This is a genomic window from Solibacillus sp. iso_87 (assembly GCF_056173085.1).
Map to the genome: position 1 here is coordinate 2,052,298 of NZ_CM149656.1, position 230,686 is coordinate 2,282,983.

At 35.9% G+C, this 230,686-nt stretch carries 252 protein-coding genes, 1 tRNA gene, 13 pseudogenes and 5 riboswitches (1 of these 271 cut by a window edge); of the genes and pseudogenes, 60 read left to right on the forward strand and 206 right to left on the reverse strand.

All coding sequences use genetic code 11. The features are described 5' to 3' along the window. Positions 1-34: 34 nt before the first annotated feature. The 7 genes from ssuE to AC0VXV_RS10245 all read right to left on the reverse strand — a co-directional run bounded on the left by ssuE (position 35) and on the right by AC0VXV_RS10245 (position 5,804). Complete coding sequence (gene ssuE, locus AC0VXV_RS10215; RefSeq protein ID WP_475528049.1) at positions 35-568, reverse strand: NADPH-dependent FMN reductase; 534 nt, start codon at positions 566-568, stop codon at positions 35-37. Between the two features lie 12 nt (positions 569-580). Then, the gene (locus AC0VXV_RS10220) at positions 581-1,903 is read right to left on the reverse strand and encodes an LLM class flavin-dependent oxidoreductase (protein WP_475528051.1); all 1,323 of its coding nucleotides are present in this window, start codon (positions 1,901-1,903) and stop codon (positions 581-583) included. Positions 1,904-1,914: 11 nt separating this feature from the next. Next, positions 1,915-3,042 carry an LLM class flavin-dependent oxidoreductase gene (locus tag AC0VXV_RS10225; protein ID WP_475528052.1) on the reverse strand — a complete coding sequence of 376 codons (1,128 nt, stop codon included), beginning with the start codon at positions 3,040-3,042 and terminating at the stop codon, positions 1,915-1,917. Positions 3,043-3,054: 12 nt separating this feature from the next. Continuing rightward, positions 3,055-3,426, reverse strand: coding sequence for a chemotaxis protein CheY (locus tag AC0VXV_RS10230; RefSeq protein WP_475528053.1), 372 nt, complete (start codon positions 3,424-3,426; stop codon positions 3,055-3,057). Positions 3,427-3,441: 15 nt separating this feature from the next. After that, a complete protein-coding gene (locus AC0VXV_RS10235) occupies positions 3,442-4,740 on the reverse strand; it encodes an O-acetylhomoserine aminocarboxypropyltransferase/cysteine synthase family protein (protein ID WP_475528055.1) in 1,299 nt (432 codons plus the stop codon). A gap of 454 nt (positions 4,741-5,194) precedes the next feature. Continuing rightward, entirely contained in the window at positions 5,195-5,413 is a 219-nt protein-coding gene (locus tag AC0VXV_RS10240) for a hypothetical protein (RefSeq protein WP_475528056.1), read from the reverse strand. Between the two features lie 22 nt (positions 5,414-5,435). Next, complete coding sequence (locus AC0VXV_RS10245) at positions 5,436-5,804, reverse strand: SLAP domain-containing protein (protein ID WP_475528057.1); 369 nt, start codon at positions 5,802-5,804, stop codon at positions 5,436-5,438. Between the two features lie 111 nt (positions 5,805-5,915). Between AC0VXV_RS10245 and AC0VXV_RS10250 the strand changes: the two genes are divergently transcribed. Next, a complete protein-coding gene (locus tag AC0VXV_RS10250; RefSeq protein ID WP_079526970.1) occupies positions 5,916-6,299 on the forward strand; it encodes an SET domain-containing protein in 384 nt (127 codons plus the stop codon). A gap of 20 nt (positions 6,300-6,319) precedes the next feature. Here the strand turns inward: AC0VXV_RS10250 and AC0VXV_RS10255 are convergent, their stop codons facing one another. Further along, positions 6,320-7,069: an alpha/beta hydrolase gene (locus AC0VXV_RS10255; RefSeq protein WP_475528058.1), complete on the reverse strand. Its 750-nt coding sequence runs from the start codon at positions 7,067-7,069 to the stop codon at positions 6,320-6,322. A 157-nt stretch (positions 7,070-7,226) separates the two neighbouring features. Between AC0VXV_RS10255 and AC0VXV_RS10260 the strand changes: the two genes are divergently transcribed. Continuing rightward, positions 7,227-7,790 (forward strand): copper resistance CopC family protein, encoded by a 564-nt coding sequence (locus AC0VXV_RS10260; RefSeq protein ID WP_475528059.1) that lies wholly within the window; start codon positions 7,227-7,229, stop codon positions 7,788-7,790. Beyond that, positions 7,787-8,866 carry a copper resistance D family protein gene (locus tag AC0VXV_RS10265; RefSeq protein ID WP_475528061.1) on the forward strand — a complete coding sequence of 360 codons (1,080 nt, stop codon included), beginning with the start codon at positions 7,787-7,789 and terminating at the stop codon, positions 8,864-8,866. The genes AC0VXV_RS10260 and AC0VXV_RS10265 overlap by 4 nt, the downstream gene beginning before the upstream one ends. A 60-nt stretch (positions 8,867-8,926) precedes the next feature. On the opposite strand, the gene AC0VXV_RS10270 is transcribed toward AC0VXV_RS10265, so the two are convergent. The 6 genes and pseudogenes from AC0VXV_RS10270 to ribE form a co-directional block, all read right to left on the reverse strand. Next, entirely contained in the window at positions 8,927-9,652 is a 726-nt protein-coding gene (locus AC0VXV_RS10270; RefSeq protein WP_475528062.1) for a TspO/MBR family protein, read from the reverse strand. Between the two features lie 118 nt (positions 9,653-9,770). Beyond that, positions 9,771-10,403: a LysE family translocator gene (locus AC0VXV_RS10275; RefSeq protein ID WP_475528063.1), complete on the reverse strand. Its 633-nt coding sequence runs from the start codon at positions 10,401-10,403 to the stop codon at positions 9,771-9,773. A gap of 313 nt (positions 10,404-10,716) precedes the next feature. Beyond that, positions 10,717-11,913, reverse strand: coding sequence for a DUF2812 domain-containing protein (locus AC0VXV_RS10280; RefSeq protein ID WP_475528064.1), 1,197 nt, complete (start codon positions 11,911-11,913; stop codon positions 10,717-10,719). A gap of 190 nt (positions 11,914-12,103) precedes the next feature. Then, positions 12,104-12,568: a 6,7-dimethyl-8-ribityllumazine synthase gene (gene ribH, locus AC0VXV_RS10285; RefSeq protein ID WP_079526989.1), complete on the reverse strand. Its 465-nt coding sequence runs from the start codon at positions 12,566-12,568 to the stop codon at positions 12,104-12,106. An 18-nt stretch (positions 12,569-12,586) separates the two neighbouring features. Beyond that, positions 12,587-13,195, reverse strand: a pseudogene (gene ribB / locus AC0VXV_RS10290) (3,4-dihydroxy-2-butanone-4-phosphate synthase); the annotation flags it as partial. 15 nt (positions 13,196-13,210) lie between these two features. Further along, the gene (gene ribE, locus AC0VXV_RS10295) at positions 13,211-13,846 is read right to left on the reverse strand and encodes a riboflavin synthase (RefSeq protein WP_475528066.1); all 636 of its coding nucleotides are present in this window, start codon (positions 13,844-13,846) and stop codon (positions 13,211-13,213) included. 119 nt (positions 13,847-13,965) lie between these two features. Further along, a riboswitch (FMN riboswitch) is annotated at positions 13,966-14,100 on the reverse strand. Between the two features lie 98 nt (positions 14,101-14,198). Continuing rightward, positions 14,199-14,335: riboswitch (FMN riboswitch) on the reverse strand. Positions 14,336-14,651: 316 nt separating this feature from the next. On the opposite strand from ribE, the gene AC0VXV_RS10300 reads away from it, so the two are divergent. Next, the gene (locus tag AC0VXV_RS10300; RefSeq protein WP_475528067.1) at positions 14,652-15,335 is read left to right on the forward strand and encodes a VC0807 family protein; all 684 of its coding nucleotides are present in this window, start codon (positions 14,652-14,654) and stop codon (positions 15,333-15,335) included. A 23-nt stretch (positions 15,336-15,358) separates the two neighbouring features. Next, complete coding sequence (locus tag AC0VXV_RS10305) at positions 15,359-15,553, forward strand: transcription initiation factor TFIIIB (protein WP_475528068.1); 195 nt, start codon at positions 15,359-15,361, stop codon at positions 15,551-15,553. A 13-nt stretch (positions 15,554-15,566) separates the two neighbouring features. On the opposite strand, the gene AC0VXV_RS10310 is transcribed toward AC0VXV_RS10305, so the two are convergent. From AC0VXV_RS10310 to AC0VXV_RS10335, 6 genes and pseudogenes are all read right to left on the reverse strand, one after another. Next, on the reverse strand, positions 15,567-15,737 hold the full coding sequence (locus tag AC0VXV_RS10310; RefSeq protein WP_475528069.1) for a hypothetical protein: 171 nt from the start codon (positions 15,735-15,737) through the stop codon (positions 15,567-15,569). Between the two features lie 103 nt (positions 15,738-15,840). Next, a pseudogene (locus AC0VXV_RS10315) lies at positions 15,841-16,009 on the reverse strand (hypothetical protein); the annotation flags it as partial. A gap of 138 nt (positions 16,010-16,147) precedes the next feature. Then, entirely contained in the window at positions 16,148-16,759 is a 612-nt protein-coding gene (locus tag AC0VXV_RS10320) for an SCO family protein (RefSeq protein ID WP_475528070.1), read from the reverse strand. Between the two features lie 106 nt (positions 16,760-16,865). Continuing rightward, on the reverse strand, positions 16,866-17,006 hold the full coding sequence (locus AC0VXV_RS10325) for a YvrJ family protein (protein WP_008403759.1): 141 nt from the start codon (positions 17,004-17,006) through the stop codon (positions 16,866-16,868). A 63-nt stretch (positions 17,007-17,069) separates the two neighbouring features. Continuing rightward, positions 17,070-17,291, reverse strand: coding sequence for a DUF2922 domain-containing protein (locus tag AC0VXV_RS10330; protein ID WP_079527007.1), 222 nt, complete (start codon positions 17,289-17,291; stop codon positions 17,070-17,072). Between the two features lie 31 nt (positions 17,292-17,322). Then, a complete protein-coding gene (locus AC0VXV_RS10335; RefSeq protein WP_251687650.1) occupies positions 17,323-17,541 on the reverse strand; it encodes a DUF1659 domain-containing protein in 219 nt (72 codons plus the stop codon). A 164-nt stretch (positions 17,542-17,705) separates the two neighbouring features. On the opposite strand from AC0VXV_RS10335, the gene AC0VXV_RS10340 reads away from it, so the two are divergent. Next, positions 17,706-18,140 carry a DUF2621 domain-containing protein gene (locus tag AC0VXV_RS10340; protein ID WP_413078878.1) on the forward strand — a complete coding sequence of 145 codons (435 nt, stop codon included), beginning with the start codon at positions 17,706-17,708 and terminating at the stop codon, positions 18,138-18,140. Between the two features lie 50 nt (positions 18,141-18,190). On the opposite strand, the gene AC0VXV_RS10345 is transcribed toward AC0VXV_RS10340, so the two are convergent. The 4 genes from AC0VXV_RS10345 to AC0VXV_RS10360 all read right to left on the reverse strand — a co-directional run bounded on the left by AC0VXV_RS10345 (position 18,191) and on the right by AC0VXV_RS10360 (position 20,858). Continuing rightward, the gene (locus tag AC0VXV_RS10345) at positions 18,191-18,682 is read right to left on the reverse strand and encodes a CcdC family protein (protein WP_475531443.1); all 492 of its coding nucleotides are present in this window, start codon (positions 18,680-18,682) and stop codon (positions 18,191-18,193) included. Positions 18,683-18,810: 128 nt separating this feature from the next. Beyond that, a complete protein-coding gene (locus AC0VXV_RS10350) occupies positions 18,811-19,521 on the reverse strand; it encodes a cytochrome c biogenesis CcdA family protein (protein WP_475528073.1) in 711 nt (236 codons plus the stop codon). A gap of 215 nt (positions 19,522-19,736) precedes the next feature. Continuing rightward, entirely contained in the window at positions 19,737-20,114 is a 378-nt protein-coding gene (locus tag AC0VXV_RS10355; protein ID WP_475528074.1) for a hypothetical protein, read from the reverse strand. A gap of 114 nt (positions 20,115-20,228) precedes the next feature. After that, the gene (locus AC0VXV_RS10360) at positions 20,229-20,858 is read right to left on the reverse strand and encodes a GIY-YIG nuclease family protein (protein WP_475528075.1); all 630 of its coding nucleotides are present in this window, start codon (positions 20,856-20,858) and stop codon (positions 20,229-20,231) included. Positions 20,859-21,046: 188 nt separating this feature from the next. Between AC0VXV_RS10360 and AC0VXV_RS10365 the strand changes: the two genes are divergently transcribed. Continuing rightward, complete coding sequence (locus AC0VXV_RS10365) at positions 21,047-21,403, forward strand: hypothetical protein (RefSeq protein WP_475528077.1); 357 nt, start codon at positions 21,047-21,049, stop codon at positions 21,401-21,403. Positions 21,404-21,466: 63 nt separating this feature from the next. On the opposite strand, the gene cbpA is transcribed toward AC0VXV_RS10365, so the two are convergent. The 5 genes from cbpA to AC0VXV_RS10390 all read right to left on the reverse strand — a co-directional run bounded on the left by cbpA (position 21,467) and on the right by AC0VXV_RS10390 (position 25,947). Continuing rightward, complete coding sequence (gene cbpA, locus AC0VXV_RS10370; RefSeq protein ID WP_475528078.1) at positions 21,467-22,108, reverse strand: cyclic di-AMP binding protein CbpA; 642 nt, start codon at positions 22,106-22,108, stop codon at positions 21,467-21,469. A 94-nt stretch (positions 22,109-22,202) separates the two neighbouring features. Then, positions 22,203-23,534 (reverse strand): dehydrogenase, encoded by a 1,332-nt coding sequence (locus tag AC0VXV_RS10375; protein ID WP_475528079.1) that lies wholly within the window; start codon positions 23,532-23,534, stop codon positions 22,203-22,205. Between the two features lie 15 nt (positions 23,535-23,549). After that, positions 23,550-24,173 carry a serine protease gene (locus AC0VXV_RS10380; protein ID WP_475528080.1) on the reverse strand — a complete coding sequence of 208 codons (624 nt, stop codon included), beginning with the start codon at positions 24,171-24,173 and terminating at the stop codon, positions 23,550-23,552. Between the two features lie 122 nt (positions 24,174-24,295). After that, the gene (locus AC0VXV_RS10385) at positions 24,296-25,483 is read right to left on the reverse strand and encodes an NAD(P)/FAD-dependent oxidoreductase (RefSeq protein ID WP_475528081.1); all 1,188 of its coding nucleotides are present in this window, start codon (positions 25,481-25,483) and stop codon (positions 24,296-24,298) included. Between the two features lie 35 nt (positions 25,484-25,518). Next, positions 25,519-25,947 (reverse strand): helical membrane plugin domain-containing protein, encoded by a 429-nt coding sequence (locus AC0VXV_RS10390; protein WP_475528082.1) that lies wholly within the window; start codon positions 25,945-25,947, stop codon positions 25,519-25,521. A 537-nt stretch (positions 25,948-26,484) separates the two neighbouring features. On the opposite strand from AC0VXV_RS10390, the gene AC0VXV_RS10395 reads away from it, so the two are divergent. Continuing rightward, positions 26,485-27,324: an aldo/keto reductase gene (locus AC0VXV_RS10395; RefSeq protein WP_475528083.1), complete on the forward strand. Its 840-nt coding sequence runs from the start codon at positions 26,485-26,487 to the stop codon at positions 27,322-27,324. Between the two features lie 70 nt (positions 27,325-27,394). Here AC0VXV_RS10395 and AC0VXV_RS10400 read toward each other — a convergent pair whose 3' ends face one another. After that, entirely contained in the window at positions 27,395-27,778 is a 384-nt protein-coding gene (locus AC0VXV_RS10400) for a winged helix-turn-helix transcriptional regulator (protein WP_079527035.1), read from the reverse strand. A 110-nt stretch (positions 27,779-27,888) separates the two neighbouring features. Between AC0VXV_RS10400 and AC0VXV_RS10405 the strand changes: the two genes are divergently transcribed. Then, positions 27,889-29,121 (forward strand): MFS transporter, encoded by a 1,233-nt coding sequence (locus tag AC0VXV_RS10405; RefSeq protein WP_475528084.1) that lies wholly within the window; start codon positions 27,889-27,891, stop codon positions 29,119-29,121. Between the two features lie 197 nt (positions 29,122-29,318). Further along, the gene (locus tag AC0VXV_RS10410) at positions 29,319-30,119 is read left to right on the forward strand and encodes a M15 family metallopeptidase (RefSeq protein WP_475528085.1); all 801 of its coding nucleotides are present in this window, start codon (positions 29,319-29,321) and stop codon (positions 30,117-30,119) included. Between the two features lie 82 nt (positions 30,120-30,201). Here the strand turns inward: AC0VXV_RS10410 and rarD are convergent, their stop codons facing one another. From rarD to AC0VXV_RS10425, 3 genes are all read right to left on the reverse strand, one after another. Next, positions 30,202-31,128, reverse strand: a complete 927-nt coding sequence (rarD, locus tag AC0VXV_RS10415) for an EamA family transporter RarD (protein WP_475528086.1) — start codon at positions 31,126-31,128, stop codon at positions 30,202-30,204. Between the two features lie 87 nt (positions 31,129-31,215). Beyond that, entirely contained in the window at positions 31,216-32,982 is a 1,767-nt protein-coding gene (locus AC0VXV_RS10420; RefSeq protein ID WP_475528088.1) for an ABC transporter ATP-binding protein, read from the reverse strand. Next, complete coding sequence (locus AC0VXV_RS10425) at positions 32,972-34,735, reverse strand: ABC transporter ATP-binding protein (RefSeq protein ID WP_475528089.1); 1,764 nt, start codon at positions 34,733-34,735, stop codon at positions 32,972-32,974. The genes AC0VXV_RS10420 and AC0VXV_RS10425 overlap by 11 nt, the downstream gene beginning before the upstream one ends. 529 nt (positions 34,736-35,264) lie before the next feature. On the opposite strand from AC0VXV_RS10425, the gene AC0VXV_RS10430 reads away from it, so the two are divergent. Continuing rightward, positions 35,265-35,843, forward strand: a complete 579-nt coding sequence (locus tag AC0VXV_RS10430) for a copper resistance CopC family protein (protein WP_475528090.1) — start codon at positions 35,265-35,267, stop codon at positions 35,841-35,843. A gap of 65 nt (positions 35,844-35,908) precedes the next feature. Here AC0VXV_RS10430 and AC0VXV_RS10435 read toward each other — a convergent pair whose 3' ends face one another. The 12 genes from AC0VXV_RS10435 to AC0VXV_RS10490 all read right to left on the reverse strand — a co-directional run bounded on the left by AC0VXV_RS10435 (position 35,909) and on the right by AC0VXV_RS10490 (position 46,777). Beyond that, positions 35,909-36,643, reverse strand: coding sequence for a glucose 1-dehydrogenase (locus AC0VXV_RS10435; RefSeq protein ID WP_475528091.1), 735 nt, complete (start codon positions 36,641-36,643; stop codon positions 35,909-35,911). A gap of 76 nt (positions 36,644-36,719) precedes the next feature. Then, complete coding sequence (locus AC0VXV_RS10440; protein WP_475528092.1) at positions 36,720-37,352, reverse strand: TetR/AcrR family transcriptional regulator; 633 nt, start codon at positions 37,350-37,352, stop codon at positions 36,720-36,722. 123 nt (positions 37,353-37,475) lie between these two features. Further along, positions 37,476-37,664 (reverse strand): hypothetical protein, encoded by a 189-nt coding sequence (locus tag AC0VXV_RS10445; RefSeq protein WP_008403793.1) that lies wholly within the window; start codon positions 37,662-37,664, stop codon positions 37,476-37,478. A 15-nt stretch (positions 37,665-37,679) separates the two neighbouring features. Beyond that, the gene (locus AC0VXV_RS10450) at positions 37,680-38,876 is read right to left on the reverse strand and encodes a class I SAM-dependent rRNA methyltransferase (RefSeq protein WP_475528093.1); all 1,197 of its coding nucleotides are present in this window, start codon (positions 38,874-38,876) and stop codon (positions 37,680-37,682) included. A gap of 181 nt (positions 38,877-39,057) precedes the next feature. Beyond that, the gene (bioB, locus tag AC0VXV_RS10455) at positions 39,058-40,053 is read right to left on the reverse strand and encodes a biotin synthase BioB (protein ID WP_475528094.1); all 996 of its coding nucleotides are present in this window, start codon (positions 40,051-40,053) and stop codon (positions 39,058-39,060) included. Positions 40,054-40,334: 281 nt separating this feature from the next. Then, on the reverse strand, positions 40,335-40,634 hold the full coding sequence (locus AC0VXV_RS10460; RefSeq protein WP_475528095.1) for a trypsin: 300 nt from the start codon (positions 40,632-40,634) through the stop codon (positions 40,335-40,337). A 306-nt stretch (positions 40,635-40,940) separates the two neighbouring features. Further along, a complete protein-coding gene (locus AC0VXV_RS10465) occupies positions 40,941-42,173 on the reverse strand; it encodes an ABC transporter permease (protein WP_475528096.1) in 1,233 nt (410 codons plus the stop codon). Further along, complete coding sequence (locus tag AC0VXV_RS10470; protein WP_475528097.1) at positions 42,166-43,068, reverse strand: ABC transporter ATP-binding protein; 903 nt, start codon at positions 43,066-43,068, stop codon at positions 42,166-42,168. Before AC0VXV_RS10470 ends, AC0VXV_RS10465 begins: the two co-directional genes overlap by 8 nt. 216 nt (positions 43,069-43,284) lie before the next feature. Next, entirely contained in the window at positions 43,285-43,692 is a 408-nt protein-coding gene (locus AC0VXV_RS10475) for a VOC family protein (RefSeq protein WP_475528098.1), read from the reverse strand. Between the two features lie 21 nt (positions 43,693-43,713). Beyond that, positions 43,714-44,157: a GyrI-like domain-containing protein gene (locus AC0VXV_RS10480; protein ID WP_475528099.1), complete on the reverse strand. Its 444-nt coding sequence runs from the start codon at positions 44,155-44,157 to the stop codon at positions 43,714-43,716. Positions 44,158-44,347: 190 nt separating this feature from the next. Next, on the reverse strand, positions 44,348-46,240 hold the full coding sequence (locus tag AC0VXV_RS10485) for an N-acetylmuramoyl-L-alanine amidase (RefSeq protein ID WP_475528100.1): 1,893 nt from the start codon (positions 46,238-46,240) through the stop codon (positions 44,348-44,350). Positions 46,241-46,540: 300 nt separating this feature from the next. Then, the gene (locus AC0VXV_RS10490; RefSeq protein WP_475528101.1) at positions 46,541-46,777 is read right to left on the reverse strand and encodes a hypothetical protein; all 237 of its coding nucleotides are present in this window, start codon (positions 46,775-46,777) and stop codon (positions 46,541-46,543) included. A gap of 244 nt (positions 46,778-47,021) precedes the next feature. Here AC0VXV_RS10490 and AC0VXV_RS10495 point away from each other — a divergent pair, with 244 nt between their 5' ends. Then, a complete protein-coding gene (locus tag AC0VXV_RS10495) occupies positions 47,022-47,648 on the forward strand; it encodes a LysE family transporter (RefSeq protein ID WP_475528102.1) in 627 nt (208 codons plus the stop codon). Between the two features lie 92 nt (positions 47,649-47,740). Next, a complete protein-coding gene (locus AC0VXV_RS10500) occupies positions 47,741-48,970 on the forward strand; it encodes an MFS transporter (protein ID WP_475528104.1) in 1,230 nt (409 codons plus the stop codon). Between the two features lie 45 nt (positions 48,971-49,015). On the opposite strand, the gene AC0VXV_RS10505 is transcribed toward AC0VXV_RS10500, so the two are convergent. After that, positions 49,016-49,279, reverse strand: a complete 264-nt coding sequence (locus AC0VXV_RS10505) for a YqhV family protein (protein WP_420820144.1) — start codon at positions 49,277-49,279, stop codon at positions 49,016-49,018. A 197-nt stretch (positions 49,280-49,476) separates the two neighbouring features. Here AC0VXV_RS10505 and AC0VXV_RS10510 point away from each other — a divergent pair, with 197 nt between their 5' ends. Continuing rightward, positions 49,477-50,727, forward strand: a complete 1,251-nt coding sequence (locus AC0VXV_RS10510; protein ID WP_475528106.1) for an MFS transporter — start codon at positions 49,477-49,479, stop codon at positions 50,725-50,727. Positions 50,728-50,826: 99 nt separating this feature from the next. On the opposite strand, the gene AC0VXV_RS10515 is transcribed toward AC0VXV_RS10510, so the two are convergent. After that, complete coding sequence (locus tag AC0VXV_RS10515) at positions 50,827-51,720, reverse strand: stalk domain-containing protein (protein WP_475528107.1); 894 nt, start codon at positions 51,718-51,720, stop codon at positions 50,827-50,829. A 55-nt stretch (positions 51,721-51,775) separates the two neighbouring features. After that, complete coding sequence (locus AC0VXV_RS10520; RefSeq protein ID WP_475528108.1) at positions 51,776-52,573, reverse strand: N-acetylmuramoyl-L-alanine amidase; 798 nt, start codon at positions 52,571-52,573, stop codon at positions 51,776-51,778. A gap of 190 nt (positions 52,574-52,763) precedes the next feature. Between AC0VXV_RS10520 and AC0VXV_RS10525 the strand changes: the two genes are divergently transcribed. After that, the gene (locus AC0VXV_RS10525; protein ID WP_475528109.1) at positions 52,764-53,690 is read left to right on the forward strand and encodes an EamA family transporter; all 927 of its coding nucleotides are present in this window, start codon (positions 52,764-52,766) and stop codon (positions 53,688-53,690) included. A 230-nt stretch (positions 53,691-53,920) separates the two neighbouring features. Here the strand turns inward: AC0VXV_RS10525 and AC0VXV_RS10530 are convergent, their stop codons facing one another. The 4 genes from AC0VXV_RS10530 to AC0VXV_RS10545 all read right to left on the reverse strand — a co-directional run bounded on the left by AC0VXV_RS10530 (position 53,921) and on the right by AC0VXV_RS10545 (position 57,200). Continuing rightward, a complete protein-coding gene (locus AC0VXV_RS10530) occupies positions 53,921-54,940 on the reverse strand; it encodes a serine hydrolase domain-containing protein (protein WP_475528110.1) in 1,020 nt (339 codons plus the stop codon). Between the two features lie 151 nt (positions 54,941-55,091). Next, on the reverse strand, positions 55,092-55,469 hold the full coding sequence (locus AC0VXV_RS10535) for an iron chaperone (RefSeq protein WP_475528111.1): 378 nt from the start codon (positions 55,467-55,469) through the stop codon (positions 55,092-55,094). 411 nt (positions 55,470-55,880) lie between these two features. Next, the gene (locus tag AC0VXV_RS10540) at positions 55,881-56,150 is read right to left on the reverse strand and encodes an S-layer homology domain-containing protein (protein WP_475528112.1); all 270 of its coding nucleotides are present in this window, start codon (positions 56,148-56,150) and stop codon (positions 55,881-55,883) included. Positions 56,151-56,321: 171 nt separating this feature from the next. Then, the gene (locus AC0VXV_RS10545; protein WP_475528113.1) at positions 56,322-57,200 is read right to left on the reverse strand and encodes a helix-turn-helix domain-containing protein; all 879 of its coding nucleotides are present in this window, start codon (positions 57,198-57,200) and stop codon (positions 56,322-56,324) included. Between the two features lie 191 nt (positions 57,201-57,391). Between AC0VXV_RS10545 and AC0VXV_RS10550 the strand changes: the two genes are divergently transcribed. Continuing rightward, positions 57,392-58,075, forward strand: a complete 684-nt coding sequence (locus AC0VXV_RS10550; protein WP_475528114.1) for a hypothetical protein — start codon at positions 57,392-57,394, stop codon at positions 58,073-58,075. A 31-nt stretch (positions 58,076-58,106) separates the two neighbouring features. On the opposite strand, the pseudogene AC0VXV_RS10555 reads toward AC0VXV_RS10550, so the two are convergent. From AC0VXV_RS10555 to AC0VXV_RS10595, 9 genes and pseudogenes are all read right to left on the reverse strand, one after another. Continuing rightward, positions 58,107-58,675, reverse strand: a pseudogene (locus AC0VXV_RS10555) (AAA family ATPase). A 64-nt stretch (positions 58,676-58,739) separates the two neighbouring features. Beyond that, positions 58,740-59,144, reverse strand: coding sequence for an HIT family protein (locus tag AC0VXV_RS10560; RefSeq protein WP_475528116.1), 405 nt, complete (start codon positions 59,142-59,144; stop codon positions 58,740-58,742). 58 nt (positions 59,145-59,202) lie between these two features. Next, positions 59,203-59,703 carry a DUF402 domain-containing protein gene (locus tag AC0VXV_RS10565; protein ID WP_475528117.1) on the reverse strand — a complete coding sequence of 167 codons (501 nt, stop codon included), beginning with the start codon at positions 59,701-59,703 and terminating at the stop codon, positions 59,203-59,205. A 148-nt stretch (positions 59,704-59,851) separates the two neighbouring features. Then, the gene (locus tag AC0VXV_RS10570) at positions 59,852-60,061 is read right to left on the reverse strand and encodes a hypothetical protein (RefSeq protein ID WP_251687572.1); all 210 of its coding nucleotides are present in this window, start codon (positions 60,059-60,061) and stop codon (positions 59,852-59,854) included. A 79-nt stretch (positions 60,062-60,140) separates the two neighbouring features. Beyond that, positions 60,141-60,635: a hypothetical protein gene (locus tag AC0VXV_RS10575; protein ID WP_475528118.1), complete on the reverse strand. Its 495-nt coding sequence runs from the start codon at positions 60,633-60,635 to the stop codon at positions 60,141-60,143. A gap of 208 nt (positions 60,636-60,843) precedes the next feature. Next, positions 60,844-61,035, reverse strand: a complete 192-nt coding sequence (locus tag AC0VXV_RS10580; RefSeq protein WP_475528120.1) for a DUF6366 family protein — start codon at positions 61,033-61,035, stop codon at positions 60,844-60,846. 60 nt (positions 61,036-61,095) lie between these two features. After that, the gene (locus tag AC0VXV_RS10585; RefSeq protein ID WP_475528121.1) at positions 61,096-61,689 is read right to left on the reverse strand and encodes a protein kinase; all 594 of its coding nucleotides are present in this window, start codon (positions 61,687-61,689) and stop codon (positions 61,096-61,098) included. A 196-nt stretch (positions 61,690-61,885) separates the two neighbouring features. Further along, on the reverse strand, positions 61,886-62,671 hold the full coding sequence (locus AC0VXV_RS10590) for a GNAT family N-acetyltransferase (RefSeq protein ID WP_475528122.1): 786 nt from the start codon (positions 62,669-62,671) through the stop codon (positions 61,886-61,888). 87 nt (positions 62,672-62,758) lie between these two features. Continuing rightward, on the reverse strand, positions 62,759-64,021 hold the full coding sequence (locus AC0VXV_RS10595) for a M48 family metallopeptidase (RefSeq protein WP_475528124.1): 1,263 nt from the start codon (positions 64,019-64,021) through the stop codon (positions 62,759-62,761). Between the two features lie 160 nt (positions 64,022-64,181). On the opposite strand from AC0VXV_RS10595, the gene AC0VXV_RS10600 reads away from it, so the two are divergent. Both AC0VXV_RS10600 and AC0VXV_RS10605 read left to right on the forward strand, forming a co-directional pair. Continuing rightward, a complete protein-coding gene (locus AC0VXV_RS10600; RefSeq protein ID WP_475528125.1) occupies positions 64,182-64,403 on the forward strand; it encodes a hypothetical protein in 222 nt (73 codons plus the stop codon). Positions 64,404-64,527: 124 nt separating this feature from the next. Further along, a tRNA-Val gene (locus tag AC0VXV_RS10605) sits at positions 64,528-64,600 on the forward strand. A 124-nt stretch (positions 64,601-64,724) separates the two neighbouring features. Here AC0VXV_RS10605 and AC0VXV_RS10610 read toward each other — a convergent pair. The 5 genes from AC0VXV_RS10610 to AC0VXV_RS10630 form a co-directional block, all read right to left on the reverse strand. After that, positions 64,725-65,297, reverse strand: coding sequence for a site-specific integrase (locus AC0VXV_RS10610; RefSeq protein ID WP_475528127.1), 573 nt, complete (start codon positions 65,295-65,297; stop codon positions 64,725-64,727). 486 nt (positions 65,298-65,783) lie between these two features. Continuing rightward, a complete protein-coding gene (locus tag AC0VXV_RS10615; protein ID WP_475528128.1) occupies positions 65,784-66,011 on the reverse strand; it encodes a hypothetical protein in 228 nt (75 codons plus the stop codon). A 140-nt stretch (positions 66,012-66,151) separates the two neighbouring features. Continuing rightward, positions 66,152-66,583, reverse strand: a complete 432-nt coding sequence (locus tag AC0VXV_RS10620; RefSeq protein ID WP_475528129.1) for a DUF4279 domain-containing protein — start codon at positions 66,581-66,583, stop codon at positions 66,152-66,154. A 156-nt stretch (positions 66,584-66,739) separates the two neighbouring features. After that, the gene (locus AC0VXV_RS10625) at positions 66,740-67,054 is read right to left on the reverse strand and encodes a hypothetical protein (protein ID WP_475528130.1); all 315 of its coding nucleotides are present in this window, start codon (positions 67,052-67,054) and stop codon (positions 66,740-66,742) included. A 1,520-nt stretch (positions 67,055-68,574) separates the two neighbouring features. After that, on the reverse strand, positions 68,575-68,970 hold the full coding sequence (locus AC0VXV_RS10630) for an NUDIX hydrolase (RefSeq protein WP_475528131.1): 396 nt from the start codon (positions 68,968-68,970) through the stop codon (positions 68,575-68,577). A 246-nt stretch (positions 68,971-69,216) separates the two neighbouring features. Between AC0VXV_RS10630 and AC0VXV_RS10635 the strand changes: the two genes are divergently transcribed. Then, complete coding sequence (locus AC0VXV_RS10635; RefSeq protein ID WP_475528133.1) at positions 69,217-69,555, forward strand: hypothetical protein; 339 nt, start codon at positions 69,217-69,219, stop codon at positions 69,553-69,555. A gap of 393 nt (positions 69,556-69,948) precedes the next feature. Here the strand turns inward: AC0VXV_RS10635 and AC0VXV_RS10640 are convergent, their stop codons facing one another. Then, the gene (locus AC0VXV_RS10640) at positions 69,949-70,509 is read right to left on the reverse strand and encodes a histidine phosphatase family protein (protein ID WP_475531444.1); all 561 of its coding nucleotides are present in this window, start codon (positions 70,507-70,509) and stop codon (positions 69,949-69,951) included. 180 nt (positions 70,510-70,689) lie between these two features. Here AC0VXV_RS10640 and AC0VXV_RS10645 point away from each other — a divergent pair. After that, positions 70,690-72,260 (forward strand): IS3 family transposase gene (locus tag AC0VXV_RS10645; RefSeq protein ID WP_475528134.1). Its coding sequence is split into 2 segments (ribosomal slippage): positions 70,690-71,326 and positions 71,326-72,260, totalling 1,572 coding nucleotides; the frame shifts between segments, so codons are not numbered across the junction. A 124-nt stretch (positions 72,261-72,384) separates the two neighbouring features. Here the strand turns inward: AC0VXV_RS10645 and AC0VXV_RS10650 are convergent. The 3 genes from AC0VXV_RS10650 to AC0VXV_RS10660 all read right to left on the reverse strand — a co-directional run bounded on the left by AC0VXV_RS10650 (position 72,385) and on the right by AC0VXV_RS10660 (position 74,690). After that, a complete protein-coding gene (locus AC0VXV_RS10650) occupies positions 72,385-73,086 on the reverse strand; it encodes an ABC transporter permease (RefSeq protein ID WP_475528135.1) in 702 nt (233 codons plus the stop codon). 4 nt (positions 73,087-73,090) lie between these two features. Beyond that, positions 73,091-73,858 carry an ATP-binding cassette domain-containing protein gene (locus AC0VXV_RS10655; RefSeq protein ID WP_475528137.1) on the reverse strand — a complete coding sequence of 256 codons (768 nt, stop codon included), beginning with the start codon at positions 73,856-73,858 and terminating at the stop codon, positions 73,091-73,093. Positions 73,859-74,351: 493 nt separating this feature from the next. Continuing rightward, complete coding sequence (locus AC0VXV_RS10660) at positions 74,352-74,690, reverse strand: winged helix-turn-helix transcriptional regulator (RefSeq protein ID WP_475528139.1); 339 nt, start codon at positions 74,688-74,690, stop codon at positions 74,352-74,354. A gap of 106 nt (positions 74,691-74,796) precedes the next feature. On the opposite strand from AC0VXV_RS10660, the gene AC0VXV_RS10665 reads away from it, so the two are divergent. Next, complete coding sequence (locus AC0VXV_RS10665; protein ID WP_475528140.1) at positions 74,797-75,183, forward strand: RidA family protein; 387 nt, start codon at positions 74,797-74,799, stop codon at positions 75,181-75,183. 331 nt (positions 75,184-75,514) lie between these two features. Here AC0VXV_RS10665 and AC0VXV_RS10670 read toward each other — a convergent pair. After that, a pseudogene (locus tag AC0VXV_RS10670) lies at positions 75,515-76,168 on the reverse strand (hypothetical protein). Between the two features lie 539 nt (positions 76,169-76,707). Between AC0VXV_RS10670 and AC0VXV_RS10675 the strand changes: the two are divergent. From AC0VXV_RS10675 to AC0VXV_RS10685, 3 genes are all read left to right on the forward strand, one after another. Continuing rightward, on the forward strand, positions 76,708-77,190 hold the full coding sequence (locus AC0VXV_RS10675) for a DUF2798 domain-containing protein (protein WP_475528141.1): 483 nt from the start codon (positions 76,708-76,710) through the stop codon (positions 77,188-77,190). A 554-nt stretch (positions 77,191-77,744) separates the two neighbouring features. Then, a complete protein-coding gene (locus AC0VXV_RS10680; protein WP_475528142.1) occupies positions 77,745-78,926 on the forward strand; it encodes an NAD(P)/FAD-dependent oxidoreductase in 1,182 nt (393 codons plus the stop codon). A gap of 38 nt (positions 78,927-78,964) precedes the next feature. After that, complete coding sequence (locus AC0VXV_RS10685; protein WP_475528143.1) at positions 78,965-79,861, forward strand: RNA polymerase sigma-70 factor; 897 nt, start codon at positions 78,965-78,967, stop codon at positions 79,859-79,861. A 349-nt stretch (positions 79,862-80,210) separates the two neighbouring features. On the opposite strand, the gene AC0VXV_RS10690 is transcribed toward AC0VXV_RS10685, so the two are convergent. From AC0VXV_RS10690 to AC0VXV_RS10710, 5 genes are all read right to left on the reverse strand, one after another. Next, positions 80,211-82,421, reverse strand: coding sequence for an MMPL family transporter (locus tag AC0VXV_RS10690; protein ID WP_475528144.1), 2,211 nt, complete (start codon positions 82,419-82,421; stop codon positions 80,211-80,213). A 109-nt stretch (positions 82,422-82,530) separates the two neighbouring features. Then, positions 82,531-83,184, reverse strand: a complete 654-nt coding sequence (locus AC0VXV_RS10695; protein WP_475528146.1) for a response regulator — start codon at positions 83,182-83,184, stop codon at positions 82,531-82,533. Between the two features lie 3 nt (positions 83,185-83,187). Then, positions 83,188-84,396: a sensor histidine kinase gene (locus AC0VXV_RS10700; protein ID WP_475528147.1), complete on the reverse strand. Its 1,209-nt coding sequence runs from the start codon at positions 84,394-84,396 to the stop codon at positions 83,188-83,190. 161 nt (positions 84,397-84,557) lie between these two features. Next, a complete protein-coding gene (locus AC0VXV_RS10705; RefSeq protein ID WP_475528148.1) occupies positions 84,558-84,689 on the reverse strand; it encodes an IS3 family transposase in 132 nt (43 codons plus the stop codon). 99 nt (positions 84,690-84,788) lie between these two features. Beyond that, the gene (locus AC0VXV_RS10710; RefSeq protein ID WP_475528149.1) at positions 84,789-88,262 is read right to left on the reverse strand and encodes a bacterial Ig-like domain-containing protein; all 3,474 of its coding nucleotides are present in this window, start codon (positions 88,260-88,262) and stop codon (positions 84,789-84,791) included. 494 nt (positions 88,263-88,756) lie between these two features. Here AC0VXV_RS10710 and AC0VXV_RS10715 point away from each other — a divergent pair. Continuing rightward, positions 88,757-89,993 (forward strand): annotated as a pseudogene (locus AC0VXV_RS10715) (IS110 family RNA-guided transposase). 376 nt (positions 89,994-90,369) lie between these two features. Here the strand turns inward: AC0VXV_RS10715 and gdh are convergent. Then, the gene (gdh, locus tag AC0VXV_RS10720; RefSeq protein WP_475528150.1) at positions 90,370-91,155 is read right to left on the reverse strand and encodes a glucose 1-dehydrogenase; all 786 of its coding nucleotides are present in this window, start codon (positions 91,153-91,155) and stop codon (positions 90,370-90,372) included. Positions 91,156-91,197: 42 nt separating this feature from the next. Continuing rightward, positions 91,198-92,049 (reverse strand): RhaT/GlcU family sugar-proton symporter, encoded by an 852-nt coding sequence (locus AC0VXV_RS10725; RefSeq protein WP_475528152.1) that lies wholly within the window; start codon positions 92,047-92,049, stop codon positions 91,198-91,200. A gap of 647 nt (positions 92,050-92,696) precedes the next feature. Between AC0VXV_RS10725 and AC0VXV_RS10730 the strand changes: the two are divergent. Then, a pseudogene (locus AC0VXV_RS10730) lies at positions 92,697-93,196 on the forward strand (transposase); the annotation flags it as partial. 32 nt (positions 93,197-93,228) lie between these two features. Here the strand turns inward: AC0VXV_RS10730 and AC0VXV_RS10735 are convergent. The 3 genes and pseudogenes from AC0VXV_RS10735 to AC0VXV_RS10745 form a co-directional block, all read right to left on the reverse strand. Then, positions 93,229-93,351, reverse strand: a pseudogene (locus AC0VXV_RS10735) (IS3 family transposase); the annotation flags it as partial. Between the two features lie 262 nt (positions 93,352-93,613). After that, a complete protein-coding gene (locus tag AC0VXV_RS10740; protein ID WP_475528153.1) occupies positions 93,614-93,895 on the reverse strand; it encodes a hypothetical protein in 282 nt (93 codons plus the stop codon). Between the two features lie 797 nt (positions 93,896-94,692). Further along, positions 94,693-94,791, reverse strand: coding sequence for a hypothetical protein (locus AC0VXV_RS10745; RefSeq protein ID WP_475531445.1), 99 nt, complete (start codon positions 94,789-94,791; stop codon positions 94,693-94,695). Between the two features lie 153 nt (positions 94,792-94,944). On the opposite strand from AC0VXV_RS10745, the gene AC0VXV_RS10750 reads away from it, so the two are divergent. Next, positions 94,945-95,208, forward strand: a complete 264-nt coding sequence (locus AC0VXV_RS10750; protein WP_475531446.1) for a winged helix-turn-helix domain-containing protein — start codon at positions 94,945-94,947, stop codon at positions 95,206-95,208. 229 nt (positions 95,209-95,437) lie between these two features. On the opposite strand, the gene AC0VXV_RS10755 is transcribed toward AC0VXV_RS10750, so the two are convergent. The 4 genes from AC0VXV_RS10755 to AC0VXV_RS10770 form a co-directional block, all read right to left on the reverse strand. Then, complete coding sequence (locus AC0VXV_RS10755) at positions 95,438-96,199, reverse strand: 3-oxoacyl-ACP reductase (RefSeq protein WP_475531447.1); 762 nt, start codon at positions 96,197-96,199, stop codon at positions 95,438-95,440. A 173-nt stretch (positions 96,200-96,372) separates the two neighbouring features. Then, positions 96,373-96,471, reverse strand: a riboswitch (TPP riboswitch). A gap of 56 nt (positions 96,472-96,527) precedes the next feature. Next, a riboswitch (TPP riboswitch) is annotated at positions 96,528-96,625 on the reverse strand. Positions 96,626-96,720: 95 nt separating this feature from the next. Next, positions 96,721-96,876: an IS3 family transposase gene (locus AC0VXV_RS10760; protein ID WP_475531448.1), complete on the reverse strand. Its 156-nt coding sequence runs from the start codon at positions 96,874-96,876 to the stop codon at positions 96,721-96,723. A gap of 423 nt (positions 96,877-97,299) precedes the next feature. Further along, positions 97,300-97,827, reverse strand: a complete 528-nt coding sequence (locus AC0VXV_RS10765) for a DUF6609 family protein (RefSeq protein WP_475528155.1) — start codon at positions 97,825-97,827, stop codon at positions 97,300-97,302. Between the two features lie 115 nt (positions 97,828-97,942). Then, positions 97,943-98,104 (reverse strand): hypothetical protein, encoded by a 162-nt coding sequence (locus tag AC0VXV_RS10770; RefSeq protein ID WP_475528156.1) that lies wholly within the window; start codon positions 98,102-98,104, stop codon positions 97,943-97,945. Between the two features lie 278 nt (positions 98,105-98,382). Between AC0VXV_RS10770 and AC0VXV_RS10775 the strand changes: the two genes are divergently transcribed. Both AC0VXV_RS10775 and AC0VXV_RS10780 read left to right on the forward strand, forming a co-directional pair. Then, entirely contained in the window at positions 98,383-99,102 is a 720-nt protein-coding gene (locus AC0VXV_RS10775) for a hypothetical protein (protein ID WP_475528157.1), read from the forward strand. Positions 99,103-99,486: 384 nt separating this feature from the next. After that, positions 99,487-99,579 carry a hypothetical protein gene (locus tag AC0VXV_RS10780; protein ID WP_475531449.1) on the forward strand — a complete coding sequence of 31 codons (93 nt, stop codon included), beginning with the start codon at positions 99,487-99,489 and terminating at the stop codon, positions 99,577-99,579. Positions 99,580-99,878: 299 nt separating this feature from the next. Here the strand turns inward: AC0VXV_RS10780 and AC0VXV_RS10785 are convergent, their stop codons facing one another. From AC0VXV_RS10785 to AC0VXV_RS10815, 7 genes are all read right to left on the reverse strand, one after another. After that, entirely contained in the window at positions 99,879-100,796 is a 918-nt protein-coding gene (locus AC0VXV_RS10785) for a TIGR03943 family putative permease subunit (RefSeq protein WP_475528158.1), read from the reverse strand. Positions 100,797-100,811: 15 nt separating this feature from the next. Next, on the reverse strand, positions 100,812-101,750 hold the full coding sequence (locus AC0VXV_RS10790; RefSeq protein WP_475528159.1) for a permease: 939 nt from the start codon (positions 101,748-101,750) through the stop codon (positions 100,812-100,814). A gap of 2,163 nt (positions 101,751-103,913) precedes the next feature. Continuing rightward, a complete protein-coding gene (locus AC0VXV_RS10795) occupies positions 103,914-105,563 on the reverse strand; it encodes a catalase (RefSeq protein ID WP_475528160.1) in 1,650 nt (549 codons plus the stop codon). Between the two features lie 458 nt (positions 105,564-106,021). Beyond that, positions 106,022-106,261 (reverse strand): cAMP-binding protein, encoded by a 240-nt coding sequence (locus AC0VXV_RS10800; RefSeq protein WP_475528161.1) that lies wholly within the window; start codon positions 106,259-106,261, stop codon positions 106,022-106,024. Between the two features lie 211 nt (positions 106,262-106,472). Further along, positions 106,473-107,486, reverse strand: coding sequence for an LLM class flavin-dependent oxidoreductase (locus tag AC0VXV_RS10805; RefSeq protein ID WP_475528163.1), 1,014 nt, complete (start codon positions 107,484-107,486; stop codon positions 106,473-106,475). A 6-nt stretch (positions 107,487-107,492) separates the two neighbouring features. Beyond that, positions 107,493-107,777, reverse strand: a complete 285-nt coding sequence (locus AC0VXV_RS10810; protein ID WP_475528164.1) for a DUF3219 family protein — start codon at positions 107,775-107,777, stop codon at positions 107,493-107,495. Between the two features lie 41 nt (positions 107,778-107,818). Further along, entirely contained in the window at positions 107,819-107,974 is a 156-nt protein-coding gene (locus AC0VXV_RS10815) for a hypothetical protein (RefSeq protein WP_475528165.1), read from the reverse strand. Between the two features lie 447 nt (positions 107,975-108,421). Between AC0VXV_RS10815 and AC0VXV_RS10820 the strand changes: the two genes are divergently transcribed. Both AC0VXV_RS10820 and AC0VXV_RS10825 read left to right on the forward strand, forming a co-directional pair. Next, positions 108,422-108,607, forward strand: a complete 186-nt coding sequence (locus tag AC0VXV_RS10820; protein ID WP_475528166.1) for a hypothetical protein — start codon at positions 108,422-108,424, stop codon at positions 108,605-108,607. A 237-nt stretch (positions 108,608-108,844) separates the two neighbouring features. After that, positions 108,845-109,474, forward strand: a complete 630-nt coding sequence (locus AC0VXV_RS10825) for a LysE family transporter (protein ID WP_475528167.1) — start codon at positions 108,845-108,847, stop codon at positions 109,472-109,474. On the opposite strand, the gene AC0VXV_RS10830 is transcribed toward AC0VXV_RS10825, so the two are convergent. Beyond that, entirely contained in the window at positions 109,459-110,811 is a 1,353-nt protein-coding gene (locus AC0VXV_RS10830; protein WP_475528168.1) for an amino acid permease, read from the reverse strand. The genes AC0VXV_RS10825 and AC0VXV_RS10830 overlap by 16 nt on opposite strands. 300 nt (positions 110,812-111,111) lie before the next feature. On the opposite strand from AC0VXV_RS10830, the gene AC0VXV_RS10835 reads away from it, so the two are divergent. Next, positions 111,112-112,590, forward strand: coding sequence for an aldehyde dehydrogenase family protein (locus tag AC0VXV_RS10835; protein ID WP_475528169.1), 1,479 nt, complete (start codon positions 111,112-111,114; stop codon positions 112,588-112,590). A 109-nt stretch (positions 112,591-112,699) separates the two neighbouring features. On the opposite strand, the gene AC0VXV_RS10840 is transcribed toward AC0VXV_RS10835, so the two are convergent. Then, positions 112,700-113,164 (reverse strand): YtxH domain-containing protein, encoded by a 465-nt coding sequence (locus AC0VXV_RS10840; RefSeq protein WP_475528170.1) that lies wholly within the window; start codon positions 113,162-113,164, stop codon positions 112,700-112,702. 216 nt (positions 113,165-113,380) lie between these two features. After that, on the reverse strand, positions 113,381-114,358 hold the full coding sequence (locus AC0VXV_RS10845) for a ketoacyl-ACP synthase III (RefSeq protein WP_475528171.1): 978 nt from the start codon (positions 114,356-114,358) through the stop codon (positions 113,381-113,383). A gap of 34 nt (positions 114,359-114,392) precedes the next feature. Here AC0VXV_RS10845 and AC0VXV_RS10850 point away from each other — a divergent pair, with 34 nt between their 5' ends. Next, on the forward strand, positions 114,393-114,839 hold the full coding sequence (locus AC0VXV_RS10850) for a multidrug DMT transporter permease (RefSeq protein ID WP_475528172.1): 447 nt from the start codon (positions 114,393-114,395) through the stop codon (positions 114,837-114,839). A 93-nt stretch (positions 114,840-114,932) separates the two neighbouring features. On the opposite strand, the gene AC0VXV_RS10855 is transcribed toward AC0VXV_RS10850, so the two are convergent. The 3 genes and pseudogenes from AC0VXV_RS10855 to AC0VXV_RS10865 all read right to left on the reverse strand — a co-directional run. Then, a complete protein-coding gene (locus tag AC0VXV_RS10855; RefSeq protein WP_475528173.1) occupies positions 114,933-115,820 on the reverse strand; it encodes a CAP domain-containing protein in 888 nt (295 codons plus the stop codon). Between the two features lie 414 nt (positions 115,821-116,234). Then, positions 116,235-116,846: a zinc-binding dehydrogenase gene (locus tag AC0VXV_RS10860; protein ID WP_475531450.1), complete on the reverse strand. Its 612-nt coding sequence runs from the start codon at positions 116,844-116,846 to the stop codon at positions 116,235-116,237. Between the two features lie 57 nt (positions 116,847-116,903). Beyond that, positions 116,904-117,083, reverse strand: a pseudogene (locus tag AC0VXV_RS10865) (alcohol dehydrogenase catalytic domain-containing protein); the annotation flags it as partial. Positions 117,084-117,277: 194 nt separating this feature from the next. Between AC0VXV_RS10865 and AC0VXV_RS10870 the strand changes: the two are divergent. Further along, positions 117,278-117,589 (forward strand): response regulator transcription factor, encoded by a 312-nt coding sequence (locus AC0VXV_RS10870; RefSeq protein ID WP_475528174.1) that lies wholly within the window; start codon positions 117,278-117,280, stop codon positions 117,587-117,589. Positions 117,590-117,962: 373 nt separating this feature from the next. On the opposite strand, the pseudogene AC0VXV_RS10875 reads toward AC0VXV_RS10870, so the two are convergent. The 3 genes and pseudogenes from AC0VXV_RS10875 to AC0VXV_RS10885 form a co-directional block, all read right to left on the reverse strand. Continuing rightward, positions 117,963-118,513: pseudogene (locus AC0VXV_RS10875) on the reverse strand (SF0329 family protein). Positions 118,514-118,667: 154 nt separating this feature from the next. After that, a pseudogene (locus AC0VXV_RS10880) lies at positions 118,668-118,883 on the reverse strand (alpha/beta fold hydrolase); the annotation flags it as partial. Continuing rightward, positions 118,880-119,299, reverse strand: a complete 420-nt coding sequence (locus AC0VXV_RS10885) for a carboxymuconolactone decarboxylase family protein (RefSeq protein ID WP_475528175.1) — start codon at positions 119,297-119,299, stop codon at positions 118,880-118,882. The gene AC0VXV_RS10885 and the pseudogene AC0VXV_RS10880, both read right to left, overlap by 4 nt. A gap of 121 nt (positions 119,300-119,420) precedes the next feature. Between AC0VXV_RS10885 and AC0VXV_RS10890 the strand changes: the two genes are divergently transcribed. The 3 genes from AC0VXV_RS10890 (at position 119,421) to AC0VXV_RS10900 (ending at position 125,821) form a co-directional block, all read left to right on the forward strand. Then, positions 119,421-119,867 carry an Lrp/AsnC family transcriptional regulator gene (locus tag AC0VXV_RS10890; protein WP_475528176.1) on the forward strand — a complete coding sequence of 149 codons (447 nt, stop codon included), beginning with the start codon at positions 119,421-119,423 and terminating at the stop codon, positions 119,865-119,867. A gap of 383 nt (positions 119,868-120,250) precedes the next feature. Further along, entirely contained in the window at positions 120,251-120,517 is a 267-nt protein-coding gene (locus tag AC0VXV_RS10895; RefSeq protein WP_420853865.1) for a DUF5658 family protein, read from the forward strand. Positions 120,518-121,360: 843 nt separating this feature from the next. After that, positions 121,361-125,821, forward strand: a complete 4,461-nt coding sequence (locus AC0VXV_RS10900) for a S8 family serine peptidase (protein WP_475528177.1) — start codon at positions 121,361-121,363, stop codon at positions 125,819-125,821. A 354-nt stretch (positions 125,822-126,175) separates the two neighbouring features. Here AC0VXV_RS10900 and AC0VXV_RS10905 read toward each other — a convergent pair whose 3' ends face one another. The 18 genes from AC0VXV_RS10905 to AC0VXV_RS10990 form a co-directional block, all read right to left on the reverse strand. Beyond that, positions 126,176-126,772 carry a CAP domain-containing protein gene (locus AC0VXV_RS10905; RefSeq protein WP_475528178.1) on the reverse strand — a complete coding sequence of 199 codons (597 nt, stop codon included), beginning with the start codon at positions 126,770-126,772 and terminating at the stop codon, positions 126,176-126,178. 289 nt (positions 126,773-127,061) lie between these two features. Beyond that, positions 127,062-128,555: a glycerol kinase GlpK gene (gene glpK / locus AC0VXV_RS10910; protein ID WP_475528179.1), complete on the reverse strand. Its 1,494-nt coding sequence runs from the start codon at positions 128,553-128,555 to the stop codon at positions 127,062-127,064. A 20-nt stretch (positions 128,556-128,575) separates the two neighbouring features. After that, positions 128,576-129,373, reverse strand: coding sequence for an MIP/aquaporin family protein (locus AC0VXV_RS10915; protein WP_475528180.1), 798 nt, complete (start codon positions 129,371-129,373; stop codon positions 128,576-128,578). 170 nt (positions 129,374-129,543) lie between these two features. Continuing rightward, the gene (locus AC0VXV_RS10920; RefSeq protein ID WP_475528181.1) at positions 129,544-130,110 is read right to left on the reverse strand and encodes a glycerol-3-phosphate responsive antiterminator; all 567 of its coding nucleotides are present in this window, start codon (positions 130,108-130,110) and stop codon (positions 129,544-129,546) included. 113 nt (positions 130,111-130,223) lie between these two features. After that, positions 130,224-131,867 carry a glycerol-3-phosphate dehydrogenase/oxidase gene (locus tag AC0VXV_RS10925; protein ID WP_475528182.1) on the reverse strand — a complete coding sequence of 548 codons (1,644 nt, stop codon included), beginning with the start codon at positions 131,865-131,867 and terminating at the stop codon, positions 130,224-130,226. A gap of 215 nt (positions 131,868-132,082) precedes the next feature. Continuing rightward, entirely contained in the window at positions 132,083-132,286 is a 204-nt protein-coding gene (locus tag AC0VXV_RS10930; protein ID WP_008403962.1) for a zinc ribbon domain-containing protein, read from the reverse strand. A 119-nt stretch (positions 132,287-132,405) separates the two neighbouring features. Continuing rightward, positions 132,406-132,825 carry a DUF4279 domain-containing protein gene (locus AC0VXV_RS10935; protein WP_475528183.1) on the reverse strand — a complete coding sequence of 140 codons (420 nt, stop codon included), beginning with the start codon at positions 132,823-132,825 and terminating at the stop codon, positions 132,406-132,408. 70 nt (positions 132,826-132,895) lie between these two features. Then, positions 132,896-133,381 carry an NUDIX domain-containing protein gene (locus AC0VXV_RS10940; RefSeq protein WP_475528184.1) on the reverse strand — a complete coding sequence of 162 codons (486 nt, stop codon included), beginning with the start codon at positions 133,379-133,381 and terminating at the stop codon, positions 132,896-132,898. 27 nt (positions 133,382-133,408) lie between these two features. Beyond that, positions 133,409-133,969, reverse strand: a complete 561-nt coding sequence (locus AC0VXV_RS10945) for an NUDIX hydrolase (RefSeq protein ID WP_475528185.1) — start codon at positions 133,967-133,969, stop codon at positions 133,409-133,411. 189 nt (positions 133,970-134,158) lie between these two features. Further along, positions 134,159-135,145: an NAD(P)-dependent alcohol dehydrogenase gene (locus AC0VXV_RS10950; RefSeq protein ID WP_475528186.1), complete on the reverse strand. Its 987-nt coding sequence runs from the start codon at positions 135,143-135,145 to the stop codon at positions 134,159-134,161. Positions 135,146-135,306: 161 nt separating this feature from the next. After that, positions 135,307-136,602, reverse strand: a complete 1,296-nt coding sequence (locus tag AC0VXV_RS10955) for an NCS2 family permease (RefSeq protein ID WP_475528187.1) — start codon at positions 136,600-136,602, stop codon at positions 135,307-135,309. Positions 136,603-136,713: 111 nt separating this feature from the next. Beyond that, positions 136,714-136,813: riboswitch (purine riboswitch) on the reverse strand. Between the two features lie 256 nt (positions 136,814-137,069). Further along, positions 137,070-138,095: an LCP family protein gene (locus AC0VXV_RS10960; protein ID WP_475528188.1), complete on the reverse strand. Its 1,026-nt coding sequence runs from the start codon at positions 138,093-138,095 to the stop codon at positions 137,070-137,072. Continuing rightward, on the reverse strand, positions 138,085-138,612 hold the full coding sequence (locus tag AC0VXV_RS10965; RefSeq protein WP_475528189.1) for a sigma-70 family RNA polymerase sigma factor: 528 nt from the start codon (positions 138,610-138,612) through the stop codon (positions 138,085-138,087). The genes AC0VXV_RS10960 and AC0VXV_RS10965 overlap by 11 nt, the downstream gene beginning before the upstream one ends. A 192-nt stretch (positions 138,613-138,804) precedes the next feature. Continuing rightward, positions 138,805-139,503 (reverse strand): polysaccharide deacetylase family protein, encoded by a 699-nt coding sequence (locus tag AC0VXV_RS10970; RefSeq protein WP_475528190.1) that lies wholly within the window; start codon positions 139,501-139,503, stop codon positions 138,805-138,807. 64 nt (positions 139,504-139,567) lie between these two features. After that, on the reverse strand, positions 139,568-139,990 hold the full coding sequence (locus AC0VXV_RS10975) for a DUF4181 domain-containing protein (protein WP_475528191.1): 423 nt from the start codon (positions 139,988-139,990) through the stop codon (positions 139,568-139,570). 26 nt (positions 139,991-140,016) lie between these two features. Continuing rightward, positions 140,017-140,565: a GNAT family N-acetyltransferase gene (locus tag AC0VXV_RS10980; protein ID WP_475528192.1), complete on the reverse strand. Its 549-nt coding sequence runs from the start codon at positions 140,563-140,565 to the stop codon at positions 140,017-140,019. A gap of 45 nt (positions 140,566-140,610) precedes the next feature. Beyond that, entirely contained in the window at positions 140,611-141,165 is a 555-nt protein-coding gene (locus tag AC0VXV_RS10985) for a GNAT family N-acetyltransferase (protein WP_475528194.1), read from the reverse strand. Positions 141,166-141,211: 46 nt separating this feature from the next. Continuing rightward, a complete protein-coding gene (locus AC0VXV_RS10990; protein WP_475528195.1) occupies positions 141,212-141,748 on the reverse strand; it encodes a P-loop nucleotide/nucleoside kinase family protein in 537 nt (178 codons plus the stop codon). A gap of 215 nt (positions 141,749-141,963) precedes the next feature. On the opposite strand from AC0VXV_RS10990, the gene AC0VXV_RS10995 reads away from it, so the two are divergent. Continuing rightward, positions 141,964-142,167, forward strand: coding sequence for a DinB family protein (locus tag AC0VXV_RS10995; RefSeq protein WP_475531451.1), 204 nt, complete (start codon positions 141,964-141,966; stop codon positions 142,165-142,167). A 125-nt stretch (positions 142,168-142,292) separates the two neighbouring features. Further along, on the forward strand, positions 142,293-142,565 hold the full coding sequence (locus AC0VXV_RS11000) for a YesK family protein (protein ID WP_475528197.1): 273 nt from the start codon (positions 142,293-142,295) through the stop codon (positions 142,563-142,565). 101 nt (positions 142,566-142,666) lie between these two features. Here the strand turns inward: AC0VXV_RS11000 and AC0VXV_RS11005 are convergent, their stop codons facing one another. Then, a complete protein-coding gene (locus AC0VXV_RS11005; protein ID WP_475528198.1) occupies positions 142,667-143,500 on the reverse strand; it encodes a hypothetical protein in 834 nt (277 codons plus the stop codon). A gap of 87 nt (positions 143,501-143,587) precedes the next feature. Beyond that, a complete protein-coding gene (locus AC0VXV_RS11010) occupies positions 143,588-143,788 on the reverse strand; it encodes a phosphate starvation-inducible protein PhoH (RefSeq protein WP_475528199.1) in 201 nt (66 codons plus the stop codon). A 240-nt stretch (positions 143,789-144,028) separates the two neighbouring features. Here AC0VXV_RS11010 and AC0VXV_RS11015 point away from each other — a divergent pair, with 240 nt between their 5' ends. Continuing rightward, positions 144,029-144,880: an alpha/beta fold hydrolase gene (locus tag AC0VXV_RS11015; RefSeq protein WP_475528200.1), complete on the forward strand. Its 852-nt coding sequence runs from the start codon at positions 144,029-144,031 to the stop codon at positions 144,878-144,880. A gap of 199 nt (positions 144,881-145,079) precedes the next feature. Here AC0VXV_RS11015 and AC0VXV_RS11020 read toward each other — a convergent pair whose 3' ends face one another. The 3 genes from AC0VXV_RS11020 to AC0VXV_RS11030 all read right to left on the reverse strand — a co-directional run bounded on the left by AC0VXV_RS11020 (position 145,080) and on the right by AC0VXV_RS11030 (position 146,156). Continuing rightward, entirely contained in the window at positions 145,080-145,253 is a 174-nt protein-coding gene (locus AC0VXV_RS11020; RefSeq protein WP_475528201.1) for a hypothetical protein, read from the reverse strand. Beyond that, entirely contained in the window at positions 145,250-145,375 is a 126-nt protein-coding gene (locus tag AC0VXV_RS11025) for a hypothetical protein (protein ID WP_475528202.1), read from the reverse strand. The genes AC0VXV_RS11020 and AC0VXV_RS11025 overlap by 4 nt, the downstream gene beginning before the upstream one ends. 169 nt (positions 145,376-145,544) lie before the next feature. Beyond that, a complete protein-coding gene (locus tag AC0VXV_RS11030; protein WP_475528203.1) occupies positions 145,545-146,156 on the reverse strand; it encodes a kinase in 612 nt (203 codons plus the stop codon). A gap of 284 nt (positions 146,157-146,440) precedes the next feature. Between AC0VXV_RS11030 and AC0VXV_RS11035 the strand changes: the two genes are divergently transcribed. Continuing rightward, positions 146,441-146,932 carry a histone acetyltransferase gene (locus AC0VXV_RS11035; protein WP_475528204.1) on the forward strand — a complete coding sequence of 164 codons (492 nt, stop codon included), beginning with the start codon at positions 146,441-146,443 and terminating at the stop codon, positions 146,930-146,932. Positions 146,933-146,988: 56 nt separating this feature from the next. Here AC0VXV_RS11035 and AC0VXV_RS11040 read toward each other — a convergent pair whose 3' ends face one another. The 12 genes from AC0VXV_RS11040 to AC0VXV_RS11095 all read right to left on the reverse strand — a co-directional run bounded on the left by AC0VXV_RS11040 (position 146,989) and on the right by AC0VXV_RS11095 (position 159,272). Beyond that, entirely contained in the window at positions 146,989-148,788 is a 1,800-nt protein-coding gene (locus AC0VXV_RS11040; protein ID WP_475528205.1) for a S9 family peptidase, read from the reverse strand. Between the two features lie 192 nt (positions 148,789-148,980). Beyond that, a complete protein-coding gene (locus AC0VXV_RS11045; protein ID WP_475528206.1) occupies positions 148,981-149,175 on the reverse strand; it encodes a hypothetical protein in 195 nt (64 codons plus the stop codon). Between the two features lie 21 nt (positions 149,176-149,196). After that, positions 149,197-150,012 carry an ABC transporter ATP-binding protein gene (locus tag AC0VXV_RS11050; protein WP_475528207.1) on the reverse strand — a complete coding sequence of 272 codons (816 nt, stop codon included), beginning with the start codon at positions 150,010-150,012 and terminating at the stop codon, positions 149,197-149,199. Next, on the reverse strand, positions 150,013-150,882 hold the full coding sequence (locus AC0VXV_RS11055; protein ID WP_475528208.1) for an ABC transporter ATP-binding protein: 870 nt from the start codon (positions 150,880-150,882) through the stop codon (positions 150,013-150,015). Positions 150,883-150,891: 9 nt separating this feature from the next. Further along, positions 150,892-151,695 (reverse strand): ABC transporter permease, encoded by an 804-nt coding sequence (locus AC0VXV_RS11060; RefSeq protein WP_475528209.1) that lies wholly within the window; start codon positions 151,693-151,695, stop codon positions 150,892-150,894. Next, on the reverse strand, positions 151,692-152,633 hold the full coding sequence (locus AC0VXV_RS11065) for an ABC transporter permease (protein ID WP_475528210.1): 942 nt from the start codon (positions 152,631-152,633) through the stop codon (positions 151,692-151,694). The genes AC0VXV_RS11060 and AC0VXV_RS11065 overlap by 4 nt, the downstream gene beginning before the upstream one ends. 58 nt (positions 152,634-152,691) lie before the next feature. After that, entirely contained in the window at positions 152,692-154,284 is a 1,593-nt protein-coding gene (nikA, locus tag AC0VXV_RS11070) for a nickel ABC transporter substrate-binding protein (protein WP_475528211.1), read from the reverse strand. A gap of 21 nt (positions 154,285-154,305) precedes the next feature. Continuing rightward, positions 154,306-155,499, reverse strand: a complete 1,194-nt coding sequence (gene cntE / locus AC0VXV_RS11075) for a staphylopine family metallophore export MFS transporter CntE (protein WP_475528212.1) — start codon at positions 155,497-155,499, stop codon at positions 154,306-154,308. A gap of 932 nt (positions 155,500-156,431) precedes the next feature. Next, on the reverse strand, positions 156,432-157,004 hold the full coding sequence (locus AC0VXV_RS11080; protein ID WP_475528213.1) for a class I SAM-dependent methyltransferase: 573 nt from the start codon (positions 157,002-157,004) through the stop codon (positions 156,432-156,434). 14 nt (positions 157,005-157,018) lie between these two features. Further along, the gene (locus AC0VXV_RS11085) at positions 157,019-157,939 is read right to left on the reverse strand and encodes an NAD(P)/FAD-dependent oxidoreductase (protein ID WP_475528214.1); all 921 of its coding nucleotides are present in this window, start codon (positions 157,937-157,939) and stop codon (positions 157,019-157,021) included. A gap of 30 nt (positions 157,940-157,969) precedes the next feature. After that, positions 157,970-158,371: an RrF2 family transcriptional regulator gene (locus tag AC0VXV_RS11090; protein WP_475528215.1), complete on the reverse strand. Its 402-nt coding sequence runs from the start codon at positions 158,369-158,371 to the stop codon at positions 157,970-157,972. 334 nt (positions 158,372-158,705) lie between these two features. Then, positions 158,706-159,272, reverse strand: a complete 567-nt coding sequence (locus AC0VXV_RS11095) for a copper resistance protein CopC (protein ID WP_475528216.1) — start codon at positions 159,270-159,272, stop codon at positions 158,706-158,708. Positions 159,273-159,706: 434 nt separating this feature from the next. Here AC0VXV_RS11095 and AC0VXV_RS11100 point away from each other — a divergent pair. Next, a pseudogene (locus tag AC0VXV_RS11100) lies at positions 159,707-160,066 on the forward strand (EamA family transporter); the annotation flags it as partial. Here the strand turns inward: AC0VXV_RS11100 and AC0VXV_RS11105 are convergent. From AC0VXV_RS11105 to AC0VXV_RS11135, 7 genes and pseudogenes are all read right to left on the reverse strand, one after another. Then, positions 159,988-160,439: pseudogene (locus AC0VXV_RS11105) on the reverse strand (DMT family transporter); the annotation flags it as partial. The pseudogenes AC0VXV_RS11100 and AC0VXV_RS11105 sit on opposite strands and share 79 nt — an antisense overlap. Positions 160,440-160,468: 29 nt before the next feature. Beyond that, a complete protein-coding gene (locus AC0VXV_RS11110; protein ID WP_475528217.1) occupies positions 160,469-160,882 on the reverse strand; it encodes a hypothetical protein in 414 nt (137 codons plus the stop codon). Between the two features lie 236 nt (positions 160,883-161,118). After that, positions 161,119-161,508 carry a DUF2500 domain-containing protein gene (locus AC0VXV_RS11115; protein WP_475528218.1) on the reverse strand — a complete coding sequence of 130 codons (390 nt, stop codon included), beginning with the start codon at positions 161,506-161,508 and terminating at the stop codon, positions 161,119-161,121. Positions 161,509-161,688: 180 nt separating this feature from the next. Continuing rightward, positions 161,689-162,255 carry an RNA 2',3'-cyclic phosphodiesterase gene (gene thpR / locus AC0VXV_RS11120; protein WP_475528219.1) on the reverse strand — a complete coding sequence of 189 codons (567 nt, stop codon included), beginning with the start codon at positions 162,253-162,255 and terminating at the stop codon, positions 161,689-161,691. An 825-nt stretch (positions 162,256-163,080) separates the two neighbouring features. After that, positions 163,081-163,452, reverse strand: a complete 372-nt coding sequence (locus AC0VXV_RS11125; protein ID WP_475528220.1) for a hypothetical protein — start codon at positions 163,450-163,452, stop codon at positions 163,081-163,083. Beyond that, positions 163,449-163,652 (reverse strand): helix-turn-helix transcriptional regulator, encoded by a 204-nt coding sequence (locus tag AC0VXV_RS11130; RefSeq protein WP_475531452.1) that lies wholly within the window; start codon positions 163,650-163,652, stop codon positions 163,449-163,451. Before AC0VXV_RS11130 ends, AC0VXV_RS11125 begins: the two co-directional genes overlap by 4 nt. Before the next feature lie 184 nt (positions 163,653-163,836). After that, the gene (locus tag AC0VXV_RS11135; protein ID WP_475528221.1) at positions 163,837-164,319 is read right to left on the reverse strand and encodes a nucleoside deaminase; all 483 of its coding nucleotides are present in this window, start codon (positions 164,317-164,319) and stop codon (positions 163,837-163,839) included. Between the two features lie 189 nt (positions 164,320-164,508). Here AC0VXV_RS11135 and pdxS point away from each other — a divergent pair, with 189 nt between their 5' ends. Both pdxS and pdxT read left to right on the forward strand, forming a co-directional pair. Then, positions 164,509-165,393 carry a pyridoxal 5'-phosphate synthase lyase subunit PdxS gene (gene pdxS, locus AC0VXV_RS11140; protein ID WP_475528222.1) on the forward strand — a complete coding sequence of 295 codons (885 nt, stop codon included), beginning with the start codon at positions 164,509-164,511 and terminating at the stop codon, positions 165,391-165,393. Between the two features lies 1 nt (position 165,394). Beyond that, complete coding sequence (gene pdxT / locus AC0VXV_RS11145; protein ID WP_475528224.1) at positions 165,395-165,982, forward strand: pyridoxal 5'-phosphate synthase glutaminase subunit PdxT; 588 nt, start codon at positions 165,395-165,397, stop codon at positions 165,980-165,982. A gap of 43 nt (positions 165,983-166,025) precedes the next feature. Here the strand turns inward: pdxT and AC0VXV_RS11150 are convergent, their stop codons facing one another. Beyond that, on the reverse strand, positions 166,026-167,279 hold the full coding sequence (locus tag AC0VXV_RS11150) for an S-layer homology domain-containing protein (protein ID WP_475528225.1): 1,254 nt from the start codon (positions 167,277-167,279) through the stop codon (positions 166,026-166,028). Between the two features lie 330 nt (positions 167,280-167,609). On the opposite strand from AC0VXV_RS11150, the gene AC0VXV_RS11155 reads away from it, so the two are divergent. After that, positions 167,610-168,137 (forward strand): DUF2179 domain-containing protein, encoded by a 528-nt coding sequence (locus tag AC0VXV_RS11155; protein WP_008404026.1) that lies wholly within the window; start codon positions 167,610-167,612, stop codon positions 168,135-168,137. A gap of 67 nt (positions 168,138-168,204) precedes the next feature. Here AC0VXV_RS11155 and AC0VXV_RS11160 read toward each other — a convergent pair whose 3' ends face one another. The 21 genes from AC0VXV_RS11160 to AC0VXV_RS11260 all read right to left on the reverse strand — a co-directional run bounded on the left by AC0VXV_RS11160 (position 168,205) and on the right by AC0VXV_RS11260 (position 182,348). Then, the gene (locus AC0VXV_RS11160) at positions 168,205-168,837 is read right to left on the reverse strand and encodes a C39 family peptidase (RefSeq protein WP_475528226.1); all 633 of its coding nucleotides are present in this window, start codon (positions 168,835-168,837) and stop codon (positions 168,205-168,207) included. Positions 168,838-169,099: 262 nt separating this feature from the next. Then, complete coding sequence (locus AC0VXV_RS11165) at positions 169,100-169,936, reverse strand: DUF2268 domain-containing putative Zn-dependent protease (RefSeq protein ID WP_475528227.1); 837 nt, start codon at positions 169,934-169,936, stop codon at positions 169,100-169,102. Between the two features lie 44 nt (positions 169,937-169,980). Further along, positions 169,981-170,472 (reverse strand): fructose-bisphosphate aldolase, encoded by a 492-nt coding sequence (locus AC0VXV_RS11170; protein ID WP_475528228.1) that lies wholly within the window; start codon positions 170,470-170,472, stop codon positions 169,981-169,983. 11 nt (positions 170,473-170,483) lie between these two features. Further along, a complete protein-coding gene (locus AC0VXV_RS11175) occupies positions 170,484-170,936 on the reverse strand; it encodes a GNAT family N-acetyltransferase (RefSeq protein ID WP_475528229.1) in 453 nt (150 codons plus the stop codon). 338 nt (positions 170,937-171,274) lie between these two features. Next, positions 171,275-172,147 (reverse strand): pirin family protein, encoded by an 873-nt coding sequence (locus AC0VXV_RS11180; protein ID WP_475528230.1) that lies wholly within the window; start codon positions 172,145-172,147, stop codon positions 171,275-171,277. A gap of 67 nt (positions 172,148-172,214) precedes the next feature. Next, on the reverse strand, positions 172,215-172,490 hold the full coding sequence (locus AC0VXV_RS11185; protein WP_475528231.1) for a VOC family protein: 276 nt from the start codon (positions 172,488-172,490) through the stop codon (positions 172,215-172,217). Continuing rightward, positions 172,487-172,621, reverse strand: a complete 135-nt coding sequence (locus tag AC0VXV_RS11190; protein ID WP_475528232.1) for a hypothetical protein — start codon at positions 172,619-172,621, stop codon at positions 172,487-172,489. The genes AC0VXV_RS11185 and AC0VXV_RS11190 overlap by 4 nt, the downstream gene beginning before the upstream one ends. Positions 172,622-172,665: 44 nt before the next feature. After that, positions 172,666-173,142 (reverse strand): helix-hairpin-helix domain-containing protein, encoded by a 477-nt coding sequence (locus AC0VXV_RS11195; protein WP_475528233.1) that lies wholly within the window; start codon positions 173,140-173,142, stop codon positions 172,666-172,668. A 132-nt stretch (positions 173,143-173,274) separates the two neighbouring features. Continuing rightward, positions 173,275-173,772, reverse strand: coding sequence for a GNAT family N-acetyltransferase (locus AC0VXV_RS11200; RefSeq protein ID WP_475528234.1), 498 nt, complete (start codon positions 173,770-173,772; stop codon positions 173,275-173,277). A gap of 260 nt (positions 173,773-174,032) precedes the next feature. Further along, positions 174,033-174,755 (reverse strand): DUF5694 domain-containing protein, encoded by a 723-nt coding sequence (locus AC0VXV_RS11205; protein ID WP_475528235.1) that lies wholly within the window; start codon positions 174,753-174,755, stop codon positions 174,033-174,035. 380 nt (positions 174,756-175,135) lie between these two features. Further along, positions 175,136-175,588 (reverse strand): SRPBCC family protein, encoded by a 453-nt coding sequence (locus AC0VXV_RS11210; RefSeq protein WP_475528236.1) that lies wholly within the window; start codon positions 175,586-175,588, stop codon positions 175,136-175,138. A 76-nt stretch (positions 175,589-175,664) separates the two neighbouring features. After that, positions 175,665-176,120 carry a hypothetical protein gene (locus AC0VXV_RS11215; protein ID WP_475528237.1) on the reverse strand — a complete coding sequence of 152 codons (456 nt, stop codon included), beginning with the start codon at positions 176,118-176,120 and terminating at the stop codon, positions 175,665-175,667. 52 nt (positions 176,121-176,172) lie between these two features. Continuing rightward, positions 176,173-176,367, reverse strand: coding sequence for a hypothetical protein (locus AC0VXV_RS11220; protein ID WP_475528238.1), 195 nt, complete (start codon positions 176,365-176,367; stop codon positions 176,173-176,175). 31 nt (positions 176,368-176,398) lie between these two features. Then, on the reverse strand, positions 176,399-176,854 hold the full coding sequence (locus AC0VXV_RS11225) for a GNAT family N-acetyltransferase (RefSeq protein WP_475528240.1): 456 nt from the start codon (positions 176,852-176,854) through the stop codon (positions 176,399-176,401). Between the two features lie 133 nt (positions 176,855-176,987). After that, positions 176,988-177,665, reverse strand: a complete 678-nt coding sequence (locus AC0VXV_RS11230) for a hypothetical protein (protein WP_475528241.1) — start codon at positions 177,663-177,665, stop codon at positions 176,988-176,990. A gap of 100 nt (positions 177,666-177,765) precedes the next feature. Further along, complete coding sequence (locus AC0VXV_RS11235; protein WP_475528242.1) at positions 177,766-178,452, reverse strand: DUF3600 domain-containing protein; 687 nt, start codon at positions 178,450-178,452, stop codon at positions 177,766-177,768. After that, the gene (locus AC0VXV_RS11240; protein ID WP_475528243.1) at positions 178,436-178,969 is read right to left on the reverse strand and encodes a sigma-70 family RNA polymerase sigma factor; all 534 of its coding nucleotides are present in this window, start codon (positions 178,967-178,969) and stop codon (positions 178,436-178,438) included. The genes AC0VXV_RS11235 and AC0VXV_RS11240 overlap by 17 nt, the downstream gene beginning before the upstream one ends. A gap of 166 nt (positions 178,970-179,135) precedes the next feature. Beyond that, positions 179,136-179,570, reverse strand: a complete 435-nt coding sequence (locus AC0VXV_RS11245; RefSeq protein WP_475531453.1) for a DMT family transporter — start codon at positions 179,568-179,570, stop codon at positions 179,136-179,138. Positions 179,571-179,655: 85 nt separating this feature from the next. After that, entirely contained in the window at positions 179,656-181,110 is a 1,455-nt protein-coding gene (locus AC0VXV_RS11250; RefSeq protein WP_475528244.1) for a serine hydrolase domain-containing protein, read from the reverse strand. Positions 181,111-181,200: 90 nt separating this feature from the next. Continuing rightward, a complete protein-coding gene (locus AC0VXV_RS11255) occupies positions 181,201-181,662 on the reverse strand; it encodes a DinB family protein (RefSeq protein ID WP_475528245.1) in 462 nt (153 codons plus the stop codon). Positions 181,663-181,814: 152 nt separating this feature from the next. Then, positions 181,815-182,348, reverse strand: a complete 534-nt coding sequence (locus tag AC0VXV_RS11260) for a helicase (RefSeq protein WP_475528246.1) — start codon at positions 182,346-182,348, stop codon at positions 181,815-181,817. A 191-nt stretch (positions 182,349-182,539) separates the two neighbouring features. Here AC0VXV_RS11260 and AC0VXV_RS11265 point away from each other — a divergent pair, with 191 nt between their 5' ends. Continuing rightward, positions 182,540-183,187: a DUF421 domain-containing protein gene (locus AC0VXV_RS11265; protein ID WP_475528248.1), complete on the forward strand. Its 648-nt coding sequence runs from the start codon at positions 182,540-182,542 to the stop codon at positions 183,185-183,187. A gap of 93 nt (positions 183,188-183,280) precedes the next feature. On the opposite strand, the gene AC0VXV_RS11270 is transcribed toward AC0VXV_RS11265, so the two are convergent. The 3 genes from AC0VXV_RS11270 to AC0VXV_RS11280 form a co-directional block, all read right to left on the reverse strand. Beyond that, positions 183,281-183,811 (reverse strand): D-glycero-alpha-D-manno-heptose-1,7-bisphosphate 7-phosphatase, encoded by a 531-nt coding sequence (locus AC0VXV_RS11270; protein ID WP_475528249.1) that lies wholly within the window; start codon positions 183,809-183,811, stop codon positions 183,281-183,283. 200 nt (positions 183,812-184,011) lie between these two features. Next, positions 184,012-184,956 (reverse strand): alpha/beta hydrolase, encoded by a 945-nt coding sequence (locus AC0VXV_RS11275; protein ID WP_475528250.1) that lies wholly within the window; start codon positions 184,954-184,956, stop codon positions 184,012-184,014. Between the two features lie 51 nt (positions 184,957-185,007). Next, a complete protein-coding gene (locus AC0VXV_RS11280) occupies positions 185,008-186,654 on the reverse strand; it encodes a flavin-containing monooxygenase (protein WP_475528251.1) in 1,647 nt (548 codons plus the stop codon). Positions 186,655-186,905: 251 nt separating this feature from the next. Between AC0VXV_RS11280 and AC0VXV_RS11285 the strand changes: the two genes are divergently transcribed. Both AC0VXV_RS11285 and AC0VXV_RS11290 read left to right on the forward strand, forming a co-directional pair. Then, positions 186,906-187,748, forward strand: a complete 843-nt coding sequence (locus AC0VXV_RS11285; RefSeq protein WP_475528252.1) for a sialate O-acetylesterase — start codon at positions 186,906-186,908, stop codon at positions 187,746-187,748. Then, positions 187,745-188,281, forward strand: a complete 537-nt coding sequence (locus AC0VXV_RS11290; protein ID WP_475528253.1) for a PadR family transcriptional regulator — start codon at positions 187,745-187,747, stop codon at positions 188,279-188,281. Before AC0VXV_RS11285 ends, AC0VXV_RS11290 begins: the two co-directional genes overlap by 4 nt. 101 nt (positions 188,282-188,382) lie before the next feature. On the opposite strand, the gene AC0VXV_RS11295 is transcribed toward AC0VXV_RS11290, so the two are convergent. The 7 genes from AC0VXV_RS11295 to AC0VXV_RS11325 all read right to left on the reverse strand — a co-directional run bounded on the left by AC0VXV_RS11295 (position 188,383) and on the right by AC0VXV_RS11325 (position 194,844). Next, complete coding sequence (locus AC0VXV_RS11295; RefSeq protein WP_475528255.1) at positions 188,383-189,300, reverse strand: phosphotransferase; 918 nt, start codon at positions 189,298-189,300, stop codon at positions 188,383-188,385. A 59-nt stretch (positions 189,301-189,359) separates the two neighbouring features. After that, positions 189,360-191,144 (reverse strand): M3 family oligoendopeptidase, encoded by a 1,785-nt coding sequence (locus AC0VXV_RS11300; RefSeq protein WP_475528256.1) that lies wholly within the window; start codon positions 191,142-191,144, stop codon positions 189,360-189,362. Between the two features lie 53 nt (positions 191,145-191,197). Continuing rightward, positions 191,198-191,683 carry an HIT family protein gene (locus AC0VXV_RS11305; RefSeq protein WP_475531454.1) on the reverse strand — a complete coding sequence of 162 codons (486 nt, stop codon included), beginning with the start codon at positions 191,681-191,683 and terminating at the stop codon, positions 191,198-191,200. Positions 191,684-191,771: 88 nt separating this feature from the next. After that, the gene (locus AC0VXV_RS11310) at positions 191,772-192,248 is read right to left on the reverse strand and encodes a GNAT family N-acetyltransferase (protein ID WP_475528257.1); all 477 of its coding nucleotides are present in this window, start codon (positions 192,246-192,248) and stop codon (positions 191,772-191,774) included. Positions 192,249-192,399: 151 nt separating this feature from the next. Beyond that, a complete protein-coding gene (locus tag AC0VXV_RS11315) occupies positions 192,400-192,948 on the reverse strand; it encodes a hypothetical protein (RefSeq protein ID WP_475528258.1) in 549 nt (182 codons plus the stop codon). A 145-nt stretch (positions 192,949-193,093) separates the two neighbouring features. Next, positions 193,094-194,347, reverse strand: a complete 1,254-nt coding sequence (locus AC0VXV_RS11320) for a DUF4179 domain-containing protein (RefSeq protein WP_475528259.1) — start codon at positions 194,345-194,347, stop codon at positions 193,094-193,096. Next, on the reverse strand, positions 194,344-194,844 hold the full coding sequence (locus AC0VXV_RS11325) for a sigma-70 family RNA polymerase sigma factor (RefSeq protein ID WP_176142100.1): 501 nt from the start codon (positions 194,842-194,844) through the stop codon (positions 194,344-194,346). Before AC0VXV_RS11325 ends, AC0VXV_RS11320 begins: the two co-directional genes overlap by 4 nt. Positions 194,845-195,050: 206 nt before the next feature. Here AC0VXV_RS11325 and AC0VXV_RS11330 point away from each other — a divergent pair, with 206 nt between their 5' ends. Both AC0VXV_RS11330 and AC0VXV_RS11335 read left to right on the forward strand, forming a co-directional pair. Then, the gene (locus AC0VXV_RS11330; protein ID WP_475528260.1) at positions 195,051-195,281 is read left to right on the forward strand and encodes a hypothetical protein; all 231 of its coding nucleotides are present in this window, start codon (positions 195,051-195,053) and stop codon (positions 195,279-195,281) included. A gap of 281 nt (positions 195,282-195,562) precedes the next feature. Further along, positions 195,563-195,730, forward strand: coding sequence for an aspartyl-phosphate phosphatase Spo0E family protein (locus tag AC0VXV_RS11335; RefSeq protein ID WP_475528261.1), 168 nt, complete (start codon positions 195,563-195,565; stop codon positions 195,728-195,730). 130 nt (positions 195,731-195,860) lie between these two features. On the opposite strand, the gene AC0VXV_RS11340 is transcribed toward AC0VXV_RS11335, so the two are convergent. Continuing rightward, positions 195,861-196,304, reverse strand: a complete 444-nt coding sequence (locus tag AC0VXV_RS11340; RefSeq protein WP_475531455.1) for an NUDIX hydrolase — start codon at positions 196,302-196,304, stop codon at positions 195,861-195,863. A gap of 211 nt (positions 196,305-196,515) precedes the next feature. Continuing rightward, entirely contained in the window at positions 196,516-197,718 is a 1,203-nt protein-coding gene (locus AC0VXV_RS11345; RefSeq protein ID WP_475528262.1) for an MFS transporter, read from the reverse strand. Positions 197,719-198,425: 707 nt separating this feature from the next. On the opposite strand from AC0VXV_RS11345, the gene AC0VXV_RS11350 reads away from it, so the two are divergent. Continuing rightward, positions 198,426-198,578 (forward strand): YrzI family small protein, encoded by a 153-nt coding sequence (locus AC0VXV_RS11350; protein ID WP_475528263.1) that lies wholly within the window; start codon positions 198,426-198,428, stop codon positions 198,576-198,578. 259 nt (positions 198,579-198,837) lie between these two features. Continuing rightward, positions 198,838-199,032, forward strand: coding sequence for a DUF4017 family protein (locus AC0VXV_RS11355; RefSeq protein ID WP_475531456.1), 195 nt, complete (start codon positions 198,838-198,840; stop codon positions 199,030-199,032). A 76-nt stretch (positions 199,033-199,108) separates the two neighbouring features. On the opposite strand, the gene AC0VXV_RS11360 is transcribed toward AC0VXV_RS11355, so the two are convergent. Together AC0VXV_RS11360 and AC0VXV_RS11365 are read right to left on the reverse strand one after the other, a co-directional pair. Beyond that, positions 199,109-200,071 carry a CAP domain-containing protein gene (locus AC0VXV_RS11360; protein ID WP_475528265.1) on the reverse strand — a complete coding sequence of 321 codons (963 nt, stop codon included), beginning with the start codon at positions 200,069-200,071 and terminating at the stop codon, positions 199,109-199,111. A gap of 422 nt (positions 200,072-200,493) precedes the next feature. Then, on the reverse strand, positions 200,494-201,063 hold the full coding sequence (locus tag AC0VXV_RS11365; protein ID WP_475528266.1) for a manganese efflux pump: 570 nt from the start codon (positions 201,061-201,063) through the stop codon (positions 200,494-200,496). 235 nt (positions 201,064-201,298) lie between these two features. Here AC0VXV_RS11365 and AC0VXV_RS11370 point away from each other — a divergent pair, with 235 nt between their 5' ends. Continuing rightward, positions 201,299-201,565, forward strand: coding sequence for a YesK family protein (locus AC0VXV_RS11370; RefSeq protein ID WP_475528267.1), 267 nt, complete (start codon positions 201,299-201,301; stop codon positions 201,563-201,565). Between the two features lie 294 nt (positions 201,566-201,859). Here the strand turns inward: AC0VXV_RS11370 and AC0VXV_RS11375 are convergent, their stop codons facing one another. The 6 genes from AC0VXV_RS11375 to AC0VXV_RS11400 all read right to left on the reverse strand — a co-directional run bounded on the left by AC0VXV_RS11375 (position 201,860) and on the right by AC0VXV_RS11400 (position 205,565). Beyond that, a complete protein-coding gene (locus AC0VXV_RS11375) occupies positions 201,860-202,294 on the reverse strand; it encodes a GNAT family N-acetyltransferase (protein ID WP_079527394.1) in 435 nt (144 codons plus the stop codon). 39 nt (positions 202,295-202,333) lie between these two features. After that, on the reverse strand, positions 202,334-202,816 hold the full coding sequence (locus AC0VXV_RS11380; protein WP_475528268.1) for an NUDIX hydrolase: 483 nt from the start codon (positions 202,814-202,816) through the stop codon (positions 202,334-202,336). A 206-nt stretch (positions 202,817-203,022) separates the two neighbouring features. Further along, positions 203,023-203,592: a nucleotidyltransferase domain-containing protein gene (locus AC0VXV_RS11385; RefSeq protein ID WP_475528269.1), complete on the reverse strand. Its 570-nt coding sequence runs from the start codon at positions 203,590-203,592 to the stop codon at positions 203,023-203,025. A 108-nt stretch (positions 203,593-203,700) separates the two neighbouring features. Continuing rightward, positions 203,701-204,096, reverse strand: coding sequence for an NUDIX hydrolase (locus AC0VXV_RS11390; RefSeq protein ID WP_475528271.1), 396 nt, complete (start codon positions 204,094-204,096; stop codon positions 203,701-203,703). A 58-nt stretch (positions 204,097-204,154) separates the two neighbouring features. Next, positions 204,155-204,547: a DUF5412 domain-containing protein gene (locus AC0VXV_RS11395; protein ID WP_079528792.1), complete on the reverse strand. Its 393-nt coding sequence runs from the start codon at positions 204,545-204,547 to the stop codon at positions 204,155-204,157. Positions 204,548-204,743: 196 nt separating this feature from the next. After that, a complete protein-coding gene (locus tag AC0VXV_RS11400) occupies positions 204,744-205,565 on the reverse strand; it encodes a DUF2268 domain-containing putative Zn-dependent protease (RefSeq protein WP_475528273.1) in 822 nt (273 codons plus the stop codon). A gap of 380 nt (positions 205,566-205,945) precedes the next feature. Between AC0VXV_RS11400 and AC0VXV_RS11405 the strand changes: the two genes are divergently transcribed. Further along, positions 205,946-206,317, forward strand: a complete 372-nt coding sequence (locus tag AC0VXV_RS11405) for a hypothetical protein (RefSeq protein WP_475528274.1) — start codon at positions 205,946-205,948, stop codon at positions 206,315-206,317. A 229-nt stretch (positions 206,318-206,546) separates the two neighbouring features. Here AC0VXV_RS11405 and AC0VXV_RS11410 read toward each other — a convergent pair whose 3' ends face one another. The 4 genes and pseudogenes from AC0VXV_RS11410 to AC0VXV_RS11425 all read right to left on the reverse strand — a co-directional run bounded on the left by AC0VXV_RS11410 (position 206,547) and on the right by AC0VXV_RS11425 (position 209,226). Next, the gene (locus AC0VXV_RS11410; RefSeq protein WP_475528275.1) at positions 206,547-207,110 is read right to left on the reverse strand and encodes a GNAT family N-acetyltransferase; all 564 of its coding nucleotides are present in this window, start codon (positions 207,108-207,110) and stop codon (positions 206,547-206,549) included. Positions 207,111-207,226: 116 nt separating this feature from the next. Then, the gene (locus AC0VXV_RS11415; RefSeq protein ID WP_475528277.1) at positions 207,227-207,718 is read right to left on the reverse strand and encodes a GNAT family N-acetyltransferase; all 492 of its coding nucleotides are present in this window, start codon (positions 207,716-207,718) and stop codon (positions 207,227-207,229) included. A 166-nt stretch (positions 207,719-207,884) separates the two neighbouring features. Next, a pseudogene (locus tag AC0VXV_RS11420) lies at positions 207,885-208,520 on the reverse strand (transglutaminase-like domain-containing protein). Between the two features lie 121 nt (positions 208,521-208,641). Next, complete coding sequence (locus AC0VXV_RS11425; protein WP_475528278.1) at positions 208,642-209,226, reverse strand: hypothetical protein; 585 nt, start codon at positions 209,224-209,226, stop codon at positions 208,642-208,644. A gap of 169 nt (positions 209,227-209,395) precedes the next feature. On the opposite strand from AC0VXV_RS11425, the gene AC0VXV_RS11430 reads away from it, so the two are divergent. Together AC0VXV_RS11430 and AC0VXV_RS11435 are read left to right on the forward strand one after the other, a co-directional pair. Then, positions 209,396-210,433, forward strand: a complete 1,038-nt coding sequence (locus AC0VXV_RS11430) for a DUF1835 domain-containing protein (RefSeq protein WP_475528279.1) — start codon at positions 209,396-209,398, stop codon at positions 210,431-210,433. Positions 210,434-210,482: 49 nt separating this feature from the next. Further along, positions 210,483-210,803, forward strand: a complete 321-nt coding sequence (locus AC0VXV_RS11435) for a hypothetical protein (RefSeq protein WP_475528280.1) — start codon at positions 210,483-210,485, stop codon at positions 210,801-210,803. Positions 210,804-211,505: 702 nt separating this feature from the next. Here AC0VXV_RS11435 and AC0VXV_RS11440 read toward each other — a convergent pair. Together AC0VXV_RS11440 and AC0VXV_RS11445 are read right to left on the reverse strand one after the other, a co-directional pair. Continuing rightward, entirely contained in the window at positions 211,506-211,937 is a 432-nt protein-coding gene (locus AC0VXV_RS11440) for a hypothetical protein (protein ID WP_475528281.1), read from the reverse strand. A 222-nt stretch (positions 211,938-212,159) separates the two neighbouring features. Further along, positions 212,160-212,843, reverse strand: coding sequence for a hypothetical protein (locus tag AC0VXV_RS11445; protein WP_475528282.1), 684 nt, complete (start codon positions 212,841-212,843; stop codon positions 212,160-212,162). An 87-nt stretch (positions 212,844-212,930) separates the two neighbouring features. Here AC0VXV_RS11445 and AC0VXV_RS11450 point away from each other — a divergent pair, with 87 nt between their 5' ends. Further along, positions 212,931-213,800, forward strand: a complete 870-nt coding sequence (locus AC0VXV_RS11450; RefSeq protein ID WP_475528283.1) for a helix-turn-helix transcriptional regulator — start codon at positions 212,931-212,933, stop codon at positions 213,798-213,800. Positions 213,801-214,257: 457 nt separating this feature from the next. Here AC0VXV_RS11450 and AC0VXV_RS11455 read toward each other — a convergent pair whose 3' ends face one another. The 8 genes from AC0VXV_RS11455 to AC0VXV_RS11490 all read right to left on the reverse strand — a co-directional run bounded on the left by AC0VXV_RS11455 (position 214,258) and on the right by AC0VXV_RS11490 (position 221,423). Beyond that, positions 214,258-215,109, reverse strand: a complete 852-nt coding sequence (locus AC0VXV_RS11455; protein WP_475528284.1) for a MurR/RpiR family transcriptional regulator — start codon at positions 215,107-215,109, stop codon at positions 214,258-214,260. Between the two features lie 362 nt (positions 215,110-215,471). After that, on the reverse strand, positions 215,472-215,747 hold the full coding sequence (locus AC0VXV_RS11460; RefSeq protein ID WP_475528286.1) for a hypothetical protein: 276 nt from the start codon (positions 215,745-215,747) through the stop codon (positions 215,472-215,474). Between the two features lie 16 nt (positions 215,748-215,763). Beyond that, positions 215,764-217,116 carry a TRAP transporter large permease subunit gene (locus AC0VXV_RS11465; RefSeq protein ID WP_475528288.1) on the reverse strand — a complete coding sequence of 451 codons (1,353 nt, stop codon included), beginning with the start codon at positions 217,114-217,116 and terminating at the stop codon, positions 215,764-215,766. A gap of 58 nt (positions 217,117-217,174) precedes the next feature. Then, positions 217,175-218,053: a DUF1932 domain-containing protein gene (locus AC0VXV_RS11470; RefSeq protein ID WP_475528290.1), complete on the reverse strand. Its 879-nt coding sequence runs from the start codon at positions 218,051-218,053 to the stop codon at positions 217,175-217,177. A 16-nt stretch (positions 218,054-218,069) separates the two neighbouring features. Continuing rightward, the gene (locus AC0VXV_RS11475) at positions 218,070-218,753 is read right to left on the reverse strand and encodes an RraA family protein (RefSeq protein ID WP_475528291.1); all 684 of its coding nucleotides are present in this window, start codon (positions 218,751-218,753) and stop codon (positions 218,070-218,072) included. 458 nt (positions 218,754-219,211) lie between these two features. Then, positions 219,212-219,652: an NUDIX hydrolase gene (locus AC0VXV_RS11480; RefSeq protein WP_475528292.1), complete on the reverse strand. Its 441-nt coding sequence runs from the start codon at positions 219,650-219,652 to the stop codon at positions 219,212-219,214. 252 nt (positions 219,653-219,904) lie between these two features. Next, positions 219,905-220,381, reverse strand: a complete 477-nt coding sequence (locus AC0VXV_RS11485; RefSeq protein WP_475528293.1) for a DinB family protein — start codon at positions 220,379-220,381, stop codon at positions 219,905-219,907. Positions 220,382-221,036: 655 nt separating this feature from the next. Then, positions 221,037-221,423, reverse strand: coding sequence for a molecular chaperone (locus AC0VXV_RS11490; protein WP_475528294.1), 387 nt, complete (start codon positions 221,421-221,423; stop codon positions 221,037-221,039). 244 nt (positions 221,424-221,667) lie between these two features. On the opposite strand from AC0VXV_RS11490, the gene AC0VXV_RS11495 reads away from it, so the two are divergent. Beyond that, positions 221,668-223,238, forward strand: a protein-coding gene (locus tag AC0VXV_RS11495) for an IS3 family transposase (protein ID WP_475528134.1) whose coding sequence is annotated in 2 segments (ribosomal slippage) — positions 221,668-222,304 and positions 222,304-223,238 — 1,572 coding nt in all. Because the reading frame shifts where the segments join, the coding sequence is not laid out codon by codon here. A 290-nt stretch (positions 223,239-223,528) separates the two neighbouring features. Here AC0VXV_RS11495 and AC0VXV_RS11500 read toward each other — a convergent pair. After that, positions 223,529-224,836 (reverse strand): sensor histidine kinase, encoded by a 1,308-nt coding sequence (locus AC0VXV_RS11500; RefSeq protein ID WP_475528296.1) that lies wholly within the window; start codon positions 224,834-224,836, stop codon positions 223,529-223,531. A 281-nt stretch (positions 224,837-225,117) separates the two neighbouring features. On the opposite strand from AC0VXV_RS11500, the gene AC0VXV_RS11505 reads away from it, so the two are divergent. Further along, entirely contained in the window at positions 225,118-225,282 is a 165-nt protein-coding gene (locus AC0VXV_RS11505) for a Spo0E family sporulation regulatory protein-aspartic acid phosphatase (protein ID WP_475528297.1), read from the forward strand. Positions 225,283-225,608: 326 nt separating this feature from the next. Here AC0VXV_RS11505 and AC0VXV_RS11510 read toward each other — a convergent pair whose 3' ends face one another. Further along, positions 225,609-226,085, reverse strand: a complete 477-nt coding sequence (locus AC0VXV_RS11510; RefSeq protein WP_475528298.1) for a hypothetical protein — start codon at positions 226,083-226,085, stop codon at positions 225,609-225,611. A 386-nt stretch (positions 226,086-226,471) separates the two neighbouring features. Between AC0VXV_RS11510 and AC0VXV_RS11515 the strand changes: the two genes are divergently transcribed. After that, the gene (locus AC0VXV_RS11515) at positions 226,472-226,939 is read left to right on the forward strand and encodes an NUDIX hydrolase (protein WP_475528299.1); all 468 of its coding nucleotides are present in this window, start codon (positions 226,472-226,474) and stop codon (positions 226,937-226,939) included. 239 nt (positions 226,940-227,178) lie between these two features. On the opposite strand, the gene AC0VXV_RS11520 is transcribed toward AC0VXV_RS11515, so the two are convergent. From AC0VXV_RS11520 to AC0VXV_RS11540, 5 genes are all read right to left on the reverse strand, one after another. Continuing rightward, the gene (locus tag AC0VXV_RS11520) at positions 227,179-228,045 is read right to left on the reverse strand and encodes an ABC transporter permease (RefSeq protein WP_475528300.1); all 867 of its coding nucleotides are present in this window, start codon (positions 228,043-228,045) and stop codon (positions 227,179-227,181) included. A 1-nt stretch (position 228,046) separates the two neighbouring features. Then, complete coding sequence (locus tag AC0VXV_RS11525) at positions 228,047-228,967, reverse strand: ABC transporter ATP-binding protein (protein WP_475528301.1); 921 nt, start codon at positions 228,965-228,967, stop codon at positions 228,047-228,049. Between the two features lies 1 nt (position 228,968). Continuing rightward, entirely contained in the window at positions 228,969-229,373 is a 405-nt protein-coding gene (locus AC0VXV_RS11530; RefSeq protein ID WP_475528303.1) for a DUF3021 domain-containing protein, read from the reverse strand. Further along, entirely contained in the window at positions 229,370-229,825 is a 456-nt protein-coding gene (locus AC0VXV_RS11535) for a LytTR family DNA-binding domain-containing protein (RefSeq protein WP_475528304.1), read from the reverse strand. The genes AC0VXV_RS11530 and AC0VXV_RS11535 overlap by 4 nt, the downstream gene beginning before the upstream one ends. Before the next feature lie 253 nt (positions 229,826-230,078). Then, positions 230,079-230,686, reverse strand: the 3' portion of a protein-coding gene (locus tag AC0VXV_RS11540; RefSeq protein WP_475528305.1) for an SDR family oxidoreductase. Its footprint extends 286 nt past the window's final position; only the last 608 of its 894 coding nucleotides appear in the window; its start codon lies beyond the right edge, outside the window; it ends in the stop codon at positions 230,079-230,081.

Consider the following 230,686-nt stretch of genomic DNA (forward strand, 5'->3'; position numbering starts at 1 on the left):
CTGCGAAAGGAATGACTCCTTCGCGAGGTTCATTTTATACAGTTACTTTACTTTTGGGTGCAACACTTTCCCACACCTTTTCGATGCGTTCTTTTGCTGCTTCCTCCAATGTAAAGCCATTGTCAGTTTTCGTTACTTGTGAATCAACGATATAAATCGGGCTTGAAATTGTTGTTGCCCCTAAAATCGAAAGTACCGGCTTCAATGAATATTCCAGTGCCAATAAATGTGCAATTGACCCGCCTATTGCAACTGGTACGACAATTTTGTTTTCCAGCCCTTTTTGCGGCAGTAAATCGATGAATGTTTTCAAAATGCCAGTATAGGAACCTTTATAGATCGGTGTAAGGAAAAATACGATATCGGCCTCCCCTACTTTGACAATTTCTTCAGCAATCGCTTCACTCGCATAGTTTGCAGTAATTAAGTCTTCTGCAGGCAACTGATGAACCTGAATTGTTTCATGAGAAATGCCCTGCTGCTCAAGCAATGATTCAATTGATTGCTGAACGCATGTCAATCGGGATGTCACACTGTTTCCCCCATTAATTAAAATCGCTTTTGTCATGATTCACTCCTCCTAAATATTTTGTAAAGTATAACGGGATGGGACTTGTTTTAACCCTAAATTTTCACGTAGTGTCTTACCTTCATATTCTGTACGGAATACCCCGCGCTTTTGAAGCTCCGGAATAACTAAATCAATAAAATCGGTAAAACCGCCCGGGAAATACGGAGGCATTAAGTTGAAGCCATCCGCAGCTTCCTGATCTACCCACTCTATTAACTGATCGGCTATTTCACTTGGTGAACCGAAAATAATGCGATGACCACGTGAACCGGCGATACGTAAATACAGCTCACGAATCGTCAGATTTTCACGTTCCGCCAGTTCGATGATCAGCTGCTGTCGGCTACGGTTACCATTTGTCGGATGAATGTCTTTCGGCAATGGGCCATCCAAGTCATGTTGTGACAGATCAACACCTAAATAGTCTGCTAAAAAGTCCAGGCCGATTTCCGGTGTAATCAACTGTTGCAGTTCCTCATATTTGGCGTAGGCCTTTTCTTTCGTTTCCGCCACGTAAATCGATACGCCCGGCATGATTTTGATATCATCGCGGTCACGGCCTGCAGCAACTGCCTTGTCTTTCAGTTTTATATAAAATTGTTGTGCATCCTCAAGCGTCTGCTGTGCTGTAAAAATAACATCCGCTTGTTGTGCAGCAAGTGATGTACCGGATTCTGATGATCCTGCCTGCACTAAAACCGGTCTTCCTTGAGGCGGACGCGATGAATTTAATGGACCGCGTACTGCGTAATATTCACCTTTATGGTTTAAAGTGTGCAACTTCCCTTTTGTAATATATTCACCCGTCTGTTTATTGCGTGCCAATGCATCATCTTCATAAGAATCCCATAATCCTTTTACTACTTCGACAAACTCATCTGCACGTTCATAGCGTAAAGAATGATCTAGGTGCTGACCCTTGTTAAAGTTGCTCGCTTCTGCCGAATAGTAACTTGTTACAATATTCCATGCAGCTCGCCCGCCGCTTAAATGGTCAAGCGATGAAAACTTACGCGCGATATGAAATGGCTCATTATATGTTGTTGAAGCAGTAGCTGTTAAACCGATATTTTTTGTCACTGTTGATAAGACACTTAGTAATGTAAGTGGTTCAAAGCGAACTTGTTCTGCCGGGTGTGAAAGCTCGTTAAAAGATAAACCATCACTTAAAAACAGCATATCTAATTTCCCTTGCTCCGCTTTTACAGCTACTTCTTTAAAAAACTCGACATTTTCGCTTGCATCAGCCTGTGCATCCGGATGACGCCATGAAGCGATATGGTGCCCTGTACCCATTAAAAAAACGCCTAATTTCATTTGTTTTTTCGTCATTTACGTACCTCCTACACTAACTGCTCTTCGCGTTTAGTCAATATTTCATGAACGAGTGGAATGACCTTTTCGCCAATCTCTTCGATTACTTCCAAATGCGGGAAACCGCGCAGCAGTACTTTATCAAAGCCTAAGTCGACAAACTCCACTATGCGCTCTGCTACCTGCAGTGGCGTGCCGACTAGTGCAATCGAGTTTCCCGATAACACTTGTGTTAACCCTGCCCAAATATTCGGTGCGATTACGAAGTTATTGTCTTTCGACTCAAGCATCAACTGATGAAGGCGGCTCACACCTACTGCTCCGTTGCTAACTGTATTGGCATGTTTTGCTTCCAACACTTCCGGGTCCACTTGGCTAATAATTTTGTTCGCATTTTCAATAGCAGCTTCTTCTGTATCACCTAAAACGACTTGGAATGAAACACTGTATGAAAGACCACGACTTTTTTCTTTTGCCAGTTTAACAACTGTTTCCAGCTCTTCTTTTGTCGTTTCCAATGTTTCGCCCCAAAGCATGTAAACATCAGCTACATCTGTTGCGACTTCTTTTGCAATCGGTGATGAACCACCGAAGAAAATCGGAGGCGCATTTTTAACAGGCAATGGTAAGTTCGCTCCTTTTAATGTGTAGAACTCGCCATTATAATCAAACGTTTCCCCGTTAAACAAACGTTTTAAAATTTCAATATACTCACGTGTACGCTTGTAACGATCTGTATGTGATAAGAAGTCCCCGTCATTTTCAAGTTCTTTTGGCGCTCCGCCTGTTACGACATTGACAAATACACGGTTATTCGTCCAGTAGTTGACTGATGAGTACTGTTTTGCCAGTTGTGTAGGCGCAGTAGAACCAGGTCGAACTGCAATCAGGTAATTCAATGTCTTTGTATGTGCAGTCAAATGCGATGCAGCAACCAATGAATCAACACAGCTTCCGCCAATCGGTAACAATAATGTAGAGAAGCCTGCTTTTTCAGCAGCCTGTGCAACTTTTGTAATATAATCTACAGAAGGTTCACGATCCGAATCAACACCGACACCTGACCATGTTTGTGCACCTTTATTTGACGTTTGGTTCCCTACATATTCACTATCGCCAGAAGTTGGCGCCATCGTAATAAACTCTACTTTTGTCATTTTAATTCCTCCTTATTTTGTAACCGGTGCACTTGCCACTACTTCATCAGCCGGTAATTCGTTTGATTGTTGAATTGTGCCGGATTTTAAATGTTCTGCAACCTCTGCATAAGATTGATTTGCCGGAATGTTAATAAATGAAATTTGTTCTTCCTGTGCTTTTTTGTAAGATAATTCACAGAAAGTTTCAGGCGGTGCAACAAAAGTTGTCGCTCCCAGTTCAATTGCTTTACGTAATGTTGCGCCACGGCGTCCTTCTGTTAAATCAAGGGCCGGATTACGCAGATCTTCTACAGAATGGTCCTGCTGAATAATACGTAAAATCGTTCCTTCCACAATCGGTGTTACAATACCTTCATCATTTACTACAACTGCAATCGCCATTTTAAAATCCCCCTTTTATTTTGTTATTTGAGCTACTTCGGCAGCTTTTTGCAAGCTTTGTGCCAAGTCGTTTTTAATATCTTCAATATCTTCCAAACCAATTGATAAACGGATCAGACCAGGTGTTACACCACTTGCCAATTGCTGTTCCGGTGATAATCGTGAATGTGATGTGCTTGCCGGATGAATGACAAGTGACTTCGAGTCTCCAACATTGGCAACATGTGAAAGAAGCTGAACATTATTAATAAATGCCTTTGCTGCCTCTAGTCCGCCTTTGATACCAAAGCTGAATATTGACCCTGCCCCTTTTGGTAAATACTTCTCTACTAAATTGTTTGGATCATTGTCAGGTAGTGTCGGATAATTTACCCATTCCACTAAATCATGCTCCGCTAAATATTCAGCAACTGCCTGTGCGTTCACAACATGCTGACGAACACGCACTGCCAGTGATTCAAGACCTTGAATGAAGAGCCATGCATTGAACGGTGATAATGTTGCACCTAGATCATGCCCTAGCTCAAAGCGTGCCTTCGTAATGAATGCTTTTTCTCCTGCTGCTTCAACAAATGAACGGTTGCCGATTAATTCATTCGGTTCAGCGAAGCTTGTGAATCGAGGCGCTTTCCATTCAAATTTCCCGCCATCAATAATCGCGCCGCCTAATGATGTTCCGTGACCGCCGATAAATTTCGTTGTGGAATGTACAACAATATCTGCTCCAAATTCAATCGGCTTCGATAAGTAAGGAGTCGCAAATGTATTATCAACAATAAGTGGTACATCATGGCGGTGGGCTACTTTTGCCAATCCTTCAATATCTGCAATTTGCAAGCTCGGATTGCCGATAGTTTCAGAGAATACGGCACGTGTTTTGTCATTGATTGCTGCTTCAACTTCCTGTAAGTTAGATCCTTCGACAAAGCGTACTGTTACACCGAAGCGAGGCAAAGTTTTAGAGAACATTGTATATGTGCCGCCATAAAGAGCGTTCGTTGCTACAATTTCATCGCCTGCCTGTGCGACAGTCAGTATGGCAATTAAGATTGCCGCCTGTCCTGAAGCGACCGCAAATCCTCCGACACCGCCTTCCAGTGCAGCTAGACGTTCTTCAAATACAGCATTTGTCGGATTGGCATTTCGCGAATATAAATAGCCGCTTTCCTGTAATTTAAATAAGTTTGCCGCATGTTCCGTGTCATCAAATACATATGAAGTAGTTTGATACAGCGGAACTGCACGTGAGCGAGTTACCGGATCAACTGTTTGACCTGTATGGAGAGCGATTGTTTCCTGATTAGAAAATGTCATATGAAAGATTCTCCTTAATAAAGAAATTTTTGAGTAAGTTTAAGCTATTCCTGTTCTGTCCGTTCACCTTTTACGGTGTGAACTACTTTCCGTTACCAAAAGAATATAATACCTATAAAAATAGTATGAATATAAAACAAAAAAAATCTGAGCACTTACTTTCACCATATTTCCAAGACAAATTTGACTTAATTTGTTGTATTGCTATTACTGGAAATAGAATTTTCTAGCAATTCAGTAATCTTAATTCGTAAGTTTACAGATGCTTTTATTCAATGTCAATAGTTAATTTAAATAATCCTTACTGGAATAGTATGCTTTTAGCAAATTAACGTAAAAAAATAAATTTATTTGTATTTACTTACAATTCAATTAGATGGACTATAGGGTAATTCCGAAGATGAAAGAAGAAAAAACCACTATTTTCATAGCGGTCTTTTGATTATTGGCATGTTTAATAATTCATGACTTGATAATAAACAACAATTTGATAAATCACCGGTACAATTAATGCAATCGCCAGTGAGATGACTGCACCCCACTTTGATTGTGTCATTAATCGATCATTGTCTATTTTCAAGTGCTGAAAAAATGACAGTGTAAAATATAATGCAGTGATTAAAAAAATAGGAGTTATGAATGTGAGCCAAATTCCTGCATTCATTTCATGCATCGATTCCTTCACCTCAATCACATTATATTTCAATATCCATCTGTTTTATTTCTGTGAATTGAAAATTAATACTTTCGTCGAAAATAAAAGTCCATGGCATTGAACAATAAGGAGGAATTTCAAATGCTCCAATTGTAAAATTTTGAGTAAATTTCTCCGCTTCTGTTATAATACTTACTTCCCTATTACGGAAATTAAGTTGCTGATCTGTCCGGTTATGAATAAGCGTTGTAATGAGCAGCTGTTTTTTATGATTGATGGCCGTTCGAATTACGTAACAGGAAATACGCCCATCCTGTTCCTTTGTTTTATAAAAAGCTTGTTCGATTAATACTCGGTCCTGAGCTGAAATCGTTTTATCCCATGCTGCTTCAAATTGCAGTTTTTGCATGAACTTCATCCTTCCAATGAATTATTTATGTAAATAAGTAATAAAACAACCTTTCTTCTATAATACATGTTACAGTAGGAAAGAATCTTAAAAGTTAGAAGGCGAAAAAATATGATCGAAGTAAAGAATTCCCCGATAAGTGATGGGGAATATAATCGTGGCATTTTTGCGATTAATGCAATTCCTAAAGGAACGTTATTCCACCAAGCACCGGTACTAAGCTACCCAAACGAGCAGCATGAACATATTGAAAAAACGAATCTTGCCGATTATGCTTTTGAATTTGGCATTGGACGCTCTGCAATCTTATTAGGCTACGGAATGCTGTTTAACCATTCATATGAGCCGAATGCCACATATGAAATTAATTTCGACAACGAAACATTCGATTTCTTTGCTTATAAAGATATTGAAGCCGGCGAAGAGATTTTTATTAATTATAATGGCGATGTTGATGATAATGACCCACTATGGTTTAACAACGAAGAAGAATAACACGGGGAGCTGTCTAAAAATTAGACAGTTCCTTTTTCTATCCCTTCGATAAAGCGAATAATATCTTCCGTCAGTAATTGGCGTTCTTTTCCTAGTGTAATAAGATGACCGCTGTTGTCGTAGTGTTTTTTCGTAATGACGTTACTAACTGCAGTCTTTTCAATCAGGTCAATGCTTTGATGGAAAACCGGTTCGTCCTTCATACCTTTTGCCAGGAATAGCGGCTGTTTCAGTAAATGAAGCTGTTTGCCTGTTTCAACAATAAACTGCTGCAGCGCAATCATTTTTTCGGCTGGTCTTGGAAAGTGATCGTCTAAAAACTTTTGCAGTTCCTGTTCAGAGCTTCCTCTATTTTGTAAATACCTCTTGGAATAATAGACGACACGCTGTTCCAAACCTTCAACAGGCCGCTCCAATACTGGCGAGGAAATAATACATAAAGCATTCACTTCACGGAATTCATTTGCCAGTCTTATTCCTAATACACCACCTAATGACTGGCCAATTACCGTAATCGCTTCATATTGTTCATCGATTAAAAATTGTACAGCTTGCCTGCTATGTTCCCATACTTGGTCAATAGAACTTGCAAATAATTGTTCCGGTGATGCTCCGTGCCCTGCCAGATTTGGCGCATAGCTCGTATACCCGTTACTATGAATCATTTCCGCCAAATAGTGCATCTCTTTCGCATTGCTAGTAAAACTATGTAAAAGCAGAACAGCCTGTTTATGTCCTTTTAAATAAATATCCTCTACAAAATGTTGCATGTTGATCCCCTTTTCATTTGTGACAATATTATAGCATAATAATTCTCTCTCACTTAGATTTTCTCGAGTTTAAAAAGCGGAAACAGTGCATTTGTTTTATTGTTCGGCTACAATATGGATTGAGTAAAAAAACATATGAAAGGAGAATCATATTAATATGAGAACAATATTATTATCGATTCTTGCTGCACTATTTTTAGCTGTACCGAACGCAGCAGCACATACGTATTTAGACACGACTACCCCCGAGGATGGAGCAGTTGTAACTGAACCGTTGCAGTCGATCGAACTTACATACGCCGGAAAAATTGAAGTAGGCAGTACATTTAAAGTCATTTCGAGTAACGGCGAAGAAATAGAAACAGTTTCGATGGATTTAGTCGATGGTGTATTAACGGGTACTTTTGATACTCCATTACCAAGTGATGACTATACAGTTGAGTGGAATAGTATTAGTGCAGATGGCCACCCATTGTCAGGTCAATTTTCCTTTACGGTTGATGCACCTGTAGCAGAAGAACCGGTAGAAGAAGCAGTAACAGAAGAAAACGAAGAGCAAGCGGAAGTAAATGAAAAAGTTCAAAATGAAGCAGCTGAAACGACTGCGGCAGACGAGGAAGAAACATCAAACAATACATTACTATACATCGTTGGAGCCATTTTACTTCTTATTATAATAGTAAGTGTTCTCGCTATTGCTAGACGGAAAAATACAAAATGATGGCATTGACGATTTTCAGTCAACTTTTGCTCTATATTAGTTTTGCTCTTCTTATGGGAACATTTATCTTATACTGTATCCCTGAAACATTTCGTCCGAAAATTGATATTTCAGCAAAGTGGCTTATTGTTAGTGCGGTAATTTTGCCGATTGTCACATTTGTACCGAATATTCAATTGCTGACAATTTTGACACCACAGTTCGGCTTCATCGAATCAGTGGGCATGCTCCTTATGAAATTTAAAGTTGGCCATTCATGGCTCGCGGTCGTTGGCTTTACAATTATTTTGGTGATAATGATTCGCCAATTTATAAAAAAACCTTCGAAGTTTATAGCAGTCATGTCAATTTTTATTTTAATCGCCATTATGGCGGCAATTGGCTATATTAGTCATGCAGGTTCGATGACAGGCATTGTCGGATCGGTACTGGATTTTGTTCACCTCCTTGCTGTCAGTGTATGGCTCGGCATTTTAGTTCTGATAAGCTTTTTCTCAAAGGATGCGCAAAACTGGGACGCCTTTTTGAAGTGGTTCTCCCCTGTTGCGCTCGTAGCTTTTACGTCTGTTGCATTAACAGGTGTCCTTATGACTGACACAATCGTACCTGGCTATGTGACAAGCTGGTCGAGCAATTATGGACAGTTTTTATTCATTAAGCATGTTCTGCTCGTACCTTTGACTGTTATTATTTTGGCAAACAGTCTGCTCATTAAGCTGAAAATGGACAAGCCATTATTTGAACCGCGTACGTGGGTAAGAATCGAAACAGTTTTGCTCGTATTGATTTTATTCATTACCGCGCTATATAGTGAACAACAGCCACCGAGTTTTTATGTTCAGGAAATCTCGCCGTTTTTTGAAATGTTCTACCGTAGCTCGATTGAAGCCGGCATGCGCGGATATTTACAAATGACGGGTATTGGGTTAGGATTTTTCCTGTTGACTGCACTGTTTATCGGTCTTGTCATTGTAAGTTATATTAAACAGCTGCCGGTCGTTGTATCTGCTGCTATGACTTTTGCGCTGGCATTATGCTTTTACATGGGCTTTATGTCGATTGTATTTTTTAAATAACATGAAAAAAAAAGGGTTGTAGTAAAAGTCATTTCCGACTAATCCTACTACCCTTTTTCATTAGGCGAGCCTTTTTGTCTTCATACGCATATAGCGAATCAGTGCAGCAATAATTAATATTACTGTTAATGCAATTGTACCGTTCTGCATTGTTGGTTCATCAGTTTTTACAGCAATACCGATTAGTGCCCAAACGATGACGAGTGTAAAGAAAATATCTTTTGAAACAGCAACGGCCAAATAACCGAGAATAACCGCAACCCCTACAAGTACGAGTGATCCAATCACCTCTGATATCCCCAAATCGACACCATGATGTTTTAACACATAACTTACATTAGCGATTGTCGCTACGGATATCCACGCTAAGTAAAATGAAAACGGATAGCGTTCTGAAAGACCTTTTTCCGTGTTTCTATACTGCAGGTATATCGCAATAAGTGTACATAACAAAAAGAACATTACGATAATGGATAGTATAAACTGTTCATAATGCCAGCTGAACAACCAAGCAATATTAAATATACAGCTGATGATAAATAAAATACCTACTTTTCCATTAAAACGATTGTCTTTCACTTTACGGTATATCGTAATCAGCCATATGACAAGCATTACATAAATTAACGACCAAATGGAAAACACGTAGCCTGCTGGCGTAAATAATACTTCTAATCGATTCGTAATTTCTGATGCCGTTTGCCCGTTTAACGGCAGTGTATTGGATAGCGCATTTACAACGATTACAGCAATCATGGCTATCCACATAGTAATATACAAGCCCATTTTTCATCATCCTTTTTTCTAGAATTAGGGAACTATACCCTTCTTTAAAAAAGAATAAGCGGTAAATGGGTTATTACTTTTTAAAGGCAATGTGGTTGTGAATTACGTAAAGTTATTTTTAAGTCTGCTTTTCAAAGGCAAGTTTGATCCCAAAACCGATAAGAACAGCTCCAGTCAACGTTTCGATCACCGATTGTGTAGCAGGTTTTTTCATGAAATTGCGGATTTTGTTTAATAAAAATACATAGAGCGCAAACCAAATAAATGTTAAAACAATATAGATGATTCCCATCGTCAAAAATGGCCAAAATGGTTCTGCTCCTTTAGATAGGAATTGCGGTAAAAACGTCAGGAAAAATACTGCTACTTTAGGGTTTGTGATATTCGTAATGAGTCCCTGCTTAAAATACGAATTGCCTTTAGCTTCGATTTCAGGAATGTCCGTCATTTCCTCTGTATCTGCTTTTTTAGCACGCATGCTCATTAATGTTTTTATACCCAAATAGCATAAATAGGCTGCTCCTACGTATTTCAGCACTGTAAATGCCACGGCAGATTTTACGATAATCGCCGATAGCCCTGCAACTGCTGCAATTGTATGGACCGTTAATCCCGCGCAAGAGCCGACCATTGTTTGAAATCCGCCCTTTTGTCCATTAACTATTGTATTTTTCGTAACGATCGCTGTATCAGGACCCGGCAATACAATCAGAAGAACACACGCGATGATAAAGAACACAAGATTCTCCATTTACTCACCCTCATTTTCTGAATTTTTAAATATGGTAACATGTTCATCGAAATGAAGCTAGCGGAATTTTTTAGTTTAATGGATTGTGGCGTTACTTGTATGAATTCTGATGATATGACCGGTGACTGATTTCATTGGAAGAATTTTGTACTTATTAGAAAAATTCAAGGGTTTATTAGCATTTTCCGAATGTTTATTTCAGAGCGTTATTAGAACAACTGCCTTATATATTAGAAAATCGGCAACTTATTAGAAGATGTCAAATCGCTATTAGATGATTTAAATGTTTATTAGAATATTACTAGCGACTCCTTCAATCGTCAGCAAGCAATGCCATTTTCTCAGCAGCTTTCTCTATGATTACATCATCTTCAACCTGACCCGTATAATTGATATACATCACGGACCGATCCTTTACAAATAGGAAATCCTTTTGAAAAGAATTATCCCTAATCAGCAGACGATCAAAAGCTGTGTGTTTTCTTTCTTTAAAACTTGCAGGTTCACTTTCATATGTATGCTTGATTATTAACTCATTAACTAATGAGCTAACATGGGAATGGAACCGCAGCTTATAAACTTCCGATGAGATTGATGGTTGATATGCATGATTTGGATCGTACCATTCCCCTTCCTGAATAACACCCATTTCTGTTGAATCATATTGTACAGAAGCAAAAATATTCCACTGTGATGAGTAGGTGCTTCCCAAATCCTCTCCTTCGAAGTAAAATGGCTTACTTTTAAGATGCGGCTGATTTTCAATTGAAGCAAGACGGACAATTGGCAGCCCTGTATCTTCTTCTGGTAAAGGGCTTGTTTTCATACTCCAAATTTGGAAAATCGGTATAAACACAATAGTTAATGTAATTACAAATAATAATAAACTGAAGACTATACTTGACCAGTAAAAGTTTTCCCATGGTTTTTGTTGATTGTCTAGTAGCCCAGCCTTGAGTTCATTCCGCAAACGATTCATTCCAAATAAACTTTTACCTATCGGAATTATTTGTATAAAATTAACAAATAATACTAACAACGGGGCAAGTATATATCCATCCATCAGTTGCAAAACAGTAATATTTCCGTTTTCAATAGTTTTGACGAAGACCGTAGAGATTACAATAATTGCAATTAAATTAACTATAAAATTAAATAATGCTTTATTAAAATCTTTTTTTGCTATTGAGATTTGCTCTTCTCGATCTATTGGAGGTTCATTTGCTTTACGTTCAGTCGGTGCTGCAAATACATGAAAATTGCGGTCACTCGCAATGTATTCCCAGCCGCTTTCTTCGTATAACCGAATTTTTTCATTCGATATATATTTACTTTTTGCCAGTTCCAGCCGGTAATCCATTCGTTTGCGATCACCTTTTTTAAACTTGGCAAAATATGTGCCGATCTCATAAAAATGCAACCCTCGCTCGGACATATCTGAAAACCAGCTTTCATGTTCCTTGATACGCCAATACTGCCCGGGTCTTATTCTGCGTACTCTTTCTGCCATCGCTCTCCCTCCTTATAAGTCTTACCTAACAATAGAATAGAAGGGAATGTTTGTAAATAAAAAATAAGGAATAGGAAACGCGATATATCGTATAACGTAATAGTAATCTACAGGAAATAATTTGTAAACTTGTTATTGAAAGCAAGAAAAAACCACCCCAAAATTTTGGAGTGGCGTGTACTAATATTAATTAAAACATTTTGTTTAAGTTTGCCATTTCAATTGCAGACATTGCGCTGTCGTAGCCTTTATTGCCTGCTTTCGTACCAGCACGTTCAATTGCCTGTTCGATATTTTCAGTTGTAACAATACCGAAAATTACCGGAACCCCTGTATCCAAGCCCGCTTTTGCAATTCCCTTTGCTGCTTCGTTACATACATAATCATAATGTGTTGTAGACCCGCGAATGACCGTACCTAAACCGATAACTGCATCATAATTATTTGTTTCAGCCATTTTTTTCGCTACAAACGGTACTTCAAAAGCACCTGGAACCCATGCTGTATCAATGTTTGCTTCGTCAACACCATGACGTTTTAAGCCGTCAATTGCACCACTTAATAATTTATCATTAATAAATTCATTGAAACGCCCTACGACAATTCCGATTTTTAAATCTGTTCCGACTAATTGTGCTTCAAATGTTTTTCCCATTTTAATTGCTCCTTTTTATACCAATACGGTAGTTAATTTTATATATTGAACTAAGTCTTCGATTGTAATAAATTTCAGGTTATGTTTTTGTGCTATCTTTTCAAGCTGCGGCATGCGGGCCATTGAACCATTTTCGTTCATAATTTCACAGATAACTGCGACTTCATTCGAACCGCATAGCTTCGCCAGATCGACGCCTGCTTCCGTATGCCCGCGACGCTCCAACACGCCTCCCTGTTTTGCAATGAGCGGGAACACATGACCTGGACGATGAAAATGCTCCGGTTTTGTTGCAGGATCCAGTAATGCTAACATCGTTTTAGAACGCTCAAATGCACTTATACCTGTTGTTGTATGGATATGATCGATACTAATCGTAAAAGCTGTTTGATATGTATCGGTATTGCTTTGCACCATTGGATGAAGGGAAAGCTTTTCTGCAATTGCAGATGAAATTGGTGTACAAATTAACCCTCTTCCATAAAGCGCCATGAAATTAATATTTTCCGGTGTAGCGAATTCTCCTAAAACTAGAAAATCCCCTTCATTTTCACGGTTCTCGTCATCAGACACAATAATAATCTCGCCGTTTTTTAATGCATGAATTGCTTCTTCAATTGTATTCATTTTGTCACCACTCCTTTAAAATCCTGTACGTTGCAAAAAGTCCATTGTAATTGTACTTTCCGTTTGATTTTGTAAATGTCTTTTTACATATTTACCGATTAGATCTGTTTCAATGTTCACAACATCTCCCGGCTTTTTATAGCCTATTACAGTCTGTTCATACGTATGAGGGATTAAGGAAATGGTAATGAATGTGTCGGTCACATCAAAAATTGTTAAACTCGTGCCGTCCACTGTAATTGAGCCTTTCTGAATACATTCAGCAATCAAATGCTTTTCCATCGCCAGATCAATATAAACTGCATTGGCGACGGGTCTTTTACGTTGAATTGTTGCAATTCCATCAACATGGCCCGAAACAATATGTCCGCCGAATCGACCATTCGCCGACATGGCCCGTTCCAGATTGACAGGCATACCTGCCGCTAATTGCTGGAGGCTCGTTGCTTTGACGGTTTCTGGCATAACATCCGCTAAAAATACGGATGGCGAGAATTGTTTCACTGTCAGACAGACACCGTTAACGGCAATGCTTTCCCCGAGTTGAACATCCTCTAGAATTTTGTTTGCGCGAATGGCTAGTTCCATCGCTTGTGTGGACTGGCTGATTGTTTCAACTGTCCCAAGTTCTTCAATTATTCCTGTAAACATCCTGCTCACCTCTTTTTAAAATAAAAAAGAACCCCGATTGAATTCGGAGTTCGATGAGAGGAAAATTGAGCATCATCAAATAAGCTTTTCGAAGTTAATTTTCAAAAAACTGCTGACATTGCTTCCTTCTCCCATCCAGACTATAACTGTCGGCTTTGGATTTGCACCAAATCCTGCACACAAAAGTGGCTCACGGGCTTAGAGATAAACTCATCACCGTCGATTGGGAATTTCACCCGACCCCGAAGGAAATTATTTTTTTCAATAAAATAAAAAATCCCGTCACAAAGGCGCGACAGGAAAAGTGTATAGCAAAAAATCACATTTAAAATCAAATTTTTAAAATGCGTTGCCATTCCTTCTCCCATCCAGACTATAACTGTCGGCTTTGGATTTGCACCAAAATCCTGCACACAAAAAGTGGCTCACGGGCTTAGAGATAAACTCATCACCGTCGATTGGGAATTTCACCCGACCCCGAAGGAAATTATTTTATTTGAATGTTATTGTAACATAAATATTTTAAAAAGCTAATAGTATTTTAGCACCTACTTACTTTTTGTACCCTCAAACCTTTTACCTCTACCCCTCTATTAAATTAAAATATTGAAACTTTACTCATGGTAATACGTAGAATAATATACATTATATTACATTATATAGAAAGGAGATATTGCAAGCTGATTTTAAGTGTCTTTCATTTGCTTGGTTGCTTTTTTTATGTTTTATTTCTATAAAATATAGTGTCGGATAATCTTCAGTAATATAAAAAGCAAATACTTTTTTTACGATAATGGAGGCTTTCATGGCGAATAATTCACAGTCGAATAAATATCTTATCTTTCTAGAACTACTGTTTTATGCAGCTTTACCCTATGCAATATGGAAGTTTGGCCGAGAGCCTTTTGGTGACTATGCCGCGATGCTGCTGTCCACTGTTCCCGGGATAATTTATACTGTTTACCGCTTTGCAAAAGATCGGCAGTTTAATGTGACGGGCTTGTTTATTTTAGGATCGATGCTTATAGGTACTACGGTAGATTTATTGTCCGGTTCGGCGGAGCAAATGATTTGGAATAATGTTTATTTAGGACTTTTTTACACGTTTCTCTATGTAATTTTATTTATTATAAAAAAGCCTTTTCCTTTGTATGTTGCAATCGATTTTGCATATTTGCAAGGCTATGCACGAAAGGACAGCAAAGCTTTGTTCTTTCAAAAAGGAATTTTTCGATGGTTTCAGCTGATCCAGATTGTTTTCATTATTCGAGGACTTGTTATGGCAGTAATTACGGTCTTTCTGCTACGGAAATACGGAATTGACAGCTATGGGGATATGCTGATTTATAAACGAGTAGCAAGTTGGGTATTTTCCGGAATTGTCATGGGGATGTTTTTTTACATCAACGTAATTGTGCAAAAATATACGAATCGTTTACAGGAAAAGAAGGATGAAACGCTACCGGAACCTGACATTGTGGCGGATTAATTATTATTGAAAGGGTGATGGAGATGACTAACGTTAAAGAATGCCCAAAATGTCGCAGCACGGAATTAGGTAGAGGAAAACATAGCGGGTACAGTGTTATGTCACCTGTGAATAAATTAAGTTTAGGATGCAATATCGAATACATTATTTGTACCGATTGCGGTTTTATTATTGAAGGCTATGTCGTAAAGCCAGAGAAATTTAAAGGAACTTTTTAATTCGATATCACGATTACAAATAGCCCATAAAATAATATGCTTTTTGAATCTCCTTAGCATCCGCTGGGTATGTCGCCATTAACTCATCACGTAACTCTTTAAGGCTTTTTGTATAACTTCCTGTAAAGCCATTCATTATAGCTGTCAAAAACACGGGGTTGTAATTTCTTTTCATTCGACTCATAGTAGTAACCACCCCTTCATTAATTCAACTGTTTTAGTCGCTCTTTTGCGGCCACCATATTTTTCAATGATGCAATGGTCTCTTGTTCCGTACGAGTTTTCAGGCCACAATCGGGATTGATCCAAAATTGTTCTTGTGCGATTACTGGCTGCCATTTCTTCCACAGTCGGAATACGGGGGCTATGAATATCATATACACCTAAGCCAATTCCAAGCCTGTATGGTGTTTCTTTTAGTACTGTTATCAGTTCCCCATGACTTCGCTCCTTTATTAGAAGATCTGCAACTTATTAGAAAATTTCCAGGTTTATTAGCACATTTTAATTTTTATTAGAAAATCCTTCACTTAACAAAAAACTTGCTTAAAAAGCAGCTACACTTTTTTCGCAAGTTAATCTTACATTTCACTATTATTTTAGACGTTCTTCAATGAGTGCTTCCATATCACTCGCAATCGTTTCATATGGAACACCATCCTCTCCCGTGCCATACCCTGAATAGTTTTTCACGGCGATTCCTTTTTCATCCACTAGAAAAAATGTATCGGCGTGGATAACTTGGTCATTCCCTTCAATTGCTTTTACATGCGTTTTAAATGAGTTTCTACCAAATTGTTCAATAAATTTTTGATCGTACCCTGTCAGCATATGCCATTTTGATTCATCAACTGGTGTATGGCGCGATAAATATTCCATCAAACGCTCTGGTGTATCGTAGTCCGGATCTACTGAAAACGCGACAATTTTATAATCTTCCAGCCCCTTTTTTTCAAGGTGGTCCTGCACCCGGGTCATATTCATCGTCATTGGCGAGCAAATGGTTGTACAGCTTGTGAAGATGAACATTGCCAGCCACGGTTCCCCTTTTAGGCTTTCCCGTGTTACTTCATTGTTACGGTGATCGGTCATTGTAAACCCACTGATTTCAAAGTTAATTGTCGGTTTAAACTGATAATTGCTGCATGCTGTGAGAACTGTCGCTGCCAAGAGCATAAATGCGAATACAATTTTTTTCGTTTTCATTTCTCTCTCTCCACTCTTTGAACATTACTCTCATCTTACCCAATATTTAGTATATTCTCAATAGTTATTGGAAGAAAGGATGTGTGTCAACATTGTGAAGAGTTTTTTATGCTCTATCTGCAGGATGATGTAATGATACAAGTGCTGTATGAATCGCTTCAAGTTTTGTTTCAATCCGATACAGTAAATAAAAAGATATAAAGATCGGAAATGTTACTTCCTGAAGAATCGCTATCCACTGGTCCATTAAAATCCCTCCTTTTTTCATTTGAAAAGGCCGGCAAAGCATCACACTTCACCGGCCTTGCTATTAGCTGTTCAGTTCGATTGCTGTAACATTACGCTCAACGATGCGAGCTGATTTTTTCACATTGTACAAAAATCCGTCCTTTGAAAACACTGCCTGATCAATAATTGTTTGCATCGCAGCATTCACTTCAGCCTCCGTTAAATTCGGCTTCGGATCATTAATATTGATCGTCATCGTATTCCCTGCAATGTTGGCAAATGTTAATTGTAAAACTTGTGCCATGGGATCACCTCCAATTCAAGGATATTGTTAATTAAGCGGTAATACTGTCTTTTTGCGTTTTCACAGATTCAATATAATTGTAATCTGTTAAGCCGACGATTGTTGTTGCAACAGTGTATAGCTGCTGAGCTGTCGCATTTCTTTCCAAGTTACGGAATGTGGAACTTTTAATAATCGGCTCATTAAATTCATCAAGGCCTGTCTGATAAAATACTGTCAATGTAGCAGATAAAAATCCGAATTCGTTCATGTTTATCACCTCCTTGCCCTATATATGTCATGATTTACCGAAAAAAGGGACAATGACGATGAAAAATTTTACAAAACCTTATATAATAGACAATAATGAGGTTTATCACCAGTAGTTTAGTAGAGGGAATTTAATCAACAATATTTAGTAATGAGGTGAACATTGTGGGCTTAGATGGCTGGTTTTTATGGTTTATTTTATTTTGGGTTGTAGTATTGATTTCGCTTATGGGGATTGGCGGCTTTTTTATGTTCCGCAAGTTTTTGAAGGCCCTGCCGAAACAGGACGGAAAATCGGATCTAGATTGGCAAAACATATACTTAGATAAAACGATTCATCTTTGGGGTGAAGATGAAAAACAATTACTTACCGAGCTTGTCAGTCCTGTACCAGAGCTATTCCGCCAAGTTGCCAAAGAAAAGATTGCGGGTAAAATCGGTGAAATTGCACTGAATGAGCGTGCCTCGAAAATTGACTTAGACTTAATTATTCGTGGCTATATTATCGCTTCGCCAAAGCGCGACCATAAGTTTTTACGTAAAAAACTCGATGAAATGAAAATTGATACGACGAATTATGACCATTTATTTGAGGCATAGACGAAAAAAGACTGTCTTTAAAAGCATAAAACTTTTAAAGGCAGTCTTTTCTATGCGACAATATGCGATTTTTTAAGCTTCTTATATTTAATAAGCATACCGATTCGCCACGGCAAAATCATCGAGAACGCCAAGATGAAGAACATACCGGCAAGTTCACCGACATCGAATGTATCGGCAAATATTAATTTTAAAATAATACGTAGTACTAATAATCCCACTAATATGAATGGAAATGCTTTAGATTGCTTCATATAAATTGCGCCGTCTCGCACTTCGAACTTCGACGTTAAGATTAATACAGATGAAAATAACAAGCCTAGTGCGGCCGCTTCTACTATTTGAATTGGCGCTACACGAAACTCCTCAAAAATAAACATCAGCGCGCCTGTTGACATCGCAAAAGGCGGAATGAGTATTTTTTTCGTAGATACCGGCTTTTTTTGTGCACGCAGTCTAATGAACATTACGAAAGATCCCATTATGACTGCCATAATCGTCGAACCAATTAATAAATAGTGAGAAGGTATACTGTCGAACATCATATTCCTCCTCTTGCATGAACGTAAGAAAAATTATCGTGTAAACAAGATAATATAATGGATCATGCACACTTTTTCACTTATGTTTCTCCCCTTAGTATAGCACGGTCTTTAAAAGCAGGGAACTGTTAGAATCCTTTAAAACCATCGAAAATCGGCAAGAGAATATTAATAATGTAAGTCAATCCGTCAAAGAATAGTAAAATGCCGACCGCGATCATAATATAGCCGCCAACTACTATAATTTTTTGGCTATGTGTGCGAATCCAGTTCATACGTGAAATGAAGAATGACAATGTAAAGAATGGGATCGCAAAGCCTAAGTAGTATGCGACCATATACCACATTGCCGAATCGGGATTCGTTCCGCCAAGCGTAATAATCGCTGCCAGTATTGGACCTGTACAAGGTGTCCATCCCGCTGCAAAGGCAAGACCGATCAGTACCGAACCGAAATAACCGGATGGTCGGTTTTTGAACTGAAACTTCCGGTCTTTCATTAAAAAGTCAATCTGCAGAAGACCGACAATCATTAATCCGAATGCAACAATTAAAATAGCGCCGACTTGACGCAGCAAATCCTGGTACTGGAAAAAGAAATCTTTCGCTAATGATGTTCCAAACCCGATAGCGATAAATATAATCGAAAATCCAAGCAGGAAAAATAAAGTATGTAAAATTGCGCGTTTTTGCATCATCCCTTTTTCGGTTTTCAGCTCATCGAGTGTCATCCCGGTTATGTAGGATAAAAATGCAGGATAGAGCGGTAGCGTACATGGTGAAATAAAACTTAAAAACCCGGCACCGAACGCTAAAAGGATATTTAAATCTGTATTCATGCTGCTTCATCCTCCTTAACATTGATAGCTTCATCGTACCAAATTTCCCCATACTTTACTTGCTTTTTTAAATGAATATTTTTTGTCAGTGTTTTGTGGATAATATGAAAGATAAATGTGCGAAAGTGCCACGTTATTAGTATTTGATAATAAAAGCTTCTTCTTTATACATGGAAAGGCACTTTAGCACATTTGAGAAAGGAAGGATGATTTTTTTATCGAATCATATCAATAATAAAAAGACTGGAATAAATAACCGAGGTAAACAAGACCACTATTGAAATAGTAATGAGTTGGAATTTTAGCGACCAGCGCCATACACATTCCTTAGGATAGCTTTTTTTCCATTCAAGTGCTGCTTTAAAGTTAATAAACCAGCAATGCAATGTTACAATGATGGAAGGTACCGTATACAAGGCAATCAACAACAAAGATTGCTGGAATACATTTGTCGTATATTTTCCGTAATTAATCATGAAGTATGGAAGTACGAACCAGAATACGGATGTAAATACTAATACGACAGCTGCCAAAAAATGCAGCCATTTATATTCGCTGTGTGTTTGCCTGTAATGTTTTAATGCTGCCTGCATGATCATCACCTACTTTTTTCACTTACTATTCCCACTTTTTGTCGAAAATGAAACCGGAAAAATGTAGTAAATGAAAAATTCTGCCTTTATCTAACAAGATTTAGACAGAAGTATTTATAATGATGATGTTAATTCGATAACTTCTCTGTTGGACCGTAAATTCCATTCAGGTTCGAAACGTTTCACAATCGCATTCTTCAGTTTATTCATCGCTTTTTCGTTCTCCATCGGATAGATTGCAAAATGCACATCGCTTGCCGGCAAAAGCTGTGTTATTTTTGCGTTCACATGGCAATGGGTAGACGTTCCATCCCGATAGCAACCTTTTGCATATATATTACCAATATGCTGATTAAAGCGCTCTTTAAATGTTCTTGCACATACACCGCAAAATTTCAGTTCATTATTTGCAATAATCGTATAAACACCACGTTGTTTCAACAAATCCTCATCACCGCTGACGACAAAACGAGAGTATATTAGATCACCGTAGTTATTCAAAAACCGCCTGTAAAAATGATTCCCTTCTTTTTTTAGCGCTTTTATTGCTGCACCCGCCGGCATATCCTTTAAGTGTGTATGCTCGTTAACAAAGTCTTTTAAATGCTCATATTTCTTTTGTTTCGCCAGTTCGCCAAGCGTTTTTTTATCAAAACTCTCATATAAGTCAGCAATCCCCTGTTCTAGTACAATTATCTCTACTTTAGTAAAATCTATTTTTTCCTCATTTATATGGATAAACATTATAGTTCTCCTTTCAGCAAATCCCCTTATTATATACATTTCGATATAAATTGGCAAAACCCTCTTATTTTTTTCGATTCCTGTATTAGTACACAATCAAATCAACTGACTCATTGAGATTTGTTTCCCTATAAACTATCATTTAAATTAAACAATCCATCTTGCTTGGAGAAAGAAGTGAGTGCTCTTTGGACGTTAAACAACTCAACGAACAACTTTATAAAAATAGACCACCAGTTGGATCTACCAGCCATTGCGATTGCATGGATTGCGTGTTTTATGCGGAAAAGATTATGCTAAATAAGTTTGTAGAAAAATTTCTAAATGAGATTGGACTTAATCCCCTAAAAGCCGATGAAGTTTGGTGCTATAAAGAGGTAGATGGATTTAAATACTATTTAGTAGATTTTTTCGAGGTAGTTGCAAAGGAGGAACAAACGCTATGTTTTGACAACGGAAAATTGATTATAGCTTCGAATCCGTTTGCAGAAAACAGACAGTATAGACATGCATTAACTATTGATATAAAGTTACAAAACATTTAGTATTACTATTATTTTATCGCAGTAAAAAAAGCGATTCGTTCTAATGAACAAATCGCTTTATAACTAAAAATTTTCTTTATCAAATACTTCCAAATCAATAATGCGGGCACCTTGTTTTAAGATGGCTGCCTCCAGCTCGTCCACTGTCGATTGTTTCGCACCTTTTGCCAGAGTAATAATCACTCGACGCAAATAAGTCGTATCATCATCAAGAGAGAACACACAATGCAGTGGCCACACCTTTTTAACCGCAGTCAGAACTCTAATTAAAATCCCGTCCGTGTCCGGCAATGCAATTGTAATGGCACAGCTTCCTGTACGGTAGCCCCACGCCTCTTCCAGCAGCTCAAATACTTTCGAATGAGGTAAAATGCCGGCAAAGTTCCCTTTCGTATCAACAACGGCCAAATATGGCAATTGTTTAATTGAATGGAATACTTCAAAAAACGAACTGTTTTCGTGGACGAATGCATCCGGTTCTTCAGTAAGTGCTTTAACCTGGGCTTTCATGTCGCCTTCTTTTAATTTATATTCGAGTACTTCTACTTTATAAATATTTCCGACGAATTTTTCACCCGCCTCATCTAATACCGGGATGCATCTGTAGCCGTTGTCATTTAACTGACCGAGTACGTCTTTGATAGGATCCGTCTCTTTCACATAACTTACATCTTTTTTCTTTACATATCTTTGTTTCACTAACATGGCATTACCTCCTTGATGTACTACTCTTATTTTAAAGGTAGTCATTCAAATACGAAAGTAATTTTTGGAATATTTCGTATTTTACAGTTAAATCTTATTTGTAAATTTCATAATAAATATACGCATATGCTAAATCAAGGCATTTTTGGTAGCTCGGTAATTTGTTTTCTTTATTATTTACCGATGCAAAATAGATGGCCTCCAGCAAGCTTTCGCTTTTCGGATAATGTTCACGGATTTTATAGAAAACCTTTGCACACAATGTATCGGTACATTCTTCTGATAGCTGAATAATGTAGCCGATTGTTGATTCATCAAGGCGCGTACTCGTAATGATGACCTCTTTCATCTCTTTCATCATTTCTTCATTGATTAAATGGATTATTTCATTTAACTTCTCTTTTTCATTCTCCACCACTTTACAATCAACTAGCACGAGCGTATACCCCGTATCTTTTGTCGATTTTAATAGATATGTACCCGCGAGCTGAAACTGCTGTAATGGGGATATAAAACTTTTATCCAATTCAAATTCGTGGGTTGTTGACGTTTTAATATATTTTTCCATATAGCGTTTATCTGTTTCAATTTTGCGGTAAAAACGCGCTTGGTATTGCTCCATCTTTTTCAGAAGTGTTTCTTCATTTATCAGCTTATATGATTGGGTAATAAATTTATAACATTCCTGGACTAAATCCTTATGGCTATTAGCTTTCATACACAGAAGGAGCACCTCATGGAGCACTTCTATTGCACATTCATATCGGCCATTTTCAAAAAGAATTTTCCCTCTTAGTACACGGACATGCAAATCTATACGGGAAAACTTTTCGAACGGATACTCTTCAAAATAGTCATTAAATAACTTTTTCGCATACTCCACTTTCCCAATCTGTAGGGACAGTTCAATATGAGTTATAAAACGGACGAGCATGAACTTTTCATCTTCCGGGTTCCCCATTTTTAAAAAAACAGCTGGAATTTTGCTAATATCCCAAAAAAATTCTTTTGGTAATTCATCCATTTGTGTTGCGTAATAATTATTCATCGCAAGTGACAGCAATGAAAAATCTTCATCTTCCAATGCGTAACTGCTCGCAATTCGGTAGTATTTCTTTGCCTGTTCAAAATCAATACTGAAATAATAGCAATGTCCAATGACCAAATAGAGGCTTGCTAAACACCCTTTTAGATTTTGTTTGAAATGCTGTTCTGTGTCCAATAACAATTGCAAAATCTCCATATTGCTATTAGCTAAAATAAAAGGCTCACTATCAAATCGAAGAAAGGCGTTCACCTTTTCGATATTTCCCTCTGCTACTAATGATTCTAACATCTCTATATATGCCTTATAATGTGCATCGATTGATGAAAACGTTTGTGAACGATAATGGTCAAGCTGCAATGACTTAAGTTGCATCCCCATCGTTATATCCACCTCCTACTTTTTCAAATATAACGGTTCGTACAGCTCTCGTTTAATAATTGAAAATTTGTCCATAAAACGAATGACTTTATGTTTACTGTCCGCATATTTCGTATCGTTGTCTGCCAAGTAATTACGCAAACTTTTTATAATTGTTGTTTCGATTTGGACGAGTTTTTTGGGGTAATGTTCGTATTCATAGAAGCGGTCATTAAATAATTGCTTCGAGCTGTTTTCAAACTTCATATATAGATCATATTGTTCTTTTGGTAATGTTTCGAGTACTTCACGCAAATAATCCAAAAATAGATTGACGGTCATTACCGAAGCCATTAATGCTTTAGTAAATGACCCGACTGTTGCTTTTTTCAGTCGTTTAAATTTTGAACTGATAAGTACTTCATTCAATATAAAATTACGGAGCAGAAAAATGAGCGCATGCTCTGAATTGATGACCGGCTCTTCTTCAAAATAAAAGTAAACCCAAACATCGCTTACATTGTATTTTGCGAAAGATAAATGTGCAAAGTCATGGCGGATTAAATGGAAAAAGTAGTCGTAATGTTCAAGCTGTTTAAATTGTTCGAGCTGCTGTTCATTTAAAATAAACAAAGAATTTGATGTATCAAAATCTTTCATCTTTACACCTCTTTCTCGACATTTACTCCCATTATAATAGTTATTTGTTAAAATTTGTTGTTTTTTGCAAAAATAAAAAGACATACCCGAAAGAAAGTGACTTTCGGGTATGTCTTAACTAATTAATATGCTAGGCCAAATAACCCTTTAATATGAGTCATATAGCGGATATTTGAAGCTTCTTTCATTAATGATGCTGGTAAACCTACTAATTGAGTATTGTTTGCCCCAACTGTAGCAATACCGTCTTTGCGGCCTAAAGAACCTAAAGTACCTGAGTTAGTAAATTTGAATTCTTTCAGGTCAGCACCTTTAATTTGTGCAAAAATGTTGTAACCTGCAGTTTCACCTTGCTGCCATGCTACTTGAGCAGTTGGCGCATAAGTTGGGCGGTCACCTGGGTTTGGAATATGTGCTGATGCATCGCCAATAACAAATACTTCAGGATGTGAAGTAGATTGTAAGAAGTCATTGATAGTTGCTTTACCGCGATCTGCAGCTAACCCTGATTCAGCTACTAATGGAAGTGGAGCAACTCCACCTGTCCATACTAATGTGTTTGCAACGATTGGTTCACGGTCTTTTAATTGAATAACATTGCCTTCAACGCCAGTAACAGGTGTTGATGTAATGAATTCTACTCCACGTTTCGATAAAGACTCTGTTGCACGATCGATTAAGTTTTCTGGGAATACCGGTAAGATTTTTGGACCTGCTTCAACTAGTTTGATTTTAAGATCTTCAAATTTAACACCGTATTTTGCAGCAACTTTAGGGAAGTGGTCTACGATTTCACCAACAAGCTCAACACCTGTTAAACCGCCACCGCCGATAACGATTGTAGCATCCGCCTCGTCTTTTGTTGTTGCATATGCTTTAATGCGTGCTTCGATATGCTCGCGAATTGCATTAGCTTCATCAACTGATTTTAATACGAAAGAGTTTTCCTCTAAGCCAGGGATTCCGAAGAAACCAGTTTGGCTGCCTAAAGCAACAACTAATGTATCATATTGTAAAGTTTTGCCGTTTGAAAGTGAGACATTTTTGCTTTCTACGTCAAAGCTGTTTACTTTTGCGATTTCCAAGTTGATGTCAAAACCTTTGAAAATCTTCTCAAGTGGTAATGATACAGCACCTTCAGAAATTGTGCCGCCAGCTAAACGGTGTAATTCAGTAATGATTTGATGTGTAGGGAATTGGTTTACAACTGTAATACGCGCTTCATCTTTATTTAAAAATTTACGAGCTGTTTGTGCTGCTAATACACCAGCAAATCCAGCACCTAAAATAACGATTTCTTTAGTTACCATATTAAAAATCCTCCAATAAGATTAGATTGTACAAATTATTTCATTTGTTTACGTTCAGATGCTACTTGTAAAAATGCATTAGCAAAACGTAATGCCCCTTGAACTTGTGGGTCTTTTAACATTTTTAATAAACCGAATACGCCTACTGTTTCATTGCTGACTTCAGCACGGTCTTTCGCTTCGATTGCTGTTTGTGCCAATGATTTAGCAGTCCCGACAACTGGACTAGCCATTTCTGTTACAGCAGCAACTGTATCATTTTTTAATGTTTCGTCTGTAGCAACACTCGTCGCGAAATCATACGCTTTTGTTAATAATGTAGTCATCTCAGCCAATTTTGGTAAGTTATCTACTAAAGTAGTTAATGAAGCTTGTACCTCTGGCTTTAGTAACTGGTCTAATACATCCAATTGCTCTTGTGTAACAGCCACTTTTTCTACCTGCTGATTATTCATTTCTGACATAATAACTCTCCTTTGCCATCACTTAATATTATTTTTTCGAAAATTTCATACCCGATTGTAAAAACTTTCACATACCATTCAATAAGCAACGATAGCACAAAGATTCGTTTGTTACAATTAGAAAACGGAAATAAACGACCGAAAAACTTAATTCAAGAATATTCTGTAATTTTATTATTTAAAAAAATTTTATTTTTATGTATTTAGCGTATTTTTGTATATTTTATAATAAAAATTTCCCTTCATCATTTTTAATATTGGAAGTATTTAAATAGTTGTTTCTTATCATTATTAAAGGTTAATTAGGTATTTATATGATAGAAAACAAAAATTCTTTACTATTAAAAGTGATTCACCTCCCCTCCCCTATTTCCCTCCACAATATTTCCCTAAAAAACTTTCTCTTCAATCGGTTGATTTGACTCAATAGGAACCTTCACGTTGCTATGAAACGAAAAAGTGCGTACTTTTTTTAATTTTCAAGTGGATCCATAATAAAAAAGCAACGAAATACTTATTCAATTGGAGGATCAATATATGATTACTAGTTTACAGGATACAATCAAATTAAATAATGAGGTAGAAATGCCAGCAATGGGCCTTGGCGTCTTTCAGGTGGAAAACGATACAACAGCAGAAATCGTTAAAAATGCGATTGAGCTAGGTTACCGCAGCATTGATACAGCCGCTATTTACGGAAACGAAGCGGGTGTTGGCGAGGGCATTAAATTAGCATTAGCCTCTACCGGTTTAAATAGAGAGGACTTATTCATCACATCTAAAGTTTGGAATGCCGGATTAAATTATGAGGAAACTGTTTCAGCTTACGAAGAGAGCCTGGAAAAATTAGGGCTGGACTATTTGGATCTATACTTAATCCACTGGCCAGGTAAAAATAAATTTGCCGAGTCTTGGAGTGCTTTAGAGGAACTGTATATAGAAGGTAAAATCAGAGCAATCGGTGTTTGCAATTTCAATATTTCGCATTTGCAGGATTTATTGAAAAACGCTCGGGTAACACCAGTCATTAACCAAGTTGAGTTTCACCCGCGTTTACAACAACAATCATTGCGTGCATTTTGCAAAGAGCACAATATTCAATTAGAGGCTTGGGCTCCATTAATGCAAGGCGGTCTACTAGATGATCCGACGATTGCAAATATTGCCGAAAAGTATGGGAAATCAAATTCACAAGTTATTTTACGATGGGATATTCAAAATGGAGTTATCACGATTCCTAAATCCGTTCGTAAAGAGCGTATGGCTCAAAATGCCGACATTTTTGATTTTAGTCTTACTGATGAAGAAATGCAGATTATTAATGCAATGAATTTAGATAAACGTGTCGGTCCGGATCCGGAAGTTTTTAATTTCTAATTTGAATTGAAGATTTGAAGAGACGAAAAGCCTCAAGATTTTTAGTACCTTGAGGCTTTCATTATTTTCATTAAGATAGTTTTTGCACAGCAATATCATCATCACGCTGCATAAGAAGAACTTCTTCACCATTCTCTTTTAATTTATCAATATGTTTCTCGCCCCACGTGCAAAGTAAGTTGAGCACTGGCTCCATCTCGTGTCCATATGGAGTTAAGGAATATTCCACTTTCGGCGGTACTTGGTTGTACACTTTACGATTAATTAAACCGCATTGCTCAAGCTCGCGTAATTGGGATGTCAGCATTTTCTGTGAAATGCCCGGAATTAACCGGCGAAATTCATTCGTCCGGATTTGACCATGGTGATTGAGGTGACATAGAATGACGGGTTTCCATTTACCCCCAATGACTTCGAGTGTTGCTTCAACACCAATATTATAAACTTTTTTCATTTTGAAACCTCCAGTATTATCAAAAGTAACCAAAAGTAATGTACATGCTTTTATAGTATGTATGAATAATACTATATCCTGTAAAATAAATCAAAGGAGTTATTTTTAATATGTCTACATCAAAAACACCAAACGCCAGATTAACACTGCTTGCATTAGCAATCAGTTCGTTTGGTATCGGTTCAACAGAATTTATTAGCGTTGGATTGCTCCCGCTCATCACAAATGAGTTTGGTATTAATTTAAGTACTGCAGGATTAACAGTATCAATCTATGCGTTAGGCGTTACAATCGGAGCACCAATTTTAACCGTTTTAACATCCCAGCTTGACCGTAAAAAGGTGCTGCTGCTCGTAATGGTACTTTTTATCGTCGGTAATTTATGGGTAGCGATAGCACCTACATTTACTTTACTATTAATTGGACGAGTTATTTCTGCATTTGCTCACGGTGTATTTATGTCGATAGCGGCGGTTATTGCTGCTGACGTTGTGGCACCTAACAAACGGGCAAGTGCCATTGCTTTTATGTTTTCAGGATTAACATTGGCAACTGTCAGTGGAGTACCTTTAGGAACATTCATTGGCCAAGTAACGGATTGGCGGCTATCATTTATTTTCATCGTCGTTATTGGCATAATTGGGTTAATCAGCAATGCGTTCCTTGTACCAAATAATTTAACAAAAAGTAAACCGATCTCATTAGGTGATATCGGAAAAGTATTAAGCAATTTCCGTATGCTGTTAATTTTATTTATTACAGCAATGGGTTACGGAGGCGTATTCGTTGTCTACACATATGTGTCCCCTATTCTTGAAAATCAAATGGGCTACTCCCCTCATGCTATTGTCGTAATATTAGTTGTATACGGAATATGTGTCGCTATTGGAAATACAATCGGTGGCCATTTTGCAAACACTAATCCATTGCGTGCGATATTCATCTTCTTTATTGGACTAGCGTTAACGTTAATTGGTGTATACTTCTCTTTTGACTCCAAAGTAATTGGGCTCATAATGGTATTATTAATGGGGCTGTTTATGTTTATGAATGTGCCGGGCTTACAACTGTATGCCGTTCAGCTATCTGAAAAATATGTACCAGCGGCTACTGCAATGGCTTCCGCTTTAAATATTTCAGCTTTCAATATCGGGATTTTCCTCGGTTCATATGTCGGCGGTTTAATTGTTCATTATCAGTCACTGGACAATACGCCCCTATACGGATTTTTAATGGTAATCATTGCCGCAAGTATTACGTTAGTTTGGATGATTGTTGAAAATAAACAAAATGTTTGTACTGCGAATGAATTCTCGCCATTATCCAAAAAACAATCGCTATAAAACATTTAAGTAGAAATGAATAGAAACCTCTCCTAACATTAATGTTTGAGATGGTTTCTATTTTTATTTGTCTTTCCATACACAAATAATTTCAAAGGAGCTATATCTTATTTTCATAGTTCTTCGGAATATCTCCACAATTTATCCTTCAATTTTCCGTTTTATTTGCTATGCTTAGATTGAAGGAGCGTTATTTAATGAAAAAGATTCTTTTTATACTTATTTTTGCCGTTATTGGCTTTCAATTTTTTACGACTGTACAAGTTGGTGCTCCCGACTTACCTCAGCAGCTTTCACTAGCATCGTACTCCGTCTCAAACGGGGATCTTGTCCTTGTTAACCGGGACATCGCATTACAGAATGAACCTGGCAATTTAGCCCCTATTCCAGATGATATAGCTAAAAATGTAATCGTCAATTCAGAGTATTTTCTTGAAGAACAGGCTATTGCACCTCTTAAGCAATTATTCGATGCGGCAGCGGATGATGGAATCGAGCATTTCATAATCAATAGTGCCTATCGCAGCGGAAAACTTCAGAAACAGCTTTTTGAACAAATCGGTGCCGATTATGCCCTGCCTGCCGGCTATAGTGAACATCAGACGGGCTTATCGATTGATATTGGTTCGACTGTCGGCAAAATGGAAAATGTTGCAGAAGGAAAATGGATGGAAGAACACGCAGCGGAGTTTGGCTACATTCTACGCTATCCTAAACACAAAGTCGACATTACGGGGATTGAGTATGAACCTTGGCATTTCCGATACATAGGCTTGCCCCATAGCGTAATAATGAAGCAGCACGACTTCGTTTTTGAGGAATATATTGCTTATCTTAGAGAGAAGCAATTTTATAAAATGAAATTGGATGATACAACTTATTTTGTCCATTATACCGATAACAAGACAGCTGTCAATACGCTTGAATCAACGAATGTCAAGGTATCTGGTGATAATGTCGGAGGATATATTATTACTTCCGTATTGGAGGAAATATGATAGGCGTTCGTTATTGATAATTGGATAATTAAAAAACGACCATTTGCAAGTGCAACGGTCGTTTTTTATTTTGAACGCTTGATTAAACTTTAACTTCATTCTCTTTTTTATACGTCGCATGATGTTTTCTCGCTTCGAGCACTTTTGAAGCCGAAAAGATGAATACCGCCAGCCAAATACATACGAAAGTGATGAATTCTGTCAGTGTAAAAGGCTCCTTGTATAAAAAAATTCCGAGCATTAAGCTGATCGTCGGTGCCAAAAATTGAATGAAGCCCATTAAATAAAGTGGAATTTTTTGCGCACTTTTTGCAAATAGGACAAGTGGCAAGGCCGTTACGATCCCGCCGCCCATTAACAATAGATTGGTTTTCAAGTCCACTTGCATAAAGGCAATTTCCGACGTTTTCATTAAATAGAAGTAGATCCCAACGGCAATCGGTAAAACAAACAATGTTTCGATTGCGAGTCCGCGTGTCGCATCAAGCGGTATCTGCTTTTTAATAACACCGTAAAAAGCAAATGTTAGCGCCAGCGCAAGTGATACCCAAGGAATCGTACCGCCTAATATCGCCTGATACCCTACCCCGATGGCCGCAATGATGACGGCTACCGCAGTTGCCCGGGAAATTTTCTCTTTAAAAAAGATCAATCCGAACAATACGGATATAAGCGGGTTAATATAATAACCTAAACTCGTCTGTAGTAAATGTCCATTGTTTACTGCCCAAATAAAAATTCCCCAATTGAGCGAAACAAAAACCGATGCTACGAACAGTAAAAAAAACTGTTTCTTATTTTTCCATAGCATTTTTATATCTGCTATCATCTGTTTGTACTGACGGATCAGCAACACAAACAGAACGGTGAATACAAAGGACCAAATTACACGTCCCACTAAAATTTCTACACTGCCGACATGCTGCAGCTGCTTCCAGTACAGAGGAATGATCCCCCACATTAAATAGGCGCCGATTGCTAAAATAACGCCCTTCTTTAGTTCTGACATTGGTGCACCTTCTAATTTTTGATACTCTCATTATAGATGTCTATATTTGAGAAGTAAATAATTGTAGCTTAATAGAACGCTTTTTTATTATTCCACTATACCATTTTGCAGTAAGTACATTTTGTGGTATAACCCTTTTTGTGCGATGAGCTGCTGATGTGTACCCCGTTCAACGATCTCACCTTTATGCAATACTAATATTTGCTCAGCATCCTGAATTGTTGAAAGTCTGTGAGCGATCGCTATCGTAGTACGGCCTTTGCGCATTTTTTCCAATGACTGCTGAATGCCAACTTCTGTTTCGGTATCGATCGCTGCCGTTGCTTCATCGAGTACAAGGATTTTCGGGTTTGTCGCAATTGTCCGCGCAAACGCCACCAGTTGGCGCTGACCGCTTGAAAACGTCGAACCACGCTCTGTCACACGACTTCCATAGCCATCCGGAAGCGATTCAATGAAATCATTTGCCTGCACAAATTCTGCCGCTTCCTTCACCTTCTGTAATGTGAGATTTTCATTATACAGTCGAATATTCGAATCGATCGTTCCGTAAAACAGGAATGGGTCTTGCAGCACGAGCCCCATTTTTTCACGTAGTTCCCGCTGTTCGTAATCTTTGATCGACTGGCCGTCAATTAAAATTTCACCGCGCTTAAATTCATAGAAACGCATTAGGAGATTGATAATTGAACTCTTTCCGCTACCGGTATGCCCGACTAACGCAACCGTTTCTCCAGGGTTGACCGTGAACGAAATATTTTTCAGCACGTCTTGCTTGCCGTCGTAGCTAAACGACACACTTTTAAATTCGATATGGCCTTTTGAAACTTGAACCGGCTTGTTTTGCTGTGCTGGCTCGAGCTCTTCATTATCTATCAGCTCAAATACACGGGATGCCGCTACAATCGCTTGCTGGAACAGCGCGAGACGTTCCATTACTTGATTAATCGGGTCAAAGAAACGGTTCATATAAGTTATGAACGCGTAAACAACCCCGACTTCCACCGCTGTTTCAAATGATGTCCATCCGAAGTAAAACAGTAAAATAACGATTGCTGTAAAGTACACTAAGTCAATAATCGGACGAAGCAGAAGACTGTTCATTTTCGTATTGGCCATCATTGACTGGAAATGCTCTTCATTGACACGGTCAAACTCGTCATTGAAACGAGGTTCTTGACGGAATGCCTGCACGATGCTCATTCCTGATAATGTTTCAGAAAGTTTCGCATTAAGCTCACTCAGTTTTTCCCGCATGCGCATATACACAACCGAACTCATTTTGCGGTATAGCCAAATGATGTACATAATAACAGGCAGCAAAAGAAGCATGTAAAATGCTAACTTTGCATTTAGGAAAAACATCGCAAAATACACACCGACAATTAAAAACGCCGCCTGTACAAAGCTGATGAGTACCGACACGAACATATCTTTAATTGCTTCCGTATCATTTGTTGCCCTGGACACGATTGAACCGGCCGGAACCTGATCAAAATAGCGCATACCAAGTCTGTGAATTTTTGAAAACACATCAATTCGCAGTTGCTGAATAACTTTTAGTGCTAGCTCCTGGAATTTAATATTTTGGTAATATGTGATAATAACGTTCAGCAATTGAATAATAAAGTACCCAACACCGAGTGTGACGATTGGGGTCATATCAAAATTGCCAATCATTAGATGGTCGTCGATATACACTTTAATCAAATACGGACCAATAATATCTCCAAGAACGGTTAAAACAAGCAGAAACAGTGCAATGGCCAATATCTTTTTATGTGGCTTTAAATACGTAAAGAGGCGCTTTAATACGAGGCGTTGTTCTTTACTTGAAATCGTCTCATTCGCCATCTTGGTCACCCCCCTGTTCCACTAACTGCTCTAGTTGCTGTAACTGGTACATTTCATAATAGCTTCCTTCTAGTGCCATTAACTGTTCATGGGTACCTTTTTCAATAATTGTTCCTTCATCAACAACGATAATGACATGTGCCTGTTGGATTGCGCTTAAACGATGTGATGTAATAATCGTTGTCGCATTTTTCCGCTCTTCTTTTAATGCATGTAAAATCGCTTCTTCTGTGCGCGCATCAACCGCAGATAAAGAATCATCCAATATGAGCAGTTCAGGTTTCATCAGTAATGCCCTAGCGATGGAAATTCGCTGTTTCTGTCCGCCTGAAAGAGAAACTCCCCGTTCTCCGACAATCGTGTCATAGCCATCTGTAAAGTTCATAATGTCCTCATCAATATTCGCAAGTGCTGCCGCTGCACGAACTTCCTCCATGCTTGCACGTGGATTGGCAAAGGCAATATTGGAATAAAGTGTTGCCGAGAATAAAAAATGATCTTGCGGTACATAACCAATCGCCTGACGGAGAGAACTTTTCTTATAGTCATTTATATTGTGTTCACCAAATTGAATTGTTCCTTCATATCCTTCAAACTCACGAAGCAGCAGCTTTAAAATCGACGTCTTCCCCGCACCTGTTTTACCGACAATTCCGAGTGTTTCGCCGCGTTTCAGCTTAAAATGCACATCGTTTAATGTCGGTGCCGCATCTCCCGGGAATGTAAATGAAGTGACGTTGAATAGAAGATTCCCGGAAGGATATTCTTCAATAGCATCAATCTTGTCATCAATTTCAATCGGGGTATTTAAAATTCGTTCGATCCGGTCATATGAAACACTGCCTCGCTCGACGATATTGAACAGCATACCAATTGCCAGCATCGGCCAGATCAGAATACTTAAATACGTCGTGAAAGTAACTAAATCGCCAACAGTCATTGCATCTTCCAAAATAAATTTCGTCCCGAATCCAAGACTTAGCATAAAACTCAACCCGACTACAAAACTGATCGTCGGGTCAAATAATGAATCGACTTTTGCTACACGCATATTTTTTTCCACAACTTCATCGGAAAGTTTCGTAAAATCCGCAACATCCTCCTGTTGCTGACCAAACGTTTTCAGTACTTTCATCCCGCTGATACTTTCCTGTGTTTTATCGTTTAAATCGGAAAACGCAGCTTGGGCATGACGGAAACGCTCATGCAGAAGCTTGCCGTAATAGCTCGTGGATAAGGCGACTAGCGGCATCGGAATGAGTGCAATTAATGTCAGACGCCAGTCAATCGTAATCGCCATTGCCAAAATGACAAAGCCCCCTGTTGTAAGCGAGTCAAATAATGTTAAAACCCCGCCGCCAGCTGTTTGCTGCACTGCACTTATATCATTTGTTGCATGTGCCATTAAATCACCGACACGATTTTTTTGATAAAAAGACGGAGACATTTGTGTAAAATGGCGATGGAGCTTTTCGCGTAATGTTCGCGCCAACAGGTTGGACGATCCAAAAATCATTTGCCGCCAGTAGTAGCGCAGTATGTACATGGCAATTGCTACACCGATGATAATGGCAAGCCATTTAAACAAGCCTGCTTTCGTTAATGTACGAGCACCGATTTCATCGATAGTGAAGCCGATAATTTTCGGCGGCACGAGCTGCAGGATGGCAACTAATACAAGCATTAGAAGCCCGACTGTGTATTGGTATTTTCGCTCTTTAAAAAACCAACCTAATTTAATAAATACCTTCATTCTTTCACCCTCTTTTGAGTCCTTTTCATATGGTGGGGTTGATTTCCATTCCGGGTCGGACGCTTTCCGCGGGCGTGGCCTGAGCCTGTAGTCTCAGCCGTCACGCTATTCCCGCTGGAAGCTTGCTTGTAGCGAAAGGCGCCAGCCGTCAGCTAGTGTTTTAGCAGTGCGAAAGGTGAAACCGTCAGCACGAACACTCGCCTCCCCTCCATTCCAATCAACTTTACTGTCAAAATTACAACATCCCACTATTTACTAAGAACCTCTTTTTTTCTCAAGTTCCCCCATTTTACCAAATATTTTAATTTTCCGATATATTTTACAAATATTTTTTTCGGATTCCGAATTATTTTTTTAATTAAAATTTTTCTGTTGATTTTGTAATGGTTTTTGCATTTATATTTTCCCTTTCAATATTTCCGTATCTTTTTGTCCATACTAAACTCAATACTCCATTTACAGCAGATTTGTTTTAACTTTTCTGCAGCTATGGTAACTGCTAAATGAATATCGAAAGGAAGTTTTTTCATTGAGGAAACAATTATTATTATCGTTTGTTGCTACTTTTTTATTGTTTGTACCGGGAGCATTCGCACATACACACTTAGTATCAACTAATCCTGCTGAAGGTGAGACTGTTGACGAAAATATTAAAAATATTGATTTAACGTATGAAGGAAAAATTGAAGAAGGAAGTATATTTAAAGTAATAGCAAGTGATGGTAAGGAGATAGAGATTCATTCTATTTCTGTAAATGATGGGGTCCTATCCGGAATTATGCTTGATCCTCTTCCAAATGACACTTATACCGTTGAATGGGATAGTATTAGCGAGGATGGACATCCATTATCAGGTTCATTTTCATTTGCAGTAAATGCGCCTGCGGAGACAAAGAAGGAAGAGGATACTGCAGCTGATACAACTGAAAAAATTGCCAACGATGTCGATTCAATAGTCGATACATTAAAGGATGAAACAAATTCCGATGATGATGACGATGGCTCATTTTGGACTCTTGTTATTGTCATCACGCTTATTGTGCTTGTGCTCGCAGTGATAACGATGTACAGCTATAAGAGATGGTTAGTTAAGAAAACGAAAAAATAAAATAAAATAAATAAAAAACTGCACTCTAACTGTAAAAAGTAACAATTAGAGTGCAGTTTTTCAATTTACTGTGCTGTTATACCGCCATCCACTACAAACTCTGCACCTGTTGAGTAGCTTGACTCGTCCGATGCTAAGAAGACTACTAATTGGGATACTTCTTCTGGTTGCGATACGCGTTTCAGCGGGATATGCTTTGCAAATTCTTCGATCGCAGCTTTTGCATCTTCCTGCATAATCATTGGTGTTGCAATAACACCTGGGTGTACTGAGTTTACACGAATACCCATTGGCGACAAGTTTAACGCAGCTGCTTTCGTCATACCACGAACAGCAAATTTAGTATCTGTATAACCTACAGCACCACCAACTAAGCCATTGATTGACGAAATGTTGACGATTGAACCGCCACCAGCTTTCATCATTGAAGCCGCTACTGCTTTCATACCTAAGAATACAGATACTTGGTTAATATTGACGATTTTCATGTATTCATCTAAAGACATTTCCAGCATATTTTTATTCATTGAAATTCCAGCATTATTTACTAATACGTTTACAGGACCAAATGCTTCTTCTGCTTTTGCAATAACAGTTGTCCAATCTTCCTCTGAAGTAACGTTTTGTTTTAAGAAGATAGCATTTTCCCCTAATTCTGCAGCAAATGAATTCCCTTTTTCTTCATTTAAATCTGTTAAAACTACTTTTGCACCTTGTTCTACAAATGCCTTTGCATGGGCAGCACCCATACCTTGAGCTGCACCTGTAATAATTGCAACTTTACCTGTTAATCGAGACATCCAAATCATCCTCCTAAAAATATGATAGTTAACTATCACTATCTTAATTTAACAATAGCAATGTTTGATCGGTCCGTCAATTTTTAGTGGCTATGAATTGTAAAAACATCGCCTTAATCAGCTTTAACTGCTTTTTGGGATCTAATTTCACGGGTAGATTAGGGTCATGATCAGTCAAATAGGATTCTACAGTAAAGTAACTTATATTTTGTACAACAGTAAACACATATTCCGGAATATCAATACCTGGTCGTATTGATTCATCTTCCTTTCCTTTTTCTGCAATAGAATACAAAACATTGGCCATTTCTCTCCGAATATCTACAAATTCCTTGTACTCGTATGTCTCTTCAGAAATCGGTTTATATGCTTCGAACGCTTTAAAAAACTTAACAAACTGATGCTGCGGGTCATCGATTAACTCAATATAATAAGTTAAGATCCGTTCAATTTGTTCATAAGCTGTCAAATGTTCATTTGCAATGTGCTTGATCGTATTTGTCATTTCTCTAGTTATATCATTATTGATTGCTAAAACGAGTAATTCTTTATTTGCAAAATAACGATAAAATGTCGCAATACCAATCCCTACTTCATTTGCAACGTCCTGTAATTGTACTTGCTGAATTCCGCTATCTAACATCAAAGACTTTGCTGCCTGAATGATTTGTTCCCTGCGCTGTTGTTTTCTTTGTTCTCTAATACTCAATAGTCTTCCCCTCAATTTTACATATTATAGCTGTATTGTATCATGATTATATACAGTTAATTTAATAGTCTTGCTCAAAAAAATACACCGCAACAATTGGATTCAATCGTTGCGGTGTCTGTATTAGCGTAAACGTTCCAAGTCCTGGTAATCTTTCATATATGGGCCATCTTCAGCCACAGCTGAATGGTACAGCGCTTTAACGGCGAAGTTTTTTTCCAGTCCCATTTCCGATTTCAGTTTTTTCAGTTCGTCATGCAGTTCGCGATGCTCATTGATTAATTTCAGCATCGTTGTTTTATTGTATTTCATATCTTATCACTCCGATTAGTTCATCACTTGAATGATGACTACTTTTAAATAATTGAATTCCGGGAAGTTATGCGGCACAGTGAAATCTTCCGGCAACTGGTGCTCTTCTAAAATTTTATAGCGTGCCCCAAAATCTTTAAACGCTTTGTCTATGAACGTTTTGAACTTTTTCATATTAAAGCTTGCATTGTTCGTTGATGCAACAATTACTCCACCATTGTTTGTAATCGTCAACGCATCCTTGAGCAATTTCGGATAATCTTTTGACGTACTGAACGTCATTTTTTTCGTACGAGCAAAGCTTGGTGGATCCAGTACAACGACATCAAATTTCAGACCTTTTCTTGCGGCATAGCTGAAGTAGTCAAATACGTTCATCACTTTAATATCTTGTGATTCATAGTCAATTCCATTCACACTGAATTGCTCAATTGTTTTAGGCAAGCTACGTTTTGCCAAATCGACACTAGTCGTACCCGATGCTCCGCCTAAAGCTGACGCAACCGAAAACGCACCTGTGTACGAGAATGTATTCAGTACCGTCTTATCTGTTGAATAGCGGTCACGTAATGCTTTACGCACATTACGCTGATCAAGGAAAATTCCTGTCATTGCCCCATCATTCAGATCAACCGCAAAGTTCATGCCGTTTTCCTGAACAATCAGCGGGAATTCACCTTTTTCACCTGATACATAATCATCCTGATCAATATATTGACCATTTGTATCAAAGCGCAGTTTTTCATAAATCCCGCGTGTATTCACTGCCGCATTCAATGCTTCATATATATCATTACGGAATGAATAAATCCCTTCACTGTACCAGCTTACCATGTAAAAGCCGTTAAAGAAATCAATTGTCAAACCGCCAATACCGTCACCTTCGCCATTAAACACACGGAATGCAGTTGTATCTTCAGAGGCAAAAAAGTCTGCACGTTTTTCAGCAGCTTCACGGATTTTTTTCGTAAAGAACTTCACATCTATCTGCTCTTTTTCTTTACGAGTCAGCACCCAGCCGATTCCCTTGTTTTGAATACCGTAATAGCCAGTTGCAATATACCCGCCGCTTTTATCAACCAAATGAAGAAGGTTGCCTTCTTCAATCGATACTTCCGGCATTACAACTGTATCTTTTAAAATTAATGGATTGCCATTCGTCAAATCCTTAATCGCTTTACTTTCTACTTGTAGTTCTGTTTTTTTTCTCATGCTTTCATCCTTACTACTGTTTTTCGTTCATAAAAAAGAGAGACTTGTTTTAAATACAAATCTCTCCGTACAATATCAGTTTACTACGAATGCTTGGGAATAGCTACTCGCATGTTGAGTTGACGCTTACTAGTATTGCTTTTTTATAATTAATTAGGTAGAAGGAACTCTCGTATACAGTCTACATTTGAAGTGCTGTTTGCTTCTCATTAATTTCAATTTCAAAGCCTAAATCTCTGATTAATGCATAATCCGCATTTTCCTCTTGACCTTCTGTTGTTAAATAATCCCCTACAAAAATACTATTTGCAGCATACAACCCAAGTGGCTGTAACGAACCTAAGTTGATTTCACGTCCTCCAGCGATTCGTATTTCCTTAGTTGGATTAATGTAGCGGAATAAGGCGAGAACTTTTAAACAATATCGGGGATCCAGCTCCTGTGTACCTTCTAGCTTTGTACCATCAATCGCATTTAAAAAGTTGATTGGAATGGAGTCTGCATCCAGCGCATGAAGTGCATAGGCAATATCGACAACATCCTGTTTCGATTCACGCATTCCAATAATGGCCCCCGAACAAGGTGACATCCCATATTTTTTAGCAATTTCAACCGTGTTGACCCGATCTTTATATGTATGTGAAGTTGTAATATAATCGTGATGCTTTTCAGATGTATTCAAATTATGATTATAGCGGTCGACTCCAGCTGTTTTTAATTGTTCTGCCTGTTCATCTTTTAGCAACCCTAAACAAGCACATACTTTTAATCCGTATTTTTCTTTAATTTCCTGAACCGCTTCACTTACAACCTTTACATCTTTACGTGTCGGTCCACGTCCACTAGCAACAATACAAAACGTTCCAATCTGATTTTCAAATGCCTTTTTAGCTCCGGCAATAATTTCTTCTTTTGTAATAAACGGATATTTTTCAATTGGTGCAGTAGAAATTGATGATTGTGAACAATAGCCGCAATTTTCAGGACAGTAGCCACTTTTAGCATTCATAATCATATTTAGTTTTACCTTTTTACCGTAATAGTGTTTCCGAATAAGGAAGGCCCCTTGCATTAATAGCAGCAATTCATCGTCTGATGCATGGACAATGGCTAACGCTTCTTCATGTGTAAGTATTTTTCCTTCGAGAACTTCTTCAGCTAATTGAACCCAATTCATTATTATTCCCCCTATTTGTGTTAACCTATTAAAATTTACAGTTAACGTAAATATAAAGTAATAGCATTTTTACGTCAACCATTTTTCATTTAAAGTTAACAAATAAAGTGTATACCTATGATTTGATTTAAAGTTTAGGTTCAATAATCAGAAAATTATTAGAAAAATTTGAGGACTTACAATAATTGAAGGTATGTTCAACAACAAAAAGCACATGCCATTTAACCCGTACTAATTGAAAACCCTTTTTTCCTGAAATTTACCCAGTTCGGGTTTTATCCCTATTCAGTTTTGATTAGTAATTTCGAATTTAAGTACTCTGAAATCATTGGAACAGCTACATTTACATTATTCCACATAAAATACTTGAGCTCCGCATCTTCTATATTTGAAGCTGTAAAACTCTCTACAACATCAAATTTCTCTACATCTATGGTAGTAATCTCGTCATCTTTTCCTTTGTAATATAATATCTTGACAGTTAATTCATGCTTGTCAAAAATCACCAATATGTATTCTGATATTTCATCATAAGTCATAAATAAATTAACCTTCATATATTCAACGCTATTCTCATGCATATTAATGCCCCCTTCTTTACGCCTACATTCGACACTTTATTTATTAATCCTTTTTATAAAGGAAAAAAAGCGCCTATTTTACAGAAATACCGCCTATAAAAGGAGGTAACAATTAGGTAATAAAAACTACACTAGGAATCCCGTTCCATTAGTAGGGAGTTGCGGGAACAATAATATCTGTTTTTCACTATTACATCGGTGCCCACTCATTCTTTCACTATTCTTATTATTAGGATAGGCATAAAAAAACTCCCCTTTATAATGAACAGATCTTCTGTCCACATAATAGGGAGCATATTTTAAAAGTTACGTTGTTACTTTAAATACCGTTTTCATTTTTTCAATAATACCGCCTGATGAATATGTCAGTACACTTCGTTTGTAGAATGACAGACTTAGGAAGTATAGTGTCAGTACTGTTACCACTAAAAGAACGAAGCTAATGATTGGTTCAATGGCATTCATATCCGTTGCACCTAAACGCATCGGCATAACCATACCTGATGTAAACGGAATGTACGAGAATACTTTAATCAGCATTGTATCCGGGTTACCCATACCTGTCAGCATTACGTAGAATCCTACAAGTGTCAGCATCATTGCCGGCATCATTACTTGCCCTGCCTCTTCTACTTTTGATACTAGGGAACCGAATAATGCGCCAATAATTAAATACATGAAAATCGTTAAGAATAAGAACCCGACAATGTATAGGAAGTAACTGATCGATAGCGAATTAATCAGATCCGTTACAATTGACCATTTGTTTCCGCCATCTGAGAAGCGAAGCAATAATAAGAGGCCGCCGAATAGAATTACAAATTGTGTAAGAGCGACTAAAAATACACCGACAATTTTCGAACGGAAATGCACTTCAGGCTTCACGCTCACTAATAACATTTCCAGAGCACGAGACCCTTTTTCCGAAGCAACATCTGTTGTAATCATTGATAAATACGATGCGACAAAAATATAAATGATAATTCCAATCGCATACGAAACCCAAACACCCGCCATTTTTTCTTCAGCAGATTTACCGTCATCTGCAGCTTCATTCAATGAATTTAACGTAATGACCGGTTCTGACGATAATAGTAGCTGTTGCTGCTCTGGTGATAATTCCATTTGGCTCATCGCGTACAGCTGACCTGCTGCACTTAGCGCACTTTGGAAATCTTGCTGGTCATTTAGCGGAAGCGGATCATATGATTCAATTTTCGCCGCTAGTTTGCCATCAGCATCTGATAAGGTAAAGGACGCATAATAGTCTCCGTCCTTCAATTTATCCGCGATATCTCCCGATTCAACATATACATACTCCACATCCTCTGTATCCTGCAGCACTTGCGCGATATCAAACTCAGTTTCATTTACAACAGCAACTGTATCGGCATCCCCCGAGAAAATGAGGTCTTTAATTTCAGACCAGAACATAAACCCGCTTAGCACTACCAAGTAAAGCAATGTTGTTAAAATAAAGGATTTTGAGGTAATTTTTTGTTTATATAATTTTTTTATAAGTACTTTAAATTTAGACAAGGCCGGCACCTACTTTCTCTTTGAAAATTTCATGCAGCGATAAATAATCTAAACTGAACTTTTCGATGTAATTGCCGTTTGAAAGCAGGTCAAAAATTTCAGGTGCATATCTTTCATCTTCAAGTGTCAGCACCGCCTGTGAATCCCGTTCCATTTTGACATGATTCACACCTGGATACTTACTTAATTCTTCAAAGGATTTCTCGGTACGTACCGTCAGTTTCGTTTTACCGTACTGCTTTTTCAGATCAAGCAGGGAGCCTGAAAACAGGGATTCACCGCGTTTTAATAAGCATAAGTGATCACAAAGCTCCTCAACGTTATCCATTTGGTGACTCGAGAATAAAATCGTCATTCCTTGGTCGCGTAAATACAATATTGCATTCTTCAGCAGCTCCATGTTAACCGGGTCCAGTCCGCTAAACGGTTCATCAAGAATTAAAAATGCCGGTTTGTGAATAAAGCTGGCGATTAATTGGACCTTTTGCTTATTACCTTTTGATAAAGTCTCGGCTTTCACATTTCGTTTTTCTTCCAGATCAAAGCGCTCTATCCAAAAGTCGATATCTTTTTTCAGCTCGTTTTTATCCATTCCATGCAGCTCGCCGAAAAAGTAAAGCTGCTCTTCCACTTTCATTTGCGGGAAAATACCGCGCTCCTCCGGTAAATAACCCAAAAAATCACGGCTTACCGATTTAATCGGCTGCCCATCCCACGTAATGGCACCTTCTGTTGTATCCTGTAAATCCAGAATCATTCGGAATGTAGTCGTTTTACCTGCACCATTTTGCCCGATCAAGCCGAATATTTCGCCTTTTTCAATTGTAAAGTTCAATCGGTTTACTGCAACGAAATCACGGTAGCGTTTCGTCACATCTTTCAGTTGTAACACCATGAGCGTACCTCCTGTTTATAAGAACTAGCGAATTCCATTATATAGTAATTCCTCCAAATATAAAATAAGTAAAAATTATGTAATAAGTAATGTTTATAAAAATACTAAACAATTTCATTCACTATGTTTATGTACGGAACAGAACAAGAAAAGATTCATTATTTCAAAAAAAACTTAGTAAGGAATTCATCCATACTAAGTCCGTAAAAAAGTTATTTAATTTTTTTCTTTAAAAGCTGGGCTCAGTTCGCTCCACACATCGAATTTATTTTCATCCAAATCATAAAAGACAAAATTCCTCCCAGCATGTCCGCGATCTTCAATCTCACCGACTTTTACCCCGCTTTGCTGAAATTCTTTATGCAGTTTTGCTAAAGCATGTAATCCATCAACTTCAAATGTTATTGAAAAACGTTCGTTTCCATGTTTATCTTTAAAATTGGCAGTGACATTTTCATTCGATTTCACTAGAAAGAAACTTTGATTTGCAAAGTTTAATATGGCTTTATCCGTGTCTTTGTAACTTAATGCCGCCTCCAAGTTCTTCACATACCATTCTGCAGATTGATCCATATCCGTTACCGGTATGTAAGTTGTTCCGACTCTCACTAATTTTCCGCCCATTTTTCTTCTCCCTCTTAAGTTCTACGCATTGATTGGTAAATAGATTTCTACTTCTTCCCCTTCGTTGACAGGGTGGTAAGTTTCGATAATATAAGAATCAAGATCTCTATTATAACCTTGCGCGGTTCCCCAATTCAGCAAATTTTCATGAAGTTTATCCAATTCCATTATGTTCCCTCTTGTCGTAATATAATGGTTTTTCGTCTCTAAATAATCCATTCCTGTCGGGATTTGGTTCACTCTCTCGCGAACGATAAATCCTACATAGAAATTGCCCGTCGTATGGTCGGCACTCTTTTTAGGCTCATATAATGCAATTTCACTTTCAGTCGGGAAGTCGACCTCACTAGAACGGCTTAATAACCGTTTTGCAAGCAACGGTACTTCACTTCCAAAGTTTCCATACTCCCCACTACCCTTTAAACCAACCAACTTGAATTCTTTTTTTATCATTTTAAATGTCAATTAAATCACCGCACTATTCATTATTTTTAATCCACTCTTCCAGCAAACTACGGTCAAACATGACTGCTTCATTTCATCTCCTAATACTTAAAGTTAATTTTAGTAAATTAATTTTACCATATTTTTCTATACAGCTTAAATAAAAATGGCTTAGTCCTTTTAAAAGAACTAAGCCATCAAACAGCATATTTTATTTTCTGTAGTAATCAACAATCCCGTTATAAATTGATTGTGCATAGATTTCTACATACTTGTCATTGATTAATTTTTTACGGTCTTCAGCATTTGAGATGAACCCAAGTTCTACTAATACAGAAGGAATGATCATATTGCGAGTCACATAATACTGTGCTTCTTTTACACCACGGTTTCTCATATCCGCATTTTTGACGATCTCATTATTGATATACGTCGCAAGCTTTTTATCCTCTTCATACTGGTCACCTGTTGTTATGCTGTAGTACGTTTCAGTACCTTTTGCACTTGTAGATGTCGCCGAGTTTACGTGAATACTTACATAAACTTCACCGAACTTGTCCTTTGTAAATTTCACGCGGTCCTGAAGGGATGGATACGTATCTCCTGAACGTGTAGTATATACAGTTGCGCCGTTCGCTTCAAGTTTTTGTTTGACAAGATTGCCAACTTTTAAAACGATCGCTTTTTCAGTACTACCAGAGTTAACAGCACCTGGATCTTTACCACCGTGCCCTGGGTCTAAAATAATAATACGGTCTTTAATAGGACTGCCTTTTTCGTTCACTAGTTTAATGTACGATTTGTGCACATAGCCTGTATCTTTGCCCGCTGTTACTTTTGCCCAATAGCCATTAATGGAATGTACTGCAATTACTGTTCCTTTTGATAACTTTTTAATTGTCGCTGATGATCCTGATGCCGATTTGCGCATGTTTAAACTCGCAACCGTTACTTTACCGGTTGTGCCGGATGTTACGACAGGATCGTTATTGTCGGAATCCGTTTCTGATGGTGGCGGAGTCACATTTGAACCCCCTACATCCGTCGTGCTATTTTTTACAATATAGCCTGGAATCCCACCTACTGTTGTTAAATAATAACCGTCAATTTCTTTGTAGACTGACAATGTTGAACCGGCAGAAATTTGTTTAATTTTTTTTGATGACGATGTCGGTTTGTAATACAGATTTATAATTGTATTTGTCTTGACAGCTTTAATTGATGGTCCAATGGCACTGCCGTCTTGTTCAAGGAATTTTGCATATGATTTGCTGATATAACCGTAATAGCCTTGATAAGAAACTTTTAACCAATTACCTTCCACAGCATACACCGATAACTTACCGCCCGAATTTACTCTTCCAATCACTGCACTTGATGTTGTTGGCTTTGTACGAACATTTAAGCCATCTGTTGTTACTGATACAAGACCAATTACTTGTGTCGTATCAACTGAATCAAGGTGTTCGGGTAAGGCTAGTCGGAATTCATCGCTTTTTGCTCTTGCGATAAATGATGCGAACTGTGCTCGTGTTACCGAGCCTTTTGGCATGTATTTGCCGTCACTACCTTTTGTAATCCCATTATAGTAGATTGCTTTAATATACGGAGCATATGTATTCGAATTCGATACATCTGGGAAGTACACCGGTAAATCTTTATAGTCACTTACATTTAAATTAAATGCGATAGATAAAACGTGACTCATTTCTTCACGAGACAAAGTGGCATTAGGAGAAAATTTCCCTGATGTTTTAGTAAATAATCCAAGTTGACGTGCACGTTCAATATATGTCGATTGTTCTGTTCCGACTTTTACATCTGTGTACGAGGATTTACTTACTTTTAGTGGACTTTTACCTGCAGCAATGACTGCCATTTTCGCAGCTTGTGCACGCGTCACACTCATGTTGGGTTTGTAGTACGTTTTGCCCTTTTCCTGATATCCTTTAATCGCCCCAAGGCTAATTAAATACTGGATCTCGTCGTAAGTGGCATCGGTTGTCGCAACATCTGCAAATACTACTTTAGCTGATGTCGGTGTAACAGCTAGTGTACAAACGAGGAAGATTGCAACAACCAATGTAATCAGTTTTTGATTCATTGTTCCCTATCCTTTCATAAGCTGTCCCCCTCATTGTATAGTACAAAACCGGAAAAAAATAGAGGTAAATCCATATTTAATGTCAAAATCTTGTTACAGTCTAGTTACAAAAAGATTACATGGAATAATATTCTTGGTTTGTAAAGTGGAAGTAAAGGGTAAATGGTCTATTTAACATTGTTGTAATAAAGCGAATTGTCGGTGTTTTATCACGAGCAAAAAAAGAATCCAGTCCGTAATATTTCGGACAAACGGATTCTTTTTTAGTCTATAATTTTTTTGTGATTTCGTATTAATTTATTAAAAATTGATAGAAAATTGTTTTGCAATTGTACGAATCTCTTCAATTTTTTCCGGCTTTAAATATTGCATCATTTTTGGAACAAACTGTTCTACGTCCTCTTTAGTAAATGTACCTTCATCCTGCTTTTTAAAATTTTCGGCAAGTAAAGCTTTTGCTTCCTCCATCTTGTCCTCTTTTACTCGTTGTAAAATAAAATTCGAAAACATTTCCTGCATATTTTTATCTATTTGCATAATGACTGCCTCCCTATAATTTTAATTTGTGAATATCAGCATTACTTTAAAATTATAACAATAAATCCATTTAATAATCTATTTATTGCCTATAAATCTAAGTAAACAACTATACATCATTCCTCCTCTTAATTGCCGTAAATAAAATTCCCCAAAATAAATAATCAGCTCAGCCTATTACTAGTCCTAAAAAACCTCATCATCGAATAAAATGCACAAATATGTAATTAATGGAGGACATTTTATGAATTCAATATTTACCTATATCTTTTTAGGCGTAACTATGGCCGCTACATTTGGACCTGTTAAGAACGTCCTTCTAAATACAGGTTTAAAGAACGGGTTTTTTCATGCCTGGTTTTTCAGTCTTGGTGCTTTGACTACTGACATTGTCTATATGTTCATCGTTTATTTTGGAGTTGGAAAATTCATCGATTCGATACTATTACAAACAATACTATGGTCTTTTGGTTGTTTCGTTCTTTTGTATACAGGGATAGAAAGTTTATTGACGCTACATAAAATTGAAATGAATTCAAAAACCGGCCGGATCACAAGATTAAGACATTCGTTATTAGCTGGATTATTGATGTCTTTATTAAACCCGATAACAATCCTTTTTTGGCTAGGAATTTATGGCTCCATCCTTGCAAAAACAGCGGGTATCGCTAGTGGATTTGACATCATAATAATTAGCAGCGCCATATTGCTCGGCATTATTTTAGTGGATTTTCTATATTCATTTTTGTCCAGTGTCGCCCGCAAATTATTATCCATTAAGCTACTGAAGACTGTAACCGTTATTTCATCCATATTTATGATTGGATTTGGAATCTACTTTGGAAAGCAGGCTTTTCATTTGTTATTTTAATTGATGTAGCATAGACAAAAAAGCCTTGCGTATAAAATAATCCCAAAAGGAAACCATACCTAAATAAATATAAAATTAGCCGAGGTGTGGTAATGGATATAAATAAGGGACATGTAAGTATATGGTGTATTGTAAGTCTGACTTCTATTCCTCTCATCATGACTTTAGGAAATTCAATGCTTATTCCAGTGCTCCCAATACTAGAAGACAAAGTCGGAATTACATCATTTCAATCGAGCATGATCATTACAAGCTATTCAGTCGCAGCAATTTTTCTTATTCCAGTAGCAGGCTATTTATCTGATCGCTTTGGCAGGAAAGTCGTCATATTACCGAGTCTGATCTTAGCTTTAATCGGTGGACTAATTGCAGGGTTTGCTTCATGGAAAATGGATGACCCTTACACAATGATTATTATCGGCAGAATCATTCAAGGTATAGGTGCTGCCGGAGCGATGCCAATTGTTTTACCTCTTGTAGGTGACCTGTATCAAGATGATGATGAGAAAATCAGTTCAACTTTAGGGATAATAGAAACTTCTAATACGTTCGGAAAAGTATTGAGTCCTATTTTAGGCTCAGTTTTTGCTGCTATATTATGGTTCCTTCCGTTCTTTTCTATATCAGCACTCAGTTTAATTTCCATTGCACTTATATTCTTCTTTGTTAAAGTACCTAAAGATAAGGATGAACCTTTAAAGTTTAAGGAATTTATACGTAATACAAAAGAAGTTTTCAAAGACGAAGGAAGATGGCTGTATACGGTATTCCTTAACGGGGTCCTTGTTATGCTCATATTATTCGGCATGTTATTTTTCTTATCAGAAAACCTGGAAAAAGTTCATGATATTAAAGGTATTAAGAAAGGTTTTGTACTGGCCATCCCGCTTTTACTTCTTTGTATTTCTTCTTATATTTCCGGTCGGAAAATTAAAGGAGATTTAAACAGAATTAAGAAAATTATTATTATTTCCTTGATTGCAATGTCTGTCAGCATTATCTTTGTCGGGTTCACAAGCAAAAAACTAATCCTTTTGCTGATTGTAACAAGTATAGTCGGAATAGCTATCGGTGCTCTATTGCCTGCGCTTGACACCATTATTACGGATAATATTAGAAAAGAATTACGTGGTACCGTATCCTCATTCTATAGTTCTGCGAGATTTATTGGTGTTGCAGCAGGTCCGCCAATCATGTCACTTGTCATGAAAGACCACCTCAATATTAGCTATATTACTGCAGGTATATTAGGATTTATTCTTTTATTTTTCGTTATTAAGTTTATTAAAGTAGAGGATATTGAATCAAAAGAATTAATATAAAAATAAGGACCTAACAGCAATAGCTGCATAGGTCCTTTTTATGTTTCAGGCAGATTTTAAACTAAAAAGTATGAGGGAAATCCCGCAGAAAAGACATATTATTCGTGTCAGTGAAATCTTTTCTGCCAGGCCAAGCAATGCTAGTGCTGTTGTAACAATTAAAACAACCGGACCGACTAGTGCTAGTAGCGTATTAATATAAAAGGCTTTTTCTAAATCATTGAATTTAAACATTAATGCAGCTGCCGTTAATTCTATACTTCCGGACATAATTCTTAAAGCAATGATAATAATGAGTGCCTTATCCATAAATGTAACCACATCCTTGCTAGTGTTGTTACCTAACATATGCAATCAATCCTAGAAATATATTTATAAAAACATATAGGAAATCTTTAAATAGCAAACCCTCATACAATAAATTCCAAAACAATCTGAAAATATAATTTTACATGTGATACATTCCTATTTAAAATTAAAATATAGTAAAAAAAGGCGGTGTTCAGTTGAAAAAAATTCATTATAGCTGGATTATTCTTGCTATATCATTCTGCTCCATTATTGCCGCCGGAATTGCGATGGCATCATCCGGCGTTTTCTTGACTCCTTTTGAACAAGAATTCGGCTGGGATCGTCAAGTGATTTCCCTAGCCTTTGGAATCAGCTTGTTTTTCTACGGATTTGCTGGACCATTCATGGCAGCATTACTTCAAAAATTCGGATTAAAGAAAATGATGCTTGCTTCAATGGGGACGTTACTGATTGGCCTTTTATTAATTTTCCTCATGAATCAATCATGGCAACTGATCATTATTTGGGGAGTAATTATCGGACTTGGCTCCAGTCTGTTTTTAACAGTTTTAAGTCCATATGTAGCAAATCACTGGTTTAAAGAAAAAAGAGGACTTGCAACAGGGATTCTGACAGCGAGTACTGCAATGGGTCAGTTAATACTCCTCCCTGTATTAGCCACAATCATCGAAAATTACTCGTGGCGATGGGCAATTGGTTTAATTATAACGATTAGTTCTGTAATGTTTTTCCTCATCTTTTTCTTTATGAGAAACACACCAAAAGAAATCTGTATCCTTCCATACGGCCAGACAGAGGATGCGGAGGTTGCGGATGTTCAATCAAAAGGCAATCCCATTGTCCTGGCATTTAAAGGGTTGGTCGATGCTATACGCGCTAAAGAATTTTGGTTATTGGCAGGAAGTTTCTTTTTTTGCGGCTTTTCAACGAACGGTCTTGTCGGGACTCATTTTATTTCATACTGTATCAGCTTCGGCATACCTATCGTGACTGCGGCTTCCTTGCTATCATTTATGGGCGTTTTCAATATGGTAGGAACAACACTTTCCGGTTGGCTGTCCGATCGTATTGATAATCGCTGGCTGCTGTTTTGGTATTATTTGTTTAGGGGCGCTGCTCTTGTCTTGCTGCCTTTTGCGTTAATGGAAGGCAATCTGACTTGGATCCTTGTTTTCACTGTATTTTACGGATTGGATTGGGTGGCAACTGTGCCGCCGACCATCAATCTTTCGAGACAAATATTCGGAGTACATAAAAGCGCGATTATTTACGGGTGGATTTTTGCATCTCACCAAGTAGGTGCTGCAACTGCCGCATATGGTGGAGGTATGTTATATTCCTATTTCAATACCTATACTTGGGCATTTTTTATGGCTGGTGTCTGCTGTGTCATGGCAAGTTTATTTGTAATATTAATAAAGAAGCAGCCGCGCTCTATACATTAAAGCATGGTGCTTTGATTTTAATTCAAAGCACCTTTTCAATATAAAAAAAGACTAAAATTCATAGGTCGCATGAATTTTAGCCCGGCAGTATATTTATTTTTAGTTTAGTAATTCTTTAACAAAATCATACTCTACATATGTTTTGTTTTCTTCCAGTAATGCTGGTGCAACGTCAAAATGTTTAAGTGCACGATTATGGCCATATGTTTTCTCGCCCCGTGTAATTGTGTACGACAATGCATTTTTTGAGATGACCGCTCCATTTCCTGTCGAAGCGACTTTAAAGCCAAGTTCTTCTGCGACAATGCGTAACGGCACCATGATTTTGCCATCGACTTCTTTGTAATCTTCACCAATTAGTTCTTGTATTTCTGGTGCAATTTCAGGATTTTCTACTTTTTCTTCAAGTTTTGGGAATACGATGATTTTTTCTGGTGCTGACTGTGCTGGAATACTCTTTGTCGTTGGTCCGTAAAACACAATTGCACTGTAGTTTTTCAATTCCTTCGCAGACACTTTTTCGCCTTTTGTATTAATAATGACCGATTCCTCATTTAAATTCAGCTTTAACTTTCCGTCATCACTTAAGAAGTTTTCGTCAAATTGCGCGACCTTTACTGAGTTGGCAGTACCATCTTTTTCCACAATAACAACTGGTGGTGCATATTGCGGCGGATAAATTAAGATCATTGGCTGATCCGCATAAATTGAAAGTGAAATGGTATCACCAATTTTCAGTTCCACTTCATTGCCATGTTCATCAAAAACAAGTGTTTTGTCATCTACATAGAAATTGAACACATTGTCATTAAGTTCTGCTGTAAATAATTTGGCGTTTTCCCTCTGTTCGACTGCAGTGATATTCCCTCTGTGCTGGATAAAAGTCCCTGCTTTTTCCACTTCTTCAGTCCCTTCTGTTGTTGGCTGATCAGCGTAAGCAGTAACGGTTCCAAGTAACAGTACAGATAATGCTAAAGGTGCAATTTTTTTCATATAGTTCCATCCTTTCGGTAATTTCACTACATTAGTCGGTTTAAGGGAAAAAAGGTTACATATTCGATTTATTTTTTTGATTTTGCAATGTTGTGAGAGCAATATAATCGTATAACGTTAATTTGCCAAGATCGAAGTTCTCCAACCATAATGGCTGAAATGCGCCTATTTGAACACCTTGTTTAAGCTGTTCACGTACAGCTTCTTTATCGTTGAAAATTGCTTCCACTTTTTGCTGTAATGCCTTGCTCGTAATGGTTTGCGGGTCCGGTGATGGTGCTGTTGGTGTCGGTTTTACTGGTGTTACTGGTGTTGGTGGTTTCGTATTAGGAAAATAGCTTTTCAATGTCTCGGAAATTGCTTCAATTATTTGGTCTTTATTTGTCCGGTATAGTTTTACATCTTGCTCTGAATTGACAAAACAAACTTCTATGAGAATGGCCTTTTTCGTTGTGCCATTTAAAAATGCCAAGTTTGTACGTTGTTTTGCCCCGCGATTTTTAAAATTTCCTGCTTTCGCAATTTCGGTACTCATCTTTTGCGCAAATGCTGACATAGAAGGATTCACATACAGCACTTCTGTTCCGATTCCTTCTTTTTGCTGTGTTGGTGCAGAATTAAAATGAATGCTGACATCAAGTTCCCGTTGAGTTGCGTTATGCTGCTTCACTATATACGCCAAATTTTGCTGCTGGTTTTTAGATTGCTTATCAATAATTACGTTGACCTTAACACCTTTTTGCTGCAATTTTTTCCCGAGCCCCTGCACAAGCGAGATAGTCTCTTCACCTTCATCCATGTAACCTGAGGCGCCTGTCCTCTTTCCGTAATGACCTGCACTAATTGTTAGCATCGTTTTTCACCTCCTTTTACTATCTATATGTCCTTTAGTGTACCGAAAAAGGGACATTGCGGTTTTTTTATTATATTAAAATAGCAGTTAGGTTTTAAAACAATGAAATACAATCGTCCAAATAGCGATATAGTAATTCAAATAATAATTCGTTACAATAAAGTAATTATATATAATGTGAGGGTTTGGTATGAAAAACAAACGAATGATTGGCTTTTTATTAGTTGTGAGTGGCAGTTTTTTCTGGGGTATCGGCGGAACGATGGCACAACAACTGTTTTCTCTTGGCATTGAAGTGAACTGGCTTGTGTCAACACGCCTTGTCATTGCCGGTATCCTTCTTTTAATTGCCCAGGCAATATTTAAAGATCGAGGGCAAATTTTCAAGATTTGGCGGGAGAAACGGGATGCATTCCGCTTACTCGTTTTCGCGATTATTGGAATGCTCGGGGTTCAGTATACATATATGGCTTCCATTAAAGAAGGCAATGCAGCGGTCGCAACATTATTGCAATACTTGGCACCCGTTATGATTATTATTTGGTTGACGGGGCGTGGTTTGTCCAAATTCACGAGAAAAGATGCGGTCACAATTGTGCTAGCTCTTAGCGGAAGCTTCTTTTTATTAACAAACGGTTCACTTTCCGCGTTTGCCGTACCGCTCCCTGCAATTATTTGGGGGGTATTGTCCGGTGTGACGCTTGCGTTTTATACGCTCTATGTCATTCCCCTATTAAAACGCTTCGACTCACTTGTTGTTGTCGGCTGGGCGATGTTCCTAGCCGGATTGACAATGAGTTTTGTAAAGCCGCCATGGGATGTGGATGTTTCCGTATGGGCAGGTACAACTGTCTTTTATCTGGTCGTTGTTATTATTTTCGGCACAATGCTGGCATTCTGGTTTTACATCGAAAGCCTTCAAACTCTTACTGCCAAAGAAACGAGTCTGCTTGGCAATATTGAACCGATGACTGCCGTGCTGGCAACAGTGTTATGGCTGAAAGAACCGTTCGGCGGATTTCAGTGGCTCGGAACTTCGCTGATTTTGGTAATGATGGTTTATATTGCGTTGAAGGCGGATCGGGTAAAGGTTGAGGATGACGCGTTAGACGGTTGATATAGGAAGTGCTCGCATGGGGTGTGCGGGCGCTTTTTTGCGAAATCTGCCGCAGAATTCGGAAGCGTATTTGAAAACTGTTATGCGGGGTGTTAGAACATTGAAAGTTTTTATTAGAGGTTCGGCAATATATTAGGACTTTTCACGATTTATTAGAAGATCAGAACTGGATATTAGAAAACCGCACCCCAAAAATATAAACCAACTAGCCTCAGCTAGTTGGCTCCATACTAAATGTTTTCAATTTCCTTAAATACGTCAAAAGCGCCTTCACTTTTATTCGAACAGACGACACTAATCAAACCACTTTCCGGATAATATGCTGAGTGAAAACTTACCCCGGGGTCATAGCCCATCACATGGAATTTTGAGATACTATCTTCCTTTTTATCAATCCATATACCATAGCCGTAAAAGCGGTCATAATCATCATCCGTATGAATATATGGCGTTAACAATTTCTGCGTCATCACTTCGCCTAAAAGTTCAAACTTCATCAGTGCTTGCCAGAAGCGATGCATATCTGCCACAGTGATAAAAGCTCCGCCGTCCGCCCCGCCTTTTACGGGAACAGAGTAAATATTCGATTTCCATGAGCCGTCTTCCTCATCAATATAGCCGAGTGCCGTATTTCGAGGCAGAGCATCCAGTTCATAGTATCCTGAGTGCTCCATACTTGCACGCTTAAATATATTTTCCGTTACAAAATCGTCAAAGTCCTTGCCGCTCACCTGTTCAACGACAAGACCGAGCAGTATATAGCCCGCATTATTATAATGGAAGCGCTCGCCCACTTTCAACTTCATCGGTTCATGCTGGAATAACGGTAAAAAATCATGGCCATTCCGCATCAAATACATCGGATGACTCACCCATAAATCCGCAAAATCCTCCATGACTTCTTCGTCAAAGTAATCCGGGATCCCCGCTGTATGTGTCAACAGGTGGTGAATAGTGATTTCCTCATCGAATCTGGGAAACGGAAAGTCCAAAATATCGGATAACTTGGATTCAAATGAAAGTTGTCCGTTCTCTACAAGCTGGCAAATTGCTACCGCTGTAAAGATTTTGCACCCTGAAGCAATCCCGAATCGCGTTTGCTCATTATTCAAAATGTAATGTGTACGATTCGCAAAACCGTTACTGTGTCGCTGTAATGAATCATTATTTCGTTTTACTAAAACATTGCCTGAAAAATCAACTTCATTCATAACTGCTATTACTTTTTTGTTTAACATATTCATTTTCATCTTACTTCCCTTCAAATTTTGAATGATTTCAGATAAAAACTGGTTAACTAATATTTCCCGAATGATATTTTCGGAATAACAAAACTTGGCAATTTCATTTTAACATAGGCACCAACAAATAATAAAGACCGCCTTTAACATTCCCCCTTCTTTAACAATCCGTATCTTCCCCGGCACGCCACATATCAATTGTTTTATGGATAAAATCTTGCAGTCCCGTCTCTTCCATGTTGATCGTTTTCTTAACCCGGATGCATCCTTTGCCATAGTTATAGTCCGTTAAGAGTGTCTCAGCATTTTCAATTTTATCGATTGTTCCGACATAGAGGCTGACGTAATTTTTTTGCGCGTTTAATGCGAAAATATAATGTTTATCTTTTCCGAAATTCAGCATCTTATAGCGAATCGACTCTTCCAATTCAGGCGAATAGGATAAAATCATTTGCCGGATTGCAAGAAGCTTCTCTTTTCGCCAGTCGTCTTCAATCATTTCCAAATATTGTTCCGCATCTTTTGCATCATATTGCATAATGTAGTACCCCCTGTATTTTCCATTTCACTATTAGTTTACATAAAATTCTTATTGTATGCACAAAAAAGCAGGCATATAAAATACGCCTGCTTGAAAATTTAATGATCCGGCATTAGATTTCGGTTAATACTCACATTTAAAATAGAACCGATTTGGGCAACATTTACTGTTATACCTAACCAAACACTCGAAAAACATTCGTTCTCTGAAAAGCATTCTCTATCGGTTACCGTCTTCTCGAAATCAACAGAAATATAACCCTTTTTTTCACCAGTCGCTTAGCTGGGAACACATTCGTCCCAAGATCTCACGTTACAGTTGCTATTTGCTCAGCATCTTTTGTTCGGATTATATGATTTCCGATATCGAAATTCTCATTCAGCTCGAATACCGTTTCCCGTTGTTCTTTTATCGTCTGAATATCATAGTAAATGCTGGATTTGTTCGGTTTCGCTTCAATTCCGTACTGCACCACGTTATGGAGTTACCAGGTTTGAATGTACCATCCGGATAGCCCCCCAAAATATTGCGCTCCGCCAAATCATAGACTGCTTCGGCAAAATACTTTGAATGTGGCACATCTGAAAATTGCTTTGTGCTTGCAGCAGATGCTTCTGTTAAAGGTAAGCTACATGCGAATATGAGTGCACCAAATGCTGCCAAAATTCTTTTTTTCATTTCTTAGCTTTCTTTCTTTTTCAGTTGGATTTCTTTAAATTACAGATTTAGGAAAAAACAATCCTTTATATGCATTAAATCAAGACAATCTAGCAAAAAGGAATTAAACCGTTGATTTAAAAATAAAAAAACGCAAATCCATTTAACAGGAAATGCGCCCTATTTCAATTATTATTCATTGAAATCTAAATTACTTGGTTGTTTTGGCAAATGTTCAACGTCCAGCATATTCGTTGTCGGCACTTTTTTCGTTACTTCTTCAAAACGGAAGCCATCAGTCCATACCTTTCCTTGCCCTATAAGTAAAACGCCAAAGTAAATAGAAGAGCTGTTTTCCGGAACATCCAATACGATTGAATAGTGATTCCAATTTGACGTTCCGTGTATCGATCGATTGTCCATATTGTCAAATTGAATTGTATCTCCCATGGCATTGTCAATTCGAAGCCAAGCTCCACATTTAAAAACATCCTCGGTTTTCAGGAAACATGAAAGCTTTAATCGTTTCCCCCTATAGTCATCCGCTTGAAAACCTTGCATCATCGTAGCAAAGTACTGCTCATTAATATCACCTTTTGAATAAAGTAGTCCTGATTTTATCCCTGTATGAAAAACATCTGAATCGACCGTTATTTCATATAGCTCAGGGTTAGATCCACTTAAACTCCATCCTTTAATCTCTTTACTTTCATTCATTTCTTTTTCCTCCTCCATCATTTGTACAGATCGCATTAGCTTTCGATATTTTCCCGGTGGCAAGGAGTACATTTCCTTAAAGGCTCTTGTAAATGCTTCCTGTGACTGAAAATGAAATATGAAGGCAATCGTTAATATTGATTCATTTGAATACAGTAGAAGCATTGCAGCTGTAGCTAATCGCCGCTCACGAATATATTCACCGATTGACTTACCAGTTTCATGCTTAAAAATGCGCAATAAATGATATTTTGAATATCCAATGACTGATGGGAAAGTATCCAGTTGAATTTCTTCAGTTAGATTACTTTCAATAAATGCAATGACTCTTTGCGTTACTTCACTGTTATACAACTTGCTCACCTCACAATCATCATAACGAATGTAGAGAAAAATTTTTTGATAAATCTTGCTCAAATTTTCTATCCATATTTTAACATAAACTTTCGCATGCGAGAGAAGAGAAAATTCAGTCTATTTAACGATTTCTATTTGAAGAATACATGGTAACTTAAATTTATCACAGATTGAGAGAAGGAAAATGTATGAATATTAAACATGTTACGATGTACGCTTCAAACTTTAATGCAACAAAACAATTTTATTTAGCTAAGCTGCAATTCCCTCTACTTTCAGAAGAACCGGATCGCTTTACAATGAATGTTGGGGAAACGGCTGTCACTTTCATAGAGGCTCCTTTGAATGAAAAACCATTCTATCATTTTGCTTTTGATATCCCTTCAAATCAATTTGAAGAAGCGAAAGAATGGACTAAAGGAAAAGTAACATTATCGCAAGAACAAGGTGAAGATGAAGTTTACTTTGAATTTATTAACGCGAAATCTATTTACTTTGGGGACCCTGCAGGAAATATTGTAGAATTTATTTGCCGCCTTTCAGATGCTAAACAAAGTGCGGTACCGTTTACCGCTTCATCTCTCCAAAAAGTGTCGGAGATGAGTATTGTCGTAAAGGATAAATTAAAATCAGTATCGGTGTTTAATGAAGTTTCTATTTTTGAACGGGACCATAAAGAAATTACGGCAGAAGGTTTAACATTTATGGGGGCACGTGAAGATGCATCCTATCTTTTATTTGTAAATGAGGGCCGCACATGGTTCTTTTCAAATAAGAAAGCTGAAGTTTTCCCAATTGAGATTTTATTAACGGATGGAGTATTGTTGAAAACTGATGAAAATCTGGAATTGGTGAGTTCGAAAAGAGTTTGAAGTTGCTTACTATAATAAAACGAGCTTGGCACTACAAGCTCGTTTGTGCAATATGTATTATACTCTGCATAACTAAATCGATATTATTGTCATCTTTAATGACAAATAAATGGTCGGCCTCTTTTTCGGTTGGATCCACTATGTCTTCTTTTTGAGTTTCCTCATGCTGCCTAACAAGCAGTTCCTCAAAATTTGTAATTGGACCCCTAAATATATTTGTACTTCTTTGACTATGTTTTACTCTGGAATGGAGTACATCATGCGATATATCAAAGTGAACCAATATCCGGACAAAATTTTCAGCTGGGAATAAATCCTCAAGTAAATATTTTCGACCTTTGAGGCTTCGATTCGAGTTGCAAATAATAAAATGAAAATCTGTATGTTCTTTGGCATAATCGACCATTAACTTAGAGAGCGCATGTTCAAGTATATTTGGTCCTTCATCCCGTTGTAACTTCTTATAATAAGTATCAAGAAATTGAGCGCGGTTGTCCTGGTCGATAACAAAAGAATTGCTTAATTGTTCTTCTAAAGCATGGCAAATGTAGTTTTTCCGGAATGGGTTTTGCCCACTGTCATAATTACTAATCTTTTCATAGCTAAAACCTCTTTTACTAAACATTAAGAGAAAAATATACTTTTGCATTTTCCACCAAATCTATTACCCATTTACCCTTTTATTCGTTTCACTTTTAAACATGTATCGGATACCTTTACCTGCAAGCGGTTCGTCTGTATACCTTGGTAAAATATGAAAATGAGAGTGAAAAATATGCTGTCCACCAATTTCTCCACAATTCCACCCCAGATTATATCCTTGAGGTTGGTACCTCTTATCCAAGTAATCTTTCACATCTTGAAGAAGTGTAAATGTTGCATTCCATTCTTCTATTGTTAAGTCAAATGCAGCTTCTCTATGCAATTTAGGCACTATTACGCCAGAACCTTCAAGTTGGATACCTTTCTGTTGTGCTTGTTCTAATTGTAAAAACCAACAATATTCATTGCTTAAAATAATTTTTTGAGTTGGCTCTAATTCTGGATGACAAAATATACAATCTTTCATTTTGTTATACACATCCTCACACTAATTTACTATTTGTTCTGAAGTAGTTTAGCGTTTATTATGGATTTAAAACGGAAGTAAACTCTTTTATAAAAGGAAAGTTCCCATCATCAACTTCTGCTTTCAATCTTGCTAATGCTATGATTGCTTCTTGTTTTAACTCTTCAGGATATAGATATTTTATACTGTTCACTTCAAACTCATCTTCGTCCACAACTTCCCAATCGTGATTTTTCCTTTTTATAAAATCTAAATCCAAATCTACAAAACTAAGTTCGTTCTGATTCAAAACTGACGGCATCGCGACATTACAATATGCTGAAACAACGGCCCCTTCTTCGACTTCCAACGCTGCGGTAAACCATTTATTGAAAGGAAAATATTCAATCGACGTATTATTAATCGTGTAAACGTCATTTTTAGAGTGATGCACTAACTTCCTCCCTGATTTACATATGACAAGTATGTATTCAGGTGTCGTTTCTAGTATTTCGCCTTCCCATTCATAATGAGGAATATCTGGAAACTTCAACGCTTTAATTTTCAGGATATTATTCAAATAACTCTCCTCCGAATACACTATAAATTTATATAAAGCATTATTTACTTCCATTATCCATATTAACATAAATCACCAAACTAAATTTATGACATTTTTGGCACTAAAAAAGCATTACCCGTCTCAAGGTAATGCTCCTCATTTGAAATCAAATGTTATCATTTTTCTTTTGATGTATCAGTTGAATCAACTGATCGATTTTTTCATTTTTTTCTTGATCCAATTTCTGTTTCATTTCCATAAATTTTATCGCTTTCACAATAAAATATATTACAAAAATAATGATAACTAAATTAATTAGAATTGGTAACAACCCGAATAAAGCAAACACGCCCATACCACCGCCATCATATAACATTTCCATCACTCCATCTCGATAGATCCTTTTATTATATCATTAAATAAAGTAGAGGTTATTATGACTTATTGTGGCTGTGCTAATTTTTCTCCTGTTCAATAAACAGTACATTGTTTTGTCTAGCTATTCTATAAATCTCGCTTTTATCTTCATATAGGAAATGCTCGTTTAATGGTATTCGAATTGAATTACCGTCATCTGATTTAAAATTGTATTCTTCATATCTAACCATGCCATCATCGTAGTATTCAAGCGCTACTTCTTTAATTTCAGTCCATCGAAACGATTTCCCATCGAATAAATTATGCGATACAACTTTTTCTTTTCCTATATATGTATAGCTTAATATAGATAAATATAAAACAAAGATACCGCCTGCAATAAAAACAACTAACAGGCTATAAGTAAATTTGTTTTGTCTTTTTAGCGGGATGATGAATCCGACAAATAGTAACAAACTTGCAACTAGAACTAGATTGAAATTTAAACGATGCGGAAAAAGAACGATTGCTGATGGATCATATAAAAAAGTTTGGACATAGAAAACAGGAAAGATTAGCCTGACAAAAGGCAAACTGATAAGCGTTAATCCCGCAAGAACTAATAAAAGTAGACGAGGTGAGTAATTAATTGAAATGGTAAATCCCCCTTTTTAGAAATTGTATATTCTATATAAAAGGTAATATTACCAAATCATTTCTTCTAGACTCTTTTATATGCCTAAAAGAATATTTCTACCTCCACTCAATTCTATAAAAATGAATCACTAAAAGAATGTGCCTTTAGTTAAAAAATGCAAAATAAATTACAATAGCGAATACGATTATAAGAAAAAGGATTCCTGTACCTTTCCATCCTAAATCCCCGATTAAATCTTGAAGGCCGCCACCATGCATCGCTGCCGGATTTCTCTTTAACTCTTGTTGGCTTAATCTTTCTCTTCTTGCTTCTGGAGTTTCTTGATCTTTATTCAATATAGATTCCTCCTACCAAAAACACTTGTTTACACTTTAACATAAATATCCAGTGTGAAATCAATAATCTTTCCCGCAAGTAATACAGCGATTATCTGTATCGTTTTCTCCATACATCCGAAGTTCCTTTTCTATGTTACAGACACGACATTTTTCTAATCGTATTTGAGGCAATGTACCAGCTTCTGCTAATGGGACCCATTGTTCTTCATATAATTTTTTAGTCATTCCATAGTCAATTAAAACAAGATGCCCTTCTTCATTTAGTCCGTAATTTCCACTATCTTTAAAGTCAAATCCGTCTAGTTCTTGATCGATGACTTCGATTGCTGTTTTTAAATCCTCCATCATTCTTGGGTCGTTCTCTAAATCGATATCGTAAGAGCAGTGATTGTGTAAAGGCAGTTGCTCATAAAAAGGCTGAACGACATATTTCTCACTCAAAAAAAGAATTGGCGCAATATGTTTGTCCAGCCCCTGCATTTCCAATGATTTGTACATTTCATATTCATTTTTACTTTGGACATACCCAATAGGATGTAAAAATGTTTTTATAACAATGTCTTCGAAACGATAAACTTTTCTCGTTGAACCGATTCCGATCATTTCAGCTTGTTTAAGCAAATCTCTTTCTACTACTTTTGAAATATTCATTTTTCCACCCCCTTATTATCTATGTTTTTTGTTCTCGCTATTGTAACTAGTGTTAAAGATTGGACGAATTTAAGGTTTAAAGCTTTTCCCACCCAAACTGGGATAAAAATTAAGCGCTAAATCTTTAAAAAGAATAGCGCTTGAAAACTATAGTTAGAATTTTGTTCCTTAATAGTAATATCTAAATAGTACTATCCTAATCTGCCACAGGAATAGTAGGTGATTGGCAACCATAAGAGTATGCTAGACAACTAAAACCAGACTTTTCAAGGATCGGTTTACTCATTGGACTGGCATCAACCGTTAGGAAAGAATACGCCTTCTCATAAGCTTTTTGTGCACGAACGGCCAATAGTTTTGAATAATAACCTTTTCCTCGGTATTGCGGAAGCGTTGACCCTCCCCATAAGCTGGCAAAGGACGAATTATTCTCTAAGTACATCCAAGCAGCACTTACAAGCAGACCATCTTCATAAACCCCATAAATATATAGTGAGTCAGGACTATCTTGCTTATCTCTCCAAAGTCTTTCCCCGAGCTCTGTATGGGATCCATTCCAGATAGCCTCTTCCAGCGCAATAACATCCTTGATGCCTTGTTCATCCGTTATTTCCTTTACTACATGCAGATCGAATTTTGTAAGGAAAGGATGACTTTCAGATAATTTCACGACCATGAGTGCTTCTGAATCATCAATCGTAAATCCTTCTTGTTTGAGTATTTCAGTCAAATTATCAGGTTTGTCATAGCTGTACACTTTCCATTCAAAATTTTGCTTAAGGTTACCGAAATAACTTAACTCATTTCGAATTACTTCCCTTGCAGACCTTTCATCTACATTAGAAGCTAATATAAATCCATTTTCGTTAAACTTTGAAATGTGTCGAACAACATAGTCGGTTTCTTCTCTTATAAACCCTGGTGTTACAGCTTCTTGTCGGAGTTCTTTGTGAAAAAGTGCAATCCATTCATTTTTGTCCATAGCAGTGCTCCTTTCAACACCTCAAACATTTATTACAAATAATTGAAGCGCTTATAGATATAGTAAACTAATTATACATGTTTTTATTTAATCCTCATCAATTTCTTCGGCAACTTTATCGATTCTTTCTAACATTGGGGGATGAGTATAGCGGAACCATTTGACAAGTGCTGGCGGGTTTACTTCACTAAGACCTGCTTTCGTCAACTGTTGAAACGATGAGACCGCTGCTTCAGGGTTTTCCACCAGTTCAATAGCAAATTCATCTGCTCGGATTTCCTGATAACGGGAAATCGCATTGGACAATGGGCTTGAAAAGAATAATAAAAATGATGAGATAAACAAAAATAACGGCAATGAATTCAAATTACCCATTTCTTTAATTTTCAGAATCGGTCCATAACGGCGAATCATCCAAGGCATGATTTTTGCAATCAGCCATAGTCCAATGAGCGTCATAATTAAATAGACCGCGATGTTAATATAAATATCCTTCAGCAAATAATGTCCCATCTCGTGTGCCATGATAAAGAGGATTTCATCATGTGTTAACCGGTTTAATATCGTATCCCACAGCACTATACGGGAATTGTCACCGATTCCTGTCACATAGGCATTCAAAGCATTCGTTTTCTCCGACATATTTACTTCAAACACATGGTCAGATGGAATATCCGCCTGCTCAGCGAGAGATAGAATTTTCGTCTCCAACTCCTTGTCTGTTAAAGGAGAAAAATCATTATAGATCGGATCGATGACGACAGGTTGAATAAACATTAGGAAGATTGAAAACGGTACAGTTAAAGCCCATGCATATAACCACCATTTTTTCGGGCTTTTTCTAATAAGCCAATAGAGAACTGCTATCAAGATTACCGACATCCCAAACTCCAGCCAAAAATCAATTATATTTTCCCGCATCCATGAAGAAAAAATTTGTGTACTGATTCCATAGCTTTTGCTAAGCATATAGCGGTAATATTCAAGTGGGAATTGAAGGATGAACAATAGCAAGGACAGGAAGAACAAATACATTGTAGTTCTGAATATGGACCATTTAAATTGTTCTGAACTCCATTTCTCGAATAGACGTGAAATTCCCGTAATTAAAATAACGAAGTAAAGCAGCCATTCCAACGGCGTTGTGATAAAGAACAGGAAATTTCTTACTTTTGATAATTCTTCACTTAATAACAACTCCTGTGTTGTAAGAAAAGTGCTTGGATCAGCTGCTGTTCCTTGAAGAGCGGCTGGAATCCCACTTTTTTGTCCATGGAAAAAATACAAATACATTGCGACAACATACAGTCCAAATGCTAAAACAGCCATTAAACCCCATTTTTTTGTCATTCCTTTTACACCTCAATTCATTCGTTACCATATCCTATTATTGAAATGCGGAAATCATTTCTATTAAGTTGGTCAATCTCAATTTTTGATGGTTCAATACATTTTGGAATCTTCATAAATTGACTCAATCTTAAATTGAATTAACAAGGAGCGCTTAATCATGTTGTTTGCTGTTCATTATTTGGAAAATAATACTCCTGTCCTAAGTCAGTGTTTAGAACGTATTCCTGAAGTAGATGAGGATTTAAAAATAAAAGGTCGTAAAGGAAAGGTTGTAAATGTCGTTCAAATTGAGGAGAGTAAATACAACGTCCATGTCGTCCTAGAAAAAGTAAATAAAAAACAAGCTTTATTAAAAGACGATAAAAAGAAAAGACGTTGATCAATGGGGAAATTGTAGGTTTCTCTAAAAATAAAAGTAAAAATATAACAGTTTTCTATATACCGCTCCCTCTGAGAATGCTATAATAACAGTTAAGAATATTGTTGTAAGTATTTCTTATCCCGGTCTTGTAGCTCAGTTGGGAGAGCACCACCTCGACAAGGTGGGGGTCGCAAGTTCGAGACTTGTCGAGACCATTATTTCAATAGCCCGCAAACGTTTGTATATCAACGTTTATGGGCTTTTCCTTTTTGAGAGATTTTTAACTTTTCGTCTGATTTTTTGGATTTGTCCGCAATTTGTCCGCAGGATTTTTTCCAATTATTTAGTGTTACTATGGAGAGCATTGTGAAAAATGTCTTCAATGTCATTATCTGCATTCGGCAATAGATGTGCATAGAATTCCAATGTGATTTTAGGGTTGGCGTGACCTAACCGCTTTGAAATTTTAACGATGTCTACACCTTCTGAAATGAGTATTGATGCATGTATGTGACGAATATCATGAAAACGAATGTTAGGTACTTTTGTACTTTTAATAAGCCGCTTTAAGACCCGAACAACATTTCGTGGATCTTGTAAGGTCCCCGCATTCGTAAAAATGACTAAGTCGTTATCTTCATATAAGTGACCAACTAATCCCTTCCACTCTTCTTGACGCTGTTTATGAGTCCGTAGTTCATGAAGCACAAATTCTGGAATCGGAATTTGACGTTTCGAGTTTTTCGTTTTCAATGTCGTAAACATATAACCACTTTTAGGGACATGCGCTAATGACCTACAAACATGAATCGTCTTTTTATCAAAATCAATGTCACTCCATTGTAACCCTAATTTTACACTTAAACTCTTTAATATATGGTTGTGGAGGTAAAAATTATTAAAGTAGTACATTCAGTTATAGGTTTCTTAATTCTAGCTTTTGGTATGTTATTTTTTAATATTACGGTAGATGGCGAAATGGTTCAAACGGTAGGATATAAACTTATCGGACTAGTATTTATCACTATTGGATCCTACTATTTAACTAAAGTAATAAAAAGAAAAAATAGTTGAATAAGCAATGAAAACAACCAGCAATATGTATTTAGATTGCTGGTTGTTCTTTTTTGATAAATACTTTAAAATATCATTTTTCCACAATGGGATGTATGTTTTTCTTGATGCTAACCATTATTCACTCAGATACGCTTCCTCATAAGCGTGTGCATAGAAGAGCAACCGAGTGGCGGTCGGGCTTTCTTTACCGAAAAAGGAACTTTCGGCTGGTCATAATAGAGGAGGGACTCAATTGTTTTTAACCTTCATATTAGGATTTCTTACAGCTCTTTTTATATTTCCATTAAGAACAATGGGTCTCTCATTTGATGTCTTATGAGTTTATTTGTTTGGGGAAGACAGCGTTTGGACGGTGCTTTTTTCACTATTATTAATTGCTACAATTGTTTTTGGTGTAAAGAAATCTATCTCTAAAACACCTGCATAAAAAGCTGTAAAAATGCTACATTCAAAGAAACCTTCGATATGTTGATGTAATAACACTTTGAAGGTTTTGTTTTGTTTCGTTTCTAAAGTATCATTAACATTTCTTGAAAGATAGTTATTCAACAATCTGGCCCTATAACGGAAAAACGCGATCTTTTTATTGAAGAATCTTACCCGATTGTTGAAGATTGTTTGTGTCTCCCAAACTTTTATTTGGAAACGTTATTGAGATTAAGATTTATATTTATTCATAATATGAGTTGTTATTCTTCAGGTTCACTAAAAGGATATACATACATATCAATATCAATAAATGCATTGATATCGGAAGCAAATTTACTAAATTCAGGGTAGATTACCAAACCAGGTGTAAAACCATCTATCATTGTTATTACTAATGCAACTTTTACATTCAAATTCATCTCTTTTTTTATACGGTTAATTGAATCTGTTTTATCCTGGAAAACATATAAAATGGGAAGTAAAACATCATCTACATCAAGTGTTTCTAATGTTTCAGATTCATATTGCCACGATGTAAATGAACGTGTACGTACATCATTTATTCTTTCACCCATTCGCAATATTCTTGTTGGCTGTACACCCAACATCTCTGTTACTACTTCTACAGGAAAATCGTCAACATCATCCTTACCAGTAAAACTAATGTATGCATATAAACTTGTTTTCTCCATACAGCCCTCCAAAGGTTTTTTATACAAGTGATTATAACGTTAAAATTTACTTGATAAAAAAGCTTTTACTCCACAATCTGGCCCTATATCGGAAAAACGCGATCTTCTTTTTGAAGAATCGCGCCCGATTGTGGAATAAAAGTAGTCTTAAATAATTTAATCTTTTTGATTTTCTATATGCTCAATTTGTTCTATAACCCAGGATTTATCACCTTCTTTTGAATACGAAGAAAAATACTCTTTACCTTCCTCAATTAAGTTCCATACCATTTCTTCTTGAACTACAATCTTAAATGCCTCTTCTTTAGTTTGATTATTCGGATCGTATGCTTTAACCCAATACTCTTTATAGTCACTTGAACGCCCCTTTTCAATAACAATCAACATCGAAGTAGTTGATATGAAAGGTCCTCCACAAGATGCGAGAACTAATAAAACGACTGTAATCATTAAAATTGAAGCTTTTTTCATTGTATTCCCCCAATATTTAAATTTCTTATCTAAATTCCAATATCTCTACCAGTCAATTTAAGAATACTTTTTAACAATATCTTCTAAATTGTAACCTAGATAACTAGGTTGTGTTCAATTATATGGCCCTATAACGGAAAAAACGCGATCTTCTTAGTGAAGAATCGCGCCTGATTATCAAAGAATAGTCATCAACTAAAATAATTTATAACAGCCATTCAAATATTTTAGCAATTAAAAATAAGGGTAAAGCGACTAAAGTAAAACCAGCAATGAAGTAAGAAATGTAGTATAAAGTTGACTGACTTTAATATATAAAAGACTGCGCCTGCAAAGTCATCAACAAATTTTAACATTCAATCACTCCACCTTTAGGTATTTAAAATTATTATAAAGCAAACTGTATAATTTATCTATAAATAGAAAAACACACATTATTTGATGTTTGGTACATTTTACCAAAGAAGGTTATTCAACAATTTGGCCCTAAAATGCAAAAAGGACCAATCCTTTTATTCCTGGAAAACGCCCGATTGTTGAATAACGAATGTCATTAGTTTATGTGCTCAAAAAAAGCCATACATGTTGATATAACAACATGTACGGTTCTTGATGTGTTACCGAACTTTTATTCGGAAGCTTTTTTAGATAGATTTGTGTATATTTACTCGGCAATTTTTATTTGGCTATTTAATTTATATGAGCGAATAAAATTTACTGTGTACTTTACTAAAAATATTCCTAATACTCCGCCTGAAATATTAAATAACAAATAGATAATATCTAAATAACCAAAGCTATTTATAGTAATACCAGTCCATCCAAGGAAAAATTGGGCTATATCTATCACTAAACAGCTTAAAATAATAATTGAAATGGCTTTCTGATTACTTTTTAAATTGAATATAAGGAATAAATAAATCCCTAATGGTATAAACTAAATGACGTTATAAACCATAGCAGAGGAACTCCACATAGAAAGCTTAAAGTTCATCGTATCGAATATTCCAAACCATTCATTCGTTGAAATAAAAGTTCTACTACTGTCTGCTGGATTTTGAGGAAGTGTAAATCCACCAAATTTAATCTGAAATAGGCTGATTAAGTAAAATATAAAGCTGTACAGAATAACTCGTTTCTGATTGCTCTTTTTCACTTTTCTAAAATAATCAAGAAATATATCACTAAAAATATAAATCAGTAAAAATAAGAATGATAAGGGAACAATATTATAAAGAACGTATGTTGAATACACATTTAACATCTCCCATCGTTTTGACTTTAGTATGGTTATTATTAATTTTACTTATTTTAACACTTTGACACAAGTTCAGTTCTATATATTAATTGAAGCACAAAATAGACCTTTCCAAAGCGTCGTTTGGTAGCATTTCATAAAAGAATGTTATTCAACAATATGGCCCTATATCGGACGCGATCTTCTTATTGAAGAATCGCGCCCTTTAATTGATTAACTAAAAGCTTCTATTAGTTGGTTTTGTTGAGGAGTGTTTTTAAGATTAATTAGATAATAGTTGTTCAATAACTTCTTGATCTTCAGGATATGTAAGCATTAATTTTGAAATTTCATTGCTATTCTTCCAAGCAATTTCTTCAATTTCTTCATCGGGATCTTGATATTGAATTTCACCACCAGTAATTTCACATAAAAAATATTGTGTTGTTACTTTATATTCTTTGATAATCGTTTTTTTTGTATGTAATTCTTTAACTATCTTAGCTTCATAACCAGTTTCTTCTGCAATTTCGCGTATACAAGCTTCCTCTACGGTTTCATCAACTTCTACTCCCCCCGAAGGAATGCTCCAACTATTAGAATTTTTTGTACGTATCATTAATACACGATTGTCTTTAATTATAATAGCGGATGCACCATTCCAAAGCTTATATTGCATAATTTAATCCCCCTATATTTTGTTATTTATTGTTTATTATAACATTGATCTTTTCAAGAAATATCCCTGAAACGTTGTCTGGTAAACCAGAAGATTATTCAACTATATGGCCCTATAACGGAAAAACGCGATTTTCTTATTAAAGAATCGCGCCCGATTGTTGAGTATTAAAAGTACAGTAGAAATGGAAAAGCGTTTTAATTGTAGTATAATATTTTCAGTAAATGCTTTTCTGAGGGGGCAGGTATGACTAACAGAAACAAAATTTTATTAGGTATCATTTTTATTATTATTTTAGTATTAGTATTTTTCCCTGAAAAAGAACAAACTTTTCTATATGCAGCAGGTGTAGATCTTGAATCAGAATACGATTGGTATCCAATAAATTATTTATCCCTATACTTAAAAGAAAAAAACAATATGGTTGAAATTGATTTTAAAAATAGCGAAAGAGATAAAATTACTGAATTAACGAAGAGCGCTATAGTAAGTAAAAAACCTGTAAAACCTCGTGCCAAGAGTACTGTTATCGCTAAACAAGAAGGTTTTACCGGTTCTGGAAGTCCGATGATGTTTACTATCTAAGTTGATAACAGAAATAATTATTATGTTTATTTTGACCATTTCATGTATGAAGAAGGTTGGTACAAATTTATAAATGACGAATTACCCGCGTATTATTTAGAAATAAAAAATATCCCTCAAAATTAGAGGGACTAATTTTTTTACCAATAGGAATACCCTTCCCGGTAACTGTGATATGATTGATTGGCGTCATTTTGGGACTTTACATAAAAAGGATATTATTCAACAATCTATATTTATAATTAAGTATAACACCTTTCTTATTCAAGAAAAGCGCCCTATAACGGAAAAACGCAATCTTCTTATTTAAGAATCGCGCCCAATTGTTAAATATATCGAATATCTCTAATCCTCTAATGTTGATTCGAACATTTTTGATGTATCACAACATTGTCAACAAGTAATTTGAAACCAATCTGTTTCTTGCAGGAAGTCTTTTCTTGTAAGTCCTTGTCCAGAAATCATTTGACGATAGGAAGTACTTGTACCATCGTGTAATACAATATATATCTTTTCTTTTTGTAGTTGCTTACAATTCACAATGAATTCTTCAGCAAGTTTTGTAAATTGATTTTCAGGTAATGTATTTATTCCCTCAGCCCATGTATTTGGAGGGGCTTTACTATCAATTTCAAATGTTGGATATAAATCTAAAATTGCTACTAAATCAATTATTTTATCACAAGGTAATGTGCTACAATTTGAACGGATTGGAAATATTCTAGGAGACACAAATGGGCTTACAATCTTACGACAGTCTATATTTTCACTCCAAATGTATGCAGTTTCTAATGTTCTTCTAATAGGGCTTATAAAAATAATATCAGTATTGTTTAATGGAAGTTGATTTCTTAGAAGCTTTGCTTGTTCCATCCCTTTAGCTGTTAAAGCAGGGTCTTCTATATGTAGGGTGCTAGGTATATCTAATGTATGTTCTCCTTCACCGTGACGAATTAAACACTAACTCCATTCAAACACTCCTTTTAAATCAATAAATTAAGGTTAAAAAAATAATAACGTAATAAAGAAGAAGAAGCCTAAAGAAAAAGGCAACTCTGACAGTCTTGTGATATGCTCCCCATTAGGTAGACAGATTAAAAAATAAAATCTGTTTATCAAATGGGGAGTTTTTTCATGTCAAAAAAATCGTTTTCACCAGATATAAAATTATTAGCACTTCAATATTTAGAAGAAGGCTATACACTCCAAAAAGTATGTACAATGTTTTCAGTCAATATGAGAACCCTACAAGTTTGGCGCGCTATTTATAAATATGGTGGAGTAGAAGCGCTCATACGTCCTGTAAAAAATAAGATATATTCAGAAGAATTGAAACAACGTGCTATTAAAGATTATTTATCAGGAAACTACTCCCAGTTCGATATCCTAGCTAAATATGGGATTAGTAGTTTATCAGTTTTCAATACTTGGTTAAAATTCTATACTAGTCATAGTAATTTAAATGATACGGGTAAAGGAATGATCCAAACTATGACTAAAGGGAGAAAAACAACAGTAGAAGAACGTATTGAAATTGTAAAAGCCTGCCTAGCGTACGACAAAAATTATCAAGAAACAGCAGCACAATATGAGGTATCCTACCAACAAGTCTACCTATGGGTACGTAAATTTGAACAAAATGGTGAAGAAGCACTTCAAGATCAACGAGGTCGCACAAAACCAGTACAAGAAAGAACACCAGAGGATGAATTACGCTTAAAAATTCAAGAGATGGAACGTGAAAATCAAAGATTACGTGCAGAAAATTTACTTTTAAAAAAGTTAGAGGAAATCGAAAGGAGGCGTCGTTAAGTAGAATTCGTATTCAAAACCGTTATATAGCAATACAAGAGCTAGCTAAAAATGAAAAAATATCAATCGTTTTATTATGTAAAATCGCCAAGGTATCCCGAGCAGCTTACTACAAATGGTTAAATCGTCAACCAACTGCGCAGGAACTGGAAAACAAACAGCTGGTGAAGTCTATCCAACATTTATATACACAAGTAGATGGCATATACGGCTATCGTCGCATTACGATGACGATTAACCGCAAACGCAAAACCGAAGGTTTAAAGAAAGTGAATAAGAAACGAATTTATCGCCTGATGCAAATTTGCGGTTTGGAGGCGGTTATTCGACGTCGCCGGAAAAAGTACCCTAAAGTAAAGCCGGATTACTTGGCTGAAAATGTATTAGCACGTGAATTCACTGCAGAAAAACCGAATCAGAAGTGGTGTACAGACGTCACAGAGTTTAAATATGGTAGTGGGAAAAAGGCTTATTTAAGTGCGATTATTGACCTCTATGATAAGTCCATTGTGAGTTACGTATTGGGACATTCGAATAATAATGACCTAGTTTTTAAGACAGTAAGACCCGCTATACGAACATTAAAAGAGAAGGAATTCCCTCTTTTACATAGCGATCGTGGTTATCAATATACATCGAAAGAATTTAAGCAGATCATGGATCAATCAGAAATGATTCACAGTATGTCTAGAGTAGGCCGTTGCATCGATAACGGTCCGATTGAAGCATTTTGGGGAACCTTAAAAGTAGAGAAGTATTATTTATATAAGTTCGAGTCGTTTGAAGCATTAAAGCAGGCCATTGATACGTACATCAAGTTCTATAACAATGAACGTTACCAAGAAACATTAAACGGCTTGAGCCCTCTAGAATACAGAGCTCAAGCCGCGTAAGTCATTTTTAATATTTCCGCTGTCTACTTGACAGGGAGCAGTTCATTGTTCTGCTAAAGTGCCCTTTAATTGAAGTCGTTTGTATGGTATAGAGTTAACAGCTATTCATAAGTTAGAAAAGCTGCTAACTCTCTTTTTTTATAAAAAGAGAAACTAACATGACAGCTCCGATAATTAGATAAATAACTACAAAAACACTATTGACTATTACTAATGTAGTTATTAGTACTTGATCGTCTTCCATATACCCAATCACCTTGAACACTGGAGGGAAGACCCACAAAATCCATTTAAAAAACAATGATATTTCGATAATTGATTTTGAGGCGAGTGAAACTACGATTATAAATACAGCCGAAAGCCAGGCGTATTTCTTTGTTGCAAGTTTTGTTGCAGAGAAGAGGGTACCAACCAATATCCCAAATGTCGTAAAGGCCAAATGGCTGTAAAATGCATAGGAATATAGCTCCAGTGACATATTCTCTTTGAAGCTTTCTGTAATAATAGGGTAGAAAATTGCAAACAAAAGTAAAGGTATCATAACTACTAGAATAGCTAGCCATTTGCCAAATAAGTAATTTACTTTTCTTTTTAGATGAGAGATTAAAATATGTTTTTCACCTTCTTCTTCCAGAGTAAAAATGGACATTGTAATCCATGTCATAATTAAGTACATTGCAATTGAGGATGCTGCATAACTACTTAGGATAGGTACATTTTTATAGGCATATAAAATAAAGACCCATACCAAAAAAACAACTACGGGTGGAATAAACCTTAAAGAAAGAAGAAAACTCATTAACTGGTAACGGATAAAAGCTGACAACTAACTACCTCTTCTCTGTTAATTCAAATATTGAACATCCCTTGTTAAGCAACATGGACAATACCTTATCAGACTCTTCAGCTGAAACAATTATTTCAACAGACTCGCTCCCGATAAATTTATATTTAATAGTCGGTATTTCGGCTATAATCTCTCTAGCGGGAATCTTTGCTCTTATAAATTTAAACTTTTCCTTTTTGCTTTTTGTAGAATCGGATACAATTCTTCCATTCTCTACAGTTATAATCCTATTAGCTAACCCTTCAATTAGTAGTGGTTCATGTGCAGTAAAAATAATGGTTTTATCCCCTTGGAGAGAATTTACCTGATTCAAAAACTCGACTTTTGCATTATCATCTAACCCAGTAAGTGGCTCGTCCAATAATAAAAGTTGAGGGTTCTTCAACAATGCCTGGATAATTCCGGCTTTCTGCTTTGTCCCTTTTGAACAAAGATTCAAGGAAGTTGTTAGAAATTCTGTAATTGCAAACAGCTGAGCAAAATGCTCAATTCTTTTTAAAACACCGTCATCCGATTTACAAGTCATTTTACCCATTAACATTAAATAGTCCTGTAATTTGAATCGGATACTTTCTGGAAAATGTTCAGGTACATATCCTATGTTAATTTGAGATCTCTTCACTTGCCCGGCAGTTTCTTCAAATATACCCCCAATGAGTTTTAAAAGGCTGCTTTTCCCGGATCCATTATTTCCGGTGATCGCTACTTTTTCACCTTGTGAAATACTTAAAGAGAGTTCTTTAAGAATCATTACCCCATCAATCTCCTTGCAAGCCTGATTTGCCTCGAATATTTTCATGAAAAACTATTTCCATCTCCCCTCGTTTTACTTACTGAAATTCAGTAAAGGCATAATATACATCTTCCTAAAAGTACCCTTCATAGATAATAAAACGTCCCTTAAATTATACAATAATTTCCACAAGAGTTGAAATAATTAATCATTAGCTTTACTACGATTTTATTCAATGAGCATTACTCGTTTAAATGGCCCTTAGCTGAAGAAGGCACTATTCCTATTCAAGAATTGTGCCCGTTAGTTGAATATTTATCCAATAAAGCTCCCTTGATTAATTGTTATGTAAATAACTTAAAGGTTTTTTCTTGAAGAGGATACTTACTACATTACAGCAGAAGATTTATACTAAAAAGCTCTACACATATTCGAAAATTGTGCAGGGCTTTACTTTTTTATGAGGTGGATAATTGTTTCTGATAGCCCGTTGCTATATGCAGCAGTACCACTATTCATTACGGTTCTTTACTCCCCACTCACATAACTGTTCAAAAACAGGTAAAAGGGTTTCCGCTTTAGCTGTGAGACTGTACTCAACTTTAGGAGGGATTTGAGGATACTCTTTTCGTTTAACCATCCCATCTGCTTCCAATTCTTTAAGTTGGGCACTCAAAACTTTATATGTAATTGCCCCTATTTTTCTTTTCATATCATTAAAGCGAACCGGTTGATCTTCAGCCAACAGGTAAATAATAAGCATTTTCCATTTCCCACCAATTACCGATAATGTATAACCGAAAGGTGTTTCTTTAATATCATTTGTTACTTTATAATCCCCCAAACTCATGTTAACAATATCCTTTCTGATAGTACCTCACTAACAAGTGCGTACTACATTTTTCTTTGTTTCCATTTTATACTTACTTTACTTTAAAATAAAGGAGAGAAAAATAATGACTAATGTTAAAACTTACAATCACAATCTTTGGGATCACGGGATCACTCAGGGATACGGTGTCAATGACACTATCTACATTTCGGGGCAATTTTCCCACAATCAGGATGGAATGTTCGTAGGGGAAGGGGATATCGAAGCTCAGACCCTACAAACGCTCGAAAATCTTGATCGAGTATTATTAGAAGGATTTGGAATAACAAAGTCTAACATCGCATATGTTGAACTCTATTTAACAAAACCGCAAGAGCATTTCGGACAAGTCATAGAACTGTTTAAAAAATATATAGGAGAACATCGTCCAGCGGGTACTAGTATTGGTGTGACTTACTTAGCTTTTCCAGAACAATTGATTGAAGTCAGAGCAGTCGCACATTACAATTAAGTAAATTTCCTTTTTAAGAATATCTGAAAAGCAGTCTACCTAATAATTATTATATCAAGTGAATCATTACTGTTGTAAACGTTGCTTACTCTATATGAGTATACAGGGGCTTAATACTATATCTTCAATATTGGAAATTTCCGCTTTTATAAAAAACCAGTATCCTTTATATAAAGGATACTGGTTTTTATATTTAGATGATTCACTCTTGCATTCTTTATTAAAGAAATGCGCCCGATTACGGAAGATCGAAAATATATATTAGGTACCTAAATATTAAAAGAGTCCTTCGTTATAGTTCCCTGATAGCGAGAGAAAATAGTATTTAATTCTAAACATCTTCCGGATTATTAAAATCATTATTGTTAATGACTACATCAGCATTAAATTGAGGTGAATGTTGTTCTAAATAAAGGTTCGAAGCTGCATGATACCTTTTAATGAAAATTTCTTCAGCATTTTCATAGCTTCCAAAAGCTAGTTCTTCTCTTTTAGCCCCCCTTTCTCTAGCTACTTCAAAGTCTGTATCAACGAAAATTATAAAATCATATAGGTTACATAAATCCCGCTTGAATAAAAAGGTCCCATCTATAATTAATACCATATCCTTGGTTGCTACTTTTACTTCTGGATTAATATACTCATCCTTCAATAAATCTAAGGAGATTGTTTGGTGAAGGTTTCCGTTTGTTCCTAATGGAGCTAATAGCTTTTGCTTAATTGACTCATAATCATGAGCATCCTCGTAATAGCCAATAGCTGATACTTTCCCCTTCTTGTAACGAATGTCTCTTGGATTATGATAGTTATCGATACTTGTTCTAATAACCTTCTTTCTTCTGCATTGAAGTTCCACAGCAAGCTCATTAGCAAGCGTTGTTTTTCCAGAGGCTGTTATTCAACTAACTCCCACTCTTACTGGATGATTAATTCTTAAATTCAATATTCTAAATGCCAAATCAGAAATAAGTTTGCTCCTTAACATATTAGGTCCTCCCGAATTTTTATCCAATTTTCTTATACCTATCGTTAAAATGGATAATTAAGGACTTCGATTTGCTTTATATATATTCCTTCCCTCCATAGGGGAACAGGAACAAGATCTCCCCCTCTAATTTTTGTTTGAATTGTTCATTAGAAGTTAAAGTCACTTATTATAAAAATCCCTAACACTATTTGGCAAAAAATTAAAATGTACATACCTATCACCTTTAATAAAATCAATTGAATGCCTCCCGCTAGTTGTTTAAGACAGTATAGCCAAATTTCAACCCAACCTACCTTGGCTCTCTAGCACTGGTATGAATACAATTAATTTTGTAAAGGATCGCTCCATCACTACTATGAAGACTTCCTAGGTGTGGGTTTCATGTGTTTTAATACAATTTTATAATAGTTATAAACTCGCTAAACAATTTGTTCGGATTGCTTAATACTAATTGTAAATGTTCACATTTTATTCACTTACGAAGCATTTTTCAAATCTCTATAATATTCCTAGTGAATAGAAAGGAGTGTTGACGTATGCCAACAACAAAAAAAGAGAGCGTATATTTTGGTTTAATTATGTGTTTTGGAATGGTATTTTTCATGACCTTATATAATTTGTACCTTAATGACATGTTTGGAAGTATTACTTTCCTGCAAGGGATGTCTGATTTTTTAATTGGGTTTATCATTGCATTAGTGCTTGACCTATACCTGGTAGGACCTTATGCTAAGAGAATTGCTTTGAAGCTAACAGCGAAAACAACAAAAACGTTGTACAAAGTCCTAACCATTTCAACATGTATGGTTATAGGTATGGCGTTTTTCATGTCAATCTACGGTTTAGTTGCAACTTATTTCCATGACGGTTATTCTTCTAACTCAATTTTGATAGAATACCTTTCAGTGTTTGGAAAAAACTTCATTGTGGCATTACCTTTACAAATCATTGTTGTGGGGCCAATTGTGCGTTTTATATTCGTTAAATATATAAAGCCAAATCAAAATAGCTTGGCGTAAAGAAATAAAAAACAACTAAATTTTTATGCTTTAATTTATCATCCAGAAACCATTTTGATATATTTACTTAATGGTTTCTTTTTATCTTTCATCCTACTGTACAATTCGGTTCAATTACTTTAACCACCGATCCACCAAATAAATAGCCAAGAAGAGAACTTATATAGATCATAGAACCTACACCAAATTACATTTGACGGATTGTTAACCAATCAGTACTAACTGTGCAAGGCAGTTCATTTATTAAGATAAGGAAATTAGTCTTTTTATAAAATGGGCATTTTGACAACTTAATGTATATTGCAATTCAACCCCCTCTATCTTATATTTTCATATCCTCTACATTTCTAAATCATAGTATATACATGTAAATTCATTTGCCCAGTACACCTTTTTATTATTTGTTTCTCGACAATTCAAGTATATATTAAACGGTAATACTGTGCTTTTTTATGCATGAAATTGTGTAAATACTCCAACAAATAAATTGTACCACTCTAAAAATGTCACAAATGATGTGGCTATTTCGTTTTAAGGTAAAGGAGGAATAAATAATGAAACATATTATCGTATTGGGTGGAGGATTCGCAGGAATCAATTTGGTAAATGGACTAATTAAAGAGTTTGGTCATTCAATTGGAAAAGATGTGAAAATAACGTTAGTAGATAAAAACTCGTTTCATTTTCGAAAAGTGTTATTGTTTAAAATGATTATTGAAGACGCCAATTTAAAAGTTCCTCTAACAAGGTATTGTACAAACGGTGTTGAATATTTAAAGGGAGAAGTTACTGCATTTCATCACACCAAGAAAACAATTACGCTTAAAATTGAAAACGAACTAAACAAAACCCTACAATATGACTATCTTGTGGTAGCACTTGGTAGTGTTGTTCAAGAAGTCTCTAGCAAACTAGGCGGGATTACATTAAGCAGTATAAATGCCGCTCTAGATATCAGACAAAAATTACAATCACTCATTCTACAAGCTAAAGCTGAAGAAAATAAAGACGTGAGGAAAGGTTTATTGTGCGTTGCTATTGTCGGTGGAGGCATTACAGGAATTGAAACAGCTGCAGAACTAACTGCTTGGTTTAAAAAAGAAGTGCAAGAAGCAGGGCTCCATTCAAACGAGGTAGAGATCATCTTGTTTGATTCAAAGGAGCATTTATTGCGAGGGGTTCCAGTAAAGGTAAGTGAAAAACTAGTAAAAGAACTGAATAGACTAGGGATTACTATTCGTGTTAAAACGAAAGTGAAGCAGTTCGAAGATGGTCAGATTCTGTGCGCTGATGGCACTACTTATAGAGTAGGAGAGTGTATTTGGACGACGGGTGTTAAAGTAAATCCATTCATTCAAACCCTCCAATTCCCTTTGACTAAAGAACATCAAATACTAGTGACCGATACTTATTGTATACAAGGCTATCCCAACATATTTTCAATCGGGGATTGTGCAAGAATTATAGATAGAAAGACAAATCAAGTGGACGGCATGACCTGTAAGGAAGCGATTCCTCAGGCAGCAAGGTTGAGCAAAATATTAAATAATGAGGTCTATGGCAATTCCCATTCTATAAAGCACAAAGCATTTCCGATAAAATTGTATTGTATTAGTCTCGGCCCTGATAATGGCTTTGTTTGGGCGCAGAAGTGGGGATTAGATTTTACCATAACAGGGAAGATGGGCGCACGTATTCGAGAAAAAACATGGGATCAAGCGAGTTTACTTGTGTAAATATGTAGTGTGCACAAAGGAAAGTGAGGGTCTTAACAGTGGAACAAACTGATCTAAGCCGGCTATACGTCGAATACAAGCCGCTTTTATTTTCGCTTGCTTATAAAATGACAGGCAGTGTTGCAGATGCAGAAGATGTGATTCAAGATGTGTTTATCAAACTAAATGGATATGAGGTAAAGCACAACCGAAATATCAAAGCGTTTCTATGTAAAATGGTGACTAACCGATGTTTAGATTTATTGAAATCATCTAGAAATAAAAGAGAACTATATGTTGGAACGTGGCTACCAGAGCCGATAGCTTTTATAGATAAGGACCCATTACAGGAAATGATGGTGAAAAGTGAAGTTTCCTATGCTTTGCTTGTATTATTTGAACAGTTAAATCCAATTGAAAGAGCGATTTTTATCCTTCGTGAAGTCTTGGAATATGATTATGAAACAATTGCTGAAATTGTACAAAAGAAGGAAGACAATTGTCGAAAAATTTTTAGCAGGCTTAAAAAGAGTCTTCCTGAGCTTGAAAAACATATGGCAGTTGAACAAGGAAAAACAGATCATGAACATCTGATTACTAGTTTTATTCGTGCTATTCAGCAAGGAAACATAACGCAGTTGATGGAAGTTCTTCAGGAAGACGTAGTTTATTATGCAGATGGAGGCGGTAAAGTAACTGCGGCATTAAAACCTATTTACGGTGATACACGAGTAAAACAACTTCTTATTGCTTTAGCAACTAAATTTCTTACGATTCGAGAAGACTACTCCATTATGCAGATAGAGGTCAATGGCAGTACCGGTATTGTAATCATGAATGAGAAAAAAGTTATTGTTGTCATGAGTTTTGAATTTGAAGGGAATAAAATAAAATCGATATTTTCAATTCTAAATCCTGATAAATTTAGTTTTATTCAAACACAATATAGAAAATAACGGTAATTATTACAATACTCAAATAGTTCTTATGTTATACTTATCAGACGCTAAAGATGAAACGAGTGGTATACATGAGAATCTTCATTATACGAAAAGATATTACTATAACCCTTTGACTGAATCAGTTAAAGGGTTATGTACGTTAACGATTCTTTACATAGTCCATATTTCTAATTCTGTACAAATGATATTATTTCTTCTTCCATAGACATCATTGCGGTTTTGTGGTTTTATTGGGAGAATTGTGTAAAAAAATTACCCGATATATAAAATATCGGGTAATGGTTCCGCACAAATTGGTATGGTTATTTAAAAGGTTTTAGCTCACCTATTCAGAAACTCTTTCTTATACAATCCGCGGAGAATGTTTCTTTTTATTGCTAGCCTTACTTTCAGCTATCTCTTTTTGTATTGAAGTACCTTCAACATCAATATTTGGCAGGATTTTATCTAACCACTTCGGCAAGTACCATGCTGCTTTCCCCATCAACGTCATTACAGCTGGTACGATTGCCATTCTCACGACAAATGCATCAAAAATAATTCCAAACGTTAGTGCGAAGCCCATTGATTTAATAATTGGATCTGGGGCAAGCATAAATCCTGTGAATACCGCAATCATAATTAGACCTGCAGCCGTCACTACTCCCCCACTATCCTTTATCCCTGCCAGAATTGCCTTTTTGGCATCTTTGGAATGTGTAAATTCTTCACGCATCCGACTTACCAGGAAAACCTCATAATCCATTGCTAGTCCAAATAGGATACCAATGACAATAACAGGTAAAAAGGCTAAGACAGGACTTGCAGTTGGAAAACCAAATAGACTAAAGAAGTTTCCATCTTGGATTACAAAAACAACAAACCCCAAAGTTGCTAATAGTGAAAGCAAGAAACCTAAAACAGCTTTTAATGGGACTAGGATTGATCTAAATACTAACACCAATAGAATAAACGCAAAACCTACAATTAGAGAAGCAAATAAAGGTACCGCATCATTCAACTTTTCAGATATATCAATATTAACTGCAGTTGCACCAGTAACGTACAATTCTACTTGTTCTTTATTTTTATCGGATAACTCTCTTATTGAATGTACCAAATCGTTCGTTTCAATATCATTAGGGCCAGTGTTAGGTGTAATTGATATCATAAAAACATTTCCTGATTTACCTGGAACCGGAGGACTTACACTTTTCACATTCGGTAAATCTCCTAATTCTTCTGTTACTTTATTGATCTTCGGCTGAATATCTTCACTACTTTTATCTGCTTCAGCAAGGACTACTAATGAGGAATGATATCCAGGACCATATGCTTCACTTAGTAAATCATACGCTCTTCTTTCTGTTGTTTCATCTGATTTTGTTCCATTATTAGGTAGACCCAGTTGCATATGAAAGAATGGAATACTTACTACCGCAAGAAGAAGTACCCCTAAAATCGTTACTGTCCAAGGTCTTTTAGTAACAAAATTTCCCCATTTATTTGATTCAGCGTTGTTCTTTTTGCTAGTGAATTTTGCTAAAAATTTATTTTTTCTTGAAGGGCCAATTTTATGGCCAAATACCGCCAATATTGCTGGTACAAAAATAACCGCTATTAAAATTGCAAATAATACACAAACTGCTGCAGAGATTCCCATCATTGTTAAGAATGGAATTTTTGCAACCCCTAAACCTAACAATGCAATAATAACTGTTATTCCAGCAAATACAACAGCACTCCCGGCAGTTCCATTTGCAATAGCTATTGCTTCTTTCACACTATGCCCTTTTGTTAATTCTTGTCGGAATCTTGACATAATGAATAGAGCATAGTCAATTCCTACTGCAAGTCCTAACATGGCAGCTAGTGCAAGTGCAAATGACGGAATATCAAAATAATTTGTTCCGATAAGAATAGATAAAATTCCTATTCCCAAACCTATGACTGCTGTGATAATCGGCATTCCAGCTGCCAAGAAGGATGTAAACGTAATAGCAAGAATAACATAAGCAATTACTACCCCGATTACTTCGGAAATCCCTCCAATTTCTAACTCAGAAAAGGCAACAGATCCTGCCAACTCCGTTTGAATGCCTGCATCTCTCGTATCTTCAATACTCTCTAGAATGATTTCCTTTGATTTCATTGTTACCTTTAATGCTGGTACATTATAAGTCACTACTGCATAACCAATTTGCTTATTTTCATTGAAATTACCTAGCTCGGCAGGTGTAGCAATAGAGACAACGGATTTGTCCTCTTTAATTTTATCAATTGTCTTATTGATGACATCCACAACTTCACTGGTCTCTAAAGTTTGGCCTTTAGGTGCTTTTAGTACCAAATTTACAGTACCAGGTGCTGGCTCATTTGATCCCTGAAATTCTTTTTCTAGAATTTTACCTGCCTCAGCAGATTCTGTATCTGGAATAGACATCTCGTCACTAAATGCAGGACCCATACTTATTGCAACAATTGCTATAATAATGAGAATACCTAGAGTTCCTCCAATAACTTTCTTGTTATGATTTACAACCCATCTTCCAAGTTTATATAAATATTTCGCCATACTAAACTCCTCTCGAAAGCTTATTTATTTCCTTACGTTCTAATCATAAAGGAGTCAGCAAAAAAAAAATCGTACATACGGGTAAGTCCCGTATGTACGTTTGGGCAATTTATTTATCTAGTAAGCGAAATAACCCTTGGTCGATTGCATTTGCAACGGCTTCTGCTCTGGAGTTAACACCGAGTTTATTGTAGATATTGGTTAAGTGCGCTTTTACAGTACGTTCGGCAATTCCCATGTCAAAAGCGATTTCCCTGCTTTTAAAACCTTTTGCAACTGCCTGTAATATGAATAGTTCTTTATCTGTTAAAGAAGCTGATTGCTGAGAATTACTATTCGATTTTACCTGCTTGAATTTTAGAATTTTTGCCATGACATCAGGCTGTAAAAGAGTTTCACCTCTGATTGCGGATTCTAATGTCCTAAATAAATTTTCTCTGCTTGTATCTTTTAATAAAAACCCTTTAGCTCCTAACTCTATTCCTTTTACCATCAATTCATCTTCATTATACGTAGTTAATATAATAACCGGAATCGTGATACTCAATTCGCTCATTGTTTTTAATGTATCTAATCCACTCATTATGGGCATATTTAAATCTAGCAATATAATATCTGGCTCTGATTTATCAATCATATCCAGTGCGACTTTACCATTATTGGCTTCACCTATCACTTGAAACGAATCATTGGTCTCTATAATTAATTTTAGCCCTTCCCTTACTACTAAATGATCATCCACAATTAGTACTTTATATTTCAATGCTTATACCCCCTGATCAATAGGAACTTTTATAACCAATTTCGTACCTTCTCCTAGTATACTCTCTATTGTTATTTTGCCCCCTACTAACCTTACACGTTCTTGTAAGCCTATGAGGCCGTATTTCCCAGTTTGTTTCCCAATATTTTTGGTAGAGAATCCAATTCCGTTATCAGTGACTTCCATATATAACTGGCCATCTTTTGATTTAATCTTTATCCTTACCTTATTTGCCTTGGAATGCTTCATTATATTGTTCAGTGATTCACGGATTATATAGATACCATATTCCATTGATAAATTAGATAAAAAATAAACCTGATTGATTTCTTTTTCCACATGGACGCCTGTTATTTCTTCAAATTTCTTTATTTCCTCTAGCACGGACCGATGGAAATCCGTATCCACCAATGCCCCCGTTCTCAAGTTATCAATCACTGTTCGAGCATCCTTCAAGGTTTCTCTTGCCTGCTGCATTGAATAATGAATAATTTCATTAGATCTAGAAACGTTTCCATTCCTTATATGAACACTAACAGCTTCTAATTGCATAATGAGACCTACTAGACCTTGTGCTAATGTATCATGTAAATCCCTGGCCATTCGCTGTCTTTCATTTGATAATGTGAGTTCCTCAACTTTTTGATAGGCTATTTCTAATTGCTGCAAATAAAATTCCATACGCTCTCTTGCACGAACTTGTCGGTTGTAGCTAACCGTATAGACAATGACGATAAGCAAAATAACAAAGAAGATTGGAATAAAAATTGGAAGCTCGGTTGCTCCGTAATTTATTGCCATAGCAATACAATATAATCCATAAGATACTATAAAAAATATAATTGCCTTTAGTTTGCTATTTAGAATAATGATGCTTTGTGCTATTAATACAGGCAGTAAACCGATTAATACGACAGGAGACCCTTTTGGTAATATAAAAGCTGAAATAAACAACAAGCTCGCCTGTGCAAAAAAGTAGTACCAACTCTTACCCAAGCTAGAGGAATTTGTGAAAAAGTATAAGACTACATGGACTGCTATAATTAAACTAAAGATTAAGCTAGATATAAAAGTTGGTTGTTGAATATTTTGCAGTATTAATGCACCTACGTAAACTAAAAGAATCCAGAAAGTATTAGACAATTGTGAAAATATTATCCCTTCATTTGGCTCATGATCGAGCTTTTTCAATAATGGATGCAGTTTCTCCAATTACTTTCACCACCTTACATACTAGTTTATACTACATCATTAGTTAATAAACTGTCCTTTCGTACAGGTCCAAAAGGGCAATTAGTCTGTACCATTCACTGGGTTTCGTTTTATTTAAAATTATGATGGAACCTGGTCGAGTTTTTGATGTAACAGTTGACTTAGACGGAGTTCCGCACATGATTATAATAATTGATATACTCTTTTATTTTCTTTTGTAATGTTTCGTAAGAGATTATTTGTTCTCCATAATACATTTCCTGTTTTAATAAGCTAAAGAAGTATTTGGCCAATTAAAGTCTAAAAAGCGCTCAAAGGTTTATAGAAAAAACAATCCCTTGAGCACTTTAATATTAATTTAGATTATAAAATATAAGAATATAAGATTTATCCTATTCAAAGAAATCACTTTTATTTAAACCAGTTATTTCGATATCTTTTTCTGCAGTTGCAGTTATTTTAAACTGTGATGTTCCAACTTTTTCAGCAACAGCCTGCACTCCCGAATTCAATAATCGATTATTAATATTATTGATTAACGCATCGATTGTGGCAAATTTATAAGTAAGATGAATTGTTGCTGTAGCCATTCCATCACTAATTGTAAATGTACGATTTTTTGATGAATCTAAATCTGTTCCCTGTGCTTGTGAATTATCGAAAAAGTATTGCCAGTCTGCACCTCGTACAGAAATCGTTGCTTGCGAGCCTGTAGCAAAGGTGCCAACAAAAAATTGATCATTTTCATAATTACCGGAAGCCCAAATTGGACGATTCATCAGATCTAGATTGTAAAAATCTTGAATTGAGCTATCCACTACACTTCCCATACTTAATCCATTAGAGAAGTCTGAAGATAATTTCCAATAAATAGATACAGGAATAATATCTACTCTTTCGCCTCTTTGCACTACTATTTCAAAACTCTTTGGATTACCGGTAAAGTCATTAACTGTAACAGGTTTACTGATTAATTTAGCCTGAGTTGCTTGTACGGTAGCAAAATCTAAGTTTGTTATTGTCTTACTTACTATACTATATGGTGGTTCTGTCACTGTGATATCGAATGTGACTGTCTCGCCTTCATATGTCACCGTTACCGTCTGCGTACCAGCTTGTGTCAAATCTACTCCTGTAATCTGTAAATCTGAATGTGCCACTGCTTCTGTTGCGCCATCCGATTTCGTTGCCGTGATGACTAGGTCTGTTAAATCTAATGTTGAATCCGTTGTGAAGTAGGCGGTTTTTGACGGTGCACTTGTCAGGGCTATTGATTCCACCACCGGTTCTGTCACCGTGATAGCGAATGTGACTGTCTTGCCTTCATATGTCACCGTTACCGTCTGCGTACCAGCTTGTGTCAAATCTATTCCTGTAATCTGTAAATCTGAATGTGCCACTGCTTCTGTTGCGCCATCCGATTTCGTTGCTGTGATCACTAAGTCTGTTAAATCCAATGTTGAATCCGTTGTGAAGTAGGCGGTTTTTGACGGTGCACTTGTCAGGGCTATTGATTCCACTATCGGTTCTGTCACCGTGATAGCGAATGTGACTGTCTTGCCTTCATATTTCACCGTTACCGTCTGCGTACCAGTTTGTGTCAAATCTACTCCTGTAATCTGTAAATCTGAATGTGCCACCACTTCTGTGGCGCCATCCGATTTCGTTGCCGTGATGACTAGGTCTGTTAAATCCAATGTTGAATCCGTTGTGAAGTAGGCGGTTTTTGACGGTGCACTTGTCAGGGCTATTGATTCCACCACCGGTTCTGTCACCGTGATAGCGAATGTGACTGTCTTGCCTTCATATGTCACCGTTACCGTCTGCGTACCAGCTTGTGTCAAATCTACTCCTGTAATCTGTAAATCTGAATGTGCCACTGCTTCTGTTGCACCATCCGATTTCGTTGCCGTGATGACTAGGTCTGTTAAATCCAATGTTGAATCCGTTGTGAAGTAGGCATTTTTTAACGGTGCACTTGTTAGAGCAATCGATTCTACGACTGGTTCTTTGACAGTTGCTGACACCGTTTTACTTTGAACAGTTGCAGATCGAGCCCCATTTCCACTCATTTTTGTATTGGTAACGACAACATAATAATATTTTTCTCCAACTGAACTTGTTGGTACTGCATAACTGTCACTAGTAGCACCTGGAATGAGAACTCCCATTGATGAAAGGGAAGAACTTTCATACCATTGATATGAAAGAGTACCTCCATCTTGAGATAATGCAACTATTGATAATATATTTCCTTCTTTAGAATATTGATTAAATATAAGATTTACCGGCTGAGTGGAAATTATAGGGCTGTTTACAATGACAGTATTATCACCTATTTCTCCATTTGTATTTGGTGTTTCTTCCCCGCCTCGAATTAATACTTTTATAATTTGAGAGTTTAAAGATGAAAAATTAGTAAAAGTATTCACTGCGTTCGTTCCAGCTGGAAGTGATAATTCATTAATTTTTGCATTTTTCCCCAGTTCTGCTTTTGTACCTGAACTCGTAACGAAGAGTCTTCCTATTATTCCGCTAACTTGCAATGAAATTTCGCTCACTCTTGTTATAAATATCTGATCGATGTTTACCGAGCCTGTAATTTCAAGTTTATTGTTTGATTCAACGGTAACTTTTGGTACGAAACCATCTAAAGTAATTGAAGAAATAGTTCTAGCAAGTACAACTTCTGCTATTACCTCATCAAAAATTAGATGACTATTATTTCGATTAACAAAAACTTTGTTGATTTTTGATTTTTTTACCCTTACTGTAGAGCCTTTCTCTTCTTTATTAGCTATTATAGTTTTTATTGATGCAGTTCTATCACTAACCTGTGAATCCACTGTTAGATTTCCGGTAATTGTAACATTCTCTAATTCAACTTTATCTTTTACAGAGGGGGAAATATGAATATCTTCTGTGATAATTACATTTCTTATAGCTATGTAATCCGAATTCAATGTTATATTTTCAATTTTAGCTTGTGAAGAAAAAACCTTATAGGCATCAGCTGCCGCTACTACGTTAAATATAATATTATCTACACTTTGGATAACACCATTTACAACAGTTGCAGTAATCGTAGCGCCTTTTAATGCATCCTTATTAGCTTTTGTAAAAATAGATTTAACAGCTGGGGCAAAGGAATATGTTGCACGATTTACCGATATTGTTGTATCTGTATAATCCTCCAGACTAAAAGTAACAGTTGGTGATTGTACTGGTTCTTGATTTCCATGTTCATTGGATTTGGCTACCTTTTCTGCACGTGAAACAAATACCACGAGCTGAGCACGTGTTACATATGAATTTCCATCAAATATTTTCGCTGTTTTCCCTGTCGTTATATTACTTTCATATAGTGCTGCAACAGCTTCTTTGTAATGTTCATTTACATCCACAAAGGGTAATTCTTCCTTATGTAAAGCTTTAAGATTGAATACATTTGCTAATATTTTTGCTATATGATTACGCTGCAACTTTGCATCTTGGCGGAATGAACTATCCTCATAACCGTCAATAACACCAGCTTGTTTTAATGCTGCAATAGCACCATAATATTGATGATTGGTAGGAATGTCTTTGAATTTGGGATTTTCTACATTATCAGTATCAAGTCCTAGGACATTTGCTATAACCTTAGCAAACTGTCCTCGCGTAACATATTCCCCCGGCCTAAATGTACCGTCTGGAAAACCACTTATAAAACCACGATTTTCTAAGTTAATGGTATCATTATAGTAGTAATTTGAAGGATAAATATCCTTAAATTTACTTGCTTCTGGCATTGTAGGCATCGCTATTGTAGCAGCAGCTACTACTAAGGCTATTGTACCTTTTACTATCTTTGATTTTTTCTCCATATATCCGCCACCTTTTTCCTATTAACCCCTACTTTTCACTAGAGATTTTCTATCATTTTTTTAGTTTACTATAAATAGGAATAAAGCGTTATATTATTTTTAAATATTTTCACGTTTCTAAAGCGCATCATAGTAATTAGTAATATCAATTAGCCAGATCTTTTTGTTTAGCTTCTTTTTGTTACGTCCTGGGTAAATATAAAAGAACTTATGAGATGGAAATCTATTCAACTAATGCGCCCGATCGTAATATGAGGTTAGCCAGATTTTTCTGGTTGACCTTTTTTGTTTAGGTCTTATTATAACGGTAGTCGGGGTAGAACGTACCGCCCGTGGGACTTCATCCCGTCAACAAAACTGTTCACCCCCTACTTGTATAAACATGTTTCGAGCTGGTTGGGACAAGGGTCCCGTTTAACAAGCGAACCTATGACATTACAAGCAGCTTTAGGGGGTTACCGACAAATTTAGTTTTTTTAGGAGGAGATGTAATTATGAATCCAGTCGTTGGTCTGGATGTTTCAAAAGGAGAAAGTCAGGTTCAAGCCTTTTTAGATAAAGGCAAACCATATCGTAAGAGCTTTAGTATTAAACATACTCTTGATGGTTTAGATAATTTATTAGAATTTCTTAGGGATATAGAGAAATCAGCTGGTGGTAAGCAACCTTCGGTTATTTTAGAGTCTACAGGTCAATATCATATGCCTGTCATTCAATTTTTAGAGGAACAACAATACGTCTATATTATTGTAAATCCTCTTATCTCTCATCGTGCTAGAAGTACAAATTTACGCAAGGTAAAGACAGATGCCATTGATGCCTATCATCTATGTGAACTGTATTACAAGGAAGAATTAGAACCATATAAAAAAAGAGGCATACAACTCTTAAATCTTCGTAATCTCACAAGACAACAAGAAACGGTATCAAGCACGGCTGCACAACAAAGTTACAGCTACAATCTATCTTAGATCAGGTATTTCCTGAATATAGAGGTGTCTTTGGGAATCTTTATTCTAAAATTTCATTACTGATTCTATCAATCTTCCCTACCTCCGAAGAGGTTTTAAATGTTAGAGAATCGGATTTTACGAATAAAATTGCGGAATTATGTACAACCCGTTCAGAAAAATGGGCAAAAGAAAAAGCGCAAAAATTAAGAGAGGCTGCTTTACGTAATCCATTTCAAAACAACTTGTATCAAAGCCATATCTTTAACCTAGGAATGTTTATTAACATTGTTCTTCAATATCAAGAGCATCTATCAAAGTTAGCAGCAGAAATAGATGCCTCGCTAAAGAAATTGAAGAATATGAAATAATCCAGTCTATCCCTGGTATTGGAGAAAAGATTGCGGCAACAATCATCTCTGAAATTGGAGAGATAGAGCGGTTTAACCATCCTAAAAAGCTAGTAGCATTCGCTGGAATAGATCCTAGCGTATACTCTTCAGGGCGGTTTACTGCTTCAATAAACCGTATAACCAAAAGAGGTTCTAGCAGGTTAAGGCAAGCGTTGTTTATGGCTGTACAATGCGGTATAAGAGATGCACGTAAGCAAAAAACAAGTGAAGAAATAATCCCTAGAAATAAGAAATCAAGAGAGTTCTACGATAAAAAACGCGAAGAAGGAAAACCTTTTAGAGTAGCAATAATCGCATGTGCTAATAAGCTATTACATTGGATTTATGCCCTATTAAAAGGAAAAGTAGCCTTCCAAAATGCAGATTAAAAAGCAGATTTAAGTACACTAGACAAAAAATTCCAGTTTTATAGAGGAAGGCTTATTTGGTGTACCCTTTTTTAGTATATCATGCAGGTTTTTATTTTTTTATTGAAAAATCTTGACAACTATTAGCTGGTTTTATTGAAAATCGTAATTAAGCAAAACTCCTCTTATAAAATAAGGACACAGCGATTCCCGATTTTCACAGGGTCTACTATGGCTTCAAACACCTCATTGGATGGCTTATTTATTTTAAATTTCGTAGTTACTTGAGTATCCAGACACTTCAATATAAAAACAAGCACCGCATTGATGAAAATCCATTTAGGAATATTTTAAATTAAAAGGACACGGCTATCACCATGTCCCTTCATATTTTATATTAACCTCTTCCAGCTTGAAAAGAAGGATATTTCGTCATACCGCCATCAACAAATAGTGTTATACCGGTTATATAGCTTGCCTCTGATGATGCTAAAAATGCTGCTGCAGATGCTACTTCTTCTGGTTTACCGATGTAACCCATAGGTATCATGCTTTCAACATCTGCACGTTGCACTGGATCAGCAAATTTTTCTGCATTGATTGGCGTATTCATTGCACCTGGTCCAATGTTATTAACACGGATACCTTTTGGCGCATATTCAAGGGCTAAAGTTTCGGACATTAGTTTAATACCGCCTTTACTTGCTGCATAGTGAACAAATAATGGCCATGGAATCATTTCGTGAACGCTAGACATATTAATAACGTTACCTTTTATATCATTTTCAACAAAGTACTTTATTGCTTCACGGCTTCCTAAGAAAGCACCTGTTAAATTGGTATCGATTACTTTGTTCCAATTCTCTAGTGATAACTCGTGAGAAGGTGATGGGCTTTCAACACCAGCATTATTGATCATAACGTCCAAAGTACCAAATTCTTTGATTGCAGTTTGAACAAGATTCACTACATCTTCTTCTTTTGTTACATCACCTTGAACGATAATAGCTTGTCCGCCTGCTTCTTCTACATCTTTTTTTACCTCTACTGCTTCCACTTCATTTTTGTAATAGTTGATAACAACTTTTGATTGCTCTTTACCAAACCGAATGGCCATTGCGCGTCCTAAACCCGTTGAACCACCAGTGATAACGACTACTTTATCTTTTAAGTCAGTATACAAAATAATTCCTCCCATATTTTTATTTATTAATACGTACCACTATTAACTTTTCGCCATTCCGAGAAACACTCCACCTAAAACGATAAGTATTATACCAATTGAAATAGATATAAGCTGACTTCTTGTCTTTTTTTCTCCTATTATGAAAATGCCGCCAAGAGTTGAAATTACGATTCCCATTTGTGATAATGAGAAACTTGTGGCAACCCCTACTTTAGGTTGAGAAATGAATAAGAACATATTCCCAGCTGCCCAGATCAGACCAGGAATAATATTGCGAATTACGTATTTATTAAAAGGTTTATGCTTATAAGTAAGTATAAGCCCACCAATTACCATACCAATGGCTTGTGGAAATAAAGCGGACCAGCCGCTTACATTAAATAAACGAGCTACCACTACATAAACCAAGTAACCGATTGTGGAAATAATCAATGTAATAATCCCTTTTTTAAATTGCCCAGATTGCTCTTTGTTTTTCTCACTTTCCAGTGTTGTTAACACGATACCAATCACAATGAAAATAAGAGCTAATACACCTAAAATAATCGTTTTTGTCGTTGACCATTCACGGAAAACAATTACACCAAACAAAGCTGTGGACACTAACTGCATACCAGTAGAAATTGGCATCGTTTTTGAAACGCCAATATAGTCAATTGATTTTAACTGATTACTTTGTCCTAGTGCCCAAAACAAACCAGAAACAATCCCTACAATAAAAATAAGTGGTGTTAATGGTGGATGGACTACAATATAAATAATAGTTGAAAAAATCAGTGCGCCTATTGTAGTCCCAAGCGTTTGAGTATATGGACCTCCACCTAACTTAACATTGAATAAGACGATACTTCCCCAGAAAATGGCAGGTAGTATGGCCAAAAGTATATCCATTTGATGCTAACCTCCTTTCTCACACTCTTGATAAATGCCTATCCTTATCTTCTGCTAAATTAGACATGTTATGTACAATAAGCCTAGATTTTTTTGTCAATAATTATTTCTTATGTTTACTATAAATTCAAAGATTTTTAAGTAATTAAAAATTACGTGACTGGACCGGATATTTCGGCAAGAGTTGTAAAATTAGAGGATTACGTAATTATTGAAGGGTGTACGATTAAAGTAAACCGAGTTAAATTAGGTTATTTTATAAATGTTCGGAGTTTTTCTTTAACAATTTCATGGTTAGTAAGAAAGATACTAAGAAGAACAAAAGATAATATACCAAGGGTTTTCTTCATCGAATACACGTTATCATATCAACGTTAATGGGCTTTTCCTTTTTGAGAGACTTTCTACTTTATGCCTGATTTTTTGGATTTGTCCGCAGGATTTTTTCCAATTATTTAGTGTTACTTTGGATAGCATTGTGAAAAATGTCTGCAATGTCATTATCTGCACTCGGCAATAGGTGTGCATAGAATTCCAATGTGATTTTAGGGTTGGCGTGACCTAAACGCTTTGAAATTCAGCAATACTCCCAAACATGAACTGCACCTCCTTGTTAGACACATCTAACAAGGAGGTGCAGTTTTTCTATGGCTAGAATGAGTCCAGAAGATAAACTAGCAGCGGTTCAACGATATGTAAATGGCAAGGAAAGCTCAAGAACGGTAGCTGGGGATTTTGGTATTTCACACCGGTATTTATTAACTTTAGTAAAACAATATCAAAATAACGGAGTAAAAGTGTATGTCAGACGATATACAAATTATACAAAAGCGTTTAAACTAGACGTACTTAATTATATGACTGAACACGGTACATCCTTACACGAAACGGCAGCTTTTTTCAATATAGCAGCTAGTTCGTCTATACGTAATTGGAAAAACCAATTCGAAATATTATTTGAAGATGCCCTTCAGCCAAAGAAAAAGGGGCGTCTATCCATGAAAAAAGACTCGACTAAACAACCAAAACAAGCACTTGTAGAAGGTTCACCTGAAGCACTTCAAGCAAGGATCAACCGTCTACGCATGGAAAACGAGTATTTAAAAAAGTTGAATGCCTTAGTTCAAGCCAAGGAAAAATCACCAAATGAAAGAGCTGGGGTTAAAGTGTTTAGTACGCTATCGGTCCATTATCAATACAGCGGCCGACTTTCGACATACTATGTGTCACATTTGCTTTCTCTATGATTCGCTTGAATTCTTTTGATGTATATTGATATCCTCGATCACTATGTAGGATAGGAAACTCCTTAAACTCGGCTGTCAATGGCGTTCCCCTTATGGAAAGTTAATTTCAATTCGACTAATTGATCTGCTACAGCTTTACTTTTGAACAAGAATTGTGGAATAAGAAAATAACTTGACTATCTACACAGGAATTTAATCAAACTTTTTTACAAATTATCGAACTTTATTAAAAATAATCAGACTCTATTATAAATTATCGAACTTTATTTCAAAGCCACAGTTCGTTCTGTTTGAATTTTACCTTGTTTATTAATATATTAGATAGTAATTATAACTGAACCGTAGTATCCGACAGCCTTGCTAACTTGCTTTGCTCTTCCTCTAATTGAAACAATACCTATTACTGATTCCATATGAAAGGGGTTGCTCGGAAAAATAATGGAATTACCAAATTTGCTACCAATAGTATCGTGCATCTGTTTAAAGGAAGCCCATAATTCTCTTACCTTTATTGGATAAATTTTTATTATTTGTTTCTGGTTTTCTTGAGCCTTTTTAATTTTTGCATAGTTTTCTGCAGCCTTCTCTAACCAATCCATATTATTTACCACCTCCTATAGTCCAGTAATAAAACTAAGTGGGAGTACAAACAAAACATTCATGAACTCTCAATAGCACGTACCGCCGGAGGAATAGCAATACGCACTATTCAAAGCCCTATTCCATCGCAAGTTTAATTTCACCATCACATAGACAAATACGTTTATAAAGCTTCTTTACAATAAAATTTCCATTCCGGGAAAGTTCCCTGGTCTTTTTTAGTATTCGTGCCGGTCTTTCGCATTCTTGACACCTTAATGTAGTAGTCAATTAATTATTCTCCTCACCATGATATCTTTTTATATAATCATCTTATTCTGAATGTAAAAAAGAGCACTGGCATTCATCCAGATACTCTTCGCTAAATTTCTCTTTAGTTACTGTAGCCTCTCATTTTTATTTTGTGTTAAAAATAAGTGCTCTTATATATTGGGTAATCGTATGGCAAGTAATTTGTTTGTAATGGCTCATAAAGTTATTTTGAATACTTAATAGTTGTGCAATATAATTAAAAAATTGATACCGGGGTGATTATTTTGACACTTACAATACTAATCAATTGTAATTGCTAGTGGGATATCTATGGTTTATTCCAAGACGAAGGAAAATAAAAAATAGCCATAGTGTATAAAATCCCCATAGTTTCTCCCTGTCACCTCATTTATTAGTGTCGAAAACATGCCCTTTTCTACTTGTAATAAAACTCGTAGTAATACCAATTGAAAGTATAGTGATAATGGAGAAATAAAAAGTCTCTGAAGATAATAACAAACCACCAATAATTATTATTATTGAATCAATAAGCAAGATATATCCCTACATTTATCCCCGTCTTGTCACATAAAAACTGGGCAATAAAATCCGTTCCTCCCGTACTTGTCTGAAAATTTAACATCAATCCATTTCCAACTCCAATAAAAATGCCCCCTAGAAGTGAACTATATATAGCTTTAGCAGCTCAGAAAATCCACATCAAAATCCTTATTTCCCTAACGGGGATCTTGCTATTGATTATGCTGCTGGTTGTGCTTATTTAAATGGTAAAGAGCTGCATTTAACACCTATTGAATACAAATTACTGGTTTTACTTTCTAAAAATATAGGTAACGTGTTAACCCATAATTACATTACAAAAGAAATTTGGGGAAATAGCTGGGAGAACAATGTAGCATTTCTTAGAGTATTTATGGCAACCCTACGTAAAAAAATTGAGGTTGATAGTAACCTTCTTCGCTACATGATAGTAATAGACATTGACATACTATCACCCCCTATTCAAATTGAATGGGGGTTAATTTGTGTCATCAGTTAAATGAATACCTTTTAGCGTCGGTCCAAGGATGCAAACACCAGTACTATATCCTCCTCAAGAAAAAATTGCTCAACAATATAGTCCTATTGTTCAACATATATATACCTATTATTTTAAAATCACAGTTCATAATAAGTTTTCCTTAAATAAATATTATATTTACCTCATCCCACTTTAACTTATTGCCCCCCCTTATATTTACATCTAAAAGAGAGATACAAGCTGGTTTCTAATCCATTACAAGACCGCCATCAACGACTAAATTTTGTCCAGTGATGGCACTCCCCCAAGGAGATGCAAAGAATAATGCCACTTCCGCTAATTCTTTTGGTGTTGTCACTCTTTGTAAAGGGGTTGTGGTTTCAATCAATTGAAATACTTCTGCTGTTGTCACTTTACTCGCATCCGTTTGTTTTAAAAGTCCACCAGACATCATATTGACTGTAACGCCATACGCCCCTAACTCTTTCGCCATGTTACGTGTAAATCCGAGCAATGCCGCTTTAGCTGTTGTGTATTCATGATAAGCTACTACCGGATGTTGAAATAAGTTTGTCCCAATATTGATAATACGACCAAATTCTAGTTCTTTCATATCCTGAATACATGCTTGAATACTGTTCAAAGCACCCTTAATCGTTCCTTCAAATTGCTTATTGTAATCGGTCCATTGAAGCTCAAACACATTTTTTTGTGTGAGTGGATTAAATTCGAAATCAATCAACGCATTATTGACAATGGTTGTAATCGGCGTATGAAAATATTGCTTTGCCTTTTCGACCATTTGCTGAACTTCTTGTTGGTTGCGGATATCTGCTTGTAAAGCGATAACCTGAGAACCCAGACTTTGTGCTAAACGTTGCGCTTTTTCTTCACTCTTATAATAATTCAGTACGACATTAGCCCCCTCTTTGACAAATGCTTTTACGAGTTCTTCTCCAACACCTCTACTTGCACCTGTAACTAAAACGGTTTGTTCATGTAATTTCATCATCATTTCCCCTTGTCTAATTTTTGTATAATTGTTTGATATTCGTAAATGACGGAAAGACAAAAAGCCATCCGACTTAAATTTCCGCAAAACTAAATACGGTTACCTCCTCATTAGATTCTGTAAGAGCAAAAAAACGCCTCTATTACTATAGAGACGCTAAAAAAGTGTATACTACACCTATAATTGCTCCCTACGTCAGTGTTAACTGTCAGGTTCTAAGGGTCAGGTTTTAACCTTCTCAACACGAATGTGTCCCCCTGCAATTAAAGTATTTGCAAAAGAAAAGCTCCACGTAAATTACGCGGAGCCATAGTAAGTACAAAAAAAAAATATGTACTTTGCTCCCTACGTCCGTATTAACGGTCAGGTTCTAAGGGTCAGGTTCTACCTTCTCAACACAAATGTGTCCCCCTGCAAATGCATTTAATTAGCTTGATTCTATCAAAATATGCTGTTCTTAACAAGTACACTTTTTACTTAAATACTACATTACTACAAGCAGCCTAGAATTATCCCACTCAATCGTTTGTATCCTGATTAGCTAAAGGTTTGCTAATAAGATGGTTGCCCCATACGCGACTCTTTTTACAAATAATCGATTGAATACCCAACTCACTCATTAGTCGATAGACTTTCTTATGATTCACAAGAAAGCCTTTGTCTCGTAAAGCGATTTACATGCGTGGATACCCATACATTTTGTGCGTTTGATGAATCGCTAATATTTGCTCCTTTAAAACAATATCATTATGTTTACGTAACGATACTTTGCCATTTTTAAGCCACTTATAGTAGCCCGAACGTTATTATATAGAAAGAAACCAACTGTTTTGAAACAAAGCTTGATATTATCCCCTTTAAGTAGACAATGTTAAAAAACCTTCAGTACGCTGTCGGTAAACATTTTACTTAAAGGGGATTTTTCTGTGTCGAGAAAAAATAATATTTATTCAAACGAGTTGAAGTTAGAGATTGTACAAACTATCTTTTAATCGAACTTTATTATAATGCTACACCTTCTTCATATGGCCACCTAAAGATTTTTTGTTTATGTGGTTGAAAAAGGTAAGCACCTTATGAGAGTGCTCCTTTTTTAGCTAACGCAACTGTTCGCTAGAAATATAATGCTTTTCAAAATTTTGTTTCATAAATAGCATTTTAAAACCAATAACAATTTTTATTAACCCATCTATTGAGGCAAATACTAAAAAAGGAATGTTAAAGAAAATAATACCCAATACCCCATTTGTTATTGCTAATATTCCTAAAACTATCATCCATTTTCCTTGGGAAAAGTAAAAAGCGAAAAAATGTATACCAATGACAATTAAAATAGACAACCATACCAATCTTGAATTTTCAAAGCCAATAAACAAACCACAAAGGGTGCATAAAATAATTGTTATTATTACGTTTATATTATCTATTTTATCTTGAAATTTCGAATTTTTACCGTATGCTAGTTGGCGATTTATATACGGTAACATAAAAATTATTAGATAACCGAAAAAGCCGCCAAACCCAAGGACGAAAGGTTGTATTGTTAAATCACCGCCACTTATTGCCGAAACTATTATAATTGCACCTATATAAATTAACCATACTCCAATAATCTGATTTGACATGAAGATTCCCCCAATCAAAGAATCGATTATTAAAGTATTCAACTTTTCATGGTACTCCATTAAAGCACAATTCCTCTTGCAAGAATTGCGCCCAATTGTTGATCTTTGCCTTGTTTTAGTCCGTATTCATCCGGAGAACTTCCGGGCTATCCAATATAATTTCACCGTATGGTATTGTTGGATCAGGAGTTTGCTTACTCGGTCTAAAATGCATAATTTTCTTTTCTGATATACCGATTAGCACATAATCTTCTGTACCTGGAACTATAAAAATCATAAACCAATAACCGTCCCATAACTAAATAGGTACATGAAGTAAGGCGCCTATTAATAAGGATGGAATAATTACTTCGTTATATCCTACTTAAATTCGATATCTTTAAAACAAAGGCATATAAGTATATTACTTACCTATTACAGAATGTACCGGTAAAATAGAACTGTATGCCAAGAAAGGTAAAATGATAAATGAATTGGTAAAATAAAGAGTTGTAGTACCAAGAGGATTGGGGAATCTCCGTTCTCTTTTATATTAAAGTTGAAGAGGGGTTAACTATGGATAGGAAAAGAATGAGTAAGAAAAAGAAGAGAAAACCACAACCACAAACTCCTTCCAATGCTGTAAGAGAAGGTGGAATTAGGGAAAAAGAAAATAGGCACAGGAACAGAGCACCAGTTTGGGCATTCGGTTGTTTATGGATCTTCTTTTTAGGTTTCGTAGCATTTTTCCTTTATGATGCATACCTATTCGATTATTTGGAAGAGATAAACTGGTTAGCGCCTCAAATAAATTTGTACTTCTTTCTGTTCATTTTCTTTTTAGTGCTAGGACTATCTTTGTTCTCAGGATTATTCTTTAAAAAGGCACGTAAAAAGGTTGGTACTTACATAGCAACACTGATTGGGATAGGTGTTCTTTGGTTAAGTGTACAGGCCTTCATAGATGGAAAAGAGGCTATTAAAGATATAGAAGATTATAATAATGGAAATTACGCTACAGTAACAGGGGTAATCGAAGACTACAGACTATACATACCAAAAGGAGGTAGTGGTTACATAACTTCAGTGACGATCAACGGAACTGACTACGATGTTGAGGGGTATATCGGTGTGGATGAAGCAAAGGAAGGGGTAGGTAAATTGAATTTAAAGATCCACTACCTACCCAAATCTAAATTCGCGATGATTGTAGAGTTTTATGACGAGAACGGAGAAGTAACGAAGGTGGTTGATAAACGTACCTTGAAGGCATTTGAACAAGAAAAAAACAATTAAAAACTTAAGATCGAGATTTAAGATAAAAGTCGCTTCTTCCTCAATCGCGCCAGATTGTTGAATAGTTATTTTAATTTACTTACATCAATCACTACATCTCCCCATAACAATTCTGATGCGGTATTTACCATCAAAAAATTTATGATTTGGTTCTTGGTGTAAATGGCTCTAATTCTCTTTCAGATTATAAACGTGCACTAAAACAAAATGGATATTTTGTTCACGTAGGAGGTTCCGAGTCTCAACTATATCAAACATTATTTCTTGGATCTTTTACTTCTATAGCTGGTAGCAAAAAAATAAGTAGCCTGTTGCAACGGGCAAATCAAAAAGACTTAAATGATTTAAAAGGAATTACTCGAGACTGGTAAAGTAAAATCAATAATTGATAAGCGGTTTACATTAAGTGAAATTACCGAAGCGTTCAAATATTTTCAGGAAGGTCATTCTCAAGGTAAAGTGGTGATTACTATATAACGAGGTGACACCTTGTTTTCTCCTTAAATAAAAAAAGCAGACGGTAAATTAGAAGTGAGTAATGACACTACTAAATCGTCTGCGTTTTATTTCATTATTACTTACTCCACTCAGGTGACCGATTCACAATGCATTCTTCATGCCATTTCTTCTCATCCGGAAAGAAATTCCTGATGGACTCTTCTAGTAATTCTTTAATTTGCATTTGGGGATGCATTGACGCTGAAGAATCTTGCAATACCAATCTGGCCCATTGTGGATTATTATTAAAAGACCACACTATTGCTTAGACTCCAAAATTACTGTAACAAAGTTAAAATTGGAAAAATATATGGTTCACTTGGTTCATCTATTATGCTCCAGCTAGAAACCTTTACAACTGGTAATTCATATCCATCGTAGCTTCCCACACTTATGACACCTTCAATTTCAATCCATGTATCTTGCTCAAGTGTATCAGCCCCTTCTAGTTCAGTTAGAAATCCAATGACACTCGCATCTGCTATACAATGGGTAATCAAAAACCTAGAAAGAACCAACTGATTACTAGAAAATTCCCCTTCTTTATAAACAAATCCACTCATTCTAATTATTTTGTCAGAATAAGATTGGGGATTTTCGTTTATTTCCATATAGTAAGAGCTAAATATGTTACTATCCATCTCAATCACTTTAGATTCCTCTAGTAACCGTTTTTTCTCCTCTACTTCTTCTGTAGAAAGATAGTTATTGTTAACCAGGGGAATATGTTCACTTGAATAAATATCAATATTCTCTTTTTCAGCTAGTGACTCCGAAGGTTCCAATAGAGGTTCACTAGATTTTTTTTCTTTTTGCCCACTAATTAACTGAGTTAGCACAGATCCTTTATTCGCGGCAATAGAAGAATCTAATGTAGCAGGAGGAATTATAAACCCCGTAAGAATCGGGAAGGTAATGAAACCGAAACCTAAGATTGTCGGTAAATTCCAACGACTTTTCTCATGGTCATGACTACAATTAGCTGAGCAAACATGATGACCATGTTTCTTCTGGAAAATTCGCGATAATTGAATTATAAATAAAACAAAAAAGATAAACGCACTCAGTTTACTCATAAAAGCGTACTTTGGGTTAATATACTTCGAAATGTCTCCTGTTAACTGTAGATTTATAAAAAACCAAGCAAATAAACCTAAAAGGACTGCTTTCAATAAATGTTGCGAGCTCAGCTTCATCCATTCATTCCTTCCCTATAAAAAACTCGATAAATAAACACATCCAAATACTATAATTGAAATTAGAATAAATAACACGAATACAAATTTCATTTTAAATACACCCAATAACATTATCGTGTTTTTCAAATCGATCATTGGTCCATAAATTAGAAAAGCTAATATCGAAGTAGCGGGAAATAAATTTCTAAATGACGCACCAATGAAAGCATCTGCTTCAGAACACAACGATAAAAAATAAGCTAGTCCCATCATGACGATTGTAGACTGAACTAGACCATCGCCAAATATAAAAAGTGATTGTGCAGAAATATAAGTTTGAAGTAAAGCTGCGACCAATGCTCCTATGATTAAATATTTACTCATATCGAAAAACTCATCGATTGAATGTTTCATCATATCGTTTAACCTTGTAATAATTGGTGGTTTATTGTTGATTTCAGCAATTGAACTACCAATCTTGTTCTTTCGTTTTAATTGGTTCGAATTATATAAAAAGCTAACAACAAGTGCAATTAAAACCGCTGCAACAAATCCAACGCCCATCCGCAATAGCGCCATTTCTACATCATTACCAAAAGCCATGTATGTAGATAATATTACAATTGGGTTAATTAACGGTCCAGTTAACAAGAAACCAACCCCTGCGTACAATGGGACCCCTTTGCCAATTAATCTTCGTACAATTGGCACAATTCCACATTCACAAGCCGGAAATAATGCACCAACCACACAACTCATGAAAACTGCAGAAACTTTATTTTTGGGAATCCAAGATCGTATGTGTTCTTCATTAATAAAAATTTGAATAAATCCTGCAATCAATACGCCAATCAATACAAAAGGAATGGCTTCAATTAAAATACTGAGAAAAATTGTGTTAAATTGTTTAAAAGAATTTGGAATAGTTAAGGATTGAAACTCCGTAAATATTGGAATAACAACCAAAATCATACTAATAAAACTCCCACATACAAATAATACTGTAAAATTAGTCGATAACTTCTGTTTAGATTGCATGAAATCTCCCTTTTCATATTATTTAATCTGAATATTTTAGTATAACTTTAATAGAAAATAATCAAGTGCAAGTTTATTATTTAGCTTTAATTGGCAACTCTCTATTCAAAAGAACTCTTGCCAAAATATTTAATATTAGATGACTTAAAGCATTATATTGTTTTTAAATCGTAATAATTCCCATTTACATGATATTCGTACAAATAGACTAGGAGAAATTCCCTTTTTCACTGGAAATAGACAAGCACTGCATAGTAGCGTAAAGCATTGTTTCTTGTCGCTCTACATACATATTACTTTCATCGGAAATCAAGTAAGGAGGATATTGATTCAGCTTCCCTTAAATTGAATCTAATTCTGTGGTCTTGATCAATTTATTACTTCTCCTTAGCATTAGATCTATTTCTTTTGAACTGAATAGAAGTACGGTTCGATTGATACATTTATTTAATTTTTACAATCACATACAAATAAATATTCCCATATCAAAGTTTGGAGGCAAAAGAAAAATCGGTAAACGTTGTTGTAGCAGCGTTTACCAATTTTTTATTGGAACATTGTTTATATGAGCCTTTATGCAAGTCAATGAAACGTTACTTAGGCAGCTTTTATACTTGGTGGGCATAATCTTTTATTCGCATAAAAACTTGTATAGCAATATCTTTATCGTTACAACACCTTTTCTAACACTCCCTCAAGAAAAAATGTTGCTCCACAATATGGCCCTATTAGGAAAGCGCCCGATTGTTTTAATAAGTGAGCGCCATATTCGAGTGGCTTACGACCTTACGCAAAAAGAAATTCGCATATACGATTTTGAGAAAAGGGTTGATCATTAATTAATGCTACCAACGACGTTTTGGGGACTTTATTTCTTTGTTCTTTTACTACGCCCTTATGGGTACTAATTATTACCTCTACTTTTCTTATATTCACGATTTTTCTTTTCGTTGTATAGTAATACAATCGCTACACTTATACGTTTGGGGATCACAGGTTCGATTTTACAACGTTTTTCGGGCTTTTAGCTCTTTAGAAACTCGACCGGTTATGATATTTCGTATGTTTAAATTATGGGATGTTTTCAATTTACACTGTTTTTATTTGAACTTCACTAGGGTTTAGATGGTCAAATTGTAAGTACATAATAAATTACATAGAGCCAACCGAACATTCCATGGATGATTGCCCACAGTATGGATTTATTAACGCTCCACGAAATAATTATAGCGAGCACCATACCAAAACTTACACCACCAATTTCAATCTTCAAAACCACCCCATCCTTTCTGCTGTCTTATCAATCAACACATTACGCTTACGTAATACTTTTTTTACGCGACAGGGACATTTTATCTGCAACATTTCCCCATTCATAGCATCCATCTTTATCCGAACATCTCATTTGCACATTGGATTTTATTTCATCGTCTAATTCTTTATATACCCCTCGATAACATCAATGGTTTTCTTTAAATGCTGTTGCCGTTCTACTTCTGATAACTCTATAGCTTTTCCTTCCGTTGGGTTAAATATGTTACTAGCCTTACCTCCACCAATATTACATTTGCTTCATGATATGGATTCAACAATTCCAATTCACGAAATACAGATGGCATTTATTTTCGTTATGATATATTCAAAATTCTTTAATGGTTTTATTTTGCCCTGGTGATAGTTTATTCTCTTTGCACTCCACAAATGATGATTATAGTTGTGCAATCGCCTCTGTAATTTTGTTGTTAGAATCATGCACCGATTTTAAAAAGGTGTCCAAGTTAATGACGCTTTCTTTCAAAACCTTTTCTAACTTCCCAATAAAGTGCCTGAAATTCTATTTCATTCACCACTATAGACAAAAATAAAAAACAGAGCATAAAAGTTAATTTACGCTCCGTCTCCAAATTGTCTATTAAACAATGACTTCTACATTTTATAATAAATACCTGCCTAAGCTAATTGTAACTCCACCGCCCTGCAAGTCGAATTTAAGCAAAAAGACTTACGCCTGGTGGAATACCAAACTTAAGTCTTTCCTCATTGCATTTTTCTGGTTTTAAAGACGTGTATTTATCATCAAGATGTACTTTTTAATCATTAATACGGGTCTGCCTCATGGCTTTTCTTCACTGCATCTTTTGTTGCCTCATTCGCAGCGATCGTTCCTTGACCATATTTGGAAATCCCTGACTCTCGGCCCGGTAATTTACCTTCCTGAGCCATCTTTTCGATTTCTTTCATTTTCATTTCAGTCGCTTCCTTCACACGGCGGCCGTAATCCTCATCAGCCTGTGTAAAGTGATTAAACATCGCTTCCTGAATGCGCTTGTCACAGATTGCCAGAGCATCCGATAAGTTATTAATGAGCTCATCACGTTCCCAGTCTTCAAAACTTCGGTATGTTTCACCTGCCTGGCCATAGTTATTCGGGCGATCTATAGGCTCACTCATTAATGCCGCATTATAAGACGGCTGATGTGGTGGATATGCTTTATCCCCTGCATCACGGTAGCCACCAATCATTGACGGCTCATAATTAATATGCGGGTTTTCACCGGACTCTTTAGGATCACGAGTATCCATCTGACCACGTTGCTGATTTGTACGAACCGGTACCTTCGGTGCATTGACTGGCAATTTTAAATAGTTTGAACCTACACGGTAACGCTGTGTATCTGAGTAAGAGAATGTACGCCCTTGCAGCATTTTATCATCCGAAAAATCCATACCGTCTACCAGCACACCAGTGCCGAATGCAGCCTGTTCGATTTCTGCATGAAAGTCCTCCGGGTTGCGGTTAAGCACCATACGACCTACAGGTAACCAAGGGAACTTATCTTCTGGCCATAGCTTTGTGTCATCAAGTGGATCAAAATCCAGTTCTGGATGGTAGTCGTCCTCCATAATCTGAACGAACAGCTCCCACTCTGGATACTCACCACGTTCAATTGCTTCATACAAGTCCTGTGTAGCATGTCCTACGTTTGTAGCCTGAATGGAGTTTGCCTCTTCTTGTGTCAAATTGCGGATGCCCTGTTTTGGCTCCCAATGATACTTCACAAGTACAGCTTTACCTTCTTCATTAACCCATTTATATGTGTTAACCCCTGAACCCTGCATATGGCGGTATGTCGCTGGAATGCCCCAAGGTGAAAATAGGAACGTAATCATATGCGTAGCTTCCGGTGAACGTGAAACAAAGTCAAACATACGCTGTGGATTAGGTACGTTGGAAGCGGGATCTGCTTTAAAAGCATGAATCATATCAGGGAACTTCATCGCATCACGAATAAAGAAAATCTTTAAATTGTTACCTACAAGATCCCAGTTACCATCTTCCGTATACATTTTCACTGCAAAACCGCGTGGGTCTCGAGCAGTCTCAGGTGAATCCTTCGCACCTGCCACTGTAGAAAAACGCACCATAAGTGGCGTTTGTTTACCGGCACCAGAAAAGACTTTTGCACGGGTATATTTTTCTACAGGCTCATCTCCAACCTTACCGTAAGCTTCAAAATAACCGAAAGCACCTGAACCACGCGCATGTACTACACGTTCAGGAACCTCTTCACGGTCGAAGTGTGAAATTTTTTCAATGAAGTGGTAATTTTCCAAAGTCGCTGGACCACGGTTACCCACTGTACGGATATTCTGGTTGTCTCTTACAGGATGCCCTTGACGTGTAGTTAGAATTTCACGGTCCCCATCCTCTTTTTTTGCAACATGTTTGCCTTTGTTCTCTGCCATAATAAAACCTCCTAAATAAATACTTCACTTAAAAGCACTGATAATAAAAAATATTACAACACTATGCTTTATACCCGAATTTCTCTGTATATATTCAAAGAAATGAAAATTATCCAGAGTATAACCTGTACTGTTAATTCATGGGTACTTTAAAACTCTAGAAAAAAAGGCTAATGAAATATTAGTCGGGGTGACTGAGTATCTAAAGAGTCAATATGATAAATAGAAAGGTGAGGGGGGTTAGGAGTAAGGGCTTCTTTGAAAAAAGCTATTAACCTTACTACTAAAAAACTTCAGATTAAAAGAGATATTTATTGGAGTTGACTTTGCATATATGTTACTGATTTTGAAAATAAAAAATTCCTCAAATTAAGAACATAAGCTCTTAATTTAAGGAATTGTAAACTTTACTCTAAAGGAAGAATTGCCTTAAGTCACTATTGATTCACTTTCAATAATTACCTCGGCCCATTTCGATCTAAAACGGCAGATGTGTTATCTTCATGCAGATTGTTCAAAGTTGTTGTTGTACTATCCCTCGCATATACATCATCTTTTCCTAAAGGGATATCTGTAGTTTGAACTTCTGACGCCTGTGCTAATAATGCTTCGCTATCGTTTTGCGACATGCCAAATGCTTCACTTATTAGTTCAGCTCCTGTTTTTCCATGATTCGCCTTCGAAACGTTCTTCCCCATATTCCCACCTCCTATATATAGAATGTGTGATGGTTCATTATATATGTAAAATATCTAGGAGGTTTCATTTGCCAATCATCTGATTTGGCAGCAGCTTATTTTTGTAATCACTGCATTAAAACTACTGCAGCTTCCATTTTATTAAATTTTATTCGCACAACGAAAAACATTGTTATATCAGCACTTTTGGGAATTCCGAAAACTTCCTATCTCATGCTTGGTCCCCTTCTGAATATACTTCTTTTGCAATTAGTTCATAGGATCGGATTCGATCTTCCGGCAAATATGTGATTGTATTAATCATCATTTCATCTGCTTTGTATTTTGTTCTTAACTCAAATAATTTATGTTTTACTTCTTGAGGATTACCAATAATTATTTTTTGTCTAACTTTTTCCAATGTATCTTTATCCTTTTCAGTTAGTTTATATTGCTTAGCTTCACTTGTAGAAGGAACCCCTTGTTTGCTTTCCCCTTTTTCCATCTTTAAAGACCAGATGAGAAAGCTTGATGCAACTTCTTCAGCTTTTTCCATTGTCTCTGCACAAATAACGTTAACAGTAATGATGACTTGTGGTTTTTGCCCTTCTTTTTTTGGTCTAAAGCTATCAATATATTCCCTAATAATAGCAGCTCCATCTTGATCACTCATAAAATAACCGAAAGTATACGGCACACCATTTTCCGCTGCGAGTAAAGCACTTTTTTTACCAGTTCCAAGGAGCCAAGGTATTGGCGGATTTTCAGGTATGGGAGAAGCCGATAACTTTGAATATTCGCTATCCGTCGGAAAATCATCATTTAAAAAATGAAGTAGGTCTTTCAATAAAGATGGAAAGTTTCCAACATTTTTTATAAAGTTACCGGACAAAGCAGTCATCGCTTCAGAGGATCCACCTGGCGCTCGTCCAATTCCTAAATCAATACGATTCGGAAATAGTGTCGCTAACATATTAAAGGTTTCAGCAACTTTAAAAGGACGGTAATGAGGCAATAGAACTGCGCCAGATCCTATACGAATTCGATTTGTGTTAGCTCCAATGTAGCTTAACATCACTTCAGGTGCAGGACATGCTAGTCCGGTTAAATCATGATGTTCGGCAATCCAGTATCTTGTATACCCTAGTGACTCTCCTGCCTGCGCTAATTTCATTGACCAATTTAACGCATCTTGAGGCGTTTGATTTGAAGAGATAGGTGATTGATCCAATATGCTTAATCTCATTAAATTTCAGCCCTTTTCTTCCACTAAAGTTAATTTATATTGTCCTACCTGATCTTTTTCATACAAATTTGTAATAGAAGTGGAATAGTTATAAATCGTCCCTCTAAACATTTTATCCTTTTCAGGAATCTTAACGTCAAATGATCCGTTGTAAAGTAAGGTTGCAATATCATGATATTCTTCACTTGTCACGTCAAAAATGACTGAGACTTTAAAGTTCCCGTTTACTATTTCTTCTTCATAGCTATTTAAATGAATTACTCTGTCATCTAAAATCATTTTACTGACCAAAAAATCACCCCTAATTAAAAAATTTAAATCGTATATATAACCTATTCTTTGCAAAAATCCACAAATTTTTTTGCCTGTATTAAAGACATTCCTGTTTGTTCTCTCACAAATTTCACCGCTTTAACTTCACCTAATGCCTGTATTTTCTCTTTTACTAAGGCAATCAATTCCTCGTTGTAGATTTTAGTATAATCCATTTTTTCGCCCCTTTATGTACTAATTATAGTATACTTGGCGACAACCTTTAAATAATTGCGCCCCGATTATTAGATACTAATAATTGAGGCGCTGGTGTTTAACGGCTCATAAATACCGTTTTATTCTCGCTCTCACGGCTTTGGGACTTTATTTTCTATCTGCCGATGTTAGGTACTTCATTCCTAATGTTTTTGAAAATAATTCCAGCACAATGTACCGGTGGATGTCATCGCTAAGCTTCATGAATTCTTTATGCATATGGACCACTCGCTTTACTGATTGATGGATATACCGCTATTTCTATTCTATACAGGAACACTTGTTTGTATACGTGATTGCGATTGTAAATTGGATCAATCCATCCGTAGGAAAAACTTTCAAATGAAAATGAGTATTTTTCATCTCTGTTTAAGCCATTCTAACTCTTGTTAAGGAGGTGAACAGCTGTGGAAAATAATAAACTTAATATTAAACGTCAGCGAAATAACAACAATAACAACAATAATAATGAATTTGAATTCGGTGAAGATTTCAATTTCGATAATTTAAATAATCAAAATCAAAATAACCGCAACAACAATAACAACAATAACTTTAATAAGAAAAACAAAAATAACAACAATAATAAGTAATATTACTAATACAGTCTCCCTTAGGGGGATTGTATTCTTTCATTTGCACGAACATCTTTAATGGTCAGGTTTCTAACATTCAAAAGACACCTCGACAATTATGTATAGACTAAGTAGCCCTTTACCTTTCCGTTGGTAAAGGGCTACTTCGTTATTGAAATAAAATTCATTTTTATAGTTGTACGAGTCACTCTCTTTGAATAAGATGCACAGACATCATTTTAAGGAGGGCTATTTTTGAACTCAATAGCAGCTTACATTTTTTTAGGTGTATCTTTAGCCGCGCCTATCGGTCCCGTCAACGCAGCGCAGCTAGATACAGGAATAAAAAACGGTTTTTTTCATGCGCTTATTTTTGGCATTGGTGCTTTAACAGCTGATATTTTGTACATGATAATGGTTTATTTCGGGATTGGCCAAGTTATTGAATACTCCCCGGTAAAGGTATTCCTCTGGTCGTTTGGCTGTTTTGTTCTTACATATACCGGGATTGAAAATTTACTTTCTCTGCATAAAATTGAGCTAGCTTTAAAATCCAACAAAAAAACTACACGCCTTAGACATTCCTTAATAACAGGCTTTCTCATGTCACTTTTGAATCCGCTTACTGTCCTTTTTTGGCTCGGAATCTATGGCTCAGTCCTTGCAGAAACAAACAAAGTCAGTACGGATAATCAAATAATTATTAATAGCCTTGCCGTCATCCTTGGAATAATGCTGTGGGATACGATAATGGCTGCTATCTCCAGTGGAGCCCGTAAATTATTATCTACCGGGTTTATAAATATTATTTCCATCATCTCATCGCTTGCAATGATCGGGTTCGGTATTTACTTTGGGATTCAGGCTTATCACGCATTATTTTGAGATTCTTCCTTTTTCCATCTTTTTCGCATAAAAAAGACTATACTCCCGATCACTGCGAGAAATACTAAACTGATAAAAAAGCCTGGACGACTTGTCTGATGGAATAGTGTTCCGCTAACTGCTGAAGTGATTAGTAATATTCCAATAATTCTTTTCGCTTTATCGAAAGTAGTCGTTTCAACTAACCTCGGGTACATGACTAAAATAAACAGCCAGTTGTAAAGTAGCATTAATGCCGCAGCAGTCGTTATATATTCGTATACTTTATCCGGCAGTAATAAAGACGTAATGATAGAAAGTACAAGCCCCAAAGTTGTTAAAGCAATTGCAGGCAATGGCATTTTAAGCTTCTTTTTCTTCTGTTTACTGAAAATTTTAGGAGCGTCTCCATCCTCAGAAATTGTCACGAGTATTGTCGTAACCGAAAACAAAGATGCAGACATTGTTGAAAATCCCGCAATAATAATAGCTGCTATAAATACATGCGGGAAAAAATCAATATTATGGGCACCTGATAAAGCCTCAACAAACGGGCTCTTGCTCTCCTTGAACTTATCAAATGGCTTCAGTAATAGAGCTAAAGATAGAGCAGTCACATAAATGACTCCAAGCAGCCCTAACATCACTTTACCCGATTTAGGTGCATCCTCTTTATTCTTTAGATGGATCGCCATTATACTCATTACTTCGATTCCGCCATGGGCATAAAAAGCGAATATAAGAGCGCTCCAAAATCCGATGAAGCCCTTCGGGAAAAATTCATTCACGGATTGTGGGATGCCAGGAGTTGATTTTCCGCCAATTACTCCTGTCAGTGCTAAAATTGCAATGATTATAAACATAAAAATAGCTGCAATTTTCATCACAGCAAATACGCTTTCCAATTTCCCAAATGCTTTTGCTCCTATAAATAGAACAATGAGACCGAGAACCGCATAAATTGCTGCGAATATCCACAATTTAATATTAGGAAACCAAAACTTAGTTAATAATGAAATTGCGGTAAGTTGACTGCCTATAATTAAGATTTCCGAAGACCAGTAAACCCAGCCACTGCTAAACCCCGCCCAACGTCCATATGCTTTTTTGGCATAGGTACGAAATGATCCTTTCTGTGGATCCATTGCAATCATTTTAGCAAGAGCCTCAAATACAATATACGTTGCAGTAGCAGCCATTATAAAGGCCAAAATAACAGAAGGACCTGTCATTTTAATCGCTATACTCGACGCAAGGAAAAATCCTGTACCTATCGTGCAGCCTACTCCAATAAGGGATAATTGCCACCAAGTAAGATTTGCTTTTTCGTCGTTAGCACCCGACGCTTGTTTCCCCATCTCTACACCTCCACATGAAAATAGCCTTCCACAAAAAAATGGTTTTATGTGCTATTGAGATGATGAAAGCACTTCTAATAAGGGAATAAGTTGGTCATTCCTAAAACCCTATACTTGTATAAAAATTGTGATAGTGGAGAAGAATATATTCATTTATCACTTTCTTATAAATTTTTGATACAGATAATTGGAGTTGATATTAAATAAGGTAATTTCTAGTATGAGCATCTGTCTAAGAATAACAAAAATAGGAATATTATACTTATTGTAAGATAATCTCACTATTCGGAGGGGTTTAATATGAATAAAGCGCCAATAACAGTTAACGCTATTATTAATGGCGAAAAAATACAAACAGATAAAAAAATTACGCGTGAAAATCCAACACACCCTGAGCAAATTGTTGGTTACGCTCCAAATAATACGAGAGAGGAAACAAGCCAGGCAATCGACGCGGCATATGAAGCCTTTAAAACTTGGGCTTGGAGTGATGTTGAGAATCGTATCGAAAGAATGCAACGTGCCATTCAGAAGATAAAAGATGCAACCCCTGAAATCGCTGAGTTATTATCACGCGAACATGGTAAAGCGCTATATGATGCCCAAGGAGAAATTGCTGTTTCACTTATGTGGATGGAATTTGCAGTTGACAATGTGAAAAAAGTAACAGCTCCAGAGGACAGCAAACATGAAACTGGTCGAACAATCATTACACATGATCCGATCGGTGTTGTATCAGCGATCACGCCTTGGAACTACCCGATTTCTCTTTCAACTATCAAAATCGCTCCTGCTTTGTTAACTGGTAATACAATGGTACTAAAACCAAGTCCATTTGCTCCTTTAGCGGTAAGTCGTGTAGCCGAAATCATTGCTGAAGAATTCCCTGCAGGTGTACTGAACTTAGTTAACGGGGATGCAGAAGTTGGAATTGAACTTACATCCAACCCGAAAGTTGCGAAAATCGCTTTCACAGGTGGTACAAATACTGCTAAACATATTATGAAAGCAGCATCTGAAACAATTAAAAAAATGACCTTGGAACTTGGCGGTAATGATGCAGCAATCGTATTAAATGACTTTGATGTTAACGATGAACGTGCATTACGAAGAATGGTTATTGCCAACTTCCTAACAGCTGGTCAAATTTGTATGATTGCAAAACGTGTCTATGTCCACCGTTCAATTTACGATGCGTTTGTTGAAAAATATATTGAAGCCGCAAACAAATGGATTAAAGTAGGAGACCCATTCCATCCAGATGTAACAGTCGGTCCAGTCAATAACAAAAACCAAGTAGAATATGTAAAAAGTTTAGTGGAAGATGCCAAAAATAAAGGGGCACAAATTATTCCATTAGGAACAATTCTAAACCCTGAATTAATGGATAACGGTTACTTCTTACAACCGACACTCGTGTTAGGTGCAGATGTTCATGACCGTATAGTAGTGGAAGAACAATTTGGCCCTACTGTACCAATCCTTCCATATGATGATGAAGAACAAGTGATTCAATTACACAATGAAAGCATTTACGGTTTAACAAGCTCCGTTTGGGGAGAAGAAGAACATGCTATAAAAGTGGCTCGTCGCATTGAAGCAGGTACAACGATGATTAACACTGCCGCAATTCAAGGGTTAGATGTTCGTTTCCCATTTGGCGGAGTTAAACAATCAGGCGTAGGTCGCGAATACGGATTAGATGGCATCAAATCTTACACAGAAACTCATGTCATCAACCTTCCAAATGACTTAGAATTACCTTATATTCCTGAATAAAAAGCATACTTTTAATAGAAAAGAGCATTAAACCTCATCGGGTTAATGCTCTTATTTTTGTTTGTATATTTAACATTGCTTTCAGAATCTGATATGGGACATTTTAATTCTATGCACCTTGGCTTTGACCATTACTGCTACCCTTCACTTCTTCGCCGGCTTCTTTCACTTTCCCACCGATGTCTTTTAAATCAGTTGTAGCTTCTTTGGCATGGGAAAGAATTTCACTTGACTCGTCCTTTACCATAGTAACTGGGAGAATAATATTCTCGTTTACTTTTTCGTAAAGATTTTGAGCATCGCTTATCGCTTCTTTTAATACGGAAGAAGCGGATTTCAGTCGCTCTTGCAAGTCATCCTTTACTTCTGAAGGATTGTTTTTTACTTGGCTGTACATATCCATTGTTGAATCTTTCATATTCTTGGTTGTCTCAGTTACTTTATTTCTAGTAGTCGAGTCAAGCATTGAAAGCGCACCACCAATAACTGCCCCGATTACCATGCCTCTTAGAAGCTTTCCGTTATTTTCGTTTTCAGATGTTGTCGATACATTATTATAATTAGTTTGTGTCATAATTAATGGCTCCTTTATATTTGAATTTGTCATCTTATTCATTAGTTGCCCGATATTTTTTTCATTCAAACTATTTAAGCTAATTCTTTTTTAGCTATTCGAACAAGCATTAACAATTTAGATGCTCCTTTATCTTTTTCCAACATTCTTTAGTAAAGGTCAAAAAAGCGGCAACCTATTATCTCAATAGGGTTGTCGCCTTAAAAATTTGTCTTATTAATATTTAAATAACATTGCTACCATTTCGTGACCTGCACCAATAGTCCAGAACAATCCAATGTCACCACTTTTTATACGGCCTGTTTCAATTCCTTCATTTAAGCATAAGAATGGACTGCTAGTTGAAGTGTAGCCATATCTTTCTCCTACATATATAGTCTTTTCTTCGGGAATGTCAAAATAGTTTTGGATCTTCAAGATATTCGATAAGGCGAATTGCGATAAGCAAAAGGAATTTACATCCTCTATCTTTAGACCGTTGTCTTTTAAAAGGTTCTCAATCATTTCACATGCGGCCGGGATAGCCATTGCCCCGTCAAAAGGTGTGAAAACGATATGTTCTTTCTTACCAATCGTTTGCGAAAAGCCTTCTTTTGGGTAAATTATGTTATTTCTATTCGCAGAATCCACTTCGTAGACCGCATCAATAAAACCTGTTTCTTCCTCCGTTGTCTTTTCTAGAATAACAGCTGCTGCTGCATCTGAAAAGTTAGCATATGTAAACGCCTGTTCGGGATTGGAAATTAAGCTGTTAGCATCAGAACCAATAACTGGAGCACGTTTAATACGTCGGTTTGCAATCATATAACGTGATGCGTTATCCACTGCAACCGTCATGCCCGCGCAATTGGCGTTACTATCAAACATCATTGTATAATTTGATGCACCAATTTCGTGATGCACAAACATTGCATTTGTAGGTAACGTATGCTCCGGAACTTGCGTAGAAAACACAATCATATCAATATCTTTTCCATTTAATTGAGCCTTCGCTAATACACGTTTAGCTGCTTCAATTCCCATTGTCAGGGAATTTTCATTGTTGACGATGATATAACGTTTATTTCTTCCCATTGATTTCAAGAAGCCGGTAATATCTTCTCCTTGCTTTTTAAAATGCTCTAGATAAAACTCATTCGCTACTAAATTTTCTGGATGATAAATAGCAACGTTTTTTATTTTAATATTCGCCATGCCATGAATTAACTCCCTTACAAGGAGAAATAAAATGAAAACGAAATGGCTTTTGAGTAGTAGCTCTGTATTGATGGGTTTGTCGGGGTTGGCAGGAACCTTTATTCCTGAAGAAATTTCAAATATATTAGGGATTGACCCTTTACCTATTACTCTAATTCTGCTGCAAATTATCGGAGGACTATATTTAGGGTTTGCAATGTTAAATTGGTTTACACGTTCTGCCCTGATCGGTGGCATCTATAACAAACCTGTCATATTAGGAAATCTGATGCATTGCGTCGTTGTCTTTTTTGCCCTAATCCGACAGTTAGCAGAGCAGTTTCATTTCATATTCGCTATTTTGACATTTATACTTTTGGTACACAAATTTTTTTTTTGTGCTAATTTAAAAAATTTCATTTGTTATGTTTTAATTTTATTGTCAATCAAATCTAAATCGAGAGAATTTCATTATGTAAAATTAAACTATATGAAGTAATAAGTCGGTTGGTGGTATCCTTAATACGAAGTTAGACTACTCAACGCCAAAATAATTTGGTCGCCAAATAGCCTAAATAAAAGTAATTTATGTTTAAAGTTGAATAAATTGTTGTGTCCAATAGTAACCATTTTCAACAAAACCTACACCAATATGCGTGTAATTTGCATTCATGATGTTTTGACGGTGTCCTGGTGATTCCATCCAGGCTTGTACCACTTGTTGTGGTGTTCTTTGACCTTGTGCAATATTTTCACCGGCAGAACGGTATGAAATTCCTGCAGATTTAATTTGATCAAATGGGCTTCCGTAAGTTGGGCTAGTATGTGAAAAATAATTATTTTTCGCCATATCTTCTGATTTTGCCTGAGCTACTTCCATTAAAGGAGAATGCATTTCAAGCGGTTTTAGTCCTTCTTTTGCACGTTCTGCATTTGTTAAGTCTATTACTTGTTTCTCGAATTCAGAAACCGATTGACTAACATTGTTAGAAGGTGTTTTTACAGGTGCCTCTACTTGTTGGTTTTTCGAGTTTGAAGGTGCTTTTGTGTTATTGTTATTTGTAACCGGAGTAGCTTTTTCTTTTGCCGGTGTTTGAGGTGCCTTTACCTCTTTTTCTACTTTTTTATTAGTAGATTCTTTTTGTGTTTCTTTATTAGTATTAGTATTTTCTTTATTAGTTGTAGCCTTTTCTTTATGCACTACTTTGCCTTCAATTACTTTATTATCTTTTGAGTTATTAATCGTTTTGTTAATTAAACCTTTAAATTTATTTAAATCGAACTCTCCATTTGATAAGGCGATTGGATCGATTATTTTTAAACCAAAGCCTTGAATGTTATCCCCTTTAATAACTTGGGCATTTTGAGGATTTGAAACACTCTTCACCTCTATATTTAAACTTGCTGCATCTGCTGCAGTAATAGATGTTGCAAATAATGTCGCTGCACATAATGATGTTGCTAACCACTTTTTATTCATTTTGTATTCCTCCTCTACGACACCAATATTACAGTACAAAAGTTGTAATAAAGGGCCCATAAACTGGGAGGAGTAACATTTCACTACTAAACTCCGTTAAATCAAAGGTTTAATAACTAATAATTTCATAAAATCATCCAGTCTAAAATTATACTACCACTGAAAAACTATTGACAGATTTTAAGATTATTAAATTAGCGCTTTACTATTACATTTGTTACAAAACAATTACAATATAGTGTAGTGAGCTCAACCTTTTTTATAACCGTAATCCATTTGTATATAAGAAAGGCTTATCAGTGTTAAGTGTTACAGAATGCTTAAAAAGGAAGAATCCTGAATACAGGTTCCTTCCTTTTTGTTTATTAAAAGAACAAGATTAATGCGTAATCCTTAATATCAGCAATCAATATTTTATACTCTTACAGCACTATTACTAAATTCCGTTACAATATACGTTCCCGTTGTATTAAAATTACTCATTTCCTCGAATATATTCGTTACATCCGATAATGCAATTTCTGCAGTGATCATTTTCCCCGGTGTAATTTTCCCTTGCTTAACTAATGGAAGCAACGATTCAAAACGATGATTTGGCATTCCCAATGTCCCGATAAATTGGATTTCTTGCATGACCATTTGATCGATAGGTAAAGCAACTTTTCCGCCTTCCACTTTTGTCGTTACACCTATTTGCAGATGACGACCTCGTTTCGCCAGGCTATTGATTCCATTTAAACAAGTATCGGCAATACCTAATGCATCAATTGAAACGTTTGCACCACCACCAGTAATTTCTCTTACCGCTTCTACTGGATCTACTTCTTTACTGTTAATGACAATGTGTGCACCCATTTGTTTTGCAAGTTCTAAATTCTTAGGGTTGATGTCGACGCCAATTACCTTAGCACCAATGGATGAGGCGATATTAATAGCGTTAAGCCCAACACCACCACACCCATAAACGACTACCCATTCACCAGGCGCCACATTTGCTCGATCAACAATACCATGGAAAGCAGTCATTAAACGACAACCTAATGCTGCACCATCCAAGAAACTAATTTCTTCTGGTAAATGGATGATATTTCGATCTCCTAATGGTACTCCCACATATTCCGCATAGCCGCCATCATAAGTGGAACCAGGAATAAATGAAGTGTTGCAAAGGTTTGAATGCCCTTGTTGGCAATATGGACAAGTACCGTCACTGCCGGAGAATGGTACGATTACATTATCGCCCTTTTTAAAGTTCTTTACATTTTTACCTACTTCTCATTCGTGATGATGTAACTACGATTCCAGCCATTTTTGAGACAATCCAAAAGAAAAGTGCGCAATATTTTGAAAGCAATGATTTTCATTTAAATATCCCAAGGAAATATATTATTGCTGAAAACCAAGATTCACTCTTGGTTGTTCCGATTATTTTTAATCATGTAGTTGTTGGATACTTTTTGGGTACCCATTTTCATAAAAACTTTGACCCTCAATTATTAATGGAAGCAAATTTATTTAGTAGTCAAGTAGGAGAAATATTATTTAATCATCCATGCTATGTAGAAAACAATGAAATCAAACTATCCAAAAGAGAATTTGAGGTCATGAAATGCGTTGCGTTTGGCTATAGTTCAAAACAAATCGCCCACCTATTAGAAATTAGTGAAACGACCATTAAACAATATATTAAAAGTGTCATGTCAAAAACAAAAACGTCAAATCGAACACATGCAGTGGCGTTTTTATTCCAAAAGAGGATTTTGACTTAGACAATTAGATTTTAATGAACGAACCATTCTCGTTTCCATTTGTGAAAATAAGGTCTTTGGTGCGCCAATTTCTTATACAATTAAAGTTAATGAGCCAAGCAAAGTACTGAAACCGTTTGTATTCGGTTTTTCAACTCTGATACTATCATAAAGTAAAATTCCCGAACATGGAGATCTACCTATCACATAATATTGGAGCCAATTCCACCTCAGCCGCTTCGAAGGGCTGAGGGCTGAAACAGTTAGAGAGGGCAAGTTTAGTTATTAAAATGGAGTAGGTGCAGCAGGTTCAGACGGAGAAATTCTACGTTTTATGTTTGTGTTGTCGGATTTATCTAAAGATTTCTTTAAAAAGGGACGACTACCTATACCGCTAGCCTGAGATTCCTTCAACGTCACATCGTATTTTATAAAAGTCTAAAATTAATGGATGTGTGTCCTCGATGTTAAAATTTAATTTTTTTATCCTTCTTTTGCCTAGCCTTCTATCCAGCATTGCATATGCCCGTATTATTATATTTTCGGAATTTAATGCTTCATCAATGGTCAAAGAACTATATTTCATAAAAGATCCATAAAAGTGATAACTGTTAAAAATATTTTGGTTTATCATCCATTTTTCTACATTATCAGATGCTGTTAACAATTCTTTTCGTTCAGGAGAATTGAACATTACATGCCAATTTTCGTTGAATGGAATGTCTTTTAGGTTTTCTTCCTTTTTTATCTTATGATACAATTCTTCGTGTTTTTTTCATAAGTTATATCAGATGCACTTATAATTTCTTTGTTATCAAATGTAATCCAGACTCTGCTTGGGCTATCATGAAATTTCCGATATACAGTGGCGTATATTTTGATTCTTCCTTGTAACTTATCACTGAGAAAACTTTCAAGTAATGATTTAGTCTTACTCCATTGCATATCAGTCAAACCTTTCTACAGGTAATCAAGAATCCCTGTCGAGACATTGCTAAAAGCCTATAAGCATTAGTATATCAATGTTAATAGGCTCTTTTTTTTGAATTGCACAACTACTTCTAAAAAAATGCCTCTGAACAAGCTCTTTTCCAAATTTTTATAATAATTCCTCTGTTCTATCTAACCATTCGTTTACTAAAGAACTAAATAGTTGAGGTTGTTCAATTTGTAAATTATGGCCTGCAATATCCAATATTGCAAATGACCATCTTGGATAATAATCCATTATGTTAATTGCATCTTTGTAACCAACAGAAGAATCTTGTTTTCCTAAAAGAAATAAACTGGGTCTGTTAAAAATAGTCCGATCTACTGGTTATTTTCAGGTTCTAACTTCATCATTGCACCAAAATATTGTGAAGCAGTCGTAAAAGAAATAAATGCACACAACTCACTTATTTCCTCATCACTGAAACATTCTCTCAAAACATTAAAACTTGATTCATCTATTTCACTCTTTTGTTTTAAAAAGACTTCTGCAAATCCTACTGCAATAGAAGTTTTTTCTTCAAAATTTACTGGATTCGGTTTTCCTTTGGCCCTACAATACTCACATCCGTTGCCTTGAGCTAATGTTCTTCTTACTTGTTCCTTTAATTTAGATGTTAGTAGTCCATCTTTTTCAAACACATCACCTAGCTGACTCCATTCCTCCATAACATCCTTGTTATGCCCTAATAGTCTTTGAAAAGGCGTTTCCCCGAATTGAGATTCAATAATTCTTGCCATATAACTCCCTCCTTGTTATTTTTAATTATAGAAAACACAATAACAAAATCACATTAAATTTATAACGAATAACAAGTAAATATCATTTAAAATTAATGATTACTGGGGGAAAACTTTAAAAATGAAAATAGATGAAATTGATAGAAAAATATTAGATGAACTACTTACTAACAGTCGTTTATCGATGAGCGAGCTTGGAAGAAGGATAAATCTATCTTCCCCATCAGTAACTGAACGAATAAAACAGATGGAGTCATTTGGAATTATAAAGAAAAACACACTAGTGGTCGATTATGAAAAATTAGGTTTACCGATCCAATGTATAATAGAAGCAACCGTTAAGAATGGTGACTATAGGTCTTTTAGGAGCTATATTGAGAAACTTCCTAACGTAGAATTCTGTTATCGGATTGCAGGGAATGCTTGTTACATGATTAAAATGCATTTTGAAACGTTTGCTAACGCAGAAAAATTTATTGATGAAGTTAGTCCCATCGCACAAACGGTCACTCATTTTATTTTTTCACAGGTTCCAACTAATTTAAAATTGCATAAAAGTTACTTATAAATTTATTGAAATAAAGTACCTATACTTACTTACGTTGAACACAATTCTTTCTATTTTATAAACTGGCTCCTTAGCTAGAGAAAGCTCAGTTCATCTTAAATTACGACAGATTATTGAGTATTAATAATTCCCAAAATTGAATATTAATATTCCCGCATCCCTTTTTACGGGCTCTTTCTTTTTGGGAAACTACCCTTTATTTAATTTTGATATATAAGCAGTATAAAATAAGCAATTTTGTAAAAGCTTATCTAAAGATGGAATGTTCGTAACAAGAAAAATTGTATCTAGCGAATAAGTATAAAAGGAGAGATTGCGATTCGAGCGAAGAGTGACGTATAGTGAAACGTTTGTTTGATATAAAACGAATGTTGTTGGTCATTATGGTGTTGAATCTCATAGATGGCATATGTACAGCTTGGGGGCTCAGCAACGAATGGATTGAAGAAGCAAATCCCCTGTTGAGTTCGCTTTCGCCCTTAATGATTCTCGGCACAAAAGTTATCTTATCTGGTCTAGTTTGGTTATTATGGAAGTCAAATTTCCCTACAAGGTTAACAAATGTTTGGCGTGTAGTCCTTTCTTTCGTTATGTTCTTATATAGCGGGATATTCGTTCTACACATGACCTGGATAACAATGTTGTTGTAAAAAAGCAGAATTAATTCTGCTTTTTTATTATGGCTAGCCATAATAAGTGCTCCTATACCTCTCCCCTAATCGCCAATTCCCTGGATTTGTTATAACAAAAATATAATGGAAATACCCTTTAGACAAATTTCGACAATTTCAAAAAATAACTTCATTATAAAAAAGCGAAATTTCAACTAAAACCTAGACACTAGTTAAATATATTCAGATACGTCACAAGGCTTTCCTCCCCCTCAAATTTATCGATAAATTAGTTAAAAATAATATTATCATCACTTAATTGTTCAATCGCCAATAGTCAATTCTTTTACTCGCCTTGATTTCTGAATTTCCCATCAAAATATCGAATAAATATTTACCATCTTTTCTCAATAAAGAATAACAATTAAATATTAGGTAGGTGAACAATAAGTCCCTCTTACAACCTAAAAGAAAAAATTGACCTTTAGACCTATTGCCCTTTTTATAGGTTAAACTAATCTTTTTTTATAAAAGAAGATTAGTTTATTTTTTTTACGAAAACTCAACAATCAGCTAAACCTTACTATTACTGATTTCCACTATTATCCAACTATGTCTCATTGCCCTCTTTCCCCATAAAAAAATAGTCAATTAACTCCAAAAATATTTTTCATCTAAAATCTTCGACATAATACGATAAAAAAACCATTTTCCATAATCTAACATAGTACTTACATCTAGAGAATTTAAATTCATAAATTAGTCATTTCTACCCTAAAAAGCATAAAGAAAGGAGGAAAGGTTGTTTTTAAAGTACAACCTACAGCTTCAAATTGACTATTAGAGGGATAAAGTGAATTAAAAATCGAAGGAGGAACACAATTGAGGAAGAAAAAAAATTCTAAAAAAGCACTTAGTATTTTTGCTACTGCAGCGATGACTTTTTCTTTATTGACACCAGGTGTCGCTAACGCTCAAACAACTTCCAATCAACTCTATGAATCATTTAGAGATTCGAGTTCGAGCGGTACTTTTAGTTCTGCACGCGAAAAATTGAATAAACGCTTACTTGAAAATTTCAAAGAGGATAACAAAGTAACATTCTTAGTCAAATTTAAAGATAAGGCGAATTCTACCAAAGTTGCTACGGCTGCTCGCCAAAAGGCGGATGAATCAAACTTATCTGCTCTGAATGCAAAGTTGATTCAACGTTCTGCTGTTGTCTCTGAATTAAAGGCGACCTCTATTGAATCTCAGCAATCAGTAATGCAATTCCTTGATCAAGAAGCGGCTAGTGGCAATGCAACAGATATTACGTCCTTTTATATCGTAAATGCAATTGCTGTTACAGCAACTCAGGAAGTGGCAGAAAAAATCGCTACATTCGAAGAAGTGGAGAAAATTTTACCTAATGAAACACGTCAGCTCTTTACAACCAAAACTGAAAATGCTGTAACCCCAAATGCAGAAGTTGCAAACGTTGAGTGGAATATTGAACGGGTCAATGCACCTGAAGTTTGGGAAATGGGCATAGATGGTTCAGGTACAGTTGTTGCAAGTATTGATACGGGCGTTCAATGGGATCATCCAGCTTTAAAAGAAAAATATCGCGGCTATAACAAAGCCACTGGAGAAGTTTCTCATGATTATAGCTGGTATGATTCGACTTCTGCAGGAAGAGCTACTCCATATGACGACGTAGACCATGGAACACATGTTACTGGTACAATGGTCGGTAGTGAACAAAATGGCTCAAATCAAATTGGAGTTGCACCTGGGGCGAAGTATATTGCTGTTAAAGCTTTCACTGCAAGCGGTGGAACAGATGCCGATCTATTAGAGGCAGCTCAGTGGATTTTAGCACCAACAGATGCTAACGGAAACCCGCGCGTTGATATGGCGCCAGATGTCGTGAATAACTCTTGGGGCGGTGGGGCTGGATTAGACGAATGGTACCGTGATGTTGTTATTAACTGGCGTGCAGCAGAAATCTTCCCCGAATTCTCTGCAGGTAATACAACGTTCACAAATCCAGGTGGAGCTGGATCTGTTGCTGCACCAGCCAACTATCCGGAATCATTTGCTACAGGCGCGACGGACATTAATAACTTAGTTGGTAATTTCTCTCTACGTGGTCCTTCCCCTTATGCTGAAACTAAACCAGATATTTCTGCACCTGGTGTTAACATTCGTTCATCTGTTCCGGGTGGAGGTTATGAAGGCGGTTGGAATGGTACATCGATGGCCGGCCCTGCTGTATCAGGTGTGGCTGCCCTCTTACGTCAAGTGAATGCAAATTTAACAGTAGATGAAATGGAACAGATTCTACTAGACACTGCCAATCCACTAACAGACAGTCAATACCCTACTTCACCTAACCATGGATATGGTTATGGGTTGGTGGACGCATATGAAGCGGTTTCTTCAATTATTTCCGGATTAGGTACACTTGAAGGTCAAGTTACAAAAGCAGGAACTGATACTGAAGCACCTCAATTCGATCATACAGCCCCACATGAAACTTATGCAGGGATGGATTTAAATTTAACTGTTGCAGTCAGTGATAACATTAGTGTTTCATCAGTAGTACTTAACTACAAAGATGAAAATAATACATGGCAGCAAATCCCTGCTGGACGTAAATCGGGCGATCATAAAGCTGGTGAATTTGCTGTAGTTATACCAGGCGAATTAATCTCTGGTAATTCATTTACGTACAAATGGACAATTAATGACTTTGGTAACAATGAAGTAAATAGTGATGAGTACATTGTAGAAGTAAAACCAGGGATCACTGTTGGTTATTCTGAAAACTTTGAAACACAACCGATTGGCTGGTATTCATTTGGTACGAATGATAGTTGGGATTGGGGTGTACCAACATCAGGCCCAGGAAATGCAGCCTCAGGTGAAAAGGTTTATGCAACAAACTTATCTGGCACATATGCAAATAGCATGAATGCGATACTTGTTGCACCTCCAATTGATCTGCCTGAAGGAAACTCTTACCTACAATTTAAACAATGGCATAACTTCGAACAAGCTAGTTCTGGTAGAGCGTATGATTATGGACATGTATTTGTTTCAACAGACCAAGAAAACTGGACACAATTATTAATGGTTCAAGGTCAATCAAATGGTTGGTTGGATGCAGAGGTTGATTTATCAGACTATGCTGGTCAACGTATCTATATCGGTTTCAATGCATTCTCAGATTCTAGTGTACAACGAGATGGCTGGTATATTGATGATGTGGCATTAACTAACGTCTCTCAAACTGGTAAAGTCTCTAAAGGGAAAAACAATAATAATGGAAACGCGAATGGTAAAGGAAATGAAACTGGTAATAAAGGTAATAACAACGGGAATAACGGAAACGGAAAAGATAAAGAAGCATTAAAAGAAGCTGTAGATCCAAAGACAATTAAACCTGATATACTTTCAAAAGAAAAGGTACCTGAAATTGAAGTAATCAACAATCCAACACTTCTTCCATTAGGAGCTCAAGTAAGTGTCCTAGAATCAGGACGATCGGTATATTCAAGCCCGGCTGACGGTTCATACAAACTCACACATGGTACTGGAACATTTAATGTAAAAGCGGAAGCTTACGGTTTCACATCTGAAGTACAATCAGTCACAATCGAGGCGGATAGCACTTCTACTGCGAATTTCACATTAGATGAAATTGAGCAAAATACAATAAGCGGTACAATTACTGATCAATCAACAGGAGAAGCAATCGAAGGTGCAACAGTTATTCTAGTTGAAGACGCAAATATCGCCCCTGTACAAACAGACGCTAACGGTAACTTTACCCTTACAGCATATGTAGGTACGTACACATTAAAAGTAATTGCTCGTGGCTACCACGGAAAAGAAATCCCTGTAACGCTTACAGGTGAACTATCAACACAAAACATTTCACTTGAGCCGTTCTACACATATCCAGGTGGAGAAATCGGCTATGATGATGGCACTGCTGAAAATGCACGCGCATTCAATGCAGCTGGAAATGCATGGGCCGTAAAAATGACTCTTCCAGAAGGTAATGAAAACGGTATAGTGACAGATGGTGTATTCCGTTTTTGGACAACTGAATGGCCCAACCCAGGTGGAACTGCCTTTGCAGTTGAAGTTTGGGATGCTACCGGTGCAGACGGTACGCCTGGCAAACAATTAGCTGGCCCGATTGATGCAACTGCTCTTCGAAATGGTGAATGGACAGTTGTAGACCTTACAGAACACAATATTGTTGTCAATGGTGACTTCTATATGGTTTACCGTCAAACAGTTGCAAACCCGAATTCGCCAGGTCTTGCAACGGACGAAGATGGCAAAAATGCAGCAAGAAGCTATCAGCATGTTTCAGGGGCTTGGGCTACAGCACCTGCCAGCGAAGGAAACTATATGATTCGCGCACGCGTTAGCTATGAAGTAGTTGGCCCAGTAATTACTTCTCCAGCTACAAATTCCATCACAAATGAAGCTGAAACAACAATTACTGGAACAGCCTCTCCAACAACAACAATTGAGTTAAAACAGAATGGAGAAGTCGTAACAACAGCAGTAGTCGGTGACGATGGCAAATTTGAAATTAAAGCAAACTTAGTTGAGGGTGCTAATGAATTTTCAGTTCTTTCAAAATTAGATGGTCGTGTAACAGGTGAATCAACTCCGGTTCTAGTGACTTTGGATACGGTAGCTCCTGAACTAACAATCGACAAACCATCTAATGGTGAAAAAGTAAATCGTGAAACAGTAACTGTAGAAGGTTTAATTACTGATGAAAATATTGACACAGTTACTGTTAATGGCTTAAATGCTACTATCAGCGAAGGAAAATATTCAAAACGCGTTATTCTTGATAGTGGAGCGAATGAAATCACAGTAGTAGCTACAGACAAAGCTGGCAACAGTGTTTCTAAGACAGTTACTGTAACTGCTGATTTCGATGCACCAATAATTTCAAACTTAAAACCAGCTACAGACATTACAATTACAACGGGTAAGACAGTTAAAATTGAGTTTGATAGTGAGCCAGGATTAAAACCTACTTTTGTGATCCATATGCCATTAACAAACGTAGTTCAAAATGCAACTGAATTACCAATGATGGAGCAAGGAAATGGTCAATATGTGGGCTATTGGACAGTTCCTGCTGATACTGTTGCAAACGGTGCAGTGATTGAAGTAATTGCAATCGATGGTTTCAATAACGAAACTCGTCAAAAAGCTGCAGGTAAATTATATATTAATTTACCTGTAATTACAGAAGGAGCTGGCGATGCAGCAGCTGAGGAACAATCTTCTAAAGAGGAAGAATTAACAGAAACACCGTAATAAAATATGAGTAGCACCCAAATTTAAAGTAACCCATTAAAGTATAACTGGATGAATTCAATTAGAAATATTTAAACTGAGTTCGGTACTGTACCGGATTCAGTTTTTATTTGCCTTTATTTGTTTCGCGTTGCTCCATCCTTGCATTCCACTAACACAAACACGGTCTGCAAGAAGATCCTCCATTTTACATCCACCATTTTATTTTTATGACTCACGATATTTCTATAATAAAAACGGGCGTGATTCTTTTTACAGAATCACGCCCATTTGTTCGATAAGGTACTATTGACTCTCATCTAAAGATATTTGCTCGAAAAATATGTAATTATTTCCCGCTAACTAATGATATTTTTATTTTTTTATAAACATTTGTGTCCAGTAGTTCCCATCTTTAACGTAGCCTACACCAATATGCGTAAATTTCGCATCCATAATGTTTGCTCGGTGGCCTGAACTATTCATCCATCCATCCATTACTTGCGCAGCGGATTTTTGACCTTTTGCAATATTTTCACCTGCTGCTTTATAGCTGATACCAAATTGTTTCATCATATCAAATGGTGAGCCGTAAGTTGGGCTTGTATGGCTGAAATAATTTTTGGCGTGCATATCTTGTGACTTATATTTTGCAACCCGTGCTAATTCCCAATCGATTTTAAGTGGTGCTAATCCTTGTTGCGCGCGTTCCTTATTTACTAGGCTAACTACTTGCTCTTCTACTGCTTGTTGTTCATTTTCAGAAATATTAATTTTATCTCCGACATAGATCATATCCGGATTTTTTAATGTAGGGTTTAAAGAAATTAATTCGCTTAGACCGATTTGATTTTTAGAGGCAATCTTCCAAAGCGTGTCCCCACTTTTTACTGTATAAGTAGCTGCAGATGCAGTAGCTGGTAATGCAAGTAGCATCATACTAAAGAACAACACGATACTTTTTTTCAACATTATTGAATCAATCCTTTCCAGTTGTCTATTACAAGCTTACTAGAGAGAGACTGTAAAATCATTAGGGAATGAATGGCGCTTCTTTTGCAAAAGGATAACGAATGTTACAATTATGACAATTGTTTACTTAAAAACCCAATTGCCGTATTATAAAAAAAGGTGTTTCATTATAAAAAAGCTGTAAGAAAAGCTCCGTCGCTTTTCTTACAGCTCTCTTCGAAAATTATCATTGTTTTTAGATAAGATATTAGGCCATGACATTCACTAGACTCATAGAAAGTTCACTACACTATTTAAATGCCTGTGCCGCCTTAACCGCTTTGCCCCAGCCTGTGTATAAAGCTTCGCGCTCTTCTTCGCCCATCTCAGGCTCAAATTTGCGATCTAAATTCCAGTAGTTTGATATGTCATCTAATGTCTCCCAATAGCCTACTGCTAAACCAGCCAAGTATGCTGCGCCTAAAGCCGTTGTTTCATTTACAACCGGACGATCTACCGGCACATTTAATAGGTCTGACTGGAATTGCATTAAGAAGTTGTTTTTCACTGCGCCGCCGTCTACACGTAATGTGCTTAGCGGAATTCCTGAATCCGCTTCCATTGCACCTAATACGTCACGCGTTTGATAGGCAAGCGACTCAAGTGTAGCACGTACGAAATGCTCTTTTTCTGTACCTCGTGTTAAGCCGAATACTGCACCGCGTACATCCGAATCCCAGTAAGGCGTTCCTAGCCCAACGAATGCCGGTACAACATACACGCCTTCAGAAGATGTTACACGTGTTGCATATGCTTCACTTTCCTCCGCTTTACGGAACATACGTAACCCGTCGCGCAGCCACTGGATAGCAGAGCCCGCTACGAAAATACTTCCTTCTAGCGCATACGTTACTTTGCCGTCTAAGCCCCATGCGATTGTCGTTAATAAACCATGATCAGATTTTACCGCTTTTTCACCTGTGTTCATTAACATAAAGCAACCAGTGCCATATGTATTTTTCACCATTCCTTGCTCGAAGCAAGCTTGCCCGAATAATGCTGCTTGTTGGTCGCCCGCAATACCTGCGATTGGAATTTCTTGACCGAAAAATTTATCTGCATCTGTATGACCGTATACTTCAGAAGAAGATCGCACTTCTGGAAGCATCGAAGCTGGAACTGTTAAAATATCAAGTAGTTCTTCATCCCATTTCAAATCATAAATATTGAACATTAATGTTCGGGATGCGTTTGAATAATCAGTTACGTGCACAGAACCGTTCGTTAATTTCCAAATGACCCATGTATCAATCGTACCGAATAAGAGATCCCCATTTTCGGCTTTTTCACGAGCGCCTTCTACATTGTCCAAAATCCATTTCACTTTTGTCCCTGAGAAGTATGCATCGATGAGTAATCCTGTTTTATCGCGGAACGTATCATTTAAGCCACGCGCTTTTAAATCTTCACAAATTTCCGCAGTTTGTCGTGATTGCCAAACGATTGCATTGTAAATTGGTTTACCCGTATTTTTATCCCATACGACTGTCGTTTCACGCTGGTTTGTAATACCAATTCCTGCGATTTGACTTGCGAGTACATTTTTCTCAGATAACACTGCCGCGATACATGAAAGCACGGAAGACCAAATTTGTTCCGGGTTATGCTCTACCCAACCTGATTCCGGGAAATATTGCGGGAACTCTTGCTGTGCTGTATGAAATACCGTACCATTTTTATCAAATAAAATTGCACGTGAACTAGTTGTACCTTGGTCTAGCGCCATCATAAATTTTTCTGTCATCTTCAAATCCTCCTACTCTTCTACTCTTCTACTTTCGATACTGTCATTTGTGCAGCTACGAAAATCGCCGCTACTACTACACTGAAAATCCAGAATAATGTTGCATCTGCTCCATTCCAAATGAAGCTGAAAAATACTGCTCCGTAAACACCGCCGATAATCGGGGCAACTACAGGTACCCATGCATACCACCAAGCTGAATCTCCTTTACCTGGAATCGGTAAAAGCGCGTGTGCAATACGTGGACCTAGGTCACGGGCCGGGTTAATCGCATAACCTGTTGGACCACCCAATGCCATACCAATTACAACAATTAAAATACCGACTAAAAATGGATTTAATCCTGAAGTAATTTCGTTTGTCCCTAAAGCTAAAATCCCTAATACTAATGCGAATGTGCCGACCATCTCAGCAATCATGTTTGAAGGGATATGTTTTACTGCTGGAGTTGTTGAGAATACGCCAAGTTTTGCACCTTTGTCTTTTGTGCCTTTCCAATGCGGTAAATAGACAAAATACACTAACACAGCACCTAAAAACGCTCCTATTAGTTGTGCAACGATAAACAATGGCACATCCGACCATGCAAAGTTGCCAATTGTTGCAAGAGCAATTGTTAATGCCGGGTTTAAGTGTGCCCCGCTAATGCCCCCTACTGCATATGCTGCCATCGCTACGGCAAAGCCCCATGCAAAAGTGATTACGACCCAACCGCCACCTTGACCTTTTGATTTGTGCAATGAAACACCTGCTACAACGCCGCCACCAAATAATATTAGCAGCATCGTGCCGACTAACTCGGCTGTAAATGTTGACATTCCATAACCTCCTTAGCTCATGTATATTCCGTTAATAAAATACTTAGAAGAAAAAAGGTCCGCAAGTAACAATTGTTTTACGAATTCACGTAAAACAATTGTACATGCGGACTCCTTTACTCAACCACGTATTTATTGACTTAGTAATCATAATAGTTTGAAATTATTCATTAGTCAACAACTTTTTGAAAACGTTTCCACAATTCTTTATTGGAGGTAGTAATCGCAATTGCACCTGCATCAAATGCCTGCTTAATTTGCTCATCCGTCCGAATTAGGCCACCTGTAATAACAGGAATACCTGTTTGCATAGATACTTCCTCAATCATTTCCGGGATAACTCCAGGTAGTAATTCAATAAAGTCCGGGGCCGTTTGTTCAAGGAGCGAATAGCTTTTTTCCAGCGCAATTGTATCGATTAAAAAAACACGTTGAATCGCCAATATACCGCGGGATTTCGCTTTTAAAATCATATTGGAGCGTGTAGAAATAATGCCTGCCGGGCGAATATCGTTACATAAATAATCCGCGGCAAAATTATCCGTTTTCAGGCCATGTATTAAATCCGCATGAATAATTAATTTTTTCCCATGACGATCGGCCTCTTGTTTTAACGAGCGTAATTGGCTTAAATGCACCTCAAGCAATACGATATATTCGAATTCACTTTTTACTACTTTATCAAACTGTTTAATTGTTCGGGCAGCAGGAATAATTTTCTGATCATTAAACGGCATAACATCCTCCTATACTTAGAAATCTGTTTATATTAATATGGCTCATCGGCTGCGTTAATTCAAATCTCCCACGCAATCGATGAGCCAAAATTGTATCACAATATTATTTTACATTATTTTGCGGTTGTTGCACGCTTAATTTCAATGTTCAACAGTTCTGTAAACTCCGATAATTGGGCATCTGACCAATTTAACTGCTGTGCCATATGTGCAATGACTGCATCCTTATGTGCCAATACCGAAGCAATATTAAAGAACATATTACCCGTACGGCGCACGAAGAAATCGACAGGTGTCGTCACAAGCTCATGCTCAATACCATATTGTAGCTGAGCAAATAAAGCTTTAGGCATCGTGTCGTTTGCTTTCGCCACATAGCTAAATACTTTTTCAACATTCGAGCCATAATGCTGTGCTAAATACGCCGCTTCTTCTTTCGTTAAGCCAGCTTTCACACCTAACTCTGTCTTTTTCGAAATAAACGTTTGAATATGTTTTGAGCCGCCTACTTCACCGCCAGAAATCGGGATGTTTTTAGTAATACAAGGTTTGCTCTCTACACCAAATTCCGCTTTTAGGCTCGCTGAAATTTTATTTACAACTGCTTCCGCCATTTTACGATAGCCTGTTAATTTACCGCCCGCGATTGTAATTAAGCCTGACTCAGATTCCCAAACTTCATCATGACGGGAAATTTCTGATGGTCCTTTTCCTTCTTCATGAATTAACGGACGTACACCTGCCCAGCTTGACTCAATATCCACATCCGCCACTTTTACATTCGGGAACATGTAGTGGATGGCATTCATAATGTAATCGCGATCGGATTGTTCTATATCCATATTGCGCGGATCCCCTTCATAAAACGTATCAGTCGTACCAACATACGTTTTACCGTTACGCGGAATCGCAAATACCATACGGCCATCCGGTGTATCAAAATAAACCGCCTGTTTTAACGGGAACTTCGACTCATCAAATACGATGTGCACACCTTTTGACAAAATTAAGTGCTTTCCGCTTGTTTTGCCTTCAATGCTACGAACATCATCTACCCATGGACCCGCCGCGTTCACGACTTTTTTCGCATGTATTTGAATTGTTTCATTAGATAATAAATCTGTCGCTTCAATGCCGATAATCTTTTTCGCATCATTATATAAAAAGCCTGAAGCTTTCGTATAGTTCGCTAAAACGGCACCTTTTTCAATCGCGACTTTTGCAACTTCGATTGTTAAGCGTGCATCATCAGTACGGTATTCAACATAAACACCGCCGCCTAATAAATCGGCTTGCTTTACTAGTGGTTCTTTTTCTAATGTTTGCGCACTATTTAACATGTAGCGGCGTTCTGATTTTTTTACCCCCGCTAAGAAATCGTACACACGTAAACCAACAGATGTAGAGAATTTACCGAATGTACCACCTTTATGGAACGGTAATAACATCCATACGGGCGTTGTTACGTGAGGACCATTTTCATACACGATCGCACGCTCTTTTCCTAACTCGGCTACTTCTTTAATTTCAAATTGTTTTAAATAACGTAAACCGCCGTGCACTAATTTTGTTGAGCGGCTTGACGTACCTGCCGCAAAATCCTGCATTTCAACTAATGCGACTGACAATCCGCGCGTAATGGCATCAAGTGCAATCCCCACACCTGTAATACCGCCTCCGATAACTAAAACGTCATATTCTTTGCTCTGTAAATCATTCATGATGACTGAACGTTGTAAAGATGAAGCTGTTGACATAATAATTCCTCCTTAAATGTAGACAAAAAAAGAGAGACCTTAAAGCACCACACAAATATCGCTTTGTGCGTTCTTTAAGGTCTCTCTTTAACTCAAACCGGTCTATTAACTTGACCTTATCTTAACGCCACAGAAGGAAAAATGCAAGACATTTACATTATTAGTTCTGATTTGATCAAATCCGGTAAGTCAAAATTAACATCACATTTAATCTTTTAACCAAAAAACAGGTCAAAAATATTTGAGGCTGAAGACGATTTTTTATTATAGAACTCTGAATATCCACAGTTATTGCAGTAAACGACTATAAACTGATTGTGCTGAACATCAAACATTTTAGATAACCCTGTACCAGTCATCGCCACTTCTTTCTTGCTCGCATCCTTACTTCCACATTTTATACAGCCTTTTTCTGACATATATAGTCCTCTCTCCCACTTTACGATTTGTTATACTTTTATATGGAATCGAGTGGAAAAAAATTTCAGTAATTATGAGTTCGATAAATGGAATCAACGCTATCCTTAAAACGCCTTTCCTAATCGTTGTTATTATATATATCGAATTCAAATTCCCCATTTACTTGATCGGCAAATTCAATTGCCCTATTATTCATAACAAGCCCTCGTGTTTGCTGACAATTAAAACAAACAACCGTAACTAATTTACATCTCAGATTGTAGTCATCTACATATTTTTTAATAATCTCTATTGAGTTATATAGTGTATTTACAATGTTGTGAATTTGTTCCTCTGGATGGTTTGTCATTATGTAATCTACCCCGTACTCCCATGCAGTTTCAAATCTTACATGTTTTGTTTTACCTCGAATACATTCCTCACCTTTTCTGTAAGCTTCTGTCGGAATGATTCTTATTTCTCTAGTGAATTCCTCCAAAGGGAAATCCTCTCCAAATAAAATGAAGTATGCCCTCGTTTCTGAACAATAATCTTCCATTTTGAACACCTCAATTTTATGCCCTTATAAATAAAACAATTATTATTGATTACGTGGGCATTTTTAATACTTATTTTTGTTTCAAATAGAGTTTCTCCAACCGATAATCCTCAATCAATTCAATATTTCTTCTATTATTAATATAGTTCTTTATTTGCTGTTTAATATTGGGCAGCAGCAAAATTGAATCCAATTCTTCTATAGGAATCCATTTCACCGCCGTTTGATTAGTATCTGGATATTCGGGTAATTTCGGGATCGATCTATTCTTTAAAGTACATTCAAAAATAAGATGAAGTCCATGTTGGGCATTCTCATCATAATCACCCGATTGCTTATGTGGGGGAAACTCATATATTAATGCTAACGGTCCAACTTCAACATCTGCCGTAGTTTCTTCAAATACTTCTCTTGCGACACCCTCAATTATTGTTTCCCCAGGTTTAAGTCCTCCGCCTGGTAAATTATAATGTATCCCATTATCATCATACTCTACTAAAAGTACCGAATTATTTTCAATGATCAATCCTGTACATCGTATTCTTACATGTGACATCTTCACACCTCTTTTTCTTATATATAATTAGATACTCAGTTGTTTTTCCATATAGTACATTTTCGCCATTGTGTATGCATGTGCTGTAAACAGTTGTGTATTGATCTGCTTTGACTTAATTAAATTATCCATTTCATTAAAATCAATTAAGTTAATTGTAAGGTCTTCTGTATCATCTAAATCTTGTTCAAATTTCTTAGTAGCATCCAGCAAGAGAAAAGTAATTACTTTATTATTTTGTGTAGCGGGATTAACCATGAATTCCCCCAGAAGAATAGGCTTGTTTTCTGAAATAAAACCAGTCTCTTCCTTTACTTCTCGGATTATCGCTTCCTCGTATGTTTCATTTGCTTCGATTTTCCCAGCAGGGACTTCAAGGTAAAATTCATTGCCAGCATAACGGTACTGTTCAACAAGGACCATCTTGTTTTCCTTTGTTAACACGACAGCGTTTACCCAATCTGAATATTCGTTTACATAATAGTCATCAATCACCATACCGTTTGGAAGCTTGCATTCGTCTTTTCGAATATTGCCGAAAGGACTTTTATGTATATACTCTGATTTTAAAGTTTTCCATTTATCCATAACTACCTCCATAAGTTTACGCCAAAATCTAGGCTATTAAATTAAGTTTTCCACTTACTCTACCTTATTAACATTAACATAATTATCCAAATCACACTTGATTTCAATTCTTACTTCATCATAAAAAAGAGCATGACCCTTAAAGAAGGTTCATGCTCGTTATTTAGAGTGAATTTAGTGCTTCATATTTTAGGATTTGCTGTTATGTTCAACCATTATGACAACATTTCCCCTCTTGTGTCCTTTTTCCACATATCTGTGAGCTTCCACAATCTCATCAAATGAATAATATCTGTCAATAGCCACTTTTAATTTCCCCATCTCTACAAGTTCCTTAAGGAAGTTTAGTGCTTCAGAAGTCTCAGGTGGATTTCGACTCAATAATAGTCTCTTATTGCTCGTCAATTTAGTCCATAGCATTCGAACACTTGGCAGCGGTTCAGTAACATTTACATAAGTACCATTGTTCTTTAACAATTTCATACAAGCCGAAAAAGAACTCTTGTTTACCGCTTCAAAGATGATATCATAGGTTTCGTTTGTACTAGAAAAATCCTTTGTTGTATAATCAATTACTTTGTCAGCTCCAAGAGATTTTACTAACTCCAAATTCGTCGTACTGCATACCCCTGTAACCTTTGCTCCGAAATATTTGGCAATCTGAACAGCATAACTTCCTACACTTCCTGAAGCACCATACACTAATACCGATTGATCGCTCTTTATACCAGCTTTCTTAAGAAAGTACAATGCTGTACGGGCACCAATAGGAATAGCAGCCGCTTCTCCATAAGTTATATTGGAAGGCTTTATAGCGACAGGTCCATCTTCCTCCAAACATTTATATTCGGCATAAGCACCGAATCCAACCAAGGATGCCGCAAAAACTTGGTCTCCTTGCTTAAACTTTTCAACATTTTCTCCGACTGATACTACTTCTCCAGCTAACTCCATTCCTAAAATCTCTTTTTTGGGTTGTCTAAAACCTAGTGTTATGCGTGCAGGTAGCCAAAAAGCAGGAGGAACTGTAAAACTTCGTGATCTTATATCTGCTACTGTTACCGTTGTGGCTATTACTTTAACAAGGATTTCATTTTCCTTAGGAATAGGTTTTTCTACTTGTTTTTGTTCAAGAACATCGGGGGGACCGTACCTTGTGTACACAATGGCTTTCATTTTCCACCTCAGATTCGTTTTATTCCTTAATATAAATACGAATATTAGGAATAAATTAGACCAATAAGCAACAATCTACGAACAGAGCAAAAAAAAAATACATCCATTATCTCAAAAGTGATTGATTTAATGGATGTATTTTTATTTATTCTGAAGATCATTTATACGATAAATGCAAAGTATAAAAGGAATAACAGACAAAGCACATACATAATCGGGTGGATTTCTTTAGCACGCTTTTGTGCGATAAGACAAATAGGATACAGCACAAAGCCTAACCCAATCCCGATAACTACACTAGAAGTTAGTGGCATCATAATAATTGTTAAAAATGCAGGAATAACGATTTCTAACTTTGTCCAGTTGATTCGACGGATTTCCATAGCCATCAATGCACCAACAATAATTAATGCGGCAGATGTTACTTCCACTGAAATTACGCTAACAAGTGGTGAGAAGAATAATGCAACGACGAAACATGCAGCAATAACTACTGATGTAAAGCCGGTTTTTCCTCCAACAGCAATACCCGCAGAAGATTCAACGCTTGTTGCAGGTGTTGAAGTACCTAAAACGGCTCCAATTACACCGGCAGCTGAATCGGCAAGTAACCCTTTTCCGATATTCGGAATTTTATTGTCCTTCATCATGCCTGCTTGGCTTGTCAGTCCAATTAAAGCACCTGCTGTGTCAAAGAAAGCTACAATTAGGAACGTGAAAATAACTGTCAGGATTTCTGCTGTAAAAATTTCATCAAAATGACCAAACACAACACCAAATGTCGGTTCAAGGCTTGGGATACTACCAACGATTGAAGATGGTACTTCGATCTTACCAAAAAGCATCCCCACAATTGTTGTAATGACCATAGCGTAGAAAATACCACCGTTAATACCTTTTACTAACATAATGATTGTAAGGAAAATACCTAGAATGGCTAATAACGTCATCGGTGATGTTAAATCGCCAATCGCCACAAATGTATCAGGATTACCAACAATAATGCCGCCGTTTTTTAATCCGACAAACGTGATGAAAAATCCAATACCAGCAGCGATTGCGAATTTTAAATCACTTGGAATAATATTAATAATTTTTTCGCGAATTTTAAATAAACTTAAAATCAAGAAGATGATGCCGGCAACAAAAACACCTGTTAACGTGACTTGCCAATCAATGCCCATTCCAATACAAACTGTAAAAGTAAAGAATGAGTTTAATCCCATACTCGGTGCAATAGCGATCGGGAAGTTCGCAATTATGCCCATTAGCAATGTGCCGATGATAGCAGTTAGCGCAGTTGCAGTGAATACAGCTCCGTGATCCATTCCAGATTGACTTAGGATAATGGGATTGACGATCAAAATATAGGCAATCGATAAGAAGGTCGTGATCCCTGCAAGTGTTTCCGTTTTATATGAAGTACCCCGTTCTGCAAATTTGAAAAAGTTTTTCATGTTGTAATCTCCTAGATGCTATAATGTTAGCAATTAATTTATTATCCTAGAATAAAAAAAAGCTTTGACCACGAATGGCCAAAGCTTCTCTACAAAATGGAATAAAAATAGAATTTAATTCCCATTCCTTGTAGTCAGCTATTATCGGTAGCTGGTAGAAACTTTCAAGCCATCTTCTTGAATTTATACAAGGCATATTATATTTTCTAAAAACAATAGAAGAATAATATCAAGTTAACTATAAATCGTCAATAGAATCAATAACAATATTTTTTTGTTTTAATATTATATAAATATTCAAAAAAGAGCAAAAAATCAGTACTCATATTAAAATTCTCAATAAGACGATCATTTTATTCGTAATAGCATGAATATGCATAAATTTAAATAAGTGAAGAATTCAGGACGATTACATCATTCAATTCCAAAAGACTCGATTCCAATCGGGAAAATCGAGCCTCTAATTATTATTTGAAGGTAGTTAACTCTTTTGAAACTTCATTTAAAAACTCCTCATCAAACCTGTAAATATGTTTGCCTTCTGTATTACTAATTGTGATTGCATCATCGATCATTCCGCCGCTTAAGGATATTTGTTTGAAAGCTCTAATATCCTTCTCTAACAACTGTATATCGCTTAGTGAATTTGCTAATGATTCTTTTAACTTATTTGATGAAGTTTCATTTTCCGCTTTATCTATTACTGCTTCCATCAGCTTTAAAAGGTTCCCTTCATCTAGATTGTTTGGCTCTGTAGCAGCCATCATTAATGCTACGATTCCTTCTCCATTTAAATGATTCGCGCCTTTTTTAAATTCCATTGTCCCTTTAGTTATCCCTCTTACTGTAATATCATCCTGCAAACGATACGCTACCCCACCAATAGAATCAATAAGCGAAGAAAAACTCCTCAGTTCAATTACTGCATGATAATCAATCGGTAGATCAAAAAGATTGGAGACAATGGTTCTCACATTTTTAGCGCCACCATGATTATACGCAAATAACAATTTGTCGTTTAAAGCGGTCCCTTCATCTTGTTCAGCGACAGGTACATATGTATCATAAGGAATCGATACTACATTCACCATATTTTTGTCTGTACTGTAAGAAAGTAAAAGATTGAGGTAAATTCGATCATCCATTTCTTCAGACTTAACCGTTATTAAAGTTGTTAACACTTTTGCCTCTTCTGTTCCTGTAGTGCCTGCAACGGTTGGATTCGTTTCTTTATTTAAACTAATGCTGCTTATTTCTTTATTAAGATTTCCAGGAAGCATAGATGGAAGGAATAAGAATAAACAGAGACCTACAATTAATAAAGTAGTTGTAACTGGGATCATTTTGCTTGATACAATCAAAGATTTTTTTTGGATTTTACTTTTCTGTAAGCTATGGATTTTTTCGAATACTTCAGTACGGTCCTCTTTCGTAAAATTCAATTCCTGATCTGATATATCATTAAATTTCCCTCTGAATTGTTTATCTTCCATTAAGTTCCGCCTCCTTTATCATCGGTTCTAACCGTTGTTTCGCTCTTCTTAATCGCGTTTTCACAGTATTCACAGAGATATCCAAAACACCGGCTATTTCTTCGGTGTTTAATGAATTATAGTAGTAAAGATAAACAACTTCCCGATATATTTTTGGAAGAGATAAAATGATATCTTTTATTTCTTCATCTTTATATTTATCAATTACGGTCTTTTCTATTGATGGTAGTACAGCCTTGGTTGTTTCATTTATAAAACTTTTAACCTGTACCATTTTGTAATGCCAGCTTTTTAAATAATCCTTGCATTCATTAATTGTTATTCGATAGAGCCATGTTTTGATTTGCGCTTCAAACCGATATGAATCCAGATTGTTATAGCATTTAATGAATGTGTTTTGAACAAGGTCCTTCGCAATTTCTTTATCTCTCACATAGGAAAATGCAAGCCGCACTAGTTCAGTCCCATATTCACTCATTATTTTTTCTAATAAATAATCCTTCTCTTCCCTGTCCAATGTACTTCCCCCCTTACAAATAAATATCAATTCTGCTTTTAGACGATTGTCAAATCAATACAGGTTCAAATTTCCAAAAATACTTATTTATACAATTATAATTAAAATATAAAAAACCTGTATCTTTGATTATCGATTAATCATAGATACAGGCCTTATAATATTCTGTTCCTTACTGTGATGCTTAAGAGGTCATAACGATTGAAGTTCATCCACTGTTACAAACCGATATCCTTCATTCGTAAGTTTTTTTAAAATCGTTTCAACTACTTGTAATGTCCCGCCGGTTTGATCATACATTGGATGCAGCAAGATAATTGAGCCCGGTTGAATGTTTCCCATTACATAATTGATTTTTTCATCTACACTTGTATAATACGTTTCCGGATCCAACGACCACATAATAGTTTCCCTGTTGGTCTTATTTAAATAATACGGTAAGCCTACGAATTTTTTCCCGTAAGGTGGGCGAAAATCAATTTCCCCCTGATACCCAATGCTTCGAATTAGCTCATCTGTTTTTTCTATTTCCTCTTCAATAAAAGAAGGCGATTTTAAAACCATTCTTTTATGCGAATACGTGTGATTCCCAATTTGATGCCCTGCTTCAACTAATTTTTTTGCTTCTTCAGGATGCTTTTCAATTTCATTTCCGATAAGAAAAAAAGTAGATTTTGCGTTGTATTCATCCAACAATGGCAAAAGCTGATCCACATTTTTTGTCGGACCGTCATCAAAAGTTAAAGCAATTATCTTTTCCTCTGTTTCCGACTGGTAGGTTAACCCTCCAAATAATTGAAACGTTCTTAGTTTCGTAACTTGGAATAGCCCTGCGAATAATACAGCTATTAATATAACTGCAATTCCTCCAATTATTAATTTCTTTTTCATCAGTGGTTCCTTTCTTCAATATGCTTTAAGCGGTACATACGTTACTTTTGTAAAATAAAACTTACTACCATACCAACAAACCAAAAAATTCTGTCGAAAACACTGCGAGTAAAAACATCGAGATTACCACTAATTGTACAGTCGTAAAAATGTAATCATTCTTATTTGCCGCATATCTCTTTTCCATAACAATTCGAACAAGTTCTGTTACAACAATTAAACCAAACATAAGTATATGCGGTTGCAGCAACCAAATGTGCTTTGAAGGATTTTCGCTGACGTTAACAAAAAAACCAAATAACACAACGACAATAAAAGTAATTCTAATGGCCCAATCAATTTTTTTATGTTTCTCATTTACAAAGTTATTGGAGAAGAACTCTTTCTTTTCCACGTTTAGCCATTTCCTTAAAAACTTATTCATAAAAAATAGTATAAGTCCAAAAATTGATGATATTAAAATTAAACTTGTTAAAACATTATCCACGATACTTACACCACCTAATTTTCACTTCACAACTGCGAATTGTTTTCGAATTCCTCTTTTAACAACCCATAGTAGGTCAGATCATAAAACTGGCCAAAGCGTGATACATGTTGCTTTAATGTGCCTTCATATTTCAAACCGATTTTCTCCATTACCTTCCATGAACCAGTGTTTGATGTAAATGAAGCAGCAAATATTTTATTTAATTTAAGTTGGCTAAAACCATATTCCAACAATGCTTTAGCAGCCTCTGTACCATAGCCATTTTCCCAATACGGTTTACCAATCCAATATGCTAATTCACCTCTTAAATACTGTATGGATAAATTCAAATTTATTAGGCCAATTAACAGTTGTGAGTCTTTATGAACAATCGCAAACATTACAATTTTATTATTTTGTTCTGCAGATTGGATGCTTTTTATAAATTGACAGGCAGAACCTTTTGGGTATGGATGAGGTATGTTTAATGTAGACTTTGCTACATCATATTCTCCTGCTAATCCCTCAATTCTGTCTGAATCATCCAATGTTAATGGTCTTAATAGTAATCTTTCGGTTTCCAGTTTGCGCATAAACATCCTTCCCCTCTTTTATAGTACAAGTTGTAGATTTATCCATTACTTCGAATTTATATAGTAAATAAGGTGATCAGTCCACTCATCAAATTCGAAAATAAATCCTTTTCTTATACATTCAAATTGCAGGCCAACACTTTCTGCTAATTGAATGGAGGGAAAGTTATCCAAATTTATGTGTGCTTCAATCCGATGATAATTCAGTTTATTAAAAGCGAGCGTAATCGCAGCATTTACAGCTTCCTTTCCATATCCTTGCAACCAAAATTGGTTGTGAATGGTATAACCAAATCTTGCCCATTGAAATTCATCCCTTAACATTGTGGAAAAATCTACTGAACCTATATGCGCAAGATCCTCTTTTCGGAAAACCCCAAATACATAAACTTTATCTTCTGAAGCAAGCCTTTGATGTCGATCTACCAAAACTCCAAACCAATCTTTTGTACAAATGCTCATATCCACTTTACCTTCATCGTATTGATGTTGTGATGGCAATCTATTTTCAAATGCGGATAACCACGATGAGTAATCACCTTTTTCAAGGGGTCTAATCACAAGTCTATCCGTTTCTATGAATACATTAAATTTCTTCAAATAATCACACCTCAATTTCTTCTACATCTTGCTTACTTATAAGCCCCTAGTTTAACTTAAATTTGGGATTACCTATTATTTCATTTACTACGTATGAAATATCATCAGGGGAAGTATCGGTTGTATCAAATATGTATTTTTCCTTTATTCCGACTTCAATGAACTCATCTACTAAAATCAAACATCGTTCACCCATTCTATAGCTTGGCATTCTCATATTGTCCCTAGCCAACAAAGTACCCTTATCAGTCCATAAGACGACATAAATCACTTCCACATTTAAACTTTTTAGATTTTTGCAAACCCACTCTGCTTCTTTAGGAAAGGTTACATAATCAACGATGACGTCATTGCCATACTTAATAAAGTTCTTTGTGAGACTCAATATATTATCCCAAATCAATACTTCTTCCGATCTTTCCCACGGATTTTTTCTTCCGTTAATGTGCATATGGCTAATATCATCACCAGAAATATAGGCACTATTTTTAAATTTTTTTGTCAGTTCTTTTGAGATTGTTGATTTCCCTACCCCTGCAGGACCTGAAATAATGTAGACCTTATTTACTGTTTTTTTATTCATTTGTTCAACTCCTTAAATGAGAAGTAATCTTCAAGATTGTTTCCCAACAAATCCATTTAAGTTATAATTTGCTTAATATTCTACTAGAACGAGGTGCAAAATGTTATCTTTATTTAAATATAATTGGCAAGTACGGGAAGATTGGTTCAATTGGTACTCATTTGAGTGAGATAAAAGAATACTCAACTTTTGTCCAATCGTTTACTGAACAATTTATTGAACGACTTCCTTCAGACTATGAAAATAAACTTATAGAAGTACAGCGACGAGACGGTTCAATATTAGAATTTACGCAAAAAAAGATTCTCACTCATATAATAACGCATGAGATTCATCACCTTGGCCAGCTTTCGGTTTGGGCGAGAGAAATACAACTAAAGCCGATTTCTTCGGATTTAATCATTAGAAGTTTTGAGTAATCCATTAAGCATTTTCCCTTTACCCTTAAAGAAATGGAAAATTTATGTTAAAATTTTTACAACATGAATTTTAGGGTATATAACAGTCATGTCAGTTCGTGGAAAACATAACGGGGGGTAATTGAGTGGATGCTTTGATGTTTGACGGATGGACTCCTTTAATATTGTTAGGAATTTTGTTTGCATTTATGATGTTTTTTATTGCCCGTAAAGTTTCAAAAAATGTTTTACTTTTAACCTCTGCTATAATGAGCCTACTTTGTTTAGGATTAGTACTTTTCAGCATATTTGTTGTTGGTGGTTGGGAAGGCATGGGTCTAGGCTTCTTTGCTTTTTCTATTTTTATAGGCGTTTGGATAGGTACTATTTTTGGGATTATTTATCAAAACACGAAGTAAGGGCTTTAGTTGAATAGGCAGACTGAACGCTCAGGAATATTTATAAACTGAGCGTTTTTTATATTCTCTACTGCCATATTACAGCTGACTTGAATATGAATTTACATTACCAAATCTATAATTTCTTTTACCCACACAGGGTTCTCATCAACTCCGTATTGCTCACATAATTTCTTATGAATTTGAATAAATTCCGGAATGATATTTTTCATTACATATAAAATTTCCTCTTGTTCTCTACTGCATTGCCACTGAATTAACAGTGATAATTGCCGTTCACTTAATTTGCTTCTATCCCCTTCTAATTTTGCCCAATCCCCAAAAGTATTCGGTTGTATGCCTGCTTCCATATACCAACCAGTTATCATGGATAATCTTAAATTATCTATATTGAGAAGTGCATAATAGATTTCTTTTCTCATCACTCTTCTGTACGCTTCATGCAGATAAGCAAAAAATTTAGTTCTCCAATGCTCTATTTCTTGAATAGAAGGTCTATACGTTAAATCCGCTGATTTTGTTAATACATCATGGATCAAGCCTGTTGGATCATAAACAATTTTTAATTTCCGAGTCCATATAGATGGCTTCATATCCACCTTTTTATAATAAAAGCTGTCCACTTTTATAAATGACCTGTAATGTGCCGTACTGTAATTTGCCCAATGAAAGTCTTCAAAGAAAAGGACATTTCCCCAGTTAATGGCCCGTTGCTTTTTGTTCAACTTATACTCCTCATATACTTCATCTTTTACAACAATACGAAGATCGATATCAGAATATAAATCCGTTTCTTCATTTCCGATGGACCCTCCATAAAAAACAGCCAAAACATTCTCATCATTGATTAAATCAAGTTCAATTTCTTCCATTAATTCCTGACGATGCTTTGGAAGACCGACATCTCTTACTTTATTTTTAGATTCTAATCCCACACATTCTAAACAGCTCCTTTGTTTATACGTCCTCTTATTAAAATTCGAAATGGAATTCAATAGTCCTCTTTTTTATGCTGTAGTTTTTTACAGCAATCGAGGAATTAGCCACCATGCTACAATATAAATACTCAATACTCCCCACGCTACAGTTGCTATTATCCACCTAAGGATTATTGGAGTAGCTGAACTATCGTGAATTTTATCTTTTAAGCTCCTCATTTTAATTGCACATACAACCATTCCGGTGATGATGAGTATAATTGCGAGAATTGATAATGCATCCATAATTTAACCTCCAATCTTCCTTTTAAAGGTATTCATAAGCACTCAATGTTTACTTAAACTTTCCGAAAATATATTTAAATGCTATAAACATGTAACACCGATATCAATCCCCTGCATGCTCCCTGATACTATTTATAGCTTTTATTATTAATATAAAGGGGTTAAGGATTTCGAAATAGAAATACTACTATACTAACATTAAAATTTGTTAGAAATTGAGATTATTAAGGAGTGCTATGTATGTGGGAACGAAAAATGATCGAAACAACGAGAGGTACCTTTGAATATTTTACTTGTGGGAACGGAGAACCACTTGCCATTACCCATTTTTATAGTGCTTTTAATGAGAAAGGTAATTGGTTTGCCAATCCATTTACTAAGCATTATCAAGTATTTTTAATCAATGTCAGAGGTGCAGGTAACTCCCCTGAAATTATTTTTGATGAAGAGTTACAATTACATAATATTATATTGGATTTAGAGGCAATTCGAGAAGCCTTATTTTTTGAGAAGTGGACATTCGCCGGACACTCTACAGGTGGTATGTTAGCGCTACAATATGCAGTAGATAAACAACAATCTTTAACGAGTATCATATGCGGATGTAGTGCTGCCAGCAAAGAATATGCAAGTCATCCAAAGAGTATTTACTGTACTCAAAATAAAAATTTTAATCGTATTATTGAAATTATGGAATGCTTGAATAACCCTGAGACACCGCTAGAACAGCGTAAATCCTTAGATTTTGAGTGGGCACTTATGTCTTTCTCGAGTGAAAAAAATTTAAAGAATGCCCTTACAATACCTAATAGCGGGCGTATAGTTGGACGTGCGCTTGATTATTTCAGAAAAGTCGCCGTTAAACAATTTGATTTACGTCCTTCTCTACAAAAAATTGAAATACCTAGTTTTATTTTTGGTGGACTTTTAGATGCTCAATGCCCGGTTGAATTCAGCTATGAAATCGCTGAATTGATTCCAAAATCATACCTTACAATTTTTAATGATTCGAACCATTTCCCGTTTGTAGAAGAAGCACCAGCATTTAACGTTTTTGTGGAAGAAACCATCAATACACTTAAGTATGTATAATCCTTTAATCAAATAAGAAATAATTTAGTAATAGTAAAATTAGCGCTAATGCAGAAAAGGAATACAACGCTATGTTAGTTTTACTTATCTTTTTATTTTCCATTAATCATTACCTACTTTTTTAATGTATTTTGAAACATAAAAATTTATCTTGAGAGGCGATAAAAATCACCTCTCCCTTTTCATTTTACTCTTTATATTAATGAATCCCTCTAGAAACAATACGATAAACAAAATAGGATACACCACTTAAGCCTAAAACTCCTGTAATTGTCAACATCGGAAAGTCGTCTACATACACCATGCTAAAAGCAAATATTAAAAAGGAAAGAATGATTCCTGCGATAGCTAAAAATCCTTCCATACGTATCATAGCCAATCTTTTACATATGCAACCAACCCTATTACCCCACCTATTGCAGTTCCTATATATCCAGGAATAATATAATTTTGCTTTTTGTATTCACGATTTTGTGAAATAATTTTTTCTTTCATTAAATAATCCTCCTTTTATAAAATTATACGATCTGATTCTATGGAAGTTTCAAAATTTTGCTAAATTAATTCAAAAATTAAACCGTGTCTCAAACATATTTAATATTTTTGTAAACTGAATTCCCTGAAGCTTCTTTTGAAGATAACACGAGGCCATGAACTGAATTTATTAAGATTGTTGAATATAATGGGCTCGATTAATAGGATTTTGTTTTTCCAAATAATATTCTTCCGCCAGCCAATATCGTATAGTATATTTATTCAATCTTTCTCCTATATCTCCAATATATGTATCTCGTTGAATTACACGCGCGTACCTCATTTCTTTAGGACAATCCAAGAAAACGATGTAATCATAAAAACTTTTCCATTCATCCCGTAAAAGAAAGATGCCTTCTATAATTACCATGCTGCAGTCAGATAAATTAATGGTTTGGTCGACATGAGTATCCTCCTCTTTATTATAAAAAGGCAGTTTTATTGATGAAACATTTTGTCGTATTTTTAGAAAGAGCTGTTCGTTCAAAAATTTGGTGTCCCACTGTAATTGATAATACTCAAACCATTGCTCATGCCCTGTATTATACCGCTTGGATCTTTCAACAATATGGTCATCAATATGAATTACAATGACATTTTCTAAAATACGTTTAAGAAGCTTTACAATCGTAGTTTTGCCAGCACCCGATAAGCCATCTATAGCAACGATATAAGGCCTTTTTTCATTATGCTTTTCATATCCCTCATTAATTTGACGAATTAAATTATCTAAATAGTCCATTGAATGCAATCCCTTCAGCTGTTAGTTGAAATTTCTTAAATCGTTGTACATATAAGTATTCCCTTTTATTACCAATAATGTTTGAAGATATCTTTTAATTTAGAGGATTTAATTGAAAAATCTAGAAATAAGTTAAGGTGTACATTTAAAAGTTAGGTGGTAATTGTGATGATAGAGAATTTAAAAGAGCATTTACAGCAATTAGAGGAAAGTCATACCGGGTTAGAAGTAAGAACTAATTTTATTAGTAGTTCATCAACAGAGAATTTGAATGTTTCTAAATTATGAGAAGGTGGATATGGGTAATCTTACTCGGTGGCATTCTATTCGGTTGGTTTATCTTTGATAGTTGGCAAGAATATAGCAGAGATGCCCTTATAGGAAAAGCTTTGAGTAGTAACATTGAAAATATTTCAGTAAGAGATCCCAAATCAAATGAAGAAATTTTAACATTTACGAAATCGGATCCTGCTTTCACTCTTATGGTTGAAATTTATAGGTTCCCCTATGTACAGTTGGAACCGCCAGATAATAAAATATTTAAAGAAGAGCCATTGCTCGAAATTGAATATTTACAAGAAAACGAAGTCAAGTATGTAGTGAGGGTCCATCAATTTGATACTAAGCCAACAATAGAACAGCAATTAGATGACAGTTACATGTATTCACCAGAAAATAACGATAAAGTGTATCTTTTTGGAGTGAAAGGCAATGATCAGTTAGTAGAAGTGAATGACGGGTTAAAAACTCTAATGGATATAATTACTTCAAAGTAAAAAACAGCGACAATCATTCTTGTATAATAATTGTCGCTTATTTTATATAGTAAAAGTTATGCTTTCACTTTAGACTCTACAAATTGGCTAAAGAATGAAAGGATTTTTTGGTAAACCGCAATTTCATTTTCTTTTTTAGAGAAACCATGTCCCTCATCTTCAAGAAGCATGTATTCGACTTCACGGCCTTTATCTTTCAGCGCCTGCACAATTTGATCCGACTCTTCTTTCACAACGCGTGGATCATTTGCTCCTTGGATAACGAGCATTGGTTTTGTCATTGTATCTAAATACGTAATCGGAGAATATTCGATAAACTTTTCTTTGTCTCTTTCCGGATTTCCTACCCATTGATCCATCATCGGTTTCCAATCTTCCGGAACTGAATTGACAAATGAAAACAAATCAGACGGTCCAAAGATATCAACTACCGCTTTGAAATATTCCGCATGGCGTCCGTGAAGCAGTAAGGCCATATAGCCGCCATAGCTTCCACCCATCAATAAAATATTGCCCTTTTCCGCATAGCCGTTTTCAATTAGCCAATCGAGACCTGCGACATTATCAAGACGCGGACCGTACCCCCAATCTCCGTCTACCATTTTCATGAAAGCTAATCCATAACCCGTTGATCCACGGAAGTTTGGCGCAAATATACTATAGCCATTATTTAAAAAGAATTGGAACGAAGCTCTAAAGAATTTACGCTCTGCAGCTTGCGGACCCCCATGTGGCCAAAAAATAATTTCACCATTGTCATTGTCCTTATTTGCTTTGAAGAATAAAGATTCAATTTCCAGCCCATCAAAAGAAGTATACGTAATAACTTCAGGCTCCACTAATTCACTTTGGTCGACACCCGGAACTGTATATTGAGTAATAGAAGTCCATTCATTCTCTGTGAATCGGTAAATATTATCCGGTTTAGTAGCAGTACCGCCTAACATATATAAATTCCCTGTCTTCGTGACAACTAACTTATCGATAATACTACATGGCGTTTGTATTTTGTCCCACTCATCTGAGCCCAAATTGTACATGTACACAGTATCTTCTACACCTTTTTCACTAACAATATATAAGCGCTGTTTGTGTTGGTCATATTTCAGAGTAGTGAAGCTTTCATTCTCTATATTTTTTACTTTAGTAAATTCATCTGTTTCTAAATTATACGAAGCTAAGTATGTAAAATCTGCGTTGTAGTCCGTTAAAAAATAAATAAGATCATTTGTCGCGAAGCATGCATCACTAACCGTGTGCTGAGAATCGGTAGACGGAGTCAGCAATATATCGACGTTCCCCCGTTTTGCATACAACAGTGAGTGCGTATTTGAATATCCCATCATATAAAGGAGCGTTTCCTCATCCTGGCTTAAACCAACTGTTAACATAGGTGTCGTTTTTCCCTCTAAAACTAATTCTTCAGACCCTGTTTCAAAGTCATATTTATAGGTATTCAAGAAAGAAGGATTTCCTTTTGAAGAAGTGTAATAAAGCTTTTTTCCGTCTTCTGAAAGAATCATGCCAGTATTGCGTGTTCCTTCTTCATTAATAATTGGTTGTAATGTACCTCCATGAATAGGCAACCCGTAAAATTGTGTATTTTCATTGCCATCGTCATCAAAACCTGCAAGGATGAATCGTCCTTGTTTGTCATATAAAAGACCATGACAGCTCTGATTAATGAATGTCAGCTGCGTCGGGAATGTACTTGGCAGATTCATTGCCCATAAATTATACTTTCCGCTTAAATTTGTGCTGAAAACAAGTTGGTTTTCATCTGGACTTACCGCAAAATCTCCTATTGAAAATGTCCTTAAAAATTGCTCTGCTCCTGGTTTAGGAAATGAAACCATTTTGTATACTCCCCCTTAATAATAGAAAACTGAATTATTACTAAATTACCATAAATAAACTATTTTAGAAACAAATAAGTAATTTATTAGAAAATCGTATGTATTAATCCCTAATTACCTACTAAAAAAGCATACCCGCATAATGCGAAGTTTGCTCTTTGAATAGTTAACCATTTATTTAAAATTCACAATTCAAGGTAATGTTTGTTCACCAAAATCCGTTATCGATAATAAATAATTTTCCATTTGCCATTTCGCCATTGTGCCTGTTTGTTCAGTATCGACATGTAAATAACCATAATCTTTTGGTACTGGAAGCATGTTTGTTTCTAAAAATCCGACCGTTTCTTTCGCTGTGACTAAGCTTTCTTCGGTTTTTTCCGTCAATCAACGGGGGCTCAGCATCCTTTATGAAATTTGCTCCACTAATTGCGGCTCTAAATAATTGTGGACACAGTCGATGCGAAGCTGTGCAGCAAGTAATGCTTTACTTGCTTTATGCTGGAAGTCTTGGAGCTTATCAACCGCTCCAGTTTCTACAATTTCGCCTTGGTGCATAATAGCAATTTCGTCGGCGAATAGCTTAACTGCATGTAAATCATGTGTAATGAAAAAGTAGGTCAGTTTCAATTCACTTTGCAGGCGCTTTAGCAGTTTTAATATGCTAATTTGTACGAGTACATCTAAGCTGTTAATCGATTCATCTAAGACGATGAGCTTCGGCTTTGTTGAAATCGCTCTGGCAATTGTAATGCGTTGGAGCTGACCGCCACTAAACTGGTGCGGATACTTCAGCAGATCGTCACGGTTCAAGCCTACAAGCTCGAGCAGTTCACCAACCCTCGCTTCAATGGCTTCCTTCGATATCTTTTCATGCACACACATCGGCTCAGCAATTATGTCTCGAATCTTCATTTTGGGATTCACTGCACTATGGCAATCCTGAAAAACAACCTGTAGTGCATGCTGTAATAAGCGCTGCTCCGACTTTGTTGCATGATGCACGTTAATCCCTTCAAAATAAATCGTCCCGCTATCAGGTTTTTCGATTCCGAGTAGCATTTTACCAAGTGTACTTTTACCAGAGCCGCTTTGCCCAAGTAGTCCGAGGCACGTCCCCTCTGGAATCGTAAGGGACACGTTGCGAACGGCATCGATTTGCTTTGTCTTTTTTAAAAACTGTTTTTGTACGTAACTTTTTGACACACAATTAATCGTGATCATCTATACTGTTGCCTCCATTCGTACCCAGTGTCCTGCATCATAGAGCATGAGTTCACCTGTAATTTCACCGTCATAATGCCCATCTAGCTCTTCTAGTGGCAAGTGCTCATCACGTGCAGCAACAAGCATTTTTGTATAAGGGTGAACCGGATGCAGCAAAATGTGCGACGTCGGTCCCTTTTCCACAATAACCCCGTGGCGCATTACAATGATTTCAGTAGCGATATTCGCAATGACACCTAAATCGTGCGACACAAGCAACATGCTCATTTGTTGCTCGACAAGCAGCTGCTTTAATTGTTTTAATATTTCAAGCTGCGTCGTCGTGTCAAGGGCGGTTGTTGGTTCATCCGCTAATAGCAGCGATGGCTTTAAGCATGCTGTCATAGCAATCATGACGCGTTGTAGCATTCCACCACTTAGTTCATGCGGGTACTTTTTTAAAATCGTAGGATCTATAAGCTGAAAGGCTGCGAGTTGCTCCGCTGCCTGTTTAAGTGCATCCTTTTTAGAAATCGTCCGGTGCGCCTGAATTGTTTCAACAAAATGCTGGCCAATCGTTACAATCGGATTAAATAAAGACATCGGATTTTGCATAATGAGACCGATTTCCTGGCCACGTACGGTACGCAGCTCTTGCTCCGTCATTGAAACGACAGAGTTGCCTTTAAACAAGATATCACCCGAAATGGTACGTTTATTGCGGAATAGCTGCAAAATCGATGTACATAACACCGATTTGCCACTACCGCTTTCACCGATCACGCCGATGACTTGCCCTTGCTTAATCGTAAAATGAATGTCATGCAACACCGGAATATCCTTTCCTCCGTTGTGCAGCGTGACATGTAAATGGTTAATTGTTAACATAAAAGCCTCCTACACCGTTTTCGGGTCGAGCGCATCACGAAGCGCGTCGCCAAACGCATTAAAAATAAGCACTGTGAGCGTAATCATGACTCCTGGAATTAGCATCATCTCTGGCTTTGTCATTAAATACGTTTTACTTTCACTAATCATCATGCCCCATTCCGCAGTTGGTGCTGTGACACCAAGGCCTAAAAATGACAGTTCTGAAATCATTAATATTGTTGAGCCGAGCCCGATTAATTTTAAAAGAAACATTTGTGGGAAAACGAACGGTAAAATATGTCGCACAATCATGCGTCCCTTTGATACACCGCATATTTTTGCATACGTAACATAGTCTGCATTCTTTAATATTACGACCATATTTCGAATGATGCGCGCAAAGCCGACCCATGATACGAAGACGATGGCAATAAGTAAATTTGTAATGCCCCCTCCGAGCGCACCAACGATGACAATTGCAAAAATGAAATTTGGAATAGCAAGCAAAATATCGCAAATTCTCATCAGTACTAAATCGATCGAGCCGCCAATAAAGCCGGCCAGCATACCTACAAGCATACTAATGACAATTGTTGAAGCGAGCACGATTAACGCAATTGTTAATGATACTTGTGTTCCTTCAATTAAGCGCGATAAAATACAGCGCCCCAAATGATCCGTGCCCAGCGGATATTGCCCCGAAAATCCTTGGAGCTTGTTGGCTACATTTGGCTCATGTGGATCATTCGGCATGAGCCATTTTGCAAAAATAGCTACAAAGCACAGAACTCCTACAAGAAAGCTGCTCATATAAAGCGACCATTTTTTCATTTTAGCTCCTCCTTTAAGCGCACACGTGGATTAATCCACGCACAAAGCATATCCGCAATGAAATTAACAACGATATAAAAGAAGCCAATGACAAAAATAAATGCTTGCAGTACGTAGTAATCACGAGCCGTTATCGCCTCAACAATAAAGCTACCGACACCTGGAATGTTAAACACAATTTCAACAATTGCCGAGCCACCAAGCAATATGCCGATTGTCATTGCAAGTGATGTAATCAGCGGGATGAGTGTCCCTTTAAAAATATGGCGGCGAATAATAACTGTTTCGCTCACGCCACGTGCTCTTGCAAACGTCACGTACGGCTGCTCGAGCTGCTCAATCATATTGGAACGGATGAGTCGAATATAGTAAGGGATGACACCAATCGCGAGTGTAATTGCTGGTAAAATTATCGTATCGACGCTGCCCCAGCCCATGAGTGGTAGTAAATCAAGCTTTAGCGCAATCGTATAAAGTAAAACGAATGCGAGCCAAAAGCTTGGCATCGATGCAAGAGAGAAAATTGTTAGGCGCGTTACCTTATCAAATAACGAATCCTTTTTTATCGCGCTCAATATCCCAAATGGTACAGCCACGCTAATAATCAGAATAATAGCTGAGATTGACAATTCAATCGTCACAATAAAGCGGCTCAGTAAATCGTCAACAACTGGATTTTTTGTTAAAAAGGACGTGCCAAAATCTAACTGCATAGCCCCCGTTAGCCAGCTCACATATTGTGTCAGCATAGGCTTATGAAGTCCATGCTGCTCGCGTAATGTTTGTAATGTTTCTTCAGTTATTGGGATATTGTTCGCATTATGGTATGCCTCAATTGGATCGACTGGCATAATACGTACAAGGAAAAACGCAATGATAGTAATGCCGAAAAGCGCTAATAGCATACTCATTAGTCGTTTGATTACATACTGTCCCATACATTCACTTCTTTTCATATAAAATTCATGCCACCGAGGTGGTATTTTGTCGAACACCTTATTTCATTTCAAAAGCGCTAAATGGTACTTCGTATTGTTGAGGCGAGAAGTCTACAGTTTTAAATACATCATTTGCAACTAAATAGTTTTGACGGTACGAAATCGGAATGAACATCGCCTCTTGCTGAATGGCTGCTAAAATACTTTTATATAATTCACGACGCTCTTCCTCATCCGTTGAACGAATAACACGTGAAATTTCATCCTCAAGCTTTTCCTTTGAAGCTGTACCAATTAAGGCGTAGTTACCAATTTGTTTTTCGCCTAGCATCGTACGAATATACATATGTGGATCGTACGGCGCCCCCCACGTATCGTTAAAAGTAAAGTCGAAATCACCGTCCTTTAATCTCCCGTATAAAATTTGACTTTCCTCACCTGTAAGCTGAATCTCGACACCTGACTTTCTCCACTCGCCTTGCATATATTCCGCAATGGACTTTTGTACCTGGTCCTCGCTATTAAAGGCAAATGTTACGGATAATGGCTTGCCTTCTTTCATGCGAATGCCCGTTTTGTCATCAAGCTTCCAGCCGGCTTCCTCTAAAATTTGTACCGCCTTCTCGACATTGTATGAATACGCTGATACATCTAGCTCACTATATGGGAAGCCTGGTGAAAATAGCGTAGACGCCGGCACCTCTAAATCATTTAGCACGTGCTTAACAATTGTTTTACGATCTAATAAATATTGAAATGCCTCGCGTACTTTTGGATCATTTGTCACATCGCCAGTCGTATTAATGGCGATTAATCGCGTCGATAATGGCTCTGATACCTTTGTGACATAGTTGCCTTGATCAGCTAACGTTTTAAACTCTGCTGGAGCAAGTTGACCGCTTCCGAAAATTAAATCTATATCGCCCTTCTCAAGTGTCATCATTCGGCTTTGGGAATCGCCTATCACTTTGACAATCACCTTTTCAAGGGTTGGCTTTTCGCCCCAATATTCCTCATTACGCGTAAACTCTGCATAATTATCCTTTTCATACAATGTTAAAACCCATGGACCTGTACCAATCGCCTTTTCAATGCCATCCTTTGTCGAGCCGCTATCTGGAAAGCCCGCATCGCCAAGTATACGCAGTGGACGAATTAATGAAAGCTCCTGTAGGAACGGATAATACGCATCCTTTAAATGCACAGCCACTTTTTTGTCATCAACAACTTCAACCGAATTAATAATCGCTACAACCTCTAACCAACTATGTGCATCTATATTTTCGATAACTGTATCGAAATTACGCTTTACGTTTTCAGCTGTTAATGCTGAACCGTCCGAAAATTTTACACCTTCACGTAATGTAAATGTGTACGTCTTGCCGTCCTCAGACATCTTCCAAGATTGCGCTAAGCCTGGTTCAATCGAGCCGTCATTTTTATAGACAACAAGCGGATCATACAGCATCGCTTGTGCGAACATTTCATTTGGCGAATACATATGTGGATTAATCTCACCTATATCCTTTGGCCAAGACATCACTAACATGTTTTTATCATTCGCATCTGCATTAGATGTCTCTTTCTCGTTACATGCCGTTAAAGCGAACATCGCCACTAACGTCATAAGCAATAATGCTATTCGTTTCATTTTTTTCCTCCGTTTTGTAAGTTAGCTCATCGAAGCTTTGTTCATTTTGGGCTTTGTTTGTGGTGCAAAAAAATTATACGTAATCGCAAGCGCCCCTAAAAGTGAACATGCTATAAACATCATCTCGTACGACATAAACTGTACGACGAACCCCATTAAAAAGCCGCCAAGCGAAAAGCCTAAATCGTACGACGCTAAAAATAACCCAAGTAGAATATGTCTTTGCTCATCTGGTACAACGAAGGATATGTATGTTGTTAGCGTTGGGTAAAGCATAGCCGTCGCAATTCCGTTAAACACCGCACTTACATACACAAGCAACGTAACATCTGAAAATACCGCAAGCATTGTCGTTCCCACTACAGAACTTAAAAGCACAAGGGAAATAAACTTCGGATGCCACTGTCCATCTGATGGAATATATTTGCGGAAGAAAAAGCGGCTTCCAACTACGACAATAGCCTGTAAAAATAAATAAGCGGCTGCATTCCCCGTATTTGTCGTCACTAAAAATAGTGGTAAAAATGCTGATAATGCACCGAAAATAGAAGCGCCAAAAAGCATAATAAATGAGGATTTTATGAGCCCCTCATTGCTACGTGCTACCTTTACCGCCCCAAGCATTTCCCTAAGTGTAAAGGACGCCTTGTCTCTTTTTGTTTTCGGCAATGGTGTTTTAATGAAAAATAATAGCGGTAATAACGCAAGCGCAGCAATTAGGAAATATAGCCACGTTAAATCGCCCTGTATCCAAAGCGCAATTGCAAGCGCTGGCCCGTATAAACCTGGGAGAACAGTTGATAACGAATACATCGCCATCCCTTGCCCACGGTCCTTATCATCCAAAACTTCTGCAACTCCAATTTGCATCGCCATCGAGAAGAACGCCGTCACGACCCCTTGTAAGACGCGTACCGCATACAAGCTATCGACACCAATCCATACGTAAAGCAGTAGTGCTAGTGCATGCCCAACGAGTAGCCATTTCATAATCGTAAAGACGCTATGCTTTGCGACCATTTGTCCTGCCCACGGACGCAAAATCATACAAACAAACATATACATCCCCATCATGATGCCGATTTCAGCTTCTGGCATGCCATTAGCTGAAGCCTGTAGCGGGAAAATAACAGTTAATACCGAATTCGCTGTGAAATAAAACATTGCCAAGCCATACATTTGTAGCATGCTGATTGATAAAGGACTTCGTTTCATTTTTTCCTCCTCATACCTATTCTTATAAAGCGAAATTATTACTATTTAAAAAAGGTGAAAAAAATTTGCTTGCTCCAATATAAGGCGACGAGCAATGTCTTCATTACAATTTCTATTCATCGATAATAGTAATCATTACTATTTAGATGTTAGCATAATAATTTTTCACATGTCAAATAGAAAATGTAAAGATATTGAATTTCAAGTAGCAAAATATTCAAAAATTAATCTTTTGAAACTTAAATATCCCGCGTCCAATGGAATATCGGGGAGATTTAGAATTTAATAGCGCAGGTTGCCTGTTTTAATATGAAATCGTAATCAGCGTTCGTCATTATAGGACCAAATTGTTGGTGCGAAATGTACCTGATTAAAATGAAATGTAATCACATAATTTTGGTGAAGGTCGGGTAGTTTTTAGGATTCTAAAACTGAAGGGTTATGTCGGAAAAGTCGAATGAGAAGTAACGTTCTGAAAAGCTTCACCTTCGTCGAATAGCACGCTGTTTAGAAAGAAAAAGCTGCTATAAGCTCGGCTAATAGGCGCGAGAATTTACCGTAGCAGTCCGGATGACGAAATCCTACCCGATGGGGTGGTGTAAATCATAGTGCTTGGGTTGAACAAATATGGTGAGAATGCATTTAGAAAGAACAATAAACTATATTGCTGACGAACTTCTAAATATACGGGTCACGGGTCTACACTGGAAATACATAGAAATGTGCATGGGAAGAGGACACAATCCTTTTTCAAGAAGGTATTGCGCCCGATTGTAGAAGATCTTTTTCTCTTGAATAGTATATTTGTCCTGTGCAGCACTTTACTTTGTTTTGTTAGTATTGCTTCTTAAACACAAGCACACCTTCAGCTTAATTTCAATTAGATACTTTAGAGTTACTTAATGTCTTTAATTATGCAGAAATGTAATCCTTTAATCCGTCTTCTGCGAAACGAGAATGTATAAAGATTTCGTTGGGAAAAATTTCTCTGTCACCTGAAATCCGGCTTCTAACATTTCCTGCTCCATTCCTTCCAGTGTAATTCTCGGTGCTTTCACGGAACTTCCTTTTGGTTGTAGTTCAAGACAGATTAAATAGCCTTCTTTTTTTAGAACTTTTTTCATTTGATGTAACAGTGGTGCCAGGGGCTGTATTTCATGCAGTACCAGAGAAGCAATTATCAAATCGATAGAGCCATCAGGTAAAGGAAGTTCCTCCATGCTTCCCTGAACCAGAACAATATTCATGAGCTTTTCCTTCAAGGCTTTCTCATTTAGTATTTCCAGCATGGAAGGGTCGATATCCAGCGCATATACATTGCCTTTGATCCTTTTCGCCGCAGGGATGGATAAATAACCGGTACCTGCGCCAAAGTCCAACAAGCTGTCCGTTTCATTTAAAGGAATCATATTTAGCAGCTGTTCCGGGGAGAATTCTTTTCTTCGTTGGGGACTTTCCAAGTACGATACTTTGCCTTTACTGTTCTTGCCATTCGGGTGATGCATATATCCTCCTTTTTTTAAGCGTGCTGTTTATCCTGGTTAAATTTCTCTTCTATTAGTGCTGCATTCACAGACATGGCAGCCATAGAGCCCTCTGCTGCTGCAACAATTAATTGGGAGGGACCGGCAATTCGCGTATCTCCGCAAGCAAATACCCCTTCTGTATTCGTTCGTTGCCAGCTGTCGGTTTCAATTCCGCCATGCTCGTTTAATGTATATTTAAGTGTAGAATCAAAAGAAGCAGCCTGTTTCCATTCCGCAGTTATAAACCCTCCTTCACGGAGCACTGCCGTACCATCTTCAAGTTGGATTTTATTCAGCATCCCATCTTCTCCAATGAAAGTGGCAATCTTCTTTTCATTTATCCTGATTTGGTAGCTTTTGAGCAATTCTTGTTCTTCCAAAGAAAGTATCTTATTGCCATTGGTAAAAATAATTAAATCGTTCGTCCAATTGGATACCATTTTCGCCATATGAAACGCCCTTTGATCATTTGCAATCACTGCCAGCGGACGATCTCTTAATTCCCAGCCATCACAGAAAGGACAGCTGAACAGGCTCTTTCCATAGAACTCTTTCACCCGCGGGATATCTGGAAGGACTTCCTTAAAGCCAGTTGCGAGAATGATTTTTTTCGCACTGTATACTTCCCCATTTTCTGTCTCCACCTGGAACAAGGCGTTTTTTTTATTAATACGATGCACCCGTTGCTTTTCGATTCTCACGTCAGGGTACTTTCTTATTTCTACATGGGCAACCCTTTTGAATTCCTGAGGATCAATACCGTCCCTCGTGATAAATCCATGAGATTCTGAAACAACCGCATTTCTCGGTTTGTTGTCATCAAACAAGATAGTTTCACGTCTTGACCTTCCAAGAACTAATGCAGCATTAAGCCCAGCTGGCCCTCCGCCAATCACAGCGCAGTCTAATATCATCTTGTCCACTCCTTTAATTTTACCTTATTGTTATTTCTGTTTGGATTCTGCCTCTTTAGCAATATTGATCAAAAGCTTTGATTTCAGTTCAGCTTTCATATTTTCCTCTGCCTGCCTCATTACGTTTTCAATCAAGCAGCCTTCATGATGTATGGAGCAGTCGAATAAGCTAGTATCTCCTTCAGTCGCATGAATAACATCTAAAAAGGATATTTCATGTTTTTTTCTGGAGATTTTATAGCCCCCCTTCGCACCAGGCGTCGACTCAATTAAACCTGCTTTCGCAAGTTTGGTTAATATCTTAGAAAGGTAAGTCGGGGAAAGATGCTGCATTTCGGCTAATTCCTGCACTCCCACCGAATTGTCCCCTGGCTGCAGCATTAAATGGACCATTGTATGCAAGGCGTAGTTTGTCGCGTTTGAATACCTCATACTTAACCTCCTCGTTAAAATAGATATTAAAGACTCTTTATATCTTTAATAAAAATGAGTCTATCACTAGATGTGAATGAAGTCAACACTTCGACTAAACTGCTTGTTGCTTTAATTCATTTTTAAAATAGTCATCCAACACTGAAGATTTTTGTTATGTAGTATGTGTATACTACGCAATACAAGAGTTACTCCATAATCCTGGCCCTATAATTGTAGAAAGTACTTTTCTATTCTAGAAAAGCGCCCATTTGTTATATAAGAGACTGAGTCTAAATTGATTTTGGTACAAAAAAGCCGTAGTTTATTCATCCACATAAACTACGACTTTCCTTTATTTTTTTCTACGAGATAATACAGCGACTACTACGATTAAAATGAGTGCAATAAATCCAATAACAGTCCAAGTCATAGAAGATGATGCTTTCGTTTCTTCTTCTTGATTTGTTTCTTGAGAACCTACTTGTTCTTCATTTGACACTGTTTCTTCTACAACTTCATTTTCATCTGTTTGAGACGGTTCCTCTTCGACTTCAGGTACTTCATCAATATTCACTGTAAAAGTATAATCACCTGTTAAAGGGTGGCCATCTGCACTGATAATTGCCCAATCTACCTTGTATTCATCATTCGGGAGTGGATTTGCAAGTGTACCGATTAATTGTTTGTCGCCAACTACAATTTCCGATATTTCAATTAGATCACCACTTGAAGCATAAATCTTCATAAGGCTGCCTTGTTCAATAGCATCTTCAAAATTTAGCACTACCTCTGTTAAAGCTCCTGTTACTACTTCACCATCTGCAGGAATCGTTTCACCAATATGTGAATGGGCAAATGCATATGTATTTAGACTAAATGTAAATAAAATAGCTGTTATGGCCGTTATGAATTTTTTCATTAAAATTTTTCCTCCCTATTAAAAATTTATTATCTCATGACCTTCTACATTATATAAAGGCTTGTCGCATATATCAATTGTCCCATCCTATCGTCATTCAATATTAATCCTAAATGTTAACATCCTGTGAATACTTACTTTGCTATTAGAATAAATGTACTTTTTGATCCCAATTTCCACATAAAAATTTATTTAATTATATGGCTCCTGGGAAGGGTGGTATCAAATCTAACGATTAAGAACTTTAAGCACAAAGATTTCCAAATACAATTTTAAAAACACAGTTAATAATATGAACAAAATAAAAAAGAGCTGTTTTATCATCGTTGTCAAATCAATATTTATGATGTACCAACAATCCTTCTTCCTTAACGGCAGAAGAGTTTTTCTCCGTTAAGGACATAGATTTCTATGATAAACGGAGGAAAAAAAACATGAATAATAAAATATTAGGCGCCTTATTTTTATCACTCGCTGCGAATATTTGGGGTGCAATGTATGTTGTAGTAAAAGTAGTTGTTGAAGTTGTTCCACCTATAGAGCTAGTATGGATGCGTTACTTAATCGCAGTAATTACACTTGCAGTTACTGGTTTTAGCATGAAACAATCATGGCGTATTGCTAAAAAAGATTGGCTAATTATTTTCTTTGTCGGTCTCGTTGGTAATACAATATCTATTGTTACCCAAGAAATGGGTACAATGCTTTCTACTGCTCAAATGGGTGCTATAATTACTTCCACTACACCGGCCTTTATGGTCTTATTTATGACGATAAAAACACCACTAAAAATTAAAATTGTACCTAACCAAAATGTAATTCCAATTGTTTCACCTAACAATAACCAACCTAGAAATGTTCCGACAATCGGTTGGAAGAAAAAGAACAAGGGCATTCATCAATTGTAAACCTTTATTCCACAAGAAAAAACCACCAGCAGTTGATACAATACCTAAGTATAATAATCCCCCTGAAATTGTAGGTTGCGAAACACTAGATAAATCTAGATCATTTAATCTTGGAAGTACCAATGGTGTCAATAAAATACATCAACCATAGATGAATAAGTAGTAATTACAATTTGTGAATATTGTGTTGGAATTTTTTAAATAAAACGGACATTAATGCCCAAGTTAACGCAGCAATCAATAAATAGAAGCCACCTAATAGTAAAAAGTTTCACAATTGACCATCATCTATTTTTTTACTTCTTCCGGAAATAAAAAACTAATAAGTTCTCGAAACATACTTTGCTGATACATAGATAGGAGGATTTCTTGAATAGTTTCTTCATATTTTATATTTATAGTAGATGAAATGATTGTAATTGTTTGATTTAAAGATGGAAAATCTTTTTCGAATAATTCGGGAGGGAATTCCGGGTCTTTCCTTAAACTATCATGTTCTTGATGTAAACGACTTGATAGATAGAACATAATATATTCAAGTTTCTTTTTATCCTCTTCAAAAATACCTAGAGAAAGAAGTAGATGCCAGTATGGTTTTTTTCTATTAGGTTCTACCAAAATAGAAAGACGTTTTAAACTTTTTTCTAAAGAATAAATTTTCCCCTCTAATTCTTCAATTTTTTTTTGCTGTTCATCTTTCATGTTAATTCCTCTCTTCCTACATTTGCTGAAACCTCTATCCATTTTAATTCCTTATTCAACTAAACTGCCCCTTTATTTGGATTCCTGATTCGTTATATTTCCCCCCACCCCGAATGATACATTTTTCAAAATACTTGTTCAAATGATGGATAACATACCCCCACATAAAAAAAGCGCTGATTCCAATACAGAATCGCGCTGTCTTTATATTGTTAGGCCTAGTGAAATTACGGGTGCTACACTCGAGTAAAGTCAAGATATCTTGTTCCTTGAAAAGTTAACTTGCCGATATCCCCTTCTGCAAGCATGCCATACTCCATCCCCGAAACATGAAACTCTGATCTGTCACCACTTTCGAACTCAAATGTAATGAAGTAATTTGTAGAGGTACTGTGCGAGTGGTGGTTATTATCATGATGGTGATGGGTATGTCTCGTTACATTTGTTCTTTTAACTTTTACGATGGCCGGAACTGTTAGCCGAGGTGAGTTCTCATTTTTCTTCCATTGCTTGAAACTACTGAATAGCATCCCAATTATTGAGATAAATATGATAATAAAAATAAGTGCGATGAATATTGGTCCAAAGTTGAAAAACCAATCCCCACTTCCTGGCATGTCATACATGAAATTCCTCCTTGTTATGATAATTAAATTATACGAATAAAATGGAAGAAAGTTTCAGAATGATGATTGAATCCCACGACAACCCACCTTTACCATAAATTTACCAATCAAAAAAAACGAGCGCTGATTCTTATTATAGAATCGCACCCGCACACTAATACACTATGGAAATGAAGATCATTATTCTAATGAAAATGACGCAATCGATTCATATTTCGGTGTATTTTCTACATTTGATTTATATAGTACTATTTCATTTACTTCAAAAGATAAAGGCTTTTCTTTAAATGGGTTTTGCGAGACTATTTTGTCCACTATGAAATCTTCATTAATCCCCCATTTTCGGGCCAATGTAATATGTGGATGATAAGGGCGTGTTTCTAACTTAAAACCTTCATCTAGACAAGATTGATGGACAATTTCCTGAATTTTATATAAAGCATCTGATTCACTCACTGCCCCCCAAAATATACGAGGTGATTTTTGAGCTCCAAACACACCCAATCCTTTAATATCTAACATAAAAGCTTTTTGATTCTTTATGGCCTCCCCAACTGATCCAATAACGGATGTAAGTTGCTTTGGATTTACAGCGCCAAGGAATGCAAGCGTTATATGATAATCATTTAAGTCCACCCATCGCTTAAACTGGAATATTGGCTTAATTCGTGTCAGTTCCTCGTAAATGGTTTGTTTTACTTCATCCGGAATTCTAACCGCCCAAAAATAGTGCGCCACTCTCTCCATATTCTTCACCTCTTCTATTACAGAATTGACATTATTAAAAAAACTAATACAAATACAATGATGATATGTAATAATAAATTGTCATTTCCTAAGCAAAAAAGACGAAGGTCGACAATATATCTCCCCATTATTAAAACGAAATTAGCGCTAACACATACTGGCTTCGATCTTCTCAATTTCGCCTTTTTTATTTACGCTGTCTCTCCCGCGTTCACAGTTATCTTTTATTTCCCACTCAATGTAATATTTATTATTTTTTAATTCAACAGATAGTATTTCTGTTTTACCTTTATAGTTATAGTGATTACCCAGGACCAATTGTTTAGCTTCATCTTCAGTGATGACATTTTGAATAGATGAACATCCTGCTAATAATAGGACTGCAATTATCAAATAAAGTGCAGAATATATTTTCACACCTTTATGATTTTGTTTCTTTCCTTACCCCCTAATTTCACATAGATTTTTGTAAATAATTTTAAAAATAGACGCGTTCCTCTTGTGAACTGCGTCTGTTATTGTTAAATACAAATTACCACTTTCAACTACTGAATCCTCCGTTTTGAAGATGGTATTCTGCTAACCTTAAAAGTAATGTACAAAATCAAGCCAAATGCAATCCCACCCAGTAGAATTAAACCAAATTCAGCTAGCACCATCACCGATATAGCCGTAATGATAATCCCTAATAAAATAAACAAAAATATTTGCATTAAGTTTTCCCCTTTCAAAATTACCTGTGTTTGGGAATTAATAAGTTTTTTATTCCGCTCCTTCTTATAAAGAAATTAAATATTCCCTGTCAATGGACTATGTACAGATTCATTAAATACGTTTTGAATAAAAAATCATCGTTAGAGGAATTGAGGTAACCATAATACAAAATAAAATCGTTAAAACTTCTGATGCAGTTTGAGTTTTAGCTACTGTAATAAATAGCAGTGTGATAGTTGCAAACAGCGTAAAATAGTTTGCTGTCATACTTTTACCTATAATATCTTTTGTACGCTCATCTTTAGGAAATAAATGTGGAGATAAATAAGCCATCATTAATGAACTTGTTCCCAAGAAAAAAGTCATCACGCCTACTGGAAATTCACCATTTATTATATAAGGGTAATTAATATATACACTTAATGGAATTATAATAATTCCTAAAAATAAATATGATAGTTGGTTCTTTCGAGCTTCTTTCATTCATTTTCCCCCTCATAAATAAATATATCTTCAATCTTACAATCGAAAATTTCTGCCAACTTAAATGCTAAAATAATCGACGGATTATATTTTTCCTTTTCTAATGAAATAATAGTTTGTCTAGAGACAGACAGTTTTTCTGCCAACTGGTCTTGTGTCATACTGCGTTGAGCCCGTAAAACCTTAATGTTGTTTTTAATAATAAATCCTCCCTGATATGTAAAGTAAGTTTTACTTAAAGTAAAGTTTACTTTACATATATTTAAATTACAAGTCACCAAAAAATTATCTCCTCGTATCTCAACTTTAAAATAAAAACAAGCGCTGATTCTTACAACAGAATCGCGCTCGCTTGGTTTCATATCAACCATCTACATATTTTATTCATCGTTTCATCTCGTGAAACTGACGATGAAGTTGATGGACTTCCTCTGCTAGTTCAGGAACAGGACCATCTACAGTTGCATCGTTAACAACCTCTTGAATTGACAGATTGCGTACACGTGAATGACCTTGGCCCATTTCTGCTAACCACTGTACCAATTGTTTAGATGAACTTGCATAAACAATCCGTCCTAAACCTACCCAACCATGAGCAGCGGCGCACATCGGACAATGTTCCCCGGAAGTATATACTGTTGCTTTGCTTCTTTCTTCAGGTTCCATATTATTTGCTGCCCATCGCGCAATCGCAAACTCGGGATGCTGTGTATGATCACCGCCTGCCACATGATTATGATCCTCAAAAAGCACTTCCCCATCTGCAGAAACAAGAATTGATCCAAATGGTTCGTCACCTTTCTCAAGCGCAATTTTTGCTAATTCTACACAACGTTGTAAGTGCTTTAAATCTATATTATTTATCATTTTAGTATCCTCCTTAGTCTGTAAGTAGAAACCGTTTCAAACATCATTATAACAGAATTATCAGACGGTTTTATGTCCATGTTTTCAGACACCCCTCCTCTGACCTTAAAGTTTTATATAAAATTGACTATTTCAATATGGTCAATTTTCATTATACTAAGAGTCATTACAGGAATGGAGGTTATTTACATGGTACAAGTTGGAACAAATCGAGTAAAACGTGGAATGGCAGAAATGCAAAAGGGCGGCGTTATTATGGATGTCATTAACGCTGAACAAGCAAAAATTGCGGAAGCTGCAGGTGCAGTAGCAGTGATGGCGCTGGAACGTGTGCCTTCCGATATCCGAAAAGCTGGTGGTGTAGCCCGTATGGCGGATCCGCGGATTGTGGAGGAAGTGATGAGTGCCGTCACGATTCCGGTTATGGCAAAAGCACGAATTGGTCACATTGTAGAAGCACGTGTATTAGAGTCAATGGGTGTGGACTATATTGATGAAAGCGAAGTTTTAACACCGGCTGATGAAGAATTCCATTTACTAAAGAGTGAGTATACAGTGCCATTTGTTTGTGGTTGCCGTGACTTAGGAGAAGCAGCACGACGTATTGGTGAAGGGGCTTCTATGCTCCGTACTAAAGGTGAACCAGGTACTGGCAACATTGTGGAAGCAGTTCGTCATCTTCGAAATGTTAACGCTCAAGTACGCCGTGTTGTTGGAATGAATGTGGATGAATTAATGACAGAGGCAAAAAATTTAGGAGCCCCTTTTGAATTACTATTGGAAATCAAGCGTTTAGGTCGTTTACCTGTTGTGAATTTTGCCGCGGGTGGTGTTGCAACTCCTGCAGATGCCGCGTTAATGATGGAGCTTGGTGCAGATGGTGTGTTTGTTGGATCCGGTATATTCAAATCAGAGAATCCTGAAAAATTTGCGCGTGCCATTGTGGAAGCAACAACGCATTATACAGACTACAAACTGATTGCTGAAATCTCAAAGGAACTTGGAACGCCGATGAAAGGAATTGAAATAGCTACCCTGAATGTTAATGAACGTATGCAGGAGCGTGGCTGGTAGTATGGCAAAAATAGGAGTACTTGCATTACAAGGTGCTGTAAAAGAGCATATTCAGCAAATTGAACTTCTTGGTCATGATGCTGTTGCAGTGAAAACAAGCGATGATTTACGTGGTATTAACGGTCTTATTTTGCCTGGTGGAGAAAGTACGACAATCGGTAAAATGTTAGAACGAAATGACTTGTTAGAACCTATAAAGGCAATGGCACAACAAGGTGTTCCAATGTTTGGGACATGTGCCGGTCTTATACTGTTGGCCAAAAAGATTAGGAATTCCAAACCCCCTCACCTCAGTTTATTGGATGTTGAAGTTGAGAGAAATTCTTTCGGGCGACAAGTTGACAGCTTTGAAGTTCCATTATCAATTCCATCAATTGGTGATGAAATAACAGCAGTTTTTATACGAGCCCCGCATATTGTATCGATCGGTGAACATGTTGAAATACTTGCTACATATGAAGAACGAATTGTACTAGCTAGAGATGGGCAATTTTTAGGTTGCTCTTTTCATCCCGAACTGACCGACGATGTACGTATACTAGAACTTTTTATCGGTATGGTAAATGAATTTATAAAGGTCCAAAGATAGATAAAAAAAGAAGCACAATTCCGTGCTTCTTTTATTTGCTGGATTATTTACTCAAGCCTTTTTCATGTATCCGATAAATCATAGCTGCCATATGTGCTCTTGTTGTCGGATTATTTGGACCAAACCGGCTAGCGGTATAGCCAGCCATAATTCCTTCTTGTTTCATCGTTTCAATCGCAAGAGATGCCCAAAAGTTTTGATCCACATCTTTAAATGAATTTGCACCCTTGTTGGCAGATTGGCTATAAAATCCTGCATTATAGAAGATTTGAGCCATTTGCGCCCTTGTTAAATAAGTATTAGGTGAAAAACGTCCATCACCGATGCCGTTGATTATTTTATGTTGTGCTGCTAAACGAATTGAATCTGATGCCCAAAAGCTCTTTTCCACATCACTAAATGAAATATCTTTATTTGTTGTAGTCAGCGCTAAAAAGTTACTAATAATAGCAGCTGCTTGAGCTCTTGTTATCGATTGATTCGGTTTATATGTACCATCAGGATAGCCGGAGATCCAGCCTTTTTCAGTTAAGAATAGAATCTGTTGTGCGGCCCAATGTCCACCTACGTCTTTTAAATTTCTCTCATCAAACTGGTATAAATCACGCTCGTCCATAATAGAGCCTACTTTATTTCGATAGTATTCCCCGCCCAAATGAATATAGCCAGCATTGGCAATGTCGAACAGATATTCTTTAGATGCTCGCTCATAACTCCATCCTTTTTTCATCCTTTCTTCGTAGTTGTTTTTTGCGAACCGATATCTATCGTTTAACAGTAATTTTCCTGCTAAATAATCGACCGCTTCTTTATAGGAACTGAAAGCCCGATACCAGTTATCCCTTCTTTTGCTTTCATCGTATATTTTACGGTCTTGTCCGTAATCAGTTAGTACAGGAACCGGTTCATAATCTTCATCAGGTTGTCCCTTCAACTGCCAGGCATTCTTGGGATTGTATCCCCAAACCTTTATTCCGAAAAGGTTATTTGCATTTATTGCTATTCTCGTTGTTCCATAGCCGCTTTCCAGAGCAGCCATTCCAATAATCGCACTAGCAGGAATTCCCCACTTTTCATTTGTTTTCATTGCATATGTAGAAATTTCATTAATAAAGTCTTCCTTCATTTTGGTTGAAGGATATTCGTATGTAGATAAGTAGGCGTTACTATTTCTTCCAGACTTTTCATCTTCAAAAGGGAGAAGGTTTACGCCTTTTGCACTCGTGGTCAACGCGCTGTTGTTGAAAACTAGTAAAAAAATTAATAGTGATAGTAATGCTCTGATTAATTTCGCCAAATTCATAACTCCTTAAATATTCAAATAATAATCTCGGACACTTCCATCATAGCAGTTTTTTATTAGACTTAGTGCGTAAAATATCATTTTATTAATACTAATTGATGGTTATATTTCCGAACTTTACCTATGTTGCCCCCCCTCTCCGAAACAAAAAAACATCGTTCATCTTGATGGACAAATGATGGTCAGAAAGAATCAATTTAATAACAGCAATTGATTCTCCCTTATTTTTATAGCATTAACTCAAATAATTAATAAGAATATAAATTTCATATTAGGGTAGAAGTAAAAAAGTAAAATAAATTTTTAAATGAAAGAGGGGATTTTATGCAGGAAATAATCCTAATTCTGGTCATACAGCTCGTTTACGTGCCGTTAATGACATTACGTACAATATTCTTAGTCAAAGACATGAGACTTCTTGCTTCAATTTTTGGGTTTTTAGAAGTTCTTATTAACGTATTTGCACTTTCTATCATTTTTAGTGGTGATCAGAACTTTATTGCGATGATTGTGTATGCACTCGGATTTAGTATTGGGATACCGATCGGAACAATGATTGAAAACAAGCTGGCTATTGGTTTTGTATCTGTTACAATCAATACGCAGCAAAAAAACCAGGAATTGATCGAAACATTAAGAAACAGCGGCTTTGCCATTACGACATCTGTCAGTGAAGGTCGTGACAGTGAACGTTATAAATATGAGATTTTGGCTAAACGAAACCGAGAAAAAGAATTATTCGCCCTTGTTGAATCGATTGAACCAAAGGCATTTATCATTTCATATGAGCCAAAATCATTCAAAGGCGGTTTCCTAGTCGATCGTATGCGTAAATTTAAGCTTCGACGATAAAATAAAAAATGAGCTAGATCCAATGATTCTAGCTCATTTTTTATGCTCTTTCATCTTTAGTCCTTCCTCAACTGCCCAACATTGATGGGCATGTATTAACATCTACTGCTATATATGTATTGCTGTATGGAAGCGTGTGAATTCTCTTTACATCCCAAAGTATTTTAAATTCTTCAATCGGAACTTTTCGATTATAGTTCTTCTGTTCTCCTTCATCATTTACTAAATGACTCAATGATTCTGAAAGGTAAATGTACTCTTTGTCATAACCAACTACCGGGACAAAATGCAGATTTTTGAGATCCTTCTGTACTTTAATAAAAACAATTACTGGCGTTCCTTTACTAACTTCGGACTTTAATGTATTAATACTACCTTTATAATAATTAGTCTTAAATCCATAATTTCTTAACACAGTACGAATCCCTTTTGGGTATACATTGCCTGCTCTTGTTTTGTTGGGAAATTGCTTATATAACGCATCCCCTTCAGCATCCATACCAAAGTGACGCAGCAGGTACGCTGTTGAAAATGCCGCGCATTCCGTACCTTTTTGAAAGTCGATTCGATTCTCATGCTGAATCATGTAGGTAGTCGGAAAATCCTTTTTTCGTACTACCGGAATAGGTAAAGTCATTAAATAAGTATTAATAGACATTGAGATAATTACCCATAAAGCAACTGAATTAATTATAAACATGCTACTCCCCCAATATATGAATTCAATGTGTGGCTACTTTTCTTTTTTTCTTCATAGAGTTTGTTAATATCGCAATTCCTATAACCAATGAAAAAAGGAAGTACATGCCAGCAAAAATTTTAGAAACGAAATGTTCTCGAACAATAAATTGAGAGCCTGATACATACATTGCAAAAAACAAGAGGATTAAAATTAACACATTTCTCCGTCTCATATTTATCCCCTTCCTTTAAGGTTATTAAATTGCTATTGTCAGTTTGTACTATAATGTGCGTAATAATGTTCTCATTCTCTCTTCAAAATCTGGATGTCCCCAATAAAGCATTGCGTTTTCTATACCTTCTTCACCTACTAAATGCTTTACTAAAAGATAGGCAATATAATAACCAAGCCGGCTATAGCCAAAAATTTGGCCACCATTAATCGAGAACCATTCTTTAAATATTTCTGCTGATGTACTTTGAACCAAATCTTGCTGAAAAGCATCGATAATGGTTTTTGTATTTTCTTCACAAAATGAAAGCCATTCTGGATCGGGTTGATAAGCAAAATAAATATCTTGGTCTGCATTTGCTACTAAAGTTGATAAATAAGTTGCTACACCCTCTTGCAATAGCCAGGTGAACGGGTTATACCATTGTATATCTTTTGCATCTATCCCATTATGTGTCGTGAAAAGATGATGCGTTGCATGGCCAAATTCATGTGCAATTATTACATTTAGGCCATCTTCATTCGTTTCAAACTTTTCAACACAGAAAGCAATATGAGGATCCATGGAACGATAAGTATAAGCATTCGAACCACCTAAACCCACAAAAATATAAACATCTTTTGAAAATATTATCGAAAACCGATTTTCATATTCCTTTGTAATTTGAGGTGTTAGCGATTTCAATTTATCCGTAATCCAGTTCATTTGCTCAATCTTGTTTGGATGTGCCTTTAAGGCATTATCAAATTTCAGCTCTTTATTGTGACAATGATTTTCAAAGTAATAACTATAGATTTCAGGATATTTGTTAAAATAATTTTCGTAGTACTCTTTTAAAGGTTTATACTGGTTCAGAAATGGACTTGCCAGGTCGTATATTTTCATGAAGATTTCTCCAATCCTTTGATTAATTATTTCCAGCCATGCATTTATTCAAATTCAACTAAATCCCCAATTTTATATTGTTCTGTCGCAATTTCGCCATCGTTGTTTATGCTTACTTCAAAAATAATTGTGTTCAATGCCTCTCTCATTGATTCTTTATTTAATCCTTTAGAATAAAAGATAAATTCCTGAGCATGCTTTGCAACATTCTCACCTTCATTATTTTGTTCACTACCGCCTCCAAACCAATACCTGTCTGTAACATCAATTGAATCGATCACTTCTTTCCAACTATCGCTAAATGCAAATTGAACTTTCTGACCGGCTACATCTTTTACTTCCACGTTAAATGTAAATTTCCTAAAATCATCAATTTGAGGATTTTCTAATCCATGTGTTCCAACACTCTCAAATTCATCCTCAGTTAAATGTGAAATTACGGCTTCAATTGTTGTATTAGGTTCACCTTGGAAACTGCATGCAGTCGTTATCAGCAAGACGGAAAACAAACAGAGTAAAAACGTGAATTTTTTCATACTTATCCTCCCTATAACTCTTTCGATAACCTGATCATATCGATACACTGGATGCCATTCTCGTAAATTTCTTCGGGATAATGCTTAAGAAAATAGTTTTGATCAACTGAAACAATTCGAAAACCGCATTTTTGATATAACGCCAATTGCCCAATACTTGAATTTCCTGTACCAATTTCTATCGTCTTATACCCCTGTGTTTTGGCTACACGAATTGCATCACTCACTAATAATTTTCCAATCCCTTTACCCTGATGATCTTCAGCTACTGCTACATTGACAATTTCCACAGTTTTCGACCTTGTTGGCAACAGGACATAGACGCCAATGATTTGTCCCTCACTTACAGTTATAAAACAATCGCCCTTTGCTACATAATCTTCTACGATACTTTTTGAAGGGTCCGCCAGTAGCAATAATTCCATTGGCACTTTTCCGTGGTTTTCCAGCCTTTTAATCTCCACACTTATCCCCCTTTATTTCTCGATCAGTTTTGTTTATTGATATCTTTTTCTAACTCTTTTTCAATGCCTTCATCACTTAAGTTAGGTTTATCTTCCTCAATCTTATATTTCATTTTAATTAAAATTCCAAGTTCCGAATAATTAGTCCAATGCTTTACCGCCAAAAATACAACGATTTACAGCAAAAATACTAAAAAGGCAAATGTTAATAAATCCATGTAATCCTCTCCTTATATTATAAATTTTACCATAATTAAAGAGTTATATTTGGTGAAAACAAAAAACCAGATGGCTCAGTTCCATCTGGTTCATTGTAATAAGGTCTATTAAATTAATTTTTACTCTCTTACAGCTGGCGGACCAAATTTACCTAGCTGTAAATCACGGAATGCTTCTCTGATTTCTTCTTTTGTATTCATCACAAACGGTCCGCCTAGAGCGATTTCTTCTCTAATAGGGACACCTGAATAAATTAAAACTTTAGACCGTGTAGATGCTTTTATTTTCAATTCGCTTGAATTATCTTCAGAACCAGTCTCGTTAAATGAGATCGTAGCCGCTCCAGTTTTCGCGATTTTTGTCTTGCTTCCCCCAAATTCCATCTCTCCTGCCATCATAAACAGGAATGAATTATGGTTTTCGGGTAAAATATGTGTGTATTCAGCACCTTCACGAAGCGTAATTTCTGTCATCGTAATCGGAACTAAACTTTGCATAGTTCCTGTTACACCTGCAATATTCCCTGAATAAACTCGAACGAATCCGCCATCGATATTGACTACAGGTGCATCTTCAACAAAGATATTCTGATAAGACATTTCTGTATTTTTTAAACTTTTCGGCAGGTTTAGCCATAGCTGTAATGTATGAATCAAGTCGTCCTCGAACGCTTCTTCAGCATGTCTAGCTGCCCAGCCGGCATTCATATATTGAACATCCCCGGCATTTAAAATGCTGTAACCTCCAGCATTATCAATATGTTCAAGTCTGCCATCTACAACATATGTTACAGTTTGAAAGCCGCGATGTGGGTGATCAGAGAAAACGCCGCGCTTATACCAATCTTCCGCCATTAAAATAAATGGATCGAACTCTGCGTTTCGATTAGGGTGAAGAATGAATCCTTGTTGGACATGAGGATATCCATTGTTGTTGTACTCTGGATACCAAAAACTTTTAATATCTCTTTGAAAAGCTGCATTAGTTGCCAATTGTCTATTCCTCCCACCAATGTTGCTATGAAAATGTACTATTAGGTTGAAATCTTCCAATTAAAGTTTATCGCATTTTCTCAGCTAACTCTAAAATTATGTCTTCCGGTCCCTGAACAAAACATAATTTATAAATATTATTGTAGGTTTGGATTTCACTAATAATTTCCGCGCCTTTCTCTTTCAATTTATCTACGACCGTTTCAATATCTTCAACAGCAAAGGCAATATGATTTTTTGAAGATTGCTGAATACTTTCTATCTCTGAGCCTGTATGAAACATGACCAGCTCTAAATTTGCCTGGTCATCCGACATCCCAAAGAGGACAATGGTTGCTTTCACATCAGTAAGCCCGATAATCCATCCACTTCCCCTTCACTAAGCACTTCCAGTCCAAATTCGATGAAAAACGCTTTAACCGCCGTAAGATCGTTTACTATGATCCCTACATGATCTATCTTGTGAATTTTCATATTTGTTCCCCTTTAGTCCTGATTGATAGGTCTGTATATACCCTTTATTTGTCTTTAGTTTTCTTATCATACCAAGGTGTCGTTGGTCTTGAATCAGGGTATCCATTTAACTCCCGATATCGTTTCCGTTCATCTGTAAAATGCCACCAACTTTTTTCGCTGTCTGAATGGTTTGCATAATGTACGATACATCTTAACGAATCCTCTACACACGGGTCTTCCCAATAACCGAAGTGTTCCTCCAATCGATTAGTTAAATCAGCACCATCTTCGTTTTTCAACTCTTCCAAAGAATAATAACCCAATTCAGTAACCCATTGAGCCAACTTCGGTCCGATTGAAGGGATCGCCTGGAATTGAGCTAGTCCACGGAGATACTTAGCACGCTCGTGAGTTGATTGTAAACATGTAGTTAATTGTTGCATATCCATTAGGGCGATTTCATTTAATTTCACTTTGCACTTTCTTAAATTGATTCTTTCTTCCGATGTTAAAGGAAGCTTTGGAGAGGACTTTTTCATTATATTCACCTAATTTATTCTTATTTATCTTTCTAACTCAATTAGTTATTAACTTACGTCTGCAATATAAAACAAAGGCAGGGCAAACTACTTAAAAAGAGGATTTCCATTGCAATGATATCCCCACAATAATTAATCCATATTCTCTTGCAGTTTGACCATGTTATACCAGCTAACTCCTCCATGCTGTGAATCGGAAATGCCGTGATTTATAAAGCCGAGTTTTTCATAAAAAGTTACCAATTCCTGTTTGCATGTTAGCGTAATTCCTTGTCGCTCATTTTCTTTTACCAACTGCTCCATTTTATTGAGTAAGATCCGAGCAATTCCTTGATTTCTCGCCATTTTAGAAACAGCTACTCCTAATATACTTTGGTAGCCGCCCTTTTTTGGATTTTGAGTAATTTCTACAAAAAGGTCATCCGTTATGTATAGTTGAGGGATTACAGGACCGTTAATATAACCTACGATCTTTCCATCTTTTTCAGCGACTATAAATGTATCGGCAATCAGCTGAATTCTTTCCACAAAGGCATCCCTTGTGGCAGCCTCTTCTTTTGTAAAGCCTTCATTTTCAATGACGACCAGACTCTCTAAATCAGTATTTTGCACATTTCTTAATGTAATCATGTTGTTCCTAACTCCTTTATATAGCCAATTACTTATTTTCTAATTTTCTTTCGAGTGCCTCAACTCGTTTTTCTAACGTATACAACTCGATTTTTAATGCTGAATCACTTTTGTTTGTTGATCTTAATGAAGATTTAAATAATCTGTTAAAACTCCAATAGGCGATTAACAAGCATACTACGATTATGAATAACCCAATTAAAGTCCCGATTATATTTTCTAAAATAGTCCGTTCACTCCTTTAAGTTACTAAATCTATATTATTCAGACCAATCTCCGTATGGAATGACTCTTATTGCTTTGTCATCTTCCAACAGTTGTTTAAGTAGATAGTTATGACCGCTTCCATATAAAATAACAGCCCGCTTTGTTTCAGGAAGAATGAATTTTTTTATATTACGTACGATTCTTAAATTACGGTAATACCAATATTTTGTTACCCACTCAAATGCAATTTCATCGTCGAACTGCATTAAATCCAAATAGACTTTATGATCATTTACTATGTTTTCTTGTGAATTAATATGTTTGTACAGTTCGATGATATCTCCTTGCTGAATTATAGTAGAGAGCTTCTCGAGCACCATTTTTACACGGTTCATTATTTCCTCGAACTCTGTTTTCGATTTCCCTTCTCCAACGAGACCTAAATCGATTGATTCCTCTGGCTGCTCATTCCAATCCACTGCATAAACGGCATCATGTCCAAGCATTTTAGCTAACCGGAATCCAATTTGATAAATCTCATTTTCTTTAAAATCATCATTTATTTCTGCTACTTCTACCGAGCGATAAATTGAAGTTAAATGTTCTTGTAAATGAAATGAATATTCAACAAAGACTTGATCCGCTTGGAACTTTGCAAGATCAATAGCCAACTTTTCGAAATCGCTATCGCTATATTTCCTTTTATCCTTTTCCGATAACGTGTTCAAGTCAGAAGTATCGCTAAGGTGAAACGTTCCAACTAATAGAATTTCCATATAAATCCTCCCTCTATTTAACGTTTATTACTAATTATTCACTTCTTTAATAGAAGACTTTTCCTTGTTAATCTCTTACTTAATAAAAATAAAATCAGATTATAAATGCTGAAACAAACGATTGCAAAGATAGCGTCAATAGTCAAACTTATTGGTTCATATCCGCTATGGTAATTAATATGAACTTCATTCCCTTTGTAGATGAACCAAATAGCAATAGATATGAGACAATACAAAACTATTAAGAATATATAGTGACCGTAAAATATGATTTTGTTATGTGAAGAACCGAATCTTGCGGTATATAAAAAAAGACCCCCATAAACAAGCATCATGATAATGATTTGAGAGACTGCCATTTATGCCCTCCTAATAATTCATTACTTATTTTCTGCAAGCTTCTTCAATTCTGCTGCTCGATTTATAATGAAGCTATTCATATATCTGTACAAAAACAATTTGTCAGCGATACTTCCTAATGGACCAAATGGCGCCTTATATTCAAATATATCGATCATTAAAGTGCCGTCTTTTTCTTCTACAAATTTATGAGTATGGGTAAATGATTTAAATGCGCCTTTCACCATTATGTCCACAAATATAGTTGGTTGTTGCATATGTATAACCTTTGCCGTCAGTTTCTGTTTAATACCGAAGTGAGTAGCTTCCCAAGTAACGGAGTCACCTGCATTTAATAAGCCATTTGTTACCCCACCAACAGCCTTTTCCTTCGTTTTCGCAGTCGTCATTATATGAATGTCGACGTTTCTGGCAAGGTCAAAACATACTTGTATAGGTGCATTTACAAACTGCTTGTGGATAATAATCGGCATCGAAATTCTCCTTAAAAACTTAATCATTTTTACTCTTCAATTCCTTTACCATGACTTCCTGTGGGGCACAATTAATTTACTGAACAACTATATTCCCAACATATTGAGCATTTCCTTTATCCGTTTCAATGTCAACAACGAGTATATACTTTCCTTTTTCTGTAGGTAAATTAAAGGTTTGATTCACTATAAAATATTCTAATTCTATTTTGTTTTCATTTTGCAAAACAGAAACCTTTATTTTATTCGGATCAAAAGTTCCGTTTTCCCTATTTAAGGTAACTAATTCCCTTGGTTTAAAGTAAATAATATTTTGCATGTCCGCTAATGCTTGGATATCTTCGGTTTCTTTGTTGTATTTTTCATCATACTTCCAATCGATGTTTGCTTCAGCTAAAGTTTCTTGAAAATCATCTCCATCAGGAGTAAAAACCATAACTGTTGGTGGTGAGAAGTCATAATTTTCCCCAATACACCCTGCCAATAAAATAATTGAAATCAAACCTATATCAATGTTTAAATATTTATTCACAACTACACTTTCGTACGATACATACGCAAAACTTCAAGAATTAAAATAATGTCTATTTCCTACTATATTTTTCCACAGTAATTTGAATGATATAAAGCAACAGCAGGCCGATTGTCGCCCAGAATGAAAAGAATAAGGCATCCCGCCATTTAGTTTCCTTGAATGCTTCATAATTAATATATAATCGAATTAAAAATGATAGAATAAATATGATGAGCAGTAAAAAAAGCATCCTTTTGTGTTTCATATTTTTTCATCCCTCTTCCTTATTGCAGACTTCAATCAGATAATAATTTCTTCTCAAAGTAAGTTAAGGATAAATGTTCATTTACTTGGACTTCCTTCGTTATCCGAAATCCATTTTTCTTATAAAGCGTAATTGCTGGCTTATTTTTGGAGCCAGTTGCGACTATGATTATATTTGTTTCGAACTGCCTTTCAATAAAAGTTAACAGTTTCTGTGCGATTCCTTTCCGGAAATGGTCCGGATGAACGATTAATCTATGTATGTCTACTTCATTATCGACTTTCACCGATATGGCCGCGCATAGTTCTTCATTTATATAGTAGCCGAAGAAAGTTTCTCCACATTCTTTTAAAGTATTTACTGTATCTTTCAATGGTGGGATATCATCATAACCGATAATTTCCGCTTCTACTTTATAAGCTGGCATTTGAATCTCTAAGAGTTTTTCTGCATTTTTTGGAAAACGAATATCAAATTGTTTTATCATAGAAACACCTCATTCGATTGTATTAGTAATTTTTCATTACTAATTCTATCTAAATTTTAACATAAATTTCCCAGGTAATTTCACATTAATAAAAAAGCGCAGATCCTTAGAGATACGCGCTAGTCAAATTATTTTAGTTAATCTTTTCTCCTAAATTTAATTCTTTAACAAGAGAAGTTACGAGAGTTTTTAACGGAGTCGTGATTGAACTACCTGTCTTTGCTTCAACAAGCTGTGCTGCATCCACCATCGATAATTGAGCAACCGACATTACCCTATCATCGTTAATAAGTTGTTCTAATATCTTTGATACTTCATGATTGTATTCGTCTTTGCGTCCTTGCATGATCAGTTCAAACGTATTGTCTAGAACAACAACCTCGATGTTTAGTGTTTTTTGATAAATATCAGCAAAATATTTGAGACGTTCCATTGTTCCCTCAACGGTTGCCGGATTGGTAAAAATTAAAGTCTGGGGTTCCTGAATAGTACAGACGAAATCAAAGAATGGTTCATCCAATTTAATAATTGGTACTGATATGGAAAGTTGGTCTTCCTGTAAAATGGAAATATAGTTTGTACAAGTAAGTAAAATAGCATCAATATTCGATTGGGCAATCCATTCTATCTGCTCTTTTACTTTTAGCTGCGCATCTGCTTCATGGAAATTCTGATCTGAAGTTAATCGATCCATTAATCCTGGATCAACAAAATGGACGAATTCGATGTTAAATGGAGCAAGTGCATTTTCTATGTATACAATATTGGAATAATGGGCGTGTAAGCAACCTAGTCTTTTTTTCAATTTCATTCCACCTGTAATTTATTTCTAATTATTCTATCAGTTTGTTGATATTAATGTCTATTTAAATAAAAAAATCAGCTTGAAAATACCAAGCTGATTTACGCCATTAATTCCCCATTTGTTTTTCATTCACATAATCCAAAACAGCACGAGCCTTTAAAAATTCTTCTTGTGCATCCGCCGGAATCATTTCAATAGTGGGGGGTGAAGAAACACCTAATTGTGCCATAACAGTTTCAAAGGTTAATAATGCCTGAATATATTGCTCATATTCTTCAACTGTTAAAATCTCTTTACTCGATGGTTGATTATTTAACGTATCAAAGTAAGGCTGGATCTCATAAATGGCCGCTTTAATTTCCTCCAGTTTTTCTTCAGAAAGCTTAGAATAATCGATATTTCCGTTTTTATCGCCATATTCAAGCTTTGCATCTGTAATGACATAGAGTATTTCTTTAAACTGTTCAAATTGTTCTTTTCCCAAGTCACCTTTTGCCTGGGACAATTTTGCATCAAATAATAAATAACTTTTAATTGTAATATTTGCTATATGTTTTTTTACATTATCAAACGATCCGTATAAATCATCTGCTAATAACGATTGATACGCAAATGCCCCTGTTGGAAGCATTAAACAGGCAGCCATAATCGTAATTGCTATACGTTTTTTCACAAAACGTTTCACTGTTCCCCCCATTTCTGACTTAGCTTCCCGAATACCTTTTTTACTCCTTTCATGAAGCTGAAATGGGATTTCAATATTCTCTATATCCTGTTTAAAATGATTCCCCATAGTTTTCTACCTCCTTTAAATTTTGACGAAGTTTATTAAGAGCACGATATAAGATGGATTTTGCTGTTCCGAGCGGGATTTCAAGAATATCTGATATTTCCTTTAATGTACGGTCATTATAATACTTAAGTAAAATCACACTTTTCTCATCTTCATGCAAAGTATCCATTAGTTCTCGTAAAGATAATGATAATGCAATTTTTTCAAATTCTTCTCCTGTATGTACTTCAAATTGATGAATTAGTTGAACCACTTTTTTATTTTTATTTATTACATTCAATGCACAATTGATTGTAATTTTCATAAGCCATGTCTTGAAATATTCCGGTTTATTTAAACTGCTAATATTCTTGAATGACTGATAAGCTACTTCTTGAACGACATCTAAGGCATCATTTTTATTTTTTACATAGACATAGGCCATTCGATAAATATCAGCTTCATATTGTTGGAAAAGCTCTAAATACGCTTTGTCATTTCCTTTTTGAGCTCTTTTTACTAATCGTTGAATATTCATAGCAATTCCTCCCTTCATTTTCGTTTTACATTTATTAGACATACGAGAAGAACATTTGGCTTAAAATTTCTAAAATATTTTTCACATATTAAATTTGATTCTCTCCATGAAGAAAGACGCTTTTTTTTCGGAAAGCGTCTTTTGGTCTAAGAAGTAATTTTTTTTACTAAGCTTTATTAAACAAATAAATCCCGACAAACATTAAAGCAAGGGCAATGAATTTAGTCATATTCATTGGATAGGTAACCCCACCAAAAAGTCCAAAGTGATCAATAATTGCGCCGACTAATATCTGACCAATGATAACTGCCATAAAAGTAGCGGCAACCCCAATCAAATTTACAGAAAAGATATTAATGACAATAAAGAATGCGCCTAATAATCCCCCGATTAACTGCCATTTTGGAACTGTAAATACATTTAAAAAATTCCCTCTCCCGAAGAAGAAAGCTAAAAAGAATAATGCAATCGCCCCAACCATGAAAGAAACGGTTGCGCTTTCCAATACGCCTACTTTTTTACTAAATAAGGCATTGATTTGACTTTGTATTGCGACTGCAGAACCGCCGATCAACGCTAAAAATGCAATTATCAATTTCATCATCAACAGTTCCCCCAATGTGAATACAATGATTTCTATACTATTGAATTTCTTTTAAAAATTATATATTCCTTCTTAAATTAGGTTATCGAATCTTTTTAGTAACAATTAGCAATAATATGAGGAAATAATAAAGGAAGATTGTCGCGATCCCACTATAATATAGTACCGTTACTGAAGTAGGAGCCCATACTTTTATAAATTCCCATTCCATATTAATTAGTTTAGGAGCTACTAATACAAATATGAAAATAATGGCTACAAACAGTGTGTGGCATATTAACAAGAAAACTCTCTTTCCTTTCAACATTGCCGTTGTTCGCTGTTTTCTTTTAAACTTCCACAAGTTCCGTAACAAAAACAAACTAAAAATTAACCCTAGACAACCAATAACTATACAAAGAACTGTTATGACTTTGTCCAACTCCTGATATCCATCAGTATGATTAAGATTAACCTTATTCCCTTCCCATAAATCCATAACGCTTTTGCCAATTGCTGTTGTAAACGTTGTATCCATATTGGATAAAACAGCAACCCCTATTTTTTCATCAGGTTGCATAATAAAATAAGTTGAAAATGTTGGATTTGATCCATCGTGCCATATGTATCGTTTGTCATTTTTTTTCTCAACACTCCAACCACTTGCATAATATGTATCTTGAAGCATCGGCTCTACAGTTTGATCAGGGATGTGTGATTGTTCGATTGTTTTGCTGCTTATACTTTCATTTTGGATAGTTCCTAGCTGCAGATTTAACCATTTTGCGATATCGTTTGCATTGCTGATAATATATCCAGCAGGTATATTTCCCCGATAAATAGGCGGTGTATATTCTTGTTCTTTCTTAAATCCTATCTTATAACCGGTTGCCAACTCTTTAGGATGAAGTTGATGGATTCCTACATAGGAATCATTCATTCCGATTTGTTTTAAAAATCGTTCTTTTATATACAAGTCATATGGTTGCTTTGAAACATTCTCAATAACTAACCCAAGCACGTCGTAATTGATTGTTGCATATTCAAATGAACTACCCGGTTTACGGTTCAAAGGCTGGTCAAGCAAGGTTCGTACTGTCAATTCCAGCGCGTTTTCATCATTGCTTTCAGGAATATGAACGATAGTATTTGAAGCTATTCCGCTCGTTTGGTTTAGCAATTGATTTATCGTTATGGACTGAGGTTCCCCTTGGTATTCTAACTCCAGCCATGGGATATATTTTCTTACATCATCTGTCCTATTTAATAAACCTTCTTCTTCTAATTGTAAAATCGCAAGGCCTGTAAAAGCTTTTGAAGTGGATGCCAATTCAAATAGTGTGCGCGGTGTTACAGGTATCTTCTCTTTTACATCCGCGTATCCAAAACCTTTTTGATAAACTGTTTTCCCCTTGTCGACAATCACTATGGATAACCCAGGAATTTGACTCACTTTCATTTGTTCTTCAACGAATTGTTCAATCTGGTGAATCTTTTCATTTGTTTCCGCATGAACTTTTGAAATCAAACTATTTAACCCTAGTATCATAGCAATCATTATAAATAATTTCCTCATCCTTTACTCCCTTCAATAGTGCAATTGAATTTCTACATTCATTCTGATATCAGAAAACATCTAAAAAAACCATCATTCCAATGCTTTTTTTATTTGATTTATATGATGAAGATCATGTTCCGTTAAACCTTTTAAATACTCGTAAAAGGTTAAAGTGGACTGGCCTATCCGTATTGGATTTAACCAGTCATTTTCAGGAATTAGCTTTATCTGGCTTAATAATTCTTGCCGTACATGAATACATTTTCCCAATGTATTTTCTACATCTTCTATTCTGGCTTGTAAAGAAGATTGGTTATTTAGCTCATCGATACCCGGAGCTTTCGGTAAGTGTTTGCCTGAAAATAAATACGGAATTCTTTGCTGTAACACAAATCTATCCCAAGGGTAAAAGTGACCAACTATTTCTATAATGGACCACTTACCTTCCCCAATCGGCTTTCTTAATAGATTTTCATCAGCTGATTTTAAACTATGTATAAAAGTTATGAAGTTTTGATGATGCGCTACTATTTCTGATTTTTCCTTTAGCAAATGAACCACCTCGATTTAGTTATTCGTTACTGAACACGAAAACACCTACAATAAAGGTTCACATTCCAGGATAAATCTTCGGAACGCAAACCATTACCTTTACATTGAGTAAGCCCTGTTCCAACTTCACTAATTCAAATGTATCTGATGTATTAATACTCATTGTCTAATTTAAAGATAAATCGGTTATCGGAATTCCACACATGCGAGTTGTCAGCTACATATCCGCGCAGCCATAATACGCCATCAACTTTTCTAACATAAAATCCTTTTGGAAAACTTTCTTCATCACTAATTATTTCTGATGCAATGGTGACAGATCCAGAAGGTGCCTCATTTTTTTGTGAAAGATTTCCTGAATTCCTCTCAACTTGGTCTACATATTCAAGTCGTAAGTATGGTCCTAGCTCAGGTGGACATAACTGCAAGCCAAGTTCGTTCGCTTGTTTATAGATTTCAGGTAATGCTGCGCCATTCGGAAAACCTAAATCTCTAACTGATAGTTCAACTATTTCCACGCTATATGTTGTTTCGGTAGTAGTAAATCGATCATCAAATAATAATTTCTCACCATATTGGTTCAATGAAATAGAAGATTGTTGCAGTTTGTCAATAAGATCGGCTTTCGATAGCCCTCCTACCTCAATCGTTTTTGTAATAACAGGACAATCAGGATAAATTCGCATTTCTTTCCCTCCTTATCGCTTCGAATGATTATTTTTGTAACCAATATTGCTACTAAACCTTTACTATTCATTTCTAGTAAACCCATTAATACTCCTTTATCCCTTTTAAAACAGTGAACGCTAGTGATTTATGACCAGCTTAATTTGATACGCTTCAGGGTATTCAAAGGAGGATAGGAGAGTGAAAATATATGATTACAGCAATTACTATTAAAATTATTGCAGGGTTTATAGCACTTATGGTTGTTATCCGCTTTATCGGAAAAAAAGAACTTACTGAAGTCACCCCATTCGATTTTGTGTTTATCGTTATTCTCGGAGGAACACTGGAAGAAGGTGTATACGATGAAAAAGTGAAGGTTTGGGATGTCCTCTATACAATTGGACTATGGACTGCGCTGTACCTTTTAACCGATTTTCTTGTCAGGAAATTTGAAAGGCTGCGCCCGATTATTAAAGGAGAGCCGTCTTTTCTCGTAAATAATGGGAGGTTGGATATTAAAGAATTAGAGAAAAATAAAATGGAATCCGAACAGCTGCGTTCCTTGCTCCGGATGCAAGGGGTTTTTTCAATTAGTGAAGTAAAATATGCCCTTTTGGAGCCGGGTGGACAAATTAGCGTATTGAAAAAGGAGTCATCCGAGGAAGAAACAGGTGGTGTATTAACTCACTTGATTATCGATGAAGGGCAGATTGAAGAAAGAGTTCTGGCACAAATCGTGAAAGATAAGCAATGGGTCATTCATCAATTAAAAGAAGAAGGCTATGAAGATATTAAGAAAATCTATTATGCGGAGTGGTCTGAGGAAAATGGACTTTATGTTCAGACATATGATTAATTGTTAGCGGTTGAAAAGCGGCAACTGTAGCTGCTACAAATAGGAACGACATTAAAATATAACCCACAAAGGTTCTCCTCTGTGGGTTAATGTCTAATCATTTTTTATATCGCGAATAATCCATTGTGCTGCTTCTTTTAAATTGGGAAACAATGCATCTGCTAATGGATCACTATCACCAATATAAACGGTTTTTGTCCCTGCTTTTTTACCTGCCTGAATATCTGTATCCGTATCACCGACCATATAGGATTGCTCAAGGCTTATTTTGTATTTTTCACCTAAATCTAAAATCATTTTGCTATTTGGTTTTCTGCATTCACAGCCAGCCTTTGGTTTATGAGGACAATAGGCAACCTCATGAATCGTTGCTCCCTTTTTCTTCAGTTGGGCTACCATATAATCATGAACTTTCTGTAACTGCTTTTCCTGCATATAACCTAATCCGATTCCACCCTGATTCGTTACGACAAACACATAGTCAAAATGGTCATTTAAACTTTTAATGGCTTCTTCTGCTCCAGGTAAAAAATAAAATTGCTTCGGTTCATTTACAAATTTCACTCGCTTCGTCAGCACTTCATTAATTACACCATCACGATCTAAAAACACTGCTCTTTTCAATCCAACCACACCTTTAATTTTTAATCTTACTTTTAGTATGTTAAAAATTATCGGCTTTAAGCGGTTTTGTTTCAGATGGTCTATTTAAGAGTGAAATAATAAATGTTTTGATCTTTAGAAGATGAAAAGGATGATATCTTAAGCTAAAAAAGTCAAAAAAGTGCTGGACCCGCAAGGAGTCCAGCACCAGCATTTAGTTTTTATAAAACTTTTTCTTCTTTTGTGAAGGCACGTTTTAACGCTTCTGCCGCTTGGTTCACAGCTTGCATTCCTTGTTCTATAGTACCTGGCATCCAGAAAAAGCCATGAATCATTCCATTATAGCGAGTTGTTTCCACTTGTACTCCCGCTTCTTTCAGACGTTGAGCATAGGCCTCTCCCTCATCACGTAATGGATCGAATTCCGCTGTTATGACCAGTGCAGAAGGTAAGCTGCTTAATTCCGCTGCGAGTAGTGGCGAAGCGTACGGATTTTTCCCGTCTTCTTCATCACGTAAATAATGATTCCAAAACCAGACCATACTATCTTTCGTTAACAGATAGCCATCTGCATTGTCGCTATAAGACACTGTTTCATAGGAATGGTTCGTAACAGGATAGATTAACAATTGGTACGCTAATTCGAATTCATTGTTATCACGGGCCATTAAAGCAACGACCGCTGCCAGATTGCCGCCCGCACTGTCGCCGCCAACCGCTACACGGCTAGGGTCTACCTGAATGGATGGACCATTTTCAACTACCCATTTTGCAGCAGCATATGCATCATCCGCAGCCGCTGGAAATTTATGCTCTGGTGCTAATCGGTAATCAACGGATACGACAACACAGTTCGCACGATTGGTTAACAGTCGGCATGGAACATCGACAGTATCAAGATCTCCAATTACCCAGCCACCCCCGTGGTAAAAAACGAGTGATGGGAAAGGTCCCTCACCCTCAGGCGTATAAATACGAACAGGAATTTCACCTTCTGGCCCAGGAATTGTCCGATTCTCCACCTTGCCCACAGTTTCAGGTATTCCTGCTAATGCACTGAAATCCGTTGTTAACCTTGCATCCTCCGGGCTCAGGGAACTCATCGGCGGTGCGCCCGCTGCCGCCATTTGCTCTAAAAGAAACTTCGCTTGAGAATCAAGTGCCATATTTATAATTCCTCCTAATAGAATAATAGAATTTAATTATTAGAGCCGTTTTCAAATCACTTTGTTTGCTTTACCAGAATCTAAAGTAAATCCATCGTAGCCATTTATTGCTACATCATCGCAAATTTTACGATATACATTATATCCGCCTACATAGATTGGGAACCCTTTTGCCTTGCCTTCTATATTTGCACCCGTATACCAAGACTCTGTCTTCGTATAAAGTGTTGAATCCGCCAGCTCTTTGCAATGCTGACTCCACTTTTCCTCGGATTCTGTTTTTGCTTCAAATACTTCTATCTCATTGTTCTGGAGATGTTCGATACAATCCATTACCCACTCCACATGTTGTTCAATAGCTGCTGGCATATTCCCTAAAACAGAAGGGCTTTCTGGACCAGTAAGCATAAATAGGTTTGGAAATCCTGCTGCTGTTAAACCAAGATATGTTTTCGTCTTGGCACCATTTTCCCATTTTTCTTTTAATGCCACATTATCTCGGCCTCTGATGTCAATTTTAAACAGCGACCCTGTCATTCCATCAAAGCCAGTAGCAAAAACGATTACATCTAATTCATACTCACCATCTTCTGTCCGAATGCCATTCGATGTAATTTCTTCAATTGGTGCTTTCTTTACATCTACTAAACGTACATTTTCGCGGTTGTATGTTTCAAAGTAGTCTGTATCAATAATTGCCCGCTTTGTTCCGTAATAATGATCTGGTAATAGTTTTTCGGCTGTTTCCGGATCTTTAACAATCTCCCGGATTTTCGAGCGTACAAATTCAGCTACAAGCAAGTTTCCTTCTTCATTTGTAAGGAGGTCATTATATGCGGACAAAACAGCCCATCCTCCCTTTTCCCAAGCCGCTTCAAGAAATTCACGGCGTTGTTCAGGCGAGTGATCTAAAACGGAATTTTCACCATATTTAAATGCCATACCCCCTACGGAATTACGCATTAGCTCTCTCATGCTATGATAGTTTTCCTTTGATTTTTCCAGAAACTCTGCCGTATAAGGATGGTTTTTTGCCGGAACACTATATTGCGGTGTGCGTTGGAAAACCGTCAGATGTTTTGCCTCTTTCGCAATAACCGGTATCGACTGAATACCACTTGAACCAGTTCCGACCACACCGACTCGTTTTCCTGTGAAATCTACCTTTTCATGAGGCCAGTGACCTGTATGATACAGCTCACCTTCAAAGTTATCCATTCCTTTAATATTTGGTATGTTAGCTGTCGATATGCACCCTACACCTGTGATGAAGTATTTAGCCGATACTTGGTCTCCTTGATTGGTTTGTATGTTCCATCTATTAGTTTCTTCATCAAAGCTTGCTGAGGTAACACGCGTATTAAATTGAATACCAGGACGTAGGTCAAACTTATCCGCCACGAAATTTAAGTATTTTAATATTTCAGGCTGCTCAGGGAATCGAGAAGACCATGACCATTCTTTATACAGCTCCTCCGAGAAAGTATAGTTATAGCAGATACTTTCTGAGTCACAACGTGCCCCTGGATATCGATTCCAGTACCATGTACCACCAACACCGTCACCCGTCTCGTACACTCTTGTAGATAACCCTGCCTCCCTTAACCGGTAGAGCATGTACAATCCTGAAAAGCCTGCCCCAATAACAACCGCATCAACATGAACAGTTTCTCCTTGATGTTCATTAGTGATTCTCATCTGTTACCTCCTTCAATTATGAACAAAACTTTTGGCAAGAATAGTAATGCTTGATTACTATCTCTATTATTTAATCTATGAGTACGGTTATATGCTTAGACCTTATAATATTTATTTTATAATTTTTAACTGCAGTAACTTCCTTAATCAGTCGTTTTGTTCATATGAAATCCCTATACTGTTGACGATAGTCTAATTAGACCTTAGAATATGGAAGTCTAATTAGACTATTGGGAGGGAGTGAAAATAAAATGATAAAATCCTTTTTAATGTTAGGGCAATCCAATATGGCAGGACGAGGATTCCTGCAGGAGGTAGAACCTATTTATAATGAGAAAATAAAAATGCTTCGCAACGGGCAGTGGCAAATGATGACTGAACCGATTAATTATGACCGCCCTGTCGCTGGTGTAGGTCTAGCAGCATCTTTTGCAGAGGCATGGTCGAAAGCCAACCCGGATGAAGAAATAGGTTTGATTCCTTGCGCAGAAGGTGGCAGTTCCTTGGACGATTGGCATCCACATGGTACTCTTTTTCAGCACGCTTTGTCACAAGCCCGATTTGCCCTTAAAACTAGTGAGATTTGCGGTATACTATGGCATCAAGGTGAAAGTGATAGCAATAATTCTTTACATGAAACATATTATGAAAAGTTATCTCTCATCATAGAGACTTTACGAAAAGAATTAAACCTTCAAACTGTCCCATTAATCATTGGTGAGCTTGGTGATTTTTTAGGAAAAACAGGTTTTGGAAAGTACTCAACAGAGTACCAGAAAATCAACGAACACTTACGCCGATTCGCTCACGAGCAGGAACAATGTTATTTTGTAACGGCGGAAGGTCTAACTGCCAATCCGGATGGTATTCATTTGAATGCCGTTTCCCAACGAAAATTCGGTTATCGCTACTACGAAGCATTTTCGAAAAAGTGTCATATCTTAAAGCCACTTTCGGATGAAAATCAGTCACTAAAAATAAACACTAACTATTCGAAAAGTGAACAAATTTATATTCACAGTATGAATTTGGCTCTAGGTAAAATCACATACACTGAATTCGAAGCACAAATGGCGAAGGTGATGCAATCTTGATTCCTTTACTTATCCTTGGTTTACTTATTCAAAACCCTGGGGCTCATGGATATGATCTGTTAAGCTTAATGGAAAAACGACATTATAAATATATCGTTAACTTTACGAAAGGTTCATTTTATTACAATTTGAAACAACTTGAAGAAAAGGGCTTGATTGAAGAAACACATCAAATACGGCCAAACAATAATCGTGATATTCATACCTTTGAAATCACGTCTTTAGGCATAGAAGAATTCAATAAATTAATGGACAAGTATGGGACTAAATCTGAATATGTAAACTTACAATTTTACGGGGCATTACTCTTTGCAGAAGAATTCGATAAAAATAAATTATTAGAATTAATTCAATCACAAATTGATCAAACTGAAGCCAGGATCGCTCTTCTAGATGAATACCTGGCTAACACTAAACAATTACCTGGTAAAATCGATTATTTTCGTCGCATGAACGAAAATTCTCGTTCTCACCATCTAGTCAATTTAAAATGGTTTAAAGATTTGAAGCTAGAGATAGAAAACGAGCGTTGATCAGGATTTGTACTTTGTTAAATCTTTCAGCCTCTTTTTCTTTGCTCTTTCAAAGCTATCTCCTATCCGGTAAGGAGTGTTATTTTTTTGCAACGCTTCTTTTATAGTTTATAGTCAGCACTATCTAATATAAATTGAATTAAGCTCATAAATAATTTTTGTTGAGAGGTTTTTTGCCAGTCTTCTTCATACTCTGCCATTAACCACATTACTTCATCTAAAAAGACGTGCTGCTTTGCCTTTTCCCAAAACACTTTTTCTTGATTGGTTAAAACAATATATTCTTTATATCCCGATATAAAGATTTCCCATTCATCTATTGTAAAAACCTGATCCGGGGCTTCTTCATGCTCATTATGAAAGAGCAGTAATGCAAGTGCCAGGTCAAAAATTCTTGGTATCCAACCAGCATTATCCGGATCAATCAAATACGGCTCCGGGATTAAAACCAAATTATTTGCTTTAAAATCATGAGGTGTTGCAACATGCGGCAATCCAGCATGGTAAAGTTCCTGTTGATTGGCAACACTTTCCAGTAACTTTGTTTTTAATCCTGGGTCAATTCTAATTCCGGCTTTTTCTGCATGTTGGATAATTGCCTCCATACTCTCTTCCACTTCTTCTTTATTAAAATCATAGACATCGTATTCAAGAAGGTTATATTCATTTGAAACAGGCGAATAACTGTGAATTTGTCCTAACATTTTACCAGCTTCATAAATTTCATTGTCTTTGCCTGAGTATTTCTGGCCTTCAATAAATGGATAAACCACATAATTTGTATCTTCATATTTTTGCGGATTATCAACTTGTAACTTAACAGGCGTTACAACATTTATCCCTTTATCTTTCAGCATGTTAGTATAAGACATTACACTTTCTGCCCTGCTTTGAGTTCGTTTTACAACAACATCCTGATCGCCATACTTCACTCGGTATACTGGTGAATATGGATAAATACTTACAGGCTCTTCTTTCACATCAAATCCAAATATATTTAAGATTTCGATACCACTCATAATTGTAACCACCTTTATTTGCTGAATTGTTATGTACTATAGTTTCTATGAACCTTATCTTAAGACGTCAGGGCTATAAATTCTTCTGCATCTTTTATACAGATTTCCATTCCCTTTTCCCAGAAATCCTTAGATGTGATGTCTTCCCCTAAATGTTTCAACACTAAATCTTCTACCGTCATACTGCCTGAGTCTCTGAGTAGATTTAAGTAATCCTTCTCAAATTCTTTTCCTTTCTCTTTTGCCTTTGCAAAAATTCCTAATGCAAATAAATAACCAAAAGTATAAGGGAAATTATAAAAAGGAGATTGCGTTATATAATAATGGGGTGTCCATATCCAAGAATAATTAGATGGCTCGTCAAAGGAACCTTGATACGCTTCTAGTATGCTCTCATTCATTAATTGGTTTAAACGCTTGGATGAAACAAGCCCTTTTTTACGCTCTTTATAAAATCTCTGTTTAAATAAAAATCTGGAATGGATATTCATAAAGTTCATGACACTTCGTTTCAATTTCTCATCTAATAAAAGCAATTTCTCTTCTTTTGACTGCGCTTTTTCCGTTGCTGCATCAAAAATAACCATTTCTGCAAAGGTTGAAGCGGTTTCGGCAATGCTCATCGGATATTGTTTATTTAACCCATCCACTGATTTCATTGCGTAATTGTGAAAAGCATGACCTAATTCGTGCACGAGCGTTAACACATTTAAAAACGTCCCGCCAAAGGTCATAAAAATTCTTGATTCACCGGTAAGCGGAAAACTAGCACAAAACGGGAAAGCGGATTTATTGTCACGGTCCTCCGCTTCAATCCAGCCCTCATTAAAAGCATGCTTAGCAAACGCTTCTAATTCGTTTCCGAACTGACTAAAATGGTTTGTTATGAGCGTAGCTGCTTTGTCAAATTGTATTTTAGGACTTTTATTCGTAATGGGAGCCCAAAAATTATAAGCTTTCATGCTAGGATTCCCCGTCAATTCAGCTTTTCTTTTTAAATAATTGGAGAAGGGATTATTATATTGCTTGACGACCGACCACATTGCATTCATCGTTTTTTCCGTTATTCTATTTTCTTTTAAAGGGATTTCTAATACATTTTCAATTCCTGAATGCTGATAAATTTGTAACCGAAATCCCGCAATATGATTTAATACTTTGGCAAACATCTCTTCTTTTTCTTCGTATATTTCTTCCAATGCTTGATGGGCTTCATATCGAACCTTCTCATTAGGATGAGATCTTAAGTTGATTGCTTGCCCTATCGAAAGCTGTTTTTCATTCCCATCCACTTCAACATTTACTTTCATACTACTTATAAGTGCATTATAAAAATGACCCCAAGAATGATAGCCATCAACCATTAAATCAGCTATTAACGATTGTTCATCATCTGATAAATGTTTACTCGTATTTTCACGCCATTCAGTTAAAATAAATTTATAATCTGCTAATTCTTTGGCTTCTATTAAACTTGCCCATATCTCCTGTTTAATATTTGCTATGACAGCCTGTACTTTAGATAATTCATTTTTAAAATCAGATTCAAATCTAATTATTTTGCCACTTAAAATTGCAGCATCTTGATCTTTAGAATCTTGAGAACGGAGACAAGTGACAAAAGAATTAGCTTGAGATAAACGGATGCGGGTTTCTCCAATTTTGTTTATTAATTCTGCTATATTAGCCGCATCATCTATTGAGGGCAGTGCACTAAAAGAGACAACCGACCTTTTTATAGTATCTATATAACCTTCCAATTCATTTAAGTGAATTATGAATTGATCTGACTTGCTTCCACCTAGAAAAATACTATCTAAATTCCAATTCATTATATACGGCATTTTTAATTTCCCCCTACTGAGAACAATTGTTTTTTAGCATAATTTTCACAAGGTCATTTATTTAATTCTTTTTTTAATAAGTCAATGGCTGTCATTACTTCTTCATTATTTTTAGAATCATTCATATGGTTGCGGGCGTGAAGTAGCATCGGTCTAACGGACTCGACTGAGCGGCCAAACTCATACATCCATTCATATCTTGGAACCATCCAAGTATGGAAATGGTGAGTAGTATCTTCATTATAAAAGTAATATACGTACTCGATATTTAATACTTCTCTTTGAGCCCGTCTTATTCTGGATAAAGTCTGAATATAATCTAATTTTTCTTCTTCAGTTAATTCATCAAAAGACTTGATATGTCTTTTAGAAGCTAATATGATTAACCCCTTGATTGGATAAGCTACATCTTGATGGGCTTGAAAATACTTCGTTTCAAAAACCACCCCGCCATCCGGTTCTATCAAACCAGTTGTTAATGCACAGCTTAAACATTCAAACTCAACAATTTTTCCATTTGATAATGTTATTTTCTTAATACAATAACCCCCTTTTACGTTTTCTAAAAAACTCCTATTATTTATTTACATAGAAGTTCACATGGATTTTTTGATACTAAGTTTCAACTTAAATGATTTGAGATTTTTCATAAAAAACTATCGTTATCTTTTCATTTATTATTTTGGATTTACCCGTTTTTTTATAACCTAACTTTTCATAGAGGTAACAAAGCCCTTCTTCTTGCATAATGGTGTCCAGCTCCCATGATCTTGCGTCTTGATATAAGTTCTCTAATATTGCAAAGACTTTTTGAGCATTTCCTTTTCCTTGATGCTCTGGCAAAATAAATATAGGGCTGACACGATATGATTTATTACTCATTTTTACAATTCTAATGCCACCAATAGTATCTTCTAGATTTTTAATTAAATAATAATCTGTAAATGGTTGCTTGAATCGAGTAATAACTCTTTCAAAAGATTCATTAGCTGGGTTTGTGTCATAGTCCTCGTATTTTTCTAATAAGGGCATAAATGCGTTCACTTGCATCTCATGAAGCTTAGCCGCGTCATCTATAGTTGCTCTACATAGTGAGACTCCCATAAAATATAACCCTCCTTTATAAAAGCTTAATTCATATTAACATATTTATCCATATATAAATTAACCCTATACAGCCTGTTAGTTTCGGTCATGAAATATCACCTAGATCTTATCAATAGTTCCCTATATAAAAAACAGCGCTGATTCTAGTTCAGAATCGCGCCTCATTCACTTCCTTCTTATTCGAAAATCCCGTAAAGATAAAACACGAGATAAACGCAACTGTTGTTACCACAATTCCCATAAATAATCCGATTGCTCTCATAAAAGTATCATCGCCTGGATAGGCAGGCTCTATTGTGACTAACATATAAATCAATATAAGGGACAAGATCATATAAAAACTGCTCCCGACTTTTGCCATCTTCAAACGATTTCTTCTCGTACCCTGCCAAGTTTTATTAACTATTATCCATAAAAAGATACTTCCAATTACAGCAAGAATCATCACAAGTAAATGTACATACGGAATTAAGAAATAAGTCAGCCAATAAATAATAAGAGCAGTTGAAAAAAATAGGATGGCATTCGTAATAAAAAGAAATATCCCAGCTAGCCAATAATTTTGAAACCATCCAGCATTGTTCAACCTAGATATTAGAATATTATCTTCTCCAAGTAGGTTTATTAATGGCCATTTAAGAAATGTGACAAAGAATACGCCAATAAGACCAATAAATAAGAATAAAGTTAAGGACATAGTTTCCCCCTAATCGTGATTCTTTTGCTTGTATATTATTATATACAACACAATATAAACCACCTTTTTAAGATAGTTAACGCCATTAATGGAGTAAAGTTCCTAATACAGATATCTTTATAAAAATGGACAGTAAAAGAAGCCGTTATTGAGTCAAATCTATCTTAAGTTCAACGTCCGTTGCTATCGGGTTATCAATGTAGTTGATCCACAGTTTTGCTCTGCCATTGTATGGCTCGTAGTACTCTCTATAATTATAACCTTCATGTGGGGACGTAGAAAAACTGCTTCCTTCAGATTCAAGTGACGTACCATCCTCTTTTTCAGCAGGAAACAAGTGTTGGCGGCCTTGGTCGTCCTTGACTGGTGCGTTTAGGTACACATCGTTGCCGACAACTTTAATATCCCAGTCAATGAAGTCTGGTTTGAAAAGAACTTCCTTTGTTGTGAAGTCAACTTCAATATAATCTTCGCCTTTTGGAACAGCTTGAATTTCACCAATGTGGACGATGAGTTCATCTGAATCATAGAAGTAGTTGCTTTGTAAATAAATCGTGTACTTACCTTCTCGGAACGAACCACTGCCAACTAAACCATTGCGAATAAGCTCACGTTTACTGCCGTTTTTAAGCTCCAGTGAGATGTTATCGAGTTCGACAATTTGCATCGTATTCGAAGGATCTGGATTTACTTCGATATGAATGCGTAGTGGTGTCCGAATGATTTTATTGATTGTCAGGCGTTGACCTTGTGCAGTAATCGTTGAGTTCGGTTCTATTACTTTGGCTTTAGCAATCGGTTTTTTTAGTGAAAATGGGATCGAGATAGTTTGTTTATCACCATCCCTCATTTCAAATTCGACACGGAAATTAGGATTTGTCGTATCAAGCGGTTGATCGAGTGTCATTTCAAGCAAATGATTACTGTGCGCAACTGGCTTGTCTAGACCGTCCATCGTCCCGTAAGACATACTGTTTTCAAGCAGTTGGTTACCTTGGTAAATGTTCACGGAATAGTTATGATGATCGCTTTTTTCCGTTGGGTAATCAAAATCATACATGAGCATAATACCGTATTCATCGATAATTGCGCCTTGAAGTGTAATCGTAACGTCCTTGTCTTGCACAAGTATGCCCAGCTCCTCATAGTATTCATTAGCGATGGCGTCTTTTATCCCCTCATTTTCCTGTACGAGCTCAACGATAACGCTTAGGCCAGGGATTTTAGCGGCATAGCTGGCAATCGTCGGTGAGACACGGACCGTTAGCAAAAAACTTAAGAAGATGATAGCTACTGCAGTGATTCCCTGCCACTGTTTCTTTCGACGTCGTTCTTTTTTTAGTTTTGTCAATGCATCAATACGTCCTTGGCGTAGCTTATCTTTTGGAATTTCCATCATAGCCAATCCTCCTTTTGTCCAGCGGCTTTACGCAGCTTTTTTAAAATGGCGTGCAGCCGTGATTTAACGGTGCCTTCTGGAATATTTTGCAGTTCGGCAATTTCATTGTTTTTCAGCTGCTGGAAATATTTCGCGTAAACAAGCTGTTGTTCTGTAAGCGTAAGTAAGTTAAGAAGACGACTGATGTCCGAATAAACTGGGGCTTCACTAAGGCTGGTCTCTTCAATTTCCACGGTTTGGATCCGTTTTTTCAGCATATCGTTACAGCAGTTGATGAGTACACGTACGAGCCAAGTACGCGCAAATTCGGGCTGTTTAACGGTGTGCATTTTTTTCAGTGCCTTATAGGTCATTTCTTGCATCGCATCAAGTGCGTCCTGCTCATTTTTCAAATATGTATATGCGATCGGGTAAAGCACTTCCTCGTCTTGTTCAATCAGTTCCAGGATTGCTTGTTGATCCCCAGCGGTAGCTTTTTCGAGTAAGTTTTCCAACATGTGCCACCTCCTTATTTATTAGACTGTAAAAAATTTGATTTCGTTCAAACCGAATGAAATTTTTTTTGAGGTTTGCATGAATAGGTTATTTCTTATCGTTAAATATTAACAAATACTCGTGGACATAAGGAGGGAATTAGTGAAGTTTACATTTTGAAGTTGGCACACTCCCTTTTTCAAAAGCATAATTTACATAGAAAGGGTTGATGACAATGCCACCATGGCAACATAAGATTAATTACTTAATAGGACAACCGATTGGTATATCCTTCGCAAATGGGCAAGGGACATCCGGAGTACTTTGTGGTGTATCAAACGGAAAGTTACTTGTTGTTGAATACCTGTATCAAACACAGTTCGCAATGAAACAGTACGATTTTTCAATGATTGCAGATATATCTGGTTTTCCACCTTGTAATCAACAACGTCTCTATTAACAATCAATGGTTAAAGAATTACAGCTCAATATGGGCTGTTTTTTCTTCAATTTCTTATTAATTTAAGTTAAAACCAAACGTATTGTCTTCAATAATAATTCACCCTCATTCCTAAACCCTATTGTTAACTACGATTCCTAAAAGCTATATTCAAAAATTTATTTGGAAAAATTTTTCATAATTAAGGTTTAATTTTTATTTTTATTGTGTACTTACATAATATATGTATTTTGTAAATTATTGTATCTACTTTGTATATTAAAAATGAGGAGAGATTACTAATGCCTACTATTTTAAAAAAGATAAAAACTAAAAAAAATGTTGAAACACTTAGAACTGCAATGATTAAGTCTGGTACAGAAAATGGTCTAAATCACCCTACTACAATAAAATTAAGTCAGAACTTAGATAAGTTGCTAAATGAATATACTCTAACTTTCAGCAATTAAACTACGTAATAACCCGTTTTAGGAGTTAATAATATTTTAGCCAAAAAGATACGAATGCTGTGATACGTTCGTATCTTTTTGGCAAGAACTATAATTTATGTAGCTTTTCTAACCATCATGTTGTTCGATACTACTTTATGTATCCAATCTTTTCTAAAATTTTTTGGGTTGTATAATTTAAGTCGGGTAAAGAATCTAATGGAAAATAAGACAAATCCAAACTTTCTTCATCTTTCCTTATATTTCCACTTATCTCACTAGCCTTAAAGATAACAGTGGCATTGTATATCTCATCCCCATGAGAAAATTTGTAATAAAACTCCTTACCAGAAGCTACTCCTAAAATCTCTAAGCGATTTGTAATAAGCCCCGTTTCCTCATACAATTCTTTTTTAGCTGTCTCTTCAAAACTATCGCCCAACTCCATCCCGCCTCCAGGGATTCCCCAATCTTTAGTATCTGAGCGTAATTGTAATAATAACTTATTCTCCTTACTCATCACGATGATTGCTGATCCAGGAGCAATAATAGGTCTTGTTCCAATAATACTCCTAAGGGATTTAATATAGTTCATCATTTTCTCCTTTTAAATAAAGACTTATTTAATTATTCTTCATAATCAAGAACTCTTCCTTCTATCTAAAACCTCTTTAGCTCATGTCTAATACCACTTAAAAGTCCTTAATCGAATAAAGACACATTTCATTTAAAAGAAATGTGCCCTATAAATAATAATTAAAAAATAATCAGTACCACTTTCATACGTTGATATTGTTAGTTAACACTTATACTTTCTCATTTCTGAATTCGTAACGTTTATATTTAAACATTGTTATAATTCCGAGAATAGGTCCAATCGCAAGTATTATAAAAGCCCATTCCCAACCGATCATTCTCTGAATAACAGGGATCAGATTTATCGAAAATATAGTAACCAAGAATCCGATACACATTTGAAAAGTAAGCGCTGTACCTACATACTCCTCTTCGGCTATTTCTGATACAGCTGCAGAAAATTGAGCGGAATCAGCTATAATGGATATCCCCCAAATAATCGAAATTATTATCGTTAACAAAACAAATTGACCAAATGTAAAACCTATGATGATTGAACAACTAGCACTGATCAACATTGAAATAATCGTTAAATTTGCTCTTCCGATTTTATCTGAGATTAATCCACCGATTACACAACCAATACCTCCTGCAATTCCAATCGAAATAAAAGATGACAGCCCAATCACCCAATGAGGAATTTCTGGTGAGTAGGCTGAAAAACTAGCAGTCATAAATACGGGAAGCCATGTCCACATCGCATACAATTCCCACATATGGCCGAAGTAGCCGTAGTTTGCAAGCATTACTGGTTTATTCTTCATCACTTTTTTTAATACTTTTAAAGAAAATGGCAATCTTTTGGATTTTACGGGGGCATCATCTAATATAACCGAAACAACAAAGGCTGAAAATAAAGCCAGTACTGAGCTGCAAATAATTACATACTTCCAACTTAATGAAGAAAAGAATATTACAATAAAATGGGGTAATGATGATCCTAATGTTAAGGCAGCAATTAAAATTCCGATCGCCAACCCACGTTTTATTGGAAACCATTCTGATAACATTTTGACTGCGATTGGGTATACACCGGCGAGTGTTATTCCAGTAAATACTCTTAGTAGAATTCCGATAAAACTTGAATCAGCAAAAATTAATAAGGCATTTAATAGTGCACCTAAAAATGCAGATATCGCAAAAACCTTTCGAGCGTTGAAACGGTCAGCAATCCCAAAATAGGCACTAAATAATGCACCAGCTACAAAACCAATAGGGACAGAAGCCGAAAGCCAAGCCTCCGAATTGGGGCTGAGATTCCAAAGATCAATTAGTTCTGGTGCAATAACTGAAGCACTATACCATAAGCTTAAAGTACACAATTCTGATAATCCAATCCACATTAATGCTCTCCATGAACCTTGAATCATCATACCCCCCCGATTGAAATAGTATACCACCTACTATTTTAGCCTTCCCCTCATCTTAAGCGAAATTATTTTATAATACTTCCCTTTTTTCAACTCCCCCTTTTAGATTAGGGGTATTCCCTTAATAATAATCTCGATTGCGGGATATATAAATATATGATGTTAGACTCAAAAAAAACTTTTATCTATGAGAAAAGTACAATTCATTACATCAGAATTGTGCCCGGTTGATGAAGACTTTTCAACTAAAGCCGCTTAAATACATACATTAATGATAATCATAATTTTGCATTAAATCGTCTGTTTGTTCCTGTGAAAATTAGGTCACTAGCCAGAAGATTCAACAGAATTATCATTCAATACATTTACATTTTTTACACTTTTTATAAAAAATGTAAAAAAGATGTTTACATTTCATATGGTGATGAGTATACTTACACAGTAATCAAAAAATTCTAAGGAGGTCGAAGAAAATGATCGTTATCAATAAATTAATGTCACTAGTTGTTACAGCTAAAGCTAAAGTGAAAACGAAAATCACACATTCGACCAGACTGGAATGGATTGCTTAAATTTTTTTATTAATTAAGTATGCCCATAACCGCAGGGAGAAGTGTGCCCCTGCGGTATTTTTGTGCCTTTTTTTACCGCAGAGGGAGTCTCTCTGCGGTTTTTTCCACTTTTAGGGCACTATAAGGAGGTGATAATCCATGATATTAAACTTTTTTACCCTTTCGATAGCTATTACAAAACGTGAGCGTGAGATCTCTCGAGATAAAGCACTTCATGAAGAAAAACTAAAAAAAATCTTTGAAGAGAACAAAAGAAAAGTAGAAGATTACACTCGTCAACGTCATTATTAATTTTGGTAATTTAAAACAATGAAAGGTGGGAATTGAAATGATTTTTATGAGTAAGAGAAGGTATGCAGTTCTATGGTTGGAGAAGGACTCCACTTAGCGAACATATTTAGTAATATCAAGTAGTTGATTTTAAAATCTTCATAAGCAACGGGCTGTGCGAAAAGTAGGTTCTTTTCATACAGTCCTACATGAGGGTGTTAACTATCAACGTTTGTCAAGGTTATAATAAATGTATTAAAAGTAGGTAAATGAATTAATGATGAAAACAATAATTCCTTTATTAGCTTATTTAATCGTTTGTATGTTCGCTGTTATGCTGCCTGCTTCCGATGGATATAATGCGATAGGCTGGAAATTGCTAATTGGACAGATTTACGCAATACCTGTCTTAATCGTTGCTATTTTAATCACTTTATCTTTTAATAAAAGACACTCCCAAAAAACTAACTTTTAATTTTCAAATTAAAAAGTTAGGCTACTTAACGCCAATAGAAATTGGTCGTCAAGTAGCCTAACATTGATGTTATATTTTATAGTTGTATAAATTGTTGTGTCCAATAGTAACCATCTTCAACAAAACCTACACCAATATGTGTGTAATTGGCATTCATAATGTTTTGACGGTGTCCAGGTGAATCCATCCATGCTTGTACCACTTGTTGTGGTGTTCTTTGACCTTGTGCAATATTTTCACCAGCTGAACGGTATGAGATTCCTGCAGATTTAATCTGATCAAACGGGCTTCCGAAAGTTGGACTAGTATGTGAAAAGTAATTATTTTTCGCCATATCTGCTGATTTTGCATGAGCTACAGCCATTAATGGAGAATGTATTTCAAGCGGTTTTAAGCCTGCTTTTGTACGTTCTGCATTTGTTAAGTCTACTACTTGTTTCTCAAATTCAGAAACTGATTGACTAACATTATTAGTCGTTGTTTTTGCTGGTGCTTCTACTTGTTGGCTATTTGAGTTTGATGGTGCTTTTGTATTGTTGTTATTTGTCACAGGTGTAACCTGTGCATTTGTATTATCATTTGTTTCTGGCGTAGTTTTTTCATTTGTTGGTGCTTTAGGTGCTTTTGTATTGTTATTATTTGTTACTGGTGTAGCTTTTTCTTTTGCTGGTGCTTTAGGTGCTTTATCCTCTTTTTCTACTGTTTTATTAGTAGATTCTTTTTGAGTTTCTTTATTAGTAGTAGCTTTTTCTGCATGTACTACTTTGCCCTCTTTAATTATTTTATTAGCATCTAGATTTACCAAAGCTTTATTGATTAAATCTTTAGATAAATTCTCGAATTCTCCATTTTTTGAAGAAATTTGCTCCATTATTTTTAAAGCTAACCCTTGATAATTTTCGCCTTTAATAATTTGGATATGTTGTGTATTTACAACTTTCTTTTCCTCTGTATTTAAACTTGCTGCATCTGCTGTAGTAATTGATGTTGCAAATAATGTTGCTGCACATAGTGATGTTGCTAACCATTTTTTGTTCATTTTTGAATTCCTCCTCTTCTTCACAAACTATGTTACAGTACAAAATGTGTAATAAAGGGTCCATAAACTGGTAAGAGTAACATTCTATTACTAAACTCCATAAAATCAATGGTTTAGAAGCTATTAATTTCATAAAATCATCCAGAAAAAAAGTATACTGCCACTGAAAAAATATTGACAGATTTTTAGATTTATACAATTCCGTATTACTGTTACGTTTATTACAAAATGATTACAATTTATGAACCTGTTCTCAATACATTAGAAGCAGTACTTGCTGGTGAACATGGGAGGCGTTATACAGAATAATACAATTAAAAAAGACTCTTTCCTTATTAAAGGAAAGCGTCCTATTGAGGGATTAACGCTGGATTATTGAAGAATGTTATTAAAGTAAAGACCCCCGGCTAGCTGAATTGAATTTAAATAAGCATTTCATAAAGTCCTATAATAATAAGCAACCACCCGGAAATACTTGCCGAATACTTACCGATAATTGTTTTGTTAAGAAAATAACCAAAATGGCTACCGATACCAATTGTCACAAGGGAGAAGAATCCAATTGAGATAACGGTCCAGATTGCTGAAATTCCGTTAGCACCTATCCCTAGTCCACTTGCCAGACAATTTAAAGATAAGATTAGTCCAAGGTATATTGCTTCTTTCCAAGAGATTACATGATTATCATCCCAATCAATTAGTTCAGGGTTTTTAACAGGTTCCGGATTTTCTAACCGTTTGAAAAATAAAGTCCATAAACCTATAATACATAATAAAAAACTCCCTAAAAAGTTGGCCATATTTGGTGAAATATATTCGCTTAACGTACCGCCAACTACTACTGCAAAATAAGTGATAGTCATAGACATAAAAGCAATGATTATGTTTGATAAAATAGGGATTTTTGTTTTTTTAACACCATAGGCTAATCCAATCCCGAGATTGTCTAAATTAGCCGCTATACCTACAATAATAATGGTTACCCAATGCATAATGTCCTCCCGAAAACCTGTCATCTCTTTTACCTTATGCATGAAAAAAATTTTTGTTAAATCAGAGAAAGGTCTTAACTCGGAAGCCTTACCTAGTACCGCAGGGGTTGCAACTATGGATATAGGCGCTTGCTAGATGGTAAAGTGAATGTTACTGCTATATAGTTAATGGTAGATAATAATATAAATAATAAATTTGCTCAGGTTACAGAAAAACATAACAGGAGGTAATTAAATGAATGCTTTGATGTTAGAGGGATGGACTCCTATATTACTTTGCGGAATTGTGTTTGCAATAGGAATGTATATTATATCCCGTAGAGTTTCAAGAAAAGCTTTAATTTTAACCGCAACTGTATTAAGTCTAATTTGTATTGGATTAATTGTTTTTAGCAAGGAAGTAGTGGGTGGTTGGGATGGTATCTTTTTGGCTTACTTTACGATTACTATTTTTGTAGGAGTATGGTTAGGTACTTTTATTGGCGCTATTTCAAAGAGGTAAAAAAAATGGTTTTCTCGTTTTAAATTACTTATTTGATTACTCTTTTATCTGCTGCTAGTAGTTCCAGATTACGGTAAGAACAAATATAGAAATTATTTGTTACAACTCGGTTGCGATTGTTGGAAAAGTATTTAAATAAAAGCTCACCTATGTTTCTTATCTTTGATCATTCGTTATGCAACATTTTATAACCTGTCGAAAACAACCGATTGAACTTTCTAGAAATGCGTTTAATGAAAAGTGACGCGATCCTTATTAAAGTTTTACCCCGGATTGCTGAAGTTAGCTTTTAAATTACTTAGACTGTGGTAACATTTTAATAAAATATTTTGGTGACTCTTCAAATCCTTGTCTTATATAAAATCTATGTGCATCAATTCTTCTTGAATGACAATGTACTTCAACTCTGTCGCACTTTCTCTTTATAGCCAACTCAGTACAGTATTCCTCAATCTTACGCCCTATTCCCTTACTTCTTATGTTTTTATCAACAGCAAAATAGCTTATTCTTGCGAAATCCCCTTTAACAGCTAATTGAGGTATAAAATGAACGGAAATTAAAGCCATTATTACTTTATCTTCTTCAAACACTAATAATTCCTCATTTGGATCCTTTAGAAGTGTTTCAATTTTTCCTTTTATAAAAAGTTCTGTATCTGGATAATCCAACTGTGTTAATAATGAAGATATCTGGGGGTAATCATTAAGCTCCACTTTTCTAATGCCCATTTATTCTATTCTCCCATCGATAAATTTAAAAAGTATATACTATATAGTACATTTCATTATTTCCTGATAAATTATATTCCATTTTGTATAATAGTTAGAAATGTCTTTAGGATTTATAAAGATACGTTGGGTGGATTCATATCTTCCTTCAAATGGTAAAAGTTTAGTAATATTCATTTTATAAAATACCTGAAAACCGACTTTTGGATATGGACTGCTTTCGTTCCACATTGGATTGTCATGATGGTCTACGATTATGTACCCTAACAACCTACATTCTCCTTCAATATAACCTTCTTCTAAAGCTTCCCGTTTAAAGCATTCTTCAGGAGTTTCCTCAGGTTCAATGTGTCCACCTGGGAAATCCCATCCCCTATCATTTAAGTCGACTAATAAGAGTTGATCATCCTGAAAACAAAAACCATGTACACTTGTAATTAAATTATATTGAGGGAGTAAGGTATTTTTTTCCCATGTTAATTTAACTCTTGATTCACCCCAATTGGCGTAAGTTGTAGTCATTTTTCTCCTCCACCTCAAAGCTTCTTTGAATCATAATGTTTATTTCACTTTCGACAATGAACATTATAATTCCTTCTAAAAGCCTCGAAGACGTGACTAGAAACTTCCTCTTAAGATTATTTAATGAAGACAACCGCAATCCTTATTAAAGAATTGCAATCGCTTGTGGGATAATAATTAGCTATTTTAAGATTACTTGAAAAATATTAGATTAAAAATTGAATCCAATTATGTTCGGGTTCGTGAAGTTCAAGTGCTGATTTGAGCCATTGTCTCTTCTTATAATCAAGATGGTCCTTTACAGTAATAAAATCTTGATGGTCTTTTTCTCTTGTATTCTTCGCCTTATATAAAAGCACTATTTCTGGATTAAGATATGGAATACCCGTTTCAGAATAATTCCACACTGAATATAGTGGTGAGGAAATCCTAAAATCTCTTCTGAATTCCCAATCATCATCTTTTGCTTCATTTAGAAGAACTTCAATTTTATCTCCATTTAACTTATTGGTAGCATGAATTTCATGTATAGGTAGCTCTATAAACTCATTTCCCCAATTATGGAATTCACTTTTAAATACTTTCTTAAAATCCCATTCTTTTAGATAGGCTTTTAAATTTAGTTGGTCTTTTCGAAATATAGCTATCTCTATATCTTTGTGTTCTCTTGTTTCTTTTCCTATAAAAAGATCAATCGCCCACCCACCAGCAATGAACCAAGTTTTATTAAATTTTGCCATCAAAGAAGTTACATTTTGGCATTGTTCAAATGACATAAAAATCCCCCAAATCTAAAATTCTTACTTTTAAAAGAGCATATACAAGCTCGATAATATTTTTACATCATTCAATAAACAAACTGATTTTGAATAACATCACCCTCATTAATTAAATAAGGACTGAACTTTTAAAGCTACTTCTTTTGGTTTAACGTCAATACACGATAACATTTTTATATCTACCCACATTGGCAAATATATTCCTCTCGCTCTCTCTTTGTCTGTGTATTCTTCACCTTGTCCAGTACCAAATGTTCCATTAATGATTTCAGTTAAGAAAAAGTGTTGAGTTCCATTATATTCAATTTTCGCTAAGCGCTCATTGATCTTTACCTCTACTCCCAATTCTTCATATGCTTCTCTTTTAGCTCCTTCTTCTGGAGTTTCCCCATTATCTATTCCTCCTCCAGGAAAAACAAAGTAAATCGAGTTATCTCTAATTCTTTTAATTAACGCTACTTTGTCTTTTTCTACTATTATTACTGAAGCTCTATCCCTCATAATCCTGCCCTCTTCCATTCAAGTCTTATTATTTGCGTACAAAACTGTGAAAACTGAATTATTGGTTACGAAAATCGAATTTTTCTTTAGGAACTTCAAGAGTATGTCCATTAATTACAACTGTTTTATTATCTAACCATTCAATTTTGGCTGTTGATTCTCGGTAATTCCAATAGATATTTTTTGTTTTACCATTTTGCTCATTAAATACTAATTCACCTCGTACAGCATCAGCACTTAAGCTTGGACTCGATACATAGGCTTTTAAAGTATACGTACCATCAGGAGAGGTTTCTTCCGTAAGATATTCACCAGTAGGCAACCTTTTCATATCGAAAAATGCCCAATAAACTCCATATCCAATAAACCCCATAAATAATAAGCCCATAATGAGTGCAATCTTTACTATCTTTTTTCGCCTTGCCCCTTTTATTGTTGAGTTAGCAGTCATACCATACACCCCTTTTTTATTTTGAGGATAGGTTAAATAATTCCTTTTATTGGAGACTTTTTTTATTTTATTTTGTTCCCGCAACATCGTTTGGTAGGATCCTTTAAATTTTTTTTCACAAGTTCTCAAATGTAAAAAAGAGCCCTTCCTTATTCAATGAAAGTGCCCAATAGTTGAAGAGATAGTGCAATTTAATTTAATTTTTTGTGCTATGTAACTTATATGTCATAACAAGCTCTTCCGGATTAATCTCAAATAGTTGATTTAAATTTTCAATTGGATAACGTTTTATATAATCCTTTACAGCATAGTAGGCAAACGAATAACCAGCCATAAAAGGAATTTGTAGCTTTACGCTTCCAAAGCAAAGTGGTCCTTTAATTGCATTATCATCTGTATTTAAAAATCTTTTTGCTTCTGCAATATAATTTTCTTCTACTTCTAAAGTAAAACTTTCTTTCCACCAGCGTTTATCTTCGAATAGTTGCAAGCTAAAATATTCAGCTGTCCCCTCCATTTTGTACCAATCTTTAAGTGGGAATTGATCAAGTGTTAACTTATAAATGGGATTTTGCGGTGCTGCATGATGTAGCTCGTGTGCTAATAAATAGCGTAAGAATGATATGTCCGGATCAGCAGGAATAGCAATCCAAATGCTCTGACTACTATTCGTAAATCCATTTGTCCAAATCGATTGATCTATATTCAAAAACCAAGGAAAAGGAAGTGCAGGTACAATTGTGATTTGTAAATTATCATCAAGTTCAATATGCTGTTTAACAAGTTGGACCGTTTCATTAACAACCTGTTCAATAAATTCCTCATTCCAACTGTGAGCAAGTATATCCTCTATTGGCAGGTCTAAGAATTTAAAAAGTTGAAAACGTGATTCAATATCTTGCCATTGATTCATCCAACTATTCGAATTGATCGTAGGGTGAATCATATTATATAAATAAATATGACTGTTATCTTTATTATCATTTAATAATTGAGGTGTTAATTGTATGATTTTCATTTAAGTAACTCCTTCTTGTATACTCTCAAAGTATGATTTCTTAATATACATATATATTTCCATAATAGCTATATTTTTACTTCAATACAATAATTCGCGGTATACAAAAAAGTCCCCTAAACTGCCTTTTTTTAACATTCTCTCTAAAGAATATTATTTAATTTGTCTCCTTTTAAAAAATTTTAAACATAAACCTATATAGACACTCTTCTAATAAAATAAATGCCTAGATTATTTCAAGCAGCTAGTTAATCAGCTAATAGGCTAAACACCATTTGAATAAATTCAGAGTTACCTAAGATATTCGTCCACAGTCTTTTTCAACTAAAGCATAATCTAGTGACGTAATACCAAATAAACTCGAAAGGAGATGATTATTTATGCCGGTTACTGGAAACCAAAACACTGAAGATAATCTAGAAGTAATTCAAACTCAAAATCAAGGGTTATTGATTCAAAATTCTCATACTGTTGACGTAACTCAAACGGAAGTACAAGGTCTTGTGGTAGTTCAAGCTGCCCTACAAGCTGCTATCGAAGCTGCCATTGTAGTTTTAGGCACGAATGAGAATGCTGATGTAAGCAATCTTCAAAGCATAGCTCAAAATTTAGCAGTTACTCAAACCGAAACTCAAAACGTTACTATTATTGACTCTGATGCAATCACTGTAAGACAAACAGAAGTTCAAATTGACGTAGTAGTTCAAGCAGCCATCCAATTATTAGCTCAGTTAGCTTTAAGAGTCGCTTAAAAAGGAATTTACACTCTTAATTTTTGCAATACAAAAAAATTGTAAGAGCTATCCTACAATCTTTTGTGGATAGCTCTTACCTATTTTAATGATTCACAATGTCTCTGTTCATTTTCGATAAAAATAGTTCAAATTAGTAATACTATTTTTTAGATGGAGACTAAAAAAGACACAATTCCTTGTTATAGAATTGCGCCCTATTATTGAATACCAGCGAATTATTAGCGGGTTAGTTAATCTTATTAAATTCACTTTTTAGTAACGTGTAATGATAATATAATTGATCTTCTATCTTAATATTCCCACTAAGTTGAAAGCCACATTTATCTAATACTTTATTTGAAGCTACATTACGCGGAAGAACTACAGCATTTAATTGTTCAACATCGGTGTTTTTAAATAAGTAATTTATTAACCCATTTACTGCTTGGGTTGTGTACCCCTTGTTTCTAAAATGCTTAGAAATAGAGTAAGCAACTTCTCTATTCGGTCCACTTAGTTCCTCTTTAATACCTGTATTACAGAAACCAATAAATTCGTCAGTTTCTTTTAAAACAATTCCCAACTTCAGCCACCTTTCACCTATGCTTGGAACATTAGCTAAAAACTCTTTATTTTCCGGAATCTCATAATTTGTAACCCAGTCTAACCTTTGTTCCCTAGTCGAACGCCAATCCGGCAAAAACTCATAAACTTCGGGTTGTGAAGTCAGTTCATAAATAGCATCTACATCTTCTATTCTAAACTCTCTTAATAAAATTTCACCGCAGTCTATTATAAATAAATCATTCATAATCATTTTCCCTCCAAAGCAATAACATTCTTCGCTAAGTTGGATAATTCCTTCTTCAAAACTGCTGGTTAGTTCACAATCTGGTTATTCAACATGACCCGTTAGAATTTATCAGCTTAAAATTCTCCACCTGAGTCAAGTCTAATTTCATAACACCACATCTGTTCATTTTCTTCTAACTTTTCGTAAGTATATCCGCATCTAGAAATCAGTTTTTCCCAATATGTTACTGACGGACGGTTTGCTTTTAATACATGCAATGTGCAAACTCCTCTATTCTTACTCCAAAACTCTTTACATATGCTTTCACATATTCCTCTTCCTCTGTTTGTTTCAATTAAGAAGATTTCATCAATGGAACACACATTTTCTTCATTACTATCAGAATGGGAAAATACAACAAATCCTATGGGTTTCTTATTCTCAGTTATACAAAATGAATTCAGATTCCCATCACCTATAAGTTGTTCAACTTGCTCCGATAAATAATTACCTTGGCTATCAATCTGCGTCCCAAGCCAAGGATTATATTTTGAAAGTTCATGGGCATATATATTAAAAAAATTTATAAATGCATTTTTCATTTCTGATGATTTTATTAATTCCACTTTTTTCACCCCAGAGATAAATTATAGTAGTTTCTAAATGATTTTCCTCTTTTACGGTCAATGACTAAATCTTAAAATTACACTATATAGTACCATCCATCAGATTAACTGAACACCTGGCCTGAAGATACTTAAATTTTTAATATCGTGAAATTCCCCTAGTTACTCATACGTTTTTCCACAATATGCCCTTTAAATGAAAAAGGACCCCTTCCTTATTTAAAGAAAGCGCCCTATCTGTATGCTCTCTTAAAACAGTTATAGTTTTTAAATTAGGCTTTACAAAAATAACAGGGTAGTCCTTTTCATCAAATTTCTCATTAACTGAAAAAGCTAATTTTTCTTCTTCTAATGAAAATTGAGCATCATCACCAAGTTTATTTCCTCGAGCATCTAATCGTATTCATTTATTTAGAGCTTTTAAATAAACAGCATTTAACGCATGAAGCGAATACCCTTTTTCCGGGGTGTCAAATAACATCAATCGCTGATAACAGAATCCTGTTGGTATTCCTTGTGATCGCAATAGTGACGCTAGAAGGTTTGATTTAGCATAGCAAATTCCTTCTTTATACTTTAAGACTTCTGAGGCTTTACAAGTAACTCGCTTCCCTTGAATATCCCATGAATGAGAAATTGTATCCCGAACAAATTCAAAAGCTAATTTTGTTTTTTCTATATCCGTTTGAAAGTCGGTAAAAAGTTCCTCCGCTTTTGCTTTAATTAAAGGGTGAGAATAATTAACTTCATTTATTTCGATTAAGTAATCATCTAATTTCTCGGACTCACAAACTAACTTCATAGAATTCCACTCCGCCTTTTGATTAAATATTTTAGAAATTACATAATTCTACACAAACCAAAATGATATTCCTGAAACCATTCTTAATAGAATAAAGCACTTTATATTATGTATCACGACCTTACAAAGAGCTTTTTAGTTCACCAGTTGACTTAAATTTATCCTCAATAAACACTACCGTTACATCGGCATCTGAAGTTGAATTATTATAACTGTATATTTCTAAAATGTCAGATTCAGCAATGAGTGCACCTTTACCACCAAGAATCTTAAATGCTTCCTCCTTTGAAATCCCTTTTTCTAGCTTATTTAATTGCCCAAGGTTTATTTTAATTTCAGATGTTTCTAGCCCTAGTTGTGCTTTATAACTCAGTTTATCTCCCACGAATGTCATCTCAGAAACCGAAGATTCACTATCTGTTTCAAATTTATATATAGCCGTATTATGCGAATCATCATCTGAGTCACTTAATGAAACTACTGTTCCCTTTGATCCAATAATATTAAATACCTCTTCGGAAGTCATACCGACCTTAATTTGTTTATACACTTCTTTAGAAACTTTTCCATCTTCATTATCACCTAATGGTAAAGTTTCTTTGTTTGAAGCTTCCTTTATTAAAGCTTCTTCATCGGAGGTTTTTTCACTACATCCTACTAACCCAATACTAAAAACCAATGCTGCGCTAAATATTAAATTCTTCAACCAATTCAACCCCTTATATTTCCATTTTAGAAGATTGAGAACTATATGTATATTATTCCTTCAATTTTATTCAATTTTGATTTTATATTCGATAATATGCGCTTTAATGAAATGAAGGCCCCTTCCCTTAATTAGATAATGGTAAAATTGAAAAAAGGAGGTTTTTTAATTGTCTGATGAAATGAAAGAAATGATTAATCATTTGGATGATACAGAATTAAAATCATTATTACTTCAAGTCTTTTTGCGTATGCAATTAGTTGAGGAGAGAAAAGGCTATTCAGAGCAGCAATTCTTTTTAGATGTAAAAAATACATATACCGACCTGTTAGCGTATAAAAATAATCAAGAAAGTAACCTACAAACACAATTTCACACAACTCATCTTGTCTTTGGTGATTCACCCGCTGGTAGTTTAAGGGTCGCTTTAAAAAAGTCAGATTTAATACAACATGAAAACATCATTAACATCTCAGATATATTTTCGATAGGTCCTATTTGGAACTTACATACGTCAGAAGGTATCAATAATCGCTACAACTGGTTGCGTACTCATATAAGTATGGATGATGAAGTGCTATTTGCTTACGAAGACAACTTTAATAAAAACATATTAGCGCTCGAGCAAATTCCAAGCCATCATAAAATTATTATTTGGACTGGAGAAAATGCACATGAGCAAACCGCCTTACGATTAATGCTCTATATATTAAAAGAAAAAACAAACGAAATTGTGATGATCAATATCAATGAAGCTTATAAAATGCATTTTGATCGAGCTGAAATTGAATTTACCCCACGACATATGGGTGAAATTTCTGCGAAGCAATTAAAGCAAATATATGTAAATAATAAAAATAGTCATGTACTCACACAAACAGAACGTAAAACATTCGAACAACAATGGCTACAACTGTGCGTTGAAAAAGAAGTTTTACGCATATGGGAAAATAACGAAATCGTAAGTGTTTCAGAAAATTACTACGATGCGTACATCGTGGATACGGTGAGAAATTTTGAGGAAAAGAAAAAACAAAATGACTTTATAAAAACAGCCAGAATTATAGGCGAAGTAATGGGCCATTTAAATCAATATATTGGCGACCGCTTTATCGAACATCGTGTCATTCGCTTAATTATGAATGGCGTCTTCGATATGGAAGGTGTGCCGACAGCAATGCGCTATTATAGCATTAAAATTAAATAATAAATTTAGCTTTCTACCTTATGTCACAACGAATTTTGGAGGTAATTCAATGAGCTATTGTTCATTTATAGCATCAAATCTTGAAATGCCAGAAATAGAATCCAAAGCAAAATATATTACGGTCAAAGAAGCAATTGAATTAGAAATAACACCGCATGAATTGGTTCCTTGGGAGAAGATGGACCCGATTGCCCAAGTCTTATTTGTTGAAAATGAAGAGGATTTAAATGAGTTAGTCATCAATAAAGACTGTTATTATAACGTAAGTGAATATACAGGCTATCCATTTATATATGAAGTGAATTTCCGTTATTCAGAATTAAGGGTAAAGCAATTATTGGATTACTTAAAAGACAATATTAGAGAATAACAGATAATTGAACTATGGCGAGTATGGATTGGTCATGATGATAATGAACTAAATATACCGTACAGTAGGTTTAATTATAACGAATTATCTCTCAATCATCTGATCCAGATGTACGATTGGAACGACGAAAACTATAAAGAACAATATTGTATAGTATTAGGTAAGTAAAATTATTCATATTCAAAAAGCATATACAATCCAATTAAAAAAAGAGGCGAATATTTTGAAATCATTAGGTATCGGGATTGGAACATTGCTAATAGGGCTTATCTTATGTACATTTTTCTCAAGTATTTTTAGTTCTGGTTCACCCAAAAACGGAAGTTCCTATTTAGGTTTTATAGGAACCTCAATTTTGTACTTAGCATTTGTAATGGCAGTATGTACATATACGATTATTAAAAAGATAAGTAATTAAAAATGAGTAAAATATACAATATAATAAAAATAATATTCCGGAATTAAAGTTTAGAGATTAAGGAAAATCGGTAAACATTGTTGCTGCAGCGTTTACCGATTTTTTAGTAAAACATTGTTTATATGAGACTTTACACATTTTGTATTATTAATAACTTTTATCTTATTTAAACACCCCCACTAATATTCTATTGCAAATTAATTGCTTTTGTATTTATTGTAAAACGATCTTTTAATACTGTAGCTAATAAAGTTAAGAAAACTAATGCATATCAATTAAGTAGTTCAATTTTTTTCAATCGCCATACGCAAGTTCGAGATAACGCCAATAAGCAATATTAACGAGCAAACCATTTTTTCAAAAATTGTCCCATACAATTGTTGTATAAATCCAAATGACCAAAGTACAACAAAAAACCAACATATGAAAGTTATTCCTCTTTTGTATTTATATATTTTAATTCTACCAACAATTAACGTAAAAACTAATCCAATAGTAGAAATAACGAGATTTATAACAGTTATTGGTAGCTGTTCAGCAAAAGAATCAGACCTTCCACCATTAACCCATGTGAATGGAATACTTTTGCTTATAATAAGAAAGTGGATCAAGATAGTCATAGAGTAAAAAATAATTCCCATAAATACAGCAGTTTTCATATTAATTTTCCTGAGTTTTTCTAAAATAAAATCACCTCTTTTTTCTTCCTTTTTCAATTTTATTAATCCAGTAATAAACTATTCCTAAAAGTAAACATTTTATTATCTAGAAAGGCACTAAACGAATCGGTTCATTTAGTGCCTTTTAAGTTAACCTAGCGTTTTCACAAAAGAATGATCTTTAACAATCTGGCCCTTAAGCTAAAGAAAGCGCAATACTTTTTCTAGAATTGTGCCCGATTATTGAACAACAAATGTGCCGAATGTATGAGGTAACACTTATATTTTATTTGTTTCTAATATGCTGTTTGTGTCAAACCAAAGTATATACCCTAGCCAAACGAAAACTGCTCCCATCGGTAATGCTAATATTCGATCATAAGGGTGAGGAATGATTGCAGTAGCTAAAGTTACGACAGCAGCAAATGAAAGTAATATACCCGCGAAGCGTGGAAATACTTTAGCACGATACATTGCAATTCCTAGAAGTAAGCCGCCAAGCATATATAATATTCCAGCAATGGGGACCAATATCGTAAAAACTCCCAAATTAATCTCCGAATTATTCTCGCCAAAGAGTCCTAACATACCCTCTACAAACTTAGGTGCTTCATTTATAAGCAGCGGATAAACAAATGCTTCAATGATACTAAAAGTCATTGAAATTAACCAAAACAAATTAAAAAAGATAAATCCTATTAAACCAATCCACCCTACTACTTCAACTTGTTTCATGTAAATTCCAATATTACCTATTATAAAGGATAGAGACATAAGAATGCTTAAACAGGCAACGATCTGCCAGGAACTTAAAGAAACAGATGTTAAAATTTCAGGTGGATGGATGAATTGAATCACTGTGTATAAAGCTCCTGCCAAAACTGAAAATAATCCTGCAACTTTTTTAAAATTCCTTCCTGCAATATTCAATTCATTTTCCTTCACTTCAAATTTTTTTGACATTCGTAATCCTCCTTGTAAAAACGAATTATTATTTTTTAAAATTCATATAGTTTACTAATTGATATGAAATAAGAAAGAAGTGATATCGTGGAACATTATGATCTAATTAAAAATGCATTAGACTATATTGAAGAGAATACAGAAGAATCTATATCATTAGAGACTGTATCAAATCACTTCAATATTTCGAAATTCTATTTTCATAGACTTTTTTCCGCAATGACTGGTTACTCTTTTAATAACTATTTACTTTCTAGAAGATTAAATAAGTCCATTAATCTAATTCTAAATGAAAAAGTATCTCTAACAGACATTGCATACCGGCTTAACTTCGGAACTCCATCGTCTTTCACTCGTGCCTTCAAAAGACAATATGGGATAGCTCCTAGCAAACTGAATGAAAATTTGTCGACGATCAATGTATCGCCTATTCCTTTCGTTGTAAAGAAACCGATTAAAAACATAAATGGTGATATAGTCACCGATTTTACCTTAACTGAATTCGAAGAAATGCGAATTTGCGGAATCGCATTTTCAGTTGATTTAGCAACTGAAAATTACAAGCTGAAAATTCGATCGCATTCGAAAATGCTCTTAGATAGTATTAATCGAACTATTAATAGTCCGTGCTATGTCATTTACTCAAATTGTCAGCCAAACTCAACACAGTTTAATGTTTTATTCGGAATTCCATACGATATCCAGATTAATAAACCTTATTATTTTACAGATGATATACCAACAATATTTTGTGCTAAGTTTAAGTATTTAGGTGACATCCTCGACATAGGGGACGTTCTTACTACTGACTTTGCTAGATTTTTAAAGATTTCCAAACAAGAAGCAGAGGAGTCCAGCATTGAAATGATTCAAGTTTTTGAAAACGTTCATCAGCTTGATTCTTCTTATCATCTTTACGTACCAATAAAAAAACATCCAATTGATTCAGATTGTTAATTTTTAATTATTTGCCTCCATCCAAATATTTTTTATTACTGTTAATTTAAAATAACATCAAAAGAGTATGTAGGGCTTTCCACATCTTGCTGTAATTTTATTTATTGGATAATGGAAATTCAGCAACATTATTTTTTGGCCATGTTCGCCTAATGCCGTGTCATAAATAAAAAAATGATCTATAATTTCATAAAAAAAGCCTCTATCTTAAATTACTAAGTAATAAAAGATAGAAGCTTTTTTAATTTAGCTGTTATAGAAAGGGGTGATGACAATGCCACCATAGCAGCATAAGATTATTTACTTAATAGGACAACTAATTGAAATAACCTTGATAAATGGTCCAGGGACATCATTAACCACTGAATCACCCATTCGTTGTAATGTACAAGAATGTTATTCAACAATATTTCACAATATAACAGACAGCAAAATATTAAACTTGTCTTTCCTCACGTCAGTTCACTGAGTGATAATTGATATCTGTCAAGATTGCGTTTACTTTATCAAGTCGTTTTTTTGTTTGGTCAGGATATTTAATTGCTAGAGCGCTGATTATATAATCTGCCACAAACATTGCTGAAACAGCTGAATTATGAAAAGCGATACTACTTGAGTTACATGGCAAGATTATGTCTGAATGCGACGCAATTGGCGATGAGTAACTATCAGTAATGGAAATGATTTTTACACCACTTGTTTTAGCTGTCCTGGCTAAATCAATAATTCTCCGGGCATAACGCGGGAAGCTAATAGCAATCACTAAATCATTTTCATCCATATCGACAACATTATCCACCCAATCACTTAGATCAGCCACAACAAGACTAGCATTGCCAAAAAGTCGATTTAGTCCATGTGTTAAGTATTGTGCAACGGGTAAACCACTCCTTACACTCGTACAAATAATCCGATTTGCTGACAAAATCATTTTTTGCGTATGCTCGAGCGTATCGTGTGAAATTAAATCAATAGAGTTTTGAATATTTCTAATCTGTGTTTCTGCATATCTACCCCACAGATCGTTGTCTTCGATTCCTTTTATATTTGCTTCTAGTCTTGTTTGAGGAGCAGCTTGGTTTCTCAAATTTTCTTGAAGACCTTTTTGAAATTCAGTATAACCTGAATAGCCCAAATTAAATGTTAACCTCATTATAGTTGTAGTACTAGTTTTTACTACACCTGCAAGTTGATCTACCGTCAAAAAGGCTACATCAAGTGGATGTTTAATAATATAGTCGGCCACTTTTCTTTGTGTTTCTGTTAATGCACCAATCTTTTGCTGTAATTTCAGAATCGGATTTTCCATAATATCTCTCCAGACATGTTGTTACTGTGATAAATTTTCCACCTTGTTTTATTTGAGAAAATATTATCACGTTTTCCCTTTCTTGTAAAAAAGAAACTTGCCGGATACATCAATCGATCAAAGATATTCCTCCCATACATACATAAAAAATCTCGGCATCCCAACTGTAGAAGATGCTGCTTTTAATGAAAGCAGTCCTACAAACCCCAGGGAATAGAACAATTGCTATTATTTGCCCTTTCCCACTAAAGTAGTTAATCAATTTTCCTGAACCTTCTTCAAATAGACTCAACCCTTCGACTTAAATCTAATGTGAAAAGTAAAAGCAGACAGACCAATATAAATCGTCTGCCTGCTTTAATTTAGCGAACAAGCTCTAATTCCTCATTGACCTCACCTGAAGAATATACTTTCGCTTTCTCCTCTTTTTCATTAGGAAAATAACCAAGAATGAAACCGAAAATACCTGCTATTGCGCTAATTATGAAAGTCGGATTCGCAAATATTTCCCAAGATTTTATTATCCAATCGCCCTTTTGAAACAAAATACCAGCCGACTGACCAAGGACAAGACAAGTTCCACCGATGATAAACATCAAAAGACAAGTTTTAAATAAAAAGACGATAATATTTCTCATATTTCTCAACTCTCCTTTATACAAATACTGGTAATATATTCATAGCAATCAGATAACCAATCAATAAAATAGGAATAACATAGTATACCACTAGCGGAACAAATGTTTTTTCGGGATTAGCACCTGCCAGCGAAGCTGCGATAAATATTGATCCGGAAGCCGGAGGTGATGCACCTTCTGTAGATGCAAAAACAAGAATTGCCACTACTGCAAGCAACGGATCAACACCAGCTGACACCATTGCCGAAAAAGCAACCATTCCAATTGCAGTTAAAGTAGCTGTTGATGACAAAGGACCTGCAACAAGTGCAAAAAGAAGCGAAATTAACAGTACCATTAGCCACTTAGAAATTGCGATAGATCCCATTAAAGTTGTTAAATCATCAGGAAGACCGAGATCTGTTAGTACCTGGCTAGATGCGTAAGCAAAGACAAGCAATGCACCGATTGTTGAAAAGCGAGGTATTGCTTTATTTAAAAAATCTGACCAACCAGATGCAGTTTTGGGTAAACTCTTCCATCCTACCATTACACTAATTAAGATAATTAGTATCGGTATCCACGTGATTAGTGAGATACTTTCCATAGCGTCTTCCCCGATATTTGGATTATTCATAAAACTTTCTGCAAGGGGACCAATCGTTACGACAATCGGAATTAATGCCCCAAAGAAAATTAATGTTGACTTCCACCCTGTTCGAAACGCTTCTTTTAAAGGCTGGATAAACTCTGGTGAAATCGCTTTAATATTGTCACGCTTAACAAAATACATGATAAGGAACACTCGATAAATAACTTGATAAACTCCTGAAATAAACAATGCTACATACAAGTCCCCCTCTGAAACAACAGCTGCAATAGGTGCGAATCCAAGCATGATGAACATTGAAGCACTAGGTGGCAATGCTGCACCTAGGCCCCCATTGCCGGCTACAATAGTTGCTGTTCTTTCACGTGAAAAATTAGACTCCACCATCCACGGTGCAGTAATGGAACCTGTCGTAGCCGTATTGCCCGAGTTCGACCCTGCAAGCGTTCCCATTACTGCCGATGCGATTGTGTCAACGTATGCACCACCACCAGGAAGACGACCAAGTAAAGAGTTTAGTATTTTCACTAGTTTGGTAATAATTGCTGTATGATCAATGACATACGCCATAAAAACAAACGCAACAGATGCATATAAAACTTCATTTGTAGATGCAAATACAAGTCCACTCCAAATTAAATCGAAAAATTGTGTTCCCCCAAACAAAGAAGTTGCAATAAACCCTGCTAACATTGCCTCTGCAATATTACGTTTAAGTACCAGGTTCCAAAAAACAATTATCCCAATAAATACTAGCAATGCCCAAATCCCTACACCCATACTAACACCCCTTGTAAAATTATAAGATTATTGAGCGGAAATATTAATCGCGCTATTTTTATGTTGTAACTTTAAATGCTTCAATAACCTGCTGCCATTGTTCTGGCTTTTTACCATGATACTTCTCTTTTAAATTTAATAAAGCAAGCTTTTCTATTTTCGCTTTTGCTGCTTTCGACATCGAGGAATCAATCTCAGCTGATTCTAACATATCAATTGTCCCTCCAAGTTCAATAGAACGTCGAACGGCATGAAGTGCAGTACCCGTAACAAGGCGATTCATTGTTTCTTCAAATGTTCTTCCATTGATTGTTTCACTCAGTGAATTAATGACAAGGTTCTCTACATTAAAATGATGTGCAGCTTCTAACAATTCAATATAAAGACCAACTACACCCTTCATATAGATGCTCCGGATTAGTTTTGCAGCAGTAGCTTCACCAGGTATTTCACTAACCTTCTCAATATTCATACCATAGCCAGACATCATTTCAATAAAGACATCAGATCCATCACCACTAGCAAGAATAGGTACTTTATGTTTATAAACTGGTAACGGTCCCATCATCGCAGCATCTACAAATTTCCCGCCAGACGTGCAAATATTAGATGCTATCTGTTTTTTGATATTCGGGTTTGCTGCTGAAACATCTATATAAACAAGGTTATTATTTACATGTGACATTAATTGTCCACTTACTTCAAGCGCTTTATCAGCAGGTACTGCAACAATGACAACTTCTAATTCTTTAAATACCTCATCAAACGATGTCACGATTGTAACGTTTGATATTTTAGCCCGAGTCCGAATAAGTTCGCTATATTCCGGTACGTTCCAGAGTGGATCATAAGCCAACATTTTTTGTATCCCTTGCTCATTTAAACCAGATGCTAATTCAAAAGCAGCCTCCCCAAATCCAATAAAACCTAAATGCATATTCACTTCTACTCCTTTAAAATTCAAATTCTTTAATTTTTTTAGCTAACCATTCAGGGGCTATACTGTTCTTATCTGTCTTTCCTTGTTTTCGGTTCTCTTCAAAGTTAGCAATTGTCTGCATCCGCTTTTCCTCATATTGAAGCTTTGCTTCCGCTTTTACGAGTACGCTTTCAATTTTTTCATTCGGGACAACAACTACACCATCGTCATCACCGACAATTAAATCCCCTGGAAAAACGGTAACTCCAGCACAGGAAATTGGTATATTGATAGCACCAGGACCGTCTTTAAATGGTCCATTAGGAATGAATCCTTTCGCAAAAATTGGAAGTCCAATTTCATTCAACATTTCTTTATCACGTACAAGTCCATCAATGACAATTCCCTCAAGGCCAATTGCTTTAGCAGCTCCAGCCATTAATTCACCCAGATAAGCATTTTCTGTATGTCCTTTTCCATCTGCGACAAGCACGTACCCCTCACCTCCACAGTAAATCCCTTGATGTAGGAAAAGATTATCTCCTGCTCTCAAATCAACTGTTAAAGCCGTTCCAACTACTTTCATGCCCCATGAAACTGGTTTAACTTTGTAATCCATTGAACCTGTACAACCTTGTGCATCTGATATTAAAGTTGAATTTAACTTTTTGGCCCTTAAAATAACTTCATTAGACAAAAGCGGTACTGTATAACTCATGCAAACACTCCCTTATATTAATATAATTTTAATTCTTCAAACTATCATTTCTTCCAAAACGAATGATAGCGGTTTCAAAAGTAACTAAAAAATTTAATCTTAAGTGTAGTAAAAATAACAACTAATTTAGATAATGTAATATTTATTACTACTAAAAAAATAATATCACCGTTATATAATGTTGTAAATAGTTTTTTAAACATTCTAACTTTATAGAAAAAATAAAAACGGACAGAGTAATCTGTCCGCATTTATATTGTTATATAGAGTTTTTTGTTGAATATTCCTTTCTTGATTTATAGATAGCCCATTAATGAAAAGTGAAGCAATCCTTATTCAAGAAAAGCACCTGATTGTTGAAGATCGTTCCTAGACTGCAGCTATTACCCTCTATCTGAAAACATAAGTTTTTAATTATTATTCAAATCTCATATCATACTATTGTGGAAAATGTATACCTAATATCTCACCTGCAAATTATCTTGTAGTACTTTCTCTGCAAGTTTAATGTTTTCTTTTAGAAATAAAGGTAGTTCCTTATGTGCAAGAATCTCTGATGTAGTCATCCAAATAACATCATCCACTTCTTCAGTACTTTTAGCATATGGTTCTCCAGATTTATGATGACATAGGAAAACGATATCGATTACATTTATCCCTGATTCTGTCACGAAGGAGGAGCTATTTACATATTTAATGCCTGTAATTTCGCTACCTACTTCTTCAAAAACTTCTCGTTTTAATGTTCTTTCCAGAATATCAGACGAATCACCTTCAATTTCACACTTTCCTCCTACTAATGAGAGACCTCCACCAGCATGCTCCTCCTTTTCACTTCTGCGGATTAAAAGCCATTTCTCATTGCGTCGAATTGCCCCTTCTACATTTACTATAAACATAAAATCCCCCCTAAAATTTATACTTTATCCTTAAGCACTTGGCCCATTTCATTTCGTAGACGCATTTTTCTGCAGAATTGCGCCCGGTTAAAGTATCTTTAAACAATATCGCATTAACCATATAACACACCAATTATTACCACATTAAAACCTTATTCAACAATATGGCTTTTTAACGGCAAAACGGGATTTTTTAATTGAAGCCTCGCGCCCGATTGTTGAATATCGTTTTTCAACTAAAGACCCCTTTAGTCAATAAGAATGAATAGAATTGAAGCTTCTTCCAATAAAGTTAGCAGGTACGGGGTTGAGTTCTAATTCTCTTGACCAAATAGAGAGTTGACCAATGTGATGAATTTCATGGGCAATTATATGGTGTAATATTTCCTCAACGGTATATTTATCTTCATCCCAAGGTACAGATACATCTTTATTTTTAAATTCATCTATATCTTTATTTAGGAATTCTGCTATTTCATTTCGCAATCTATCAGAAAGAGCTTTAACCTTTTCAGGCGTATCATAATCAGCAAATTCAACTACTATGTCTTCTTTTCCTTGAATACCACGAAGCCAACTGTATTCAACATCAATAATGTGAAAAAGAGTATATAATATACTCCCTACTCCACCAGTTCTTTCTTTTTTTAATTCCTCATTCGATAGCTGGTAACACCAATCAAACCATTCGTCTCTTACCTGCCAGTTATATTCAAAAAAATTTAACAATGTGATCACTCCAATATAATTGTTTTAACTATAAGAGTTAGCTTCTTGTCACTAAAATTCCTCTATATTTTTTAATAATTTGCTAAACGTTTCTTATCAAAGAAACTAATTGATCACCATTACAATGTGTAAATAAGGGAGACCATCTAATCATCATTCAACTAAAGCGCCCAATTATGGAATAAGGGTTTGTCATATTCATGTGGTATCCTACCTTACATAAAAAGAAATTCCCAAATAACGTCGCTTTGTTCGCATTTTTTCAATTAACACAGCAGGAAATTGAATAATTACTCAAAATTACTGATAAATAAGCTAAAAGCAGTGTTCAAATGAAGTTAGTGTTTATTCGTCACGGTGAAGGAGAACAAGACACTTAGGGAACCATCACCCCTTATTCAATTGAATAGGGGGTATTTTGGCTGCTTGAACTTCCACAAAACCAGCTAATAGTTGTCAATAAGTTGGAAAGTTCAGGTGTGTTTGGTTAAATTGATATAAAAAGCGTGGTATCCAACTTGCGAACTTACGTCATCGAGTTTACTCAAACCTTATTTGTAATAAAGCCCCCTCATTTTAGTACAGAATAAAAAAGAAGACCTTCGCCTCAACAAGGGTCTTCCTGTTTAGATTACATAATATATATAGCTCGAATTTAACTCGACTGCTCATATGCCTCACCAAATTCACGGTTAAACATTTCTTTAAAATCCACTGATTTGAAAAACGGAACATCCGTGCAACCTTCTTCCAGCGCTTTATAAATGGCTACTAGCACTTCTTCATTGGATACAATCCCAAATAAGCTTTCTCGCTTAATCTCACCTGTCGTATATATTGATAGGTCATCGTAAACTACGAAATCGACGTAGCGAACAACATTGAGGAATCTGCCCCGATGTGTTACAGCAATTCGTAAGGGATCCTTTAAAGAAATGATCTTATTTTTAAATCCAAACTGGATGCCTCCAGCTGGAATGGAAATGACTATGTTTTTCTCTGTTTCTACGATATTTTCAATTTTTAAGAATTCAAGTTTCATTATTACTCCTCCTAGTATTACACCTAGCATATACCCTGTTTTTCTGATTATTAATATAGAGGAGCATAAAAGGATTTGTTAAAAAAACTACTAAGGCACTCAATTATGTATAATATATAAATAAGACGTTCTCAAACCAAAGTTTGGGAAGACTCTAGAAAGGCACAAATGTTGTAATGATATGCTCCCCATTAGGTAGACAGATTAAAAAATAAAATCTGTTTATCAAATGGGGAGTTTTTTCATGTCAAAAAAATCGTTTTCACCAGATATAAAATTATTAGCACTTCAATATTTAGAAGAAGGCTATACACTCCAAAAAGTATGTACAATGTTTTCAGTCAATATGAGAACCCTACAAGTTTGGCGCGCTATTTATAAATATGGTGGAGTAGAAGCGCTCATACGTCCTGTAAAAAATAAGATATATTCAGAAGAATTGAAACAACGTGCTATTAAAGATTATTTATCAGGAAACTACTCCCAGTTCGATATCCTAGCTAAATATGGGATTAGTAGTTTATCAGTTTTCAATACTTGGTTAAAATTCTATACTAGTCATAGTAATTTAAATGATACGGGTAAAGGAATGATCCAAACTATGACTAAAGGGAGAAAAACAACAGTAGAAGAACGTATTGAAATTGTAAAAGCCTGCCTAGCGTACGACAAAAATTATCAAGAAACAGCAGCACAATATGAGGTATCCTACCAACAAGTCTACCTATGGGTACGTAAATTTGAACAAAATGGTGAAGAAGCACTTCAAGATCAACGAGGTCGCACAAAACCAGTACAAGAAAGAACACCAGAGGATGAATTACGCTTAAAAATTCAAGAGATGGAACGTGAAAATCAAAGATTACGTGCAGAAAATTTACTTTTAAAAAAGTTAGAGGAAATCGAAAGGAGGCGTCGTTAAGTAGAATTCGTATTCAAAACCGTTATATAGCAATACAAGAGCTAGCTAAAAATGAAAAAATATCAATCGTTTTATTATGTAAAATCGCCAAGGTATCCCGAGCAGCTTACTACAAATGGTTAAATCGTCAACCAACTGCGCAGGAACTGGAAAACAAACAGCTGGTGAAGTCTATCCAACATTTATATACACAAGTAGATGGCATATACGGCTATCGTCGCATTACGATGACGATTAACCGCAAACGCAAAACCGAAGGTTTAAAGAAAGTGAATAAGAAACGAATTTATCGCCTGATGCAAATTTGCGGTTTGGAGGCGGTTATTCGACGTCGCCGGAAAAAGTACCCTAAAGTAAAGCCGGATTACTTGGCTGAAAATGTATTAGCACGTGAATTCACTGCAGAAAAACCGAATCAGAAGTGGTGTACAGACGTCACAGAGTTTAAATATGGTAGTGGGAAAAAGGCTTATTTAAGTGCGATTATTGACCTCTATGATAAGTCCATTGTGAGTTACGTATTGGGACATTCGAATAATAATGACCTAGTTTTTAAGACAGTAAGACCCGCTATACGAACATTAAAAGAGAAGGAATTCCCTCTTTTACATAGCGATCGTGGTTATCAATATACATCGAAAGAATTTAAGCAGATCATGGATCAATCAGAAATGATTCACAGTATGTCTAGAGTAGGCCGTTGCATCGATAACGGTCCGATTGAAGCATTTTGGGGAACCTTAAAAGTAGAGAAGTATTATTTATATAAGTTCGAGTCGTTTGAAGCATTAAAGCAGGCCATTGATACGTACATCAAGTTCTATAACAATGAACGTTACCAAGAAACATTAAACGGCTTGAGCCCTCTAGAATACAGAGCTCAAGCCGCGTAAGTCATTTTTAATATTTCCGCTGTCTACTTGACAGGGAGCAGTTCATAAATCAACGTTTGTGCCTTTTCGCTTTAAATATTGATTTTACAGTTATCTAGACATACTGCATAAACAGTTGAAGTATCAGCGTTTATAATAGCATGTACATAAATTTGCATAAAAACTCGAATAGTATTTCTTATCGTCAAAAGTGTTATTCAACAATATGGCCCTTTAAGCACTTTTCTTAATTTCAAGAAAAACGCCCTTTAATGGAATAACTATAACGTCATTTGAAAACCTTTTACTATTTACTTAATAGGGATTTTCACAATCGCTATTGTCTCTTTTTCGTTTATTGTATCAAGTGTAATCGTTCCATTGTATTTATTAATTGTTTCCTTAACTATAAACAAACCTTGTCCTCTAACTCTTCCTTTCTCTACTTTTTTTGTTGAGTAGCCTTGTTTAAAAATTTGATTTTTATCAGGTAGCTTTCGCCCAACATTCGTAATCGAGAACGTATAATATAACTCGTCTGCTTTACAGCTAACTGTAATTTTACGTTGTTCCTCTGGCAACTCCATTGTCGCTTCTATCGCATTATCAATGATGTTAGATAATATATTGATTAAATCAATCGTTTTTATGTTATCAAATGGATTATCATCAACAGTTATCTGTATTTCAATTTGTTGATTTTGACATGTTAATTTTTTTGTTTGCAGTAATATCGCTAATCCTGGGTGCTCAAGATTCAATTTAATGGATTCAATTGTCTGTATGTCTTTAGACAAAGAATCGACATACTTTATCGCTTGATCTACCTCACCTATATGCAAAAATCCATGTAAAACTTGGATATGATTAGTATAATCGTGCCTTAACGATGAGACAGAAGCAATTAATGTTTTAATTTCCTTTTGATATGTAGACTCCGTAGTTCCAACTTCTTTTTGATACCACTTTTGTAAAAGTAAGAAAGAAATAATAACAATAATAACAAAAAGTCCACTGAGTACTAATAGAAAAATATTACTATTAATAACTGTTTCTTTAATCCCGTCAAGTGTCTCCATACTAATATCAATGCTAAGGTAGCTAATGATTTCCCCTTTTCCATTCATAATAGGAGTCCCAACCGTTATATAATGATGATCATATTTCGTATCTTCTAGGATCTCTGTTACAAATTGCTTTCCTTCTTCATACGCTAATTTCACTTGGGCTTCCGGTACTGTACAAGCTTCACCTATTAGAAAATCATTTGGATTATCCTTGTTTTCAGGATAACCTACAATTAAAACTTTCGATGTAGTAGGATTGTCTATTTCCATAGTATATACGTATAATACACCTAGTTTTTCTCGGGCATCGTTCAAATAATGTCGTATTGTCCAATAATCTTCATCACGATTCCGTTCTTTTAAAAATCGCTCATACGTTTCCAAGTCAATCGCCTTTGCAATGGTTTTGGCAGTTTCAAGATTTTGGTTAGCAATCGCCTCTTCCACTGTATCTTCAATCTTTATATAGGAAGTATACATACTTATTCCAATAAAGAATATGACTAATACTATAGATAACACTATTATTAGCTTTAATTTAAAACGTTTCATATTAAAACAATCTTCCTTACTATTAAATACATATTTTGCTGTAAATTAAAGGAACACAAAACAGTATAAATGTTCTAAATCCTTTTGTCCAAAAAAACTGCATCACATTATTACATTTACTATGTTAAGCAAAAAGATGTTAAAAAACAACGCTTTTAAAGTTAGACATCATACCTATTTTTGGCTAAAATAAAAAAGCCTATAACCAAATAAAATTTTACTTATTATAAAAGTCGTTGTTTTTGTAAAGTATTATTAAATAAAGAGAAAGGAACTTGTGCATGAGGTTTTTATCACTAAGAACAATATTGAAACTAAAAATCGAATTAAAAAGAAAAGATTTGTATAAAAAAGCTAACGATTTAGGATTCACACACCCAGAAGTAGTAAATTGTAGTCGAGAATTAGATAAATTACTTAATAAATACTCTAATATTCCTGCATAAATAAAGGTAACTACTTAGACCTATACTATCCCATGTAATGCATTCCTTGACTAAACTATGCAAGGTAAAAAAAAACCATACCCTTTTTACAGGTTTTTGGGATTTAATTTATACGTTTAATTTGATTCTATTTTACGTTTCTAAAATATTCAATCCAGGAGTTTATTATGAAAAGGGACGCTTCTTCAACAATCGCGCCCGTTTGTTGAAGAACGAATATTATTAAATCCTTCATTCTGATATTGTAAATTTAAAAGGGGAATTATAAATTTGATAGACATAATCTATCCGTTAATCGGACTAATTCTTATAATACGATTTAATTATTAGTTGTACATTGTATCAATATAATTTTTTATATAATTTAGCATTAATTGTTCAGAGGGAGAATTTTTAGAAAGTGGAACCACATATTTAGTCTCTCCTACCTCAAAAAATAATATTTTATTATCTGTATTCATTTCATAATAACAGTATCCTTCATACTCAATATCATTAAAGTGAACTAATGGATGTTCGTGTTCTTCAGTACATAAAATTACAGTTGCATTTAAATTATCATATACATTTAAAAGGTTTTGCATGTAGTTTTTATGAATTGGAATGATTGGAGCAGTTATATAATTTCTTTGAGTCGAATTAAGTGATTGCTCTTCGACGATAACTTCATAATATTCCTCAGCAGTAAAATCTACTGTATTTCTTACTTTCATGAAATGGTAAATAAATTTGTTTCCCAATTTGTGTAAATGCTTATGCGGTGGGATATTTGTTCCGTAAATCAATAAAGTTAAAGATTTCACAAAATACTCCTTTAAAGAAAAAATTAAAACTAATATTAGCATAAAGTTATTACATACGAAAAGTTACCAAAGCCTCTTTTTGTAGCATTATACAGAATGGTTTATTCCACATCCTGGCCTTTAACAGAAAAATCACCTTCTCTTATTCAAGGAAAACGCCCTATTGTTGTATAAGGAAGGCATAAGACTTTACCTTTAAGTATTAAAATAAACAAAAGATAAGTTTATACGCGATCTTCTTATTAAAAATGGCTCCCGATTGTTGTATGAGGATTGAATTATACATTTACAATGTTAAGAAAAGAGCTGTTATTAAATGATGCATGGGGAACTTCTCTTTATTAAAAACGTATATTTATAAAACTGTTTTAATGGAGGATTATCTTGTGAATGATTACATACAAACAATGAGAAATTTAATCGGACATGAAACCTTATTAACAATAGGCTGTGGGGCTATTATTGAAGATGAATTAGGACGTATTTTGTTACAAAGAAGAACTGATAACAATACCTGGGGGATTCCAGGGGGCATTATGGAAATCGGGGAAACTTTTGAGGAAACGGTAAAGCGAGAAGTTTTAGAAGAAACAAATTTAGTGTTAAAAGATTTATCTTTATTTGGTTTATACTCTGGTAAAAAAGGTTTCGCATCTTATCCTAACGGAGACCAAGTATACAGTGTACAAATTATACTCTTTACCAAAAATTATGAGGGCGAGCTAAATATGAACAATGAAAGTAAAGAATTATATTTCATAGCAAAAGAGGACTTACCTTCTAATTTAAACCCAACACAAGCTCCCTTTATTTTAGATTGGAAATCAGATACTCAAAAACCAATATTAAAATAAGTTTGTAAGAGTTTATACTTACTGCTCATGTAGTTGCTTGAACAACCAAAGCTGAAAGGGGAAGATTTAAGTTACTTTAACAGAGTGATTCAGTTTGACTAGGAACAATTATAAATTCAATCATAACCCCTACTTTGGTTTACTTCTTTTTTCATCATTTATCCGAACTTCAACCATTTTTCTCAAAGCTTATTAATTGTTTTTTCCAAAATGACGTTACATATTCCATTTGAAAGACCTCACTTATGCTGCAGGCGGAATAGAACAGCTGCAAAGAGAGCTATACCAACAATCGAACTGCAAATAAATAACACACTTGATTGCGTCCCTAAAATACTCCCACCTATTTCGTAAACAACTCCGTAAGTTAGCATATAGGAATCCATTGCCTCTTCCGCATTTCCAAACACCGTTCGCAAAGAATCTTCCATCATAAGTTGACGTAACAATACTGCGACGTGACTAACAGGAAATAAATGTATGACTGTTTGAATTGCTTTCGGCAGCACCCCCATCGGAACATAGACTGCGCATAAGAAGCCAATTAGTGTACCAACCAGGGAATTTACCGTTGAAAATGCTTTTGCTGATTTCGCCAAAAGTACAATCACTAAATTAATCATTGCGCTCAGCAACACGGCAAGCATAATGATGCCCATTAGTTGCAAGAACTTCCATACACTCGGCAGCTCTGCACCAAGCGTCAATAAATATATTTCACATACAATAAAAGCAATAGACGTCATGATAAACCCGATCATAACTGAGCTGAAGACATAGCTTAGCTGAATTGAAAACCGGGATGCCGATGTAACAAGAAAATCAGCTGTACGCTTTGATTCCTGATCACTTACGAATATAGCAAATACTGCTAGAGTTGATGTCATGGCTGTCATTGTTAAAATACCAGCAATCATCCATTGACTTACAAATAATTCAACTGCTGGCGTCATTTCGATTACCTGACTAATTGTATCAATTTGCAGCTTCTGTAAAAAGACAATAAATAACCCGATTGAAATCAAAACAGACAGCAATGAGAAAAAGATGAGCATTTTGTCTCGGAAGAAGATTTTATTATTACGAACAATTAAGCTCATCAGCATATTAGTTTTCCTCCCCCGCTACATTCGTTTCAATAAATACTTGGTCGAGCGAACCTTTAATTACTTCAAATGATGTAATATATGGCTCGAGTTGTGCTAAAACTGGAATCGTCGAAATTGTAGAAGATACTTGCACCTTCCACCCGTCTTGCTGCTTTTCAGGGGCCCCTGGTAAAATGGCTGTAACATCTTCAATTGCAACAGTCGGCTTTAATACAAATTGTAATAAGTCCTTCGCATAAAGTGCTTTTAACTCATTCGGCGATCCTTGTGCAATAATTTCCCCATTCTTCATGATGACAATATCATCTGCATGTGCTGCCTCTTCCATATAATGTGTTGTCAAAAATATGGTCATGCCTATTTCCTTGCGCAACCGCTCAATAGTATCCCAAACAAATTGACGTGTTAGGGGATCGAGTCCTGTCGTCGGCTCATCTAAAAATAACAGCTTGGGCTTATGAATTATTGCCCGCGCAATATCTGCTCGACGACGCTGCCCGCCTGAAAGCGAACCGTATTTTTTATGCTCGATGTCTGCAAGCTGTAAGTACTGCTGCACAAAATCATAATTTTCCTGTAATATCGGCTTAGGTAAACGATAAAAACGGCCACGATGCAGGATATTTTCCTTCACCGTCAATTGATGATCTAAAATACTTTCCTGAAATACAATACCAATCGTTCGGCGAATTGCCTCATTGCCTTTCAGTGTACCAAGTGTATGCCCATCGATTGTAACCGTTCCGCTCGTTTTCTCTAAAAGCGTACATAACATTTCAATTGAAGTAGATTTACCCGCACCATTATTTCCAATAAATGCAAATAGCGCACCCTTTTGCACTGAAAAGCTAATCCTTTTTACGGCTTCGAATCCTCCGTACCGCTTTGTTAACTGTTGGACATCAATCAATACTTTCATGTTACTCACCTCGATGTTGAAGTTGACTATTCATTTTTCGTATTGCACGCTTTTCATCGGTATAATAATACAGCCAAACGATGAAATATATAACCGAAGCACGAGCGTATAATAAAAAGATGGATTTACCGTTATAAAGTTCAAACCAGCTGCCATAATACCCTATGATAAAGACTGCGGTTACAGTAATTGCATAATGGATTAAAAGTACAACAAACATTGACCAATCCAATTTATACAGTTGATTTGCGACTGCAATGATAATTCCTAAAATGACTGCAAAGAAAAACTGATGTACAATCGTTTCACTCATCCAGTAATCATGTGGAGACTTTATAGAGTTAAGCATGATGATGAAATAGGATGAACATAAACTTATCAAAATACTTTGTATTAAATTTTTCACTTGCCATTTCCCCCTAACCCGAATGCCTCTTTTAATGCTTTGAAATAATTGCGGCTTATCGGAATCGTAACCCCATTTTCAAGTGTAAGTTGCGGGTTGCCAAGCACCTTCGACTGGATCGAAGCAATTTTCTCAAAATGCACAAGTGTTGCCTTATTGACACGTATCAGCTGTGTTGAAAATCGTTCCTCCAGCTCATACAGCTTTTGTTTCACTTCCAGTTCCTGCTCATCCGTTTGGATATAAACTTTCCCTTGCTCGCTGTAAATGCTGTATACATCCTGCATTTTAATCAAATGAATATCCCCATCAATGTAGCCGGCAATTGTATCATTTTTCGTTGCTTGATTAAGCTTTTTCAATAGCTGCGCCACTTGCTCATCATATTCTGGCGCATGAACATGAACTTCGATTTCCGAAAGTTGCTGCTCAAAATGTAAATGAATTTTCATAAGTCCTCCCTCTTGATTTGTAGTATAGCACCGCCTTTTTTACAGATTTTTTAATTGGCGCTAACACGTAAAAAGCTGTATGTAAGGTGTAAAATTTGGTTTGTAACATGCAATTTTATTATAAGTATTATTTTCCAACAATTGTTAAGAAAATTGAAATAAAATAAAACAGCAACCTCCTGTATAATCAGGAGATTGCTGTATTTAATATATCACTTCGTTCGAAGGGAATTTTTTCTGATGCCCTTCAAGATTATAAGTCGATTGGTTCGCCGCCTGTTACCCCGTAAATCTGTCCGGTAATGTAGCTTCCTTCATCGGATGCTAGAAGGACATATACTGGGGCAAGCTCTGCCGGCTGTCCTGCACGACCAAGTGGTGCATTTTGGCCAAATTCAGGGATTTTGCCGTCCGGTTGTCCATTATCCAACTGTAGCGGTGTCCAGATCGGTCCTGGCGCAACTCCGTTCACACGTACCCCTTTAGAAGCAAAGTAACCAGAAAGGTTTACTGTAAAGTTGCTGATCGCACCTTTTGTAGAAGCATAGTCCATTAAAAATGTGGATGGATTGTACGATTGAACCGATGTCGTTGTAATAATCGCACTTCCCGGTTCCAAATGTTCTTCAGCAGCTTTAACGGCTTCAAACATGCTGATAACATTTACTTTGAACGTATCTTCTACTTGTTTGATTGTTAAATCGCTTAGTGTCTGCTGTGCAATCTGCTGTCCTGCATTCAGGACGAGTGTGTCCAATCCGCCAAAAGCTTCCACTGTTTTTTTCACCATTTCTGTCGCCGCGCCATCTTCACGCAAGTCATATGGTAGCAGCAAGGCTTTTTGACCCGCTTCTTCGATTA

Excerpts from the sequence above, each read along its gene's own strand:
- ssuE (WP_475528049.1), bottom strand. The coding sequence starts at position 568 with ATGACAAAAGCGATTTTAATTAATGGGGGAAACAGTGTGACATCCCGA.
- AC0VXV_RS10220 (WP_475528051.1), bottom strand. The coding sequence starts at position 1,903 with ATGACGAAAAAACAAATGAAATTAGGCGTTTTTTTAATGGGTACAGGG.
- AC0VXV_RS10225 (WP_475528052.1), bottom strand. The coding sequence starts at position 3,042 with ATGACAAAAGTAGAGTTTATTACGATGGCGCCAACTTCTGGCGATAGT.
- AC0VXV_RS10230 (WP_475528053.1), bottom strand. The coding sequence starts at position 3,426 with ATGGCGATTGCAGTTGTAGTAAATGATGAAGGTATTGTAACACCGATT.
- AC0VXV_RS10235 (WP_475528055.1), bottom strand. The coding sequence starts at position 4,740 with ATGACATTTTCTAATCAGGAAACAATCGCTCTCCATACAGGTCAAACA.
- AC0VXV_RS10240 (WP_475528056.1), bottom strand. The coding sequence starts at position 5,413 with ATGCATGAAATGAATGCAGGAATTTGGCTCACATTCATAACTCCTATT.
- AC0VXV_RS10245 (WP_475528057.1), bottom strand. The coding sequence starts at position 5,804 with ATGCAAAAACTGCAATTTGAAGCAGCATGGGATAAAACGATTTCAGCT.
- AC0VXV_RS10250 (WP_079526970.1), top strand. The coding sequence starts at position 5,916 with ATGATCGAAGTAAAGAATTCCCCGATAAGTGATGGGGAATATAATCGT.
- AC0VXV_RS10255 (WP_475528058.1), bottom strand. The coding sequence starts at position 7,069 with ATGCAACATTTTGTAGAGGATATTTATTTAAAAGGACATAAACAGGCT.
- AC0VXV_RS10260 (WP_475528059.1), top strand. The coding sequence starts at position 7,227 with ATGAGAACAATATTATTATCGATTCTTGCTGCACTATTTTTAGCTGTA.
- AC0VXV_RS10265 (WP_475528061.1), top strand. The coding sequence starts at position 7,787 with ATGATGGCATTGACGATTTTCAGTCAACTTTTGCTCTATATTAGTTTT.
- AC0VXV_RS10270 (WP_475528062.1), bottom strand. The coding sequence starts at position 9,652 with ATGGGCTTGTATATTACTATGTGGATAGCCATGATTGCTGTAATCGTT.
- AC0VXV_RS10275 (WP_475528063.1), bottom strand. The coding sequence starts at position 10,403 with ATGGAGAATCTTGTGTTCTTTATCATCGCGTGTGTTCTTCTGATTGTA.
- AC0VXV_RS10280 (WP_475528064.1), bottom strand. The coding sequence starts at position 11,913 with ATGGCAGAAAGAGTACGCAGAATAAGACCCGGGCAGTATTGGCGTATC.
- ribH (WP_079526989.1), bottom strand. The coding sequence starts at position 12,568 with ATGGGAAAAACATTTGAAGCACAATTAGTCGGAACAGATTTAAAAATC.
- ribE (WP_475528066.1), bottom strand. The coding sequence starts at position 13,846 with ATGTTTACAGGAATAATTGAAGAACTTGGGACAGTTGAAACAATCAGC.
- AC0VXV_RS10300 (WP_475528067.1), top strand. The coding sequence starts at position 14,652 with ATGGCGAATAATTCACAGTCGAATAAATATCTTATCTTTCTAGAACTA.
- AC0VXV_RS10305 (WP_475528068.1), top strand. The coding sequence starts at position 15,359 with ATGACTAACGTTAAAGAATGCCCAAAATGTCGCAGCACGGAATTAGGT.
- AC0VXV_RS10310 (WP_475528069.1), bottom strand. The coding sequence starts at position 15,737 with ATGAGTCGAATGAAAAGAAATTACAACCCCGTGTTTTTGACAGCTATA.
- AC0VXV_RS10320 (WP_475528070.1), bottom strand. The coding sequence starts at position 16,759 with ATGAAAACGAAAAAAATTGTATTCGCATTTATGCTCTTGGCAGCGACA.
- AC0VXV_RS10325 (WP_008403759.1), bottom strand. The coding sequence starts at position 17,006 with ATGGACCAGTGGATAGCGATTCTTCAGGAAGTAACATTTCCGATCTTT.
- AC0VXV_RS10330 (WP_079527007.1), bottom strand. The coding sequence starts at position 17,291 with ATGGCACAAGTTTTACAATTAACATTTGCCAACATTGCAGGGAATACG.
- AC0VXV_RS10335 (WP_251687650.1), bottom strand. The coding sequence starts at position 17,541 with ATGAACGAATTCGGATTTTTATCTGCTACATTGACAGTATTTTATCAG.
- AC0VXV_RS10345 (WP_475531443.1), bottom strand. The coding sequence starts at position 18,682 with ATGTTCGACAGTATACCTTCTCACTATTTATTAATTGGTTCGACGATT.
- AC0VXV_RS10350 (WP_475528073.1), bottom strand. The coding sequence starts at position 19,521 with ATGAATACAGATTTAAATATCCTTTTAGCGTTCGGTGCCGGGTTTTTA.
- AC0VXV_RS10355 (WP_475528074.1), bottom strand. The coding sequence starts at position 20,114 with ATGCAGGCAGCATTAAAACATTACAGGCAAACACACAGCGAATATAAA.
- AC0VXV_RS10360 (WP_475528075.1), bottom strand. The coding sequence starts at position 20,858 with ATGTTTATCCATATAAATGAGGAAAAAATAGATTTTACTAAAGTAGAG.
- cbpA (WP_475528078.1), bottom strand. The coding sequence starts at position 22,108 with ATGTTAGTGAAACAAAGATATGTAAAGAAAAAAGATGTAAGTTATGTG.
- AC0VXV_RS10375 (WP_475528079.1), bottom strand. The coding sequence starts at position 23,534 with ATGGGGATGCAACTTAAGTCATTGCAGCTTGACCATTATCGTTCACAA.
- AC0VXV_RS10380 (WP_475528080.1), bottom strand. The coding sequence starts at position 24,173 with ATGAAAGATTTTGATACATCAAATTCTTTGTTTATTTTAAATGAACAG.
- AC0VXV_RS10385 (WP_475528081.1), bottom strand. The coding sequence starts at position 25,483 with ATGGTAACTAAAGAAATCGTTATTTTAGGTGCTGGATTTGCTGGTGTA.
- AC0VXV_RS10390 (WP_475528082.1), bottom strand. The coding sequence starts at position 25,947 with ATGTCAGAAATGAATAATCAGCAGGTAGAAAAAGTGGCTGTTACACAA.
- AC0VXV_RS10395 (WP_475528083.1), top strand. The coding sequence starts at position 26,485 with ATGATTACTAGTTTACAGGATACAATCAAATTAAATAATGAGGTAGAA.
- AC0VXV_RS10400 (WP_079527035.1), bottom strand. The coding sequence starts at position 27,778 with ATGAAAAAAGTTTATAATATTGGTGTTGAAGCAACACTCGAAGTCATT.
- AC0VXV_RS10405 (WP_475528084.1), top strand. The coding sequence starts at position 27,889 with ATGTCTACATCAAAAACACCAAACGCCAGATTAACACTGCTTGCATTA.
- AC0VXV_RS10410 (WP_475528085.1), top strand. The coding sequence starts at position 29,319 with ATGAAAAAGATTCTTTTTATACTTATTTTTGCCGTTATTGGCTTTCAA.
- rarD (WP_475528086.1), bottom strand. The coding sequence starts at position 31,128 with ATGTCAGAACTAAAGAAGGGCGTTATTTTAGCAATCGGCGCCTATTTA.
- AC0VXV_RS10420 (WP_475528088.1), bottom strand. The coding sequence starts at position 32,982 with ATGGCGAATGAGACGATTTCAAGTAAAGAACAACGCCTCGTATTAAAG.
- AC0VXV_RS10425 (WP_475528089.1), bottom strand. The coding sequence starts at position 34,735 with ATGAAGGTATTTATTAAATTAGGTTGGTTTTTTAAAGAGCGAAAATAC.
- AC0VXV_RS10435 (WP_475528091.1), bottom strand. The coding sequence starts at position 36,643 with ATGTCTCGATTAACAGGTAAAGTTGCAATTATTACAGGTGCAGCTCAA.
- AC0VXV_RS10445 (WP_008403793.1), bottom strand. The coding sequence starts at position 37,664 with ATGAAATACAATAAAACAACGATGCTGAAATTAATCAATGAGCATCGC.
- AC0VXV_RS10450 (WP_475528093.1), bottom strand. The coding sequence starts at position 38,876 with ATGAGAAAAAAAACAGAACTACAAGTAGAAAGTAAAGCGATTAAGGAT.
- bioB (WP_475528094.1), bottom strand. The coding sequence starts at position 40,053 with ATGAATTGGGTTCAATTAGCTGAAGAAGTTCTCGAAGGAAAAATACTT.
- AC0VXV_RS10460 (WP_475528095.1), bottom strand. The coding sequence starts at position 40,634 with ATGCATGAGAATAGCGTTGAATATATGAAGGTTAATTTATTTATGACT.
- AC0VXV_RS10470 (WP_475528097.1), bottom strand. The coding sequence starts at position 43,068 with ATGGTGTTACAACTGAAAGATGTGACGAAACGCTACCGTGATTTCGTT.
- AC0VXV_RS10475 (WP_475528098.1), bottom strand. The coding sequence starts at position 43,692 with ATGGGCGGAAAATTAGTGAGAGTCGGAACAACTTACATACCGGTAACG.
- AC0VXV_RS10485 (WP_475528100.1), bottom strand. The coding sequence starts at position 46,240 with ATGAATCAAAAACTGATTACATTGGTTGTTGCAATCTTCCTCGTTTGT.
- AC0VXV_RS10490 (WP_475528101.1), bottom strand. The coding sequence starts at position 46,777 with ATGCAAATAGATAAAAATATGCAGGAAATGTTTTCGAATTTTATTTTA.
- AC0VXV_RS10495 (WP_475528102.1), top strand. The coding sequence starts at position 47,022 with ATGAATTCAATATTTACCTATATCTTTTTAGGCGTAACTATGGCCGCT.
- AC0VXV_RS10500 (WP_475528104.1), top strand. The coding sequence starts at position 47,741 with ATGGATATAAATAAGGGACATGTAAGTATATGGTGTATTGTAAGTCTG.
- AC0VXV_RS10505 (WP_420820144.1), bottom strand. The coding sequence starts at position 49,279 with ATGGATAAGGCACTCATTATTATCATTGCTTTAAGAATTATGTCCGGA.
- AC0VXV_RS10515 (WP_475528107.1), bottom strand. The coding sequence starts at position 51,720 with ATGAAAAAAATTGCACCTTTAGCATTATCTGTACTGTTACTTGGAACC.
- AC0VXV_RS10520 (WP_475528108.1), bottom strand. The coding sequence starts at position 52,573 with ATGCTAACAATTAGTGCAGGTCATTACGGAAAGAGGACAGGCGCCTCA.
- AC0VXV_RS10525 (WP_475528109.1), top strand. The coding sequence starts at position 52,764 with ATGAAAAACAAACGAATGATTGGCTTTTTATTAGTTGTGAGTGGCAGT.
- AC0VXV_RS10530 (WP_475528110.1), bottom strand. The coding sequence starts at position 54,940 with ATGAAAATGAATATGTTAAACAAAAAAGTAATAGCAGTTATGAATGAA.
- AC0VXV_RS10535 (WP_475528111.1), bottom strand. The coding sequence starts at position 55,469 with ATGCAATATGATGCAAAAGATGCGGAACAATATTTGGAAATGATTGAA.
- AC0VXV_RS10540 (WP_475528112.1), bottom strand. The coding sequence starts at position 56,150 with ATGAAAAAAAGAATTTTGGCAGCATTTGGTGCACTCATATTCGCATGT.
- AC0VXV_RS10550 (WP_475528114.1), top strand. The coding sequence starts at position 57,392 with ATGAATATTAAACATGTTACGATGTACGCTTCAAACTTTAATGCAACA.
- AC0VXV_RS10560 (WP_475528116.1), bottom strand. The coding sequence starts at position 59,144 with ATGAAAGATTGTATATTTTGTCATCCAGAATTAGAGCCAACTCAAAAA.
- AC0VXV_RS10570 (WP_251687572.1), bottom strand. The coding sequence starts at position 60,061 with ATGTTATATGATGGCGGTGGTATGGGCGTGTTTGCTTTATTCGGGTTG.
- AC0VXV_RS10585 (WP_475528121.1), bottom strand. The coding sequence starts at position 61,689 with ATGAATATTTCAAAAGTAGTAGAAAGAGATTTGCTTAAACAAGCTGAA.
- AC0VXV_RS10590 (WP_475528122.1), bottom strand. The coding sequence starts at position 62,671 with ATGGACAAAAATGAATGGATTGCACTTTTTCACAAAGAACTCCGACAA.
- AC0VXV_RS10595 (WP_475528124.1), bottom strand. The coding sequence starts at position 64,021 with ATGACAAAAAAATGGGGTTTAATGGCTGTTTTAGCATTTGGACTGTAT.
- AC0VXV_RS10600 (WP_475528125.1), top strand. The coding sequence starts at position 64,182 with ATGTTGTTTGCTGTTCATTATTTGGAAAATAATACTCCTGTCCTAAGT.
- AC0VXV_RS10610 (WP_475528127.1), bottom strand. The coding sequence starts at position 65,297 with ATGTACTACTTTAATAATTTTTACCTCCACAACCATATATTAAAGAGT.
- AC0VXV_RS10620 (WP_475528129.1), bottom strand. The coding sequence starts at position 66,583 with ATGGAGAAAACAAGTTTATATGCATACATTAGTTTTACTGGTAAGGAT.
- AC0VXV_RS10625 (WP_475528130.1), bottom strand. The coding sequence starts at position 67,054 with ATGAAAAAAGCTTCAATTTTAATGATTACAGTCGTTTTATTAGTTCTC.
- AC0VXV_RS10630 (WP_475528131.1), bottom strand. The coding sequence starts at position 68,970 with ATGCAATATAAGCTTTGGAATGGTGCATCCGCTATTATAATTAAAGAC.
- AC0VXV_RS10635 (WP_475528133.1), top strand. The coding sequence starts at position 69,217 with ATGACTAACAGAAACAAAATTTTATTAGGTATCATTTTTATTATTATT.
- AC0VXV_RS10655 (WP_475528137.1), bottom strand. The coding sequence starts at position 73,858 with ATGATTCTTAAAGAACTCTCTTTAAGTATTTCACAAGGTGAAAAAGTA.
- AC0VXV_RS10660 (WP_475528139.1), bottom strand. The coding sequence starts at position 74,690 with ATGAGTTTGGGGGATTATAAAGTAACAAATGATATTAAAGAAACACCT.
- AC0VXV_RS10665 (WP_475528140.1), top strand. The coding sequence starts at position 74,797 with ATGACTAATGTTAAAACTTACAATCACAATCTTTGGGATCACGGGATC.
- AC0VXV_RS10675 (WP_475528141.1), top strand. The coding sequence starts at position 76,708 with ATGCCAACAACAAAAAAAGAGAGCGTATATTTTGGTTTAATTATGTGT.
- AC0VXV_RS10680 (WP_475528142.1), top strand. The coding sequence starts at position 77,745 with ATGAAACATATTATCGTATTGGGTGGAGGATTCGCAGGAATCAATTTG.
- AC0VXV_RS10690 (WP_475528144.1), bottom strand. The coding sequence starts at position 82,421 with ATGGCGAAATATTTATATAAACTTGGAAGATGGGTTGTAAATCATAAC.
- AC0VXV_RS10710 (WP_475528149.1), bottom strand. The coding sequence starts at position 88,262 with ATGGAGAAAAAATCAAAGATAGTAAAAGGTACAATAGCCTTAGTAGTA.
- AC0VXV_RS10725 (WP_475528152.1), bottom strand. The coding sequence starts at position 92,049 with ATGGATATACTTTTGGCCATACTACCTGCCATTTTCTGGGGAAGTATC.
- AC0VXV_RS10740 (WP_475528153.1), bottom strand. The coding sequence starts at position 93,895 with ATGGATTGGTTAGAGAAGGCTGCAGAAAACTATGCAAAAATTAAAAAG.
- AC0VXV_RS10745 (WP_475531445.1), bottom strand. The coding sequence starts at position 94,791 with ATGTTAAATTTTCAGACAAGTACGGGAGGAACGGATTTTATTGCCCAG.
- AC0VXV_RS10755 (WP_475531447.1), bottom strand. The coding sequence starts at position 96,199 with ATGAAATTACATGAACAAACCGTTTTAGTTACAGGTGCAAGTAGAGGT.
- AC0VXV_RS10765 (WP_475528155.1), bottom strand. The coding sequence starts at position 97,827 with ATGTCAAATCAGATTATTGGAGTATGGTTAATTTATATAGGTGCAATT.
- AC0VXV_RS10770 (WP_475528156.1), bottom strand. The coding sequence starts at position 98,104 with ATGATTTTTATAGTTCCAGGTACAGAAGATTATGTGCTAATCGGTATA.
- AC0VXV_RS10775 (WP_475528157.1), top strand. The coding sequence starts at position 98,383 with ATGGATAGGAAAAGAATGAGTAAGAAAAAGAAGAGAAAACCACAACCA.
- AC0VXV_RS10785 (WP_475528158.1), bottom strand. The coding sequence starts at position 100,796 with ATGAAGCTGAGCTCGCAACATTTATTGAAAGCAGTCCTTTTAGGTTTA.
- AC0VXV_RS10790 (WP_475528159.1), bottom strand. The coding sequence starts at position 101,750 with ATGATTTTGGTTGTTATTCCAATATTTACGGAGTTTCAATCCTTAACT.
- AC0VXV_RS10795 (WP_475528160.1), bottom strand. The coding sequence starts at position 105,563 with ATGGCAGAGAACAAAGGCAAACATGTTGCAAAAAAAGAGGATGGGGAC.
- AC0VXV_RS10800 (WP_475528161.1), bottom strand. The coding sequence starts at position 106,261 with ATGGGGAAGAACGTTTCGAAGGCGAATCATGGAAAAACAGGAGCTGAA.
- AC0VXV_RS10805 (WP_475528163.1), bottom strand. The coding sequence starts at position 107,486 with ATGAGATTAAGCATATTGGATCAATCACCTATCTCTTCAAATCAAACG.
- AC0VXV_RS10815 (WP_475528165.1), bottom strand. The coding sequence starts at position 107,974 with ATGGATTATACTAAAATCTACAACGAGGAATTGATTGCCTTAGTAAAA.
- AC0VXV_RS10830 (WP_475528168.1), bottom strand. The coding sequence starts at position 110,811 with ATGGGGAAACAAGCGTCGGGTGCTAACGACGAAAAAGCAAATCTTACT.
- AC0VXV_RS10835 (WP_475528169.1), top strand. The coding sequence starts at position 111,112 with ATGAATAAAGCGCCAATAACAGTTAACGCTATTATTAATGGCGAAAAA.
- AC0VXV_RS10840 (WP_475528170.1), bottom strand. The coding sequence starts at position 113,164 with ATGACACAAACTAATTATAATAATGTATCGACAACATCTGAAAACGAA.
- AC0VXV_RS10845 (WP_475528171.1), bottom strand. The coding sequence starts at position 114,358 with ATGGCGAATATTAAAATAAAAAACGTTGCTATTTATCATCCAGAAAAT.
- AC0VXV_RS10850 (WP_475528172.1), top strand. The coding sequence starts at position 114,393 with ATGAAAACGAAATGGCTTTTGAGTAGTAGCTCTGTATTGATGGGTTTG.
- AC0VXV_RS10855 (WP_475528173.1), bottom strand. The coding sequence starts at position 115,820 with ATGAATAAAAAGTGGTTAGCAACATCATTATGTGCAGCGACATTATTT.
- AC0VXV_RS10860 (WP_475531450.1), bottom strand. The coding sequence starts at position 116,846 with ATGACTGCTTTCCATGGTATTGTTGATCGAGCAAATGTGGCGCCTGGT.
- AC0VXV_RS10885 (WP_475528175.1), bottom strand. The coding sequence starts at position 119,299 with ATGGCAAGAATTATTGAATCTCAATTCGGGGAAACGCCTTTTCAAAGA.
- AC0VXV_RS10890 (WP_475528176.1), top strand. The coding sequence starts at position 119,421 with ATGAAAATAGATGAAATTGATAGAAAAATATTAGATGAACTACTTACT.
- AC0VXV_RS10895 (WP_420853865.1), top strand. The coding sequence starts at position 120,251 with ATGGTGTTGAATCTCATAGATGGCATATGTACAGCTTGGGGGCTCAGC.
- AC0VXV_RS10905 (WP_475528178.1), bottom strand. The coding sequence starts at position 126,772 with ATGTTGAAAAAAAGTATCGTGTTGTTCTTTAGTATGATGCTACTTGCA.
- glpK (WP_475528179.1), bottom strand. The coding sequence starts at position 128,555 with ATGACAGAAAAATTTATGATGGCGCTAGACCAAGGTACAACTAGTTCA.
- AC0VXV_RS10915 (WP_475528180.1), bottom strand. The coding sequence starts at position 129,373 with ATGTCAACATTTACAGCCGAGTTAGTCGGCACGATGCTGCTAATATTA.
- AC0VXV_RS10920 (WP_475528181.1), bottom strand. The coding sequence starts at position 130,110 with ATGCCGTTTAATGATCAGAAAATTATTCCTGCTGCCCGAACAATTAAA.
- AC0VXV_RS10925 (WP_475528182.1), bottom strand. The coding sequence starts at position 131,867 with ATGTCAACAGCTTCATCTTTACAACGTTCAGTCATCATGAATGATTTA.
- AC0VXV_RS10930 (WP_008403962.1), bottom strand. The coding sequence starts at position 132,286 with ATGTCAGAAAAAGGCTGTATAAAATGTGGAAGTAAGGATGCGAGCAAG.
- AC0VXV_RS10935 (WP_475528183.1), bottom strand. The coding sequence starts at position 132,825 with ATGGAAGATTATTGTTCAGAAACGAGGGCATACTTCATTTTATTTGGA.
- AC0VXV_RS10940 (WP_475528184.1), bottom strand. The coding sequence starts at position 133,381 with ATGTCACATGTAAGAATACGATGTACAGGATTGATCATTGAAAATAAT.
- AC0VXV_RS10945 (WP_475528185.1), bottom strand. The coding sequence starts at position 133,969 with ATGGATAAATGGAAAACTTTAAAATCAGAGTATATACATAAAAGTCCT.
- AC0VXV_RS10950 (WP_475528186.1), bottom strand. The coding sequence starts at position 135,145 with ATGAAAGCCATTGTGTACACAAGGTACGGTCCCCCCGATGTTCTTGAA.
- AC0VXV_RS10955 (WP_475528187.1), bottom strand. The coding sequence starts at position 136,602 with ATGAAAAACTTTTTCAAATTTGCAGAACGGGGTACTTCATATAAAACG.
- AC0VXV_RS10960 (WP_475528188.1), bottom strand. The coding sequence starts at position 138,095 with ATGGAAGATAAACAATTCAGAGGGAAATTTAATGATATATCAGATCAG.
- AC0VXV_RS10970 (WP_475528190.1), bottom strand. The coding sequence starts at position 139,503 with ATGAAAAAGAAATTAATAATTGGAGGAATTGCAGTTATATTAATAGCT.
- AC0VXV_RS10980 (WP_475528192.1), bottom strand. The coding sequence starts at position 140,565 with ATGCGCAAACTGGAAACCGAAAGATTACTATTAAGACCATTAACATTG.
- AC0VXV_RS10990 (WP_475528195.1), bottom strand. The coding sequence starts at position 141,748 with ATGAATAAAAAAACAGTAAATAAGGTCTACATTATTTCAGGTCCTGCA.
- AC0VXV_RS11010 (WP_475528199.1), bottom strand. The coding sequence starts at position 143,788 with ATGGATGCATTATCAATTCTCGCAATTATACTCATCATCACCGGAATG.
- AC0VXV_RS11015 (WP_475528200.1), top strand. The coding sequence starts at position 144,029 with ATGTGGGAACGAAAAATGATCGAAACAACGAGAGGTACCTTTGAATAT.
- AC0VXV_RS11020 (WP_475528201.1), bottom strand. The coding sequence starts at position 145,253 with ATGATACGTATGGAAGGATTTTTAGCTATCGCAGGAATCATTCTTTCC.
- AC0VXV_RS11025 (WP_475528202.1), bottom strand. The coding sequence starts at position 145,375 with ATGAAAGAAAAAATTATTTCACAAAATCGTGAATACAAAAAGCAAAAT.
- AC0VXV_RS11030 (WP_475528203.1), bottom strand. The coding sequence starts at position 146,156 with ATGGACTATTTAGATAATTTAATTCGTCAAATTAATGAGGGATATGAA.
- AC0VXV_RS11035 (WP_475528204.1), top strand. The coding sequence starts at position 146,441 with ATGAGAAGGTGGATATGGGTAATCTTACTCGGTGGCATTCTATTCGGT.
- AC0VXV_RS11040 (WP_475528205.1), bottom strand. The coding sequence starts at position 148,788 with ATGGTTTCATTTCCTAAACCAGGAGCAGAGCAATTTTTAAGGACATTT.
- AC0VXV_RS11050 (WP_475528207.1), bottom strand. The coding sequence starts at position 150,012 with ATGATCACGATTAATTGTGTGTCAAAAAGTTACGTACAAAAACAGTTT.
- AC0VXV_RS11055 (WP_475528208.1), bottom strand. The coding sequence starts at position 150,882 with ATGTTAACAATTAACCATTTACATGTCACGCTGCACAACGGAGGAAAG.
- AC0VXV_RS11060 (WP_475528209.1), bottom strand. The coding sequence starts at position 151,695 with ATGAAAAAATGGTCGCTTTATATGAGCAGCTTTCTTGTAGGAGTTCTG.
- AC0VXV_RS11065 (WP_475528210.1), bottom strand. The coding sequence starts at position 152,633 with ATGGGACAGTATGTAATCAAACGACTAATGAGTATGCTATTAGCGCTT.
- nikA (WP_475528211.1), bottom strand. The coding sequence starts at position 154,284 with ATGAAACGAATAGCATTATTGCTTATGACGTTAGTGGCGATGTTCGCT.
- cntE (WP_475528212.1), bottom strand. The coding sequence starts at position 155,499 with ATGAAACGAAGTCCTTTATCAATCAGCATGCTACAAATGTATGGCTTG.
- AC0VXV_RS11080 (WP_475528213.1), bottom strand. The coding sequence starts at position 157,004 with ATGCATCACCCGAATGGCAAGAACAGTAAAGGCAAAGTATCGTACTTG.
- AC0VXV_RS11085 (WP_475528214.1), bottom strand. The coding sequence starts at position 157,939 with ATGATATTAGACTGCGCTGTGATTGGCGGAGGGCCAGCTGGGCTTAAT.
- AC0VXV_RS11090 (WP_475528215.1), bottom strand. The coding sequence starts at position 158,371 with ATGAGGTATTCAAACGCGACAAACTACGCCTTGCATACAATGGTCCAT.
- AC0VXV_RS11095 (WP_475528216.1), bottom strand. The coding sequence starts at position 159,272 with ATGAAAAAATTCATAACGGCCATAACAGCTATTTTATTTACATTTAGT.
- AC0VXV_RS11110 (WP_475528217.1), bottom strand. The coding sequence starts at position 160,882 with ATGAAAGATGAACAGCAAAAAAAAATTGAAGAATTAGAGGGGAAAATT.
- AC0VXV_RS11115 (WP_475528218.1), bottom strand. The coding sequence starts at position 161,508 with ATGTATGACATGCCAGGAAGTGGGGATTGGTTTTTCAACTTTGGACCA.
- thpR (WP_475528219.1), bottom strand. The coding sequence starts at position 162,255 with ATGGAGAGAGTGGCGCACTATTTTTGGGCGGTTAGAATTCCGGATGAA.
- AC0VXV_RS11125 (WP_475528220.1), bottom strand. The coding sequence starts at position 163,452 with ATGAAAGAAGCTCGAAAGAACCAACTATCATATTTATTTTTAGGAATT.
- AC0VXV_RS11135 (WP_475528221.1), bottom strand. The coding sequence starts at position 164,319 with ATGATAAATAATATAGATTTAAAGCACTTACAACGTTGTGTAGAATTA.
- pdxS (WP_475528222.1), top strand. The coding sequence starts at position 164,509 with ATGGTACAAGTTGGAACAAATCGAGTAAAACGTGGAATGGCAGAAATG.
- pdxT (WP_475528224.1), top strand. The coding sequence starts at position 165,395 with ATGGCAAAAATAGGAGTACTTGCATTACAAGGTGCTGTAAAAGAGCAT.
- AC0VXV_RS11155 (WP_008404026.1), top strand. The coding sequence starts at position 167,610 with ATGCAGGAAATAATCCTAATTCTGGTCATACAGCTCGTTTACGTGCCG.
- AC0VXV_RS11160 (WP_475528226.1), bottom strand. The coding sequence starts at position 168,837 with ATGTTTATAATTAATTCAGTTGCTTTATGGGTAATTATCTCAATGTCT.
- AC0VXV_RS11165 (WP_475528227.1), bottom strand. The coding sequence starts at position 169,936 with ATGAAAATATACGACCTGGCAAGTCCATTTCTGAACCAGTATAAACCT.
- AC0VXV_RS11170 (WP_475528228.1), bottom strand. The coding sequence starts at position 170,472 with ATGAAAAAATTCACGTTTTTACTCTGTTTGTTTTCCGTCTTGCTGATA.
- AC0VXV_RS11190 (WP_475528232.1), bottom strand. The coding sequence starts at position 172,621 with ATGAAAATTCACAAGATAGATCATGTAGGGATCATAGTAAACGATCTT.
- AC0VXV_RS11195 (WP_475528233.1), bottom strand. The coding sequence starts at position 173,142 with ATGAAAAAGTCCTCTCCAAAGCTTCCTTTAACATCGGAAGAAAGAATC.
- AC0VXV_RS11200 (WP_475528234.1), bottom strand. The coding sequence starts at position 173,772 with ATGATTACATTAAGAAATGTGCAAAATACTGATTTAGAGAGTCTGGTC.
- AC0VXV_RS11205 (WP_475528235.1), bottom strand. The coding sequence starts at position 174,755 with ATGGAAATTCTATTAGTTGGAACGTTTCACCTTAGCGATACTTCTGAC.
- AC0VXV_RS11210 (WP_475528236.1), bottom strand. The coding sequence starts at position 175,588 with ATGCCGATTATTATCCACAAGCAGTTTGTAAATGCACCTATACAAGTA.
- AC0VXV_RS11220 (WP_475528238.1), bottom strand. The coding sequence starts at position 176,367 with ATGAAACACAAAAGGATGCTTTTTTTACTGCTCATCATATTTATTCTA.
- AC0VXV_RS11225 (WP_475528240.1), bottom strand. The coding sequence starts at position 176,854 with ATGATAAAACAATTTGATATTCGTTTTCCAAAAAATGCAGAAAAACTC.
- AC0VXV_RS11230 (WP_475528241.1), bottom strand. The coding sequence starts at position 177,665 with ATGAAATTGAAAAAAAGACTAGGTTGCTTACACGCCCATTATTCCAAT.
- AC0VXV_RS11235 (WP_475528242.1), bottom strand. The coding sequence starts at position 178,452 with ATGGGGAATCATTTTAAACAGGATATAGAGAATATTGAAATCCCATTT.
- AC0VXV_RS11240 (WP_475528243.1), bottom strand. The coding sequence starts at position 178,969 with ATGAATATTCAACGATTAGTAAAAAGAGCTCAAAAAGGAAATGACAAA.
- AC0VXV_RS11245 (WP_475531453.1), bottom strand. The coding sequence starts at position 179,570 with ATGAAATTGATAATTGCATTTTTAGCGTTGATCGGCGGTTCTGCAGTC.
- AC0VXV_RS11250 (WP_475528244.1), bottom strand. The coding sequence starts at position 181,110 with ATGATTGCTATGATACTAGGGTTAAATAGTTTGATTTCAAAAGTTCAT.
- AC0VXV_RS11260 (WP_475528246.1), bottom strand. The coding sequence starts at position 182,348 with ATGCGAATTTATCCTGATTGTCCTGTTATTACAAAAACGATTGAGGTA.
- AC0VXV_RS11265 (WP_475528248.1), top strand. The coding sequence starts at position 182,540 with ATGATTACAGCAATTACTATTAAAATTATTGCAGGGTTTATAGCACTT.
- AC0VXV_RS11275 (WP_475528250.1), bottom strand. The coding sequence starts at position 184,956 with ATGGCACTTGATTCTCAAGCGAAGTTTCTTTTAGAGCAAATGGCGGCA.
- AC0VXV_RS11280 (WP_475528251.1), bottom strand. The coding sequence starts at position 186,654 with ATGAGAATCACTAATGAACATCAAGGAGAAACTGTTCATGTTGATGCG.
- AC0VXV_RS11285 (WP_475528252.1), top strand. The coding sequence starts at position 186,906 with ATGATAAAATCCTTTTTAATGTTAGGGCAATCCAATATGGCAGGACGA.
- AC0VXV_RS11295 (WP_475528255.1), bottom strand. The coding sequence starts at position 189,300 with ATGAGTGGTATCGAAATCTTAAATATATTTGGATTTGATGTGAAAGAA.
- AC0VXV_RS11300 (WP_475528256.1), bottom strand. The coding sequence starts at position 191,144 with ATGCCGTATATAATGAATTGGAATTTAGATAGTATTTTTCTAGGTGGA.
- AC0VXV_RS11310 (WP_475528257.1), bottom strand. The coding sequence starts at position 192,248 with ATGGGAGTCTCACTATGTAGAGCAACTATAGATGACGCGGCTAAGCTT.
- AC0VXV_RS11315 (WP_475528258.1), bottom strand. The coding sequence starts at position 192,948 with ATGTCCTTAACTTTATTCTTATTTATTGGTCTTATTGGCGTATTCTTT.
- AC0VXV_RS11320 (WP_475528259.1), bottom strand. The coding sequence starts at position 194,347 with ATGATGGAAATTCCAAAAGATAAGCTACGCCAAGGACGTATTGATGCA.
- AC0VXV_RS11325 (WP_176142100.1), bottom strand. The coding sequence starts at position 194,844 with ATGTTGGAAAACTTACTCGAAAAAGCTACCGCTGGGGATCAACAAGCA.
- AC0VXV_RS11330 (WP_475528260.1), top strand. The coding sequence starts at position 195,051 with ATGACAATGCCACCATGGCAACATAAGATTAATTACTTAATAGGACAA.
- AC0VXV_RS11335 (WP_475528261.1), top strand. The coding sequence starts at position 195,563 with ATGCCTACTATTTTAAAAAAGATAAAAACTAAAAAAAATGTTGAAACA.
- AC0VXV_RS11340 (WP_475531455.1), bottom strand. The coding sequence starts at position 196,304 with ATGAACTATATTAAATCCCTTAGGAGTATTATTGGAACAAGACCTATT.
- AC0VXV_RS11345 (WP_475528262.1), bottom strand. The coding sequence starts at position 197,718 with ATGATGATTCAAGGTTCATGGAGAGCATTAATGTGGATTGGATTATCA.
- AC0VXV_RS11350 (WP_475528263.1), top strand. The coding sequence starts at position 198,426 with ATGATATTAAACTTTTTTACCCTTTCGATAGCTATTACAAAACGTGAG.
- AC0VXV_RS11355 (WP_475531456.1), top strand. The coding sequence starts at position 198,838 with ATGAAAACAATAATTCCTTTATTAGCTTATTTAATCGTTTGTATGTTC.
- AC0VXV_RS11360 (WP_475528265.1), bottom strand. The coding sequence starts at position 200,071 with ATGAACAAAAAATGGTTAGCAACATCACTATGTGCAGCAACATTATTT.
- AC0VXV_RS11365 (WP_475528266.1), bottom strand. The coding sequence starts at position 201,063 with ATGCATTGGGTAACCATTATTATTGTAGGTATAGCGGCTAATTTAGAC.
- AC0VXV_RS11370 (WP_475528267.1), top strand. The coding sequence starts at position 201,299 with ATGAATGCTTTGATGTTAGAGGGATGGACTCCTATATTACTTTGCGGA.
- AC0VXV_RS11375 (WP_079527394.1), bottom strand. The coding sequence starts at position 202,294 with ATGGGCATTAGAAAAGTGGAGCTTAATGATTACCCCCAGATATCTTCA.
- AC0VXV_RS11380 (WP_475528268.1), bottom strand. The coding sequence starts at position 202,816 with ATGACTACAACTTACGCCAATTGGGGTGAATCAAGAGTTAAATTAACA.
- AC0VXV_RS11385 (WP_475528269.1), bottom strand. The coding sequence starts at position 203,592 with ATGTCATTTGAACAATGCCAAAATGTAACTTCTTTGATGGCAAAATTT.
- AC0VXV_RS11390 (WP_475528271.1), bottom strand. The coding sequence starts at position 204,096 with ATGAGGGATAGAGCTTCAGTAATAATAGTAGAAAAAGACAAAGTAGCG.
- AC0VXV_RS11395 (WP_079528792.1), bottom strand. The coding sequence starts at position 204,547 with ATGACTGCTAACTCAACAATAAAAGGGGCAAGGCGAAAAAAGATAGTA.
- AC0VXV_RS11400 (WP_475528273.1), bottom strand. The coding sequence starts at position 205,565 with ATGAAAATCATACAATTAACACCTCAATTATTAAATGATAATAAAGAT.
- AC0VXV_RS11405 (WP_475528274.1), top strand. The coding sequence starts at position 205,946 with ATGCCGGTTACTGGAAACCAAAACACTGAAGATAATCTAGAAGTAATT.
- AC0VXV_RS11410 (WP_475528275.1), bottom strand. The coding sequence starts at position 207,110 with ATGAATGATTTATTTATAATAGACTGCGGTGAAATTTTATTAAGAGAG.
- AC0VXV_RS11435 (WP_475528280.1), top strand. The coding sequence starts at position 210,483 with ATGAGCTATTGTTCATTTATAGCATCAAATCTTGAAATGCCAGAAATA.
- AC0VXV_RS11445 (WP_475528282.1), bottom strand. The coding sequence starts at position 212,843 with ATGTCAAAAAAATTTGAAGTGAAGGAAAATGAATTGAATATTGCAGGA.
- AC0VXV_RS11455 (WP_475528284.1), bottom strand. The coding sequence starts at position 215,109 with ATGGAAAATCCGATTCTGAAATTACAGCAAAAGATTGGTGCATTAACA.
- AC0VXV_RS11460 (WP_475528286.1), bottom strand. The coding sequence starts at position 215,747 with ATGAGAAATATTATCGTCTTTTTATTTAAAACTTGTCTTTTGATGTTT.
- AC0VXV_RS11465 (WP_475528288.1), bottom strand. The coding sequence starts at position 217,116 with ATGGGTGTAGGGATTTGGGCATTGCTAGTATTTATTGGGATAATTGTT.
- AC0VXV_RS11470 (WP_475528290.1), bottom strand. The coding sequence starts at position 218,053 with ATGCATTTAGGTTTTATTGGATTTGGGGAGGCTGCTTTTGAATTAGCA.
- AC0VXV_RS11475 (WP_475528291.1), bottom strand. The coding sequence starts at position 218,753 with ATGAGTTATACAGTACCGCTTTTGTCTAATGAAGTTATTTTAAGGGCC.
- AC0VXV_RS11480 (WP_475528292.1), bottom strand. The coding sequence starts at position 219,652 with ATGTTTATAGTAAATGTAGAAGGGGCAATTCGACGCAATGAGAAATGG.
- AC0VXV_RS11490 (WP_475528294.1), bottom strand. The coding sequence starts at position 221,423 with ATGAAACTTGAATTCTTAAAAATTGAAAATATCGTAGAAACAGAGAAA.
- AC0VXV_RS11500 (WP_475528296.1), bottom strand. The coding sequence starts at position 224,836 with ATGAAACGTTTTAAATTAAAGCTAATAATAGTGTTATCTATAGTATTA.
- AC0VXV_RS11505 (WP_475528297.1), top strand. The coding sequence starts at position 225,118 with ATGAGGTTTTTATCACTAAGAACAATATTGAAACTAAAAATCGAATTA.
- AC0VXV_RS11520 (WP_475528300.1), bottom strand. The coding sequence starts at position 228,045 with ATGCTGATGAGCTTAATTGTTCGTAATAATAAAATCTTCTTCCGAGAC.
- AC0VXV_RS11525 (WP_475528301.1), bottom strand. The coding sequence starts at position 228,967 with ATGAAAGTATTGATTGATGTCCAACAGTTAACAAAGCGGTACGGAGGA.
- AC0VXV_RS11535 (WP_475528304.1), bottom strand. The coding sequence starts at position 229,825 with ATGAAAATTCATTTACATTTTGAGCAGCAACTTTCGGAAATCGAAGTT.